Origin of the sequence: Fervidobacterium pennivorans (assembly GCF_001644665.1) — a bacterium.
Taxonomy (GTDB): domain Bacteria; phylum Thermotogota; class Thermotogae; order Thermotogales; family Fervidobacteriaceae; genus Fervidobacterium; species Fervidobacterium ngatamarikiense.
Genome location: NZ_CP011393.1, coordinates 1,163,872 through 1,394,557, shown reverse-complemented (window position 1 = coordinate 1,394,557; position 230,686 = coordinate 1,163,872). Strand labels below are relative to the sequence as shown.

The 230,686-nt window shown below is 38.4% G+C and carries 205 protein-coding genes, 3 tRNA genes, 1 pseudogene, 1 CRISPR repeat array and 1 riboswitch (2 of these 211 running past the window's edge); of the genes and pseudogenes, 98 read left to right on the top strand and 111 right to left on the bottom strand.

Annotation, left to right across the window (positions count from 1 at the left end; genetic code table 11):
* The 6 genes from sdaAA to JM64_RS06470 all read right to left on the bottom strand — a co-directional run.
* Positions 1-490, bottom strand: the 5' portion of a protein-coding gene (sdaAA, locus tag JM64_RS06495; RefSeq protein WP_064011959.1) for an L-serine ammonia-lyase, iron-sulfur-dependent, subunit alpha. It extends 383 nt beyond the left edge of the window; 490 of the gene's 873 nt are visible here — the first part of the coding sequence; the start codon lies at positions 488-490; its stop codon lies off the left edge, out of view.
* Positions 487-1,149, bottom strand: coding sequence for an L-serine ammonia-lyase, iron-sulfur-dependent subunit beta (gene sdaAB / locus JM64_RS06490; RefSeq protein WP_064011958.1), 663 nt, complete (start codon positions 1,147-1,149; stop codon positions 487-489). The genes sdaAA and sdaAB overlap by 4 nt, the downstream gene beginning before the upstream one ends.
* Before the next feature lie 115 nt (positions 1,150-1,264).
* Positions 1,265-2,437, bottom strand: a complete 1,173-nt coding sequence (locus tag JM64_RS06485) for a flagellin (protein WP_064011957.1) — start codon at positions 2,435-2,437, stop codon at positions 1,265-1,267.
* 44 nt (positions 2,438-2,481) lie between these two features.
* Positions 2,482-5,118 (bottom strand): tetratricopeptide repeat-containing glycosyltransferase family 2 protein, encoded by a 2,637-nt coding sequence (locus JM64_RS06480; RefSeq protein ID WP_064011956.1) that lies wholly within the window; start codon positions 5,116-5,118, stop codon positions 2,482-2,484.
* Positions 5,119-5,273: 155 nt separating this feature from the next.
* Positions 5,274-6,443 (bottom strand): flagellin N-terminal helical domain-containing protein, encoded by a 1,170-nt coding sequence (locus tag JM64_RS06475; protein WP_064011955.1) that lies wholly within the window; start codon positions 6,441-6,443, stop codon positions 5,274-5,276.
* Positions 6,444-6,625: 182 nt separating this feature from the next.
* Positions 6,626-7,996: a glycosyltransferase gene (locus tag JM64_RS06470; protein ID WP_064011954.1), complete on the bottom strand. Its 1,371-nt coding sequence runs from the start codon at positions 7,994-7,996 to the stop codon at positions 6,626-6,628.
* Between the two features lie 222 nt (positions 7,997-8,218).
* Here JM64_RS06470 and JM64_RS06465 point away from each other — a divergent pair, with 222 nt between their 5' ends.
* Entirely contained in the window at positions 8,219-9,022 is an 804-nt protein-coding gene (locus JM64_RS06465) for a flagellin (protein WP_064011953.1), read from the top strand.
* Positions 9,023-9,080: 58 nt separating this feature from the next.
* Here JM64_RS06465 and JM64_RS06460 read toward each other — a convergent pair.
* Positions 9,081-9,169: transfer RNA gene (locus JM64_RS06460), tRNA-Leu, on the bottom strand.
* Positions 9,170-9,294: 125 nt separating this feature from the next.
* A complete protein-coding gene (locus tag JM64_RS06455) occupies positions 9,295-12,690 on the bottom strand; it encodes a fibronectin type III domain-containing protein (RefSeq protein ID WP_064011952.1) in 3,396 nt (1,131 codons plus the stop codon).
* 351 nt (positions 12,691-13,041) lie between these two features.
* On the opposite strand from JM64_RS06455, the gene JM64_RS06450 reads away from it, so the two are divergent.
* From JM64_RS06450 to JM64_RS06415, 8 genes are all read left to right on the top strand, one after another.
* On the top strand, positions 13,042-14,721 hold the full coding sequence (locus JM64_RS06450) for an ABC transporter substrate-binding protein (protein WP_064011951.1): 1,680 nt from the start codon (positions 13,042-13,044) through the stop codon (positions 14,719-14,721).
* A gap of 79 nt (positions 14,722-14,800) precedes the next feature.
* Positions 14,801-15,790, top strand: a complete 990-nt coding sequence (locus JM64_RS06445; protein ID WP_064011950.1) for an ABC transporter permease — start codon at positions 14,801-14,803, stop codon at positions 15,788-15,790.
* Positions 15,790-16,632, top strand: coding sequence for an ABC transporter permease (locus JM64_RS06440; RefSeq protein ID WP_064011949.1), 843 nt, complete (start codon positions 15,790-15,792; stop codon positions 16,630-16,632). Before JM64_RS06445 ends, JM64_RS06440 begins: the two co-directional genes overlap by 1 nt.
* 43 nt (positions 16,633-16,675) lie before the next feature.
* Positions 16,676-17,632 (top strand): ABC transporter ATP-binding protein, encoded by a 957-nt coding sequence (locus JM64_RS06435; RefSeq protein ID WP_064011948.1) that lies wholly within the window; start codon positions 16,676-16,678, stop codon positions 17,630-17,632.
* The gene (locus JM64_RS06430) at positions 17,625-18,545 is read left to right on the top strand and encodes an ABC transporter ATP-binding protein (RefSeq protein WP_064011947.1); all 921 of its coding nucleotides are present in this window, start codon (positions 17,625-17,627) and stop codon (positions 18,543-18,545) included. Before JM64_RS06435 ends, JM64_RS06430 begins: the two co-directional genes overlap by 8 nt.
* A gap of 39 nt (positions 18,546-18,584) precedes the next feature.
* Positions 18,585-19,982 carry a beta-galactosidase BgaS gene (gene bgaS / locus JM64_RS06425; protein ID WP_064011946.1) on the top strand — a complete coding sequence of 466 codons (1,398 nt, stop codon included), beginning with the start codon at positions 18,585-18,587 and terminating at the stop codon, positions 19,980-19,982.
* Between the two features lie 32 nt (positions 19,983-20,014).
* Positions 20,015-21,031 (top strand): LacI family DNA-binding transcriptional regulator, encoded by a 1,017-nt coding sequence (locus JM64_RS06420; protein WP_014452321.1) that lies wholly within the window; start codon positions 20,015-20,017, stop codon positions 21,029-21,031.
* Between the two features lie 139 nt (positions 21,032-21,170).
* Positions 21,171-22,142 (top strand): glycoside hydrolase family 5 protein, encoded by a 972-nt coding sequence (locus JM64_RS06415; protein WP_231882311.1) that lies wholly within the window; start codon positions 21,171-21,173, stop codon positions 22,140-22,142.
* A 107-nt stretch (positions 22,143-22,249) separates the two neighbouring features.
* On the opposite strand, the gene JM64_RS10045 is transcribed toward JM64_RS06415, so the two are convergent.
* A complete protein-coding gene (locus JM64_RS10045; RefSeq protein ID WP_231882309.1) occupies positions 22,250-22,450 on the bottom strand; it encodes an IS1/IS1595 family N-terminal zinc-binding domain-containing protein in 201 nt (66 codons plus the stop codon).
* 124 nt (positions 22,451-22,574) lie between these two features.
* Here JM64_RS10045 and JM64_RS06410 point away from each other — a divergent pair, with 124 nt between their 5' ends.
* Entirely contained in the window at positions 22,575-23,549 is a 975-nt protein-coding gene (locus tag JM64_RS06410) for a glycoside hydrolase family 130 protein (RefSeq protein ID WP_064011944.1), read from the top strand.
* A gap of 71 nt (positions 23,550-23,620) precedes the next feature.
* Here JM64_RS06410 and JM64_RS06405 read toward each other — a convergent pair whose 3' ends face one another.
* The 12 genes from JM64_RS06405 to JM64_RS06350 form a co-directional block, all read right to left on the bottom strand.
* Positions 23,621-25,336: an ABC transporter permease gene (locus JM64_RS06405; protein ID WP_064011943.1), complete on the bottom strand. Its 1,716-nt coding sequence runs from the start codon at positions 25,334-25,336 to the stop codon at positions 23,621-23,623.
* 18 nt (positions 25,337-25,354) lie between these two features.
* Positions 25,355-26,320: an ABC transporter permease gene (locus tag JM64_RS06400; protein ID WP_064011942.1), complete on the bottom strand. Its 966-nt coding sequence runs from the start codon at positions 26,318-26,320 to the stop codon at positions 25,355-25,357.
* 144 nt (positions 26,321-26,464) lie between these two features.
* On the bottom strand, positions 26,465-28,198 hold the full coding sequence (locus JM64_RS06395; RefSeq protein ID WP_064011941.1) for an ABC transporter substrate-binding protein: 1,734 nt from the start codon (positions 28,196-28,198) through the stop codon (positions 26,465-26,467).
* A gap of 2 nt (positions 28,199-28,200) precedes the next feature.
* Entirely contained in the window at positions 28,201-29,199 is a 999-nt protein-coding gene (locus JM64_RS06390; RefSeq protein ID WP_064011940.1) for an ABC transporter ATP-binding protein, read from the bottom strand.
* The gene (locus tag JM64_RS06385; protein ID WP_064011939.1) at positions 29,189-30,190 is read right to left on the bottom strand and encodes an ABC transporter ATP-binding protein; all 1,002 of its coding nucleotides are present in this window, start codon (positions 30,188-30,190) and stop codon (positions 29,189-29,191) included. Before JM64_RS06385 ends, JM64_RS06390 begins: the two co-directional genes overlap by 11 nt.
* Before the next feature lie 248 nt (positions 30,191-30,438).
* Positions 30,439-31,170 (bottom strand): hypothetical protein, encoded by a 732-nt coding sequence (locus tag JM64_RS06380; RefSeq protein WP_064011938.1) that lies wholly within the window; start codon positions 31,168-31,170, stop codon positions 30,439-30,441.
* An 86-nt stretch (positions 31,171-31,256) separates the two neighbouring features.
* Entirely contained in the window at positions 31,257-31,529 is a 273-nt protein-coding gene (locus JM64_RS06375; protein ID WP_082868335.1) for an exodeoxyribonuclease VII, read from the bottom strand.
* Positions 31,530-31,583: 54 nt separating this feature from the next.
* The gene (gene xseA / locus JM64_RS06370; RefSeq protein ID WP_064011937.1) at positions 31,584-33,065 is read right to left on the bottom strand and encodes an exodeoxyribonuclease VII large subunit; all 1,482 of its coding nucleotides are present in this window, start codon (positions 33,063-33,065) and stop codon (positions 31,584-31,586) included.
* Complete coding sequence (locus JM64_RS06365; RefSeq protein ID WP_064011936.1) at positions 33,037-35,205, bottom strand: TIM-barrel domain-containing protein; 2,169 nt, start codon at positions 35,203-35,205, stop codon at positions 33,037-33,039. Before JM64_RS06365 ends, xseA begins: the two co-directional genes overlap by 29 nt.
* Positions 35,206-35,238: 33 nt before the next feature.
* Complete coding sequence (panC, locus tag JM64_RS06360) at positions 35,239-36,081, bottom strand: pantoate--beta-alanine ligase (protein WP_064011935.1); 843 nt, start codon at positions 36,079-36,081, stop codon at positions 35,239-35,241.
* 102 nt (positions 36,082-36,183) lie between these two features.
* Positions 36,184-37,194, bottom strand: coding sequence for a DNA-processing protein DprA (gene dprA / locus JM64_RS06355; RefSeq protein WP_014452308.1), 1,011 nt, complete (start codon positions 37,192-37,194; stop codon positions 36,184-36,186).
* A 60-nt stretch (positions 37,195-37,254) separates the two neighbouring features.
* A complete protein-coding gene (locus tag JM64_RS06350) occupies positions 37,255-37,536 on the bottom strand; it encodes an RnfABCDGE type electron transport complex subunit B (RefSeq protein WP_014452307.1) in 282 nt (93 codons plus the stop codon).
* A gap of 434 nt (positions 37,537-37,970) precedes the next feature.
* On the opposite strand from JM64_RS06350, the gene pelG reads away from it, so the two are divergent.
* The 5 genes from pelG to priA are packed head-to-tail and all read left to right on the top strand — an operon-like array spanning position 37,971 to position 44,834.
* Positions 37,971-39,383 (top strand): exopolysaccharide Pel transporter PelG, encoded by a 1,413-nt coding sequence (gene pelG / locus JM64_RS06345; RefSeq protein ID WP_064011934.1) that lies wholly within the window; start codon positions 37,971-37,973, stop codon positions 39,381-39,383.
* Positions 39,384-39,426: 43 nt separating this feature from the next.
* Positions 39,427-40,638 carry a GAF domain-containing protein gene (locus JM64_RS06340; protein WP_064012559.1) on the top strand — a complete coding sequence of 404 codons (1,212 nt, stop codon included), beginning with the start codon at positions 39,427-39,429 and terminating at the stop codon, positions 40,636-40,638.
* The gene (locus JM64_RS06335) at positions 40,619-41,530 is read left to right on the top strand and encodes a hypothetical protein (RefSeq protein ID WP_064011933.1); all 912 of its coding nucleotides are present in this window, start codon (positions 40,619-40,621) and stop codon (positions 41,528-41,530) included. Before JM64_RS06340 ends, JM64_RS06335 begins: the two co-directional genes overlap by 20 nt.
* 40 nt (positions 41,531-41,570) lie before the next feature.
* Positions 41,571-42,458, top strand: coding sequence for a methylenetetrahydrofolate reductase (locus JM64_RS06330; protein ID WP_014452303.1), 888 nt, complete (start codon positions 41,571-41,573; stop codon positions 42,456-42,458).
* Positions 42,459-42,494: 36 nt separating this feature from the next.
* The gene (priA, locus tag JM64_RS06325) at positions 42,495-44,834 is read left to right on the top strand and encodes a replication restart helicase PriA (RefSeq protein ID WP_082868334.1); all 2,340 of its coding nucleotides are present in this window, start codon (positions 42,495-42,497) and stop codon (positions 44,832-44,834) included.
* Between the two features lie 231 nt (positions 44,835-45,065).
* Here the strand turns inward: priA and JM64_RS06320 are convergent, their stop codons facing one another.
* Entirely contained in the window at positions 45,066-46,646 is a 1,581-nt protein-coding gene (locus JM64_RS06320; RefSeq protein WP_064011932.1) for a CotH kinase family protein, read from the bottom strand.
* A gap of 123 nt (positions 46,647-46,769) precedes the next feature.
* Here JM64_RS06320 and JM64_RS10040 point away from each other — a divergent pair, with 123 nt between their 5' ends.
* Positions 46,770-46,970 carry an IS1/IS1595 family N-terminal zinc-binding domain-containing protein gene (locus tag JM64_RS10040; RefSeq protein WP_231882308.1) on the top strand — a complete coding sequence of 67 codons (201 nt, stop codon included), beginning with the start codon at positions 46,770-46,772 and terminating at the stop codon, positions 46,968-46,970.
* 138 nt (positions 46,971-47,108) lie between these two features.
* On the opposite strand, the gene JM64_RS06315 is transcribed toward JM64_RS10040, so the two are convergent.
* The 3 genes from JM64_RS06315 to JM64_RS06305 are packed head-to-tail and all read right to left on the bottom strand — an operon-like array spanning position 47,109 to position 49,741.
* Positions 47,109-47,792, bottom strand: coding sequence for a hypothetical protein (locus JM64_RS06315; protein WP_064011931.1), 684 nt, complete (start codon positions 47,790-47,792; stop codon positions 47,109-47,111).
* 59 nt (positions 47,793-47,851) lie between these two features.
* Positions 47,852-48,967 (bottom strand): ABC transporter permease, encoded by a 1,116-nt coding sequence (locus JM64_RS06310; protein ID WP_064011930.1) that lies wholly within the window; start codon positions 48,965-48,967, stop codon positions 47,852-47,854.
* Between the two features lie 42 nt (positions 48,968-49,009).
* Positions 49,010-49,741, bottom strand: coding sequence for a hypothetical protein (locus JM64_RS06305; protein ID WP_064011929.1), 732 nt, complete (start codon positions 49,739-49,741; stop codon positions 49,010-49,012).
* 149 nt (positions 49,742-49,890) lie between these two features.
* Between JM64_RS06305 and JM64_RS06300 the strand changes: the two genes are divergently transcribed.
* From JM64_RS06300 to JM64_RS06260, 9 genes are all read left to right on the top strand, one after another.
* Positions 49,891-49,980 (top strand) — tRNA-Ser (locus JM64_RS06300).
* 67 nt (positions 49,981-50,047) lie between these two features.
* Positions 50,048-50,124: transfer RNA gene (locus JM64_RS06295), tRNA-Arg, on the top strand.
* Between the two features lie 130 nt (positions 50,125-50,254).
* Positions 50,255-51,502 (top strand): competence/damage-inducible protein A, encoded by a 1,248-nt coding sequence (locus JM64_RS06290; RefSeq protein ID WP_064011928.1) that lies wholly within the window; start codon positions 50,255-50,257, stop codon positions 51,500-51,502.
* Positions 51,469-52,470, top strand: coding sequence for a LacI family DNA-binding transcriptional regulator (locus JM64_RS06285; RefSeq protein WP_064011927.1), 1,002 nt, complete (start codon positions 51,469-51,471; stop codon positions 52,468-52,470). Before JM64_RS06290 ends, JM64_RS06285 begins: the two co-directional genes overlap by 34 nt.
* 58 nt (positions 52,471-52,528) lie before the next feature.
* Positions 52,529-53,479, top strand: coding sequence for a D-alanine--D-alanine ligase (locus JM64_RS06280; protein ID WP_064011926.1), 951 nt, complete (start codon positions 52,529-52,531; stop codon positions 53,477-53,479).
* A 190-nt stretch (positions 53,480-53,669) separates the two neighbouring features.
* The gene (locus JM64_RS06275; protein WP_197473434.1) at positions 53,670-54,443 is read left to right on the top strand and encodes a M48 family metallopeptidase; all 774 of its coding nucleotides are present in this window, start codon (positions 53,670-53,672) and stop codon (positions 54,441-54,443) included.
* 16 nt (positions 54,444-54,459) lie between these two features.
* A complete protein-coding gene (locus JM64_RS06270) occupies positions 54,460-55,020 on the top strand; it encodes a metal-dependent hydrolase (RefSeq protein ID WP_064011924.1) in 561 nt (186 codons plus the stop codon).
* 18 nt (positions 55,021-55,038) lie between these two features.
* Complete coding sequence (locus JM64_RS06265) at positions 55,039-55,548, top strand: hypothetical protein (RefSeq protein ID WP_064011923.1); 510 nt, start codon at positions 55,039-55,041, stop codon at positions 55,546-55,548.
* A 230-nt stretch (positions 55,549-55,778) separates the two neighbouring features.
* Positions 55,779-58,256 (top strand): glycogen/starch/alpha-glucan phosphorylase, encoded by a 2,478-nt coding sequence (locus tag JM64_RS06260; protein WP_156487912.1) that lies wholly within the window; start codon positions 55,779-55,781, stop codon positions 58,254-58,256.
* A gap of 87 nt (positions 58,257-58,343) precedes the next feature.
* Here the strand turns inward: JM64_RS06260 and JM64_RS06255 are convergent, their stop codons facing one another.
* The gene (locus tag JM64_RS06255) at positions 58,344-58,982 is read right to left on the bottom strand and encodes a peroxiredoxin (protein ID WP_064011922.1); all 639 of its coding nucleotides are present in this window, start codon (positions 58,980-58,982) and stop codon (positions 58,344-58,346) included.
* A 203-nt stretch (positions 58,983-59,185) separates the two neighbouring features.
* Entirely contained in the window at positions 59,186-60,817 is a 1,632-nt protein-coding gene (locus JM64_RS06250; RefSeq protein WP_014452286.1) for a phosphoenolpyruvate carboxykinase (ATP), read from the bottom strand.
* A 307-nt stretch (positions 60,818-61,124) separates the two neighbouring features.
* Between JM64_RS06250 and JM64_RS06245 the strand changes: the two genes are divergently transcribed.
* Positions 61,125-61,604, top strand: a complete 480-nt coding sequence (locus JM64_RS06245) for a MarR family winged helix-turn-helix transcriptional regulator (protein ID WP_064011921.1) — start codon at positions 61,125-61,127, stop codon at positions 61,602-61,604.
* Here the strand turns inward: JM64_RS06245 and JM64_RS10250 are convergent.
* A pseudogene (locus tag JM64_RS10250) lies at positions 61,601-62,331 on the bottom strand (DDE-type integrase/transposase/recombinase). The gene JM64_RS06245 and the pseudogene JM64_RS10250 overlap by 4 nt on opposite strands.
* A gap of 124 nt (positions 62,332-62,455) precedes the next feature.
* Here JM64_RS10250 and JM64_RS06235 point away from each other — a divergent pair.
* Together JM64_RS06235 and infB are read left to right on the top strand one after the other, a co-directional pair.
* On the top strand, positions 62,456-63,457 hold the full coding sequence (locus tag JM64_RS06235; protein WP_014452284.1) for an NAD-dependent epimerase/dehydratase family protein: 1,002 nt from the start codon (positions 62,456-62,458) through the stop codon (positions 63,455-63,457).
* A 21-nt stretch (positions 63,458-63,478) separates the two neighbouring features.
* Positions 63,479-65,533, top strand: a complete 2,055-nt coding sequence (gene infB, locus JM64_RS06230; RefSeq protein WP_064011919.1) for a translation initiation factor IF-2 — start codon at positions 63,479-63,481, stop codon at positions 65,531-65,533.
* Between the two features lie 154 nt (positions 65,534-65,687).
* Here infB and JM64_RS06225 read toward each other — a convergent pair whose 3' ends face one another.
* From JM64_RS06225 to JM64_RS06195, 7 genes are read right to left on the bottom strand one after another with little or no spacing between them, the layout of a single operon-like run.
* Positions 65,688-66,692, bottom strand: coding sequence for a sensor histidine kinase (locus JM64_RS06225; RefSeq protein WP_064012556.1), 1,005 nt, complete (start codon positions 66,690-66,692; stop codon positions 65,688-65,690).
* The gene (locus tag JM64_RS06220) at positions 66,673-67,368 is read right to left on the bottom strand and encodes a response regulator transcription factor (protein ID WP_064011918.1); all 696 of its coding nucleotides are present in this window, start codon (positions 67,366-67,368) and stop codon (positions 66,673-66,675) included. The genes JM64_RS06225 and JM64_RS06220 overlap by 20 nt, the downstream gene beginning before the upstream one ends.
* Entirely contained in the window at positions 67,365-68,012 is a 648-nt protein-coding gene (phoU, locus tag JM64_RS06215) for a phosphate signaling complex protein PhoU (RefSeq protein ID WP_064011917.1), read from the bottom strand. The genes JM64_RS06220 and phoU overlap by 4 nt, the downstream gene beginning before the upstream one ends.
* 39 nt (positions 68,013-68,051) lie before the next feature.
* The gene (pstB, locus tag JM64_RS06210; RefSeq protein WP_064011916.1) at positions 68,052-68,810 is read right to left on the bottom strand and encodes a phosphate ABC transporter ATP-binding protein PstB; all 759 of its coding nucleotides are present in this window, start codon (positions 68,808-68,810) and stop codon (positions 68,052-68,054) included.
* The gene (gene pstA / locus JM64_RS06205) at positions 68,807-69,637 is read right to left on the bottom strand and encodes a phosphate ABC transporter permease PstA (protein WP_064011915.1); all 831 of its coding nucleotides are present in this window, start codon (positions 69,635-69,637) and stop codon (positions 68,807-68,809) included. Before pstA ends, pstB begins: the two co-directional genes overlap by 4 nt.
* Complete coding sequence (locus JM64_RS06200) at positions 69,634-70,497, bottom strand: PstC family ABC transporter permease (protein ID WP_082868332.1); 864 nt, start codon at positions 70,495-70,497, stop codon at positions 69,634-69,636. Before JM64_RS06200 ends, pstA begins: the two co-directional genes overlap by 4 nt.
* A 55-nt stretch (positions 70,498-70,552) precedes the next feature.
* Positions 70,553-71,380 (bottom strand): phosphate ABC transporter substrate-binding protein, encoded by an 828-nt coding sequence (locus JM64_RS06195; protein WP_064011914.1) that lies wholly within the window; start codon positions 71,378-71,380, stop codon positions 70,553-70,555.
* Positions 71,381-71,624: 244 nt separating this feature from the next.
* Between JM64_RS06195 and pulA the strand changes: the two genes are divergently transcribed.
* The 6 genes from pulA (at position 71,625) to JM64_RS06165 (ending at position 80,700) form a co-directional block, all read left to right on the top strand.
* Positions 71,625-74,156, top strand: a complete 2,532-nt coding sequence (pulA, locus tag JM64_RS06190) for a type I pullulanase (RefSeq protein ID WP_041263510.1) — start codon at positions 71,625-71,627, stop codon at positions 74,154-74,156.
* A gap of 75 nt (positions 74,157-74,231) precedes the next feature.
* Positions 74,232-74,591 carry a response regulator gene (locus JM64_RS06185; protein WP_014452274.1) on the top strand — a complete coding sequence of 120 codons (360 nt, stop codon included), beginning with the start codon at positions 74,232-74,234 and terminating at the stop codon, positions 74,589-74,591.
* A gap of 99 nt (positions 74,592-74,690) precedes the next feature.
* Complete coding sequence (gene ileS / locus JM64_RS06180) at positions 74,691-77,429, top strand: isoleucine--tRNA ligase (protein WP_064011913.1); 2,739 nt, start codon at positions 74,691-74,693, stop codon at positions 77,427-77,429.
* Between the two features lie 26 nt (positions 77,430-77,455).
* Entirely contained in the window at positions 77,456-78,721 is a 1,266-nt protein-coding gene (locus JM64_RS06175; protein ID WP_064011912.1) for a hypothetical protein, read from the top strand.
* Positions 78,722-78,751: 30 nt separating this feature from the next.
* Positions 78,752-79,087: a histidine triad nucleotide-binding protein gene (locus JM64_RS06170; RefSeq protein ID WP_064011911.1), complete on the top strand. Its 336-nt coding sequence runs from the start codon at positions 78,752-78,754 to the stop codon at positions 79,085-79,087.
* A gap of 20 nt (positions 79,088-79,107) precedes the next feature.
* A complete protein-coding gene (locus tag JM64_RS06165) occupies positions 79,108-80,700 on the top strand; it encodes a tetratricopeptide repeat protein (RefSeq protein ID WP_082868331.1) in 1,593 nt (530 codons plus the stop codon).
* A 114-nt stretch (positions 80,701-80,814) separates the two neighbouring features.
* Here JM64_RS06165 and JM64_RS06160 read toward each other — a convergent pair whose 3' ends face one another.
* The 4 genes from JM64_RS06160 to JM64_RS06145 all read right to left on the bottom strand — a co-directional run bounded on the left by JM64_RS06160 (position 80,815) and on the right by JM64_RS06145 (position 83,188).
* Positions 80,815-81,138, bottom strand: coding sequence for a hypothetical protein (locus JM64_RS06160; protein ID WP_064011910.1), 324 nt, complete (start codon positions 81,136-81,138; stop codon positions 80,815-80,817).
* 171 nt (positions 81,139-81,309) lie between these two features.
* The gene (locus JM64_RS06155; protein WP_064011909.1) at positions 81,310-82,167 is read right to left on the bottom strand and encodes a DUF5685 family protein; all 858 of its coding nucleotides are present in this window, start codon (positions 82,165-82,167) and stop codon (positions 81,310-81,312) included.
* 31 nt (positions 82,168-82,198) lie between these two features.
* The gene (locus JM64_RS10030; RefSeq protein ID WP_064011908.1) at positions 82,199-82,585 is read right to left on the bottom strand and encodes a hypothetical protein; all 387 of its coding nucleotides are present in this window, start codon (positions 82,583-82,585) and stop codon (positions 82,199-82,201) included.
* A gap of 33 nt (positions 82,586-82,618) precedes the next feature.
* Complete coding sequence (locus tag JM64_RS06145) at positions 82,619-83,188, bottom strand: hypothetical protein (RefSeq protein WP_064011907.1); 570 nt, start codon at positions 83,186-83,188, stop codon at positions 82,619-82,621.
* A 563-nt stretch (positions 83,189-83,751) separates the two neighbouring features.
* Here JM64_RS06145 and JM64_RS06140 point away from each other — a divergent pair.
* Positions 83,752-85,053, top strand: coding sequence for an MFS transporter (locus tag JM64_RS06140; protein WP_064011906.1), 1,302 nt, complete (start codon positions 83,752-83,754; stop codon positions 85,051-85,053).
* Positions 85,054-85,127: 74 nt separating this feature from the next.
* Here JM64_RS06140 and JM64_RS06135 read toward each other — a convergent pair whose 3' ends face one another.
* The 3 genes from JM64_RS06135 to JM64_RS06125 form a co-directional block, all read right to left on the bottom strand.
* Positions 85,128-87,122 (bottom strand): glucodextranase DOMON-like domain-containing protein, encoded by a 1,995-nt coding sequence (locus tag JM64_RS06135; protein WP_064011905.1) that lies wholly within the window; start codon positions 87,120-87,122, stop codon positions 85,128-85,130.
* Between the two features lie 288 nt (positions 87,123-87,410).
* Entirely contained in the window at positions 87,411-89,567 is a 2,157-nt protein-coding gene (locus JM64_RS06130; protein WP_064011904.1) for a glycoside hydrolase family protein, read from the bottom strand.
* 88 nt (positions 89,568-89,655) lie between these two features.
* Entirely contained in the window at positions 89,656-90,975 is a 1,320-nt protein-coding gene (locus JM64_RS06125) for a hypothetical protein (RefSeq protein WP_014452262.1), read from the bottom strand.
* 584 nt (positions 90,976-91,559) lie between these two features.
* Between JM64_RS06125 and JM64_RS06120 the strand changes: the two genes are divergently transcribed.
* Genes JM64_RS06120 through JM64_RS06100 form a run of 5 tightly spaced genes read left to right on the top strand, consistent with a single transcriptional unit; the run spans position 91,560 to position 96,522 of the window.
* Positions 91,560-92,534, top strand: coding sequence for a LacI family DNA-binding transcriptional regulator (locus tag JM64_RS06120; RefSeq protein ID WP_064011903.1), 975 nt, complete (start codon positions 91,560-91,562; stop codon positions 92,532-92,534).
* Positions 92,535-92,590: 56 nt separating this feature from the next.
* Entirely contained in the window at positions 92,591-93,841 is a 1,251-nt protein-coding gene (locus JM64_RS06115) for an extracellular solute-binding protein (protein ID WP_064011902.1), read from the top strand.
* Positions 93,842-93,891: 50 nt separating this feature from the next.
* Entirely contained in the window at positions 93,892-94,770 is an 879-nt protein-coding gene (locus JM64_RS06110; protein ID WP_409976124.1) for a carbohydrate ABC transporter permease, read from the top strand.
* Entirely contained in the window at positions 94,767-95,591 is an 825-nt protein-coding gene (locus JM64_RS06105; RefSeq protein ID WP_064011900.1) for a carbohydrate ABC transporter permease, read from the top strand. The genes JM64_RS06110 and JM64_RS06105 overlap by 4 nt, the downstream gene beginning before the upstream one ends.
* A 40-nt stretch (positions 95,592-95,631) precedes the next feature.
* The gene (locus tag JM64_RS06100) at positions 95,632-96,522 is read left to right on the top strand and encodes a glycoside hydrolase family 130 protein (RefSeq protein ID WP_064011899.1); all 891 of its coding nucleotides are present in this window, start codon (positions 95,632-95,634) and stop codon (positions 96,520-96,522) included.
* A 60-nt stretch (positions 96,523-96,582) separates the two neighbouring features.
* On the opposite strand, the gene JM64_RS06095 is transcribed toward JM64_RS06100, so the two are convergent.
* The gene (locus tag JM64_RS06095; RefSeq protein ID WP_014452256.1) at positions 96,583-97,512 is read right to left on the bottom strand and encodes a 1-phosphofructokinase family hexose kinase; all 930 of its coding nucleotides are present in this window, start codon (positions 97,510-97,512) and stop codon (positions 96,583-96,585) included.
* Positions 97,513-97,659: 147 nt separating this feature from the next.
* Between JM64_RS06095 and JM64_RS06090 the strand changes: the two genes are divergently transcribed.
* The 7 genes from JM64_RS06090 (at position 97,660) to JM64_RS06060 (ending at position 104,350) form a co-directional block, all read left to right on the top strand.
* Positions 97,660-98,178, top strand: a complete 519-nt coding sequence (locus JM64_RS06090) for a hypothetical protein (RefSeq protein ID WP_064011898.1) — start codon at positions 97,660-97,662, stop codon at positions 98,176-98,178.
* Positions 98,175-99,317 carry a sensor domain-containing diguanylate cyclase gene (locus JM64_RS06085; RefSeq protein ID WP_064011897.1) on the top strand — a complete coding sequence of 381 codons (1,143 nt, stop codon included), beginning with the start codon at positions 98,175-98,177 and terminating at the stop codon, positions 99,315-99,317. Before JM64_RS06090 ends, JM64_RS06085 begins: the two co-directional genes overlap by 4 nt.
* 172 nt (positions 99,318-99,489) lie before the next feature.
* Positions 99,490-100,191 carry an FTR1 family iron permease gene (locus JM64_RS06080; protein ID WP_014452254.1) on the top strand — a complete coding sequence of 234 codons (702 nt, stop codon included), beginning with the start codon at positions 99,490-99,492 and terminating at the stop codon, positions 100,189-100,191.
* A 9-nt stretch (positions 100,192-100,200) separates the two neighbouring features.
* The gene (locus JM64_RS06075; RefSeq protein ID WP_064011896.1) at positions 100,201-102,384 is read left to right on the top strand and encodes a heavy metal translocating P-type ATPase; all 2,184 of its coding nucleotides are present in this window, start codon (positions 100,201-100,203) and stop codon (positions 102,382-102,384) included.
* A gap of 13 nt (positions 102,385-102,397) precedes the next feature.
* Entirely contained in the window at positions 102,398-102,604 is a 207-nt protein-coding gene (locus tag JM64_RS06070; RefSeq protein ID WP_064011895.1) for a heavy-metal-associated domain-containing protein, read from the top strand.
* Positions 102,605-102,640: 36 nt separating this feature from the next.
* Positions 102,641-103,708, top strand: a complete 1,068-nt coding sequence (locus JM64_RS10160) for a pyridoxamine 5'-phosphate oxidase family protein (RefSeq protein ID WP_082868330.1) — start codon at positions 102,641-102,643, stop codon at positions 103,706-103,708.
* Between the two features lie 15 nt (positions 103,709-103,723).
* Positions 103,724-104,350, top strand: a complete 627-nt coding sequence (locus JM64_RS06060; RefSeq protein ID WP_064011894.1) for a hypothetical protein — start codon at positions 103,724-103,726, stop codon at positions 104,348-104,350.
* A 67-nt stretch (positions 104,351-104,417) separates the two neighbouring features.
* Here JM64_RS06060 and JM64_RS06055 read toward each other — a convergent pair whose 3' ends face one another.
* Positions 104,418-105,626: an iron-containing alcohol dehydrogenase gene (locus tag JM64_RS06055; protein ID WP_064011893.1), complete on the bottom strand. Its 1,209-nt coding sequence runs from the start codon at positions 105,624-105,626 to the stop codon at positions 104,418-104,420.
* A 239-nt stretch (positions 105,627-105,865) separates the two neighbouring features.
* Between JM64_RS06055 and JM64_RS06050 the strand changes: the two genes are divergently transcribed.
* Entirely contained in the window at positions 105,866-107,014 is a 1,149-nt protein-coding gene (locus JM64_RS06050) for an IS110 family RNA-guided transposase (RefSeq protein ID WP_011994508.1), read from the top strand.
* A 328-nt stretch (positions 107,015-107,342) separates the two neighbouring features.
* On the opposite strand, the gene JM64_RS06045 is transcribed toward JM64_RS06050, so the two are convergent.
* The 17 genes from JM64_RS06045 to JM64_RS05965 form a co-directional block, all read right to left on the bottom strand.
* Positions 107,343-108,710 carry an MFS transporter gene (locus JM64_RS06045; RefSeq protein ID WP_064011892.1) on the bottom strand — a complete coding sequence of 456 codons (1,368 nt, stop codon included), beginning with the start codon at positions 108,708-108,710 and terminating at the stop codon, positions 107,343-107,345.
* A 261-nt stretch (positions 108,711-108,971) separates the two neighbouring features.
* Positions 108,972-109,973 carry a 6-phosphofructokinase gene (locus JM64_RS06040; RefSeq protein ID WP_064011891.1) on the bottom strand — a complete coding sequence of 334 codons (1,002 nt, stop codon included), beginning with the start codon at positions 109,971-109,973 and terminating at the stop codon, positions 108,972-108,974.
* A complete protein-coding gene (locus JM64_RS06035) occupies positions 109,974-111,923 on the bottom strand; it encodes a sodium-translocating pyrophosphatase (protein WP_064011890.1) in 1,950 nt (649 codons plus the stop codon).
* 78 nt (positions 111,924-112,001) lie between these two features.
* The gene (gene secF / locus JM64_RS06030) at positions 112,002-112,898 is read right to left on the bottom strand and encodes a protein translocase subunit SecF (RefSeq protein ID WP_064011889.1); all 897 of its coding nucleotides are present in this window, start codon (positions 112,896-112,898) and stop codon (positions 112,002-112,004) included.
* The gene (gene secD, locus JM64_RS06025; protein WP_064011888.1) at positions 112,898-114,322 is read right to left on the bottom strand and encodes a protein translocase subunit SecD; all 1,425 of its coding nucleotides are present in this window, start codon (positions 114,320-114,322) and stop codon (positions 112,898-112,900) included. Before secD ends, secF begins: the two co-directional genes overlap by 1 nt.
* Positions 114,323-114,344: 22 nt before the next feature.
* Positions 114,345-114,713, bottom strand: coding sequence for a preprotein translocase subunit YajC (yajC, locus tag JM64_RS06020; RefSeq protein WP_082868329.1), 369 nt, complete (start codon positions 114,711-114,713; stop codon positions 114,345-114,347).
* A 24-nt stretch (positions 114,714-114,737) separates the two neighbouring features.
* The gene (locus JM64_RS06015; RefSeq protein ID WP_064011886.1) at positions 114,738-115,559 is read right to left on the bottom strand and encodes a bifunctional 5,10-methylenetetrahydrofolate dehydrogenase/5,10-methenyltetrahydrofolate cyclohydrolase; all 822 of its coding nucleotides are present in this window, start codon (positions 115,557-115,559) and stop codon (positions 114,738-114,740) included.
* A gap of 32 nt (positions 115,560-115,591) precedes the next feature.
* On the bottom strand, positions 115,592-115,948 hold the full coding sequence (locus JM64_RS06010; RefSeq protein ID WP_064011885.1) for a hypothetical protein: 357 nt from the start codon (positions 115,946-115,948) through the stop codon (positions 115,592-115,594).
* Positions 115,938-116,576: an FAD-dependent thymidylate synthase gene (thyX, locus tag JM64_RS06005; protein WP_064012551.1), complete on the bottom strand. Its 639-nt coding sequence runs from the start codon at positions 116,574-116,576 to the stop codon at positions 115,938-115,940. Before thyX ends, JM64_RS06010 begins: the two co-directional genes overlap by 11 nt.
* A gap of 55 nt (positions 116,577-116,631) precedes the next feature.
* Positions 116,632-117,387 carry a ribonuclease HII gene (locus tag JM64_RS06000; RefSeq protein WP_082868327.1) on the bottom strand — a complete coding sequence of 252 codons (756 nt, stop codon included), beginning with the start codon at positions 117,385-117,387 and terminating at the stop codon, positions 116,632-116,634.
* 9 nt (positions 117,388-117,396) lie between these two features.
* Positions 117,397-117,900 carry a DUF3242 domain-containing protein gene (locus tag JM64_RS05995; RefSeq protein ID WP_064011884.1) on the bottom strand — a complete coding sequence of 168 codons (504 nt, stop codon included), beginning with the start codon at positions 117,898-117,900 and terminating at the stop codon, positions 117,397-117,399.
* Between the two features lie 18 nt (positions 117,901-117,918).
* The gene (locus JM64_RS05990) at positions 117,919-118,950 is read right to left on the bottom strand and encodes a lipase family alpha/beta hydrolase (RefSeq protein WP_231882307.1); all 1,032 of its coding nucleotides are present in this window, start codon (positions 118,948-118,950) and stop codon (positions 117,919-117,921) included.
* Between the two features lie 29 nt (positions 118,951-118,979).
* A complete protein-coding gene (locus tag JM64_RS05985; protein ID WP_064011882.1) occupies positions 118,980-119,627 on the bottom strand; it encodes a DUF47 domain-containing protein in 648 nt (215 codons plus the stop codon).
* Positions 119,628-119,669: 42 nt separating this feature from the next.
* A complete protein-coding gene (rsmD, locus tag JM64_RS05980) occupies positions 119,670-120,206 on the bottom strand; it encodes a 16S rRNA (guanine(966)-N(2))-methyltransferase RsmD (protein ID WP_064011881.1) in 537 nt (178 codons plus the stop codon).
* A gap of 20 nt (positions 120,207-120,226) precedes the next feature.
* Positions 120,227-120,970: a 16S rRNA (cytidine(1402)-2'-O)-methyltransferase gene (gene rsmI / locus JM64_RS05975; RefSeq protein ID WP_064011880.1), complete on the bottom strand. Its 744-nt coding sequence runs from the start codon at positions 120,968-120,970 to the stop codon at positions 120,227-120,229.
* A gap of 47 nt (positions 120,971-121,017) precedes the next feature.
* Positions 121,018-121,779, bottom strand: coding sequence for a lipoate--protein ligase family protein (locus JM64_RS05970; protein ID WP_064011879.1), 762 nt, complete (start codon positions 121,777-121,779; stop codon positions 121,018-121,020).
* A gap of 50 nt (positions 121,780-121,829) precedes the next feature.
* Complete coding sequence (locus JM64_RS05965) at positions 121,830-122,420, bottom strand: queuosine precursor transporter (protein ID WP_064011878.1); 591 nt, start codon at positions 122,418-122,420, stop codon at positions 121,830-121,832.
* Between the two features lie 301 nt (positions 122,421-122,721).
* Between JM64_RS05965 and speD the strand changes: the two genes are divergently transcribed.
* The 3 genes from speD to JM64_RS05950 all read left to right on the top strand — a co-directional run bounded on the left by speD (position 122,722) and on the right by JM64_RS05950 (position 124,749).
* On the top strand, positions 122,722-123,144 hold the full coding sequence (gene speD / locus JM64_RS05960) for an adenosylmethionine decarboxylase (protein ID WP_064011877.1): 423 nt from the start codon (positions 122,722-122,724) through the stop codon (positions 123,142-123,144).
* A gap of 69 nt (positions 123,145-123,213) precedes the next feature.
* The gene (speE, locus tag JM64_RS05955; protein WP_156487910.1) at positions 123,214-124,092 is read left to right on the top strand and encodes a polyamine aminopropyltransferase; all 879 of its coding nucleotides are present in this window, start codon (positions 123,214-123,216) and stop codon (positions 124,090-124,092) included.
* A gap of 129 nt (positions 124,093-124,221) precedes the next feature.
* Positions 124,222-124,749, top strand: a complete 528-nt coding sequence (locus JM64_RS05950; RefSeq protein ID WP_064011875.1) for a helix-turn-helix domain-containing protein — start codon at positions 124,222-124,224, stop codon at positions 124,747-124,749.
* Positions 124,750-124,790: 41 nt separating this feature from the next.
* Here JM64_RS05950 and JM64_RS05945 read toward each other — a convergent pair whose 3' ends face one another.
* The 3 genes from JM64_RS05945 to JM64_RS05935 are packed head-to-tail and all read right to left on the bottom strand — an operon-like array spanning position 124,791 to position 127,728.
* The gene (locus JM64_RS05945) at positions 124,791-125,621 is read right to left on the bottom strand and encodes an endonuclease/exonuclease/phosphatase family protein (protein ID WP_064011874.1); all 831 of its coding nucleotides are present in this window, start codon (positions 125,619-125,621) and stop codon (positions 124,791-124,793) included.
* Between the two features lies 1 nt (position 125,622).
* Positions 125,623-126,159, bottom strand: coding sequence for a hypothetical protein (locus JM64_RS05940; protein ID WP_064011873.1), 537 nt, complete (start codon positions 126,157-126,159; stop codon positions 125,623-125,625).
* 30 nt (positions 126,160-126,189) lie between these two features.
* Positions 126,190-127,728 carry an outer membrane protein assembly factor BamB family protein gene (locus tag JM64_RS05935; protein ID WP_064011872.1) on the bottom strand — a complete coding sequence of 513 codons (1,539 nt, stop codon included), beginning with the start codon at positions 127,726-127,728 and terminating at the stop codon, positions 126,190-126,192.
* Positions 127,729-127,987: 259 nt separating this feature from the next.
* Here JM64_RS05935 and nadX point away from each other — a divergent pair, with 259 nt between their 5' ends.
* Genes nadX through JM64_RS05915 form a run of 4 tightly spaced genes read left to right on the top strand, consistent with a single transcriptional unit; the run spans position 127,988 to position 131,183 of the window.
* Positions 127,988-128,722 carry an aspartate dehydrogenase gene (nadX, locus tag JM64_RS05930; RefSeq protein WP_064011871.1) on the top strand — a complete coding sequence of 245 codons (735 nt, stop codon included), beginning with the start codon at positions 127,988-127,990 and terminating at the stop codon, positions 128,720-128,722.
* Positions 128,723-128,727: 5 nt separating this feature from the next.
* The gene (gene nadA / locus JM64_RS05925) at positions 128,728-129,669 is read left to right on the top strand and encodes a quinolinate synthase NadA (protein WP_064011870.1); all 942 of its coding nucleotides are present in this window, start codon (positions 128,728-128,730) and stop codon (positions 129,667-129,669) included.
* A gap of 6 nt (positions 129,670-129,675) precedes the next feature.
* Positions 129,676-130,497: a carboxylating nicotinate-nucleotide diphosphorylase gene (gene nadC, locus JM64_RS05920; protein ID WP_064011869.1), complete on the top strand. Its 822-nt coding sequence runs from the start codon at positions 129,676-129,678 to the stop codon at positions 130,495-130,497.
* Positions 130,498-130,532: 35 nt separating this feature from the next.
* Positions 130,533-131,183: a Dph6-related ATP pyrophosphatase gene (locus JM64_RS05915; protein WP_064011868.1), complete on the top strand. Its 651-nt coding sequence runs from the start codon at positions 130,533-130,535 to the stop codon at positions 131,181-131,183.
* A gap of 36 nt (positions 131,184-131,219) precedes the next feature.
* Here JM64_RS05915 and JM64_RS05910 read toward each other — a convergent pair whose 3' ends face one another.
* From JM64_RS05910 to JM64_RS05885, 6 genes are read right to left on the bottom strand one after another with little or no spacing between them, the layout of a single operon-like run.
* Positions 131,220-132,149 (bottom strand): DNA-methyltransferase, encoded by a 930-nt coding sequence (locus tag JM64_RS05910; RefSeq protein ID WP_041262894.1) that lies wholly within the window; start codon positions 132,147-132,149, stop codon positions 131,220-131,222.
* Position 132,150: 1 nt separating this feature from the next.
* Positions 132,151-133,134: a hypothetical protein gene (locus JM64_RS05905; RefSeq protein WP_014452219.1), complete on the bottom strand. Its 984-nt coding sequence runs from the start codon at positions 133,132-133,134 to the stop codon at positions 132,151-132,153.
* 28 nt (positions 133,135-133,162) lie between these two features.
* On the bottom strand, positions 133,163-133,696 hold the full coding sequence (locus JM64_RS05900; protein ID WP_231882305.1) for an NUDIX domain-containing protein: 534 nt from the start codon (positions 133,694-133,696) through the stop codon (positions 133,163-133,165).
* 18 nt (positions 133,697-133,714) lie between these two features.
* Positions 133,715-134,494 carry a hypothetical protein gene (locus tag JM64_RS05895; protein ID WP_064011867.1) on the bottom strand — a complete coding sequence of 260 codons (780 nt, stop codon included), beginning with the start codon at positions 134,492-134,494 and terminating at the stop codon, positions 133,715-133,717.
* Between the two features lie 44 nt (positions 134,495-134,538).
* Positions 134,539-137,922 carry a PD-(D/E)XK nuclease family protein gene (locus tag JM64_RS05890; RefSeq protein WP_064011866.1) on the bottom strand — a complete coding sequence of 1,128 codons (3,384 nt, stop codon included), beginning with the start codon at positions 137,920-137,922 and terminating at the stop codon, positions 134,539-134,541.
* The gene (locus JM64_RS05885) at positions 137,919-141,587 is read right to left on the bottom strand and encodes a UvrD-helicase domain-containing protein (RefSeq protein ID WP_064011865.1); all 3,669 of its coding nucleotides are present in this window, start codon (positions 141,585-141,587) and stop codon (positions 137,919-137,921) included. Before JM64_RS05885 ends, JM64_RS05890 begins: the two co-directional genes overlap by 4 nt.
* Positions 141,588-141,864: 277 nt before the next feature.
* On the opposite strand from JM64_RS05885, the gene JM64_RS05880 reads away from it, so the two are divergent.
* On the top strand, positions 141,865-142,791 hold the full coding sequence (locus JM64_RS05880; protein WP_014452214.1) for an aldo/keto reductase: 927 nt from the start codon (positions 141,865-141,867) through the stop codon (positions 142,789-142,791).
* 480 nt (positions 142,792-143,271) lie between these two features.
* Positions 143,272-144,003: a CRISPR direct-repeat array (repeat unit 29 nt; unit sequence GTTTCCATCCCTCATAGTCACTTCTAAAG).
* A 472-nt stretch (positions 144,004-144,475) separates the two neighbouring features.
* Here the strand turns inward: JM64_RS05880 and JM64_RS05875 are convergent.
* From JM64_RS05875 to JM64_RS05860, 4 genes are all read right to left on the bottom strand, one after another.
* Positions 144,476-149,161: a HEAT repeat domain-containing protein gene (locus tag JM64_RS05875; protein ID WP_064011864.1), complete on the bottom strand. Its 4,686-nt coding sequence runs from the start codon at positions 149,159-149,161 to the stop codon at positions 144,476-144,478.
* A 76-nt stretch (positions 149,162-149,237) separates the two neighbouring features.
* Positions 149,238-150,074: a TRM11 family SAM-dependent methyltransferase gene (locus JM64_RS05870; RefSeq protein ID WP_014452200.1), complete on the bottom strand. Its 837-nt coding sequence runs from the start codon at positions 150,072-150,074 to the stop codon at positions 149,238-149,240.
* Complete coding sequence (locus JM64_RS05865) at positions 150,062-151,000, bottom strand: type II restriction endonuclease (RefSeq protein ID WP_014452199.1); 939 nt, start codon at positions 150,998-151,000, stop codon at positions 150,062-150,064. The genes JM64_RS05870 and JM64_RS05865 overlap by 13 nt, the downstream gene beginning before the upstream one ends.
* Positions 150,993-151,973, bottom strand: coding sequence for a DNA adenine methylase (locus JM64_RS05860; protein ID WP_014452198.1), 981 nt, complete (start codon positions 151,971-151,973; stop codon positions 150,993-150,995). The genes JM64_RS05865 and JM64_RS05860 overlap by 8 nt, the downstream gene beginning before the upstream one ends.
* A 248-nt stretch (positions 151,974-152,221) precedes the next feature.
* On the opposite strand from JM64_RS05860, the gene JM64_RS09770 reads away from it, so the two are divergent.
* Positions 152,222-152,389 (top strand): cobalt ABC transporter permease, encoded by a 168-nt coding sequence (locus tag JM64_RS09770; protein WP_082204754.1) that lies wholly within the window; start codon positions 152,222-152,224, stop codon positions 152,387-152,389.
* A 12-nt stretch (positions 152,390-152,401) separates the two neighbouring features.
* Here JM64_RS09770 and cobO read toward each other — a convergent pair whose 3' ends face one another.
* From cobO to cobT, 8 genes are read right to left on the bottom strand one after another with little or no spacing between them, the layout of a single operon-like run.
* Entirely contained in the window at positions 152,402-152,938 is a 537-nt protein-coding gene (gene cobO / locus JM64_RS05855; protein ID WP_064011863.1) for a cob(I)yrinic acid a,c-diamide adenosyltransferase, read from the bottom strand.
* Entirely contained in the window at positions 152,935-153,984 is a 1,050-nt protein-coding gene (locus tag JM64_RS05850; RefSeq protein WP_064011862.1) for an aminotransferase class I/II-fold pyridoxal phosphate-dependent enzyme, read from the bottom strand. Before JM64_RS05850 ends, cobO begins: the two co-directional genes overlap by 4 nt.
* Position 153,985: 1 nt before the next feature.
* Positions 153,986-154,903, bottom strand: a complete 918-nt coding sequence (gene cbiB / locus JM64_RS05845) for an adenosylcobinamide-phosphate synthase CbiB (RefSeq protein ID WP_064011861.1) — start codon at positions 154,901-154,903, stop codon at positions 153,986-153,988.
* Positions 154,904-154,909: 6 nt separating this feature from the next.
* On the bottom strand, positions 154,910-155,749 hold the full coding sequence (locus tag JM64_RS05840) for a cobyric acid synthase (RefSeq protein ID WP_064011860.1): 840 nt from the start codon (positions 155,747-155,749) through the stop codon (positions 154,910-154,912).
* Between the two features lie 4 nt (positions 155,750-155,753).
* Positions 155,754-156,503, bottom strand: coding sequence for an adenosylcobinamide-GDP ribazoletransferase (locus JM64_RS05835; protein WP_064011859.1), 750 nt, complete (start codon positions 156,501-156,503; stop codon positions 155,754-155,756).
* 1 nt (position 156,504) lies between these two features.
* Positions 156,505-157,182 carry a cobamide remodeling phosphodiesterase CbiR gene (gene cbiR, locus JM64_RS05830; RefSeq protein WP_014452192.1) on the bottom strand — a complete coding sequence of 226 codons (678 nt, stop codon included), beginning with the start codon at positions 157,180-157,182 and terminating at the stop codon, positions 156,505-156,507.
* Positions 157,179-157,676, bottom strand: coding sequence for a bifunctional adenosylcobinamide kinase/adenosylcobinamide-phosphate guanylyltransferase (gene cobU, locus JM64_RS05825; RefSeq protein WP_014452191.1), 498 nt, complete (start codon positions 157,674-157,676; stop codon positions 157,179-157,181). Before cobU ends, cbiR begins: the two co-directional genes overlap by 4 nt.
* Positions 157,673-158,716, bottom strand: a complete 1,044-nt coding sequence (cobT, locus tag JM64_RS05820; protein WP_014452190.1) for a nicotinate-nucleotide--dimethylbenzimidazole phosphoribosyltransferase — start codon at positions 158,714-158,716, stop codon at positions 157,673-157,675. The genes cobU and cobT overlap by 4 nt, the downstream gene beginning before the upstream one ends.
* Before the next feature lie 64 nt (positions 158,717-158,780).
* Positions 158,781-158,956: riboswitch (cobalamin riboswitch) on the bottom strand.
* Positions 158,957-159,089: 133 nt separating this feature from the next.
* Here cobT and JM64_RS05815 point away from each other — a divergent pair.
* From JM64_RS05815 to JM64_RS05805, 3 genes are all read left to right on the top strand, one after another.
* On the top strand, positions 159,090-160,115 hold the full coding sequence (locus JM64_RS05815; RefSeq protein ID WP_064011858.1) for an extracellular solute-binding protein: 1,026 nt from the start codon (positions 159,090-159,092) through the stop codon (positions 160,113-160,115).
* 150 nt (positions 160,116-160,265) lie between these two features.
* Complete coding sequence (locus JM64_RS05810; protein ID WP_064011857.1) at positions 160,266-160,961, top strand: hypothetical protein; 696 nt, start codon at positions 160,266-160,268, stop codon at positions 160,959-160,961.
* A gap of 10 nt (positions 160,962-160,971) precedes the next feature.
* A complete protein-coding gene (locus tag JM64_RS05805) occupies positions 160,972-161,940 on the top strand; it encodes a tocopherol cyclase family protein (RefSeq protein WP_064011856.1) in 969 nt (322 codons plus the stop codon).
* A gap of 41 nt (positions 161,941-161,981) precedes the next feature.
* On the opposite strand, the gene JM64_RS05800 is transcribed toward JM64_RS05805, so the two are convergent.
* Both JM64_RS05800 and JM64_RS05795 read right to left on the bottom strand, forming a co-directional pair.
* A complete protein-coding gene (locus JM64_RS05800) occupies positions 161,982-162,656 on the bottom strand; it encodes a hypothetical protein (RefSeq protein ID WP_064011855.1) in 675 nt (224 codons plus the stop codon).
* 80 nt (positions 162,657-162,736) lie between these two features.
* A complete protein-coding gene (locus JM64_RS05795; protein ID WP_064011854.1) occupies positions 162,737-163,561 on the bottom strand; it encodes an alpha/beta fold hydrolase in 825 nt (274 codons plus the stop codon).
* Positions 163,562-163,621: 60 nt separating this feature from the next.
* Here JM64_RS05795 and JM64_RS05790 point away from each other — a divergent pair, with 60 nt between their 5' ends.
* Positions 163,622-164,092 (top strand): hypothetical protein, encoded by a 471-nt coding sequence (locus JM64_RS05790; protein ID WP_064011853.1) that lies wholly within the window; start codon positions 163,622-163,624, stop codon positions 164,090-164,092.
* Between the two features lie 76 nt (positions 164,093-164,168).
* On the opposite strand, the gene JM64_RS05785 is transcribed toward JM64_RS05790, so the two are convergent.
* The 4 genes from JM64_RS05785 to JM64_RS05770 form a co-directional block, all read right to left on the bottom strand.
* Positions 164,169-165,239, bottom strand: a complete 1,071-nt coding sequence (locus JM64_RS05785; RefSeq protein ID WP_082868325.1) for an ABC transporter permease subunit — start codon at positions 165,237-165,239, stop codon at positions 164,169-164,171.
* Between the two features lies 1 nt (position 165,240).
* On the bottom strand, positions 165,241-166,305 hold the full coding sequence (locus JM64_RS05780; RefSeq protein ID WP_156487908.1) for an ABC transporter permease subunit: 1,065 nt from the start codon (positions 166,303-166,305) through the stop codon (positions 165,241-165,243).
* Positions 166,298-167,902, bottom strand: a complete 1,605-nt coding sequence (locus tag JM64_RS05775; protein WP_064011852.1) for a sugar ABC transporter ATP-binding protein — start codon at positions 167,900-167,902, stop codon at positions 166,298-166,300. Before JM64_RS05775 ends, JM64_RS05780 begins: the two co-directional genes overlap by 8 nt.
* Positions 167,903-168,036: 134 nt before the next feature.
* Positions 168,037-169,152: a DUF3798 domain-containing protein gene (locus JM64_RS05770; protein WP_064011851.1), complete on the bottom strand. Its 1,116-nt coding sequence runs from the start codon at positions 169,150-169,152 to the stop codon at positions 168,037-168,039.
* A gap of 125 nt (positions 169,153-169,277) precedes the next feature.
* On the opposite strand from JM64_RS05770, the gene JM64_RS10020 reads away from it, so the two are divergent.
* Positions 169,278-169,478 carry an IS1/IS1595 family N-terminal zinc-binding domain-containing protein gene (locus JM64_RS10020; RefSeq protein WP_231882304.1) on the top strand — a complete coding sequence of 67 codons (201 nt, stop codon included), beginning with the start codon at positions 169,278-169,280 and terminating at the stop codon, positions 169,476-169,478.
* Positions 169,479-169,769: 291 nt separating this feature from the next.
* Here JM64_RS10020 and JM64_RS05765 read toward each other — a convergent pair whose 3' ends face one another.
* On the bottom strand, positions 169,770-170,324 hold the full coding sequence (locus JM64_RS05765) for a thermonuclease family protein (protein WP_064011850.1): 555 nt from the start codon (positions 170,322-170,324) through the stop codon (positions 169,770-169,772).
* Positions 170,317-171,564, bottom strand: coding sequence for a M48 family metallopeptidase (locus JM64_RS05760; RefSeq protein WP_064011849.1), 1,248 nt, complete (start codon positions 171,562-171,564; stop codon positions 170,317-170,319). Before JM64_RS05760 ends, JM64_RS05765 begins: the two co-directional genes overlap by 8 nt.
* Before the next feature lie 167 nt (positions 171,565-171,731).
* Here JM64_RS05760 and sufC point away from each other — a divergent pair, with 167 nt between their 5' ends.
* The 6 genes from sufC to JM64_RS05730 all read left to right on the top strand — a co-directional run bounded on the left by sufC (position 171,732) and on the right by JM64_RS05730 (position 177,149).
* Entirely contained in the window at positions 171,732-172,493 is a 762-nt protein-coding gene (gene sufC, locus JM64_RS05755; protein ID WP_156487907.1) for a Fe-S cluster assembly ATPase SufC, read from the top strand.
* A 12-nt stretch (positions 172,494-172,505) separates the two neighbouring features.
* On the top strand, positions 172,506-173,915 hold the full coding sequence (sufB, locus tag JM64_RS05750) for a Fe-S cluster assembly protein SufB (RefSeq protein ID WP_064011848.1): 1,410 nt from the start codon (positions 172,506-172,508) through the stop codon (positions 173,913-173,915).
* Positions 173,916-173,933: 18 nt separating this feature from the next.
* Positions 173,934-175,076 carry a SufB/SufD family protein gene (locus tag JM64_RS05745; RefSeq protein WP_064011847.1) on the top strand — a complete coding sequence of 381 codons (1,143 nt, stop codon included), beginning with the start codon at positions 173,934-173,936 and terminating at the stop codon, positions 175,074-175,076.
* Complete coding sequence (locus JM64_RS05740; protein ID WP_064011846.1) at positions 175,051-176,310, top strand: SufS family cysteine desulfurase; 1,260 nt, start codon at positions 175,051-175,053, stop codon at positions 176,308-176,310. Before JM64_RS05745 ends, JM64_RS05740 begins: the two co-directional genes overlap by 26 nt.
* Positions 176,307-176,717: a Fe-S cluster assembly sulfur transfer protein SufU gene (gene sufU / locus JM64_RS05735; protein WP_064011845.1), complete on the top strand. Its 411-nt coding sequence runs from the start codon at positions 176,307-176,309 to the stop codon at positions 176,715-176,717. Before JM64_RS05740 ends, sufU begins: the two co-directional genes overlap by 4 nt.
* A 69-nt stretch (positions 176,718-176,786) precedes the next feature.
* Positions 176,787-177,149: a large conductance mechanosensitive channel protein MscL gene (locus JM64_RS05730; RefSeq protein WP_064011844.1), complete on the top strand. Its 363-nt coding sequence runs from the start codon at positions 176,787-176,789 to the stop codon at positions 177,147-177,149.
* A gap of 49 nt (positions 177,150-177,198) precedes the next feature.
* On the opposite strand, the gene amrB is transcribed toward JM64_RS05730, so the two are convergent.
* From amrB to JM64_RS05670, 13 genes are all read right to left on the bottom strand, one after another.
* Positions 177,199-177,999: an AmmeMemoRadiSam system protein B gene (amrB, locus tag JM64_RS05725; RefSeq protein ID WP_014452169.1), complete on the bottom strand. Its 801-nt coding sequence runs from the start codon at positions 177,997-177,999 to the stop codon at positions 177,199-177,201.
* A gap of 146 nt (positions 178,000-178,145) precedes the next feature.
* Entirely contained in the window at positions 178,146-182,852 is a 4,707-nt protein-coding gene (locus JM64_RS05720; protein WP_064011843.1) for a hypothetical protein, read from the bottom strand.
* 27 nt (positions 182,853-182,879) lie between these two features.
* Complete coding sequence (locus JM64_RS05715) at positions 182,880-183,515, bottom strand: hypothetical protein (RefSeq protein WP_064011842.1); 636 nt, start codon at positions 183,513-183,515, stop codon at positions 182,880-182,882.
* A 32-nt stretch (positions 183,516-183,547) separates the two neighbouring features.
* The gene (locus tag JM64_RS05710; protein WP_064011841.1) at positions 183,548-183,946 is read right to left on the bottom strand and encodes a hypothetical protein; all 399 of its coding nucleotides are present in this window, start codon (positions 183,944-183,946) and stop codon (positions 183,548-183,550) included.
* Positions 183,946-184,509: a hypothetical protein gene (locus JM64_RS05705; protein WP_064011840.1), complete on the bottom strand. Its 564-nt coding sequence runs from the start codon at positions 184,507-184,509 to the stop codon at positions 183,946-183,948. The genes JM64_RS05710 and JM64_RS05705 overlap by 1 nt, the downstream gene beginning before the upstream one ends.
* Entirely contained in the window at positions 184,481-185,401 is a 921-nt protein-coding gene (locus tag JM64_RS05700; protein WP_064011839.1) for a hypothetical protein, read from the bottom strand. Before JM64_RS05700 ends, JM64_RS05705 begins: the two co-directional genes overlap by 29 nt.
* Position 185,402: 1 nt before the next feature.
* Positions 185,403-185,738: a hypothetical protein gene (locus tag JM64_RS05695; RefSeq protein ID WP_064011838.1), complete on the bottom strand. Its 336-nt coding sequence runs from the start codon at positions 185,736-185,738 to the stop codon at positions 185,403-185,405.
* 31 nt (positions 185,739-185,769) lie between these two features.
* Complete coding sequence (locus tag JM64_RS05690) at positions 185,770-187,020, bottom strand: type II secretion system F family protein (RefSeq protein WP_231882303.1); 1,251 nt, start codon at positions 187,018-187,020, stop codon at positions 185,770-185,772.
* An 11-nt stretch (positions 187,021-187,031) separates the two neighbouring features.
* Positions 187,032-187,715: an energy-coupling factor ABC transporter ATP-binding protein gene (locus tag JM64_RS05685; protein ID WP_064011836.1), complete on the bottom strand. Its 684-nt coding sequence runs from the start codon at positions 187,713-187,715 to the stop codon at positions 187,032-187,034.
* A gap of 33 nt (positions 187,716-187,748) precedes the next feature.
* The gene (locus tag JM64_RS05680) at positions 187,749-188,408 is read right to left on the bottom strand and encodes a class I SAM-dependent methyltransferase (protein ID WP_064011835.1); all 660 of its coding nucleotides are present in this window, start codon (positions 188,406-188,408) and stop codon (positions 187,749-187,751) included.
* Between the two features lie 40 nt (positions 188,409-188,448).
* A complete protein-coding gene (locus JM64_RS05675; protein WP_064011834.1) occupies positions 188,449-189,516 on the bottom strand; it encodes a sensor domain-containing diguanylate cyclase in 1,068 nt (355 codons plus the stop codon).
* Positions 189,479-189,646, bottom strand: coding sequence for a hypothetical protein (locus tag JM64_RS09875; RefSeq protein WP_014452158.1), 168 nt, complete (start codon positions 189,644-189,646; stop codon positions 189,479-189,481). The genes JM64_RS05675 and JM64_RS09875 overlap by 38 nt, the downstream gene beginning before the upstream one ends.
* Positions 189,647-189,667: 21 nt before the next feature.
* The gene (locus JM64_RS05670; RefSeq protein ID WP_014452157.1) at positions 189,668-190,795 is read right to left on the bottom strand and encodes a sodium ion-translocating decarboxylase subunit beta; all 1,128 of its coding nucleotides are present in this window, start codon (positions 190,793-190,795) and stop codon (positions 189,668-189,670) included.
* A 175-nt stretch (positions 190,796-190,970) separates the two neighbouring features.
* On the opposite strand from JM64_RS05670, the gene JM64_RS10015 reads away from it, so the two are divergent.
* Positions 190,971-191,153 (top strand): transposase, encoded by a 183-nt coding sequence (locus tag JM64_RS10015; RefSeq protein ID WP_231882302.1) that lies wholly within the window; start codon positions 190,971-190,973, stop codon positions 191,151-191,153.
* A gap of 173 nt (positions 191,154-191,326) precedes the next feature.
* Positions 191,327-194,815, top strand: coding sequence for an ATP-binding protein (locus JM64_RS05665; RefSeq protein ID WP_231882301.1), 3,489 nt, complete (start codon positions 191,327-191,329; stop codon positions 194,813-194,815).
* Between the two features lie 6 nt (positions 194,816-194,821).
* Here JM64_RS05665 and JM64_RS05660 read toward each other — a convergent pair whose 3' ends face one another.
* The 5 genes from JM64_RS05660 to JM64_RS05640 all read right to left on the bottom strand — a co-directional run bounded on the left by JM64_RS05660 (position 194,822) and on the right by JM64_RS05640 (position 200,918).
* Entirely contained in the window at positions 194,822-196,015 is a 1,194-nt protein-coding gene (locus JM64_RS05660; protein WP_041263485.1) for an L-cysteine desulfidase family protein, read from the bottom strand.
* A gap of 215 nt (positions 196,016-196,230) precedes the next feature.
* The gene (locus tag JM64_RS05655; RefSeq protein WP_231882497.1) at positions 196,231-197,181 is read right to left on the bottom strand and encodes a methylenetetrahydrofolate reductase; all 951 of its coding nucleotides are present in this window, start codon (positions 197,179-197,181) and stop codon (positions 196,231-196,233) included.
* 31 nt (positions 197,182-197,212) lie between these two features.
* Entirely contained in the window at positions 197,213-198,055 is an 843-nt protein-coding gene (locus JM64_RS05650; RefSeq protein ID WP_082868323.1) for a UPF0280 family protein, read from the bottom strand.
* A 28-nt stretch (positions 198,056-198,083) separates the two neighbouring features.
* Entirely contained in the window at positions 198,084-199,505 is a 1,422-nt protein-coding gene (locus JM64_RS05645; protein WP_197473433.1) for a homocysteine biosynthesis protein, read from the bottom strand.
* A gap of 21 nt (positions 199,506-199,526) precedes the next feature.
* Entirely contained in the window at positions 199,527-200,918 is a 1,392-nt protein-coding gene (locus JM64_RS05640; protein WP_064012544.1) for an aspartate kinase, read from the bottom strand.
* 233 nt (positions 200,919-201,151) lie between these two features.
* Here JM64_RS05640 and JM64_RS05635 point away from each other — a divergent pair, with 233 nt between their 5' ends.
* The 16 genes from JM64_RS05635 to JM64_RS05565 all read left to right on the top strand — a co-directional run bounded on the left by JM64_RS05635 (position 201,152) and on the right by JM64_RS05565 (position 216,125).
* Positions 201,152-202,369 (top strand): IS110 family RNA-guided transposase, encoded by a 1,218-nt coding sequence (locus JM64_RS05635; RefSeq protein WP_014450884.1) that lies wholly within the window; start codon positions 201,152-201,154, stop codon positions 202,367-202,369.
* A 367-nt stretch (positions 202,370-202,736) separates the two neighbouring features.
* Positions 202,737-203,015, top strand: a complete 279-nt coding sequence (locus tag JM64_RS05630; RefSeq protein WP_064011832.1) for an acylphosphatase — start codon at positions 202,737-202,739, stop codon at positions 203,013-203,015.
* 79 nt (positions 203,016-203,094) lie between these two features.
* The gene (locus JM64_RS05625; RefSeq protein ID WP_064011831.1) at positions 203,095-204,312 is read left to right on the top strand and encodes an adenylosuccinate synthase; all 1,218 of its coding nucleotides are present in this window, start codon (positions 203,095-203,097) and stop codon (positions 204,310-204,312) included.
* A gap of 3 nt (positions 204,313-204,315) precedes the next feature.
* Complete coding sequence (locus JM64_RS05620) at positions 204,316-205,059, top strand: Mut7-C RNAse domain-containing protein (RefSeq protein WP_064011830.1); 744 nt, start codon at positions 204,316-204,318, stop codon at positions 205,057-205,059.
* Positions 205,060-205,195: 136 nt separating this feature from the next.
* Positions 205,196-205,345 carry a hypothetical protein gene (locus tag JM64_RS09870; RefSeq protein WP_156487906.1) on the top strand — a complete coding sequence of 50 codons (150 nt, stop codon included), beginning with the start codon at positions 205,196-205,198 and terminating at the stop codon, positions 205,343-205,345.
* 898 nt (positions 205,346-206,243) lie between these two features.
* Entirely contained in the window at positions 206,244-206,531 is a 288-nt protein-coding gene (locus JM64_RS05615) for a hypothetical protein (protein WP_064011829.1), read from the top strand.
* Positions 206,519-207,088, top strand: a complete 570-nt coding sequence (locus JM64_RS05610) for a DUF4416 family protein (RefSeq protein ID WP_014452145.1) — start codon at positions 206,519-206,521, stop codon at positions 207,086-207,088. Before JM64_RS05615 ends, JM64_RS05610 begins: the two co-directional genes overlap by 13 nt.
* A 14-nt stretch (positions 207,089-207,102) precedes the next feature.
* Positions 207,103-208,398 (top strand): 30S ribosomal protein S12 methylthiotransferase RimO, encoded by a 1,296-nt coding sequence (gene rimO / locus JM64_RS05605; RefSeq protein WP_064011828.1) that lies wholly within the window; start codon positions 207,103-207,105, stop codon positions 208,396-208,398.
* Positions 208,395-208,961: a CDP-diacylglycerol--glycerol-3-phosphate 3-phosphatidyltransferase gene (gene pgsA, locus JM64_RS05600; protein WP_064011827.1), complete on the top strand. Its 567-nt coding sequence runs from the start codon at positions 208,395-208,397 to the stop codon at positions 208,959-208,961. Before rimO ends, pgsA begins: the two co-directional genes overlap by 4 nt.
* 48 nt (positions 208,962-209,009) lie before the next feature.
* On the top strand, positions 209,010-209,582 hold the full coding sequence (gene thpR / locus JM64_RS05595; protein WP_064011826.1) for an RNA 2',3'-cyclic phosphodiesterase: 573 nt from the start codon (positions 209,010-209,012) through the stop codon (positions 209,580-209,582).
* On the top strand, positions 209,572-210,639 hold the full coding sequence (gene recA, locus JM64_RS05590; protein WP_064011825.1) for a recombinase RecA: 1,068 nt from the start codon (positions 209,572-209,574) through the stop codon (positions 210,637-210,639). Before thpR ends, recA begins: the two co-directional genes overlap by 11 nt.
* On the top strand, positions 210,617-211,147 hold the full coding sequence (locus tag JM64_RS05585) for a regulatory protein RecX (RefSeq protein WP_082868321.1): 531 nt from the start codon (positions 210,617-210,619) through the stop codon (positions 211,145-211,147). Before recA ends, JM64_RS05585 begins: the two co-directional genes overlap by 23 nt.
* Positions 211,148-211,152: 5 nt before the next feature.
* Entirely contained in the window at positions 211,153-212,700 is a 1,548-nt protein-coding gene (rny, locus tag JM64_RS05580) for a ribonuclease Y (RefSeq protein ID WP_064012542.1), read from the top strand.
* 38 nt (positions 212,701-212,738) lie between these two features.
* Positions 212,739-214,166, top strand: coding sequence for a murein biosynthesis integral membrane protein MurJ (gene murJ, locus JM64_RS05575; protein ID WP_231882494.1), 1,428 nt, complete (start codon positions 212,739-212,741; stop codon positions 214,164-214,166).
* Positions 214,167-214,216: 50 nt separating this feature from the next.
* Positions 214,217-214,930 (top strand): biotin--[acetyl-CoA-carboxylase] ligase, encoded by a 714-nt coding sequence (locus tag JM64_RS05570; protein WP_064011823.1) that lies wholly within the window; start codon positions 214,217-214,219, stop codon positions 214,928-214,930.
* Positions 214,899-216,125 carry a D-alanyl-D-alanine carboxypeptidase/D-alanyl-D-alanine-endopeptidase gene (locus JM64_RS05565; RefSeq protein ID WP_064011822.1) on the top strand — a complete coding sequence of 409 codons (1,227 nt, stop codon included), beginning with the start codon at positions 214,899-214,901 and terminating at the stop codon, positions 216,123-216,125. Before JM64_RS05570 ends, JM64_RS05565 begins: the two co-directional genes overlap by 32 nt.
* A gap of 4 nt (positions 216,126-216,129) precedes the next feature.
* Here JM64_RS05565 and JM64_RS05560 read toward each other — a convergent pair whose 3' ends face one another.
* Positions 216,130-217,023: an alpha/beta hydrolase fold domain-containing protein gene (locus JM64_RS05560; protein ID WP_064011821.1), complete on the bottom strand. Its 894-nt coding sequence runs from the start codon at positions 217,021-217,023 to the stop codon at positions 216,130-216,132.
* 10 nt (positions 217,024-217,033) lie between these two features.
* The gene (locus JM64_RS05555) at positions 217,034-218,008 is read right to left on the bottom strand and encodes a YbgA family protein (protein ID WP_231882295.1); all 975 of its coding nucleotides are present in this window, start codon (positions 218,006-218,008) and stop codon (positions 217,034-217,036) included.
* A gap of 92 nt (positions 218,009-218,100) precedes the next feature.
* Here JM64_RS05555 and JM64_RS05550 point away from each other — a divergent pair, with 92 nt between their 5' ends.
* The 3 genes from JM64_RS05550 (at position 218,101) to JM64_RS05540 (ending at position 220,503) form a co-directional block, all read left to right on the top strand.
* Positions 218,101-218,283 carry an HTH domain-containing protein gene (locus tag JM64_RS05550; RefSeq protein WP_064011820.1) on the top strand — a complete coding sequence of 61 codons (183 nt, stop codon included), beginning with the start codon at positions 218,101-218,103 and terminating at the stop codon, positions 218,281-218,283.
* 95 nt (positions 218,284-218,378) lie between these two features.
* A complete protein-coding gene (locus JM64_RS05545; RefSeq protein WP_064011819.1) occupies positions 218,379-219,767 on the top strand; it encodes a metallophosphoesterase family protein in 1,389 nt (462 codons plus the stop codon).
* A 31-nt stretch (positions 219,768-219,798) separates the two neighbouring features.
* Complete coding sequence (locus JM64_RS05540; protein ID WP_064011818.1) at positions 219,799-220,503, top strand: outer membrane protein assembly factor BamB family protein; 705 nt, start codon at positions 219,799-219,801, stop codon at positions 220,501-220,503.
* A gap of 37 nt (positions 220,504-220,540) precedes the next feature.
* On the opposite strand, the gene hcp is transcribed toward JM64_RS05540, so the two are convergent.
* Positions 220,541-221,836, bottom strand: coding sequence for a hydroxylamine reductase (gene hcp / locus JM64_RS05535; protein WP_064012540.1), 1,296 nt, complete (start codon positions 221,834-221,836; stop codon positions 220,541-220,543).
* Positions 221,837-222,024: 188 nt separating this feature from the next.
* Here hcp and JM64_RS05530 point away from each other — a divergent pair, with 188 nt between their 5' ends.
* From JM64_RS05530 to secA, 9 genes are all read left to right on the top strand, one after another.
* A complete protein-coding gene (locus JM64_RS05530; RefSeq protein ID WP_064011817.1) occupies positions 222,025-222,720 on the top strand; it encodes a Crp/Fnr family transcriptional regulator in 696 nt (231 codons plus the stop codon).
* 238 nt (positions 222,721-222,958) lie between these two features.
* A complete protein-coding gene (gene tdh / locus JM64_RS05525; protein WP_064012539.1) occupies positions 222,959-223,996 on the top strand; it encodes an L-threonine 3-dehydrogenase in 1,038 nt (345 codons plus the stop codon).
* 33 nt (positions 223,997-224,029) lie between these two features.
* Positions 224,030-225,217, top strand: a complete 1,188-nt coding sequence (locus tag JM64_RS05520) for a glycine C-acetyltransferase (protein ID WP_064011816.1) — start codon at positions 224,030-224,032, stop codon at positions 225,215-225,217.
* A gap of 81 nt (positions 225,218-225,298) precedes the next feature.
* Entirely contained in the window at positions 225,299-226,510 is a 1,212-nt protein-coding gene (locus JM64_RS05515; protein WP_064011815.1) for a cyclic nucleotide-binding domain-containing protein, read from the top strand.
* 19 nt (positions 226,511-226,529) lie between these two features.
* Complete coding sequence (gene iadA / locus JM64_RS05510; RefSeq protein WP_064011814.1) at positions 226,530-227,693, top strand: beta-aspartyl-peptidase; 1,164 nt, start codon at positions 226,530-226,532, stop codon at positions 227,691-227,693.
* A 141-nt stretch (positions 227,694-227,834) separates the two neighbouring features.
* Entirely contained in the window at positions 227,835-228,989 is a 1,155-nt protein-coding gene (locus JM64_RS05505; RefSeq protein WP_064011813.1) for a sodium ion-translocating decarboxylase subunit beta, read from the top strand.
* 31 nt (positions 228,990-229,020) lie between these two features.
* Positions 229,021-229,254: an indolepyruvate ferredoxin oxidoreductase subunit alpha gene (locus tag JM64_RS05500; protein ID WP_064011812.1), complete on the top strand. Its 234-nt coding sequence runs from the start codon at positions 229,021-229,023 to the stop codon at positions 229,252-229,254.
* A complete protein-coding gene (locus JM64_RS05495) occupies positions 229,247-230,416 on the top strand; it encodes a 2-oxoacid:acceptor oxidoreductase subunit alpha (RefSeq protein ID WP_064011811.1) in 1,170 nt (389 codons plus the stop codon). The genes JM64_RS05500 and JM64_RS05495 overlap by 8 nt, the downstream gene beginning before the upstream one ends.
* 116 nt (positions 230,417-230,532) lie before the next feature.
* Positions 230,533-230,686, top strand: the start of a protein-coding gene (gene secA, locus JM64_RS05490; protein WP_082868318.1) for a preprotein translocase subunit SecA. The gene runs 2,456 nt beyond the window's last position; only the first 154 of its 2,610 coding nucleotides appear in the window; it begins with the start codon at positions 230,533-230,535; its stop codon lies off the right edge, out of view.

Here is a 230,686-nt window from a genome sequence, read left to right as displayed (position 1 = left end):
CTTGACACCCACCGGCAGCACCTGAAAGCGTTGCCCTCTTTGCAACAACATTCCCTATGCCCGAGGCAACTATGAATGCTTTAAGCAAATCATCAAAATTTGCTTTTTCAACCTCCCAAAGCGCATAAGCAACACCTGGGACAACACCGCATGAACCCGCAGTTGGACAAGCAACTATCCTTCCCATCGATGCGTTTGACTCACCCATAGAAAGTGCAACAACCATTGCTATATGATTAAAATTGCTCATCATCCTTGGTTTCACATTCGCAAGTTTGTAGGCATTATCACCTGTCAATCCCGTCAGCGTTTCGAACCTTTTACCAAAATTCTTCTCAGCTTCCTCGAGCATAACCCTTAACAAATTACTTAGCACCTGCTTAACTTTCTCCGGATCTCTACCTGTTTCTATCATCTCTTGAGCCAATATAATCTCGCTGAACTCAAGATTTGTGTTTTGCCATATTTCAATTAGCTCTGCGAATTTCATATAATCTCACCTTCTTCAAGCCTTACCGCATACACTTCGATAACATTCTTCAGTGTTCTGATGCATTCTAAAACCTCTTCGGTAGGATTTTCATCGAGCTCAATAATCGTTAAAGCAATCCCCTCAAGTGCATTAACCCTGCGCAAATAAACATTCGCAATATTCACGTTTATGCAATCCAAAATCCCCTTTAGAGCACCTGGTCTATCTTTATTAACAACAACCAATGCAGGATAATCGCCAGCGAGTGAACACTCCACACCGTTGATTTTTGTAATCCTAATCGCTCCGCCGCCGATGGAAGAACCTTCAACTTCGTTGTATAAATCTCCTTTATGCGCTTTAATTAACACAGTATTAGGGTGCACATCACCAAGGTCTGCAAATTCAAATTCATATTTTAAACCCACATCTTTTGCCAACTTGTATGCATCCTTCACTCTCGGGTCATCCGCTTTTAATCCGATAATACCAGCCAACAGTGCTCTATCGGTTCCATGACCTTTGTAGGTTAACGCAAACGAACCATGCAAAGTAAAGACAACACTATCTGGAATTCCCATCAGCTTATACACAAACCTTGCAATTCTCAGAGCTCCAAGTGTATGTGAACTTGATGGACCTGTCATAACAGGACCTGAAACTTCGAGCAAACCCATGAAATTCACCTCGACTCGTTTTAGACAGCGTATCAGAAATATTATACCACCAAAAAAACAAAGCGGGGCACCTTGGACTTGCCCCGCTTTTCCTTTTCAAAAATTGATATTAGAATTATCCTCTCATCAATTGAAGAACATTTTGTGGCAACGTATTTGCCTGTGCAAGCATTGACATACCAGATTGCATGAGAATTTGCATCTTGGTAAACTGCATCATCTCTTTTGCCATATCTGCGTCCCTTATTCGGCTTTCTGCTGCTGTGAGGTTTTCTGCTGCTACTCCAAGGTTGGCTATTGTGTGCTCGAGTCTGTTTTGAATTGCACCGAGCTGAGACCTAATCGAACTTACCTTGTGGATTGCCGCATCGATTATACTAATCGTTCTTTCCGCATCATTCTGACTTGTGACCTTTAGTGTAGAGGTTAACAAGCCAAGGTTTTTCGCGTCCACTGCATCGATACCAGCTACCATGTTAGCACCTTCGTTTGCACCTATTTGGAAAACAAGCTGGTTGCCTGTTATATTTGTCTTCTCAACCCTTGCAACTCCTGTGTCGATTACTTCTTCAAGTGGCAACCCTCCGCCAAATTGAGAAATATCGAATCTGTTTTTGTTCCAAATTATCTTCACACCACCGATTACGATAGAACCTTGGCTGTAGCTTGTAATAACAGTGCTTACACCATCTTGTTTTACGAGAACTACCCTAACATCAAGTGCACTTGTTACGTTACCTGAGAATTGACCTACTTCAACAACAAAAGTTCCTTCGACAACACTTGCGGCAGAGCTGACAGCAGTAACTTCGAGGTCTATATTTCCCTGTGCAACAACCTTCACATCAGGTGTAAATCTGAAACTTTCAAGATTTCCGTTTAAAAGTTTCTTTGTGTTAAACTCCGTTGACCTTGCGATTCTGTCGATTTCTTCTCTTAACTGGTCAAGTTCTGCTTGTATACTTGACCTATCCACATCGGTATTCGTATCACTTGCCGCCTGGACTGCGAGTTCTCTCATCCTTTGCAAAATAGCATGCACCTCGTTAAGTGCACCTTCTGCTGTTTGAATGAGTGAGATAGCATCTTGTGCGTTCTTTACTGCCATTTCAAGACCTTTGATCTGTCCTCGCATCTTTTCGCTAATCGCCAAACCTGCCGCATCGTCACTTGCTCTGTTAATCTTCAAACCAGACGAAAGTCTTTCAAGCACCTTTTTCATGTCAGAATCCGTAAGTGTTATCTGCCTCCATGCGTTCAGTGCAGATAAGTTGTGATTGATACGCATAACCTCACCTCCATAGAAACTAAATGATTTATTATATATATTAATCACCTTTCAAAAATAACAGCCCTTAGAGACTCGTTCAAAACAAAATGTCTAATCCTTTTCGCTCCTGCCTTTCTCAACTCATCTTCAACTTGCTTTCTTGTTCTGATAAACCTAAAGATTGGATAATACCAAACGATATCGTCATGATTGTTGAAATCCGGAACAAAATAGAAAAGCACTCCACTTTCAAAATTCTTCACGACCTCACCAAATTCCTTAGCTATGTTGACAATTTCAAAGCTTACTATATTCTTTGATTTATCGTCATACTCAATACCAGTTTCTAATGCAACATTTTTAACTAGCTCGATATATTTTTCATCTTCCTCGTAAACTTTGATTTCTGATATATTCACTTCTGTGAGCACTTTTAAAATATCTTCTCTTTTGACTTCCAAAACCGGTAGGTTATAACCAACTCTTCTTTGCTTGTATACCCTAATCGCTTCATCGATATGGAATGGTTCAACATAGTAATATCTACTCGCCTTCCGCCAAACTCGCAATGGTGAGATAACACCGAGTCCTGAATGCTTTTCCGAGATATTCCCAACCCATACAATCTCATCATTTTTGTTTTCAAATGCTTCATGCGGATAGAAATTATCAAATTTATAAACCCCTAACGCTAAATCACCTAGCACTGTGTTCTTCTTTAAAGCTTCGGCATGGTATAAGTAGGCTTTTTTCAACTCTTCTTGGTCCTTCGAATCTTCGAACAATTTTGCATACCTGTATTCCAAAAACGGGAATTCTTCTTTCTTAGAGATGCTATCCAGTAACTGTGATGACTTTTCCCTATTATTTTTCCAAATATTCGTCGCGCTAACGTATTTTGCAAAGTCTGTGTCCGAGATGAGGTAAAGCCTTTCAAGTTGCTCCTTTGGAAACTCTTTAAGTGCTCCCATCATAAGCTCTTTGTTTTCAAAGTAAAACCTTTTAAGTTCGTGGAATATACCTTCTATCGTTGGGTCTAATTTTGTTTTTAAATCATCTAAGACAGGCTTCACGAACTTACCAAGTTCTGGCAAGATTTCAGCAGCTGTCCTGTAATACTCAAGAGCCAACTTAAAATTCGCCTTTTCTAAGTAAATATCCGCAATTAGTCCGTAGCTAACACCTTTGATAACTTCGTTTTCTGATTTTCTTAGCCTGTTTAGCACCCGCAATTTCTCCGGACTGGTATTCGGAAGGTTTTCGTAGAAGAATAAAACCGCTTCAAGTCCCATCTTCTCTATTTTTTCTGCCCACTGATTTTCATCAGAACCAAAGATGTATTCCATCAAGCCATCTTTCTTTGTCTTCAAATTTTCCATAACAAGTTTTCCAAAGGTACCCTTCAAGAACGGTTCAAAAAGGTCGTAGTTGAATTGTAGACCTATTTTCTTCACGCGCTCAACGATATCAAGCACGTTAAAATGAACACCAAACTGATGAGCTTCATGTAAAAGTTTTTCAATTTCAGGGACAATTTTTATGAAGTCATCATCATCGACCTCTGTAATATATTTGCCCAAAGCATTTACAAGCTTTTGTGCCTCAGTTATGGTGAGTTTTGATTTATCAAATATCTTTTCAAAATGCATTTTAAATTTCTCAATATCTTTCTTCTTTAGGTACGCAATCGCAAGAAGAGTGTGGACCATAGGAGTATATTTAATAGCAATTATCGTCCAGGTGAACTCTTGAGGATTCTTTTCTACATATTCGATTCGTTTTAGGAACTCTTCTCCATAGGATATCGTTTCTTCGTATTTCTTTTCCGCTTCACTGACAGCCAAAAGCCCGTAGTATGGATCAGGGTTTTTGGGTTCTGTTCTTAGCAAAAATTCCAGCAACTCCCTGGCCTCTTTGTTGAAGCCTTTCGCATTTAAAGCAAGAGCATGCATCAGTAAAACCTCAAAAGCAATGGCAGGCATCTTTTGGTCTTTTTTAATTATTTCGATTACCTTATTAACTATTGGATAGAGCTCTTTCGTATTTCCACCAATCATCTCTGTTTTGTAAAGTTGGCACAAATAATAAGCTCTTTCTTGAGAAGGTATGTATTTTTTTTCTTCTAATAGTTTGACTATGAGGTTTCTTGTCCTCTCGTATTTTTTCTTTTTCAGTTTTCGTGTCCAAATGTATCCGTAATGGTATATTGTAAAAGGAGCTTCCACAACCTTACCTTTGTAAATAGGCTGGTTGTGAACAATATTTTCGTATCTCACGGTTCCATTTCTAAACACTCTTGCAGTCGAAGCTATCTCTGTCTTTTTCAAATCCCAGTCCAAATAACTCAGAGTAGGTAGATATACGGTATTTACATCCTCCGGCAAATTTGCAAGAAATTCCCTTATCCCGGCGAAATCTTCCTTAACCTCTTCATCGGCATCGTAAATTAAAACCCATTCGCACGTAGGAAATTGGAGAGAATAATTCCTTGCTTCTGAAAAATCATCTTTCCATTCGTGGAAATAAATCTTGTCTGTGTATTTCTTTGCGACCTCCACACTATTATCCGTTGAACCTGTATCAACAACAATGATTTCATCAACGTAAGGCCTAATACTTCCAAGAGCTCTGTCAAGGTTGTGCTCTTCGTTTTTCACAATCATGGCAACACTTAGTAAGCAACGCTTTTTGTCTGGCATACTTCGACCTCCAAATTTTTCGCTTAAATCTTTTGATAACTTTCCTAACATATTATTCATTCTTAATAAAGAATATTCCTTAAAAACTAAGAAAAACAGAAAAGCGGGCTTTCGCCCGCTTTTCCATTTTTGGGGTTTTATTAACTTTTCATTGATTATCTCATCAATTGCAACACCTGTTGAGGTTGAGCATTAGCTTGTGCAAGCATCGACATGCTCGATTGCAACAGTATCTGCTGCTTCGTGAATTGCATCATCTCTTTCGCCATGTCTGCGTCTCTTATTCGGCTTTCTGCTGCTGTCAAGTTCTCCGCCGCTACTCCAAGGTTCGCTATCGTGTGTTCAAGCCTGTTCTGAATTGCACCAAGTGCTGCTCTTGCTGTACTCACCCTGTGTATCGCTGCATCTACCACCATTATCGTTCTTTCTGCACTGTCTTGGTCTGTTACCTTAAGCGTACTTGTTGACAACCCAAGCGCTGCTGCGCTCATGTTGTCTATTCCTGCTATCATGTTGTGTCCTTCGTTTGAACCTATCTGGAAAACGAGTTGATTCGCTGCTGTGTACACCGCTTCTACCCTTACTACTGCACTGTCAATTACTTCGTTCATTGGCAGCGCTCCATTAAATTGACTTATGTCAAATGTGCTGGAATTCCATCTAAATGTTATTCCCCCAACTGCCAAACTACCAGCCGAAATCGTTGTAATCGCAACTTCCACTATACTTCCATCAGTACCAATGCGTACAATTCTTACATCGATCTGGCTACTAACAGCACCATCAAATTGCCCAACTTCAATAACATATGTTCCTTCACTTGCTGCAGTGCTTACCGCTGCAAGATCAACGTCAATATTTCCACCTGTAACAACTTTTGCATCCGGTGTGTATCTGAATCCTTCAAGTTTTCCATCTAACAACTTCTTTGTGTTGAATTCTGTTGTTCTTGCTATTCTGTCTATTTCTTCTCTCAGTTGGTCAAGTTCTGCTTGTATCTGGTTCCTATCTACGTTCGTATTTGTATCACTTGATGCTTGTACTGCAAGTTCTCTCATCCTTTGGAGTATCGAGTGTACTTCTGTCAGTGCTCCTTCTGCTGTCTGAATCAAGCTGATAGCATCTTGTGAGTTCTTGATTGCCATGTCAAGACCTTTGATTTGTCCCCTCATCTTTTCACTGATTGCCAAACCTGCTGCGTCATCTCCTGCTCTATTGATCCTTAATCCAGATGAGAGTCTTTCAAGCGTCTTGCTCATGTCCATGTTGGTCATCGTGATGTTTCGCCAGCTGTTCAGAGCGTTAATGTTGTGGTTAATCCTCATAACTCTCCACCTCCATGTGAGTTTTTTCCTTTAAATTCTTAAGAACTCAAAACCAGAATCTGTCTTCCAAAAGGGCGCCCTTTTGTTTTTACCAATATTTTTATCGGAAAAAATTAGCGGTTCTTTAGTGGGAAACTAAAGAACCGCCAGAAGAGAGTTTAAGTTTACGAATATAAAATGCTTCAAACCTTTAAAAGAACATCCTCAATTTGCCTTATCTGTTTCTCAAAGGAATAATTTTCCTCGACAAAAGTTCTATAGACTTCACTCCTGTAATCAAATTCAAGAATTTGTGGGATCTCCTCGATAAAATTGAACAAAGTATCTTCCATCCATAACGTCTTAGCACCATAAAAATTATGAACGACAGGTTTTATACCAACAGCCATTGCTTCTGCTATGTTATATCCAAAACTTTCATGCACACTCGTTGATAGCACGTAATTCTTATCTTCCAAGAATTCTTCAATATTGTTAACATGACCGAGTAACTTTACATTGTCTCGCAAGCCTGCCTCTTCAATAAAGTAATGAAAGTAAAGATGATACCTGTAATCCTGGAAATCACCCGCAATTGATAGATTGTATCTCGGATCAATTTTTTTCAGTAATCCCATAATTTGTAACCACATTGTTGGATCCTTTTTGTAATTTATGTGAGCTACTACTGCAATGTTGTATCCCCTTGTCCTGGGCTTGTACTTAAATCTTTCCAAATTTAACCCATTGTGGATAACTTTGATTTTGGCTTCAATCCTCTTATAAACGTCGGGGTGATACATTCTTATAACGTCTTTCATGTGCTCAGCAACTAAAACAATAGCGTCCACCTTATCCCAAAAAATCTTAGACAGAAAGGCATTGGTTAGTGCCTCATAACTATGCAGCCTACATATTATCTTTTTCCCTTTCTTTTCCAACTTATTCGTCACTTCCACCGCTAATTCATTTGCCCATTCTAACCAGACGATATCTGCCCATTCGTACGCCTGCACTATTTTGTTACCGTTCGCTGATACAACGAGTTTTACGTTATACACCTCTCCCAATATGTCAGCGATGTCACGGATAAAATTATCAAGACCTGGCAAGCAAAGAATCGCTATATTTACATCTTGATGGTATTGCTTTTTGTATTCAAGATATTTTTTCTTCATCTCTTCAAGTGGTAAAATTTCTGCCGCTTTTCTGTAATAGTAAAGTGCCATTGGAATGTTTCCTTGGACAATCTGTGTATCTCCAAGCAAATCGTATACTGCCCAGTCTTTATTGTGAATGCGTAATAGATAACGCCAAGCTTCCTTGTAGTCTTTCTTATCAAACAAGGCTTTCCCGTAATTGAAAAGAACATCGGAATTGATGGGGTCTATTTCAACTGCTTTTTTGAAATGCTCTATTGCATCATCAAGCTTACCTTCGTAGTAATATATCATGCCAAAAGCGTTTTCTTTCTGAACAATATCTGGTAGCTTTTCTACTATTTGCTTGGCTTCGGAGAATCTCCCTTGTGTTATTAGTTCCGTAAGTTGTGATAATTCTGGGAAGTCTGACATCTGAGTATTCCCCCTTGTCTTTCACTGTTTGACAATTTATTCTTCTTTTCCCAAAGTTATAAGTCCTATCATCATGACTGGAGATTTACAAAAATCTTTTGAACGATTTCCGCATATGTGTGGTCTAATATAATGAGTAGGAAAAAAAGGCACTGGCTCGATTAAGATACTGACTTTTGGTTATGCTTATTTTTCCGTCCATGCCTGTAGGGAGGGATGGTAATGCGGATTAACAACAACGTTGGAATGTGGGCTATTAGGTATCTTCAAAATTTGCAAACCCAACAAAACAGGCAAGTGCAAAGCTTGGCACAGGCAACGATACCTATTCAGCAAAGTGTAGCTTTCGGAGCGATAGCTGAGCGTATTCGCTCACAAATCAACGGTTATCGTGAAGCTATGGCAAGTACGTACAACGCAATCGGGGTTATGAATGTTGCAGAAGGTGGTCTTCAAAGCATTTCAAACAATCTTCAAAGAATGAGAGAGCTCGCAGTTCAAGCTTCAAATGGCACGCTTTCGGAAAGTGACCGTGCAGCACTTCAACAGGAATTTTCTCAGCTGGCTCAAGGGATAAACAGGGTGGTTGAACAGACTACTTATAATAACAGAAGGGTTTTAGGCGGTGATATAAGAAATATGCAAGTGCAACTTGGTCCGAATGAAGGGCAACAGATGAAAGTTACCCTCCCGGGCATGGACATTAAGTCTCTTGGACTTGAGAATGTAAATCTCAACAGCACCGAAAATGCTCAAAATGCATTAAAAGCTCTTGATAGAGCGATAGAAACTGTTTCAAATACGAGAAGTTATGTTGGTAGCGTGACGAACCGGCTGGAAGGGGCGGCACGGGAACTTAGCAACACTATGTTAAACCTCACCTCCTCCGTGAGTGTTTTAACAGACACAGATATGGCACGTGGCGTTATGGAATGGATTAGAACAAGACTCCAGCAGCAAGCAACAGCAGGTATACTTGGGCAGTCTAATGTGAACGCACAGAATGTTCTAAGACTTCTTGGATAGCCATAGCTCCAATAAGTAAAAAAGAAGCGGTGGGAAAATTCCCACCGCTTTTGCTTTTTGGTGCCGAGGGCGGGACTTGAACCCGCACGGGGTTTAAACCCCTGTTGATTTTGAGTCAACCGCGTCTGCCAATTCCGCCACCTCGGCACTAACCCTGAGCGTATGTTATTTTATCATTTAAACGCGAATTTTTCAAGATGTTTTTTGAGATTTCTAGAACAAGAAACTCGGCGCCCTTTCGAGCGCCGAGTTTGGATTTTTGAACAGAGTTTTTATTTTACTTTAAATATCCAAACGTCGCTACCGCCTATGTTCTTACCGATGTCTCCGTTTCTTGAGAAAGATGTACCTAAAATTATTATTGTTCCGTCTTCGTCTATAAACGCATCATTCGCATAGTCAGCCAAGCTACCGCCGTATGCCTTAGACCATCTAAGGTTACCATCGTTATCTATGTCAATTAACCAGATATCAGCAGCACCTTTTTGATCATCGACTTTCGAGAGTGTGTATCCAGCTATTGCAAATCCACCATCTGGGAATTCTGCGGCTGCGTATGCAATGTCTTCTTCAGAACCTCCGAATGTCTTGAGCCATATGATTCCACCTTTCGGATCAATTTTTGCTATGAGTATGTCCCAGAAGCCCGCATTTACTTGGATATCACCATCGACGGATGTGGTGTATCCAACTATCAAGAAGTTACCATCGTTTGTCTTAATGATTCTTGAAACTTCATCTTGGTCAGTTCCACCGTAAGCCTTGTTAAGTGTTATATCTTTGAGGTCCTTGCTTACTTTGAACAACCAGATATCAGATGTTCCGTGGTTGTATGGTATGTTACCTTCGAGCGAGTACGTGACATTCGCTACAAGGTATCCATCTTCAAGTTCAATAACATCAACTGCTTTATCCCTATCTAAGCCACCAAATGTTTTGCTTGCTACAATATTACCTTCTGCATCAAGTTTAAGTAACCAGCTATCCCATGTTCCGATATTTCCACCAGTATCACCATTCACTGAGTTCGTTGTACCAGCGATAAGGAATCCGCCTTCGGACGTTACAATAACTCTCGATGGTATATCGTTACCTGTACCACCATAGAGTTTGAGCCATTTGGTATTGCCTTCTTTGTCAAGTTTTGCGAGCAAGTAATCCCATCCGCCTTTGTTAACTTGACTGGCGATTTCTTTCGATAATGTGTATCCAAGAACGATATATCCATCCTCGACTTCCTTGACATCCGCTGCTTCATCCCAGCCAGCTCCACCAAGTAGTTTCATCCATTCAACATCGAGTTCTTTTGTCAATTTCACCACAAGTATGTCGGACTCACCTTTGAACTCTGGAAGTTTGCTGGACTGTGTGCTTGCAACAAGTATATATCCTCCATCAGCTGTCTTAATAATTCTTCTTGAAGTATCTTGACCAGCTCCACCTAAAACTTCTTGCTTTTGAATTGTTGGAAGTTTTGTCCTAAACGTAAATACTTCACTTTCAACTTCTCCGAATATGTTCTTTGCAACAACTTTCCATTTGTATTCAGTTCCGAAATGGAGCCGTGGTAACGTGTACTCATTTGTTTCAAGTTTGTCAACAAGATCCAATTTAACTGTTCCGAAGTAGAGTTCGAATTCTTCTGCTCTTTCACTGACCCACTTGAGTGTCACATCAACAGGAACTTCTTTCGCTCCATTTTCTGGATAAACAGCTCTTGGTTGTTCTGGGACCTGACCTGTTGTAAATTTCCAAACAGGTCCTTCTGTGTTGCCAAATCTATTCTTTGCAACAACTTTCCAGTAATATGTTGTTCCAAACAGTAAGTTCAAAACCTCAACCGCACTCTCTTTGATATTTTCCAAATAAAGTTCAAGTGCATCTTCTGAGAATCCCAAGTAGAGGTCATATGCATCAGCTTTTGCACTTTCCCACCTCAACACTAAGTTGTTGAATTGATCAACAGCACCATCAACTGGTTCTGGATTGAATGGAGTTGCTGGAACATTTCCAACAGTGAATTTAACTATCGGACTTTCTGCTTGTCCGAATCTGTTCTTTCCAACAACTTTCCAGTAATACGTTGTCCCAAGTTCGAGGTCTTTCACAACGAGTGTATTGCTTGTAGCATCCTCTGCGACAAGTTCCAATTCTGTCGATTCTTTTCCAAGGTACACATCATACACATCAGCACATTCAAATTTCCAGCTAAGTTCTGGGTCTTTCCAGACATCTTCCTCTCCATCAAGTGGGCTTACAATCTGAACAAACTCTGGGGCTTTACCAGTTTTGAACATTTCTACGTCGCTTTCGTTTGTTCCAAATTCGTTCTTTGCAACTACTTTCCAGAAGAATGTTGTGTCCATAGGTAATTCGTATGGCAAGGTAAATTCAGCTTCTGTAGTTGTAGCTACGAGTTCGAGTTTATCCATTTCCTTACCAAGATACACCTCGTATTCTTTCGCATCTTCGCTTGTCCATTTGAACGCTGGCAGGAGCCATACTTTCTCACCTTTCGGTTCGGCAAGTTCGGGTTTTGTTGGAACGTCACCTGTGGAGAATCTCCACACTGGCCCTTCCGTCTCTCCGTAGGCATTCTTTGCTACGACTTTCCAGTAATAAACCGTTCCGAGTTCGAGTCGTTGCGTATCGTATTCCGGTTCATCAACAGTTGCAATAAGTTGTAATTCGTCCGGTGATTTTCCAAGGTAAACATCGTAGCTTGCTGCTCTTTCTGCTCGCCACATTAAGCGTGGTTCAATCCAAATCTTCTGTGCACCGTCGTATGGAACAGGATTTTCTGGCACAGTTGGGGCATCGCCTATTCTGAACGTGAAAACAGGGCTCTCGGTTTCGCCAAAGGCATTCTTGGCTACAATTTTCCATTGATAAGTTGTCGATGGTTTAAGGTTTTTGACTTCGTATTTATTGTCAAAGTAGTTCTTTTCAATCAACTGCAGACTTCCTTCTTCTCCAAAGTAAATATCATACATCTTCGCTCGTTGCGAAGACCAAGATAAAGTTACATTAGGCAACACATCCGTAGCGCCGTTGGTGGGTTCCGCATTTTCAATTTCACCTGGAATGAACTCTGTGTTCTGGAAATCTATAAGGGCGTTGATAAGAACTCCACCAGAACCCACAAGGACATTAAGCGGAATATTTGCTAAAGAAATCCTATCTCTTACAACTTCTACTCCATCTCTTCGACCATACGCAACAATTCGTTCATCCTTCTTATCAACCAACCCAAAGACTTTGACGATAACATTGTATTTACCAGCCTTCAGTTTTGTTATCAAACCTGTCGCTTGACCCGTCTCTCTGTCGTAATTCAAAAGGAAGGGACCTTCAACGATTTCCTGGTTGAAGATTTCAACAGTTGCCCTTGTAATCCATATCCCGTTTTCTAACAGCGCTTTGTCAAGCTCAGACAACCTAAGACTGTACTCTTCGTACTCGCCTGGAGGTAAGATTGGTTCAACAACAGGTTCATACTTTTGAAGTAATGATTCAAGTGCTTCTCTAATATCAACGTTTGGATTTTCAAGTAGTGCTTTCACTTCGTAGTAAAACCTTGCTAACGGTGTTGAATACGTTACTTGAGAGAACGCTATAGTGGAAACAATGGTGAGAATAATAAGTACCCATAGGAAAACTTTCCGCATGTAATCTCCCCCCTTTGGTTGTGATTGAAATCCTGCTTCAAAAAAAATTATTCTACTAAGCCGAAACTTACTCACTTGTATATTATACCACTAATCTTTTCAAATTTTGCAATAGTTTTTTGAAAGAATTCCAAAAAGTCTAGAGGATTTTGTTCGTGAGACTAACAAAAGGCATAAATATGTGAATATTTTCAGAAAAATATATTTCGCAATGGCTCTACACAAAATTATCATATGAAACAAAATTTAAAGACTTATCAAGAGTATGAATGTAAATATTTACATAAATAAAATACCAGCGGATAACATCCCCGCCCTTTTGGGCAAATCATTTATGTAGGAGGGGTTGGTATGAAAAGGTTTTTCCTGTTAGCACTTTTCGCGGTTGTATTGACAACAGTCATATTTGCGGATGTTGTTTACAAACGTGATGAAACGTTGTATGCAGGCGGAGGTTTGTGGGCACCACCATCAAACTGGAACCCAATCACTCCGTGGAATGCGGTTACAGGAACTGTTGGGTTAATTTACGAAACGCTGTATGGATACGACCCACTTAAGGATGAACTAATTCCTTGGCTTGCAGAAAGTGGAAAGTGGACATCGAAAAACTCTTTCGAGATTAAACTTAGAAAAGGAGTTACATGGCATGACGGGATGCCATTCACTTCGAAAGATGTAAAGTTTACACTTGAACTTGCAAAGAAGATACCTGAGATTTCCTACAGCTATCTGTGGAATTGGATTGCAAAGGTTGATACACCTGACGATTATACCGTAGTATTCACATTCTCATCTCCAAGATATCACGAATGGAACTACCAGTTGTACCAACTACCAATTATCCCAGAACATATATGGTCAAAGATGTCAAAGGACGAGATTTTAACAGGTGCAAACGAAAAGGCGATAGGCACAGGACCTTACATGCCTGAAACATATTCCGATGACAGAATGGTTTATCTAAGAAACGATAACTGGTGGGGCAACAAGATCTTCGGGCAACCAAAACCAAAAAGGATAGTTTATTTAAGAGTTCTGAGCAACAACGTAGCACTTGGAATGATAATGAAAGGTGAATTGGATATTTCAAACTTCTTCCTACCAGGTGTTCCAACGCTGAAGAAAACATATTCAGACATCCACACTTGGTTTGCAAAAGAACCCTATATGCTCTCTGATAACACCGCTTTCTTGTTTATCAACACCACAAAGAAACCTTTGAACGATCCTAACCTTAGAAGGGCTATGGCATATGCAATAGATCCCAACATTATTTGCCGAACTGTCTTTGAAGGTCAGGTATTGCCAAGTAACCCCGTTGGATTCTTGCCAATCAAAGGTTGGATGAAATACTATCCAGAAAATGCTGTAAAACAATTTGGCTTCAAGTATGATCCAAAAATAGCAAAGGATTTACTCGATAAAGCAGGATACAAAGATATCAATAAAGATGGTTACAGGGAAGCGCCCGATGGTAGCAAGTTTAAAGTCTCTATCATTGTTCCATTCGGTTGGACCGATTGGATGGAGTCAATTAAGCTTATAGCATCGCAACTACGAGCCGTAGGTATCAATGCTGAAGCTCAGTTCCCAGATTTCAGTAAATATTGGGAAGACTTAACAAGTGGTAACTTTGACATGGCAATTAACAACTTCAACTCACAAATGAGTGTCTCACCATGGACAATGTTTAACTGGCTCTTCAACTCTAACTTTGATAAATACATGTACAATGGTAACTTCGGAAGGTACAACAATCCAAAACTCTTTGATTTAATAACACAACTGAATTCTACTCCTATGGAAGATATTGCCGCTAACAAGAAGATAGTTGAACAAATTGCTGAAATCTTCTTGAAAGATATGCCAGCAATACCACTTTGGTATAATGGTATGTGGTTCCAGGCAAGTACTCAGGTTTGGAAGAATTGGCCAAGTGAAAAGAATCCATATGCATACCCAGTAACCTGGGGCGGAAGATGGCAAACTGGCGGAGTACTGATGCTTATAGGAATTACAAGTAAATAGTCCTATTAGCGTAGAAAATACCAATAGTGTGAGTTAAGTGCAAACGAAAAAGACTTTGAATTCTTAAGAGGTGTATTAGATGAAAAAGTATCTGAGGATGAAAATCTTTGTTTATCTCCTTACCTTCGTATTTGCAGTTACTATAGATTGGTTGATTCCCAGGCTCATGCCTGGGAATCCTATACTTGTTTTAGTCTCGCGATTTGCTACGCTACCAGAATCTGCAAAGGTGGTTTATAGTTACTTGACAAAGGCATTTGGATTGGACCTACCTATGTGGAAGCAGTACATCAACTTTTGGATAGCGTTTTTCAAGGGTGATTTAGGCATAAGTATATATTTGTATCCAAAGCCTGTGCTCGATGTTTTGAAAAGTGCTCTTCCGTATTCCCTTGGTATTCTCATACCTTCGATTTTGGCAAGCTGGTTTGTCGGAAATACACTTGGCGCAGTTGCTGCAAGAAGGAAGAGGTTAGATTCTGTGATGTTACCTGTTATGTATTTTATCACCGGAGCACCATACCTTTGGCTTGGGATTTTGCTTGCTTACTTTTTGGGTGTTGTGCTCAGATGGTTTCCAATAGCTGGGGCGTACAGTTTTGCCCTTAGACCTCATCTTTCTTGGGTTTTCATTTCGGATTATCTTAAGCACTGGGTTTTACCTTTCCTTTCGTTGTTCATAGTCCAACTTGGCGGATGGGCAATAGGGATGAGGAATTTGGTTATTTACGAGCTTGAAGCAAATTATGTAAGATATCTTGAAACTCTCGGTGCGAGTCGAAAATTAATTAGAAAGTACGCATTTAGAAATGCTATACTACCTCAGGTAACAGGCTTAGCATTGCAACTTGGAACTGTGATAGCTGGACAAGTAACAACGGAAGTGGTTTTTTCATATCCAGGAATCGGTTACATACTCACCCAAGCAATACTAAATCAAGACTATTTCCTCATTCAAGGATGTTTTCTTTTTATAATAATCGGTGTTTTGATTGCTAACTTTACTGTTGACCTTGTCTATATGGCGCTTGATCCGCGTATCCGGTATTCATACGGTGGTGAGATATGATGCGTGAAATCTTGTTTTTCGCATTTAGGAATAAAAAGTTGAGGATAGGATTTTCACTTGTTCTTTTCTTCTTGATTTTGGCGATAATTGGCCCGTATATTTCCAAGTACAAAGACCCACTAGAATACGTTGGTCCTGGCTATCAACCGCCCAGCAAAGATTATTGGCTTGGAACAACTACGTTTGGGCAAGATGTTTTCACGCAGTTGGTACATGGATTGAGGTCTTCGTTTTTCATTGGTTTTTTCGGAGGCGGATTGGCAACTTTAATTGGTTTGGTTGTCGGATTTTTGGCTGGATACGAAAGTGGGTTGTTCGATGAAGTATTAATGATGATTACAAACATTTTACTTGTTATTCCAACGTTGGCGTTGTTGATTATAGTGGCTTCGTATCTGCCATACAGAGGAATTTTTATAGAGAGTGTCATCATTGGACTAACCGCATGGCCATGGACCGCAAGGGCGGTGCGAGCACAGACCTTGTCTTTAAAAGCTAGGGAATACGTGAATCTAGCCAGAATTACCGGGAGGAGTCATCTAAAAATAATACTCTATGAGATTATGCCTAACATGATGTCATATGTCTTTATGGTATTTATTCTTCAATTTGGAGGAGCCATACTTGCAGCAGTCGGCTTAGATTTTATAGGGCTTGGTCCAACAAAAGGCATATCGATAGGATTAATGCTGCAGAACGCGGTTCTTTGGAACGCAATCCAGCTCGGTATTTGGTGGTGGGCAATACCACCTGGACTTGTAATTACTTTGATAGTTGGTGCACTCTATTTTATGAATACCGGATTAGACGAAGTATTCAACCCAAGACTAAGAGAGATGTAAAAGCAAAAACAAGTTGCATTTGGATGAGGGAGTTGTGATACCGATGCTAAAAGTTGAGAATCTGAAACTCTACTACAAGACCTTGAAAGGGTATGTCAAAGCTGTTGATGATGTTACTTTTGATGTTAGAGATGGAGAAATACTGGGCCTTGCTGGTGAATCTGGTTGCGGAAAATCCACACTTGGCAACGGCTTGGTATTGTTGAAACCACCGTTGAATTATTTCGGAGGTAACGTTGAATTAGACGACGAACGTTTGCCAATTAACGACTTTGAGAAGATGAACGAATTCAGGTTTAAAAAGCTCTCGATCATTCCTCAATACGCAATGGATGCGCTGAATCCAACAAGGAAAATAGGAACGTACATAAAAGAGGTATTAATTAGCAGGGGGATAGAACCTGATAACATCATGGAGAGATTAATCGAGAGATTGAAATATGTGAATCTCAGCGAGCGAGTTCTAAAAATGTACCCAATAGAACTTTCCGGTGGTATGAAACAAAGGCTGGTTATGGTAATATCTACTTTGCTTAATCCTTCGCTTCTGATAGCCGATGAGGTAACTTCTGCTCTGGATGTCTCCTCCCAAAAGGCAGTTTGTCTGATGATTAAAGGTTTTAAAGACGATGGAATTGTGAAGTCTCTGATATTTATTACCCACGACTTGTCGGTGCTCTATCAAATAGCCGATAGGATAATGGTCATGTACGCCGGAAAGGTTGCAGAGATAGGAACTACTCAGCAGCTAATAGAAAATCCTTTACATCCTTACACAAAGATGCTTTTGAATTCTTTACCGGAAGTTGGTGTTCGACACACAGAAAGGTTGCTCTCAGGTATTCCAGGTCAACCACCTCAGCTTCTCAATCCTCCAACTGGGTGCAGATTCAAGGAACGTTGCCCGTTAAGAGGTCCTCAGTGCGATGAAGAACCTCAGAAAGTAGAAGCGGAAAAGGACCACGTTGCATACTGTTGGAAGGTGAAACCAAATGCTTGAGATTGTTAATTTATCAAAGGCTTATTCCGTTGGGGCTTTTGGCAGAGAAAAGTTCTACGCAGTTGACAACGTGACATTTAAAATAGAGGACAACGAAATCGTCTCACTCATAGGTGAAAGCGGTAGTGGAAAAACCACTATTGGGAAGCTGATTTTGAAGCTTATAAAACCAACCAGTGGTAAGATTCTTTACAACGGTATAGATATTTCATCGTTCAAAAATCTAAAGGAATACTATCGGCACGTTCAAGGGGTTTTTCAGGACCCGTACAGTTCGTATAACCCAATCTTCAAAATTGACCGCGTATTTGAAATGGTCAGAGAAGAATTTTATGCTTCAACGAGTCAGAACGAATGGCGAAATCGCGTCGAGGAAGTCATATCTTACATAGGTTTAAATCCAAAAGAAATACTTGGCAAGTTCCCACATCAGTTGAGTGGAGGTCAATTACAAAGACTATTAATAGCAAGGGCACTTTTGATGGAAACAAAATTTTTGGTCGCTGATGAAATTATTAGCATGCTTGATGCTTCGACAAGGATAGATGTTCTGAACACTCTTATCAAACTAAAGGAAACGGGTCTCTCCGTACTTTTCATCACTCACGACCTTTCACTTGGTTACTACACAAGCGACAAGACCGTTATACTCTACAGAGGTTCCATAATGGAGTACGGCTCAACTGAGAAAGTTTTCAACAATCCACTTCATCCATACACGAAAATGCTTTTGGAATCTGTTCCGACAGTACACAAGAAATGGGCCAAATCGCAAATTGCGCTTGAAGGAAAAATTGTGCCAAATGGTTTTTGTAAGTTCTACGACAGATGCCCTCTCGGTGATACAAATTGCAAAAACGTCGTTTTGAAAGAAGTTGAAGATAACCATCAAGTTGCATGTGTTAAGGTGTAGTGTTGCAATACTTACTTTTGATTTATAGGAGGGATTTTTGTGTTTCCAAAGTCGTTTATGTTCGGTGCGTCACTTTCCGGATTCCAGTTCGAAATGGGGAATCCGAATGAAGTTAAAGAGCTCGATACTCAGACCGATTGGTTTGTCTGGGTTAGAGACCTTGAAAATCTTTTAAATGGTATTGTGAGTGGTGATTTACCAGAAAACGGTGCTTGGTATTGGAGAAACTACGAAAAAATCCACCAACTTGCAGTCGATTTTGGAATGGATACTTTAAGAATTGGTATCGAATGGTCGAGAATATTCCCAAGTTCTACAAAAGAGATTCCTTTTGGCGAAGGGATGCTCGAAAAATTGGACGAGATTGCAAATAAAGAAGCTGTTGAACATTATAGAAGAATAATGGAAGATATGAAGGCAAAAGGCCTAAAGGTTTTTGTCAATTTGAATCATTTCACACTACCACTCTGGATCCATGATCCGCTCGCGGTGCGCAAAGGCAAACCAACAGATAAGCTCGGCTGGGTAAGTGATAATACTCCAAAAGAATTCGCAAAATATGCAGAATATATTGCATGGAAATTCAGTAACATTGTTGACTATTGGTCAAGTATGAATGAACCACACGTTGTAGCACAACTTGGATACTTCCAAATAATGGCAGGTTTCCCACCAAGTTATTTCAGTCCAGAATGGTATATCAAGAGCCTCAAAAATCAAGCTATGGCACATAATTTAGCTTACGATGCTATCAAAAAACACTCCGACAAACCAGTTGGAGTTATCTACTCATTTACGTGGTTCGACACGGTGGAACCAAACGATAAAGGGATTTTTGAAAATGCAATGTGGCTTGCAAACTGGAATTACATGGATCAGGTGAAGGATAAAACCGACTATATCGGGGTTAACTATTACACTCGCTCCGTCATTGACAAATTACCTACCCCTATTAAGTTCCAAGACTTCGAGCTTAACTGGTATACAGTTAGAGGTTTCGGATACGCTTGTCCAGAAGGCGGTCTTGCACTTTCAGGAAGGCCAGCAAGTGAATTCGGATGGGAGATATATCCTGAAGGGCTCTACTATTTGCTCAAAGCTATACATGAAAGATATAATAAACCATTGATAGTAACAGAGAATGGTATCGCCGACGAGAAAGACAAATACCGCTCACAAGTAATTATCTCACACCTTTATGCTGTTGAGAAAGCGATGAACGAAGGTGTTGATGTACGAGGATATTTACACTGGTCGATAGTTGACAATTACGAGTGGGCAAAAGGTTACAGTAAAAGGTTCGGACTTGCTTATACGGATTTGGAAAAGAAAACTTATATCCCCAGACCTTCGATGTATGTCTTCAGAGAAATCGCAAGGACAAGAAGTATAGACCAGTTCAAAGGATACGACCCTTACAATTTGATGAAATTCTAAGAAACCAATGAAAATAGTTAAGGGGTGTTTGAATGCCCAACATTTTTGACGTTGCTAGGGAAGCAGGTGTTTCAATTGCTACGGTTTCAAGGGTATTAAATGGTGCGAAAAATGTCAGTGAAGATACTCGAAGGAAGGTACTTCGGGCAATCAAACATCTAGGCTATAAACCGATGCCTTCTTTACGGAAGGCATCGGATTTGTTATACACAATAGGTGTCTTATTGCCTGATTTAAGAGGGTATCATTACAATGAAATCGCTATGGCAATCGAAGATTACGCAAGCAAGCATAATTTTGAAGTGATGGTATCTGTTCCAAAAATGATGCCAGAAGTGGAAAAGCATGTTCTTGACCAGTTTTTCAAAAGAAAAATCGATGGAGTTATCCTTTGCGAACTCCTAGGTGGTTTAAACTACATTGAACCATTCATCAAAAGTGGTGTACCAATTGTAGCTCTTGATTATTATATTGAAGAAATACTATGCGACTCGGTGAATATAGACAACATTTCAGGTGCCCTAACTGCGTTAAAATACCTTTACCAAAATGGTCACAGAAAGATTCTCTTCTTGAGAGGTCCTCATTATTCACCTGCAGCTGTGCAAAGGGAAAAAGGGATAAAAAAGTTCTTGGAAAGGCACAAAGATGTAGAAATCTATTTCAGCGAAAATGAAGGATACGAACCAGAACATGGTTATGAAGGAGTTATGAACCATTTGAAAAAGTATGGAAAGAATTTCACCGCAGTCTTCTGCATAAACGACTGGTCAGCGATAGGTGCGATGCGAGCTTTGAGAGAATTAGGCCTCTCTATTCCAGAAGATGTATCGATAATTGGTTTTGATAACGCCCCATACTCGGAATTTTTGTATCCACCACTAACAACAATACATCAACCAAGGTGGGAAATGGGACAAACGGCTGCACAACTTCTCATCGAAAGAATCCTAGGAACAGGACCGAAGATACATCGAAACGTTGTTCTTCCAACAAAAATTGTTGAACGTGCGTCGGTAAAGAACATTTCAAATGCTGTTGTAAAGTGAAGAGTTTGATTTATAAGAGGTGAGTAGTATGGTAGAAAGACACTTCAGATATGTTCTTATTTGCATCCTGTTTCTTGTTATGCTCCTAATCTCATCCACTCAGTGTGGAAAAAATGAACCAAACAAAGGAGTGAATAGCATGGATCAGTCAGTTGCTGAAAGTGATAGCAACTCAGCACTTGAATACAACAAAATTATAGGTAAAGGAGTAAATATTGGAAATGCTTTAGAAGCTCCTTTCGAAGGAGCTTGGGGAGTAAGAATTGAGGATGAATATTTTGAGATAATAAAGAAAAGGGGATTTGATTCTGTTAGGATTCCCATAAGATGGTCAGCACATATATCCGAAAAGCCACCATATGATATTGACAGGAATTTTCTCGAAAGAGTTAAGCATGTTGTCGATAGGGCTCTTGAGAATAATCTAACAGTAATCATCAATACGCACCATTTTGAAGAACTTTATCAAGAACCGGATAAATACGGCAATGTCTTGGTGGAAATTTGGAGACAGATTGCAAAATTCTTTAAAGATTACCCGGAAAATCTGTTCTTTGAAATCTACAACGAGCCTGCTCAGAATTTGACAGCTGAAAAATGGAACGAACTTTATCCAAAAGTGCTCAAAGTTATCAGGGAGAGCAATCCAACCCGGATTGTCATTATCGATGCTCCAAACTGGGCACACTATAGCGCAGTGAGAAGTCTAAAATTAGTCAACGACAAACGCATCATAGTCTCCTTCCATTACTACGAACCTTTCAAATTCACACATCAGGGTGCCGAATGGGTTAATCCCATCCCACCTGTTTGGGTTAAGTGGAATGGCGAGGAATGGGAAATTAACCAAATCAGAAGTCATTTCAAATACGTGAGTGACTGGGCAAAGCAAAATAACGTGCCAATCTTTCTTGGTGAATTCGGTGCTTATTCAAAAGCAGACATGGACTCAAGGGTTAAGTGGACCGAAAGTGTGAGAAAAATGGCGGAAGAATTTGGATTTTCATACGCGTATTGGGAATTTTGTGCAGGATTTGGCATATACGATAAATGGTCTCAAAACTGGATCGAACCATTGGCAACAGCTGTGGTTGGCACAGGCAAAGAGTAAATGAAGGATTTTATTTGAAAGATAGTGTTAACTTGTAGTGATGAAAGAGTGTAAGTGTGAAAGAATGAGATTGATATTACCATTGTGCGTTTTCCAAAGATTCTTCACTACACAAAAGCCTTAGATTTACCACAAGAAGGGCATTTGGGATAAGGGAAAGGGAAGTTTTTGCGTTTGTGAGAATGGGAAACTTTGAAAAAATGATGGCAGAGTTTGCAAAGGAATTGTTGGTTACCGTATTTGTCATGACCGTTTTTGTATAAGCTGGTGGAACCGCATTTTGGACAAGAGAGCGTTGAGTTGTTCATATCGGGATACCTCTTTTGTCGAGAGTTGGTTGGGGGGTGTCCCCTCTTTATAAGGATAATGCGGTTTTTGGAAAGTTTCAATACTTTTAGTTAACATTATCTTTGAAAAATTGGAGGGATTTATATGAAGATACTTACCCAAAGCTTGCCTAATATCCCGTGGGAGGATAGGCCAGAAGGTTGCAGCAACGTTGTTTGGAGATATTCAAAAAACCCAATCATCCGAAGAGACCAAGCGAAAGATTCTAACAGCATCTTCAACAGTGCGGTTGTGCCCTTCAAAGAAGGATTTGCTGGTGTTTTTAGAGTAGACGATAAACAAAGAAGGATGAACATACGTAGAGGTTTTAGTAAGGATGGGATTAACTGGGAGATAGACGATAAACCCATTGAATTTATACAAGAAACCCGCGAACCGGTAGAAAGTGAATACAAATATGACCCACGTGTAGTTTTTATTGAAGATAGATACTGGATTACTTGGTGTAACGGATACCACGGACCAACAATAGGGGTTGGATATACCTTTGATTTTGAGAAATTTTATCAAATTGAGAACGCTTTTCTACCGTTTAGCAGAAATGGTGTTCTCTTTCCACGCAAGATTAACGGGAAATACGCAATGCTAAGCAGGCCTTCGGATAACGGTCATACCCCTTTCGGCGATATTTTTTACAGTGAAAGTCCAGACATGGTTCATTGGGGCGTACATAGATTTGTCATGGGTGCCGGTTACACACCTTGGCAATCACTGAAAATCGGGGCAGGTCCTGCACCTATAGAAACAAGCGAAGGATGGTTGCTTTTTTACCACGGGGTTTTACTCTCTTGCAACGGATATGTTTACAGTTTTGGTGCAGCCTTACTAGACCTTGATAAGCCATGGAAGGTTATTAAACGCTCGAAATCGTATTTGCTCTCACCACAAACTCTTTACGAATGTGTTGGAGATGTTCCGAATGTTGTATTTCCAGTTGCCTGTCTTGTTGATGGGGATACGGGGCGTCTCGCTATTTATTACGGTGCTGCTGATACGGTCGTTGCACTCGCTTTTGGCTATGTGCAAGAGATTGTCGATTGGTTAAAGTATGAAAATTGAAAGATGCGGTAAGTAAATAAGTAAAAAAGTGGCGGGAAAACCGCCACTTTTTCTTACAATTTTTTATTAAATTACCCGAGTGCTCTTGGGTCAAATGCATCTCTGAGACCATCACCAACAAAGTTAAACGCAAGAACCACGATGAATATGAACGCACCTGGGATGAGTAACCAAGGAGCCTTTTCGAGTATGTAAACATCCTGTGCGGCAGTTAGCATATTACCCCACGATGCAGATGGTTCTCTAATTCCGAGTCCAAGGTATGAAAGACCTGCCTCACCAAGGATGTAACCTGGTATTGAAAGTGTTGAACTTACGATAATGTACGTTGCAAGGTTTGGTATGATGTGTCTCCACATAATACGTGTATCTGGGAACCCAAGCGCGATTGCTGCTTCAACATACTCTCTTTGTCTTTCCGCCAGAATTTGTCCCCTGATAATCCTTGCCCTACCGGGCCAACCAAGGAATGCAAGGATGAATATCAATAGCATGTATGTCTGGGAACTTGGTAAGTCTATTGGAAGAACTGCACGTAACAAGAGTAACAGGTAGAATCCTGGTATTGCCATTAATATTTCACAGAACCTCATGATAACTTCATCAACTATTCCGCCATAGAACCCTGCGAGCGCTCCAAAGAAGAGCGAGAGCGTCAATGTAACAAACAAACCAATGAAACCTATCGTCAATGAAACACGTGATGCGAATATAATTCTGCTCCAAACATCCCTACCGTACCTATCTGCACCGAATATGTTTATCGACACATATTCGTTGTTATCGTAGTTGTCTACTCCAAACAAGTGGTAGTGAAGCGGGATAATCCAGAATAGATAACCTACCCTTTCTGGGTCTGTTCTATCAGGTCCCCAAGATTTGACAAACCATTTTATAGGGTAGAATTTGTAATCATAAGACAATATTTTTGCTTCATCAAGCGATATTTCATGTTCGTTAAAATCTGAGTCATAGTACTTGATACCCACAAGTTCTTGCTCAAGCTTTACAGCAGTCAAACGTTCCATAGCTTCTTGTTCGTTTGTTGCGTAGAATCCAAACTTCCACCCTTCATTTTGTGCTACAAAAGACCTTGCTGTTCTTGAATTTGTTACCCTTTCGTTCCTACCCTGCTCCAATATCTTGTTATCTACTCCAAATACGAGTGCATCCAAATCTTCTGTCTCATCTTTATACTGCACCCATTGACCGTCCACTTGGGCATAACCAATTGTTCTGACAACTAGTTTTATCGATTCTGCAAGAATGAATTTCTCATCGAGTTTCCTTCCCTTCGGAAGGTATTTCGGTACAATTTTGCCATCCTCTTTCATCTCAACAACATGTTTATCAATTATTGCGAGTTCTGTGCCATCGTTTAGTTTGACTTTTATCCTACTCGGAAATAGCATGGTCTTAAAATTCTGAGTGTAGTCCAGTTTATCAATATAACTAACTTCTGGAAGCACATACGGAGCCATCGTTATTTTGAGGTCCGGAACGCTATATTTCATCATGACAGTTGTAGGTTTCTTCAAAGAGTGGTTCAAATTCTGCTTAAATGGGTCATATGGTGCCAGAAAGTCTGCAAAAATCATGGCAATGTACATGATAATGAGAACCCACATACCGAACATTGCAAGCTTGTTTTTCTTGAAAGCTCGCCACATCAGTTGACCACGCGTAAGGTAAACTTCTTCGAAGTCTATACCTTCTGTACTCTCAACGGTATTGTTAGTATTGTCCTGAGGAACTTGATTAATGTTTTTCTTTTTATCTTCAGCCATATCTCAAAGCCTCCCTCATTACTCGTATCTAATGCGCGGGTCAACCGCCGCAAGTAGTATGTCGCCAACAAGGTTTCCTAAAACAAGCAAAACGGTTCCGATAACAGTACTCGCCATGACAACGTAGTAATCTTTTTGCAACAATGCTTGATATGTCAACCTACCGAGTCCTGGCCAGGAGAAGATAGTTTCAGTAATGACAGCACCGCTCAACAAACCAGAAAGGCTATAACCAAACATCGTAATCAACGGATTGATAGCATTTCTTAAAGCATGTTTGTATATAACAACCCTTTCGGGCATTCCTTTCGCTCGAGCAAATTCAACGTAGTCTTCATTAAGAACATCAAGCAATGAACCTCTCATATATCTCATCAAACCTGCGAAACCACCGAAGGTCAATGTAAAAGCTGGTAATTGCATTCTCCAGAAGATATCTTTAAACGCATTCCATACGTCGAGTCGAGATGTTTCCGGACTGTACATACCACCGATTGGGAACCAACCAGTACGTGCAGCCATATATAAAAGCACAAGTGCAAGGAAGAAGCCTGGAAGTGCGAGTCCACTGAACGCAACAACTGTGAGAATCTTGTCGGTAAGTGTGTATTTCTTCAATGCCGACACAATACCTAAAACAACGCCTATAATCCATGATAAGACAAACGAGTAGAGTGACAAAACAAATGTTCCAAGTAAACGTTCGCCTATAAGCGAAGCAACAGGTCTTCTGTAATAGAACGAATAACCAAAGTCACCTCTAACTACCTTACCGAGCCAGTAAAAATACTGAACAATGGCTGGTTTGTCTAACCCAAGTTCTTTTTCCATAGCTTTAAGTGTCTCTTGCGAAACTGATGGATCAAGTTTGTACTGGTCTAAGAAAGTTCCAGGCGATAATTGTATGAGTGCAAATACTATGATTGTTATTATCCACAACTCTGGCAACATTATGATAAGCCTGCGTGCGATGTATTTTATCAACCCAGTTCACCTCTCCCTTGTTCATCTTTTTAGCATACCTTTCACAATTTGATGTATGAGAGAAACACTTACAAAAGTATCAGACCACAAAAAATCTAATAATGGGCGGGCGAAAGCCCGCCCGAGAATAACAACTTGATAAAATTATTCTTCTTTCCAGAGCCAATCAAGGTTCCATGTTGTTCCGCCAAGCAGTGTAATCTTGACGTTCTTAACAGTGTTCCTCCATGCAAAGAGCCTGAGTGAGTTAACTGTGTAGATAAGTGGTAAGTTTTCGGATGCAATTTTCTGGAATTTCGACCAGTAGTCTTTTACGACGTTATCGTCAAGAATTCTGACGTTTTCTGCGAATATCTTATCAATTTCCTTTTCAAAGTCTGGGACACTGTAGGCATTTGGTTCAACCCAGTCAGCAACCTTCGGTGAAAGGTTCCAGAAGTGGAGTGAACCTTCAACTGCCCAAACGTTCCTACCACCTTGTGGTTCATCAGAACCAGTCAAACCAATGATGATTGCATCCCAGTCACCAACGTTCAGCATTCTGTTAACAAGTGTGTTGAAGTCACCAGGAACGAATGTAACGTCCATACCAAGTTGTTTGAGAGCAGCCGTAATGATGTTACCCATACCTTCCCTAACCGTGTTACCAGCATTTGTTTCAATTACGAATTTCACAGGTCTGCCTTTGCTGTCGATGAGTCTTCCGTTCTTGTCCCAGCTAAAGCCACCAAGTTTGAGTTCTGCTCTTGCTTTGTTGAGGTCGTACGGGTATTTAACTGTGACTTTTTCATTGTAGTATGGTGATGCCATGGAAACTGGTGACCATTGTTCAACTGCAAGTCCGTTGAAGAGTGTATCGATCATCTTTTTCTTGTCCATTGCGTATGCAACTGCTTTCCTGAAGTGGACATTTCTGAACCATTCTCTCTTTGCTGCATCTTTGTTGTTCCAGTTGAATGTGATGAATTGTGTACCATATGCTGGACCGTATGCAAGAACTGTGATGTTGAATTTCTTTTCGTTTTCTTTGAAGTAGTTGAATTCTGTTCCTCTTGGTGAATAGATGTCAATTTCACCTTTTTCAAATGCGAGTTTCTGTGCATCTTGGGACGAAATTATCTTGTATACAACTTCTTTCAAGAATGGAAGCTGAACTCCGTCTTTTGTCTTCTTCCAGTAGTTCGGGTTTGCAACAAACCTTACGTATTGGTCTGGCACGTATTCAACAGGAATGAATGGTCCCAATCCAACGATTTCTTTCTTGTTGATTGCATCAACTGTCCAGAACTCTGCAAATTTCTTATTCTTTACCCAGCTTTCTGCCTTGTGTTTTGGGAATATGTACATTCCACCAAGGTATCTGAGAGCTAGCCTGAATGGCTCTGGGTAGTACATTCTGACAGTGTAGTCGTTGATCTTTGTGGCTTTTGGTAGATATCCGTTTGTACTTCTTATAACATCTTTGAATGAGCTTGGGATGTCAGGGTTTGTATAGATTTCGTTGAGCGTGAATACGACATCATCTGCATCGAATGGTTCACCATCGCTCCACTTTACGCCTTTTCTGAGATACCAAATAATTTCCATACCACCGTCTTTTGTTAGCCTTGGACCGTCCCATTTTTCCGCAAGTGCCGGGTAGAACTTTCCGTCGATAGCGGACCTTTCGATAAGTGTTCCACCCCAACTCATGAACATAGCAATAACATCGGATGAGCTTGTTTCCTTGGACACTGTGTCGTTACATGTTCTTGGACCGCTCAATGTTGGAAGAATGAGTGTTCCACCCTTCTTACCTGTTGCGTCGTAACCAAGGTAGTTAGCAAATACAAAGAAAACAACAAGAGTTAACAAAAGCGACACGAGAACCTTCCTCATACCTACACCTCCCTTTTATCTACCAGGTGGCAAGCAGCCTGGTGGTTTGAAGAAACAAATTTCATCTCTGGATATTCTTTCTCACAAATAGGCATTCTGAATGGACATCTCGGATGGAAGAAACAACCACTTGGTCTTGCTATCGGACTCGGAACGTTTCCCGTAAGGATGATTCTTTTCCTTTTCTTCTCAATAGCTGGGTCTGGAATTGGTGAAGCTGACAGCAGTGCCTTTGTGTATGGATGAACAGGATTATCGAACACTTCGTTTACATCTCCCATCTCAACAATCTTACCCAAATACATAACCGCAACTTGGTGGCTAATAAACCTAACAAGTGCAAGGTTGTGAGAGATGAACACATATGTCAACCCAAGTTCTTCTTGGAACTTCAAAAGCAAATTGACAATCTGAGCCTGAACAGAGACATCAAGCGCCGATGTTGGTTCATCTAAGTATATTATCTCTGGATCAACACTAAGTGCCCTTGCAATAGCTATCCTTTGTTTCTGACCACCGCTGAATTGGTGTGGATACCTATCCATGTGAAATGGTTTCAAACCAACCATTCTCAAAAGCTCTATAGCTTTTTGGTCAGCTTCTTCCTTTGAATTAACTATCTTATGGAACAACATTGGTTCTGTCAAAATCTGTCCAACCGTCATCCTCGGGTTCAAAGAACCAATTGGGTTCTGGAATACTATCTGCATCTTTCTTCTGAAAGGCAAGAGTTCTTCTCTCGACAATCTGGAAATATCAGTTCCCATTATTTCTATTTTTCCATCCGTTGGATCAATAAGTCTTAGCATGACTCTTGCCGTTGTTGTCTTTCCACATCCGGATTCACCCACAAGAGCAAACGTTTCGCCCCTCTTGACTTCAAAAGAAACTTCATCAACGGCTTTAACATCTGCAACATGCTTTTTGACAAGAAAACCTTTGTATATAGGGAAGTATTTTTTTAAGTTCTGGACTCTGATAACTACTTCATTACTTGGCATTTATATCCCCTCCGACTTCTACTGGGTTAAAGCATCTGGCAAAGTGCCCTGGTTCAAGTTCTGCAAATGGTGGCAATTCTTTCGCGCACTTATCAAGTCTTCTTGGACATCTTGGCGCAAATGGACAAACTTCGGGAACATCTATCATTCTCGGTGGTTGACCTGGTATCGATTCTAATTTGTCTTGCTTTATGTCAACCCTTGGGATAGATTTCAAGAGCATATTGGTATATGGATGCATCGGCTTGTGGAACAAATCTTCTGCAGGTGCTAATTCCATCTGCCTTCCACCGTACATTACCATAACCCTGTCAGCCATTGCAGAAATAACCCCAAGGTCGTGGGTGATGAAAATTGTTCCCGTCTTCAATTCTTTTTGAAGGTCTTTCATCAATTCAAGAACTTGTGCCTGTATGGTGACATCAAGTGCCGTTGTTGGCTCGTCAGCTATAAGTATCTTCGGATTACAAGAAAGAGCAATAGCAATAACAACCCTCTGTTTCATCCCTCCACTAAACTCAAAAGGATACGAGTTCATTCTCTTTTCCGGTTCAGGAATTTGAACTTTCCTTAACATCTCAACTGCAAGTTTCCACGCTGTTGCTCTGTCAACATGTTGGTGTTGAATAATCGTTTCCATTAACTGGTCGCCAATCGTGTAAAGTGGGTTCAAAGATGTAAGTGGGTCTTGGAAAATCATTGATATCTCTTTACCTCGGATTTCGGTAAGTTCATCCTCGTCCATCTTTACAATATCTTCTTCTCTTCCACGGCCTCTGTATATAATCTGACCGTTCACAATTTTACCAGGATGGTGAATAAGTCTCATGATGCTTCTAACTGTAATACTTTTTCCGGAACCCGTCTCACCAACAATCCCCAAAACTTCGTTTTCAGACAAATCAAATGAAACATCGTTGACTGCTTTAAGAACTCCTTCTTCAAGGTAAAACCATGTGCTCAAGTTCCTAACACTAAGAATGGGGTCCAAATCTACCAGTCCTCCTTCAATGCTTTATCTTTAAGAAATTCATTTAAGTCAGATTAAAGCCGTTGGAGATATGTACTCAAATTTGACTGATACATATTATACCACAATTTGGTTGTAACTTACAAGTTCCCTAGAATTGATTTTTTTAGCTTAATTGATAAGTTTTACGACTGCTTTCTCAAAAAAATGAAGCTAATTCTCCATAAAAGCAAGTATACTCATCGTTAGAAAGTTTTGTATGGTGGTTCTCAATTTGATTTTTGTTGAGTAAGTGTTTGAACAATAATCGTTAGTTTGTTGATAGTTTCGTCACGGATATTGTTAATATCCCCAAATTTGTTAGTTACTTCTTCTTCAAATATTGGGACCTTAACAACTCCACTTAGGGTCCTAATCTCCAAAAAATAGGCAGTTGAAGAATCTTCACCAGAAAGTGTGGAGAAAAGAATTCTATCCTGCATAAAACCTGCCGAGAGAATAGATTTCAAAGGTATTACATTGTAACCAACGGTGTGATAGGCCCTATGAAAGATATCAAAACGAACTTCATTGATGTATAGCACATTGTTGGCAATGGAAATTATAACATAATAGACCGGATAAAAATACTTTGGCACGCCATGTTTGGATTTTACAAAGTATTCATCCGTCATCCATGGACGGAATGAAAGAAATTCACCAAGGATTGTCTGACCTTTCTCTCTAATTTGGTTAGTAACAAGCGCTTTTAATTCTTCAAAATTCCTGTCATACCTTGAGAGAGGAACAAAGCTGAAAAGATAAACAATGATTTCAAAGATGCTGGAAGCTATCAAAATGATGCTTATCCCCATTTTTGTGAAATCGACAATGGTCATATAATCACTGAGGAACGATAGAAATGAGAAATCCAAGAAAAGTAAAATAAGACCGATGGCGAAAACCAAGACATAAAGAATTGGAAACTTTTTGAAGAAATTCTTATCCGTCTTTTCGTGCATATGCTCCCTCCTATTCTCTCTCACCTGCTACTAGATACATCATTATTCAGCATTGCGCTCGAATTATTCCGAATATCTTAAATATCTTATTCTTCAACGCTTTTCAAAAATTCCTCGTATTTCTTATCTATTTCCTCTTTTTGTTTTTTGATTGCGATAAGTTTCTCCCTCGCTCTTGTGAGAAGCAATATAGCCTTTGCATAAAGTTCTATCTGCTTCTCTATATCCAATTCCGAGGAGATAAAGTAGTTTTTAATCATATCAATAAGTTGCATGAGTTCCTTAAATGTTAGTTTGTTGATTTCTTCCTCACTTAACGCAAGTATCTTTTCGATATCAAATGTTTCTGTAGTCTTCATCTTTCTAAGCCCTCCCTTTTGACTGTGGATCATCCTGAGAAGTTGCAAGCTATTTCAAATTACCTTTGAAGTGACCTGACCATCTACGAAATTTATCTTAATAACGTCTTCACTTCTTATTTGTTTTACACTATTCACTATCTCGCCGCTTTTCGTAATTAGTGCCCCACCAACGGCTAACGCTTTCAAAGGTTCCCCAATACTTTCGAGTTCCATTTTCATCTGTTCTGTTTTATTGTAGAATGACAAATAATTCTTATCCATAACGGCAGATATGTTTTCAAAACTTTTCAATTCACTTGTCTTTCGCTCTATATTAACCGAAAGGTCCTTACTCATTGCGTGCAATGAATTAGCGATTAATTGTTCTAACTCGGAGAACTTTGAATCCAATTTCCTCGAAACGTTGTTTACAAAATCAAAAGAGATTCTACTCTCGAGTTCAGATAAACTTACCTTACTTATGAGATATCTGGCATACTCTTTTATATCCCGAATAGATATTGATACGTTGTTTTTAAATGCATCACTCAATACGTTAAAAATTCCTGACTGAATCTTGGCTTCAGTTACTCCAACAACAGCACTTACTTTTTGGCTTAGTTCTCTGTAGCTTTGCTCCATATCGTCGATATAACCTTTCAACTGGTTTGAGATTTCCTTTGCCACCGCCGTAGGAGTGGGAAAGCGTCTCCAAGCAACGTAATCTGCCACGGTCTCGTCTTTCTCGTGACCAATTCCGGTCAAAACGGGGATATATTTATTCATGTAAGCTATTCGAACGGCGAGTTCTAAATCGTCAAAAAACATCAAATCACTTGGTCCTCCGCCACCTCTGATTATGGCTATTACGTCGTATCTCACGTTGTTTGTTCTGCAGAAAAGTTCGATTCTATTCAAGGCAGCGATAACCTCTTGCGCTGTAGAAACACCCTGCATTGAGGATTCATATAGATGTATAACAGGCCGATAGACATCCGGAACTAAGAGGTTAGAAAGAAAATCAAAATAGCCTTGTGCGGTTTTTGATGTAATCACTGCTATCAGTCTGATTGGTTCCAACTCTGAAAGTTCATGTGTCACTTCCATTAACAAGCCTTGCCTTCTTAATTCTTCCCTTATTCTCTGTCGCCTTTTCAATATATCGGATTCACCTTGTGGTGCGATTGAATCGGCCCAAAAACTGAACTGGAATCTGTCTGGATAAAAAGAAAGCCTTCCTTGAAACTCCCATTTTTTGTGCTCTAAATCGTAAATATCTCTAACTCCAAAAGAGTAAAGGTAGCTCATAATCCCTTTCAGAAGATGCTTCCATACGATAACTGTAAGCTCAAACTTTTTCCCATCCGTTCCTTCTTGGGAAACGGTTATATACAATGCCCCATTGTATGGTTTTACCTTAACAACATCAGCAACAAACCTGTATCTTTGTGACAAGATGTTTGTTTCCTTAAGCTTGCTATGTACGTATTCCACAAAATCTCTTAGTGTTTCAAAATTCAAAGGTTCACTCGATTGGAATCCTATATTCTCCATCACTACTCACCACTACACTAACTTCCTTAGCATTACCCTTCTGGTCAACAATCTCAAATTCCCATTCGCGTTCTCTTACTGGAAATTTGTTGTTCGGCGTTTTGATTTCTAAATATCCGTTCTTTATTATGACTTGTTTTAAGTTGTAAACACCTCTTTTGTAGTCAAGTGATGTGCCATCATCTTCGTAGAAATAACCAACAACTTTTGATTTCTGGGATGTTTTAAACACTTTCCAATAGACCTTATCAACTTTTGATAAGTCAACGTAATCCGTAGGTTCAACCATCGGTATTGCCGAGTTGCTAATCTGGAACGCCGGAATGTAATGAATGGGCGTATCTACTATATTCCATCCTTTTTTGTAAACTTTCCCATCAAAAATTCCAATACTTGTTCTTGGCAACCAAACCAAACGTTTTTGGATGTTTGGTCGGTATACAGGAGCAACCAAGATATCTGTTCCAAATAAATACTCATCCTCAATGTTGAAAGCTTCAAGCTGTTCAAAATCGTAAAATAGAGGTCTTATGAGGGGTATGTTTTTGAGAACACCAAACATGTATTGTGTGTAAATGTATGGGATGAGTTTGTATCTCCATTTTATTATTTCTCTTATTATCTCTTCTACTTCTGGTCCGAATGCCCAGGGTTCTTGCCTTCTTGTTCCGATTGCCGAATGATTCCTAAACATTGGAGTAAATAGTCCAAACTCCATGAATCTAATAAGTAGTTGTGCATTCACATCTCCGCCAAACCCACCGACATCACATCCGCTGTAAAATACGCCTGAAAGACTAAGTGAATTCAACCTTATTATCTCTTGGAGAATATGCTCCCACCAACTGTGGTTATCACCGGTCCACACACCACCGTATCTCTGGATGCCGGAATACGCCGCGCGAGTTATCAAAAACAGCCTTTTATTCTCTTTCTGGAGCATCTCAGATGTTGCACGCACCATGTTCAATCCATATGCATTCTTCACTTTCCAGTGCGGTGTTCCATCAAGATGTAGGATATCCTCCCCGTGTCCTCTGCGTCCAATTTCGCCGATGGAACCTAACATACTCGCAAGGTCTATGCCATTTTCCAGTTTTGCATCTCTTAACTTTTCCCTTGCCTCTTCCAAATCTTTTTCCGCGGCGAATATTGCTATCTCGTTCATATCGTTCCAAAAACCATCCACACCGTCGTTTAAATACTTCTTCGCATTCTTAGCCCACCAATTTCTAACGTTTTTGTTCAAAAAATCAGGGAATCTAACCCTTCCAGGCCAAACAGCGCCTTCAAAATCTTTGCCAGTATTGTCTTTTAAAAAGTAATTATTCTTCCCTTCTTCAAATGCGAAATATCCTTTTTCCACCTTTACACCAGGGTCAAGAATTGACACAACTTTAAATCCATCTTTGTGGAGTGATTCTAGCATATTTTTGTAGTTTGGGAAGTTCTCCCTGCTCCAAGTAAATACTTTGTATTTTTCCATATAGTCTATATCAAGATAAATCACATCGCAAGGGATTTTTTTCTCTCTGAACTTTTTAGCAATATCCAAAACTTCATTCTCGTTGAAATAACTCCATCTCGATTGTTGATATCCAAAAGCCCAAATAGGGAACGCTATATTTCTACCCGTCAGTTTTAGATACTGCTTTAAAATCTGTTTTATTGAATCCTCGACGATTATATACTGGGCAAATCCTTTACCTTTCGACTTAAAAGTAAGGGTATTATCGTTATTCAAATTCAAGTCTATTTCCAAATACCCCGGATAGTCCGTGAAACAACCGTATTTAGTATTTAAATCCTTTGAGACGTAAATGTAAAACGGGAACGATTTGTAAAGTGGATCTGCACTTGGATGGTGTGTGAAATTATCCGTATTCCAGAATGTGTATCTTCGCCCATTTCTATCAATTGGACCTACTTTATCACCAAAGCCAAAGAAGTATCCATCAGAATGATATTGTCTTTTCAAAACGAAGAACTCTTGACCATCGTGTACTTCAAGTTGAGCATATAAATCTTTGAAAAGTGATTCAAATTCCTCAGGTTTCGCCGTCGGAATCTTATTTGCGTACTTACCTAACACTGCAAAACTTTCTGCATCAGCTTTTCCGTAGACTATCTTATATATCAACTTCAAAACCTCCCTAGCTAAAGCTTATTTGTATTAACCTTCAAAAATCATGTTGTCTATCAACCTTGCCTTACCAACAAAAACTGCAAGAGCCACAATGACTTTCCTCTCTATTTTTTCAACTGGTCGCAACGTTTCTTCATCAACTACCTCTACGTAATCAACCTTTAAAAGTGGATGGTCAAGTATTTTTAACATTTCGCTTTTTATTTTCTGTACATCACGTTCCCCAGATTCGATAAGCTCTTTAGCTTTCAAAAGTGATTTATACAACCTCGTTGCTTCTTTTCTTTCTTCTGGATTTAAATATACGTTCCTCGAAGACATAGCCAGCCCATCTTCTTCCCGAACGATGGGCATCTCTATCATCTCAACATCCATATTCAAATCCCTTACCATTCTTTTCAAAACTCTGAACTGCTGGGCATCCTTTTGACCGAAATAAGCCTTCGTTGGTTTCACTATGTTAAAAAGCTTTGTCACAACGGTACAAACTCCTCTGAAATGCCCAGGCCTACTTGCACCGCACAGATACTTTGAAAGTTCAACTTCCTCGACGTATGTTGAATACATAGCTGGGTACATTTCCTCAACGGATGGATTGAAAACATAGTCTACACCTATGGGCTCCAGCAATCTCAAATCTCTCTCGAGGTCACGCGGATACCTGCTGTAATCCTCATTTGGTCCAAACTGTGTCGGATTGACAAATATACTGACAACAACAACATCGTTCTCCTTGCGTGCGGCTTCCACCAAACTCAAATGTCCTTTGTGAAGATATCCCATTGTAGGCACAAAACCTATACTTTTGCCGCTTTTCAAGATATCGTTCACTATCTTCTTCATTTCCGCTATTGTGTGAACAAGGCGCATATTTTCGCCTCCTTCCATACGTTCGCAAAAACATCTCGAACAATCGATATTCGATATTACCGCCGCATATTGGCGTGCGTTTTATTACACCGTTTTTAATGTTTACCTAGCCCTTGCATACGTATTGCGTTCTGTCCTGTAAACAAGACCTTTGAGCTCCAAAGTCGTTAAAATGAGCATAACTTGCGAGATTGGGACATTTAGTTTTTCTGACATTTCTTCTATTGTTACCTCACTTTCAATGGCACCGAAGATTTGAGCTTCATCATCCGTCAGTTCAACTATCTTTCTGTGGTCTTTAAAGCCGTAGTATTCAAGTATATCAGAAGGTTCGGTTGCAACAAAGGCTCCGCTTTTAATAAGGTAATTTGTCCCCTGAGAAGTTGTTCTAAAGATATCTCCTGGAACTGCAAAAACATCTCTTCCTTGTTCAATAGCGTACTTTGCCGTTATGAGCGCACCACTTTCAACACCAGCTTCGGTGACCAATACACCTACCGAAAGACCAGATATTATTCTATTTCTCTCTACAAATGTGAATTTCTTAGGCGATTCCCAAGGCAGATATTCGCTAACTACGCACCCGTTATCTATTATTTGTTCGTAAAGCATCTTATTTGATTTAGGATACACCACATCCACGCCACATCCAAGCACAGCAATGGTAGGTCTGTTCAACCTTAAAGCACTCGAATGTGCTATGGTATCAACTCCGTAAGCCATACCGCTCACGATTACAAAATGTTTTGAAATTTCGCTAACAAATCTTTCTGTTACCTGTTTGCCGTAGCTAGTCATCTTACGCGTTCCAACAACTGCGAAAAGATTATACGACAAATACTCCCATTTTCCTTTAACAAATAAACATACCGGAGGGTCCGGTATGTTCTTTAACGATTGAGGATACTCTTCATCCCAGTAAGTTATCAGCTTAGTACCTGTTTCACGCAAATAAATCGACAATCTGGTAATCAGTTCTGAAAATTCCCGCGAGGAGTTCTCAAAATCTTCAAAGATTGTTGGCTCATAATGCAGATATTGCTCTATCTGCGTAATATTCTTCTTAAAAACCTTAGAAAGTGCAACAATACTCAGCGAAGTATCCAACCCCATCCCCTATCCCCCAAGATATATAGGTTCTAATTTTTAGCAAAACGTTCCAGAAATCAGCAGTTAGTTATTTTTCTGACTAAGTATCTGCCTGATTTTTTCTTCAACTCCAGACTTTTTACCTGGCAAACATTTATCAGGCTTATCTCCTTTGGCGATAGCTTTGGCGTAACCTTCGCATCCAGGATAACCACATGCACCACAATTTATTCCAGGTAAAGCCTCTAAAATGAGCTTGACCGTTGGGTCCTCTTCGACTTTGAACTTTTCAGAAACATATGAAAGAAACAACCCAAAAGCAAAACCTAGTCCTCCAAGCAGGACTGCCGAGTAAACGACCACCACACCGTTCACCTCCGAATATATATGAAATAATAATGGAAAATGTTCGAAAAAAAGCAAGCTTAACCTACTGTGTTTTTTAATTATTATACACCAAAACAAATTTCAATGCAAACTTATATGGCGCGTGCCTACATTTATACTTAACAACACATAGGTTGTTCCCAAAAATGGTTAAAAACCCATGCGAAACCTTCAAACCTAGTTTATCTAAACATGAATTTGAACTAACCGTATCATTCCATTAACACTGCGATACTTGAAACTTTACCTTACATATCTGATAATATATGTGCAGCGACCCCCCTATCCCCCCTTGGAAGAGTTGAAAAACTTTTTCAAGACCCCCCGGATAATGGACCGGGGGTATTTTTTATTTATGCACACATTGTGTTATAATTTCTATGTAACCAATAATTTCCTAAAAAGGGGTAAATATGGCGGGGATTGGTTTTGAACTCAACAAATTGTTAAGTAAAAACTCTTTTTTTTCTGATATATTCAGTTTCTTTTATTCAGCAAATGTTAGTGCTGGACCTTGGATAATGTCTTCTGTCACTCTTGTTGTTATTCAATTACTCATTCCGCAAAATGAGATACCGTTCTTTATTTCGGCAATCATATACACGTTTATCTTTTCCACGATAATCTTCGGCAGTGTTTCCACTTCTGTAACGAGGTTTCTAGCGGATTTAATCTACAAAAAGGAATTCGAAAAAATATATGGGCTTTACATTTCATCTCTTGGATATGCAGTCTTTTCTTCCGCAACTTTCCTAACTGTCTTCTTCCTAATAAATAAAATTACAGAGCTTTGGAAAATATTTCTGTTTTCATATTCTCTAACAAGTTTGACAATCATTTGGGTACAAGTCATTTTCATAACGGCAATAAGGGTTTTTACTCCTGTTGTACTCAGTTTTTTATTCGGAAGTCTGCTGAGTCTGTTTGGAAGTGTTTATCTTTTTAAATTTAGAGGCGAATACTTTTCTTATTTGGGTTACAACTTCGGACTGATGTTTATAGCTTCAATGCTCCAGTTGTTTATAAGGCGCTATTTGTTTGTTGTGAAACCTTCCAAAGAGACCAAACTTCTATTCCTGGAAGCCGTAAAAAAATACAAAAAACAAGCCGTTTCGGGTTTCATAACTTATATGGCAGCCTGGATAGACGATTTCATCGCATGGTCTTATTTCAAATACTCAATTTCAAAAGGTTTCATTTTTGCTCCTCAGTATGATATCCCTATGTTCATTTCTTATCTCTTTATTGTCCCAACGCTGACACTCTTTGTGCTGAACTTAGAAACTGATTTCTACTTTAATTACAGGGCTTTCTACCAATCGATAGAAGAAAATCGCACACTTACATATATCAAGCTCGCCAAAGAAACACTCGATAATAACTTATACGCAACCACAAAACTCATTCTTTCAGTCCAATTCGCTTTTATGCTTTCTGGCTTAATACTCTCGGGTCCTTTTGCAAAAGCTTTGTTGTTAAACGATTATGGTCTTAAAGCCTTAAGATTTGGTATTGTGGGAGCTGCAGCGAACGGTATTTTTCTCTACGTTTCACTGATTGCTCATTACTTTGATTTGCCAGATATTCCTATGTATGCTTCCATAATCGCATTCACGGTTAACTTCGTATTCTCGATGTTAACTATCATACGTTTCCCCGGTATTGGATTTGCTATAGGATTCATCATAGCAGTGATTTACAGCTGGACAAAATTCAGAGCCGTATACAAAGATTTGCTCCACTTTGAGTTCATACGAAACAGACTATCTCTTCCTTTAAGGCAGGTGATTATCCACGAAAACAAATATTTTGAAGAAACTGAATGATACAGGAAAACATAAGACTCCCAAACTATGGAATAACAAAGCATTGAAAAAACTCATTCAAAAAAACAACTTTACAAACTTGAAAAGCTTTTTGTTCCAACTGTTGGAACTGATAATATCATTTGCTATAGTGATTACCTTGCACCTCACTTCTGTTATAAGCTCTTCAGTTACAATTGTTTTTCTTGTTGCCTTCATCTTCATATGGTCCGCAAGATATGGGTTACTGCCTTTCTTAGTATCGATTTCGATATTCCAGTTACTGCTACTAACACTTTTCAAACAAGTGCAAAACATTGGTGGACTGAGTTTAAATACCGTTTCAATTTTTACCATTGTTGTTGGACTCATAATTGGAGTTGTTGGTGAGATGCTTAATAAAAAGATTAGAGATTTACAAAACGATAAGAAAAGACTGGAGCTGGAAAACCAGAAGCTACTTTCTGCTATAGGCGATATGAGAGTAGTCATCTCTCAATTGCAAATGAGAATTTACTTTGAAGGTGAAGGATTGATAGTTTTACTTGAAAGGCTTAGAGAATTGGAAATACTAGATGTGGATGAAATGCTTACGAGGGCTGTCGAAATTATCGCTGAGTTCTTCGAACTCGAAAATCTTCATCTCTACCGCTGCGAGGGGAACTTCATGAGGTATGTAGCTGGCATAGGTCAGAAAAGACTACCAAATTCGCTCGATGCAACAAAATCCAGTGTCATTTACGATGCTCTTCAAAACGGATATTCAACGCTTCCCAAAGTTATAATGAAAGCAGATATAACTTCCTTCGAACCTTGGTTTGCCGTGGTAATTGGTGAAAAATCAAATGCCTTTGGTGTTTTCGTCGTTGAAGATGTTTCGCCAGAAAAGTTTTCAGAAACTCTTGTAAAATACATAAGTGCTGTTGCAGGTTGGTTGTATGCAAACGTCAGGACAATACTGCAAGAAGAGAGAGCTCTGGAAGAAGTCTACAAAAAACCAGACGGAACTTGGGACGAAAATTACTACATTAAAAAGAAGAAAGTCTTCGAGAAACGAAAAGAAAGATTTGGCATACCTTATGAGGAATTATGTATAACCTACAAATCCGAATACCACAACTCCATAGTAAACACTTTCAGAAAATCCGATGTGCTAGTAGCATACCCTACAAATGGTAAAATTGTCCTAAGAGCCCTCTTAGCTGTCTGCGACGCTCAAGGAAAGGCAAAAATACTTGAGAGGTTGATCAATAAATATGAAATCGAGGTATGTTAAAAATGCAGATTTCAAAGGGTCCGGAGAGATGAGAAATATCAGAAAGAATTCTATTAACAAACACCAACAATTAAGCTCTAAAATAATTTCGGGTACCAACCTAATTATAGTTTTCATTAACCTTTTCTCCATACTTTTTTATGGATTCCGCTTAGAGAACCTTATCGTCATACTCATTTCTGCAGTTCTTTTTTACATCGAGCGAAAAAATTTACCGGAAGTTGTTCTTTTCGTGTTAGCTTATCCACTATCCTGGCTATTCTTTATCCCTTTGAAAAATGAAGAAATTGAAGACTTCTTCAACATACCACTACCACCGGAGATCCGGCTAAATATCGACGAAACTGTAAAATCAGTTCTCCCGGTGAAAACAATTATTATTATTGGAGACACAACTGAAAAGAAGGCCGTTACTCAGAAACTTGTCACATACGTAACACACGGTATTGATGTCGAGGAGAATATGAAATACCTCCGGATGTTGCAAAAGGACCCCCACATGGATATTGCCCTTTACGCCGGCCAAGCATTCGAAGACATAGAAAATTATTTTGAAGAACAGATTGCAAAGTCCAGGAATATTAACGACATAGAATCCTGCTTGACTATTTACAACTATTTGAGAACAGGTATTCCGAAAGGTGTTGTAAGACAAGACCTTGAAAATCTTTTACGCGCAAAAATGGAAAATGTAAGCAACCGCCTGCCAGAATACTATGAAATTATGTACTATCTTGAAAAAGATGAAAACTATTTCTTGAAAGGGTATGAGGTAACAAAGGAGCCAAGACTTCTGAAAAAGTATCTTTTAGAAAAACTCAGAAAGAGGGAATACAATATTGTAAAAGCATACTTATCAGAAACAACCAGAAAGCTTATTTGTGAAAACTAATTAGATTTTTCCCCACTCTTAGTACTCGAGGTGTTACCATATGGATGAAACAAATAAAACCGAATTTTTTGCTTATCGGTTTATTCTAGAGACACTTCCTCCAAGGGGAACGAACCCAGACAAATACTTAGCTTTCTGCAAAGAAGCTGTAGAACAAGGAGCTCAAATAATTGCGGTCACAGATTTACCTATGGGAAGTGCAAGGGTATCTCCCATAGCACCTGCTCATATGCTGGTAGAAATGGGATTAGAGGTGCTGATGCATTTTTCACGAACTACGAGAAATGCAATTCGAATAGAAGGTGATTTAATCGCTGCACACATGCTTGGTATTAAGAATCTCTTGATTCTCTCCGGAGATGACCCAAGGGTTGGAACCTATCCGTTTTCATCGAGTATTGAAGATTTTAGTATATACGATGTGTTCAAACTAACAAAACTACTGAACGAAAAGGGTGAAGACCTCGCAGGTTTGAAAATCTTTGGTTCTTTCTCGTTCAATGCGGGAGGTGTCTTCAGCCCATTTGAGAAAGATTTGAATCAGACATTGGAAAGAATGGAACTCAAAATGCAGAATGGATGCCAATTTTTCGTCTCGCAACCTATCTTCAATTCCGAGACTATTTTAAAATTATTTGAAAAATCTGAAGCTGAAGAACTTTTCAGAAGAACTAAAATCTACATCGCTCTCATGGTTTTTGAATCCTTTCAACAACTTGAACATTACTCAAAAGTCCCAGGCGTCTTCGTTCCAAAAGAATACTTCCGTCAAAAAAATGATGCACATTTAGAACAATACTCAATTCATCAATGCATCTCCATAATTGAAAAGCTTGCACCATATGTCCATGGCTTTTACCTCACTTCCACAACAAAGAAAATGGAAACGATAAAGACAATTTCGGATGCAGTAGTTTCGCAGTATTAAAAAAACAAGAGAGTCAAACAAAAGGAGCAGGTAACGATGTATTACGTTGTAGCAATATCGAATTACTCGGAGAACAAGATGTTCGTATACTCTTCCGCTGAAAACATAACCCTTGGAGAAAGGGTTGTGGTATCTTTTAGAAATAAAAAGACTTTGGCGTATGTGGTTCAAAAGTTTGAGAGTATTGAAAAAATATGGGAGAGTAACATAAAAGAACTTATTGACTATGAGAAAATAGGATTGAATTCATCTAAGGTACCGAAAATCATTGAACGTTGTGACTATATTTCATTCATAGATAGTGTCCGACTAAATGCATTTATCGACTGTGCACTTTCTCTGGGTTATCCAATAGGTCGGTTGTTCGACTTATCATTCCCTCCCAGTTTTGACAAATACTTCACGCTATTTGTTGAAAGTGCTAACCCGTTGTTTAACCTTCCAAAGATGAAATACGAAGAATTTAGGAAAATGAGCAAGGCAAAAGAGTACATCGAAAATGGGCTGGTTAGAATTTTCCGCGATTTCGAAACTAAAAAGCCAAGACCAAGGGGCAAAGAAGAATTTGTAAAGCTTTTAGCTTCCCCAGAAGAATTGGCAAAGTTACGATTGACTTCAAAACAATCGGTAGTTGTAAACTATTTGCTTTTAAAAGGAGTATCAACCGTCGATGAAATACTGAGCGACTTGGAAGGCGAAGGTATAGATAAAAGTGTTTTAGTGCAACTAAAAAATAAAGGTGTTGTTGAAATAACAGAACAACCAATTCCAAACGAAACAACTGAACAACTTAGCAGCAAAAGAAAGCTAACGGACGAACAGCACAAAGCCGTAGAAAATATCTTAGAAGAATTAAACGACCGAAAAACGCATTTAAAACACCTACTTTTTGGTCCTACAGGAAGCGGAAAAACAGAGGTTTATTTAGATGTTATTAAACACGCACTGAACTTTGGTAATGTGATTTACCTTGTGCCAGAGATATCATTAACAGAACAAACCATTGCAAGACTGCGAAAACACTTTCCAGATATCCCCATCGCGGTGTATCACAGCTATCAGACAGACGCAAAAAGGGTAGAAATATGGTCAAAAGCAGTAAAAGGGGAAATAAACATCCTCGTTGGTCCGCGCAGTGCCCTCTTCGTTCCCTTGAAGAATTTAAAACTTGTCGTTGTTGATGAAGAACAAGACGAAGGATACTACAACAACAGTGAGCCATATTACGATGTGAGAAAGATACTACATCACTTTCCAGTAACCGTTATATTTGGCTCTGCAACTCCACATCTTGAAACCTACAAACTTGCAAAGGATGGGCTCTACAAATTCCACGTTCTCACAAAGAGATTCAACGTAGAATTACCAGAAGTTGAAATCATCGACATGAGGAAAGAAAAGAAAGTGACTCCTTCGATATCTAAGACACTTCACGAAGAAATTACAAACGTTCTAAACAAGGGCATGTCAGCTTTGATATTCACCCGTCGAAAAGGATTTTCAAGGGTCCAATGTGCCGTATGTGGTCACACCGTGAAATGTGACAACTGCGATGTCTCCATGACTTACCACTCCGATTCCGAAAAGCTGAAATGTCATCTGTGCGGTTTGGAAAAAGGTGTTCCGAATATGTGCCCAGTTTGTGGCTCTCAACTATTCACAGACAAAGGCACAGGGACTGAAAAGATAGAAAGAGAACTCAGGGAACTCTTCCCTGGTAAAAATATTGGACGAATAGATGCAGAAATTATTGACACTCCTGAAAAACTGAAAAAAGTCCTCGAAGCTTTAAGAGAAGGAAAATTGGAAATCGTTACAGGGACGAAGATGATAACAAAAGGACTGGATATCTATCGAATAGGTCTCGTTGGAATCGTTGACGTCGATGCGTTGATATCTTATCCTGATATAAACGCTCCATTAAGAACTTTTCAACTCCTTGTCCAAGTCATTGGTAGAGCTGGGAGAAAAGAAAAAGGCAAAGCTATCATACAAACCTACGACCCGAACAATCCCGTAATTGTTTACGCAAGTGCACAGGATGTTATAGGTTATTACGAGCGTGAATTGTCGTTAAGAAGAGAATTGAATTATCCTCCATTCGCAGATATTGTGCATGTTATGTATTCAAACCAATCAGAAGAAATAGCCAGAGAAACCATCGACGCCGTTTACAACGAAATTCTCAACGCAGAAGAGCTGTATATAGAAATACTTGGCCCTTCTGAGCACCCCGTATTTAAAGTTGCGAACAAATATCGTTATCAGTTCTTTGTTAAAACCACAAATGTATCTAAAGTTGTTAATTTAATTAGTGAAATCAAAACCAAATATCCGGGGGATTGGGTTGTGCAGGTCACTCCTCCGGAGATATAACATACGAAAAGGGGTATTAAGATGAAAAATGGTGAACTTACCAAGTTGAGGGAAATGAATCTGTTTGCTGCAATTTTCCATCTTGTGCAAGGAATAGTGGTATTAGTTCTTGCAAACGACTTTTCAATAACCATTTTATAATTTTCCTGGGTAATGTTATACGAAAAATCACTGTAAAACAAGCAACTAAACGGTAAAACAGAGTAATTGCGTATTTGTTTGTTAATTAAATCACTTTCCAATTCTAAAAATCTCGTTTAAGTATTCTCTTATATAGTTCTTCCGTTCTCTTGCAAACTCTTTCATCCACTCTATTTCACTTTCCCAATTATCTATTTCCGGCTTTCCCCAACGTCTGGAATGCAAGGCTATCTCTGCCTTTATTCGATCTGCATGTTCGTCTATGATTTTTACAACCCTATTCTCATCAAATACGACGTTGAGTATATATTCGAACCTTTCCAAAAATCTCTTCCTAAACTCTTCATTTTCTAATAGCTTTCTGAAAAGAAGTGTAGACGTTTCGCCCATTGTTACAGTATCCCAAACATTTGGGTCACCATACATTGCAACTTTTAATGTGTTATGCGTTGGCTCCCAGAAGGAAAGGTCCATGTCGTACATCATCCATCTCCATTTACCATCCCCAAACGGCTTGTCTTCAGGTTTCAAAACTCGCCACATCCGCTCGTTATTACCTGGCCAGTCCATGTTTGCCGCTATGATTTCAGCAATTTTGTAGTCTATATAGCTGTCAATATCTATCATATTCGCAACATACGAATAATTTTCAAGTTTTGATAAGTCGTTGTCCCTAACAAACTTGGCGAGTCTGACAAAACTTTCTTGGTCACCTTCTTTTCCATCTTGTATACTCAAATCACCATTTATAATCACCGTGTTTTTCTCATTGACCCCGTGTTTTACTTGCAGGTATCTTTGATCATAATACTCCATTAAATAGCTTATACCCCAGTATTCTCCATTGATGTAATGAACAACTGGATAATTATCCTGTGTATCAAAATTTAATCCCTTGAAGATTTCTTGGACTGCTGAATCTCGAATATACGTTGCTTCCCAATCGTTGCCAGAGTTTCTCAAAATAAGCTTTTTGTAACCTTTCCTTCCAAAGAACGGATAGGTGAACTCTCCTTCTTTGTTTCTCGCATATAGTCTGAGAGATTTTATCGGGAAATTCCGAGTGTATTCGCCATGGATCCTTAAGCCTACCTCTGTTCGGTAAACAAGTTTTCCATTTTCAAAATATTCCATAATAGCCTTTCTTTCCCAATCGCTTCCCCTTTGGTGGTAGTTACCGCTCCACTCAGGGTTCGTGGGATCAAAGAGTTTACCAGGAACGTAAATACCCTTTTCTTCATCAAAAAGGTTTGACGGGTCTGTGATTATAGAAACAACTGGTAAGTCGTGGTGTATTCCTACAAAGTATGTTCTGACGGCACTATCGGTAACTTTTCCATTCACAACCTCGACAATCTTTAGAACGGTTGCTTTTTTGAATTCTCCTTCAGGTGTTTTCCAATATAAGGGAGACGTTGGAATATAAATGAGCGTGTTATCATATCGTTCAACTATAGGTATCGCTCTTTCATACTCAATAGTCCCTTGATTACCAACGGCTGGGTCTGTACCATCCATGGTATAGTAGATACGCCCACCGACCGTTGATTTGATTTCCACTTGGAATGGGCTCTCGTAAAATCCTGATTCATGGGAAATAATAAGCTGGGAATAACCTATTGCCGCAACCAATACAACTAAAACAGTTGCAAAAATTACTTTGCTTTTCATTTTGCTTCCCCCTTTCCATAGGAGATAATGTTAACTAAAAGTATTGAAACTTTCCAAAAACCGCATTATCCTTTAAAGAGGGGACACCCCCCAACCATCTCTTGACAAAGGAGGTATCCCGATATGAACAACTCAACGCTCTCTTGTCCAAAATGCGGTTCCACCAGCTTATACAAAAACGGTCATGACAAATACGGTAACCAACAATTCCTTTGCAAACTCTGCCATCATTCCTTCAAACTTTCCCATTCTCACAAACACAAAAACTTCTCTTTCCCTTATCCCAAATGCACTTCTTGTGGTAAATCTAAGGCTTTTGTGTAGTGAAGAATCTTTGGAAAACGCACAACGGTAATATCAATCTCATTCTTTCACACTTACACTCTTTCATCACTACAAGTTAACACTATCCCATAGGAATGTGTCCTGACTCCCACTTTTACCATGAATTATCATCTATCATTATCTGTACGCCCTTATCCAAAACTCATACACCACACTTTGCCCATCCAACCGAATATTAGGTTTCCCCGCAAGTTCTTCCAAAACATTAACGGGAATTTCATACTTTGTTTTAATGAATATGGTGTACCCCTCTCCGTAAAGCTTGTAACCAACTTCGTATCTATTTGCCAAATAATCACTCATGTAACCCTTGGAATAAATCGACTGCGAATTGAGAGTTGATATCTTAAAACCTCCACTTATATATTTCCTAGCAGCCTGTTCAACTTCTTTCAATTCATTATATATGTCCAAAGCCGTCATGTTGGTAGTTTCCGTTGCGGTAGTCACAAGTGGTATCAACAGTGTGCCCGTTGTATTATTTACCTCGTAAGTCTCGGCAGCGGTCGTTGAGTTTTCTGTGTCGCCAGTGTATCCGGTCTGTCCAGCTGCGTCTTGCAGGCTAAATTGAGAACTTGTGGATTGAGTGTAAGTTTCTGAGGCTGTTGGAGATTGTGAAACTTTTTCTGAACTTTCGGATTGCACGCTTTGTGCAATGGTTGGAGCTAAAGTATCGGAACTTTCACTAACGTGCTGAGAAATCTGCCAATCCCACGGAATTTGCCTCTTAGAATTTACTGAAATGATAACAACTAAAACTACCAACAATAGCACAAAAATCAGTTTTACCATCTCTCCCAAGGTTATCCCTCCGTCTTTTCATTCTTTTATGCTTAGTATTTTTATCTTTTCTCAAATTGTTAACTCTTTTTTGGTGAAAACTCTTTTTTAATGCACACAATTGATAATGCGCCAAAAATAGAGGCGCCTATGATCGAAAGAAAAAGATTTTTAGTAATCAAAACTTTGAAATCGTCCTTTATTGAAAAAAGCTGTGCCATGCGAAGTAAGTAGACTGATTTATATATTGGGACAAAATTCAAAATCTTCTTTCCTAACTCTGGTAAAGATGATACAGGCATTAACGAACCGCTCGAGAAAAGCAACAAAACTCCCAAAATTGCGGCAATAAGATTTGATGACATAGTGTTTTGAGAAAATGACGATATCGTTATTCCTAAAGCAGTATGAAACAGGGCATTTGATAAAATGACAGTTAAGATAACTATAACGCTTATGGAAAAACCATTTATCAGAAAGACAAAGTAGGAAACCAAACCCGCAACGAAAGATATAAGAAAAGTAGTCGTGAACTTAGCAAGGTAATAATGGTAAGGCTTTATTTTTCCAATAGAATAATACAAAAATAGACCACGTTCTTTGTCACTAGCCACACTTGCTGCACCTATCAACATTCCAGCAAACATGGTTATCAAAAGAATCAAACTTGGTGCGAATACTTGACTAAAACTCACTTCTTTGTCCGTGACAAGTTTTGGAGCAGGCACACTCGATGAAGTGTACATCTGTTGGAGCACTTTGGGATTGAAAAATGGTCCGCCACTTAAATCTTCAAAAAGCTTTTTAAAAACAAGATAAGCTGCTGCTGAAAGTTGCGTATCAACAGGACTTGGGACATACCTAATTTCCGTCTGCCTTGCCGAAAACAAGGATGTAGTGAAATCACTAGGGATTATAACGACTGCATTAAGTTCCCCGTTCTTAAGTTTTTCAATATAATCTGGACCGACGTATTGAATTGTCCCTCCATGGAACAAAGACATAACAACTCCCACGGTGAATTTAGAAAGTGGTGACTTGTCTTCGCTATAAACCCCTATTTTCAAACTATCTGTACCAAATGAATTAAAAAATGCAGTACCGAGTAAGATAAAAATTATCGGTAAGCCTAATAGAACTATGTATGTAATAGGACGTGAGATAACTCTTTTAAACTCCAATGTAAGCAAGCGCATTTACACTCACCCTTGACCATTGTCCGACCAATAAGTAAGAAGCTAGAACTTGTAACGTACAGCCAATCCGAAAGAGATGTTACTAAATGCCCTTTCATATTCTCCTTCGATATATTCGAAGTTCGCTGTAAATGGTCCAAAAAGGCTTGCACCTATGTTGTATCCAACATACACTAACAAATCCGGAAAGTGTTTAAAATCCATTGGTAATTGAACGAAAAGTTCCGCTGAGCCAATTAGGTTTATAATTGATGCAGTATTGTAGTGTTTTAAATCACTCGTTGTAAAATCATCAAAATTTCGGGAGCTTCCTACGAGCAGACTTACCGTTTCATAATTTATACCTAACTTTCCTGAAAAACCTAAAATGATACCTTTTTTCATGTTACCGATTAACGTTTCTATCAGCTTTGCAGAAACATCATAACTTGCTCCAACAACACTGTACCTTATTGGAGATATCGGTAAATGGTTAAAAACTGTACTCTTCAGAGTGAACCCACTAGAAATTATCAATGGGTCCCTGGGATTTGCATTTGATTCGAATGAATAATAGACAACTAAGTTGTCAAAAGGTGTCAATTCATGAGCAGAATTATCTACAAACTTTTGTGCTACTAAGGAAGGTTTAATGTAAGATAAACCATACCAATCGGCAAACGAATTTGTATATGCGTAAACATAGATAAAGAGCGACAAAATTAAAAGAGCAAATAACTTAGTGAAAGAAAAATAAGAAAGTTCTGGCAAAACAGTGTATTTTCGAAACTCCATAGTTTTTCCCCTCCTGCATTTATTTAAGTAATATCAGCCATTGTTTTAATTATACCACAACTTCTTCTTTGACACTTTACCCCTTGAAATTTTTATAGTATGTGGTACAATCTTAACGCAAAGATACTACTAATTAGTTATGATTATGCGGAGAGATGGCCGAGTGGTCGAAGGCGCTTGCCTGCTAAGCAAGTGTGGAGGTTTCTCCACCGAGGGTTCGAATCCCTCTCTCTCCGCCACAAAGAAAGTTTGGGTGATGAGTTTCAAATGTCTCATCACCCATTTTTGAATGGTTAGAGAAAAGACGTGCCCGTAGCTCAACTGGATAGAGCGTCAGACTGCGGATCTGGAGGTTGTGGGTTCAAGTCCCGCCGGGCACGCCAGATATGCCAGATAATTTAATGAGTCAAAAAGCTACACCCAAGGTGTAGCTTTTCTTTTTTTATGGTATAATTCTTAATGGCTCTTTTTGTTTCTTTTTAAATTACTCACCAATTGAAGCGGGGGATGTATTTGAGAAACGCGATAATATTCTCAATAGGTAACGAACTTGTTGAGGGACTTATTATAGATACGAATTCGAAGTACCTAAGTGAAAAACTAAAAGTTTTGGGATATTATGTCGTCCGCATAGAAACTCTACCTGACAAACTTGATATACTCGTTGAAAGATTCAAAGCAGGTCTACTCGAGGCAGACTTGATTATAACCACTGGTGGACTAGGACCTACTGAAGACGATTTAACAAGAGAAGCGATGGCTCAGGCTCTTGGATGCAAACTTGTTATAGATGAAAAAATTGCGCAAGAATTAGTAGAAAGGGCTTTGAAATATTACGGCAAAGCTCCTGAAAGTGTGAAAAAACAAGCAATGGTTATTGAAGGTGCAAGTGTGTTGGATAACCCTGTTGGAACAGCACCTGGTCAAATGTTACAATTAAACGGAAAAATCGTAATCATTTTACCAGGTCCACCCGCTGAAATGATACCTATTTTTGAGAGCATTACTCAAACGATAAAAACTGATGATGCACTTTATACAAGAAGAATAAAGACGTTAGGAATTCCTGAAGCTGTGTTAATGAACGAATATAAAGACATCATCTATTCAAACCCAAATATTACGGTTGCTACGATGGCATCGTATGAAAGAGGTGTCGAGGTTAGACTAACCGGAAGTACAGAATTGAAAGAAGAGATAGACAAGGTTGCTTCTGAACTTTTAAATGCCTTGGGCGAACATGTATATGCAACCGATGACGATAGTATTGAAGACGTAGTTTACAAACTTTTGAGCGAGAATAGCCTGACTATCTCATTCGCCGAGTCTTGCACTGGTGGCATGATTTCTTCGAAATTCGTCGATATCCCCGGGGTTTCAAAAGTTTACAAAGGTTCTGTTATAGCTTATTCAAATGAAGTTAAGACCTCCGTATTAAAGGTTCCGGAATCTATAATAAACACATATGGAGCTGTAAGTGAGGAATGCGTAAAATCAATGGCAGAGAATGTCAGAATCCTTCTTAACAGCGATTTCTCCATTGCCGTTTCCGGAATAGCCGGTCCGAGCGGTGGGACCGAAACAAAGCCCGTTGGAACTGTTTGCTTTGCCTTTTCATCCGATTCATTTACCCGCACTATCACACACCATTTGAGGGGAAACAGGGAAATGATAAGAAAGAGAAGCACGCTTCTTGCATTTGATATCGCGAGGAGAGGGATATTAGAATGGCTAAGACAAAGAGAAGTTTCCAAAGAGTAACCATAAAAGATGTTGCAGAGTATGCAAAAGTTGGGGTTGGTACTGTCTCTAGAGTTCTTAACAACAGCCCTCATGTTGATCAACACACAAGGCAAAGGGTACTGGAAGCAATAAAAGTCCTTGGGTATTTTCCAAACCCACATGCAAGAAGATTATCAACTGGTTCAAGTCAGCTAATAACCGTTATAACCCCTGAGATGAAGGGCGACTTCTACCAAATATTGATGTCAGCCATTGATGAAGTTCTATTCAAATACGGTTATTCTTCACTGTTGTATCCTCTTTACAACGAGAAGAAGTACGAGGCGTTAAAGAGGTCTTCCGACATACTTCTTTCCACAGATGGGCTTATAGTCGATGCCGTAAATGTCGACAAAGTGTTAAGTAATATCATAAAACCACAAACCCCTGTTGTATGTATTGAACAAGACTCAGACGATTATGATTCAATAATGGTTGACAATTACTATGGAGGAGTTATTGCTGGAGACTACTTTGCAGATTTTGATATGGATATATTTGTAGTAACGCATAGAAAGACCCACGAACTTGAAAGCACTGTGTTTGATGAACGTCTCGAAGGATTTCAAGAATCGCTCGAAAAAAAAGGTAGAAGCATCGATAAAGTTTACTACGTTCCCCTGGACTGGGAAAGCACGTTTGAAGTCGCACGACGCATATTCTACAGGTTTAAACGCTGTGCTATATTCACAACAACCGATTACTTGGCAGTTCCAATAATAGAAGTTGCAAGGACTATGGGGCTGAAAGTTGGCGAGGATGTCCGAGTATGTGGTTTCGATGACCTCCCAATTGCCCAAATTCTGGAAATTACAACTGTGAGACAACCTATTGCGGAAATGGGGCGACTGGCAGCAGAAACGTTGGTAAAACGAATTTCCGGAAAACTCAAAGAAAAGCCGAAAAAATACATATTGAAACCAGAACTGGTAATTAGAAGTACATAGTTGGCAATAATCCTCAACGATGCCTAGATATTCTAAGATATCTGGAGGTTGATGAGAATTGAAAATAGCTGTTCTGCTTGGTGGAATATCAAGAGAGAGGGAAATCTCAATAAGAAGTGGAAAAAGAATAGCTCAAGCACTCAAAAACTTTGGATACACAGTAGATGAAATAGACTTTACTTTATCTTTTATGGATAACTTAAATCAACTTAGAAAGTACGATGTCATTTTCAATATATTGCATGGCACTTTCGGAGAGGATGGGCACTTGCAAGCAATTCTCGATTCAATCGGGGTACCTTACACAGGTTCGGGTATGGAGACAAGTGTTATCGCATTTGACAAATACATCTGCAATCTCTATGTCCAGGATATCGCTTCCGTCCCAAGATTTATCCTATTGCCAAAAAATGAGTTCATTCAAAATGGTATTCAAAGGGTGAAAGAAATAGTAGGGGTGCCTTGTGTAATAAAACCAAGAAAAGAAGGTTCAAGTATAGGAACACATATCTGCTTTTCGGAAAAAGAGCTCGTAGAAGCTTTAACTTTGGAATTCAATAATTATGGTGAGATGATTGTTCAAGAATACATAAATGGTACGGAAATAACTGTATCGATAATCGATATCGAAGGGAAACCCACGGTTCTGCCCATTCTAGAACTTCGTCCAAAAAAGCTTTTCTACGATTATGAAGCCAAATACACAGATGGAATGACGGAATTTATAATTCCAGCCCAAATCGGAGAGGAAATGACAAAAAAGGTTGAAGATATCGCTCTGAGCATATACAAAAAACTCGGCTGTAAACACTTCGCACGAGTTGATGGAATTGTAAGTAATGGAACTTTCTACTTCCTTGAGGTGAACACTTTACCCGGAATGACCGAACTGAGCGATTTACCTATGTCTGCCAAAGCCTACGGTCTCACTTTTGAAGAATTAGTGAATACGATAGCTATTGAGGCGTATAAAAATCCACCTTTTGAACAATGGTTGACCAAAAAATAGTGGAAAGGATGAAAAAATGACCAAATTATCCGACATAAAAAAAACAAAACTAGACCGAAAACTATCAAATAAAATTTCTATGTATATCGTTATCGTGATATTCATCACATTGTGCATTTTACTTGGGCTTATTCTAGACACTCTGCTGAAAACCATGGTGGTTTTTACTATCATTTTTGGATTATTTTCCTTGTTTCAGGTTTTGTTTGGTTTATCCGTTGTTGATAAGATAATTATCAGGCTGATGCGTCTCAAAAGCAATGACAAAACGATAGAACCAGAAGTAAAATCAACAAAAGATTTGCTTAATGAGTTAAAAACTTCTTTGAATATACAATCAGACGTAGAATTAATGCTTATAGACTCTCCTTCTGTTAATACACTCTCTGTTGGGCGTGGAGAGCATACACATACAATCTGCATCACAAGCGGCGCATTGAAAAAATTGCAACCCGAGGAGTTGAAAGCTATATTTCTTCATGAACTCTATCATATAATTCACAAAGATACGGATTACCTGACCACAGTAAGTGGAACATTTGGCAGTCCAATGCTAATTTACGAGCTGTCACGTGAAAAGATAGCAAAACTCCGAAAAATTTGGAATGAAGGTAAAATAAACAGGCAAAAGGTTGCAAACGGTATAGCGCTTTACGCTACAATAGCGGCTTTTTCAAGTATATTTATTCCCTTGAGTTTTCTTTCAAACATCTTTGTAAGTGTAAGGAAAGAATTCGATGCTGACTTTTTTGCAGCAGAAATTCTTGGGAAAGAGGTTATGATTAAACTACTTTCCAAGGCAATGGAAAATTGCCATAAGTTCGATACGAAATTTTCATTTATAAGATACCACTTCTTCGTCGATCCAAATTGTGCAGATGCGCAAGGTAAAATGAACTTCATATCGGGAACTTACCCTTCTATTGAAGAACGAATAAAACATTTAGAAAACAAACTAATTTAAAGAGAGGGTTCAAATTATGCCAAACCTTACAGCTCATCTGAGAATAGGTATGATTTCATATCCTGCTTTTCTACTGATATATGGTCTGGTCTCAAAATTTCTCAACAAAAGCTTTTCCCCAACACCTATAGAAATTGCTATCAGCTATGCTGTATTTATTCTTGGAAGTGACTTGCCCGATTTGGATAGTTCTAATGCCCCTCTGAGAAACTTTACAAAAGCTATTTCACTTGCGTTTAGCATATACGTCTTCACAGCGTTTATACACCAAAAGTTGCTTACCATCCAACAGCTGAGTGTAATTACAAAAGAAGGTATATTAGCACTCTCAGTCGCTATATCAATGGTGATAGGTATCAGCCTCATCAATCTATTTCTGTCACTTCCCATATTTTCCCATAGAGGATTTGCACATTCAGTAACATTCGCCGCAATTTACGGTCTTTTGGTTTACTTATTTACATCTCCAAAGAGCAGTTTGGCTGTATTTTTCGGAATCAGTGCATTTTCTGGTGTTATGGTCCACATGATAGCTGATTATATCAAAAATCCTATCAAAATATTCAAATTGTATTAAACCAAAGGAGGAGAAAGAATGAAGTTCTTAGATGGTGTAAACGTTACATACGTACACAAAGACGAGAAAAACAATCTCACTAAAATAGTGAATCAAATCTCAAAATTACAGACAAAAATCGAACTGAAACCTGTCAACAGTAAGTATTACGGTAATTTCCGTATCGAGTTCTACGCTCCCATTGAAGCAACTCCCTCAATAAAGTTAACAGGATTCCTTGCCTCAGATAACCCTATCGAATGGCTTATGGAAAAAGACGACCAATCTGCAATTGTAATTGATAAAGTCTTCCATGTAGTGGATACGGAAATAATCGAAATTGACGAAACGAAACCAATTGTTGCTGTCGTTATGGACCAATATAAAATATACGCTATTGTGAACAGCAAACTCACAAAAGATTACACACTTAACCAACTCGTCGAAGCGGCATTGAAAAGGTTATTCGAAGTTTACTTTGATAGTGAATTCATTTCCGAAGATTATGAACTCGAAATCCATCCTGAATTAACAGATTACTTCATGTAATTGCATTTCAAAAATCTGAGGTTTTATAAGATTAAAGAAGCTTATTGATGTAAAGTGAAATATCATCAAGTATTCGGTTATTTATGGTCTTAATTTGACTTTTTCAAGTTTTTGGTGTAAACTTTATCCTGGTCTTTCGCTTTTTTTAGAACCTGAATTGGAACCGGTTCAAAAAAGCTTTAGAGAAAGCGGGGAAAATAAAGAACGTTACTGAAGAGGGGTGCAAAACTGTGCCAAGAACAGCGAAGTCTAAACATATAAATGGCAAGTTCTTAGAAATTCCCAAACAGTTTGAATACCATCTCAACCATACACTTGCAGAACACAAAGAACATTCCACACTTCTTCAAAAATTCTTAGCCATATCCTATTCTATTAGGGATTTAGTAGCGGAAAAGTGGTTGAATACTGAAGAAGTAATACTAAACAGAAAAGACCTGCGAATTGTAAATTACCTTTCGATGGAGTTCCTCATTGGAAGGCTTTTGTACAACAACATACTCAACTTACAAGTTGAAGATGAGGTAAAAGAATTGCTTGCTTCATATGGTCTTTCGCTTGACGAAATTGCCATGCTCGAAGAAGACGCAGCTCTTGGTAACGGAGGACTTGGTAGACTTGCAGCGTGTTTTCTCGATTCGTTAGCAACACTTGGTTATCTTTCTTTTGGTTACACAATAAGGTATCAGTACGGATTATTCAAACAAGAAATCGAAAACGGATTCCAAAAAGAATTACCAGATGACTGGCAAAAGAACGGTTATCCTTGGGAATTTCCTAAACCAGAAGAAGCGGTGACCGTAAAATTCTTCGGAAGAAGCGAAAGCTACATAGATGAGAAAGGACATCTGAAATTCAGATGGGTCGACACATACGATGTTTTAGTTGTTCCTTACGATATATATATAACAGGCTACAACAGTGATATCGTTTCTGTACTCAGGCTGTGGCAACCAAGAGCTATAAATGAATTTAATTTCGCAGAATTTGAAAAGGGTAACTACGAAAAAGCCTTGTATGAGAAAAATCTTGCTGAAACGTTATCAAAAGTATTGTACCCAAATGATGCATTCTTCCAAGGTAGGGAGCTAAGATTAAAACAAGAATATTTCTTTGTAAGCGCAGCCATACAAGACATCATTAGAAGACATAAACGAAGGTTTGGTAACGATTTGAGCAACCTTTCACAGTCAGAGGTTATCCAACTCAACGACACGCACCCGACATTAGCTATTCCAGAATTGATGCGTATACTCCTTGATGAAGAAGGATACAGCTGGGAAGAAGCTTGGGAAATAGTCAAGAACACAATAGCATACACAAACCACACCGTAATGCCCGAAGCTCTGGAAAAATGGGAAGCTCCGTTACTCCAAAATATGTTGCCAAGGCATTATCAGATTATTGAGGAAATCAACGCAAGGTTTTTGAAAGATGTCAGTGAAAAATTCAATGGAGATTTGCAGAAAATAATTAATATGTCTGTTTTCGAAGAGGGGAACATAAAGAAAGTCAGAATGGCTAACCTTTGCTCAATTGCCTCATTCTCCATAAATGGTGTTTCAGAACTGCATACAGAAATACTTAAAAGAACTGTGCTAAAAGATTTCTACGAGATGTATCCGGAAAAATTCAACAACAAGACAAATGGTGTAACACAGAGAAGATGGTTGCTTGAATGTAATCCACCCCTAGCAAAACTCATAACCGAATCAATAGGCGATAAATGGATTGTGGACTTGTATGAACTTAGAAAGCTTGAAGCTTTTCTTGATGATTCTGAGTTCTTAGAAAAACTTGACCAAGCAAAGATGTGGAATAAAGAAAGACTTGCAAAATACGTGCAAGACAAACTCAGTGTTACATTGGACCCAGCCTCGCTTTTTGATATTCAAGTAAAAAGAATTCACGAATACAAAAGACAACTTTTGAACATACTGCATATAATACATCTTTACAACGAAATCAAAGAAGGGAAACACTTGAAAGTTCCGAGAACGTTTATCTTTGCAGGTAAAGCTGCACCAGGATACAGGATGGCGAAGTTGATAATCAAACTTATCAACAGCGTTGCAGACGTTGTGAACAATGACCCTGTTGTTAGCAAACAGTTAAAAGTGGTATTCATACCAAATTACAATGTTTCTGCCGCACAAATAATAATCCCAGCTGCTAATGTGAGCGAGCAGATATCAACAGCTGGCTTTGAAGCATCAGGAACCGGAAATATGAAATTCATGTTAAACGGCGCACTGACCGTAGGAACTCTTGATGGTGCTAATGTGGAGATGCTTGAAGAAGTTGGGGCGGAAAACATATTTATCTTTGGTCTGAAAGCGGAAGAGATAGAAGAAGCAAGAAGAAAAGGTATCTACAACCCGTTCGGTATATATCTGGAAAACGAAAAAATACGAAGAGTTCTTGATATGATTAGAAACGGTTACTTCAACAAAGACAATCCAGAACTTTTTGTAGATATATATGAAAACCTGCTTTACGGTAAGTTTGCACCTATGCCAGACCAATACTTTGTATTAGCAGACTTCGAAGCATACGAACAAACACACAAAAAGGTCGAAGAACTATTTTTAAACAAGGCAGAATGGAACAAAAAATCGCTACTCAACATAGCAAGAAGTGGGAAATTTTCAAGTGATAGGACTATCGAAGAATATGTAAGAGATATTTGGAAAACCAAAAAAGTGTAAAAGTGTAAAGTGTTAGACAAAAAACGAGAGTAAAGAAGAAGAAGCGGGGAGGTTACATCCCCGCTTCTTTTTTTTGTATTGAGTTGATTACTTAAGTTTCTTGTGGCAGAACCACCAATCGTAACAGTCGTATTCTTGAGGTCTTTTCGCGGCTGTTTGACAATCAGTTGCAGGTGGGATAATAACCTCATCACCTATCAATTCGTTATTTGGCCAATTTGCTGGAAGTGCAACACCATGTTCATCGTTCACCTGCAATCCCTTAACCATTCTCAAAATCTCGTCCATGTTTCTTCCAAGCTCCTGTGGGTAGTAAAGCATAGCCCTCAGAATACCCTTCGGGTCGATTATGAAGACAGCTCTAACCGTGTTCGTGCCCTTCCCAGGATGAATCATACCGAAGAGTTCAGAAATCTGACCTCTGTCATCTGCAATTATCGGGAACTGAATTTCAATACCGAGTTTCTCCTTTATCCACTGCACCCACTTAATGTGTGAGAAAACCTGGTCAATGCTCAATCCTATAAGCTCCGTCTTGAGTTTCTTGAACTCTTCATACCTTTTCTGGAAGGCTACAAATTCCGTTGTACAAACTGGTGTAAAGTCTGCTGGATGGCTGAAAAGCACAACCCACTTACCCTCGTAGTCTTTCGGGAAGTTTATTACACCATGCGTAGTTTTTGCCGTAAATTCTGGAACCTTATCACCTATAAGTGGAAAACCCATAAAAACACCTCCTTCGCAAACTTTTTGATAATACTTTTTCACTTCTTCACTTTCTCAATATCCGGAAAGTTTTCTTCTTCAAAATCATTTATATCAATTCCTATTTTATACTAAGTCTAAAAATTATCAATTTCAATAATGTTACTCTTCGGTAAATAAAAGATTACCATACTTATCCTTCGTTACTTGATACAATTGATACTTTATAGATAAGCAATCAAGCTTTGGATAGAAAGCTTGCACTCCTCTGGGAGCTTGTCGTAACCTTGGTTTTCGACATCTTTGTTCTTCAAAAATTCCAATCTTTTTTCGAACGAAATTTTTAGTAATTCTCTGTATTCGTAATCGGAAGTTCTTACTTCAAAGCCGGGTATCTCTAATATTTTCAAGCCACCGAACCAGTCAACGAAGTTAGCTTTTCGCTCGACTATGAGTTCTAAAATTTCTAGAGTCAGCTCCTTTGGAACCTTTTTATTCAAATAAAATCCCGTGTTGATTATATAGCATTCTACACCTTTTTCAAAAAGTACCTTGAACTTTTCATAGTCTTCAGATAGTGGATAAGTCCTAAACGGGTTGGCATAGGGTTCAAAGACAAGTGCTTCAGGGTCAACACCCGGAAGTAGTTTCTCAGCGGATGTTCGTTTGGTTGCAAGAGTTGCTCCCATCGTTGAAGCAAGAACGGGATCTTCTATCCTTACAATTGGTGGGAGCACAGGGTCTTTCATTATCCAGAAAATGGCGTTAACAGGTTCTTCTATCTTGTCAACCCTGTTGGGTGACCAAAGCTTTGATTTTATCGCTCTTCCGTTGCCATTTCTGATGTCTTCCATAACTGGTACAATTCTTCCTTGCTCGTCAACTGTTGCACCACAATTTTGGATTGTCAGTAAATATTTGTTATCGTCACTTGTTAACGGATAATCAGAAGTTTTATCGAAGTACGAAGGTTCCAATGCTATTGATGAAAGGTCTTCAAGATTTATCACCAATGCATCATCGTGAACAATTGTGATTTTGTATTTTCCATTGTGTTTGGCGTGCGTTAGTGTGGATTTCCCTGAACCTGACAACCCGAAGAATGCTGCAACGTATTTTTTCCCATCGAACTCATATTTTTTCAAGCCCCCATGGCAAGCAACGTAACCTTGTCTATTCCCAACAGACCACCCAAGTGTAAGCGTACCCTTCTTAAACTCACCAAAATACCTTAGTCCTAAAAGCGCGGCGCAGTTGTTTTTTGGGTCAAAGAGAGCAAGTCCACCGGGAAAATCAGGGTGGGACCAATCAGGGTCTGTGAAGATATAAATATCCGGCTCATTTAAAAATTTAGACCTTTCATACATAGCAGCATACTCTGGCGTTAGGTCTTGGAAATTCAAAAGCCAGTTATACACCGTATTCTCAAAACCTTCGGGTATAAGTATGTGGTTTTTAACCATAAAGTCTTCGTGTAATCCTGTGTAACTAATAGCATGATACATCTTTCTGTAACGCGTTCCATAAACTGCTTCTCTGAGTACTTCTGCAAGTGCATCCTCGTTAACCCCTGGCATCCCTATAATCTTCCTCGCACCAGCAAACCTACCTACGGTTGCACCATCGTTGAACAAAAGAATACGAGTTCCTTCATCTAAGTTCAACAATTCTGGTTTGTAGACAGGCAAATCGGTGACTATGGTCCCTGGCGATTTTATAGCTTTCTTGTATGCCTCTCGTCGCGATGTTAAAAGCTCTACGTTGTTACCGTAAAACGCAGCTTCAATGGTTGACCTAATCTTAGAAAAATTTGTCTTGTTTACCTCCGACCACTGCCACCTTCCCTTGGTCGACATCAAAAAGCCCTCCCCTCTGAAATACTTAAGGTCGCAAAGTTAGGTTTCTATGAAGCATATCAATTTTAGTACTCTTTTTGTGAAACTATAAACATTGCATACTCAAAGATTCGAAAGATAAAACGAGCATACCAAAACTTTTGCAATCTAAACAAAGCTATCACATATTTTCGTTCTAAGAATAGACTAACCAACGATAGTAACGCATGCATTTGTCAAAAATAGTTAAAAAATTAAACGATTTAAAAAATAAACGGTCTAAATATATGGGCAATAGATTACAAGGTAACTAAGGAGGTGAGGGATAGTGGAGTTTAAACATTTTGAAGATAACTCTCTTAATCCAGAAAGCATCTTAAGAAATATCGTTGAAATCGTAACTGGAATGGTAAGTCTCATACCCGAGATACCTGAGCTAGAAGGTATGAGCACAACGGAGCTTTATGTCTTTTTATTCTCCGCAACGTCTGATAAAGTCTCCAATGGAACACTATCAAAGCAACTGAATATTTCAAAAGCCGCAGTTAGCATTGCCACAAAATCACTCATCAAAAAAGGGGTGATAAAAACTATTCAATCTGAAGAAGACAGAAGGCATTTTTACATTGTCCTATCTGATGAAGGAAAAAGTCTTTACAAAAAGTTATTGAAAGCGTTTGAAGATATTTTTAACAAGATTCTATCCTTACTTTCGAAAGAAGAACTTTCCAACCTCCAACTCGGCTTTGATGTTATGGTAAGACTCTCAAGAATGCTTAATGAATACAAAATGATTGGATGCTGTTAACTAGTAATGATGATGGAAGCTAAAGCTGTAATCATCTCATTTTCGTTCTCATATAACTTGCATAGGTTCCTTACTACACAAAAACCATTTACATAGTACCGTATGTTGCTAAATTTCTTGAAGCTCCTTTTCGCTCTAACAAACATCTTAAATAACGAAAATTTCGATTCACATTCGTTGTTTTTACCTAGTCTTACTTCTCTGTGCTCAACATTATCAAAATTTAGTTTTACTGCTATCTCGTACGCTTTTAGTCCATCGGTTATTAACTCTATTTAGACTTCATCACCATGAACTTTAAATACATTCTCAAACTCAAAAAGCGAAATAATAGAAGATAACTTGATAATCCATTTGTAAATAGCGACATGAGAGACATTGATATTCAAGCAAGCTTTAATGGCACGAAGAGAAAGGTTGTATTTGAAGTACAAGATGAAAGCTTTGAGAATGATATAGATAGGGAAACGGAAGAATTTGAAAGGATGAAAGTTGAAAGGCACAGGCTGAGGAAGAGAAAGTGGATTTTGTAAATTTCCATGACATGGTTACAATGAACACAACGAGGGTAAGGGAAAGAAAAAAGTTTGTGTTTTTTGGTGAAAGTAAGTTTAAAGTAACGCTTGCAGTCTTTGCAAAAGAAGATTTGGTTTTTGAACTTATCATGACCGTTTTTGATGAAGTTAGAAGAGCCGCAATGAGGGCATTTGGGTTGGATATTAACCATATCGGGATACCTCCTTATTGAGAGTATATTGGGGGGTGTCCCCTATTTAAGAAGATAATATGATTTTTGAAATTTATCAATACCTTTGGTTAACAAAATCAATGATTGATAGAGGTGATAAAATATGGTCTTAATCACAGGTGCAACCGGTCATTTAGGAAACGTGTTGGTAAAGAAATTTCTCCAAAAAGGTGAAAAGGTTAGGGTTTTGATTCAGCCAGGTGACACTCTATTTCCACTCCAACTTGTTCCAGTGGAGGTTTTCTATTCAGACGTGCGCTCAGATTTTTCACACGCACTTGAAAATGTTGATGCAATATTCCATCTCGCTTCAGTTATAGCGATAACCCCAGCCAAAAAGAAACTGGTCTATTCGGTAAACGTTGGAGGAACGAAAAATGTTATAAACCTTGCGAAGAAAAAGAAAATACCGTTGATTTACGTAAGCAGTGTTCACGCGTTTGTTGAAGTTGAAAAAGGTAGTTTAATAACCGAAGAAACACCAGTGGATGAAACCCGTGTTGTTGGGGACTATGCAAAATCAAAGGCTATAGCCACCAAAGAAGTTGAAAAGGCATTTTCTGAAGGTCTTGATGGTTTTATCATCTTTCCAACAGGTATATTTGGACCATACGATTACAAATTATCATATTTCTCAAGAGTACTGTTGAAATATAAAACTGGAAAATTGCGTTATACGGTAAATGGTAAATTTGACTTCGTCGATGTGCGAGACGTCGCCGATGCTATTGTTAAACTATACAGCCTGCTTATATCAAATAGCTACAGCAAAATTTCAAAGCAACGTTTCATAGTCTCTGGTAACGACATTGATTTTGCAAAGCTCCCGCAACTATGTGGTCTTAATTCGTTCAAGATACTAGATGACACTTCTGGAGATATACTCAGCGCAATTTCATTGATTGCTAATTTGCTCTTTTCAATACCAACTGAATTTGTTCCTTATGCACTACACACATTGCGTTTGAATTACACATTTTCAAAGGCGAAAATCTCATCTATAATACCATACACCCCCAGAAAAGTTGAAGATTCAATACACGATTTTTTCAATTGGTTAAACGAATTGAACAATCCAAAGAATGTGTGTTATAATATAGTTTGAGTTAAACGGGAGGTGGATTTTTTGGCAAGACTAAGGGTATACGAACTTGCAAAACAACTCGACATGGATACAAAAGAATTGCTCCACGAACTAGAGGAGCTTGGTATTGAAGTAAAGAGCCACATGAGTTTTATCGATGAAGAGACTGTGAATATCCTCCTTGAAATCTACAAGGAAACCCTCGACGAGGAGGAAGATGTAACATTAACTAAATCAAGGGAACCAACAAAGGAAAAAGTAGAGGCGAAAAAGCCTCCCGTTCATATTACAGAAGAAGACCTAAAATTGGACAAATTTGCGGAAAAGATAAAAGTTCCGCAAAATAGAATTATCCAAGATTTCTTCATGAAAGGTGAGGTTCTCAGACCTGGCCAACCAATCTCTGTATCGCTTGCAAAGAAAATTGCAAAGATGTATGATGTTCGCCTCACATTTGAAGAGGAGCAAGGAAAAGAAGAAGTCAAACTGGAAAACCCACTCGATGAATTGAAGAGGCAATTTGAGATACTTTACCAAGATAAAGAAAAGTTAGTTCCAAGGCCCCCTGTTGTAACTGTGATGGGTCACGTTGACCATGGTAAGACCACACTTTTGGACTATATAAGGAAGACAAGAATAGCAGAAAAAGAAGAGGGTGGAATTACACAAAGTATTGGTGCTTACCAAGTTGTGGTCAATGGTAAGAAGATTACATTCATCGACACTCCCGGACACGAAGTCTTTACAGAAATGCGAGCCAGAGGAGCTCAAGCAACGGATATCGTTGTTCTCGTAGTCGCTGCAGATGACGGTGTTATGCCCCAAACGATAGAAGCTTACAACCATGCAAAATCTGCAAATGTGCCGATTATTGTAGCTATCAATAAGATAGATAAACCAAACGCAAATGTTGAACTCACAAAACAAGATTTGGTAACAAAATTGAACCTCATACCAGAAGAATGGGGTGGAGACACAATCGTTGTCCCCATATCTGCACGAAACGGAACGAATGTTGATACGTTGCTTGAAATGATTCTCCTGGTTGCTGAAATGCAAGATATAAGATGCATACCTGATAAACCTGTAAGGGCTGTAACAATTGAAACACGCCTTGATAAGGGATACGGACCTGTGGCAAATGCGATAGTCAAAGATGGTATACTCAAAGTGGGAGACTACGTTGTAGCTGGAAAGGTTTACGGAAAAGTAAAAGCGCTCATAGATGACAAAGGAAAACGCATAAACCAAGCTGAACCATCGACTCCTGTTATGATAGTTGGTTTCGAAGAACTCCCAGACCCGCACAGTATCATTTACGTTGTTGAATCAAAAGAAAAAGCTGAAGAAATTGTAGAAAAGGTAAGAGAAATCGAAGCACGCGAGTTGAGAAAGAAGAGACAAATAAAACTCGAAGAGATTTTGAAAAAGATGCAAGAAGGCGAAAAGAAGGAACTGAAACTTATTTTGAAAGCAGATACGGTTGGCTCCCTCCAGGCTTTGCAAAATGCTATAGCAAAGCTTAGAACAAACGAAATTGATATAGACATCGTCCACGCTGCAGTAGGTGCAATAAACACAAGTGATGTCATGCTTGCATCAGCTTCGGAAGCCATCATACTTGGTTTTAGAGTAAAAGCCGATTCACAATCTTCGAAATTAGCAGAATCAGAAGGCGTTCAAATAAAAACATACACTATCATCTACAAACTTCTCGAAGACTTAAAAGCAGCTCTTGAAGGTATGCTTGAGCCTGAAGAAGTTGAAGAAAAGACCGGAACAGGTGAGATTAAAAAGGTCTTTAAAATACACAAATATGGAAACGTTGCAGGAGTTCAAGTTTACGATGGATATGTGGACAAGAGCGGATTTGTTAGGATATACAGAAATGGCTCGTTGGTCTTCGAAGGTAAAATAGAAAGCTTAAAACATTACCAACAAGATGTTAACAAAATTAGTGCTCCACAGGAATGTGGTATAAAGTTCCAGAATTTTGATGATATAAAAGAAGGGGACGAGCTGGAATTCTACATAATCAAGAAAGTTCCAAGGAAGTTGACAGCTATTGTCGAAGAACCTAAGGAAGAAAATAACTAAAGCGTTAAACTGATTCAAAAAAGCCACCTTCGCGGTGGCTTTTTATTGTTTATTGAGTTTTAAACTTACTAATATCTTCATCAACCTTTCTAAACGCTTCAAAACAAAAAGCCAGAGGGGTGTTTTCTCTGGCTTATTTTTTAGCATAAAAACACTATTCTGAACGGAGATATACAATAAATTCAGTTCCAATCATGTGTTGAGATTTGACTTCAATTCTGTAATTCGCAATATTTGCTAGGTGTTTAACCACGGCAAGTCCCAGACCCGAGCCCGAAGCCATTTTGACACCCGTTGATGTGCGGTAAAATCTGTTAAATATCTTTGGAATTTCTTCTTCAGGAATCCCAACACCAAAGTCTCGGATAGAAATGTAATCTTCAGTAATTTTGATAATAACCTTTGAATTTTCGAAAGAATACTTAACCGCGTTGGAGACAAGATTTTTCAATATAGTCCTGATTATAAACTCATCAGCCACCAATTTTTCAACATCTATATGCTTTTCAATCTTTATTGATTTTGTTTGGGCGAGCTCTTTTACATCATCTAAAACGGTATCTACTAACCTTCTTACATTAATTGGAACAGGCTTAGGTGTGTAAAGTCCAAGTTGTGCCCTGGTTATATACTCAACCTGTTCGACAATTCTTTTAAGCCTGAGTGCTTGCCTCTCAATTGCGAGTAACTTTTTTAATCTCTCCTCATCATCTTCGTCCTCAATCATCTCAGATACCGTGCTTAGCAAAACTCCGAGCGGGTTTTTGAGCTCGTGGGCTATCAAAACAGACATATTGTCCTTAGCTTCTTGTAGAATTCTTTCTTGAGTAATATCACGAAGAATTAAGGTGGAGAGTTCTTTTACATATGTAATGTGAAAATAGACCCATCCACCTTTTTTACTAGAAAAAACCCTATCCTCAAATTCCAGGGTGTTTCCAAAATTGTCCGAATGTATCGCATCAACAATCAAGGTTCCTTTTTCTAAGATGAGAAGCTCAAACAAATCCAAACCTTCGCATTCTCCAAAAAACTCTTTTGCTCTTTTGTTCGCATACGTAATTTTTGAACCGGTTAAAACAAAAACCGCTTCCTGAACATGGTCCAGAAGCTTTGTCGCTAATTCAGCGTGTGATAATTTATTCTCTGTCGGATTCATCTGATTCAAGGGCTGTGTCCCCTTTCTTTGAGAATTTGTATCCAACTCCACGGACAGTTACTATCCAGTTCTTCCCGAGTTTCTTTCTCAGGCTGTTTATATGAACATCAATTACTCTATCGTAGACTTCAAAATCGTCCTTCCACAACTCCTCCAAAATCTGCTCTCTGGAGAATACCCTATCTGGACGTTGAGCAAGGAGTCTTAAAATTTCAAATTCCTTTGATGTTAGTTCTATTTTCTTACCATCGTAGAAAACTGTGTAATCTTCTGGATATATCTCAAGTTTCCCGTAACGGATGACCTCTTTTAATCCCTTTGTTCTTCTAAAAAACGCCTTCACGCGGGCAACAAGTTCCCTTGTGTTGAATGGTTTACCTACGTAGTCATCCGCACCAAGTTCAATACCTATTATCTTATCCAAATCGGTGTTCTTTGCGGAAATAATGATAATTCCAACTTCTGGGAGTTCAGTCTTGAGCTCTTGGATTTCGTTCAACGCATTGCCATCAGGTAGCATTAAATCGAGCACAATTAGTTCTGGTTCGAACACCTCAATTTTTTTGTACATATCAGAGACACTGTATGCAATTTCAACCTCAAACCCTTCGCTTTTGAGCATCTTGCTTATATTTTCAGCAAGCAACCTTTCATCCTCAACAACAAGTACCCTCATAGTAGGCTTTTTAGCTCCTTTCCTGTTTCTATAAATACTATCTCCTCACATATGTTAGTCAAATGGTCAGCAACACGTTCTAAGTCCCTTGCAAAAAGCACGTTCAAAACCAAAGTGTGAGGTTCGAAACCTTCAACATCGTTTGTAACCTTTCTGTCCAAATCGTCAATAACGTCATCCATACGCCACGTTTCTATGGCAAGTTCAACGTCCCTTCTCGAGAACGCCAAAACCGTCTTCTGAAGCATATTGATAACTTCTCCGAACATTTGCTTTACCAAGGCTGAGGGCTTGAATTCAGGCATGTTGTCCGAAATCCATAATGTTTTCTCTGCGAAGTTGCATGCATGGTCCCCTATTCTTTCAAGATTGTTAGCAAGTTTCATTGCAGCGATTGTATATCTCAAATCTTTTCCGAGAGGTGTAAACCTTGCTATTATATCTATGACAAGGTTTTCAATCTCTCTGTTGAGATCGTCAATTTCATCGTCAAGTTCTAAAATCTTTCTTGCGATTGAGCGGTCCACATTCTCGAATGCCACAGAAGCCATTTCTATCGAATCTGTGACTAACGAAACCATCTTAGAAAGCTCAGCTCTAAGCATAGAAAACTCCTTTTCAAAGTGATGCCTTTCGTCTACCATCTTTATTCCTCCCCTGATAATTATCTATCATTATCCTATTTATCCTATTTTACCACTAAGGAACTGCTGAGTGATTTCATTTTGTGGATTGGTTAACAACTTTGAAGTTTCGTTTTGTTCAATTATCTCTCCACGATACATGAAGACAACGTAATCTGAAATCCTCGACGCCTGACCTATATTATGTGTAACAATGACTATAGTGAATTTCTCGGCAAGCTCTTCAATTAAAGCCTCTATTTTCTGCGTAGCAACCGGGTCAAGTGCACTTGTGGGTTCATCAAACAATATCACTTCTGGTTCTATTGCTATAGTTCTCGCTATACAAAGTCTTTGTTGTTGTCCACCAGACAGTTTTAAAGCGCTTTTCTCAAGGTCATCCTTAACTTCATCCCACAAAGCCGCCATCTCAAGTGCATTACGCACCCTTTCTTTGAGTTCCTTTTTATCGGTTACACCTATCAATTTCAAGCCGTAGGCAATGTTCTCAAAGATAGACATTGGAAAAGGCGTTGGTTTTTGGAAAACCATCCCTATCCTTCTTCTGAGCGTGTACACATCAACATCTGGGTCGTATATGTTTTTATCGTGAAATAGTATCTCACCTTGCACTTTGAACTCTGGTATCAAGTCATTTATCCTGTTGATGCTTCTGAGCAACGTTGATTTACCGCAACCAGATGGTCCCATTATTGCTGTAATTTTGTTCTTTTGTATTTTCAAATTCGCATCCTTAACAGCAATTTTCTCACCATAATAAGCGTTAAAATTCCTAATTTCAATCACTGTATCCGTCATTTCTTTTCCCTCCTGAACATAAATGCTATTGTGTAGACAAGAATTATAAATAGTATAAGAACAGAAGCTGTTCCTTCAGCCATCCATCGAGCACTACTTCCATATGCAGCGGTCAAGAAATATATGTGAGTTGGCATCGTCATAACTGGAGAAAGAAGACTTTTCGGTAATTGTGTTGCATAAAAAACAGCAGCGGTAAGAATAAGCGGTGCTGTTTCACCAATCACGCGGCCCGCGCTGACAAATGAAACGGTAAGGATGGTGTTTCTAACTGAAGGGACTAACATTTCAAATATTACTTCGCTCTTTCGAGCACCCAAAGCATATGCAGCCTCTCTAAGTTCTCTTGGAATTGCTTGCATCACTTCGTAAACTGATGATGATATAACCGGCAAGACCATCAAAGATAGTGTTAAGGCACCAGCTAAAATGGAAGTTCTCATGTTCATTGTGATACAGAACAACCCCAATCCAAAAAGTCCATAGACAACGGAAGGTATACCACTCAAAATAGTAACTGCGAACTTTATATAGGTCAAATTATATTCCGAAAGCACAATTCCCAACAGCACACCAAGTGGAATCGCTATCGCAAGTGATGTTACGGTTAGTAAGATTGAACCAAGAATGGCTGGAAATATACCCCCATCGGTCATACGTTCCTTTGGGAATTGAGTGAAAAACTCCCACGACCAGTATTTTAACCCCGGCACAAACGCAAGTAAGAAAAGAGCAACGATAAGTGAGGAAATAATGTATGTAAGAATTCGTAGGGCAAGCCTTGTCTTTCTGTTTTCAGCGATACGTGATTTATCTATTTCTCTCATCTTCGGCTCCTCCTTAACAACATAACCGATGTGAGTTCAAATACCGTTGAAAAGATTACAAGTACCAAGCCTGCAAAGAATAACGCGCTGTAATGAATTGAAAATTTAGCAGCTTCCGGCATTTCACTTGCAATAGCTGCTGTCAATGTCTTAAACGGGTCCGTTAGTTTTGTAGGCACCATAGCTGCACCCCCACCAAGGAGCAACACAACAATCGTCTCGCCAACTATCCTGTTCGCCGTTAAAACTATTGCGTTCATAACACCTGGCAGTGCTGCTTTAGTCGTGACCTTCATGTAAGTCTTCAACGGGAGTGCTCCGAGCGCCGCGCTCGCTTCCTCTAGTTCCTTTGGAACACTGTCCAAGGATTCTAATATTAATACGGTACTTATCGGTATTGTCAAAAAGAACAGACCTATTAATGCAAGTAACAAATTCTGGGGAGAATATATACCTATCGCCGGAAAAATGGGACTGAGGTACGTAAGAAAGACAAAAGCAATGATTACAGACGGTATACCTGAGAGATACTCGATCAATCTCCTTACAATTGATTTTTCCTTCTTCGTTGCAAATCCATGTAAATAGATGGCTATGAAATATGCAACAGGAACAACCAATAACGTCCCTAATACAGTTACAATCAAAGAATTTATAATTAGCGCTCTCATTCCATATTCTCCTGGTTCCCAAACGGGATACCATTGGTCAGATAAAAAGAGTTCCGCTCCAACGGAGCGGATAGCTGGAAGCGACTCTTTAACAAGGTAATAGTATATTCCAAAGAGAGCAGCAATCGCTGTGACTGAAGATATTGCCATCAAAGCTTTTCGCGTTTTATCTTTTATTTCTCTACGCACATGGCATCCCCTTTCTTGTTTCTTAGAAACTTCTTTTCAGTATCTGCTACCCTTTTTACTGTCCAAGAGCAGCGACAAACCCCGCTTTTTCAACAAGTTCCTGTCCTTTCTTTGACATAACAAATCTCAAGAATTCTGCAACTGGTCCTTCTTCGGGCCAACCTTTTGTAACATCGATGAAAATGAAGAGTGGACGAGAAAGTGCATACTTCGAAGAAAGTATGTTTTGTTTTGTTGGCATAACTCCGTTTACGGAGACAACTTTTACACTCTGATCTACGTAGCCAACACCAAAGTAAGCTATAGAATACGGAGTTTTGGCAACAGTTTCAAGCTCAGCCATAGATGATTCAAGCATTCTTACCCTTGGAGACATCTTTTCATCACCGAGCACTTTTTCTTTGAAGACTTCGAACGTTCCGGAAGCTGTGTTTCTGGAGAAAGCAACAATATCTCTTGCCGGAAGGTTCGGATCAATCTGGTTCCATCTTGTAATTTTTCCTGTGTAGATATCCTTTATTTGCTGTATAGTAAGGTTCTTGACAGGCAAATCCTTGTGAACAACTATTGCGATACCATCCCAAGCAACAAGAACTGGTGCAAACCACTTTTTCATTTCAAACATCTTTTGAACTTCAGAATCCTTAAACCATCTACTGGAGTTTGCGATGTCCGTTGTTCCGTTAAAAAGTGCTGCAATCCCCGTTGAACTACCTGCCCCCTCAAGTGTAACTTTGATGTCTGGATTCTGTTTGTTGAACTCTTCGACCCACAACTGCGCAATGTCAAGCATCGTGTTCGAACCTTTTATAACCAACGCAGTCGCAAAACCAAAAACCGCAAAAAGTGAAACAAATGCTATCGTTAAAATGAACTTCCTCATACCTTCCACCTCCTGTTTTAAAGTTCGCTTTTATTTTCTCAGAGGTCCATTAAGTAAAATTTTTAATATGTTAAGAATTGTTAAGTTCGATTATTTGAGGTGCTGCTCGTCTCTTTTTTCACTGGAAACATTTCCAAAAATTTGTAGAAAAAAATCTGGGATAATGTATAATACTTTGGGTACAATATAGTTGTTCAAAAACACCAATTTAAGGAGGTGTCAGGGTATGTTTAGAGATTCAAGTATGGGTCTGCTCAAAAAGCTTTCAGTTATTACGCTCATCGTATTCGCATTATCGATAAGCTTTGCGGAAACAGAGCTGATTATCCATTATCACAGGTGGGATGGTAACTACGACGGATGGAACCTTTGGATTTGGTGGGTTGAACCTATTTCAAAAGAAGGTGCAGCTTATCAGTTCACAGAAAAAGATGATTTTGGAGTTGTTGCAAAAGTTAAATTCCCGGAGACATTAACGAAAGTTGGAATAATAGTTAGACTTGGAGAATGGAGAGAAAAAGATGTTGCAATGGATAGATTCATAACAATCAAAGATGGTAAGGCGGAGGTGTGGCTCTTGCAAGGAATAGAACAGATTTACACAACAAAACCAGACACAAGCCCTCGTGTGCTCTTTGCACAGGCTAGGGACCAATACACAATCGAAGCATATTTAACAGGTCAAGTCGACACAACAAAAGTCGGTGCAAAAGTTACGGTAGACGGTCAACCACTCAAAATAGCTCGTGTCGAGAAAGCCAATCCGACGGATATTTCCAGAACAAACCATGTCAAAGTTGTTCTCGCTGAACCTATCAAACTTGAGGATGTTAACAAAGATGTCCAAGTAGAGATAGAAGGGTACAAACCGGCAAGGGTCATCATGATGGAAATTTTGGACAAGATTTATTACGATGGTCCACTCGGATTTGAATACACCCCTGAAAAGACAACGATAAGGGTTTGGTCACCTGTTTCAAAAACTGTTGATGTGCTACTTTACAAAAATTGGGATGATAAAGAACCAACGCAAGTTGTTCCAATGAAATATATAGGCAACGGGGCATGGGAAGCCGTCCTTGAAGGAAACTGGGATGGATGGTTCTACAAAATCAGGTACTTCAGCTATGGAGAATATAGAGAATCAGTTGATTACTTCTCAAAAGCGGTAACGAAGAATTCTGCCAAGAGTGCTATCATTGACTTCAGCAAAACAAATCCAGAGAGCTGGGAAAAAGTCGCACGACCACCACTAGTTGCCCCAGAAGATGCGATAATATACGAAATCCACATCGCAGATATGACCGGACTCGATAATTCTGGCGTCAAGAACAAAGCACTTTACTTGGGACTCACAGAAAAAGGCACAAGAGGTCCTAATGGTGTAACAACTGGTCTTGACCACCTCGTTGAACTCGGGGTTACTCACGTTCATATTCTTCCAATGTTCGATTTCTGGACAGGCGATGAAGCTGATAAAGATTTTGAAAGAAGTTACAACTGGGGTTATGACCCATACCTCTTTACAGTTCCAGAAGGACGCTACTCAACAGACCCAATCAACCCATACACAAGAATTATCGAAGTCAAACAAATGGTTAAAGCACTCCATGAAAATGGTATAAGGGTTATCCTTGATATGGTCTTCCCACATACATGGGGCGTTGGTGTAATGTCTCCATTCGACCAGGCAGTTCCATATTACTTCTACAGAATTGACAAAACAGGTGCATATTTGAACGAAAGTGGCTGTGGTAATGTCATTGCAAGCGAAAGACCGATGATGAGAAAATACATAGTCGACACACTCAAATGGTGGGTCACGGAATACAAAATTGATGGTTTCAGATTTGACCAGATGGGATTAATGGATAAGGTGACAATGCTTGCGATAAAATCAGAACTCTCAAAGATAGAGCCTTCTGTGGTTCTTTACGGTGAACCTTGGGGCGGTTGGGGAGCACCCATTAGATTTGGAAAAGCCGATGTTGGTGGTACAGGTATCGCCGCGTTCAACGATGAATTCAGAGATGCACTCCGTGGTTCTGTTTTCAACGCAACTGTCAAGGGCTTCTTGATGGGCGCTCTTGCCAAAGAAACAGGTGTAAAACGCGGAGTTGCAGGTAGCATCGAATACGACGAAGTAATTCGAAGCTTTGCGAAAGACCCACAGGAAACTATCAACTACGTCGAAGTTCATGATAACCACACCTTGTGGGACAAAAACTACCTGGCAGCACAGGCGGATACAACGGTAAAGTGGACTGAAGAAATGCTCAAAGACGCTCAAAAGCTTGCTGGTGCTATATTGTTGACATCACAAGGTATACCATTCTTGCATGCAGGTCAAGATTTCGCTAGAACAAAGAAATTCGATGAGAACTCTTACAAATCACCAATCTCCATAAACGGACTTGACTACGCTAGAAAAGCCGAGTTTATAGATGTTTTCAATTACTACAAAGGTCTAATCGAACTGAGAAAATCACACATTGCGTTTAGGCAAAGGACCGCCGAGGATATAAGAAAGAAACTGACATTCTTACCAAGTCCAAGAAAGATGGTAGCATTTGTACTTAAAGATGAGAAAGACCCATGGAAGGAAATACTCGTAATCTACAACGGTGACACAAAAGACCAACAATTCACACTTCCGGATGGGACTTGGAACGTCGTTGTTGACAAAGATAACGCAGGAACAAAGGTTCTCTACCAAGTTAGCGGTAAGATAAATATTAAAGCTATATCAGCTATGGTAATGTACAAAGGTAATTAACAGAAACTTGTTATCGATGAGTTGAAATATTAACAATTCATATGGTATAATATCCCCGAGAAAGGGGGTAAGAGTATGCCCAAAAGAATTCTCGTAGTTGAAGATGAACCCAACATGAGATTACTAATAGCCGAAGAATTAATGGACGCTGGTTATGAAGTAGATGAAGCCGAAAATGCTGACGAAGCGCTAAAAAAATTTGGTGAAAAACAGTATGATCTTGTTACTATCGATATCGAGATGCCTGGAAGCATGAACGGATTGGAACTTGCGGGTAAATTGAGAGAAATCAGACGGGAAACAAAGTTGGTTCTATTGACTGCTTACTCTCATTACAAAAGCGATATGGCTTCTTGGGCAGCTGATGCCTACATTGTGAAGTCTGCTGATTTAACTGAATTAAAAGAAGTAATCAGTCGTTTGATTAACATGTGAATGGTGCCCACACCTTTCAAGAAAGGGGTGGGCATCACCCCTTTTTTTTCTATTATAAAATAGCTGATTAGGATAAAACTGCATTAGGAGGTGCTCAAATTGGACTATAAAGCAACGCTGAACTTACCACAAACAAACTTTCAAATGAAGGCTAACCTTGTGAACAAGGAACCGGAGATGTTGAAATTCTGGGAAGAAAAGGAGATTTACAAAAAGACTTTGGAAACAAGAGCAAATGCACCAACATACCTTCTACACGATGGACCTCCGTACGCAAATGGAGACATCCATCTTGGTACCGCTATGAATAAGATACTGAAAGATTTCGTCACCAGATACAAAACCATGCGCGGTTACAGAGTGCCTTTCGTTCCTGGATGGGATACACACGGATTGCCAATTGAACACAGAGTTACAACATCCTTGGGAGAAGAAGCAAAGAAAAAATCACCAGCCGAAATAAGAAAGCTTTGTAAAGAGTTTGCTCTGAAATACGTAGACATTCAGAGAGAGGAATTCAAACGACTCGGCGTAAAAGGTGACTGGGAACATCCATACATAACACTTGACCCAGATTACGAATACCACATACTTGATGTATTCAAAACGTTGGTGGAAAACGGGAACGTCTATCGTGGTAACAAGCCCGTTTATTGGTGTCCAACGTGTAGAACAGCCCTTGCGGAAGCAGAAATTGAATACCATGACCATGAATCCCCATCAATTTATGTAAAATTCCAAATGGTCGACAAACCAGACACGTATATTGTCATCTGGACCACAACTCCTTGGACTATCCCAGCGAACGTTGCTATCGCACTCCATCCAGATTACACATATGTCAAAATAAGGGTTGGTGAAGAATACTGGATTGTTGCAGAAGGACTACTTCAAAAATTCGCCGCAGATGTTGGTATCGATTTTGAAGTTGTTGAAAAATTCGTAGGTAAAGAACTCGAAGGTAAACTTACAAAACACCCACTTTACGACAGAACTTCCGTTGTTGTTCTTGCTGATTACGTAACTCTTGAAGACGGTACTGGTTGTGTCCATACGGCTCCTGGTCACGGTGAAGAAGACTATCAAACGGGTTTAAAATACAATCTTCCAGTTCTCTCACCTGTGGATGACGAAGGTAGGTTCACAAAAGAGGCAGGAAAATATGAAGGATTAAAGATATGGGATGCCAACAAAATTATAGTTGAAGACCTAAAAAACAACGGTTCTTTGATTAAAGTAGGAAAGATTAGCCATAGCTACCCACACTGCTGGCGTTGTAAAGGCCCGGTTATGTTCCGTGCCACACCACAATGGTTCATCTCCGTTGATAAAAACAACTTGCGAGGTAAAGTGCTTGAAGAGATTAAGAAAGTTAAATGGTATCCTGCTTGGGGTGAAACACGTATCACCGCAATGGTTCAGGAAAGACCAGACTGGACGATTTCGCGTCAAAGGGTTTGGGGAGTACCAATTCCAGCGGTAAAATGTAAAGATTGTGGCGAAGTTACACTCGACCCACAAGTAATCGAGCACTTTGCAAACATAGTTAAAGAAAAAGGCACAGATGCCTGGTTCGAACTCGACGTTGCCGAACTAATTCCAGCAGATTTCAAATGTCCAGCTTGCGGAAGTAAGAATTTTGAAAAGACACATGATACACTAGATGTCTGGATAGATTCTGGATGTTCGTGGGAAGCGGTGATACGCTCCAAAGGTGAGAAGTTCCCAGTTGACCTTTACTTAGAAGGTGATGACCAACACAGAGGTTGGTTCCAAAGCTCGATATTCTTGTCTACTGCAAAAGCAGGAATAGCACCGTTCAAAACCGTTGTCACACATGGCTTCATCAAAGACGAACAAGGAAGGAAGATGAGTAAATCTCTCGGAAACGTAATTGATCCTACGGAAATCGTCAACAAATATGGCGCCGACATATTGAGATTATGGGTTGCAAGCACGGACTTTTTTGATAACATCAGGGTTGGTAAGAACATAATTGAACAGCAAGTTGAGGTCTACAGAAAGCTAAGAAACACGCTGAGATATTTGCTCAGTAACCTTTATGACTTCACAGAAGCAGATTTGCTGCCATACGAAAAACTGCTCCCATTGGACAAATGGGCACTTGGCAAACTTCAAAAGTTCATCGAACATGTAACACAATACTACGAAGAATTCGAATACTCCAAAGTCTACAACGCAACTGTCAAATACTGTACTACAGAACTAAGTGCTGTGTATTTAGATATACTCAAAGACAGACTCTACGTCGAGGCGAAAAATTCAATCTACAGAAGGTCTGCTCAAACCGTTCTACATTACATACTTGAGGCTCTAATAAAAATTCTTGCACCAATTATTCCATTCACAGCAGAAGAGGCTTACCAAGAAAGCCATTTGAAGAAATACGAAAGTGTTCACCTTGAATATTGGCCAGAAGTTAGAAAAGAATTCATTGACGATGGGCTTCTCGAGGAATTCAATCATTTGCTACTCATAAGAGACGATGTGTTGAAAGCACTGGAAAGCGCCAGGGCGTCTGATATTATCGGCCATTCACTCGATGCCCATGTAATAATCGAAGCAAAGAACGAAGAATTGAAAAGCTTGCTCAGAAAATACGAGTCACTGCTTGAGGAATTCTTCATCGTTTCAAAAGTGACTTTGTCTGAAAATGTCTCTGGGTTAAACGGTCAGTTTGCAAACGTTTTAGTCCAAAGAGCAGAAGGTCAAAAATGTCAGCGTTGTTGGAAATATCACCCAGACACTGGTAAAGATGAAGAACATCCAGAAACATGTCCACGTTGTTCGGCTGTGCTCAGAGGAGAAAGGAAATAAAATAAAACGTAAGAAGAGATGATAAAATGAGAAAGGTTGTAAAACGTCTTTTCAAAGAAACACGTTTTGTACAGCTTGTAGCCTTGCTAACTTTAATCATCCCGGTGGTCATAGCGACTGCCGGGGTTTTAGTTCCCCAAAAATTGGGAATTGCTAAGGTTGAACTTGGAAAAGAACTAAAAGTTGACGGAAAAAACTTTCCTTTTACATTTCTCGATGGAATGCTTTTAGTTGACGGGAAGAGAACCATAACCATGAATGGTCAAAAATACATCGTTGAAGTAAAAACCTCTCCTGACCAAATTCGACTGAATGGAATTACGGAAGTCTATACATATGTCTTTGAAAGTACAGTCACGTTTTACGACCCAACGGTAAGAGCCCTGAAAGCTATCAATAAATCCAACGAAATCAAGCTTTCTGACAAATTCTACCTGGCAGTTGCAAGTGATGATTTTGGTAATATATCAGATGTCGCTTTTGTCCCGCCAACACTTGAGAACCTCGACATACTCGACTCACAAAACCCGATTACAAACATCTCTGGTAGAAAATTTTTACTCTCTTCAAAATCACCTTATAGGATTATCAGCAAAACCCTACTTCCTGAGAAAAGTGCTCTTATGCTGGAGAGTGGAGTTACAGTTATCACGGCTCTCAATGCCGAACTGAATATCAAGGGTGCACTTGTAACAACAGGACTAGTTAGCTTCTTGGGAAGTGGGAAACTGACTGTTTCCGATAGCGGTTCAGCTTACGTCAGCGCTATCGGTCCTGAAATTGATATTAGCTCAGACCGGGGTTCACTGATTTTTGTAGACGGGTCAAATCTTAGAAATATTGATGCCAATTTGACTAACTTCGTAGTGATTAGAAAATCTTCGCTTAACAGAGTATCAATTAACGGCGTTTATGCAGTTTACATCATAGATTCATCCATTGAAGAACTTGAAATTCAAAACTGTGGGAATGTTTTTATAAATAACACAGTTGTTAACGACGCAAAAGTAGGGTTGGTATCAAAAGTTATTTCATACGACTCTAGATTTGACAAACTTTCGATTTCCGACCTTTCATCTGTTGCACTTGTTTCCTCAAAAATTACAAACTTACAGTTATCTAAAGGTAGTGTCTTAAAAGTAAAAAATTCGACGTTAATGAACGCCAAAGTTGAAGATTATTCAATTGCCTACATATTCAAAACCAATGTCAACCAATTAAGCGTTGGAAATGCAAAATACTATCAGTTAGAAAGCAACATAAAGAAGTTGACAAAACTTCAAGAAGAATAAAATCTGTACTACGCTCGAGGGGGGCTGGATATGGCAGATTGTGTATTTTGCAAGATTATAAACGGAGAAATCCCTTCAGAAAAAGTGTATGAAGATGAAGATTTCATAGTTATCAAAGACATAAGACCCGTTGCACCTGTCCACCTACTGGCGATTTATAAAAAGCACGTGCCTACAGTCAGCGAGCTTTCTGTTGAGGATAGTCAAAAGATGTGGAAATTGTTCGAAGTTATAAAGACCGTAACCAAAGCAAATGGTTTGGAAAGCTACAGAATTGTTCAAAACAATGGCAAAGACGCAGGACAAGAAGTACACCATATTCACTTTCACATAATCGGAGGCAGAAAATTAGGACCTCTTGGATAATTTAAAATTCAAAAAGCGAGGTGGAGAAAATAAAAGCGATAGTATACCTTCCCATTAAACCTGAAGTTGCAAAAAGGTTGAACTTGCCTGTCAAATTGCCTATTCTTGCTGAAGACCTTCTGCTTGTAACAGATCAAAATAATATACCAATCGATGTCATACTCAGGGGTCTTGCAGAACAATACAAAGTAGAAAAGAGCGAATACTGGAAATCATATTTGCTTTACTTTCTGTATGAAAAGTTCAAAATACTAATCAATGAAACACAATTTGAAGAAGCAGAGCAAATTCTAAAGAGAGCGAAAGAACTCCAAGAAGATTACCGATACCATTTCTACAATGCTATCTTACAGGCCAAATTAGCAAATTATGACCTTGCAGAAATAGAACTTAAACAATCGCTAGCTCTTAACCCCAATTTCCCACTTGCGTATTACGAACTTGGCAACGTGTTGTTTGCTAAAAAAGACTATGACGAAGCCTTGGAAGCTTACACAAAAGCTTACCAGAGTGACCCAAACTTCTTACTACCGCTTTTAAAAATCGGGGACATATACATAGAACTTGGACAACTAAGTGACGCAGAGGTAATTTACCGTTCAATAATTCAAAAGCTGGAAACACGTGAATTGTCCGCCGAAGGGATAAGATTTGAACCTATGCCAGAGGCATACCTGAGACTTGGTGTTGTATACAACCTACGCCAACAATACGAAAGAGCTGAAGAAATTTTCAAAAAGGGCTTAGCTATCTCCAAAAAACCCGAGATTATGTATAACCTTGCCTACACTCTTACGAAGCTTGGCAAGCATTTCGAGGCTTACAACATTTTACTCGAATTAGCTAAACAATACGAAACACCCGACGTACTCAACGAACTTGGCATACTCCAACGTCGCCTCGGACTCTATGAAGAAGCTTACGAAACCTTTGAAAGAGTGCAAGAAGATTTCCCAGAAAACTTCGAGAGAATACAGTTCTTTGTTGGTAAAAAACATTACAACGATGAATTCGAAAACGAGATGAAAAAATCAGAGGAAATCCTTGAAAAAATTCAATTCCCATTTGAAGAAGCGCTCGAAACTATTATACAGTCGACCGATGATAATGGAGAAATAATCATAGAAGAATTCATAAAACTATTGAACATAGAACCTGTCTTAAAAGATGTCAATAATGCCAGCACTGATTACTTCCCGTATATTCTGGCTGGTATATACATAGCAGGCACAGAACCGATAATTATGGAAAAGAACGCTACCAAAATCACTCTTACAACTATGGGTGCAGGACTTCCACTTGCGTGTTCGACAGCGATATTAAGGCTATACCAACACATACTCTCTGGCGATAAAAATGTAGACCACATCATCGAAGACATCCACAACGAAATTGAAGAAATTCACTTCCTATTCTCAACAAAATTAATCTCCCTACTGGAATCACCTTTGGACGATTTCTTTGATACCGACGGCTCGGATTATGAAACATTTACAGTTAATCTTTTCAAAGCAATTGGTTACCAGCCATCGAAAGATGAAATACTACAAATAAAAGATGAAATCCTTAGAAAGACTGCGAGTTTCATTTTAGAAATAATGGCAAACACCTGAGCCAGATTAAGGAAAACAATAATCTTAAAAAAAGAGCGGGCAGAAACGGGCCCGCTTCATTTTTGTTTTATTGTTGGATTTCGTCGTGAAAAATAGCAATAATCTTAAAATTTACTAACCTTCGTTTTTATTATTGTCAAGTCGAAGTACAAACTTTTCGAATTCTGTTTCTGCTATATCTTCTAAATTTCCTTGATTTACAACCACCGTTTTATCCGTTGGTAGTATCTTAAATCTCTCCCAGGGGAATTCGTATATTTCTCTTAGGTCTCTTATCTCATCTGGAACCTCAATTAGTTCTATCTCCAATTTCGAATCTTGGAAAACCCAATCACCTATCTCATATGTGCCGTAAACTACAACAAACTTCGTTCCGTCTTCCCACTTATACCAATGTGGAATAAACTCACCAAAAGAATACAAGTTCCATCTTATCATCCTAAAACCTCCTGATTAACAAAAAATAGATTTCTCGCTTAAGCTTCTAACTTTAAAGAATGCTCCCTTTAGCACTGGCTTGCTTATTTTATCATAACTCTTCACATTTTAAAAGCGTAATAGCCAACAGCAAATCAATGGACTAAAAGAACTAAAAGAGAATTACGCCATTTAAAACCTTTTGCACGTTTTTCTTCCGCTTAAAACGCGTTCCGTCTCTTCAAATAGCCCGAGGTAGACTATATTATCAAGAATTCCTTTATACGTCTTCAACTCAAGCAAATTGTAAGCAAGGACTACTTCATCCAGAATCTTGAGTAAGTACTCTCTAACCTCAGGCCTAATCCTGTCAGTAAACTCTTGAATATCCATGCCGTGGGTAAATCCAAATTGAATAGCCAATGGATTGTAGTTCCCTTTACTAACATCCTTCTTCAAATCATCGAACGCGTCAAGCACGTATATCCATTTTCCAACATGCCTTGCAAGATGTATTAACACCGTCCTTTGCTCGGAAGACAGCTCACCCAAATTTTCAAAAAACAGAGCAACGATACTACCAAAAATCTCAGCAGGTTTGTCAATGGAAGGTTCACGTTTTCTTTCTGCCTCAGTGAGTTCTTCAATAAGCGATTGAAGGCGAGATTCTAAAGTCGCGGAGCTTCCAGGAATGTTTTCGAAAAATCTCAAAAGCATTGCTTTAACAAAATTTCTTTCATCTCTCACATCGTCTAAAAGTTTGTATTTCAGCAGCAAAAGAAAATTACTTACAGCAAGATTTATCTCATCGCTTTCGTAATACAAAATATTTCTTAACTCAACCCCGCAAAAACGCTTCTTGTATTCGAGTATCTTGCCTCTAATCGAAGTTAAAATCAGAGCGAAAAAAACAGCATCGTAGCTCAAAAACAACTTTCCAAGGTATCGCGATTTATGTAAACTTGTGCAAACTCCACAATAAAACGCACGAAATTCATTCAGTTCTCTGACCTTTAGTTCGCTTTTTTCTGGTCTGACATATCCAAACATAAAGACTCCCTCTTAAAGAAAATCAAAAAATTTACATGCACGAAATGCAATCTCCACCCATACATTCACAACAAGTATCTCCAACCCACATACAACCGATACATTCGCAAATATCATCACAACAGCCATCATGCCGTCTATAATAATAACCTGGTCTATATCCTCTCAACGAAGTATATGAATAAACAAGTCCATTATCCATAGCAGCATTCAAAGCATTATCACCTTCTACTTGCTTTTTATACGCTTCATAAGCTTCTATAAGCTCATTATATTTAGCCATTGCGATAGGTTTTAACTCACTATTTTCATATCTCTTAGAGTTATACTTCTCGAGATATTCCTTATACAGTATCTCGATTTCAGCGTGCGGTGTATCTAAAGGAATATTTAGTAACTCAAATATGCTCCGTTTCACAGAGAACACCTCCAAGAAATTTAACTATTCCAATTATTTTCCGACAATCTTTTCTACCCATGTATTCATCTTTTGAACAACTCTTTCGAAAAGATACTCATATGCTGCAAAAAATATATTCCCAAAAATGATTATACCATATATTATTAAATCTTTGTCTAACTGAACAATTTTTGTAATACCTTCTGCCGTTTGAGATAGTATATCTATACCAAGCACTTTGGACTGCACAAACAGCCAACTAAAAAATGCTACGTTGAAATAAATGTACTTAAAAACCCAAGAAAACAAGCTTGGTAAACCCCTTAAAACGTACCTGATTGGAACATATAAAGAGATGAAAGTAAAAGTAGTAACGTACCCAAGACGTGGGATAAACATATACGCAAGAACGTTCAACCCAATGACAATCCATAAACCAGAAAAAAATGAATCGAAGAGAAGGTACGGAAAATATGCAAGATAAGAAGTTACTATGAGAAATGTCCACTTACTCGGAGAAACGTAGCCAAGATATAGACCAACAAACGATAAACCAAGCATTACCGATGAGAAAGCAACTATTCTTGAACGATTTTCTAATCTAATGTGAGTCTGCCTCATCACTTACCTCCTCTTTTCAAATCTTTTCAAAAGATATTTTTATTTTATCATATACAACAGCCTCCAGGATTAAAAGAAAATCTTAGACAGGGGCTTGCAGACTTGCAGAGATGAAAATTCAAATTCAACTCGTAAAAAAACTCCCTGCGAATTGCGATTCAAAAGGCAGTTTACGCAGGGAGTTATTCTTTATATTCTATTTTTTTAAATCTTTCGTGATTCAGAAGTTTAAAACCTTATAAATTCTTCTCTACTTCCTCAAGCAGACAGTTTCAAAAATTATAATATGCCTAAGTCAACGTACCATTGAGAAGATGAGTCTATTCTTTAATCAGTTGAAAATAAAAAGCAATAAATATTGTAAGTATTGTAAACCGTTTCAGCAATCTTCCAGTTGACAATATATTGTTTGGCAAGTTAAAACCATCCTTAGAACACTAAAAAATAAGCCACTTTCTACTTAATTGACAGAATGATACATTTAGTGTAATATTAAGTTGGTAAAAGTAAATTTCTGCGCTCAAAAAAGAAAAATACTAATCTTAAAGAAAGGAGGCACTGTAATGAGTAAACACTCACCGGCAAATGGTATTCTAACTATCGATTCAGTTATTGAGATGCACGTAGGTGAAAAAACTAAGAAAAGTCTGCTGTATATTACGTCCCTTATGTGGATGTTCGACGCTGCTGGTGTGCTTGCCTTATCTTTCACACTTCCTTCTATCAGTAAAGAGTGGGCGCTTAGTGTTCAGCAATCGGCAAACATTTTAAGTTCCACATTCCTTGGTATGCTCGTTGGTGCTTTGAGCGTTGGTTTTGTTGCTGATTTGTTTGGAAGAAAGCTTTCAAATTTAATATATTTTCTTATGACAATTTTATTTTCAACAATACTTGGCTTTACAAACTCAGCAAGTACCTTTATGGTTTTCCGTTTCTTTGCCGGTATCGGTTACGGTGGTTTGATGCCGTCTGTTAATGCTTACTTTGCCGAATTTTTAGGCAAGGGGCTTAGAGGTGCCTATCTTGTCTTACTTGAAGCCAGCTGGGCTATTGGAAGTATACTAATAGGACTTGTCGCGGTTTTAACAGTTCAAAACAACTGGCGAATAACATACTGGGTTTTTGCAATGGGGCTTCTATTACTTCCAGTTTTGCTCAAATTGCCGGAATCTCCAAAATTTGCGTTTAAAAAACATGGAAAAGCTGGTTTAGAAAAGGTATTAAGAATAGAGCTAAGAGAAGAGATTGAATCAATACCTGAGAGTAAAATTACAGTCATTGATATTCTTAGAAAACCATACTTTACTCGAACCATCATGATTTGGACAAGTTGGTTTGTCGTAAGTTTCGTTTACTACGTGCTCTTTTCCTGGGCACCAAAGATATTCGCTCAACAAGGGCTAAGTGCTACGAAGTCGCTTTGGTTCACATTTTTTATGATGGTTGCTCAATTGCCGGGATATCTATCTGCTGCGTACTCTATCGAAAAACTTGGGCGTAAGAAGTCACTTGCATTATATTTCTTGGGTATGGCAATAACTGCTATCCTTTGGGCATTTGTAGCCAACACAGTCCAGTTAATTGTTGTAGCTTTGCTACTTTCATTCTTCACCCTCGGTGTATGGGGACTTGTGTACGCGTACACACCTGAACTGTACCCAACTTCAATGAGAGGAACTGGAAATGGTATGGCTGGAGTTATTGCAAGGATTGCCGGTATTTTGGCTCCACAATTTGGTGGCTATATGTTTGGTTTGAACAAATCGCTTTTGGAAATTTTCTCTTGGCTTGCTGTTTTGTCGGTTATTGCTTCAGTTGTTGTTTTGATATTTGGAATTGAGACAAAGGATGCAGAAATAAGTTGATAAAGCAAAAAAATGCAAATAAAAACCTGCCAGCTATTGCTGGCAGGTTTTTTCTTTCTTGGCTATCTTCAGGATTATTTGATAACTACAGGTATCAGCGTTGCATATGCCTGACCAGGAATGTAGGATTTGAGCATCTCTTCTTGGGTGTATCCTTCTGGGACTATGATATCAAGGACCCATGGTGCGTAGTCTTTTGAATCAGATGGGTAACCACCGAGTGTCCATTGTGAAGCATTCGGTGTAACCGCTCTTATGTGGTCTGTTCCAAAACCATCTTGGCTCATTGAAAGGATGTAAGCTTTTATACCTCTCTGGACATCAAGGTATTTCTTGAATACAACAATGTATATTACCTTGTCTGCGGGATCAGCTTCGTATGTTATTGCATCAGGTATCTCTTTTCCATCAGCGGTTGCAAAAACTTGACCATAGTCAGGCCAACCCGCAATCTTTATAAAGTAATCCCAAGGCTCTTTGAATTGGACTCTTGCACCTTCTTTGTATGTATTTGTCCTTCCACCATCTTTTGTGTCAAGGTAAATGTTCACAAGCTGGTGTGAAAAACCTTTCGGTGAAGCCCATGGATTGGTCATCTCTGCAAATTTAATTGCAAATACATATGCATCTTCGTTTTCAAGCACCGTAACCTCTGTTATATCCCAAAGTCCTTTGTATGGTGCAAACGCAGGGTCTTTTGGGCATGTGTATGTTCCAAAGCCGTAGTCATCTCCGACTTTGTCAACAAACTTGGCAATAACATTACCTGAAATCATACTTGGTGTCTTAATAGCAACTCCTTCTGGTGGCACTACTTGGTCCTTTCCATCAACCGATACCACAACGAAAATGTTGAACATTTCTCCACTCTTCACGCCGATAATGTCATATGGTATTTCGAATTCCACAACTTCATCGACGGCGGTTTTGAATGGATTAGCTTGGAGAACCCAAGTGTTGTCTCCCATAGCTGCAAAGAACGAACCGCGTTTTCTTGCTGGGTATGTTTTCATATTCACAGAGAATCTGAAGCCAACCTTTTTGGTAAGTTCCGTTCCGTTGTAGGTCTTTGTATTTGAAGAAGTCATTCTCGGAGAATCGGTATATACCTCGACAAGAACATTCTGGTTGAGATAGTCTTTTGCCAGTTTATCAAGTTCTACGGCAACATAAAGTGCTGATGATGTTCTTGCTACATAAGCTCCTTTGAAAATTCCCGTTCCCTTAAAGTGAGCTGTCGATTTTTCTGTATCAGTTAATTTACCATCGACTGAGTACTCAACTGACCTGACAATGTTTTCTTTCGGCATCTCAACTTTCTTTTCTTCTACTTTCAACTGAACTCTTGGTGCCCCTACTTTCAGTACGCCATCTTCTTTCCAAACTTCGAATACTCCGTTCTTTCCACCAAATCCATCATCTACATACGCTGGTGCATTCGGGTCAGCTACCCAATCTTTTCCATCAACTACAAACTTGTATTGATAAACACCTGGTGTTAGTTCGAGGACAGCTTCCCACCAACCATCGCCTGCACTATAGCACTCCGTGTCCGATGAACTCCAGTTGTTGAATGAACCTGCGATGAACACGTATTTTGCATCTGGCTTGTAGAAACGAATGACAACATACGCGTTGTCCTCAATAGAGAAATTCTCTTCCCTTTGTTCGTTGATTTCTATTTTTCCGGCGATATCAGGAGCAGGTGCAACTATGACTAGCTTTCCATCCTTAAGAGCAAGCGTAAAGACACCATTCTTTCCACCGAATCCATCATCTGTGTAACCTGGAGCATCCGGATCTTCTTTCCAAACCTTACCACCATCGATGACAAATTTGTACTGATAAGTCCCTGGTTTTAGCTCGAGTTCCGTTATCCACGTGTCGCCTTCCTTTTTCATCGGGTTGGCTGTGGTAGACCAGTTGTTAAATGTCCCAGCGAGGTGGACAGTATTTGCTTGTGGATAGGTGAACGTGAAGATAACCTTGTTCCCCTCAACTTTTAAAGCCGCAAGTGAAAGAACACCAATCAAGAGCGCAAAAACTACCAATCTTCTCACCCAAGCCATGCGTATCCCTCCTTTTCTGAGGTTTAGAATACCAACCCGTTTATATTTTCCCATATACATGTCAAATTGTTACACAACTTGGAACATTTTCCAGAAAAATCTACAACCGTGTTGAAAAAAATGGAACTGTCAGTTGCATCATCAATGGAAAGAATTTCATAATCGCAAAAAGGAAGGCAAAATAGTCAAATACAGAATCTCAAAGCTCAGAAGATGTACGTATATGTAAAAATCTGCCGCAAAGTGCGGCAGATTTTTGGTATTTTGTTCTAAAGTTGTCGGAGCAAATTATCTAAGCGTTATTCCAAAAATATGCACATTAATTTCACGTGGAAGAATTATTTCCTCCAATGCCTCGTTTAAACTTGAGATATCCAACTCGTAAAGGCTCAGGCCGCATTTTATATATTGCCGTTCTCCACTTTGTATGTAACGATAGTCAAACTCTGTTGCATTAGGTTGATTACACCAATCATTAATTTTTACTGAATAGGCTTTCTGATTTATTAGAAAGTCAACCTTGTAATCACCGTGATTTGCGGCCGCTAGTATGTATATCTTAGTGCAATTAATAGGTTGTTGTAAAACTATCTTCTGGCCATTGCAACGAATGTTATCATTTCCATTCGCTACAACTTCAAAAGGTACACCATTAACTATTATTATTCCCTCTGACACTTCATTTTCAGGAAGGTATGCACCCACAATACCTCCAAGATTATCGAAGTTCCCAGGTTTCTGAGGGATTGCAAAGCCATCATTATTGAAAAGTTCTCGAAGCTCAAGGATAGTAAAGCTGTCTACAAACCTTAATTTCGGAGTTAACGCGTTAAATACACTAGCTTCTTTACCCAAAAAAAGAGCCTGATCAATTATTTTATTTTTTCTGCTGTTGAAATCGTAGTAAAGTGTCAACACTTTGTCGTTTATTTTAAACGTTATCCCTGTATTTTGAGGAATCAGTATCAACTGATCAACTAGACATTGGTTAGAAACCGATACGGTTATAGTTCTGCCAACTTCGATTTCACCTATTTCAAAGAGACCACTTCCCGATATTTCTTTCTTAACTTGCGATTTTGAAGAAACAATCACCGTCGTGTTTTTAAAATCACCAGACAAAAAAGCAAAGTAATGGCCTTCCGGTATCTCCAATATCTCTTTTTTCAATTTTGCTTTGCCTTCGATTTGAAACACTGCACCACCACCGAAATCCCCAGAGATAAAACGGACACTGGAAAGTCCTGGATCGAAAGCTTCAACTTCTAAAACTATCATTCCATTTCTACCCAAGATAACAGGCTTAGTCGCAAGGTTCTGAAAATCTTCAGGAAGTTTGGTTGCATATAGTAATGTTCTTAATGCGCAGATGGTTGATTCCGCACCTGCATTCCTGTTGTAGTGCATGTATTCTAAGCCATCGTAACCTTCTCCATTCTCACCTAGCATCCTTATGTTTAGCCTATTTTTACCAAATAACCAAGAGGTTAACAATGCTGAATAGTAAGCGTATTTCTCATCTTTCGTCATTTCATATAATTTAACTGAAGGAACAGCAACACATTCAAGCGCATAAGCAAGTTCTGGAAATAGTTTTACGTATCTTCCGATGGAATAAATCAAGCCTGTTGAAAGAAGCAACGGGACCTGGCTATCTAAAGATTCACGGGCAATTGAGAGGTAACGGTTATCACCAAGTATTTTGTATGCCTCGATAAGTGCCTCAGGATAATGATTACCCCATCCATTCCAGTTGAATTTGTCTTGGTAAACCGAAAAGAAACCCGGTAAGTATTTGTATTCTTTCCACTGATAATTAATAAGTTCATTAGCGTATTTCATTAGTTCCTTTTTCGCATTTTCATCTTTTGTTGAAATCACATAATATGATAGCCCGAGGATATACATCGCAAGTTGGTCCCCATATACAGGTGGCGATTTCTTAATTGCACTGTAAGCTTTTCTTACTGCGTTAACAACTTTTGTATCTTTATAATATTGCGAAAGCTTTGATAGTGCAGCAAAAGCACGAAGAGTCCACCAAGACGAGGACTTTTCACTAGTGACACCATATTTGTTTATTGTGCCATCTTGCCACGCAAAGTTGTAAAACTCACCATCGGTTGCTTGCATTTGGAGTACAAACTTCGAGGCTTCGATTGCAAGGGAAAGGTATTTCTCCTCTTTCAGAATTTCATATGCCTCTGTATACAAAAGCACGACACGTGCTACGTCATCTACGCAAAAATCTCCTTCGTTTTGGGCTGTTGTTACCTCGAAATAATCACCCTTGTTGTTGGCATAAACCCAGTATCCTTTTACAATCTCACCGTTTAAGGTGAATTGCTGACTAAGTCTTTCAAGATGTGTATTGTTGAAAATTATACCTCCAAAGCAAACGTAAGAAAGAATAACCGTAACAAAAGCAACAAACACCCTCTTCATCCTGAATATCACCCTCTCTATGAACCACATCTTTTCTAAATCAAATAAAAGAGGCCGGACAACCGGCCTCCGGCAAAGTACAGCTATTTTATTCTCCTATTTTCAAGCTCCTAAACGAATTGCTTTTTGCCTCGATGAATTTGATAGCTTCTTCTACACTCTTGGCACTATAAATGCTGTACAATCTCAAGTGTTGCACAATGTCTCCTGCTTTGTATCTGTTTGGCATATCCTCAACTTTCATTGAATAAACTCCTGTTGTTGATGGATATGCTTCGAATTCTCCAGGCATCCATTTGAATACTCCATCACGGAATTCGAGACTTTCGTAAACCCATGTGTCGCCATCTAACCACTTCTTATAGTCAGCAGGAACAACAGGGATTTCTGGAAGAATTTCAGCAACGCCGATTTTACCTTTCGGTGAGAAATTAGTTCTCCATCTTTCCATGGAAGCAAAAATATAAGTAGCACCCCACCAAAGTGGTTTCATACTACTTCCAGCGGGGAATGTGATGTACGGCATGTTGTCAACCCACGTAATTGCGTTTCTTTGCAACCAGTACTCGTATGGAGTTATATTAAGTTGGTCTGCCCATACAAGCCGTCTGAACACCGGAAGGATGTGTAGAGTATCATCGAATGCTGGAATAATCGGTCTTGTAATCATTGTTTGGAGTTTCATCATATCGGCGTACGTTTCAAAAACGAATCTGTTGTCTACAAGAATATCACCGTTTTTGAAAAGGTGAGTGACAAGCTCCTGCTTTAGACCGTTGAATTTCTCAGATTTAAGAACCGCAACAACACACACTGCAACAGGACCTGGGTCAAGCACTTTCAATGAAACTACTCTAAAAGCTCCACTTGTTTCCTCATGGTGGTCTCCTAGTTTTCCATCAACGTAATATGTAGAATTGTACCAACCGCTGACTCTTGCAATTCCAACTTCGTCAACTAACTTTGCTTTCACACTGCCAAATTTGGTAACTTGCAAAAGTCCGTGGTCATTTACCACGGCTTCTATACTCTCGTCAACAGCTTTGATCGTCCACCCTTTTGAATCCTTTACAACTTCAAATGCCTTTGGGTATACAACAGCTTTTCCTGGGGCATCCTGAACAACTATCTGTGTATTCCCTTTTGCGATGAAAACCAAATAGTCAGGTGCAGATATACGTCCGTTACCATCAACATCTTCAATCTGGAAAGGCACTTCCACACCTTCTACTAAGATTCTCAAACTTGTCCAATCTGGTTCAAAGTCTTCGGGGAGCATGTCGACCAGTTTTCCCATCTGCACAACTACCGGTACCTCAACTTGACCAGCAATCACAGGAATTGAAAAGGACCCAGCAAATACTACCAAACTTAACAAGATAGCCAACAATAGAACAAGTTTTTTCATGCTAACACCTCCTTGGAAGAGTGTGATAATGTTAACTAAAAGTATTGAAACTTTCCAAAAACCGCATTATCCTTATAAAGAGGGGACACCCCCCAACCAACTCTTAACAAAAGCAGGTTTCCCAAAATGCATAACCCAATGCTTTCTTGCCTAAGAAGAATACGAAGAATTTAGTGATATATATTCAAAGGTTTTTGTGTAGTGAAGAATCCTTGGAAAATGCATAATGGCAATATCAATCGCATTCTTTTACGATTATACTCTTTCATCACTACAAGTTAACAGTATCAAGAGTGTAGGAAAGGAACTGTGTAAGCGTTTACATACTGCGTCTATTATATATTTTACTACACACTATGCGAAAGTATAATAACTAAAAAAAATGAAGTTTATGGATAATTATAAACATAAATCTTTTATGTTCTTCGTTATTATTAAATTTGTTTGCTTTCTCTTTGTATTATAATTTTTGGAGCTATCTCTTTCACTTGATATAATATCTTCGATGTGTAAACGCTTACATTAGCAAAATGTCTTCGTCATGTCTTTCATTTGGTAAAATTTTTTCCGGAGGTGAACAAATTATGGTTTCCATAGATGATGTTGCAAAAAGAGCAGGGGTTTCAACTGCAACAGTTTCTAGAGTTTTAAACGGAACCGGGTATGTTTCCGAAGAAACTGAGATTAAGGTCTTAAAAGCTGTCAAAGAACTCGGATATGTTCCACACGTCTCAGCCAAAACTTTGGCACGTAAAAAGATATTCAGCGTGGCAGTTGTTATAAGTCAAAGGATAAAAGAACTCATCCAAAGTGATGTCGGCATATTCTACAAAATAATCCTTGACGCGATTGAAAACACTGCAGGTATCTACAAAATTTCATTAGACATTCTTCTATTGGATGAGGTTCTTCAAGGCAAACATCACAAATATGACGGATACATACTCGTTGGGAGCGACGCCTCTGAGGAGGAGATAGAGAAAATTTCGAAAAATGGCAAAGTTGTTTTGGTAGATCATTATATTGACGGACTCAGGATTGACAGTATTGTCAGCGATGGTTACGATGGTATATTCTACATAACCAAGAAATTCATTGGTAGTGGTTTTAACAGGATTATTCATATCCATGGACCTTTGAAGTACTATGGTTTCCGCGATAGATACAATGGTTACGTTACCGCTATGACAAAATTCGGTAAGCTTCCAATTACATTTGAGTATGATGATCTACACGAGGAAATTGATTCCGTCTTGAGAAGAGCTCTCCGCGATGGGGTGCCCGAAGTAATAATATGTTCCAATGATCCAATCGCTATTAGAGTACTTCATAAGTTACAGGACTGGGGTTACGATGTTCCAGGCGATGTGAGTATTGTCGGATTTGATGATATACCAGCTGCCGAAAAGGAAGGTTTGTCTACTATGCGCGTTCAGAAGGTTGAACTAGGTATAAATGCCGTAAAAAGGATTAACGAAATTCTTAGTAAGCAATCTATTCATCCATATAAACAGTGTATTTACACAACTTATGTGAAAAGGAATAGTTCCGTTATATAGGAGCCAGAAGTTTATAAAATACTGCTTAAACTACTCGAGGGAGGGATGGATGAGGTATGAAAAGGATATTTGTGTTGTTTCTGATTGCGGTGCTCTCGTTAGTTAGCTTTGCAGTTAAGTTAACTTTCTGGACAGCCCCAAATGCTTTTCAAGAAGAGTTCTGGAAGACAGTTGTCGCACAGTGGAATAAAATGCGACCCGATATCCAAATCGAAGTTCAAACTATTCCTGCTGCTGGAAGCTCTGAGGAAGCTATTTTGAGCGCAATTGCAGCAGGGAATGCCCCCGATTTTTCAGAAAACATCTTCAGTGGATTTGCCGCGCAACTTGCCGAAATTGGCGCGATTTATCCTCTTGACAACTTCGGAACGGATTTCCAAAGACTCGTTGAGGCCAGGAAGATGAAGAACATTATGGAAACATGGAAAATCAAAGGTAAATATTATGTCTTCCCTATTTACTCCAACCCGATGATTTTTTGGTGGCGTGGTGATATTCTAAAAAGTTTGGGTTACAACGAACCTCCGCGAACATACGGGGAAATTTATGAACTTAGCAAGAAATTCGCTGACGGCAAAAAGAAATTCACAATGCAAGTTATATCTGGTAGGAATTGGTGGGACAGATGGTTTGACTTCATCACCTATTACTACGCCGCTACGGGAGGAAAACCATATATAGATGTGGAGAAACGCAAAGTCAATTTCGGTGATGAGACAGGAAAAGCTGTTGTGCAATTCATCTATACAATGTTCCAGAACAAATGGACTGCGGTTGAATTGGGCACAAACCCGTTCTATAACGGCACGATACTTGCAAAGATAACAGGACCATGGGAAGTTAACTGGGCTAAAGAGACATTCCCAAAAGTGGTTCCGAATATTTGGTTTTCTGCACCTCCAGTTCCAGACAACTATCCGAAAGATAAACCTATCTACACATTTGCAGATACTAAAGGTCTTGTTATCTACTCAACTTGTAAGGACAAGCGAGCAGCTTTTGAATTCATATCCTGGGTCTTCTCTAACGTCCAAAATGATGTGCTATGGATTGAAAAAACACAGATGCCACCTGCCAGAGAAGATTTGACAACTAACCCTGCTTTTGCTAAGTTTATGAACGATAAATTTTTCAAGGCTTACGCATCATTCGTGCCGTACGCTGTCCCACCCGCCCTTACTGACAAAACTATTGACATTCAACAATCGATGACAACTAATCTGATAGAACCTTTGATGTATTTGAAAGGCAAACCAGAAGATATATTGAATAAAGCAGTAAAAGAAATAAATAAACTCCTTTTCTAGTTCTAGGCAAAAAGCTTTGTATTCATAACTATGATTTGGAGATGTTGCAAGTGAGTTCGAAATTTGGTAAAAAAGAACGGTTGTTCGGTTATTCCATAGTGCTCCCATATTTAGCTTATACTGCCATTTTTTGGGGCTATCCATTTGTATGGATGGTAGTCCTTGCATTCACAAAGTGGAACTATTTCTCCAAACCGAAGTTTATAGGACTGCAGAATTTTTTAAGAATACTCACAGACAGTACTGTTTTAAGAATTGCTCTTAACACCCTGAACTTCCTGGCATACTTGATTCCAATGGTATTAACCGCTTCTTTACTCTTCGCTCTTGCGCTGACAAAAGTCAGGTTTGGAAAAACATTTATAATGCTAAGCTTTTTGGTAGCTAATGTATCTTCCGGAGTTGCCTATTCACTTTTATTTTCAAATCTCTTCTCAATAAATGGACCCATCAACAGATTGCTGGATGATTTATTCGGTATCACTATTCCGTGGTTTTCAAATCCACAGCTAGCTGTCTTTTCGATTTGTCTTATAATTACATGGAAGTTTATAGGATATTACGGTCTGATTCTTTACGCTAGTCTTTTGTCAATTCCCCAATCTTTGTACGAAGCAGCGGAGCTTGACGGAGCAACTAAAAGCCAGATATTCTGGAAAATTACATTACCTCTGCTTAATCCATCGCTTATAACTGTGACAGTCCTTGCCGTAATGCTCACTTTTGGAATTTTCACGGAACCGTACTTAATAACTGGTGGCGGCCCTATGCAGAGAACAATAACATTCCTGATTTATATGTATGATACGGCTTTTAAAAGAGTTGATCCATCATATGCAACTACGGTAGCGATTGTGACAGCTTTGGTGAGTTATCTCTTGGTTATGTTAATTCGTAAGTTCTTTGAGAAAGAAGTGAGCTTTGTATGAAGCGCGAGAAGATTACTTCGTACATTATAACTTTTGTTCTTTTGTTTCTTGCAATCGTTTGGATTTACCCATACCTTTGGTTGCTCATTTCGTCCTTTAAACCTGCAGAGGACATATTTACAACATTTCTCCCAAAGAGATTGACTCTGGAGCATTATCGCTTCATTTTCGTTATGGCAAACAGGTTTGAAAGACCTTTTGTCAGAGCTTTTTTTAATAGTCTTTTCATTTCGTCAACTGTGACTTTTTCTGTAATCTTCACTTCTATGCTTATAGGCTACGCTATCTCAAGGATAAGATTCAAAATTGGTAAAGCAGTATTCAATTTCATAATTTATCAAATGCTTTTCCCAGGATTTATGTTTATGATACCGATGTTTATATTGATAAGAGCCTTTGGCTGGCTGAACACATACCAAGCGTTGATTGTACCTTCTTTAACAAGTTCATGGGGTATTTTTATGTTTGCCCAGAATTTCAAAAGCATACCACAAGACTATATCGATGCCGCAAAAATAGACGGAGCGAATAATTTCTGGATTGTTTTACGTATCATGTTACCATTAAGTCGCTCAACAGCATCTATTGTAGGGTTGTTCACTTTCATAGGCGTCTGGGACAATTTCTTATGGCCCTTGATGGTAATGAAAGATTACAAAAAGATGCCTTTGTCTGTTTTACTCGCTTCTTTTAATCACGAATACGCGAGTTATATTGGACCTGTACTTGCCGGTGCCGTGATTCAAACAATACCGATGGTTATTATCTTCCTACTACTTAGAAACTATTTCTTGCAGGGGATATCAATGTCTCTAAGGTGAAAACTTCAGCAAGACAACAAGAGCAAGGAGGCGAATTATTGTGGAGTTAAAACTTGAACGACACCCACTTAACCCAATATTAAGTCCTGTTCCGGAACATCTGTGGGAGAACAAGTTCGTTTTCAATTGTGCAGTGGTTTTTGATGGAGAGTTGTTCCATATGCTTTATCGAGCGCAAGGTGCGGACATGGTCTCACGCATAGGATACGCTGTAAGTTTAGACGGTATCAAATTTAACCGATTAGAGAACCCCGTATTTACACCTGCATCAAAAGAAGAACTCTATGGGGTGGAAGACCCAAGAATTACGAAAATCGTCGATAGGTATTACATGCTTTATACAGCTTATTCACCAAAAGGTCCGAGGGTTGCACTTGCATCAACTAAAAATTTCATAACTTGGGAACGTTATGGAATTGTTATAAAAGACGAGATAAATAACAAAGATGCTGCCTTATTTCCTGAAAGGATAAACGGAAGATACGTCATGATGCATCGGTTTGAACCAGATATCTGGCTTGCATTTTCTGATGATCTGATTAACTGGGGAGATTACGTAAGCATAGCAGGTCCCAGACAAGGATACTGGGATAACCTGAAAATTGGTGCCGGCGCACCACCAATCAAAACACCATATGGATGGTTGTTGCTATACCACGGTGTTGAAGATGCACCAAGACCAATTTACAGATTAGGTTTCATGTTGCTTGACCTAAACGACCCGACAAAAATACTTAAGAGGAGCGAAGAACCAATTCTAGAACCCACGGAAGAATGGGAAGTTTTCGGTGGAGTTCCAAACGTAGTCTTCAGTGATGCTATGGTTGAATATAAGGGCAAGTATTACGTTTACTATGGAGCTGCTGATAATTATATAGCACTTGCAACAATTGATGTAGAGAAAGTTTTGGAATGGTGTAGGAAAATATAAGCAAAACCTTTCAAAAACGAAGAAGGGGGCTCACCCCTTCTTCTTTGATAATTTTAAATTCTACTCTATTCTCTCCACTTCCACTTTCTCAAGTAATTTTTCCACATCGGATTTTCTACACAGCCTCGTTCCAGGGGTCATGACTGCCGCTGTTCCTGATGCGTTCGCCCATCTCAACGCTTCCTCATCAGAAGCACCTTCTGTTTTCTTCAACACAAACCCCGCAAGGAAAGAATCACCAGCGCCAACTGCACTTTTAACAGGAACCTTTATGGTTTTTGTGTACAATACTTTTTCGTTAGAAATAAAATACGCACCTTCACCGCCAAGAGTTAAAAGAATAGCTTTCAGTTCGTGAATTTCTATAACCTTTCTCGCTTCTGAGATAATTTCTTCTCTAGAGGATACATTTTTGCCTATCAATCTTTGAAACTCGTGTAAATTTGGCTTAATATAATCCGGTTGGCCTATCAACCCAGCTTTTAGTTTATCTCCATCAGAGTCAAAGTAAACAGTTGCTCCCCATTGTTTTAAAGTAAAGATGATTCCAGTATAGAACTCGGCTGCAACTCCTTTTGGAAGGCTACCGGACACTACAACAACATCTCCCTGGCGCACCAAGGCATTGAGCACTTCCAAAACAACCTGCAATTTCTTCACACCTATTTTTTCACCGGGCATACTTATTCGATATTGCCCTTTGCTCGTTTCCAAGATAATATTCATTCTCGTCTCTTGAGGAACGCGTATGGATGAGTATATGACTCCTTCCTTATCAAGCATCTCTTCAAGCCTTCTACCGTTAGCTCCACCAACAAGCGCAATAGCTATCGATACTCCTCCAAGTTCTCTGATTACACGCGAAACGTCTATTCCTTTACCTGCTGGGTAATCAACAACTTTCTTGGCACGGATAGTATCATCCACAATTAATTCATCAACATAAATGTACCTATCAAGGCATGGGTTCATAGTTAAAGTAAATATCATTCATATCACCTCTTTAGTTGCTGGGATTCTGGTTTTTTTATTATATTTTATCACAAGAGCTTAAGATTTTTATAGACATTTCATCATTTTTACTTGTTTAGGTGGTATAATATCACATGAAAATCCATTCTATGAGAGGTCGGTATGATGGGTTTCCTAAGACTTGCAAATTGGAAATTTCTAATTTTTCTTTTGACAATTATCATATCTTTCATCATAGGAATGAATTTTTTCATCTATAATGAAGACGAAAACTTAAAAAAGTTAGCACGTATAGTCATTGAAAATGAAGCGGTTAACATCTCATTTGCATATTTCCAATGGACCGAGCTTTATGAAGCACTCAAAAATAATGATTCCAATTTCATCAATAACGTCAAGAAAATTATACGAAAAGACTATCCATATGTGAATTATGTGGAGTTCTCTTCTGGTTATCCCCCAACTGGTTATTTTGAAATCACATCAGAAGGCACCTTGTTATTGATGCGCTTTAAGATTTTGGACTCATTCGGTAATTCATATTTGCCTGATAAGTTTGCTGTTGTCAAATTAGACGCAAGCTATATCCTCGAAAAATATCAGATAAAAGGGATAAAAATTTCTTCTGGTGATAGAACACTATCAAAAGACTTTGTCTATGGTTTAAATACGAAAGATTTTTGACTATTAAAGAAATATTCCTAATACTGCTCTTTTTGGTTCTGATTGTATCGATTACGTTATTTGTAAACGAGTTCAAAACACAAAAACTGTTAAAAATGGAAGAAACATTGAATAAATCCCTTGAAGCGATAACCGAACTGACTCAAGGGCTCCTTAAGGGTATTCTTGCTCCAAGTTATCAATTCATACTTGAAAAAGCGGTTGAAATTATTCCTGGTGCACAAGCCGGCTCTGTTTTGATTAAAAACGGAGACTACTATGAATTTGCTGCGTGTGTAGGTTACGATTTTGCTCAGTTATCGAAGGTAAAATTCAAACCTGAAGAACTTGCACAAAGCTTAGACGGGCAAGTGAAAATTATCACGCATCTTGACGAATTTGATTCTACAAAAATTATGGACGAGCGTCAGGAAATTCTTCTGAAATACGGAAGAATCTCAGAAATTAAAGCCATGCTCTCTGTTCCGATATCTGTGGAAAATGAGATAGTAGCTTTCCTTAACCTTGATAATTTTGAAGACGAAAAAGCTTTTAATGAATTTTCAATAAGAATAGCTACAGTTTTTGCCAATCAAGTTGGTGTTGTTTTCGAAAGGATAAAGCTTGAAAATGAACTACAAAAACAAAAAGAATATCTTGAATACATCTCTTTGAGAGACCCGCTCACCAACCTTCCAAATAGAAGAGCTCTTGAAAATGAAGCAGAAAGAATGCTCGCACTAGCAAATAGGGAAGGAAAACAGGTGTGCGTTGTATATGTTGATCTGAAGAATTTTAAACCCGTTAACGATAGATTTGGACATAAAGCTGGTGATTATGTTATTTCAGTGGTAGCTCAGCGACTCTCATCAGTCATGCGAAAAAGTGATTTTCTTGCAAGAGTTGGCGGAGATGAATTTGTTTATCTCCTTTACGATTGCAAGGAGTATGTTCAATTTGTAGAAAGAGTTATTAACGAACTCGAAAAACCCATACAGTATGAAGAAAATACAATAAACGTATCCGCAAATTTCGGCATAGCAATTTATCCAAAAGATGCAACATCCTTCGGTGATTTGTTATTAAAAGCCGATGTTGCTATGTACTATGCAAAAAATAACAACCTTTACTTCTTCCTCGCTTCTAACCTTAACGTTTAGTATTACTCAGTTCAATTAACCCCTCGTCTAAATGCCTTAAAATCGTATCCTCTGTCCATATTTGTTTTTTCTAAATTATTTCGTATTTCTAATTAGTTTTACCTTATTGACTTATTCAATACATTTGATATAATTTTATTGGGAATTCAAATAAGTCGAGGAGGTGCTTGGTTTGTTACAGACATTCTTCCTATCTTTTCGCGAGGTTTTTGAGGCTGCTCTTTTAGTTGGTATTATACTCACATATTTAAAACAATCTGGAAGGGACACTTTGATTAAGTATGTGCTTTACGGAACTTTTGGTGGGGTTATAGCAAGCTTGATAGTAGGTCTACTAAGTTATTTACAAATGAGTACGTCGGAAGGTGCGGAAAGAGAGTTTTTTGAAGCATTAATGAAACTCATTGCATCAGTCTTAATAACATATGTGGTTGTTTGGATTGGCAGGCAGAATAAAAACATAGCTAAGAATCTCAAGGAAAATGTCGATAGGCGTTCATCTTCAATTGGTTTGTTTTCATTAGCCTTCATATCAGTTTTGAGGGAAGGCATAGAGTTGGTTGTATTTACACTCGCAAGTATTGGGAAGAATTCGTTCGAAACTATAACTGGGATCTTAATTGGCTTGGTTTTGGCAGTTGGCTTGGTTTTTGCAATGTTCAAATATGCTATCAAGATAAACATTAAGAGGATTTTCAAGTTCTTGGGTGTAGTTCTAATAGTCCTGGGTGCAGAAATGTTCGGCGAGGGGATTGTGGATCTATTTGAAATAGCTGGTGAATTTTACGAATTGTTGCTCATTGGAATTTATTTTGTATCTATGATCATCCTATTCTTCGATGAAGATTTGAAACGCATTTTTTCAAAAGCGTAGGTAAGATGTATGGAGCAGAAAAAGAGTTTAAAGATAACCGGAATGACTTGTGCAAATTGTGCAAGGATAGTTGAAAAATCTCTGTCAAAAGTTGATGGGGTTAAGTTTGCAGCTGTAAATTTGGCAACAAACACTGCTTTCGTTGTGTTGGAAAAAGATGTACCTGATGAAGTTCTTCAGAAAGCTGTCGAAAGTGTTGGTTACGGGGTTTCAGACGAACCTCTTGAAGCCATCGAAAAAAAAAGGCTTAAAAGAATCAAAAAGAATACATACATTTCTCTTACAATAACTATACCCCTCATGGTCCTTATGTTTCTGCACATGTCTGGAAAACACGTCCCGTTTTTCAAAGAGATAGAACTAATTTTCTCAGCGATTGTCATTTTCTATGCAGGAAGAGACACTATCCGCGGTGCAACAATTGCACTCTTGCACAAACATTCGAATATGGATACTTTGATATTTTTTGGAGCTGTAACTGCGTGGTTAACAAATGTTACTACTTACTTTGGTCTATCTATACACCCATTTGGTACGATTGGTGCAATGATAGTCTCTCTCCACCTTGTAGGAAGATATATAGAATCTACCCTTAGGGACAAAGCATCAAAACAGGTTAAGGAATTGCTGGCACTACAGTCGAAAGAGGCAAGAATAATTACAGACAAAGGCGAATTATTGGTTCCTATCGAGGCTGTTAAGGAAGGACTACTAGCTCTTGTTAAACCTGGTGAGAGAATACCCGCTGACGGAATAATTGTTGAAGGGCATTCTTCTGTCGATGAATCTATGATAACAGGTGAATCCATCCCTGTTGAAAAGGGGGTAAACGATGAAGTAGTCGGGGGAGCTTTGAATTTGACAGGTGTTTTGAAAATTAAGGTTACAAGAGTTGGTGAAGATACGTTCCTATCTAAAATGATAGCTCTTGTTCAAGAAGCACAGGGGGCAAAGGTCCCAATCCAACAACTTGCTGACAGGATAACGAATTATTTCGTCCCAACAATTATCAGTTTAGCTCTTCTAAGTGCATTTCTCTGGTATTTCAATTTTGATTCTTTAAGCGACTTAACGCATTCGATACGCTTGATGTTGCCATGGTCATTGCATGAAATTGATAGACTGTCGTTTTCAATTTTCGTCTTCTTAACAACAGTTGTCATTGCGTGTCCCTGTGCACTTGGACTTGCAACTCCGATGGCTTTGATAGTTGGAACTTCTCTTGCAGCAAAGAAAGGGCTTTTGATAAAAAACGCAGAGGCGATACAAACGGTTAAGAATGTAGGATATGTTCTTTTTGACAAAACCGGAACGATAACCTATGGAAAACCTCGTGTAGCGGTAGAGAACCTACCGGTTGACGAACGCAAAAAAGTAAAACAAATCATACAATTATCGACTCATCCTCTTTCTAAAGCCATTTCAGAGTATTTAAACACAACTGAAATAATCGACACAACTGATGGATGTGAAACAATCAACGGATTCGAAGAAATACACGGCAAGGGTTTGAAAGCAAAAATTGGAACTGACGAATACTTCATTGGAAAACCTAAGGATGTGTCGAGTTACGAAGAATACACTTCTAGAGGTATGTCCATTGTTGAAGTGTGTAAAAACGACATAATCATAGGTTTCTTCGCGTTGGAAGATACTGTTCGTGAAGATTCGAAAAAAGCTATCGAAGAACTAAAATCACATGGTATAATACCCGTGATGGTAACTGGTGATAACGAAAAAACCGCAATACATGTTGCAAAAATCGTTGGCATAGACGAAATTTATGCTAATGTAAAACCAGAAGAAAAAATGGACATTGTGAGAAAATACCAGGCAACGGGTAAGAAAGTAGTTATGGTTGGTGATGGTATTAATGATGCAGCTGCTTTGAAAGCTGCAGATATTGGGGTTGCCATCGGAAGTGGAAGTGACTTGGCGATAGATAGTGCAGATATCATAATAACAAAAGGTGGTATATCAAAAGTTTCAGATGTAATATCGATATCGAAAGCTACGTTTGGTGCAATCAAAACAAACCTTTTGTTTGCATTTTTGTATAACGTGGTGGCTATCCCCTTAGCAATGATTGGTCTTTTGCACCCAGCCATTGCAGAAGGAGCCATGGCGATGAGCTCAATAACAGTAATCTTGAATTCTATGAACATCCGAAAGAAATTCAAAACTGAAAGTTGAAGGAGGGTTAAAGATGGCACAATATTTATTGAAAGTCCCTGACATTTCTTGCAATCACTGCAAAATGAGAATTTCGAAGGCACTCGAGGAAATTGGTGAAACCAACTTTGAAATTAGGGTTGCTCAGAAGGAAATTGTCATTGAAACGGATAGCATTGAGAGGGTAGTGCAAAAGCTCGAAGAAATTGATTATCCTGTAGAATCGGCAACGATCATGTAATCATGCCAAGAAATGTAGACAGGAGCACAGTTAAAGATGAGTGAAAGCATTGAACGCGAAAAAAAGTACCTTGTTAGTGAAGAAAAAGCCCAGAAACTTAAAGCAATTTCAAAATGGAAACTAGGAGTGGTCCAATGGTATCTACAGGACTGCTCCTTTTTTGATTTTGCTAAGGATAAGAATATCAAAAATTGCCGTGTCAGATACATGGTTGATGAAACAGGAAACGAAAAATGGATTGTTGCTTTTAAATCGGAGTTGATGGAAGGTTTCAAAAGAATTGAAGAAGAATACGAAATAAGACTTAACGAATCTCTATGGAATACTTTGATAAGAATTCCTGTCGCAGCAAAGGTAAGATATTTCATCAGCGAAAAACCTGCTGAAATCGTGCTCGACGAATTCGTTGAACTCGAAAAACCATACAATGTATCCGTCAAATACCTTGTCGAAATCGAAACACATGAAGATTTCGAAATATATGAAAAAGAATACGAACTTGGCAAGGGTCTTAACTACGAAGAATTTGATAGGTACACAAACAAAAATATAGCTATTGTAAGCTCCATCCCTCCAAGATTAATAGTTGAAAAAATCCGTCAAATAATGGGTGTTAGTAGATTTAAAATGATGCGCCGAAAAGACAGAGAACTTCCTATCGGAAAGGCACTAGAAATAATAGAAAAAGGCGAATATGGGGTGCTTTCAACATTCGATGGGGAATACCCATACGGAGTACCCGTTAATTATGCATATAAAGACGGAATAATATATATCCACTGCGCACTAGATGGCAAAAAACTTGAGAATATATCAAAACACCCGAAAGTCAGCTTCAGTGTAACTGCAAAATCAAAAGTATTGCCAGAAAAATTGACAACTGCATATGAAAGTGCAATCGCATTTGGCAGTGCCGAATTAGTAGAAGGTGTAGAAAAAAGAGTAGCGATTTATGAACTTGTCAAAAAGTATTCGCCTCAGCTTGCTGAAAAATACAAAATAAATGTTCCAGTCGATGGAAATGGAGAAGAGGAAGAGTGTAAAAACACAAAAGTTATAAAAATTGTCTTAGAACATGTTACAGGGAAATCACGTGTTGAGTAAAGGTGTTGATATTGTATGGTTATGTTGACTATTATTTTGTTCGTTGTTGCCAGTTCAATAATTGAATTGCTAGTGATATACCACCTGTCTAAAAACAGGCAAAACAAGAGAAAAGAATACGTTGAAAGGTTTGGATATAAATATATTGGATCTGATAACGAATTTGAACGCTCTATCCTAAAAGGCATATTGAAAGCTCATCCAACTTTAAGATGGTTATCCGTTAGAATAAGTGATATATTTACAAACGAAGACACCGAGGAGAAACGCTTTTATTTCGAAATGTATGTGTCTAACAGATATAATTCTCAGAGGTATTTCTGCATGCTGGTTAAAGGTATTACCTTGTCGTTACCCATTTCTGAATTTGCAATTGTACCCCGCGGTCTTTCGAAATTTTTCATTTCCAAGAAAACCCCATTTCTAAAGTATTTTATCGCAAAACCTAAGGAAATAATCGATAATATTCCTTACGATTTAAAAGAACATTTGTTGCAATTTACCTCTGTAGGTATAGTATATAAAGACAATGAAATACTCATCTTAAAAGCATATAAACACAAAGAACTACCCATCGATGCACTTCGAGTATGTGAAGATGTATACGAATGGGTCAAAAAAAGCTTGCCGATGAGTGACTAACCTTACAACTTAACAATAACGCTCCGGTTCAAAACCGGAGCGTTTTTCATTTTAGATTCTAAAAGGCTCACATTCTCCTCAAAGAGTTTCTATATATTCTTGATATTACCTCTTTTTCTGCTTTTACTGGTGCTTGGCTAAGAAGCAATCCCAAAGATGGAGTAGTCATAGCAAGCTCTGTAAGTTTTTCAACATGTTCTTCGCTGAAACCAACATCTTGAAGTTTTTCTGTTAATCCCATATTGAAAAGCCAGTCTTCAATTCCTTTTGCTATTTTTTCTGCTTCTCCTGGCTTTCCTTCAAGACCTGGAACTATCGGTTCGAAAACTTCTGCGAGAATCTCTGCAACAAAGGGATAAATCTCTTTTACAACTGCCGGAAGTAGCATTGCAAGTCCAAGTCCGTGTGCAAGGTCTGGTTTTACTGCGCTAAGTGGGTGTTCGAGTGCGTGAGTGAAGTGGAGTAATCCATTATCGAAAGAAATGCCAGCGATAGCTGATGCGTAAAGTAGCCAATATCTTGCATTAAGGTCGTTTGGATTGCTGAGTGCCTGTGGCAAGTATGTTGCAATAAGTCTGACGGTTTCCTTTGCTAAGAGTATGGAGTATGGGTTTCTTGCAAGCGTTGTCGATGCTTCTGTGATGTGATTAAGTGCATCAATAGTTGTGTAAAGTGTTTGTTTGTATGGGAGTGTAACCATTAGTTGCGGGTCATCAATAGAAAAGACTGGGTAAATGCAGTCGTAAGCAATTGCTGGTTTGTATTCTTTCTCAAGTATCGAGGCAACAGCAAATCTGTCCACTTCAGTTCCTGTGCCATGTGTTGTGTTAATAGCAATAATTGGCTTAGCCTTTTCTGGGGTGAATTTTCCTTCGTAAAGTTCCTCTCCCGTTTTCCCTTCGTATTCCAAAAGCACTGCAACACTTTTTGCTGTGTCTATCGGACTACCTCCACCTATACCAAACACCACTTGTGCACCAAAATCCTTTCCAAGTTTCGTTGCTTCATCAATCTGTTCAACTGTTGGATTTGGTGTAACCTTATCATACAGAACGTATTCTATGCCAAATTCGTTGAAGTATTTTGTCACAACATCCCATGCTCCAGTAACTTTGTATGCAACAGGGTCCGTTACAACAATTACTTTTCTCATCCCATGTTTTGAAAGATACTCAGAAATATCCCCCATTTTATCTATCGCACCTACACCAAAATAGCATGTTGTTTTGCATCTTAACTCAAAGACGTTGTAGATGTTTACCTTCTTCTCAAACATACTTTCTACCTCCTCGTATAATAAGTTCGGTAAAAATTAAAATTGGTCTTTGAAAATTGAATGCATATTTTTTAACACCTCTGGTAAAATAGTTTCAGGTTGCCCCTCCTTGAGACTTTGTTCTCTTAAATAAGATTGCCTAACTAGAGTACAGCTTTTTACTTGCCGGAAAATGTTTTGCCTCGTTTTCTTATGTACCGCGAGGTTGTAAGGCTGTACTCAATCCGGAGGTGATTCCTTTGGCTATTTTAGCTATTGATGTCTCAAAGAACTATCTTTCTTTCTTTTCTGATTTCATCGGTAGTGGGACTGTTGAGAACTCTCCTCAAGGTATTGTTGAACTTTTTAACAAAGCTTTTGCTTCTTCTTCCGATTTTTCTCTTGTCCTTGAATCAACTGGTGTTTTTTCTTTTAATGTCGCTAACTTCTTCTTTCAAAACAACGTACCTGTCTTTTGGGTTAAAACTGATAACATTAAGCTCTATCGCAAAATTCTCAATCGTCCTAAAACTGACAAAATCGATGCTGAACTTATTTTCTCTATCGCTTCTAAATTTCCTGAGTCTTTAGTCCCTTTTGTCAATAACTCATATATCATCTCTGAGCTTCGTAATCTCACCAGACTTTATTTAAAGTTCAACGAAGATATCGCTCGATTGAAACTTAGGCTCTATTCGTATGTTTCTCTTTATTTCCCTAAACTTGACTTTAAACTAAATAAGACTTTCGAATGCCTGCTTAAAGATTATACAATCGAAGAAATCGCAAACATGCCAATTGAAGAGTTATTTGAATATATTGCGAAAATTTCCAGACACAATGTCTCTTCACAAGTCTTAGCAGAAAAACTCCAAACTCTTGCTAAAGATGCCTTGAGGTTGTCTGTTAATCCTTCAAACACTCTGAGAATATCTATTGTTTCCACTATCGATTTGATACAGCACTATGAAAAACAAATCGAACTAGTAAAGAAAGAAATAAGTAAATTACTTAAAGTAATTTCGAACACACTAACAACAGTCAAAGGGATAGGAGAAATAACTGCAGCTGGAATTATAGCCGAAATAGGAGACATCAATCGTTTCGAAAAAGCCTCAGCGTTAGCATCATACGCAGGGCTTGTATGGACAATCAATCAAAGTGGAAATTACAAATCAGAAAACAACCAACTAACGAAAAAAGGGAACAAGTATCTAAGAACATACCTAGTAATGGCAGCGAACGGAGTAAAGACATACGATCCTGTATACAAAGAATATTATCGCAAAAAGTACGCAGAAGCAACAACACACAAACACATGAGAGCGCTAATATTAACTGCAAGGAAATTAGTAAATTTAGTGTATTATTTACTAAAGAACAACGTACCGTATGTACCGATGAAATAGGTAAAAAGAACGAAATCAAGTATGTGAAGAATGAAAGTGAAATATTAAGTTATTGAAAGTCAAAGTGTTGACTAGGTTTTTTATTTTTCTATTTTTTCTCCTCTTGACTTATTACCGGAAATCTTGTCTGCAAAGTAAAAATCCTCTGCATCATTCGTGATATTTTTCACAATTCTACTATCATTTTAACACTTCTTACAAATCTTGTCAAGACAACTTGTGAACATATTCCCGAATCAATAAAATAAAAATGCCCCCATATCGGATATTACTAACGATATAGGGGCTAAGTCTAAAACTGTGTAGCAAAATTTATAGTTTTACTCTTTTATTCCTCTTGCGCTACTGCTTTAACCCCCAGTATTTTTAAGATTTCCTTTTCGTTATAGAACAACATTACGATATAGCCGAGCACCATTAAAGTCAGCGAAATTATAGCGCTAATTCTAAGACCGAATTCGTTGACTTGGTTAGTTCCGAAAATGTATATAGATGGAAATACGAGTCCTGCTATTGTTTGTCCCATTTTTTGCATGAATGTCCTTGCGCCAAAGAAGACTCCTGCTTTGTAGTTACCCGTCTTTCTTCCATGTGCTTCAGCAATATCAGCTACCATTGCATTTGGTAAGATTCCAAATATCGCAAGTGGTATTGCTGCCAAAACTCCTACAATGTAACTCTGGGCATATGGTGACATATTCAATTTACCTAAAAGTGCAGCAAATGCGAAGTCTAAGGCAAATACGATAAACCCTGCCATAAGGACCGCCTTTTTGCCAAGTTTTCTTGCCAAGAAATTAACAGGAACGTAGAATAAGAAAGACAAAAGGAACATTATAAGCTGAACTTGAGAAGCTTGCTCTTTTGAAAGCTTCAGCAAGACCGTTATGTAATAAACGAGCCCAAGACTTATGCCTGTTAAACCTATCCAGTAAAGCAAATCCTGGATAACAAAGATTGTAAAGTGCTTTTCTTTGAATGCGTTGATTATAGCCTCTAAACTTCCTTCATTAACCACGTGTTGTTCACAATAACGCTTTTCATCGATAAATATAATAGGTAGTAACATAAAGATAAAACCTATTAATCCATAAAGCACTGTAACTGTTTGAAACGCTTTAACGGGTTCAAAACCTCGTTTTTCCAAAATGGTCTGGAAAAGGTAAATCTGGGTTCCTAAAACGTATCCAAGAGCCCATGTGATGGAAATCATTGTGCTAAGACCCAGTCGTTCGTCAGGGTCATGTCCAAGTTCGCTCATCCATGCAAAGAACGGGGTAACATACATGGTCATAAACCAATAGAATGCAATAACTGTAGCAAAAAGCCAAATAGTGTTGATTGTATAACTTGTCGAAGGTGGAAAGAAAGGCAAAAAAGAAAGCAACGCAAAAGGAAGCACGCTGATTGCCAAAAATCCTCTTCTTCTGCCTAGTTTTAATCTACTTCTGTCCGACATGGTAGCAACAACTGGGTCTGTAATTGCATCAAAGAGTCTGGATGTTCCTAACACAAGTCCCACGATAGTCAATCCAGCCCAAACAGCTCCTCTGGTTATATACTGGGGAAAATTCACACCCTCAGGGGGCATGTAAAAATATACAAGAGCGTTTCCGATAGCAAAACTGGTCAGAGACCAGCCCAACTGCCCTAGTGCATACATCCACTTCTTCCACAATGGTAATCTTTCTGCCATCCCCTCAACACCCCTTTCTCGATAACTCCAAATTCTGATTATCTTATCGGTAACGTTACCGATAACGCTATTATTATATCATTCAGGGGATTATGGTTACAATTTTCGAAAATTATGAAATTATTAAGGCCAGTCGTTTTTATCTTGTAAATTCTATCTAACACTGCTTTGAGCTTTTGATTTCTCTTGTTTTTTTCGTAAAAAACAGCGGTGGCATTTTTTTAATTAATGCCACCGCTTGTTCTATTTGATATTAAGAGATTAATAGAAAAGCTTTGCAAGTTGCTTGATGTAATAATCAACAGGTCTCACATTAAGGAGCGTCTCACTGTAAGGCACCTCTGTTACGATGAAACCTTTTACACCAACCGCATGGTAGAATTTTCCCATTTTCACAAGTTCCACAGCTCTTGCACTCAGTTGTGTTGCAATGATTCTGTCCATTGCTGCAGGCGTTCCGCCTCTTTGAATGTATCCAAGGTTTGTATATCTCCATTCGAGGTTGAGTTTTTTACCTATGTATATACCAACAACTTCGGCTGGGTCTGTTTCGTGGGAGCACTTACATTCGTCGATTATCTCTTCGGGTAATTTTACACCATCTTCTACTACAACTATTGAGAATCTCTTCCCGCTCTCATATCTGTGCTGAATGGTTGTCAAGAGTTCTTTTGGATTTAAAACATCCGAGCTTGTTATGACGAAATCGGCACCTCCAGCAAGACCGCCAAAAGTTGCGAGCCAACCACCAGGTGCACCCATTGTCTTTACAATCATGACCCTATGGTGAGATTCGGCTGTCGAATGAATTATATCAAGTGCCTGTGTTACATGCTCAAGCGCTGTTATGAATCCTATGGAAAAATCCGTAAATGAGAGGTCATTATCTATTGTTGCAGGAACGATTATTGACGGTATTCCGTATCTTTGTAGGTTTAATGCAGCTCTAACTGCATTTCTTCCACCAAGAATTATGTATCCAGTTATACCATATTGAATCGTCTTGTTTTTAATGGCAGTTAAATCCTCGTCTTTTTCAGGAATAAAAAGCGAAGTTCCTAATATCGTTCCACCCTGGTGAAGAATACCTGATACGTTATTTCTAACAAGTATGTCAACTTTATCGTTGAGCAGTCCTTCAAATCCATCTTTTATACCCATCACTTCAATTTCTTGTTCTATGGCGTTAACAACAATCGACCTGATTGCTGGGTTTAAACCTGGACAATCATTTCCAACAGAAAGAACACCTATCCTTCTCATTTATAGCCACCTCCCCACAATTGAGTAGAATACTATGGACGTTATTGCCATCAACTTTATGAGTATATTCAACGATGGTCCTGCAGTATCCTTGTATGGGTCACCAACTGTGTCACCAACAACTGTCGCTTTATGAGCAAACGAACCTTTTCCTCCAAGATGCCCCTCTTCTACATATTTCTTTGCATTATCCCACGCACCACCAGAGTTCGCCATAAAGATAGCCAGGGCAACGCCAGTAACAGTTGAACCGATAAGTAATCCTACAACTGCTTGAACACCTAAACCTACCATGAGGACTATAGGAGCTAAAATTGCAAGAACTGCGGGTAATACCATCCTTTTCAATGCACCTTTTGTAGCAATTTTTATACAACTTTCGTAATCAGGGTCGACTGCTCCAGACAAAATGCCCGGCACTTCCCGAATCTGTCTTCTTATCTCTTCAACCATGTCATTTGCAGCGTCTCCGACAGCGTTCATGGTAAGTGCTGAAAAGAAAAACGTCAGCATAGCACCAATGAGGGCACCAATAAACATGTTCGGGTCTTGGAGTTGAATTTGTTGAACATGTGCCACAGAACCAAAATTTGCGAAGAGTGCTATCGCCGTTAATGCAGCTGAACCAATTGCAAAGCCCTTTCCCATAGCTGCAGTTGTATTTCCAAGTGCATCAAGTTTGTCGGTAATTTCTCTAACGCTCTTATCAAGTCCGGACATCTGAGCAATCCCACCAGCGTTATCTGCAATTGGACCATATGCATCAACAGAAAGATTCATTGCAAGTGTTGCGAGCATTCCAACACCAGCCATCGCTATGCCGTAAAGACCTGAAAGCTTATAGGATATCAATGTACCTACTGCAATCAATATTGTAATTACTGCTGTCGATTCCATACCAAGTGCAGTTCCGCTTATTATGACGTTAGCAGGTCCCATTGCAGCTGAATGAGCCAATTTTTCAACATTCTTACCAGATGTGTACCATTCAGTTATAAGACCGATAAATACTCCAACAACATTACCTGTCAAAACTGTCCAAAATAAATTCATGTTGTTTTCTATAATAGCATAAGCGAGTGCAAATACGAGGAATATTACACTTGAAGATATAGTTCCCATTCTCAGAGCTACAGCTGGTTCAGTGTTTAATCTTGAAAGAACCTTCACAAATATGATTGCAAGTATCGAAGAGATAAGCCCAAATGAGATTATATACAATGTATGAAGAATCCCTTTGTCACCAAAGAGCGCATATCCAAGAACTATTGTTGAGAATATAGAACCAACGTAAGATTCATAGAGGTCTGCACCCATTCCTGCAACATCACCAACGTTGTCGCCAACGTTATCAGCTATAACTGCTGGGTTTCTTGGGTCATCTTCTGGTAAATTTGCTTCAACCTTTCCAACGATGTCAGCTCCTACGTCTGCTGCCTTCGTGTAAATTCCACCGCCAACACGTGCAAATAACGCAAAAAAGGAAGCACCAAGTGAGTAAAAACTGACAGCTTTAAGACCAAATGTTAGATACACAATACTTAATCCCAAAAGTCCAAGTACAGAAACAACAAGACCCATAACTGCTCCACCAGAAAAGGCTATATCAAGTGCCTCACCAACACCTTTTGTTGCACCCCAGGCAGTTCTTGCATTTGATTTTGTCGCAATTGTCATTCCAAAAAATCCAGCAAGAACCGAGAATATCGAACCTATAATGAACGCTATCGCGTTAGTCCATCCAGAAGAAAAGCCAAAAAGTATAGCGATTACAAAGACTATGGGAAAGAATACAGCGTACTCTTGAAATAGAAAAGACCTCGCACCTTTTTGGATAATTCTCGAGATCTTTTCAGTTCTTTCATTTCCCGTACTCTTATCAAGCACTGTCAAAGTTAGATAAACAATGAGAATCACACCCGCCAAAATAGATGAGAAAAGAAATATCAAAATCCCACCTCCGTTATCTACTTTTTATATTACAAAAAAGGGGCACGTGGGTGCCCCCAACATGTTTATTTGAGATTTTTATATCGATTTTCCCCACTTAATAACTATAGGAGAAGCTATGAATATAGATGAGTACGTTCCCACTACTATACCTATTGTCATTCCGAAAGCAAAAGATTTAATGCTACCTGTTGTAAATAATAAGAGCATGAATACTGTAAAGAATGTTGTGAGCGACGTATTTATAGTTCTGACGATAACAGAGTTTATACTATCGTTAACTATGTTAGCCATATCTTTTCCTTTGTATTTTCTTCCAAATTCTCTAATCCTATCGAAGACAATTATTGTATCGTTGACAGAATAACCAACGAGCGTCAATAGCGCTGCTATTGCTGCTATGTTCATTTCTACTCCAAAGATTGAGTAAAATCCTGCGGTGATAATTACATCATGGATAAGTGCAACTACTGCGCCAACTCCAAATGCAAATTTGAATCTAAGCGCTACGTACACAAGTATTCCAAGAAGTGTAAAAACAACGGCTTTCCATGTAAGGTTCTTTATTTCGTCCGCTGCATCACCACTAACTTCGTTGAAAGATACAACTTTTCCTTTAAGTAATTCTTCTACTTTGGCTGCTATTTGACCCTTTTCTTCTGCTTTGTAAGTTCTTAAAGCACCTTTTTCATCTTTAGGGGCAACGACTATTGAAAATGTCTTTTCCTCTGCTTGTCCAATGGCATGAACCTCTACTACTCTTGCCTTTTTAAATTCAGGTCCGATACTTGCAATTTTTGATCGAATATCAGCAACTGTATAATTTTCAGAAGTTTTTACAACAAGCTCGCTACCACCAATAAACTCAAGTCCAACGTTGAACCCTTTTGTAAATATGCTAATGAGAGATACGACTATAAGTACAATAGAAAGTGCTATGAAATAATATCTCTTTCCTACGAAATCAATCTTCATTATTGCGCACCCCCTGCTTTTCTAACTCTAATAGCACCGGCCATTGCATCAAACAAGAATTTACTGAATACAAGGTTCATGAACATTGCTGCAAAGATACCAACGATAGTCGTTATTGCAAAGCCTTTTATTGTTCCGGTTCCAAAGTAGTAAAGGAACAAAGCAGCAATAATCGTTGTAAGGTTCGCATCAAAAAGTGTCCAGAAGGACCTTGAGAATGCTACTTCAAATGCAGCCTTAGGTGTCTTTCCTGCTCTGATTTCTTCTTTAATTCTTTCGTAAATGATTACATTACCATCAACAAGTGTACCAATTGTGAAGATGATACCTGCAATACCAGGGAGTGTTAGTATAGCACCTGTCCCAGCAAGGAAACCAAAGATTATTATCAGTGCGTAAATTATACCGATAGCTGCTACGATACCCATAATTCCATAGAAGGCAATCATGTAAACCATAACAAGTATCATACCAATGATACCGGCATTTAATGATTGCTGGAGAACGTCTTTTCCAAGTGTTGGTGATACAAGGCTTGCTGTTGTTTTCTCAAGTCTTGCTGGTAATGCTCCGCTTCTAAGAATGGCAGCAAGTTCTTTTGCCTCATCGAATGTGAAATTACCTCTAATCTGTCCTCTTCCATCTTCGATAGGACTAACAACAAAACCAACAAACTGAACTTTGTCATCAAGCACAATTGCAAGTCTCTTTTTCAGCGCAAGTTGGTATTGAGTCGTGCCTGCGTTCAACACTTGTTCGGGAACGTAAAGTTCTTTTGTTATGTTCTTGAACAGCTCAACAAATTGCTTGTCGAGTGTGAAGGAAACGACGTAGTTGGCAACTCCTTTCTGGTCTATAGTCGGCACTGCCTCGACAACCCTAGGACCAACAAGAACTAAGTCCTTTCTGTTGTTTATTTCCTTCTTTATCAAGTACCACTTTTTCCCATTCTTATCTGCATACCATTGTGCGCCTTCTCTTAGAGCAAGGTTAACATCATCTGGATTTACTGTAGGGTCATAATCCCTTTCGTCGATAGCTTGTCCAAACCAGAGCAAACCAGTTGAACCAACGAGTTTTTCTGCTTTTGTAGTATCAGTTGCATCTGGTATTTCTATGATAATAAATGAATTATTCTCTCTGAAACTCTTTTTAACAACTGCTTCTGTGTATCCTGCTGAGTCAAGTCTATTTCGAAGGACTGTCCAGACATCATCCACAACTGCCGCTGGATTTTCTACTCCCTTTTCGATATCTACTTTGTACTCAAGCCTTACACCACCACTGAGGTCCAAACCGAGTTTGATACGGCTGAAAAGTCTAGCAAGACCTTTAGCCTGGCGTCCACCTGGTAAGAGCATTGCAACAATCGCCGCAACAAGTAGGATTAATGAGACTATGAGTCTTACACGATCTGAGCGCATCAATAAACCCTCCCCCAAATGTTTAGTCTTTTGATTCTGTTTCTTCTTTTACCTCTTCTTTTTCCTTGATGACTTTGGCTATATAAGCCTTGTGAATTTCAAGTTCAGTAGAATTTGCGCTCTTTATTTTTACTACATCTTTTTTGATATCAACTATTTTTCCAACAACCCCACCAGTTGTAATAATTGTGTCACCCTTTTTCAAGCTCTCAATCATTTGCCTAAACTCTTTTTCTCTTCTTCTTTGTGGTAAAATAACCAAGAAATACATCATTGCGAAGAATATCAGGAGCATTATCAACATTTGCATCAAGGCTCCTGAGGCACTTGTCTGCGTTCCTGTCGATGTTGTTGCACCTACGTCAGGTGCACCAGCGAATACTAATCTCACTCTAAACACCTCCTAAGGTATATATCAGTATTTTCTTGCCATTTCGGCTGCTTTAACAGTATGTTCCATTAACACGAGCGTCGTAATCCTACCTACTCCTCCAGGAACTGGTGTGAGTTCACAAATCTCAGCAACTGATGGGTCCACGTCACCAAATATTTCATCGTTCTCAACGTTTATACCTACATCTATAACCAGTGTCCCTGAACTGAAGTATTCTTTTCCGAGTGCTTTTGCTTTTCCTATCGCAACAACCACAATTTCTGAGTTTTTCGTTATTTCAGCAAGGTCCTTAGTTCTTGAATGACAAACGGTAACAGTAGCATCTACACCTTTTTGCAAAAGTAACATGCTAAGAGGTTTTCCAACAGTGACGCTCCTACCAACTACCGTTATCCTCTTGCCGGATGGATTCGTAACATATTTTATTATTCTTAAAACCGCTTCTGCAGTGCATGGTGGAAAAATAGGGTTATCATACATAATGTTACCAAGACTGATGGGATGCCTTCCTTCAACGTCTTTTTCTGGAGAAATCAGAGAAACTGCTTCCAATTCTGAAATATCTGATGGTAGTGGATGGGTCAAAAAAATTCCATTGACTGTATCATCCGCAGAAAGTTTGGGTAAAAGCAGTTTTAAATCCGAAGCCTTTGGTGCTTCGTAAACTGCGAACTCTATTCCCAACCTTTTTGCTTGCTTCTCCTGACTTCTCAAATAACTCAGTGTAGAAGGGTCAGGCTGACACGTAACAGCAGCCAACTTCGGTGGCCTTGCTAATTTTGAAACTCGTTCCTTTATGTTCTCAACAATTGATGAATAAAGCGGTTCCAAATTCAAAAACATAACCCTACCACCTCTTAAGTAATCCAAAAGTTTCAACCTTGGTTATAAACAGGTTGAAGACCTGCGGAGTAAAGTATACCACAAACTTCGTACATTCCCTTTTTTGTGACACACAAAACAACACCAGAAAGCTCTGCTGCCTTTATTGTCTCTGGCATTATATCCCTATTCCTTACAATCAAAACTACCGGTATGCCCACAACACCTGCAGTTCTCGCACATTGCGGTGTTGCGAGTCCTGTTACAAGCAAAGAGCCTGGCTCAGAGAGAGCTAAAACATCACTCATCAGGTCAGAAGCTGCAACCTTAGAAATTTCTATCTCTAAATCTGCATTTTCCGGTGCAACAACTCTACCTTCGACAAGCTCTAACACTTCTTTAAGCTTCAAGCAAATCACCTCTGTAAGCGTATTTTGTAAAGGCTTCGTACGTCCACGGACATTTTTCTTTGAACATTTTCGCAATTGCTATCGCGTATTGCTGAATTTCCCATTGAGCATGCGAATCTGCGCGAAGGTTTAGAAAATTCATAAGACTTCGCGCATTGACTGTCCAATAAAACTGCGTGTATGTAGACAATGGGAGAACTATTCTTGCTAGTTCCCTAGCAACACCTAGACTCAATAACTCTTTGTAAACCTTGTAGCTGTCATCAAAAGATTTTACCATTAAACCCTTAACCTTTTCCAGCAGTTCTTCATCTTCCACAGGAACTGCCTTTTGTCTGTCCTCAGGAACATTAACACGAACATTTTCGGGAATATAGAACTCTTCCTCTTTTATCTCCGTGTAACGCTGACTTATCTCGTTGAACGAGCCTATCCTGTGCCTAAACCATTGCCTTGCAACAAAAAGTGGAGCCTTTACGTGGAAAGTGAAAACAATGTGTTCAAATGGAGTTTCATGCCCGTGTTCCATTAAGTAAAATATCAATGCTTTATCTCGTTCCGGAGTCTTTAGACCTTGACCGTATGAAACTCGGGCAGCTTTAACTGCAGCGTAATCATCACCCATCATATCAACAAGACGAACAAAACCTTTATCTAAGACTCTTGCTTCGAACAAATTATGTTCATTTGACTCGGGTTTTTCGTTTACTTCTTCTCGTGTTACCAAAGAGATCCACCTCCAGCAAATTAAGAAGATGCCTGTATCTCTGTTCAGTAATTAATCTCCTGTCGAGCCAATCGTCAAGAAGCTCTTTTGAAACTAGGTTAATCACTGGTTCGAAACTCAACCTGTGAAAAGGTGTTGGACCATATTTTCTTAGAAGTTCTAAATGTTCTTGTGTAGGGTAACCTTTGTGCTTTATCAAGTTATATTCCGGATACTGAGCATGGAACTTCTCCATGATTTTATCACGTGTAACTTTCGCCAAAATAGATGCTGCAGATATCTGGTAAATTTTTGAATCCCCCTTAACAACACAGACCGCTGGAATGTTCAATTTCAAATTCTTTCCATCAACAAAGACATTTTTGATTTCCACAAACTGGCTTAATATCTCAAGTGCACGATTCATAGCAAGTTCAGTAGCATGGAAAATGTTATATAAATCTATCTCCTCTGGTGTTGCAAGCCCTAACCCAAATTTTGCACGAGCAAAAATCTCATTGTAAAGTTCTTCACGCTGTTTCTCACTCAAAGCCTTACTATCGGCAATACCTTCAATATAAACCCCTTCATCAAAATAAACCGCTGCTGCAACAACTGGTCCGAACAAAGGTCCACGTCCTGCTTCGTCTACTCCGATTATAGAATAGTCGATATGCTTCTTTTCTTCTGCCCAATTCACTTTTTTTGACTTCTCCTCATTCATTGACTTCATATCGCACCTTTATCGTGCAGTTCTTATAGTCTTGTAGATATTGTTCACATCCATCACGAATTTTTCAATCTTGTCACCTGTGATAACAAATAGCCAATTCTCTTTATACCAACAGTACAAATCTGTGTTCTCCAAACGGATTGTAAAAACACCGTAAGTCCCCATGTTTATTTTCAAATACTTCAGCTTAAACGGATTCCCGTATCTTTTTGTTATCTTGTCCCACGATGCTTTAGCCTGGTCAGGGTCTTCGTATTTAAAGACCATTAAAAATCCATCTACACCATCAAAAGTTGCATACCTACCTTCTCCAAGTTCCATGTCACCAAATCCGTTTATCCATCCTGTATCTAGCAACATGTACTTATTTGCAATAACATTTATAGCCGCCTCAACCGAGTAACTTGCGGGCGGAACTTCGGGAATAAATGGTATTGAACATGAAGTGAGAAGGAACAAGCTTACTAAAATTATAAAAGTCCAGCTAACACTTTTAATGGTTTTGGATAGCAATGTTCATCACCTTCTTCTTCAATTCTTCCATGAAACTTTTTCTGGTTTCTCGATTGGATAGAAAAATTCTATTGCATTCTTTACAATTATATCACTCAAAATAAAATCCGAATGGTCAAAACCTTCAAATATTTTGCTCTTCCCAAAAGCGGTTGCACTAATCAGCGGAACCATGCCATCATTTTTTGTAAATTCCCCTTCTGGGAATAGTACCCTGCTTACCGAATTCAGAAAAATCATAGCCACACTCGAAAAAGGCTCTGTTTTCAAGATATTCTGAACGATAGGTTCATTGGTGTTTGTTATTAAACTTGCAAAATTCATAAACTCAACAGTTTCCGGAATACTGGGATGTTCTCTTCCATACTGTAAATAAGTGTAGTTTGGCGCTTCTATAAATATCCCTGACAGGTTTGCACTAATCAAAATCATTTTGAGATAATCCCAATCGTTTCTCAGTTTTAGGATTTTTTTGTTCATTACAATTAAATTTGCAAATGGCGAACCAATATGGGGAGTTCCAGCAAAAATTATTTTTGCAACATAATTTGTAAAACCAGTGTCTTGCAAAGCATACCTTAAGAGCAAACCACCCATACTGTGGGCGTAAAAATTAAAACGCTTTTGCTCGGTGCTTAAACTTAACTTTTGAATTTCTTGCACAAGTTTTTTAGCACTTTCTTCTAACGGGATATCTAAAGATGGATAGACAAAAATATATAGCCCATATTCTTCCGGCAAACATCTTTTCCAAGTATCAATAAAGTACTTTTTGTAATTTGTCCATTCTCCATTTATTTCGTTAGGATCTATCCCATGTATAAGAATTACCGAAGGTTCTTGATTCTTTGGTTTTCTAATTTCTACAAGTCTCGTTTCTGGTCTTTTCCAGTTATATTCAGCTACTTTGGTATACTCGAAAAAAGGGTCTATTTTATAAAGCGTTTTGTAAACTGGAACTAGGGAATTATAGTAAACATAATATACTCCATAATCATCATTTTGCTGAGCTAAAGTGAGACCTGAAATCAATAAGACTAATAGTATCAAAGAGGATATCAACCAAAAATTGCGCACGTTCAGTACGCAAGCTTTAATAGCAATACCTCCAATATGTCAGAAGCGTCTTCCGTTCTATCAACTATGTCCCCTATATTTATTACTAATTCCTTCAGTTGCATCTTTTCAGCAAGAGGCGTGTCCTTACCAAATATCGCCCTTAGCAATTCTTCTTCAAGTACATCCTCTTCGTGTTCGAACCTTTCTACCTCGACCACATAATGTTGTACTTCATCAAGATTATCAAAAAGTTTCTCGACAGCCTTTACAAACGATTCGGCAGCGTTTACAGCACATTCCAATTGCCCAATAAGCTTTTCTTTTAGTTCATCCGGAACTTTTGGGTGTTGGTAATCTATAATCTTGCTAACCGATTCACACTTGTTAACAATCTTATCAACTGATTCCGTCAAAGAATGGATAACCTCACGCATGTCGGGTAAGAACAATCCCTTGTATATATCGGAAATTATCCCACGCCTTAGCTCATCGGCTTCATGTTCTATGCGTTTAATGCTCCGGAAATAATCCTGAGCTTCGTCACATCTTTCTTCGAAATAACAAGTAAAAAATTCTTTTAATGTAACACTTGCTTCCACTGTCTTTTTGGATAGCGCAAGTAAGCGCTCTATCACTTCCTTCTCCTTCTTTGCAAACGATAGCGGCATATTTAACACCCCTAAATAATTATATCACAACTTTCCCAAAATTCATGCTTTTTTAAAGAAAATCAACAAAGTATCACCGTAGTCTTTTTCTTTTACGACTCTCAGTTTTTCAATTACACTCTCACTCGGTTTTTCTCTTTTCGAACATTGAAGGATGAAAATCGAATTATCAGCCATAACGTTATGAACACGCGAGGCAATTTCATTAACAATTCCCAGTTCATATGGAGGGTCAGAATAGATAATATCAAAAACGCCGGCATAAGATTCTAAAAACCGGCGTGCATCGATTCTCTTTATATCAACTTTTTCTTCCAGTCCTAACTTTTTGATGTTCCTTTTTATCGTTGATATAGATAGACCAGAAACATCAACAAAAGTTACATGCCGTGCTCCATTACTTAGCATCTCAACACCAACGATACCACTACCTGCACATACATCTAAGCAAGTCTTTCCTTCAAAATCTACCATGTTTGCAAGACTTCTTCTAATTATCGCTGATGTATATCTTGTTCTTGGGTCTGGGACAGTATCGACCGTCCTACCTTTCAGTTCCCCTGTCTCGATTTTGAGCATACAATTTCTCTCCTATAGCTCTATCGTATATATTCACCAGATCCCAAATCCTGGCTTTCCTCACCTTCTGGGATTTCTGTGGCTTCTAGCTTTTCTACGACAACCGTTATCTCACCTTTGACTTTATCAAAATGTTTCAATGCCTGAGAAACTGTTCCGTAGAAGTGCTCTTCGTGTAGTTTTGTAAGTTCTCTTGCGATAAAGATTTTGCAATCTCCAAGGATATTGTATATATCCTCCAGTGTTTTTTTCAACCTCTCTGGACTTTCGAAAAAAGCAAAGCGTTCAATCAATTCGTTATCTTTGATTTTTCTTAGAAGCCTTCTTCTGTTCTTATCTTTTGGCATGAAGCCAACGAAATAAAAATAAGTTCCAGGAAAGCCACTTATGGCTACCGCACTCGTCAAAGCGCTTGGTCCAGGTATTACTTCCACCTTTATTTTTTCTTCATGGCATCTTTTAACGAGATTCCAGCCTGGGTCTGAAATCACAGGCATTCCCGCATCAGAAACTTGGGCAATTTTCATTCCTGATTTCAAACGCTCAATAATGTTGTCTATCTTTTTGAAAGAATTTCGCTCGTTAAACGACTCCATAGGTTTGGAGATACCGTAATAAGAGAGCAGATGAGAAGTTCTTCGGGTGTCTTCCGCAATTATTAAATCTACATTTTTTAGGATTTCGAGAGCCCTAAAAGAGATATCTTTGAGATTACCTATCGGCGTTCCAACAACATACAACACACCAAAGGTCTCATCATCCATCGAGACATTTTGATTTTTTCCTTCCTCGATTATAATCCCACTTCCTTCTATCCTTCTGCAAAAATTTCATCTTTTATAACTACGAAATCTTTCTCAAATCCGGTGCTAATTTCCAAAACCTTCGTTTGCAAGTTTTCGTCGAATTCTGTTCCTTTACCGAAGTAGTTCTCAAACGCTCCTTTCAAACTTTCAACTATCTGCGAAAATTCATTATATGCATGGTCATAGAGTCCTATTAAAGGTACATCAAGAGTCTTCGTGTTTTTAAAACAATGCTTAATTTCCTCGTGGGGAATTAACACTATTGAACCATGCTGGAGTATGTAATCTTGCGTCCTGGTTTGGGCGCTTCCAACTACTTTTTTACCATTCAATGTTATTTCATAGGCAGAAGGAACTTGAAAACAAATGTGACTGGATGGCTTGTTTTTTCCCGTTGTTAATTCTACAGGATACCCCAGTTTATTCAATCCAGCTACGATGATTTTAGAAATCAAGTTATACAATTCAAGCACTCCAAATTTGAAAAGCTCATGACCTCGAGGAATAATTATCGAATAAGTTACTTCATCCCAATGTAGAACTGCTCGTCCACCGGATGGCCTCCGGACAATATCAAACCCATTCTCTTCAAGATAATCAAAATCTACATCCTTTGCCTTCTGATGCTTACCAAGAGAAAGCGTTGGCCGTTCCCATGTATAGAACCTAAGAATCACATCGTTTAGCTCATTCACAACTTGACCAAGCGCAACATCAACTGCCATATTTTTTGAGCCGTTTAACCCATAAGTTTCAAAAACGTACAACTTATCAACTCCTTTAAAAACTTTGAAGCCTCTTTCTTAGCACTTTAAGCTTAACCTTTCATTTTTTTGGTCAACAAAAATATTGGGTTGGTTACCACTACTATTATAATCTTTATAACATACTGAGACAACACCATATTAAACAAGCGGTCGTAAACACCAATAAATGCGACAAGCGTGAATATCAGTGTATCGAAAAATTGTGCAACAAGAACAGAGATAAGATTTGCAGTAGATGCTTTTTTGAAGAACCTTGAATTGAATATATAATAATTTATCAACTGAGAAGTTCCGTATGCGGACAAACTAGCAAGTGTAAATCTCCAGTTGATTCCCAAAATCAAACGGTACGCTTCAGCTCTATTTATGTCCGCAGATGGAAGAAATAAACCAAATAAAATCAATCCGCTCGCAACTGCTTGAGCTAGGAAACCCATGAAAACCAAAAATTTCGAACGCTCTTTACCAACTACATCAGACATCATGTTTGCAATTATAAACGTAAAAGTATAGCTAATAATCGATGCTGGAAACAAAAACACTCCGAGTTTAATAACCTTTGCCGCAATAACGTTTGAGATAACAATTCCGGTGATAAACAAAGTTGTTAAAATCATAGCGCTTCTCTCCTGTCTGTCCACAAGCCACCTCTCCTTTCAAATATCGTCTATTTTAAATCGTTATCATTAACCCCAAGGCAAAATATTATAATCTGTCCCTTCATTCAACTCATATTTAGTGCTTAAAAATTACACAAATTGTTACTTTCTCTTAACTAAAAAATCCCGAAAGGGGGTATATAATATTGTTCGCAATACTGACGCATTGTGTTCATTTAAATAGACATGCCAATGTATATGAAAAAAGTTTGTCTACTTAAGTGAACATTCGAAAGTATTAGTAATAATCAAGAAAAAAATCTTTTGTCGGGGAGGGATTGCGATGAAAAGCTTGGGCAGACACATCATTGCGGAATTCTACGACTGTGACAAAGAAATACTTGACAACATCGATGCTATCGAGTTTCACATGAAGCAGGCTGCATACGAAACCGGAGCAACCATCGTCAACTCATCTTTCCACCGGTTCCTCCCCTATGGAGTGAGCGGTGTAGTTGTTGTCAGTGAGTCTCACTTGACAATTCACACATGGCCAGAATACGGTTATGCAGCCGTTGACCTATTTACTTGTGGTGACCATGTAGACCCGTGGAAGGCTTTCACATATCTCAAGAAAGTTTTCAGATCTCAGAGAGTGCATGTTGTTGAACACTTAAGAGGCAGATACGACGAAATAGGCATTCCTGAGACTGCATCTCACAAAGCCGTTGTTGACGAAAACGAACAGGCAGTTGTCAGTCTTTAATTGATACGTGTGAATTGTATGACGCGGGAAAGCTAAATAAAATATAAGGAAAAGGAGGAGGGAATGCCTATGGAAGAGATGGAACTCAAACCCGGAAGACATATGTTGTACATGGAATGGTATTCTCGTGACCCGGGCGGATTATTCATGAAAGTAAACAGATGGCTTTATTCCGCTCAAAGCCCATATCAGAGAATAGATATTTTTGAATCACCTTTCTACGGTCGCGTATTTGCACTTGATGGTATTACAATGACAACGGAAATTGACGAATTCATGTATCACGAAATGCTTGTTCACGTACCGATGTTCATGCACCCAAATCCAAAGAAAGTACTTGTCATCGGTGGCGGAGATGGAGGAAGTGTTAGAGAAGTGTTGAAACACCCAAGCGTAGAAAAAGTTGTCATGTGCGAAATAGACGAAATGGTTGTTAGAGCAGCTATGGAATACCTTCCATACACAGCATCAAAACTCAATGACCCAAGAGTAGAATTGGTCTTTGAAGACGGGGCAAAATTCGTAAGACAATTTAAGAACGAATTTGATGTTATAATCATCGACTCGACAGACCCGACAGCTGGACAAGGCGGACACCTCTTCACACTTGAGTTCTACAAAGCGTGTAATGAAGCACTTAAAGAGGACGGTATTCTCTGCGCGCAAACGGAAGGTATGACTTACGACTGGGAATGGGGTTCAACAGCTTACAAGAGAATCAAAGCCAACTTTCCATTGGTTAAGATGTACCTTGGCTTTATGCCAACATATCCCGGTGGAATTTGGAGCTATACGTATGCGTCAAAAGCCGGTTTGGACCCAATAAAAGACTACAACCCAGAAAAAGTAAGAAACTTCAAAGAACCATTGAGATACTACAACGAGGAAATTCACAAAGCTGCATTTGCGCTTCCAAATTTTGTTAAGAAATACATCGGAGAAGAGTAAAGGACATGTTCACACCCCTTGCGGCAGGAGTATTCCTGCCGTTTTTTCGTCCTTGTTAAATCTCTTGAGATTTGGTGTATAATGGTTTTGAAGTTCACAAGGAACATTCAAACAACTAGGGGTGAAACGATGAAACTGGGAAGTAAATTGAAAAGACTTCGTTTAGCAAGAGGTTATACACAAGAAGAATTAGCTGACCGATGTGACTTATCAAGAAGTTTCATCTCTCAACTTGAAAGCGACAAAGTCTCTCCATCTGTTGAGACATTGGAAAGGATATTACGCGTTCTGGGAACAGATTTAAAGCACTTCTTTTCTGATGAGCAGAAAAAAATAATATTCAAAAAGGACGAACGCGTGCCTGTGTATGATCTACCGAAAGGTGTAAATATTGAAATCCTCATGGACGCTGTAGAAGATAAGGAGCTCGATGCCAAGATTGTTGAACTAGAACCTGGGGCACAAACTGAACAAGAAGGTTACCATGATGGTGATGAGTTCGGTTACGTTATTGAAGGTTCCGTTGATATCTATATAGATGGAAAAAGATACCGTGCCAACGAGGGAGACTGTTTCTATTACTCAGGCGATTGTGTCCACTATATGAGAAACCCTGGAAAAGAGAAAGCAAAGATTTTGTGGATTCAGACGATATAAAAACACAAAGGGGCGTTAAGCCCCTTTATTTTTTTGTCTTTTTACTTATTTAAAACTTCGCAAAAAACTCCCATATGATCAGACACTCTTTCCTTATCAAACACAATCTCTGAATCTTTCACTTCCCATCCTTCCGGAATAAAGATATAGTCTATCCGCTCACTCTCTTTTGAGAGTATGTCTCCGCGGAAAGTTGGTTGAGCAGGTTTTTCAGGATTGGCAACAACCCAAGCATCGATTAATCTTCTTCCAAAAATTTTAGTGTTTATCACAAGCAGGTATTCTTCAGAACCATACGGTATGTTAAAATCCCCTGCAATAACAAAGCTATCGTTTCCAACCTCCTTAATCCAATTTACCAATTTTAAAAATTCTTCCACAAATCCCGCTTCTTTCCAATTAAAATGGGCGCAATAGAGGTCTGTTATATTGTTGCCAACATAAACACGTGCTCTGATAATTTTTCTTGAGTAAAATGTATTTAAATCATCCTTTCTCGAAACATATCTACTTTCAAATTCTACGATAGGATACTTTGAAAGTATCCCAAGTCCTTCTTCCCACACACCAAAACCAAAATGTGAAACATCCCAGGTAAAGTAATAATTTCTGCCTTGTTCAAAGAGAATATCGGACAAAATCCTCACATAATTGCTCTTTTTTATTAACACACCAAATAACTCCATATCTGCTTCATCGTGAATATACTGACCGGCTTCCTGAAAAAAAGCAAAGTCAACGTTTTTTTCTGTTATAAAATTAGCAATTGTTTCTTGAATGGGTCTGTATTTTTTCAAAAAGGAACATAACGTGTCCTCTTTTTCCCATGATAACTCTTGGTATGTGTGCAAATTCAAAGTGAGTATCTTCATTTCAAACCTCCGTTCCATGTTTAAAAAAACTCACAATTAAGCCTACTAACAAAATTACAATCGTGGCTCCTAACAAAACAAATTTTCCCGGTGTGACGAATATCAAGACTTTGCTAAAGGAATCGAACACGCTCTTTTTAAAATAGATTAACCCAATAATCATTATATTCTCAACCAAATCAAACAAACCACCAAAAAGAGAAAATACAGTTAAAAACTCGTTCGACATCTGAATTCGCTCAAGAAATATTCTAACGGATATTGACCAAAGAAGAAAAGAATAGCTCAACGCAAAGAACGAATCTAACACGTGCAAATATACAAAGCTCTTTGCATCTACCTCGTTGACTTTATCTACATAATCTGATATATAGTTCTCGGACAGTAAAAATTTTGAATCAATCACAGCCTCTCCGATGGCGTTGTTAATCTTAGTACCATATGGTCCAAAGATGAAGTAGCCAAAAATAATCGTAAAAATTAGGCTTGTTATTATCCAGCGCCAGCTACCAATGCGGTAAATGTCTGGCCTTTCCATATAGCCACTCCTTTCTTTTTAAATTCAGGACTATTCAAACAAATAAACATTTCCATCTGTACAAGGTACATAAACTTTCTGAGATTTAGACATAACAGGTTTTGCATATACGCCCGCTCCCATCTTCCAATACCACTTAACGCTCCCATCTCTTCTTAATGAGAAATAATCCCCACCTTTGCAACCGATATATATATCATTGTCTTCCAAAACAGTCGGTGAAACTGAAATTTCAGAACTCATGTCAAATTTCCAAATCAAATTCCCATTTAAATCGAGGCAGAATAATTCTTCTCCAGAACCAACGTACACATGTTCTGTATTATCTAAACTATCTAATGCTGGTGAAACGTTAATCTTTTCATTCGTTTTAAATCCCCAATTTATACTCCCATCTTTTGAATTGATAGAGTACAAAAACTTATCTTCGCAACCTATGTACAAGTTCCCATCACTACCAAGTACTGGCATTGCACTTACAAACCCGGTAACGAGATGCCAAATCTCATTTCCATCGATCGAAAATTTATATAACTTCCCTTCGGATGTTAAAATATATATCCCCTCTTCTGTTACAAGTGGATTCAATTCTATATACTCCGAAATACTGAGTAACTTTCTCTTAGTGCCTTGCGAATTAACCTCGTACAGATTTCCATCAAAAGTCATTACATAAATCTTATCATCAACCAGTACTGCTGAAAAAGTTAGAGTTTTTCCAATCCTAGAGCTCCAGAGCTTTTCTCCATTAATCGTATACTTTCTAACTTCTCCACCGTTATCCACAATGTACAAATTCCCATATTTGTCAGCAAACGGTCCTGAAAAACTCTCAGAACCGAGCTCAATACTCCATAATAACGTTCCATCGAAAGCATACTTGTAAAACGTTGCATCGGCAGATACGACATAAACTGACTCCTCACTATCAACAAACGGGGAAGAGTATATCTCTCCAAACGTCTTAAACATCAGAGTTGGTTTTTTCAACTCAAATGGCGAATTTATCCCCCGACTTTCCAAACCTTTATCATCTGTGTAATCTTTTCGTTTTGGTGTAAAGTAAAATGCATCTATGTACCATGCATTTGAAAAGGCGTACGCAAGGAGGAATTGATAGGCTAAAAGTAGAAGATAACTGGCAAAACTCAAACCTGAAAGATTTAACAGTATCTCAACTATTGAAAAAGCTAAAGATAATGATGTAAGAAAAGAGAACATTCTTTTCTTCGTTTTCTTGAAGTACAACATGTGTGCAAGAGCTATGAGCAAGTAATAGAGCATAAGCGTAGGAAATTCAACTTTGAAACTATAAATTGCCAGCAATAAGAATCCAAGCAAATAAATCAGTGCAAAGATTCTGTAAGATTGCACAAAAAGAAATTTTACAACGGAATTGACAAGAAAAATAAAAGCTAAAAATAGCAAAAAGTTCTTCAGAGAGTTCGAAGTTAAAAATGCGCTTCCGCAGACGAGAACATAGCTAAGTAAGGTATTAAAAATAGCTGAAAGCGCTTTTCTCCTCCTCAATTCAACTTTTCTTAATTCTATGTCCTCCTCTTTTTCCATACGATTCCCTCCTTCCGTGATCGAAACTTAGAAAATTGAGAGAATAGTGCTACTCATAACCATCAAAATATATTTCGAAGTCAGGATATAACACTATTCTACATCTACTTCTCAAAATTGGTTCCGTTTTAATGAAAGAATCTATTTCATTTATTCATTACTTTACAGTATTTGACAGCACATATTACTATAGGTATAATTATGTTAAATGATTGCGAAAATGAAAGCAACACTTAAGACCAAAAGGGGGCATTTAAAAATGAAAATATTATTTATTGGTGGTGGTAATATAGCAAATATTGTATACAACGAGCTCAAGGACCACATTGAAAAATGCTGGTATTACGATGTACTTCAAACAAACCTTCCGTGTGAAAGAATGAATGATTTTACCATTCCAAATGAAGCAGATGTTGTTGTCGAATGTGCCAGTGTGGAAGCTGTTAAGCAATATGGTGTGGACATCCTAAAAAGCGGAAAAGATTTTTATATCATTAGTTCTGGAGCTTTTTCTGACGAAGACTTTTTCGATAAATTCATGATAGAGTTGAAGAATTCAAATTCCACAGTTTACGTTCCCTCAGGAGCAATTGGAGGTTTGGACATCGTATACTCCATAAGAAATTTCATAGAAAAAGTTGAACTAATTACACGCAAACCTCCAAAAGCATTCGGACTTGAAAATGTATTCCAAGAACAAATAATATTCACAGGTAACGCACGTGAAGCTATAACCAAGTTCCCTCAAAATACAAACGTCTCTGTTACACTTTCACTCGCTGTCGGTGATTTTAATAAAGTTAACGTACGAATTGTAGCAGACCCAGACGTCGACCAGAATATACACGAGATTAATATCTATTCATCCGTTGGGGACTACAAAATCATCCATAAGAATAAACCATCACCCAATCCAAAAACAAGCTATCTTGCCCCACTATCACTTGCCGCTGCATTGAAAAAGAGAACAGAAAAATTTAGAATTGGAGGTTGATAAGTATGTTGAAGAGTGCAGTGAGTGTAAGACCTGAGGATATAAGAAAGCTTGCAGATGAAAAAGGATACGTTATTGTAGCACACAATTACCAAATTCCTGAGTTACAGGAAATCGCTGATTATCTCGGTGACTCACTCCAGTTGGCAAGAATGGTTACAAAAATTGATGCAAAGAAAATACTCTTTCTTGGAGTAGATTTCATGGCAGAAGTTATGAAAGTTCTCAACCCTGAGAAAAAAATTATCGTTCCAGTTAGACACTCAACATGCCCAATGGCAAATTCATTGACAGTGGAAGATGTCATCAAGTTCAAAGAAAAATACAATGCTCCGTTTGTTGTATACGTCAACAGCCGAACGGAAGTTAAAGCCTATGCAGATGTTGTTTGCACTTCAGCAAATGCTGTTGATGTTGTTAAAGCTATTGATTCTGATACCATACTCTTTGGTCCTGACAAAAACCTTGCATCGTATGTTGCGGAAAAAACAGGTAAAAACATCATCCCGATCCCAGGAGAAACAGGCTATTGCTATGTCCATAACTATATCAAAGAAGAAGAAATTAAAAAGCTTATAGTCCAACACCCTGATGCTGAAATAATGGCACATCCAGAAGTGCCAAAGAACATAAGAGATTTGGCACATTTTGTAGGTAGCACTTCACAAATGGAAAAATATCCGGCAAAGTCTCAGGCAACAAAATTTATCGTGGTTACCGAAATTGGCATGATAGCTAAACTTAAAAAGCTCTATCCAGAGCGAGAATTTATCCCAGTAACTGGTATGGTTTGCTACAACATGAAAAAGAACAACCTTAAGAATACATATTTGTCGCTTTTGGAAGAAAGTGTTGAGGTTCTTGTAGACGAAGAGATTGCTAAGAAAGCAAAAATAGCCATTGAAAGGATGCTTGAAATAACTGAATCAAAAGAAGTAAAGAGGTGATGAAGAATGTCTGAAAAAATAGTCGAAGCATTAGTCGAATTGATAAGAAAAGATGAGCACTTCATAGATTTTGCATCGTATCCACTTAGAGGTAAAAATGTATCTGGAGAGATATTGCTCAAAGAACCGTCAGCTGTTGTATCAGGTGTGGAGATTGTTCAAGATGTATGTAAACGGTTTAACTTGACTATTCAATTTTCATGTAAAGATGGAGATGTCGTGGGAAAAGGTTCAATTGCTAAGATTTCCGGAGATGCTTATAACCTTCTCATCTGTGAGCGCACAATCTTAAACGTTCTCTCATTCATGAGCGGAGTGGCAACAAAGGTAAGAAATATCGTTGAAAAAACAAAAGGAAAGGTCAAAATTGCGGCAACAAGAAAGACTATACCATTCACCGGTGAGTTACAGAAATTGGCTGTAATTCACGGTGGTGGAGATACCCACAGGCTGAATTTATCCGATTGTGCAATGATAAAAGACAACCACATAAAGCTATATGGTTCCATTTCTGAAGCTGTTAAGCAAGTGAAAAAAATACTTTCGTTCAGTAAAAAGATAGAGGTAGAAGCTGAAAATGAGCAGATGGCGTTCGAGGCATGCGAAGCAGGAGCAGATATTGTGATGCTCGACAATTTCGCTCCGCAAGAAGCATGCCGTGTGGCAAAGGCTCTAAAAGAAAAATATCCTCACGTGCTCATTGAACTATCTGGTGGAGTGAATCCCGATAAGATAGAAGAATATCTTTGCGAATATATAGACGTAATCTCTATTGGAAGACTCACAAGCGAGGTAAAATACATTGATTTCAGTTTGGAGATAGAATAAAATAAGTAAAGAATAAAATTTTGGGGGTATCGAAATTGTCTACACAAGACAAAGTTATTTTCTCTTCATGGAGTGGTGGGAAGGATTCTGCCTTAGCATTAAATAGGGCTTTAAAAGAACTGAAAAAAGTAGACATTCTCTTCACAATGTTTGATGAAACATGCGTTCATACCCGTGCACATGGTTTGCCAAAAGAAATCATCACAGCGCAGGCTGAGAGCATAGGAGCACGCTCCATAACAAGGTGTGCTACTTGGGAAACTTACGAACATGAGTTCCTTGAATTTCTAAAGGAACATGCGCAAAATGGCATAGGCATATTTGGAGATATCGACCTACAAGAACACAGAGATTGGGTTGAACGCGTATGCAAAACGTATAATGTAACAGCGTTAGAACCATTATGGCTCGAACCGAGGGAGAAGTTGCTGGAAGAATTCTTGAAGGAAGGCTTTAAAGCAAAGATTATAGCAACCAAAAAGGAATACAAAGAACTGCTTGGAAAAGAACTACAAGAAGGCGAAACACTAAAGCTTATCGAAAAACTCAACATCGACCTTTCAGGTGAGAATGGCGAATATCATACAGTAGTTTACGACGGACCCATTTTTAAAAAGCCGATTAGGATAAAGATTGTTGGGAATTACTCGACTGAGAAAAACGAGTATTTGATAGTTGGGATATAAATATCAACAAAAAGGCGAGTTTGCACACTCGCCTTATTACTTATTTTCCCTCGCCCATTCAAAAAGTGGAAAATTATTTTCCAGTTTCATACGAATCTCTTCAATTCTCTTATTAGCAAGTTTTACGTACTCTTCATTAATTTCATAACCTATATAGAATCTGTTAGTCATGAGTGCAGCTATTGCTGTTTGACCACTTCCCATAAATGGGTCAAGGACTACTTCACTTTCGAACGTGTATAACTGAATGCAACGATATGGAAGTTCTATTGGAAAAGGCGCTGGATGTCCTATCTTTTTTGCAGATACTGCAGAAAACGTCCATACGCTCTTTGTGAATTCCAAAAATTCCTCTTTTGTTATTGTACTCTTCCTACCACTTGGATTTTTCCTAGAAAACTTCTCCTTAGAAAAAATCAAAATGTATTCATGCACATCTCTTAATGTTGGATTCGCTGCTGACATCCAACTCCCCCATGCTGTAGATGAACTAGCTGTTGCACCTTTATTCCAAATGACTTCTCCGCGCATTAGAAATCCTATTTCAAGCATATCTTCTATAATATATGCATGCAATGGAATGTATGGCTTACGCCCCAAATTCGCTATGTTTATGCATGCCCGCCCTCCAGGAACAAGCACACGATATACTTCTTTCCAAACTCTTTTTAAAAATTCCCTGTATTCGGTAAAAGTTAGGTTCTTATCATATTCTTTGCCAACATTGTAAGGTGGGGAAGTGACCATGAGATGTACACTGTTATCTGGTAGTTCATCCATATTTTCACTACTCTTAGGGAAAATTTTATTTAGAACATCTTTGTTTAATGGATTCTCGACATACTCTACGTTTTTTTCTTTTTGTAGTCCACTATACAAATTGCTGTTATAGAAAGGTGTAGAATCGTGGTTGCTTCTTCCAGAAACACCAAACGGGCTTGTGATAGTACCATTTTTCTTAGGCATTCTACTCACCATCCTGCAGAAGCTCAACAAAGACTTCTGCCATTTTTTCATAGTTCTCCTCTTTGCTTGCCTTTTCTATTATTCTACCAAGAACCACTTTGTCAATCAAGCATGAAAGGAATACAGATTTGTTTTCGACAAAGTCTTTCATAAGAGTTAATACTCTGTTTTTAAAATCCTCGTAACTTTCCACTGTTAAGAACCCCTCATGTTCTGTTTTTATAATATAGCCCTCTTTTCTACCTTTACTGTGTGCGACATCATTAGCTGATTGTAAACCCTTAACCACTGAAGGATTCAAAGAGTAGAATCCTTGAATAATTCCCTTCTCTTTAAATTTATCAACCATTTCTGCATAATGCTCTGTTATCGGTGTATTACCCAAAACAATTATGGGTATTGGCGATTTCTCAGCAGTTTTTAATCTAATGCTTAAAGATTTTCCAATTGCTTTCAACATGCTGTCTGATCTTAACAACGAAGGATTACCTTGGTGTTCAGTGAAATCTCCTTTGCATTCTAACTCATTTGTTTTTGATGAATAGCTCCAATTCCAAACAATCGACATTTTGACTTCAAAAATCAAGAGTATATCTTCGGAGTTCATCTTATTTTTATCTACTTTATCTGATCTAATAATAGCTATATCGGCAGGAGATTCACTACCCAGTCCAAGTTCTTCACATACAAGATGCTTAATAACGCTCAGATTTCGGTCCTTAAATAATTCTTTAAATTGTGGATCTTTAGAACCATCTTCAATAACCTTACTTAGAAGCTTCCAAACCCATTCTTCAGTGTATTCTCCGATAAGTGTATTTCTGCTTTGAAGTGTTGTTTTTTTACCTTTGTAACTCTTAGGATAATATGCATAATAGAGATCCTCTTCTTTAAGATAATAAAACAGTTTTTCTGGTTTGACTCTCTTTAAATAGGTTCTGAAGAATTCCGCTTCTTCTCCTTTAGTCCAAAGTTGTATTTCCACGTTTCGAGTCACCTCTCTATATGTAATGTTATCTTTTGGTATTTAAATTTTGTAATTCTATTACATGCCACCGAAATACTTCTTTCTCGCCATTGTATTCAATCTCTGCTTTCCACACAATGTCCGTTCCATCAAGTATATACGGAACAAGGAGTTTGTCTATTGGAGAAAGGTTTTCGTTTAGTATTCTATCCTTGTCTATCCAAACTAACTCACCTTCATCGCTTTCAACAAATTCAGTTCCTTTTGTCTTTCCAACAAATATAAAAAGTATCCAATTATAATGCTCCGGTCCTACCTCAGAAGTCACCATTTTCAACTTTAAATGTTCAAGCTCAAGTCCTGTTTCTTCCAAAAATTCTCTCTTTGTTGCTGTTTCAACATCTTCGCCTTCTTCAACATGACCGCCTGGAGGTACTAAATATCCAGAAAAAGGTTCTTTTTTCCTAAGTAAAAACAATATCTTTCCATCGTTTTCTGCATAGCAAATTGTAGCAACTTTTTGTTTTTCATTCTTTTTCAACGATTCAACTAATTTCTCGTATCGTATCATCTTATACATAGTCTCCTTCTTCAAAATTTATATTTTCAAGCTTTTCAATGCCCCATTAAGCATCTGAAGTTCGCTTATATATCTATCTAACTCAAAACCTTCACTTAAAACGGCGACTATACTTTCCCTGTGCTTTTCCAAAACGCTATCGTTAAACTTCTCAGCAATACCTCTCAGTAAAATAAACATACCATCTATAATATCCACCATCTTTGTATTGACTTCAGAAAACCTTTGACCAAGTTCTTCAGCTTTTTCTCCGGTAATATTTTCTAAATCTAAGCGATACATCAACGGCTCTGCACTTGAAATTTTTACTGGTTCATTTTTCATGAGTTGCCCAAGCATTGAGGCTATCATGCAATCGAGAAGAAACACAAATCCTTTGTGAGCAAAGAATTCAGAATGACTAAGCAAAAACTTCTGTTCAATACTTAAGACAACCTCTACTCCATACAAAGAATTCTCGACCTTCAAAAATCTGGGCTCGTTTGAGAGTTTTTGATTTTTCATATAAAGCGCAACGACATTTGCCACTTTGAATTTCTCGAAATTTTTTTCGTCGAGTTCAATTAAGTCCCTAAATTCTAATAATTCGACACTCGCAGTTGGGTCATATTCTATGCAGTTTAACTCGATACCCATGAGTTCTTCAACAGATTCACCGATAGTCTCAAGCATCATGAAGTTTAATACATTTGTGGAATGTAAATCGATTTTCAGATTGTTACCTACTTGGATAATACTCGGTGCAGCGTATTGCATAAGTTCTTGTAATTGGAACGCCTTATCGAAGTATATTCTCACAGCGACCACCCCCTCAAACTAAATAAGTGACTGATACTATTTTATCAACTCTTCTTCAATTTTACTCCGTGGATTTCGAACATTGAGCATATAGGCTCATACGGACAATTGTAGGCACGATTTGTAGCACTCCTGCAATTTCTCGTTTCCTTTGAACCGTTTGGAGCGATTAGTTCCATCCCTTTCTCATTAACTAACCGCATGGCAAGTTTAACAAATGATTTCATATCACTCTCCAAGAAAACAGGGATAAAGCTACCTTTCTCTGTTATCATACTAATTAATTCCATAAGCCAGTTTTCGAACACTTGATAATCGAAAGTAGTATACCCAAATATTGTTCCTCTCTTACCAATTGGTAGGAATATTTTTGGTGAATCATTATCGTTTTGGCGTTTTGCGTATTCATACCCGTAGGTGTACTTTCCTTTGTCGTTTGGTTTGAGTGAGAAAAGTATGAAATAAACTCTATCTCCAGTATTAATTGCACTGTCATTTGATTTTTGCAAAATCCAATCGTAAAACATCAGCTGCTCAATAGCAGAATTTCTAATATCTGCATATTTGTAATCAAGAATTGCGTACCCTTCACCTTCATCACTTCCATCATCTAAAAAGTCATTAGCCTTTCCGTTAGTTTCAGAATTTTTATTTACCAACGCGGAAACTTCATCAATTCGGTCCACCCTCGCAACGAAAGAATATTTCCCATACTGTGCTGTAAATTCCTTCTCGAGGCTCAAGATTTTTTCTGAAATCAATTCTATTTTGCTTCCAGAAAACTTTTTCTCCGATTCTTCCTCCAGATACCCTTCAGAAACACTAATACTTCTTTGTTTTAAGTTTATCACCTTTTTGTCTCGCACAAATGCCTTTAGAAGTGGCAAAAGATTTTTTGAGATTTCTTCAACCTTCATTCGTCTTGGAATGGAATGTGCGTAAATACCTTCAGAGTAAAGTTTTCTATACTCTTCATCTATCCAGTTAATTATTTTTTCTTCATCAACCTCAAAAATAGTCTTTTTCAAGAAATCTCCAAAAAATTTGTTCATCACTCGATGGACAATTAACCCGTCATTAATAGACTCTTTGTTCTCAATAGTCCCACCTGGTTTGTAAATATCTACTACCTGCTGGAAGTAAAACTGTAGAGGACATTTCATATACGTGTTTATCTTGTTGTAGCTAAACTCGTTAACCTCCACCCCACCGACGATAAAGTCATCATCAGCTAAGCCAAAACTCGATGGTTTTTCGAATTTCTCGAATTTCAGCTTTTCAATTTCGTAATCAATTTCAGAATATATATCCGAAAGATTAGGGACAAACTTCTCCCGCTCATTTTCCAGCTCCGCAAATTCACTGAGATATTTCGAAGGAACAAGCATATCACCTGTATTCGTAGCAAGAGGGACAACAAGCTGCGATTCATCACTGAACATGATTGAAAGTATAAGTGACCTGCGTTCCCGCTCTTCTATCATTTCGTAAATCTTTGACCGTTCATTGTTCGTTTTGAAAAGAAGCGGGTTTACATTTGCAATTGACGGATAATAATCATCCGTAAACTCAAGGAAGAATTTGTATTTTTTACTCAAGAACCTTGCGTTTGAGAGGTCAACAATATCAACTACGTTTGCAGATTTGAAAGTCTCTCTGTAAACCGAAGAATTAAGCATCACCGTGAGAAGTCTATATATTTTTTTCCAACCTTCTATCTTCGTTCTTTCACCAAGCTCAACAATCTTACCAATGTAATCTTCAAGCTTGTTTAACGTTTCTACAAACTTCGAAAACGCGTTTACTTCGTTCCCAAGGCTTTGCGAAACCTCTGCTCTTTCCACACTATGCTCAGAAAATCCTCCCTCTTCTGATTCCTCGAAGGCTTTTTCAAAATTCTTAGAGTACCTTAATATGAACATTCGGTACCATTCGAAGAAATTAGTTTTCCCATTGTTTTGGTCTATTTCATCGAGTATACTAAAAAGTTTCTCGATAACGCTTCTAAATTCTTTGAGTTGTTCTAAGCGTTTTATAGTTTCAAAATACACATCTTCTTCTATTTCTCCCTTTTCTTTCTGCCGTTCTATTTCTTCTATTTCGTTATCCAGGCTTCTAAAGAATATCTCATATCTTTTCTCGTGGTCTCTCAGGATGTTGAGTGTTAAGTTTACCGAGTAATATCCGAATTGCCTGAAAAGGTCTTCTACTTCATCCATTGTGAGCTTTCGTTCAGGTATCAACGGAGATTCAATTATCGCAAGCAAGTTTTCCGTTTTAAATTCGTTGATATACGTTTCCAAAGGCTGTGTGAGGATTTGGACGACTTTGCTTTGAGTAATAGGTATCTTTCCACTATATCTGTAGGGGATTTTCGCTTCATTGAACTCTTCCATAAGCCTTTTGGCTACAGAACCTGATGGCGTAACAATCGCTATATCATCGGGGCGTTCACCTTGTAAGAGTAACTTCTTCACCTGAGCAGCTACATAATTGTATTGGTAAAGTTCGTTTTCAACAGGAATTTTTATTCGTCGTACATTATCAATCAGCTCTTTTAAAGGTATTATCCTTCGTTTGCAGAAATCTGTTTTTATTTCAAATCCGGCTGACTCAAGGAAGCTGTAGACTTCGTCAAGCTGGTCAAAAGAAAAATCTGCAGGTTTTTGCCAAACAAAGAAGAACACATTTTCCGCTTTTTCAACCATTTTCATTAATGCCTTTCGAACAAGCGGGGAGATATCTAAAAATCCACTTAGAACAAGATATTTCCTGCCAGGTTCTACGTATTCCGCCTGGTCTACATACCATCTGTAAACACTTATGGGGTCATATATCTTCCTACCTTTAAGTTTTTCTGCAGATTGCTCCATTTTACGGATGATTTCGTTGAGTATTTCAGCAAATGGCGTTGTTGGATTTTGCATTATATCCCGAATCAGTGCATACGTACCTGTCAGTTCCGCTTCAGTTTTTCCGCTGTCTCCATAAAGGTTCAACTCCCAGATTTTTTCAAAAAGGTCTACGATGTATTCAATTATCGTTGGAGATTTAGAAAGAGTCCTTAGGATGATTTGTTTTTGGCTGTCACCATCGAACTTCGCATCACTTTGAATTTTATCGATAACATCCGTAACATATACCGTGTAGAAATCTCTATCAAAAACTTCCGCATCGTAATTGTTCAACCTGAGTATTTCAGTCACGTATTGGTTAATAACTCTAAACGCATCCCTGTTGATGGTTTTATTGACTCGCCTTGCGACATTATCTGCAATCTGTCTAACATAAAACCCTGAAGGACCGATGAAAAGAAAGTTTAAAGGGGCATCTTCGTATATTTCAGAAATCTGGTTGGCAACGAATTGAAAATGATTTCTGTCAACCGGAACAACGTAAGCTATCCTACCATTTTTCTTATTGCTCATATGCTCATCAACTCCTCGAACTGCTTGATTTTGTAAATTATCTCATCGAGGAACTCTTCACCGGGAGGGTCTATTCTCAACGCCTGTCCCCTTGGAACACTAACGAGGTAGCCACAATGAACCTTTCCAAGGTCCGAAAGAAGCATCATATAAAATTTCACTTGGAACATGTATCGTTCAATTTCCTCTGCTTCTTTGTAAAGGTCTGTACTCTTGAAATCTACAACGTAAAATTCTCCATCTTTCAAAAAGACCTTGTCTGGAACACCGAAGAGGATGTAATTTTTTCTTTCTTTTAATTTCTCATCGTATATCTCTATACTCTTTGCCAATCTCCATTCCGAGAATATCTTTTCACTTTCATTGAAGAGCGATTCAAGAACGCGCACATTGAGTATATCCTCTGGAAGAGCGTTCTTCTCAACAAGTAACTTCAACTGTTCGTACTTTGTTATACTTGCAAGCATTGAATGAATCTGTTTACCACGCGTGATTTCCGTAGCCTTTTCCAAAAGTGAGTTTAACGCCTTCAACCTTGCTTTGGCTTTCGATGCTTCAAAATTGCTCGTTGATGTTATTGAAATCGTCTCCGCACTGTCAAAATCCTCACTTGATTCATCAACAGATTCAAGATCGCTTTTTTCATCTTTAATGCCATAAAGCAGGGTTGGTGAAATATAACGTTTGTAAGCTTTCGGTGTGAAATCTGAGAAAATAAGCCCTTTATCGACCACGTTTTCTAAATCCAGCAGGGATTGGATACTTGTTTCTTCTGCGAACTCTTGTTTCCCAGATACAGATTCAACATCACTACCGGCAAGCTTATCAATCTCATCAAGACTCGAAATTATCTTAATTCTTTCCTCAAATCCCTTAGGAGTTAGGTATTTTATAGCGGGGATTCCTTTGGTATTCTTCCTTTGCAAATCCACAACAAAAAGCATTTCCTTTGCCCTTGTGATAGCGACGTATACTTTTCTCAGTATTTCAGTTTTATCGTATATAATCTCCGCTTCTAGAAGTTTTTTAAGTTCTTTTTCCAATTCCTTCGTCACTTTTGATGTTTCAAACTTCTTGAGAGCCTTGTCCAAAAATTGACTTATATAGACATACCTTCCATTCCCATCCTCACTTTCCGGAAAGAACGTCTTTTCCTCAGCTTTATCAACGCCATCGTTATTCACAAGAAAGACTATATTAAACTCCAACCCCTTTGATGCATGTATCGTCATCATTCTTACAACATCTTCTTCTTCAGAAATCTCTGAGGCTTCAACTTCCTGAACTTCAGAGATACGTTCAAGGAGCCTTGTTAACTCGAAGAAAGTTGGTGCTTGGTCATCAAATTCTGTAGCCTGCTCGAGCAACTTCCTAACATTCCTCAACCTTTGACTGGAATTCGGATAATGTGGTATTTTTCTTAAATACCCGCTCTCCTTAACGAACAACTTTAAGGTCTCTGCTGGTCTTAGGTAATATTTGAGCTCGTCGTATTTTGCGATAAGCTTTATCATCTTAGTAACATTCTCAGGTAATTCATTTTCCTCAGCAAGTTCTTTCGCACACTGGAAAAGGGATTTTTTAAGTCCTTGCCCTTTTGATTCTCTGTATCTCATCACAATTTTGTGGAAAATCTTAACCTTACCATTTCGAACTCCAACTTCTGGATTTTGTTCCAGATTATCTGTGAAAGGTGTAAAGAAAAACTGGGTGAAGTAGTAGTTACTATTTGGGTTTTGGATGGCATACAGTGCAGATATAACTGCCTTTATTTCTGGTCTTCGATAAAATCCTCTACCCTTGACTATATAAAGAGGGATGCCTTCTCTTGCAAAAACTTCTCTGTAAACATCCTCAATCCCTTCAAGCTTGTAAGAAAGGATGGAGAAGTCTTTGAAAGTTATCCTCCTTGAGATGGGGACAAACTTTCCATCTTTTTTTTCATAGAACGTCATTTCTTTACCAACCAGTGACTTTATAACCTTAGCCACATGGAGTGCCTCAAGTTCCCTTTCGTCCATATCTTTTAACTTTTTCATTTTTCCAGGACTTTGGTTATCTTCATCTAACCCTATTTCTTTGGCAGTTTCATCATTTTCTTGTAAGTTTTCCAGTAAAGATGCTTTAGAAATAGTTATGTAGTTTACTCTTCTCAAATCCCCCGGTAAAAACTCGTTTGAATCTGGGGAAAACGCAGCATTTGACTCATCGTCTTTTTTAATAAACCAAAGTTTTTCGTAAAGTTCCGGATAGCGTAATCTAAAGACCTCATGAATGTAGATATTTTCTTCTCTTTCTGTTGAAAGTATGTCATTAACGTTTTGTAATGCTTCATTTAAAACTATATCCTCCCCATTAGCCTGCGACTTATTCTTGTCTTTCTTTTTCGACTTTGACTTATTGTCCGTAGTTTTCGATGTATCTGGACTTTCCGAAAGTGCCTCATACACATGGTTGTTGAAAATTGTATTTTCGGATATGTAATTGAAATAATCAATAAGCTCAGGATGGGACCTATAGTTTATATTAAGCGAGAGCATTTCATAGTCTGTTCTTCCGCTTTTTATCTTTTCCTCAAACTCGTTCATAGTCTTAATAAAAACAGAAACATCCCCGCCACGGAATCTATATATCGACTGCTTTCTGTCACCAACATAGAAAATATAGTTATCATTCGTGTGAATCAAATCGAAAATCTTTTTCTGCAGTTCGTTTGTATCTTGAAATTCGTCAACAATGATGTATTTGAATCTTTTTTGATAATACTCCCTTATCACACTATTCTCGAGCACCTTTAGCGTTTTTTCGAGCACACCTTTGAAATCATACTCAAAATTATCGAGTGTTTCAGACTCATAAAACTCAGCTGCAATCAATGAAATATTTCTGAACGCGCGCAACGCACCGCCGGCTTCTTCGAAAACCTCTAAGAGCCTTTCACTAACCTTTGATTCATTCAACTCCAAACGCCAATTTGTAACAACAGATTTAATTTTCTCCGCAACGTCAGATATATCTCCAAAAACTTCAAACAGCCTAAAAATATCTTCCTTACTTTTTGCAAGTTCATCTGAAAGTTCTCGTATACGCTTATTCCTTTCCGTTGTCAAACCATACAAATAATTTGTGACTTTCTCAGTGTAATTTTCCCCGCTTTCAATGGCATCATACACGTCAAATGCGAGCTGAATCGCCCTTTGCGTTGCCTTGTCGATTAATTTTTTCTGCTTCAGTTCGTTTATTATCTTAAAATTCGGATCAACACCTGCTTCTATGTTCTGCTCAATGAGTATCCTTCTACAAAAGCTATCAATAGTAGAAATAATTGCCCTGGACATGTTTTTATAGACATCTTTCCAGTATTTATAGGCTCTATCATTCTCGCTCAAACTTTCAAGCTTTTTTTGTATCTCTTTGACAATTCTATCCTTCATCTCATTCGCTGCCTTGTTTGTAAACGTAACTGCTACAATACGGTCAACGATATCACTTTCTCCTGTTTTTTCATGCTGCTCAAGGATACCTATGTAATAATTCGTAAGCGTATATGTCTTTCCTGTGCCAGCAGACGCCGAAATAAAATAATTCTTATTCGGTTCCTTCCTTACCTTCTCAGCAACTGTGACCTTTTGTTCGGCACCTAAATTAAGTCCTGAGTTTTCCATTTAACCTCACCCCTCGCGTTGTTTACAGAAATATTTTAACACACATAAAAATATTAGAGGGCTCATCAATCAGTATACATTATTATACTACCAGTTCTTGGTGTGCAAATAAGAAAATTTAGAATTCAAAAATAAGATATACAAGACAGGCTTTTTAAGAAAAAAACAGCGTTTAAGCGTTATCAAATGTAAAAAGCAAACTTTTTTAGGAAAGAACTTGTAATTGTTTCAGGTAGTATAATTAAAATGCCTACAAAATGTAGAGAGGTGATTGGGTATGAAGCGAATGAAACTCGGTAACGAACTCGATGTTCCAGTTATCGGGCTTGGCTGTATGAGAATTTGGGATAAGCCAATCTCAGAGGTAGAAAGGCTAATTGCTACATCTCTTGAGCTTGGTATCAACTTCTTCGACCACGCAGATATCTACGGTGGAGGGAAATCTGAAGAAGTATTTGCTCAAGCACTGAAAAACCTCCAAATATCAAGGGATAAAGTAATAATCCAAACAAAGTGTGGCATCAGAAGCGGGTTCTATGACCTTTCAAAAGAACACATCATCACATCTGTTGAAAAAGCTCTTAAAAGATTGGATACAGATTACATCGATGTATTGCTTTTACACAGACCAGATACACTAATGGAACCTGAAGAAATTGCCGAAGCTTTCAGTTACGTTCATTCAAAAGGCTACGTGAGATATTTTGGAGTTAGCAATTTCAATTCCATGCAAATTGAATTGCTAAGCAGTGCAGTGAACTACAAATTACTAACCAACCAACTTCAACTAAGCTTGACGAATACAGGAATGATTGACTCTGGTATATTTGCAAACACAAAATTCCATCAAGCAATTAATAGAGACGGGAGTATCCTTGAATACTGCAGGCTGAAAGGAATAACAATTCAAGCATGGTCTCCATTCCAATACGGCAACGAATACGGAAACATACAGGGGGTATTTATAGACAACCCATTATTCCCTGATTTAAACGCTAAATTAGAATATTTGGCAAACAAATATAGCGTTTCAAAAGAAGCAATCGCCATTGCTTGGATTTTGAGGCATCCAGCAAAGATTCAACCAATCGTTGGAACAACAAATCCAGAAAGATTAAAAAAGATTGCACAAGCACAAAATGTTGATCTTACAAGAGAAGAGTGGTACAGCCTTTACATCGCAGCCGGGAATATGATTCCGTAACCAAAATAAACCAAATCGCCCTGGTGAAAAACACCAGGGCATTTATTTTTTGGTATTATCAATTCTCACATGCTACTTTTCTCTTAGTCCCTTCTAAAACAAAATCTCCTAACCATTTCAGATTTCTCATCTCTCACAGTCTTTTCCAAAACAAATGATCACAGACAAACAACCGGCAAAGTGATATTGGATTGTTTTCATCCCTCATAGTCACTTCTAAAACACCATTTTCTATACTCATCATCTTCTTCTCTTGCCTCTTCGTTCCCATCCCTTATAGTCAACTTCTAAAACTTCGCTTTCCGCTTTTATTATAACACAGGAACCCATGCTGTTTCAAACCTTCATACTCACTGCTAAAACATAAGAAAAATTCAAAATGGGCTTGAAACGCTTGATTTCAAAAGTTTCCATCAATTATACACACTTCTAAAACACCAAAATTTACACTACGTTGGAAGCATTACAGCAAAACGATCTGTTTCCCTCCCTCATAGTCACTTCTAAAGCCGTGACATTGATGGTAAAATCAAAGCCAAATGGTTCGTTGCGTTTCCATCCCTCATAGTCACTTCTAAAGCCTGATGACTTTAGACCAATCGAAGTAAGTATTGCTATATATTTGTTTCCATCCCTCATAGTCACTTCTAAAGCGACAGAATAATCAAAGCTTCAAGAATGCCAGCTTATCCAGAAGGTTTCCATCCCTCATAGTCACTTCTAAAGGAATACCGCGGCTTCAAAAAAAGTGCACTGCTAATTTTTGGTTTCCATCCCTCATAGTCACTTCTAAAGTGGTAATTATATTTGTTTCAGCTATGATTTTTGGACAAAGCGTGTTTCCATCCCTCATAGTCACTTCTAAAGTAATTATTGAGGGTAGCAAGTATCAGGGTAGCACGAACATCAGGTTTCCATCCCTCATAGTCACTTCTAAAGTATCCATTTCTGTACAACGGATATGGATCGAAGAATTCTTCCGTTTCCATCCCTCATAGTCACTTCTAAAGTCGAGGGAATTACGGTTTTTGCAAAGGTACGGGATTGAGTGTTTCCATCCCTCATAGTCACTTCTAAAGGGATAATAAAAGCCTCCAGGGAAACGGCCGAACTGGGTTTCCATCCCTCATAGTCACTTCTAAAGTCAAGGTTAGGGGGTTGACAATAAACAATAGTCAACACAGTTTCCATCCCTCATAGTCACTTCTAAAGCCGTAAAACCCTCATAGATATTATACCATTATTTTTGTTAAATTTGACAGTTACATTTGTAAAAATCAAAAGTGATTTATACATGAGCTTTTTGGAAAAAATTTATTTTGGATAAGGGGGCAAAAATTGGGTGAATTTTGCGAGTTTACATAAGCGTTACATAGTGGTTTTGAAAAACCTCGATTTCAAGAGCCTACAGGAATGGATTTAATAGTTTATGACGATAATATGCCAGATTTGTGGTTTTTTGTGTTTATTTTATTATGCATTTATATTGTTGTTATATTTCTTTATAATTAAGCAAGTTCCGAATTTGTCGCATCAAATAGAATTTGCAATCAATATTTTTGATACAAGATATTACACTTGAGATTGACTGTTTTGTGTTACATAAAATAAAACTAAATATTACTATTGGTATAAGTAATCTTAGGTTTCAACAGCTCACAATTTATTTAAAACGACTTTGGTTTCATAGGTTTTCCTCTAACCACTTTTTCCATATTTCATATTCCAGGCCGAATTTCTTTCCTGTGGTTTCTTCAAGCACTTCGGATATTATCTTTTTTGTATTTTGGTCTTCAGTTCTAAGTTTTTCAATAACAACCTCCAAAGCTTTTCTGTTTCTAAAACCTGCAAGAACTTGTGCAGCTGCTCTTTTAACATTCGGGCTTGTGTCGTCAATCATTCTGATGAGAAGTTCTATGGCTTTTTCTGGCTCGTGCGTTGTCAACTTTGATATTCCCCAAACAGCTGCTTCCCTTATTTCTGGATTTTTGTCGCTTAATGATTCACTTAAGACATTGTATGCCTCTTGACCACCAATTCTTCCTATTGCTTCTGCCGCTGACCGGCGTATTGTGTAGTCTCTGTCCGCCAAGAATTTTGACAGAACCGGTATTGCTTTTTGGTTTCCAATTTCTCCAAGTGCTTCAATTGCGAACCACCTGACGCTGAAAACATTGTCGTTTACTGCTTCCATCAATGGTTTGAGCACAGATCCCCCACCAATTTTCTTTAGCGCTTGCACCGCCAACCACCTTACGTTTGGATCATCATCTTTGAGAAGTTTTTCTATTTTTTCAAGCACACTGAAATCACAAACACGGAGCAACCCTTCTTGGGCTTTAAATCTAACTTCTAAGTCTTCATCTTTTAAAGCCTTAATTAGTAAGTCAACCGACTTTGGAGTGCCTATTTTCCAAATTACCTCAACTGCTTTTTTTCTTACCTCAGTATCTTTGTCGTTAATGGCTGCTTCAAATTTATCAAGAACACTAGCATCAGCTAATTTTTCAAGCACCTCCAACACGGCTATTTTAACTTCCGAACTTTCATCGTTAAGCATATCCACAAGGACATCGACTACCGTCTCGTCACCTATCATCCCGAGTGCTTCCACAACTGTTTTACGAACTTTCCAATCTTTATCTTTTAGAACTTCTAACAAAGCATTTACTGTGCTTGAATCACCTATCTTTCCTAGCACTTCAGCAGCAGCTCTTCTTACGTAGGAAGCTGGATCTCTCAACGTTTTTATTAATTGGTCAACAATTGACCATCCACCAAATTTTCCAAGTGCTTGAACACTCGCCAACCTCACCCACGAATCTTCATCATTCAAGGTCTCGAGTAATGCTTCCAAAAGTCCAGGAGTTTGAGAATCACCTATTGTGTAAAGTGCTTCAGCTGCGGCTTTTCTTACTGCCGAACTCTGATCTTTGAGTAGTTTAATGACTTCTGTTATTATTCTCGAGTCTTCTATTTTCTCTTTTTCGCCTACATTTTTTACAGCCTCAACAGCGGCTTTTCGAACTCTCCAATCTTCGTCATTTATGGCTGTAAGCAAAAAGCGCAAAGCTTCTTTCTTTCCTATCGTGTCAAGTGCTTGCACAGCTGCTAACCGTATTTCTACATTTTTGTCTTTCAATAAATTCCCAATAGCATTTATTGATTGTTCATTTTGATATTTTCCAAGTGCCTGGAGTGCCAACAATTTGATTTCGTCACTTTGGTCGTCTAGCATTTGTATTAGAGGGGCAATTGTACTTTCGTCATATATATTTCCTAATGCTTTAACTAATGCCAAACGCACACTTAAGTCTTTGTCTTTTACCAGCTTTGACAATTCCCCAACCGCTTTTGGATGCGCAATCTTGCCAAGTGATTCAACCGTCATTTTACGAATCGCAGTATCTTCACTTTTTAGAGCTTCGATAAGTGCGTCAACTGCCCTTGAATCTTGTGAAAAAGCAAGAATTTCTGCCGCTGCAAGCCTTACGGAAAGGTTTTTGTCTTTTAGGAGTTGGATCAACACATCAGTTAAAGGAAAACCTGACTTTGCAGCAAGCTGAAGTTCTATCTTTGCACTATTTCTTACGCGGTAATCTTCATCTTTCAGGGCTTCGGCAAGTAGTTCGTAAGCTTCATGAATGTTCGCTTTTCCAACAACCCCAAGTGCTTTAACGGCAGCTTCACGTACAACAAAATCGCTATCTTTCAAAGCACGCCTTAAGTGTTCTATTGCGTTCATACCTCCGATTTCTCCTATTGCCCAAATTGCTGCTTTTTTTACTTCAGGTGCTTTATCATTTAACATAGCCCCCAGGTGCTTTAAAGCAGTTTGCGCTTTTATCTTTCCTAAGGCTTGGGCTGCTAACTCTCTTAGAGATTGATTTTTTTCTTTCAGTAGCTCCGTTAATGTTTCTATTGCTTTAGGTGTTTTCATCTCACCAAGCACAAAAATAGCTCGCTGACGTAAGTCTTCATCTAATCTATTATCACTAGCCATTCGTATTAAGATTTCTGCGTCTTCTTCCTTAAACGCTCCTTCATTCTTGGAAGGCTCTGCCTGCATTTTTGTTGCTTCCGGTCCAAAGACTGACGAGAAAGCACTCATGAGTCCTTCAACGCTTGTCACTCCTTCCTGCCGGGCTTCACCTTTTTTGTATCCTGCGCCGTCATCTTTGCCTTCAATTGTTAAGACTAGTAATTCTTGAAGGACTCTTGAGTCTCCAATTTTGCTTAGAGCATCGACAACGGCCATCCTCACACCTTTATCTTTGTCTTTCAGCGCTTCCAAGAGTGAACCTACAGCTTTTTTACTTCTCATTAATCCTAGAGCCTCGGCTGCAGTTTTCCTAACGTCAACGAATGGGTCATTCAATGCCTCGATAATGAACGTGATTGCAACCTCATCACCTATCTGCCCAAGTGCTTGGATTGCAGCTTTTCTCACTTCTGGCTGATTACTTTTCAGTGTAGCGACAAGATTATCTATACATTTTTTGTCTTTTATTTTTCCCGTTGCTTCGATAGCTGCTAATTTCACAGCAATGTTTTCGTCTTCGAATTTTTTAACAAGGGAATCAACAGCCTGGGAACTTCCAATCTCTCCGAGTGCAAAAGCCGCCGATTTCCTTAGTTCTGGATCGCTGTCATCTAAAAGTTTGATAAGAGTTTCAACTGAACGTTCATCACCCAATTGACCCAATGCAAGTACTGCAGCTTTTCTTACCGAATGTTCTTCTTCATAATCAATAGCTGTATTAATCAACAAATTCAAAGTCCTAATATCACCAATTTTTCCAAGAGCTTCAACAGCTGCTTTGCGGATATTTGGGTTTTCATCGTTCATCATACTTACAATCGCATCAACTGACTCAAAATCCCTTATATTCCCAAGAGCTCTTATCGCTGCTTCTTTAACTGAGTACTCTTCTGTTGGATTTTCCAAAATTTCAATGAGCGGTTCCAAAGCTCGGCTATCGCGCAGTTTTCCGAGAGCCTCTGCGGCAGCCTCTCGAACGCTTGCAATATCATCTTTGAGCCTTTGTAAAATAGGTTCTAAGGCTCTGTTGTCACCTATTTTCCCGAGAGCTTCTAGTGCTGTCTTTCTAACGTTTGCAGATGGGTCCTGAAGTAATTCAATAAGGTTTTCAACAGATTCCAAACTTCCCAACCGTCCAAGCGTCTCTGCGGCTGTCATTCTTACCCAGGAATCTCCATCACTGAGCGCTTCAATAAGTGCAGGAACAGAAGTTTCGTCACCAACAATCTGCAGTGCTTCGACCGCGGCTTTCCTCACATCAGGTGATTCATCCCTGAGCAACTCGACAAGGTATGGCGTAGCCGAGGGATCATTTGTGTTTCCAAGAGCCTTGGCAAGAGCTTTTCTAACTCTCCACTCGCTATCTTTCAAAGCCATCGAAAGGTATTCAACAGCTTTTTCATGTCCAATACTTCCTATCGCCTGAACCACAGCAAGTCTAATTCCAACATCTTTGTCCATCAATAGTTTCGAAAGAGGTCCAATAGCTCGTTGGTCCTTTATTTTCTCCAACGCTTGTACAGACCGCAGTCGAATATTAGGATTTTCATCGTTTAACGCCTTGAGCAAAGCTTCAACAATCTTTTCATTGCTTACATTTGCAAGAATATCAACAATCGCGGACCGAATTCCCGCATCTTTATCTTCTAACAAGAAGAGCACAGTTTCATCAATAGGAAGCCCTGAACGAAGTGCGTTAAAAAGCGCAACTTTGGCAGATGCACGCACAACAGGGTCAACATCTCTCAAAGATAGAGCTATCGGAGAAACCACCTTTGGGTCCTTCATTTTTCCAAGCGTTTCTATGATTAGCTTTTTCAAATCAGAGGGAGAGTTTTGGAGGATTTCAACCAAGGCAGTGATAAATTTTGGGTCACTCAAATTTCCAATGGCTTTTACTGCTGCTTTCTTTCTGTTGAGGTCCTTTTCTTTTAAAACTGCAAAAAGTATATCGCTTCCTTTTATGAAGGATAGTATTTCCAGAACAATTGCCTCAAACTCGAACGTATGCAGTTGCTCTTTTGACTTCGTGGATAGGTCTATTGTGAATTTTGAACTCCAGCTGTTCTCTTCTTTTTCGAATGTCACTGTCCCATCGATTCTGTTATTTTTTTCTTCAGCTTGTATGATTATTTTGGCATCAAACTGAGCTGACTCTTTGCCAACAACTTTTAGCTCGCCGTAAGTTTTTAGTAAATCCTTTGCGATTCTAAAATAATCTAACGTTGGTTTGCTAAAAATACCAAATGGTTTTTCTCCACCTTTTTCGGATGCTATTATTTGGACAACACGGATGGCTTTTTTTAACTCCTCATCAGAGTTATTCATACATGTCAGCTCCTTTGAGCTAGGAGAAACGGTTAAACTTTTGAAGTATTATCCCTCGAAAGCCACCTACTGTAGGTTATCCGTTATTATTCTTTGTGTACCGGTATTTCAAAAGAAGATCAACAAAACCCCCTGCACTATATTTGATCTTCGAAACGTTTTCACCGAGCTCAGGTTTTTTGAAAACAAACAAATGTTCGTGCATTATCAAATAAAAGTTATTTTCGGAAACTTTCTTTCGCCAATAAGGAGTAGAGGTACAGTTATGTTGTATCTTTATTATTTCTTCCTTCAAGACAAAACCGTTTTTTAAAAATAAAGTTAAAACGTAGTAAGAAAGTGGTACATAATGCCCATTTTTTCTTGTATCACCGATGAGAACAGAACAAAACTTCCCAGGCTTTAACACTCTGAAAAGCTCAATAATAACTTTTTCTAACTCTGTACAGAATCTTTTAACATCGGATATATTGGATAGATCACCATTGATATTTCCTTCTGAGTACTTGATAATATTCAAATATGGCGGATGTAACAAAACAAAATCAACGGTTTCATCTTCGATAAAACTTAAATCCCGAGCATCACCGATAAAAACTTCAGGTTCATAAGAATTGGGACAGTTGAATGAAAGATTACGTTTTGTAAGTTCTACACTGGTGGGATTTATGTCTATACCTATTGCTCTCCTCTTCAGCAATTTTGCTTCAATTAATGTTGTGCCGCTACCCATCATAGGGTCCAAAATAACATCTCCTTCTTTTGTATATCTTAGTAGAAGATTTCTAGCAACTTGAGGTGCAAAGTTACCTCTGTATGTACCTTTATGTGTGCTCCATTTTCCACGTTCAGGAAAAGACCATACGGTTGTTATTTCCGGTTTGAAATCGAACTCTACGTTTAAATCATGCATATAACTTCCTCCAAAATCCCAAGACGAACTAAATAAGTATTCAAAACAAAGTCTAAGTTCTCCAAAGCTTTGGTCAGCTGGCTTTTTTGCTCTTTCCAAGCAGGACCATCTGTTATGAGTAAGAACTCATAGCCGTATTCTTTCAGTTCCTTTTGTCTTTCAATGTATGAGTCTATAATCTCCTGCGGTTTCGAACCTGAAACGTTGTAAAAATTAACCTCGATGTTTACGACTCCATATGAGCCATCTCCTCTGGGCTTTAACAGTATGAAATCCGCCTTTCTGTCTTTGAGTTTGTTAATATTTATGCTGTATTTTTCAAGAGTGGAGAATTTCTCTTGCGTAAGGAAAGTACACTTTAGATCATTGGCAATTTTTTCAATAATTGGTTTAAGGAAGTTTTCTAAAACTTTGCCACTTCTATTTTTTCTTGCATTTGTATCCATACCGACTTCAACACCCAGGATATAGTCAAGCAAACTTTTATCAGCAACATTAAGGAAAAAATCTTTCAGCCCCGTCTTCTTAAAGAAGTCTACAAAAATCTCAATCTCCTCTTCTCTTAAATTGCGTTCTGTGAAATCAAGTTTAATAACGTTCGTTTTTTCCAGATCAAATTCTGAAATTATTGAAACGGAATTGTCACGAATTGCCAGTAATAAAGGAACAACCTTGAGAACCTCAGGATATTTTCTAAGAATTCGTCTCAGTTCGTTATCAAAGTCCTCTGAGTGGAGCAACGAGTTGAGTATATTTATCTCCACTTTGTTTTTTTCGACAAAAGTTCTGACTTTCTTCCAATCTACGAAAAAGTCGTATGTTTTGTTCGTTTCAAGAAGTGTGTCTAAAAAGATTTTCATTAGGTCTTCCGTATTTGAAACCTTTAGCCCTTTCTTTTGTAGAATGTGCAGATATGTACTATCCATTTTCCATTCCACCTTCATAATTTCGTATTATTAATTCCATTATAGAACCTCTGCCTCTGGCATCACTGTTTATAAATCTTTTGGCAGGAACTCTTTCTATAATAAAGCCTTCATAAAGTTTTTCAAAGAAATCATCCTTTGGGTCAAAATTTTTCGGGTCGGAATTACTCAATAAGATATAAGCCCCTCGCTCGTGTATTTCTCTAAAATACTTAGCAAGTCTTATCTGGTCTTCGTCGCTAAATCCATCTTCTGTATAACTCGTAAAGTTTGAAGTTTTCGAAAGTGGTCTGTATGGAGGGTCAAGATATACAAGTGTTCCTTTAGAAATATATCTTTTACTTTCTTCAAAATCGGCACAAATAATTTCCGTGTTTTGCAAAGCCTTACTTACTTCGAAAAGATTTTCTTCATCACATATCTTCGGATTTTTGTATTTTCCGTACGGTACGTTAAATTCTCCGTTTTTATTCAGTCTGTAAAGACCGTTGTAACACGTCTTATTTAAAAAAATCATATAGGCTGCACGAACTATCCAGTCTTCGTTAAAATTCGAAAAATCGAATTCTTTCTTCTGCATATTGTACAAATCCCTAATCTCATAGTAAAACTTTTTCTGTTCATTCTCCGACAATGAAAAATATTTCTTTTCAATTGAATAGAGTTGCTCTACCAGTGCTTGAGGAGAAATTTGCACCACTTTGTATGCTATTACAAGGTCTTTGTTTATATCAAAAAGATACGCCTTTTTGATTATGTAGTTACTTTTCAAGTAGAAGAAAAAGGCTCCTCCACCAACAAAAGGTTCAACATATACATCTATCGTTTTGCTTCTCAATATCGGCTGTGGAAGCCGTTTTTCTAGTTCCTCGATAAGCTGCGACTTCCCGCCAGCCCATTTCAGAAAAGGCTTTGCTTTTGGGAAATTTAATATTTCATCTTGGAAAAAATTAATCATAGTTAACTTACTCATACGTTCCCTTCCTTTGAACAGTACCTGTACAACTGTCTTATTCAAATTATAGCACATAAATCATTTGTTTGTTTCTTTCCTTCCACATGAAGATTTGAAAACAAGAGGTAATGTTTGCTGTATGTAATCTCAAAGGAACAAAAAGAAGGTCGAGGGAAAAGAAAATGTTCTGAGAATACCCAATAATTCTGGAGTAGACCCGTTAACTTTTCTCCAGCCTTGAGCGTGTTGAAAAGATAAGTAACGCAATGGATCTGAGAGGATTTGGCAAATACAAAAAGCGTACATGGTATACTACAAAGAAATTCACGTTTGAAGACTATATTGCACTTGGAATATCTGGATTGATATTGTTCATATCTATAGCTATTGGAGTATTTGTGAACAATGGAAGGTTTTATAATCCTTTCTTGTGAAATCCTAATAGCTCAATATTCAATCCCTTCCCTTGCGAGAACACCTTTTTGGTAATAATGCTTGATTTCTCTCATTTCGGTCACTAAATCTGCAATGTCTATAAACTCCTGTGGCGCATATCTTCCTGTTAAAATGACCTCTACGTGTTCAGGTTTGTTTTTCAAAATTTCTACCACATCTGCTGGCTGGAAGAGTTTGTAGTAAACTGCAACGTTCACTTCGTCCATAACGACTACGTCGTATTCGCCAGAAAAGATAATTTGTGCTATCTTTTCAAGTCCCTGCTTTGCCAATCTGATATCTTCTTCGGTAGGTGAGTTAAAAATAAAGCAATCTCGTCCGTATTGTTCAATTACCAAATTTGGCAGGTATTTCGGTGCATCGAGTTCACTGTATTTCATGCCTTTTATAAACTGCCCGATGTACACTTTCTTACCCGCGCACACCGCTCTCAACGCTAAACCGAAAGCTGCTGTTGTTTTTCCCTTACCATTACCTGTGTAAACGTGGATATAGCCTTTTTGGTCTGGTTCTACAGATTTATTCATCCTTTCATCTCCTTTGTCCAAAGTATAAGAAAATCCAACATCTTTTCGTTATCTTCTGGCTTTTTAAGTCCAATTCTGACACTATCATTTATTCCAAAATCGAACATCTCCCTTGCGTGCATGCGTTCTTTGTTCAGCTTGGCGATGAATTTTTTCACATCACCTACTTTGGCAACGATGTAATTTGTGAGTGATGGGTAATAAATAAATTCAGAAAATCTTTCTCTTTGCTCAGCAAAATATTGTTGAGTTTGTCTCACAAAGTATTCGTAGTTTTGTTTATTTTCCACTATCGCTTCCAAAAGAGTATATCCATCTCCGCCTATCGCCCACGGCATTCGGTATTTCTCAAATAATCCTTTAAACTGTGATGATTTCACATATCCAACCCTCACACCTGGCAATCCCAGAATTTTCGTGAAACTTCGGACTAAAATTAAGTTCGGATATATCTTTTCATCCAATTCTATTCTCATTTTTTCGGGCACAAAGTCTATGAACGCTTCGTCGATAATAAATATTACATCGGTTCCATATCTGTTTAGTGACCAATCGAGCAAAGTAGAGTAATCTTTGTATATACCTGTCGGGTTGTTCGGGTTTCCTGTAATCACAACTATTTTCTTGTGCTTTTTTAATTTAGTTGCTGTAGTTTCTAAAACATTTTTTAAAATATCAAGCTCAATTTCTTTTGCTTCAACGTAATTAACTTTTATAATCTCCTTTGCTTTGAATGTTGCAACTCTTTCGTATTCCGTGTAATTCGGAGTAGGGATTATCACATGTGCGTCTTCCATCAATGTCCAACCAAGTATATGGAACGCCTCGGTTGCACCACCAACGATTACATAGTTGCTTCCAAAGTATTTTCTGAACAGCTCTTCAACCCATTCAATGTATGTGTATCTTTTTAGGTTTTGTAGTTTCTTCCTCAGCACTTGAAGTATAAATCCAGGAACAAACGGGTTCACAGAAATTGAGAAATCTAAGACATCTTCATCTTTTATACCGCCATGAAACTTGCGAAAGTTATTTGCGCCTTTCAATTCATTTCACCACCACCGTTAGTGTTATTATTATGAGTAAGATAATCGCAGTGACCTTTTTATACAATTTAAGTGCTTTTTTAACATCTTCCTTTTCTGGTATTTTTCCCTCAAGTTTGTAGTATCCTATTTTTTCAATCCCCACCTTTAAGACTCCCGCAAAAGCACTCATCGGATACATCGCGTTAATCTTTATTGCTCCGTATTTTAAGATGTATTTCCAGGAACTGATAGGATTGAAGAGTGAAATCACAAAAGCCGTAACCCTTGAAGGTACGATGTTTAATAAATCATCGAACCTTGCTGAAAATTTTCCAAACCACTCGTATTTCTCATTCCTATAGCCAAAGAGCGCATCGTAAGTGTTGACTACCCTGTAGATAACTGCACCGGGAAGTCCAAAGAGCGAATAATAAAGCAACGGACCGGTTATGCTATCTGAGATGTTCTCTGCCAAGCTCTCTATTGCAGCAGAGTAAAGGTGAGCTTTATCAAGCTTTGATACATCCCGAGAAACAATAAGCGAAACGTTCTTCCTCAAGAGTTCTACGTCATCTGTGTAACATCTTGCAACATGCTCATACAAGCTTCGGATAGAAAATGTAGATTTTAACAAGTAAATTGAACCCAAAAAACCTAAGATTCGCGAAATTTTGTTGTCACTTTTTGATATAACCATGAGTGATAAGCTTATCTCCAGAAAAAGCACAATTTCAATAGTCTGCGCTATCATGCCAAAAATAAACCTAAGGAAGTTACTTTTTTCAGGTTTGTTGAGTTTTTTGTCAAGCCATTTACCAACGAATCCCATGTAAACAACAGGGTGAATTTGAGAAGGGTATTCACCGAAAAGTAAATCGTATACTATGGCAAAAAGTAAAGCAAAAAGCTCTCCGGAAAGAAAAATTGTATCCAACATTTATTTTTACATCCCTTCAGAAATGATGCGTTCAATTTTCGAGATGTCGATATGTTCAATAATGAAGTCTGTTATTCTATCGATTTCTTTGATAATTTGCGCTTTATCATTCAAAGCGATTTCCCCTTCTTTTTTGGTCAATAAATCTTCGTCTGGAATTTTGTTTTCAAAGTAAGGTACTGTTCCAAGATATTCGATGGAATATCTTTTAGCAAGTATTTGTGGGGCGTCTTTCAGAAGTGATTTGTCACCATGGAATTTGGTGAATACAAAGCCCTTTAAAAGTTTTTGTTCTTTGTTATCCATCAGTTCGATGGTACCTGCAACTTGTGCGAATGCTCCACCCCTTGAGATGTCCGAAACAAGAATAACTTGCGCACCAACACTCTTTGCAACTCGAAGGTTTACTATCTCTGAGTCTTTGAGGTTCGGTTCAACGAACGCACCTGCTCCTTCGATGATTACTAAATCATGGTTTTTCGACAATTTCTCAAGCATGTCTCTGATTTGCGCAAACAATTTTTCTTTTGAATCAAACATGTAACGCTCAGATGTTAAGTAGTCGATGAATTCACCCATGAAATAAACCTGTGTTTTTCCTTCTTTTGGGACTATCAATATCGGATTGAATTCCATGGTAGGTTCTTTTTCGCATGCAATTGCTTGAACATACTGGGCTATCGCTATTTTCCCTTTCCCGTTTTGGATGTTGATAAACTTTCTTGACATATTTTGGGATTTGAAAGGTGCTACGTTTAGACCTTTTCTTGTAAAGTATCTGCACAAAGCCATTACTAACGTTGATTTTCCAACGTTCGACATTGTACCTGCAACCATTAAATACATCTTCTCACCTTCCAAAGGCATGGAATATATAAAATGCTAATAAGACTACCATTTGGGATATTAAACAACTCCCACCAAGCACATCACCTGTGATTCCACCGATTTTAATTTCCGAAACTCTGGAGATTAAGTATGCCGTGGTTATGGTTAAAGCGAGAGAAATAAAAAACATTAGCGGGCTAATGAAAAGTAACGGTATCAGGAAAATCATCGAACATGCTGTGTATCGCTTGTTGTATGGAAAGAGCATAGCACCCAATCCTTTTGGTTTGGCAGGTTTCGAAAAGGTGAGCAAAAGTGCCATTTCATATCTTCCAAAAACAGAGGCAAAAAGGAATGCTTGCCAGTTTAGTGTTGACATGAGTTGGTAAAAGAGCAAGATGTAGAGCATGCCATAAAAGACAGCGAATGGTCCAACATTACCTTTGGACATTATCTCAAGTCTACGTTCTTTGTTTGACTGGTTTAAAAAGCCGTCGAACATATCAAGAAGACCATCGAAATGGAAGAGGTCAAAGAAATAGTATCCAATAGCCATCGCTCCGAAAATGAAAAGCAATTTGTAATTACTCAAGGAATGAGCCAATAAAACTCCAATGGAATAAATAGTACCAGGGATGTATCCAATCACGGGAAAATATACGGGAATTCGTTTTATTCTTTTTTCCCATTCGTCAATATTTTTAATCTTGACAGGTAGCCTTGAGATAAATGATAAAGTAAGTAAAAAGTCAGTAAGGACTTCTTTCCACATGTTATTCAATGCTCCCAGTGTTATAAATTTTGTCTTTGAATTCCTCCCACAATTCTAAGGACTGCTCCAATTCGTCTTCATCAAATATTTCAAAACAAAGATACTCCACCGTGAAAAGCCTACCTGAAAGTATTTGGTAAACTTTGTCAAGTGTTTCCAAATCAAGTTTTTGGTGGTCTTTTCCCTCAATAACGCCCATCATATGGATTTCGACAATGTTATCAATGAAGCTGTTTTCCACTTTGGCTCCTAGAATATGGTGCCCTACGTCAAAGACTGTTCGTAAATGATTAAATACTCGTTCTTTTAGATTTTCAATAGAAATCTTTGGATGTGACAAAAGAGCGCGGAATAATTTCTTATCCTTTTCCGTGCAATCTTCAAAAGGATGTAGCACATAATTTACTATATCCAAGTTCATCTCAAGGTATTTAAATGCATTTAAAACGTTCGTAATGTTATCTGTTGGAAGATGGACAGTATATTTAATTTGTCTTTCGAGTGCAATTTTGCGTAAATGCTCCTTTTCTTGCTCAAATAACCTGTAAGTATCATCATCCCAAGTGTAAACAAGTAGCTCAATGAATTCAAAGTTACGAAACTTTCGAGTTATATACTCAACGTTTTCGTAATAAGTGCCAGGTATGACCCAAGATGTTGTACCTAATAGTTGGCTCATTTAATACGCACTCCTATTCCGGAGACAACAAGATAAACTTCTTTTGCGAGCTTAGCTAGTCGCGTATTAGTTTTTCCAAGTATTTCGGCATACTGCCTGGCTATTGGATTCTCAGGTATAATTCCCCAACCAACTTCATTGGTGACTACGATAACATCACTACTCATATTGCTTAGAACATCAACGAGCCCATCAATACGCTCCTGAACATCAAGTCGATAATAATAAAGGTTGCCAAGGTAGGTTGTAAGGCATTCAAAAAGGATAACATCGTAGTTGTTATCTATATTTTTGAGAACTTCCGTCACATTGACAGGTTCTTCGAAAGTATCGAAAAGCTCCTTTCTTTCCGCTTTATGCTTTTCTATTCTCAACCTCATTTCTTCATCAAACGGAACACCAGTTGCTAGAAAAGCTCGTTTGGTGTATTTTAAAGCCATGTTTAGTGCAAACGTACTCTTACCTGATTTCATTCCACCAGTTATAAGTATCAAACTGAATCACTTCCTTTCGATACACCCGCATCGTCGAATGTCGCCATTTCTCGTATCATCTTTATTGCCGCTTCTATAATAGAAATTGCCAAAGCTCCACCAGTTCCTTCTCCAAGCCTCATATCTAAGTCAAGAATTGGTCTAAGGTTCATAGCATCAAGTAAAACCTTGTGCCCTTTCACCTTAGATTTGTGACCAGCGAAAACAAAATCAAGCACACTAGGTTCAAGCTTCCAAGCTAGCAAAAGTGCTGCAGTTGTCGGAAAACCATCTACGACGACCGGAATATGTCTGCTTGTTGCCTCAATTATAAATCCTGCCATCTGACCAATACAAAAACCTCCGACTTTCTCGAGTACATCAATAGGATCATCGGCATTGGGTTTATTTATTTCTATAGCTTTTTCTACAGCTTGACGCTTTCTTTCTAATGTATCGTTATCGATAGGAGTACCTATGTCCAGAATCTCGTCTATATCAAATCCAAATGCTACAGAAATAGCCGTTGCAGTTGTAGTATTACCAATCCCCATATCACCTAAAACAAGAAGGTCTGTACCTTCTTCTATCGCTTTCTTCGCTATCTCTTTTCCTTTTTCAATACACTCAATTGCTTGCGTTCTTGTCATTGCAGGACCTTTTGTAAAATCGGCTGTACCATAACCAATTTTTGCATTGATTAAATTTGGATGTGTGAATTCAAAGTCTCCATCGACTCCGGCATCAACCACGTAAACATCCGCTCCAACATGTCTACCAAATACGTTTATGGCCGCACCGCCGTTAAGAAAATTCAGAACCATTTGGTATGTAACTTGTTTTGGATAAGCAGAAACCCCCTGTTCTACCACACCATGGTCGGCAGCAAAAACATAAATTCTTTTAACCTTCGGAAGGTCTGGTATTACTTTGTTCTGGATTAGTCCCATCTTCAAAGCGATTTTTTCCAAGTATCCAAGGCTACCAATAGGTTTTGTCAAATTGTTCAGACGTCTCATGATACTGTCTTTCAAAACGTTTTCAAACATTCCTTTTTCCATACGTAAACCCCCCTTTTGCTTTTATTAATCAAAGAAAAAATTTCCCAAACAGCCCGAGCTGTCGGGAATTGATTCCCACATAGTCGGTCTCCCGGCTCGTGGATCATCCTACTCTCCGCGCCTTCCCAGCTCAAAAACCTGAGCCAGTGGCTTTTATGCGGATTTCGTCCCCACTCACGGTTGCTGGGCAGCCCCGGATTTGCACCGGCGTTCCCATACACTATGTGGGATGTGGTTATTTGTTTTTTATTATTTTACCCCAAAACGTTTGGGTTTTACAACTTTGCTTTTACATAAATTTCTGACTTTATGTTATAATTATTAGAGTAAATGAACTTTTTTGGTCGCAAATTTAACGGGGAGGAGGATGGGCATGAAAAAATTCTTGTTGTTTGCCTTTGTGATTGTGGTTTTTTCGGTATTCTTCTTACTTTCTTCATGCAACAAATCAAATGTTTTGCGCATCTACAACTGGGCAGATTATATTCCTGAGGAAGTTATCCAACAATTTGAGAAAGAGTACAACTGTAAGGTCATTTACGACACGTTTGCATCAAATGAAGAGATGTTTGCAAAGATTAAATCGGGCGGAACAGGATACGACATAGTTTTTCCCTCAGGTGACCACGTTAAAATGATGATTAATGAAGGACTTTTGGAAAAACTTGACTTAAGCAAAATACCAAATTTCAAAAATATCGACCCTATCGTCTTATCTAAAACAACATACGACCCGAATCACGAATATTCAGTCCCGTATATGATGGGTACCACAGGTTTGATAGTGAACAAAAAATACCTCAAAGATTACGAAAAATCTTGGAGTATATATGAACGTGCTGATTTGAAAGGCAAAATGACACTCCTTGATGATATGCGCGAAGTTTTTGGAGCAGCGTTAAAATACCTTGGATATTCGGTGAACACAACAAATCCAGACGAAATCGAACAAGCAAAGCAAGTCATATTGAAATGGAAAGAAAATATCGTCAAATTTGATGCAACAACTTATGCACAAGGTGTTGTGAATGGGGAATTCTGGGTTGTGCACGGATATCCTGAGAACGTGTTCCAACTGATTCCTGAAGAAGATTTAGAGAATTTTGAGTTCTTTGTTCCAAAGGAAGGTGGAACACTCTGGATTGACAACATGGTAATTCTAAAGGATGCCAAAAACAAGGACCTGGCATACAAATTTATAAACTTCATTCTGAGACCAGAAATTGCAGCTCAGATATCTGACTATTTGATGATACCATCTCCTATCACCGATGCACAAAAATATAAAAAAGTTGAGCCACTCTACACGCTCGACGAACTTAGTAACTGCGAGATAATAGATTACATTGGAGAACACATTGATCTGTACAACAAAGCCTGGGAAGAGATAATCAAATAATCAAAGCAAGCTAAAATGTAGGTAACAAAGCGGGGCTGGTAAAGAGCTCCGCTTTTTTTGTAACAACCTTTCGCAAATATTGTGGAACAAAACAAGGCTAGTTGTTGTAGAATAGTGGTAGAATTTCAATAACACCACAGAGGTGGTCAGATGATAAAGATATTCAAAGAGCAAGTTGAATCAGCTACTAAGTTATACGATTTATCTAGCGAACTTCTAAATATTGAGAAAGCACTCAAAAAAATTAGAAACAACTTCCCAGACTTCACACTGCAATCAACACTTGTCAAAGTTGCGGTTGTGAATTCACTTTATAACACAAATATCTTCAGGGTATATGATGTTGCTTATCACATATCGGAAGTTATCTCGCAAGAAGGAATTGTTTTAGAACCTGAATTCGTAGACAAATTGTCGACAGTTGTGCTTAGAAGTAATGGAGACAATGGAAAGGAAAAACACTACACAAGCTTTTCTTCAGCTTTGGCTCATATTTTCTTAAGTGAAAAATTCCCCATCTACAATTCTGTTACAGCACGTATGGTAGCTTACCACTTAAACGAGGAAACTAAAGCTAGCAAGAAATACACAACATACAATGATTTTTATCATGATTTTTATATGCTTTTGAATTCTCTTGACTTTAAAACATCTGTTTCAGAATTACACAAATACCTTTGGATTTCAGGAGAGTACAGGAAGTTGAACGGTATAAAGCCTTGGGAGAATCCAAGTAATGAAATCAACCCTGGTTTGAAAAAGTTGTTCGAGAAAAGGGATGATACTACACAAAAAATTCTGAAAGATTTGATAAAAGACCTATATGGACCGCTGTTTTTAGAATAGCGGAGTGAGAATGATGAACATATGGCATCCAGAAAATTTTCATGGGAATAAGAAGAACAAGTTTTTTGAAGGTTGGTACTTTAAACAAACGTCTTCTCAAAAAGACTACGTTTTTGCAGTAATACCCGGAGTTTCAATTGGTGAAGATTCACACGCTTTTATTCAAATAATAGATAACAGAAATTTCTCAAAGTACTATAGATTTAAATTTGAAGATTTTAGATTTTCAAATAATCCCTTCTCGGTTTCTATCGATAAGAATTATTTCTCCTTAGAGAGTTTATCTTTGGAAACAGAATACATTAAAGCTAATCTGTATTTTCGAGAGTTAAAGCCGTGGCCCGTTAAACTTTTAAGCCCTGGAGCTATGGGTTTTTTTGGTTTTTTCGACTTCCTTGAGTGTTATCACGGAATTTTGAGCTTCAATCATATGGTAACAGGAAATGTTGTTGTCGAAGGGAAAAATATTGATTTCGAAAATGGCAACGGTTACATTGAAAAAGATTGGGGAAAGTCATTCCCAAAATCCTGGATATGGGCTTCTTCAAATAACTTTGATAATTCAGATGCTTCCTTTACACTTTCTATAGCTAACGTACCTTTTGGAAGGAGTTATTTCGTTGGTTTCATAATAGGCTTTTATCTAAATGGAATGATCTATCAATTTACTACTTACAACGGTGCAAGGATTTTCAATCTTCGCATAGAGGATAATGCAATTTATCTGCGTGTCGAAAGAGGCAAATTATCCATTGACATTAAAATGTTCAAAGGTGGTGGAAGTTTTCTTTTAGCACCAAGAAATGGAGATATGGTTGGCAGAATTGAGGAAAGTCTTAATTCGAATATAGAAGTAACTTTTAAATCTAATGGATCAGTTCTTTATGCTGGAAAGGGAATAAATGCCGGTTTGGAAGTTGTCGGCGATATTATAGAAGATATTAGAAATAGCAAAAGTAAAAGAATATCTCTCGTTTAGTCACAAGCAACTATGAGTGAGATTTGATTTTCCCCTTCAAATTATCGAAAAAAGTACACAAACAAAGCTAATAAGCCTATTAGGGATAATCCTATAACAACATTCATCCATCCAGGCAGACCGGAAAGTCCGTAGAACGCTCTTATTTCGGGCAAAATTTTAAAAACATTGACAATGTCCTGCCAAGTGAACCTTTCTATCTTTCCAACAGCGATAAACAGATTTCCAGCTTGTCCGTTAGGTGGGAAGTATCCTACAATATAGTATTTTCCAGTTTCTGGCAAAGTTATCGTCTTTGTAATGTGGATCCAAGAATTTGTATCGGTAACAGGCTCATAGAATGCTTGTGGCGTGTCTGATGATTCAAATAGAATAGCACCCATACCATCAGGAATTTCAAATGGAAAACTGCTTGTTTCTGGCAATTCCGGACCTACGATTGCAACTGCTGGCTTTAATTCTTTGTATTTATCAATTTTAGGTGTTCCTACCTGGAAATACAAATTCTCGCCTTTTTTGGCTTGGAATGTCAGCCATACAAAACTACTATCCTTTTCAAGAACTTTGTACAACACTTGGGAAATTTGTATATCGTTTATTGGAATAGCGTTAGATATATCAGCACCAGACATATTTGAAATTATCGGTGCATGTGCAAAGTTAAACAACGAGCCTGAAAGGACGAAAATCAAACACAGGAAAACTTTCATTTTCATTCTGCTCACCTCCACATGTGTTAGACAAAGGCATTTCCTGTGTCTTTTAACTTTCTATAAATCGAAAATAAAGCTCCCGACTATATCGTTCCAGACGCGAATGATTTAATCAGGTAGCCAATCTCTTTCGGCTTTTCAACTACAACTGCATGTCCTGAATTTGGAATTGTCAGATGGAGAGCGCTTTTAAGTTGTTTATAAATCTCTTCGCTAAATCTCTTCGGTTTTATATTATCTTCTTCTGCTGAGATAATTAAAACTGGAAATTCAAACTTCTTGATTCTTTCGAGCAAGTTTAGATCGTTCAATCTGAGAAATGCCTCAAGCAGTCTTTCAGCACCTTCGTAATTAAATCCTGTGAGTCTTGAGGCAATAATCTGAGATAGATTGTTGATAGAATTTATATACCCTTCGCTATAAACATCCGAAAGCCAGCTGTTGACAAAAATTTCTGGGCTTCGGCTCTTGGCACCATCTTTCCATCTCAAAGCTTTGCTTTCCATGACTTTGTCAGTGCGTGCTGTAGAAGTGATAATCATCATCGAATCTATGTATTCTGGATATGTCGCTCCAAACAGCATACCAACTTCTCCACCGTACGATGTGCCAATAAATTTCGCCTTTTTAATGCCAAGGTAATCTAAAAGCTCTTTCAAATCTTCCACATGCCTTTCAAATGAACATTCTTTATCTACCGCACAACCAGAACCCCATTGACAGCGGAAATCGTGAAACAACATTGGGATGTATTGAGAAAGGTTTTTTGAAAAAACCTTCCAGCTTTCATAATGCATGAATATACCATTCAAAAAGACTACTGAAGTCGTTTTATCTCTGACATCACAATTGTTCAAGTATTCGTATTCAATCTCTGTCCCATCAGAAGTCAAGAATTCATCCTTCATATATTCTCACCTCCAAAGAGTGGTATAATAATTATACACAAAAAGGAGGAGGTATGATTTATGAAACGTTTTTCCATTATGTTGGTGCTTTTACTATCATTTGTCTTTATATTTGCTACCCCGAAGGACCAAAAGGCGAAAGAGCCCGATATCACTTTGCAACTTTCGCTTTATTTATCCCAGAATTTTGGCTTAAATTTCTCCGTTGGTATCTCAGCTAACTATGATTTAGTTGAAGGAAAATCAGTGAAGTTACCAAGACCTAAGAAACATCCACATGATATTGAGATTAAGTATCCTAAGGGCAGAAAAGGTGTTGAGGTTGAACTAGTCCTCGATTCGGGAGTCACTTTCAAAACAGAGAATGTCACGGTTAAAGCCCTTGGGAAAAACAAGTATCGATTTGAACTTGCAAAAAGCTCAGGACCTTCCTATTTAATCATTCTTTCAGGGAAAGATGTTTTGTTTGCTATAAGTGCCATTCCAACCTCTACAGGTAAGGTAATGATTTCGTACTGGTACAGAAAATGATTTGAACGGTGAATAGTAATCAACTTATGAAAAAACGGGGGACTTGTCCCCCGTTATTGTTTCTCGAGATATTCAATTAATGTTTTGCCTTTCTTGCCCTCCAACCATGCATTGCAAGTGCAAATGCGATAACAGCATAAGCCATAAATTCTCTGAAAAACTCTCCTATCTGCGGTTGTCCGAACAATCTGTTGCCTGCGCTTGGTGCAACAACAAAGAGTGTGTGGAAAAGTATTACACCAATTATCGCATTCCAAATGGAGGCTTTTTGAACAGATGCACCACCAACTAAAAGCGCAGCGATTGAGAAAAGACCTATCTGCTCATGACTATTGTATGTGTTTATAGTTCCTATGTCTTGGAGATATATGACCTGCCCAATAGCTGCAAGTACAGTTGAGTAAATGATTGCTATAATTCTCGTTTTGTCAACATCAATACCAGCAGTCCTTGCAATGTGCATATCCTGACCAACCGCTCTGAAGTCCTGCCCAAGTTTTGTCTTCAAAAGGAAAGTTATGAATAAACACAACCCCACTACAAATAGAAGCGGGACAATAAATATGTTTATAAACTTTATGTTCACAACGAGTATGTTATTCAACGCTCCAGCGACTGTCCCATAAAGATCTACGGTGTTCCTCAAACCAACACCTTGTGGTAAGAGTATATCTGTCTTTGAAAATGGTATGAGTGAACCAATAAAGAACAAAAATATAAGTTGATAAACACCATTTGCAAAGAACCCAAGAATCATGGATGTTATCATCTCTCGTCCTTTTGCTCTGTTTAATGTTATCCCAACAAGCCAGCCAAGAAAGATTGACATTAAACTTGCAATAACCATTGACAATAAAACGCCTTTTACCCCAGTAATGTTCCAATCGACAACGAAAAAGAGTGCAGCCTGAGCGGCCATAGCACCCAAAACTATCGCGAAATTCAAGCCAAGCCCCGCGATAACTGGTATTATAAGTGCAAGGACTAAGAATGTATTTCTACTAAGTCTTCGAACAACTTCGGATATCAGGAACAAAGGAGGAATCTTTGCTGCAATAACAGCTCCCAAGGTAAGTACAAAAAAAACTATGGGAACTATATTGCTCAGAAGGATTAATTTTATTCTGCTTTTCACGTTCTTTTCCATATCAGTTTGCCTCCTTTGGTGCACGTGTCAGTGCGTAGAGTATCATACCGTTACTGACTATGAGTCTCATAACCTCGGTGATATCTCCACGTGTTACTTGGCTCAGCACTGGCAACGCGACTGTCAGAAGGGTTTGAAAGATTACTGTTCCCATTACAACGTTTGTTATAGTAGCTCGCCTTATTGAAGCACCACCTATTAGAATCGAAGCAACTGCGGGAAATGTCATAAACAAAGGTGCCTGGTAAAGCTGCACAAAACCATAACTTTGAGCATAAACGATGATACCTATACCTGCCAAAACAGTTGAGAGGATAACTGCATTTCTTCGTGCAGTTCTTGGATTTACACCGGAACTAATCGCGTACATTTCGTTTTGACCTACCAAATCGATAGACAATCCTGCCCGTGTTCTGAAGAACAAGTATATAATGAAACACATCAAGGCAAAGAACAGTATCAAACCTGTAGGAAAGTATAGGTCTCCAAGGATTCTAAACCTTAGAAAGTTGTTCAAGACTTTATCAAAGTATCCCTGAAGTGTTAGTGTATATCTCAATCCCACACCACCAATAGCCCATATCATCTCTGGGTTTTTAAAAGGAAGTACAAGCCACATAATGGACATAAACGCAACTATTGAGTATCCAACGTATGTTTCAACCATCATTTCTTGACCGCGCACTTTATCAAGCAACCAAGCGTATATCCAACCAAAAATAAGGTTAAAGCCTATCGAAATAGCGATTGACACAAAAAATCCCATAGGTCCTATTATTTGGTTTTCCATAACAATAAGCATTCCCAACAACCCACCAATAATACCTACCGGCAATCCAAAATTCGGACCTATACCTGCTCTAATTGTTGGAAGCATGGCAAGAACCAATACACCATTCATACCAATTCTCACCAATGAATCGCTTATCAATCCTGGTATTGAAACTGTAGTAAATGCAGCCAAAACAAACAAAGATAACAAGAAAAGGACGATGACTAATATTGGTAAGTCTACTCTCTTAAAAATCTGATTAACTAAGCTCTTTATATCCATAGTCTCACCCATTTACTTTTACCTCCTTTAACTCGCCAGCCATAGCTAAACCAAATTCGACATCTGGAGCTGTGGGTGGTAGTACTGCAGCGAGCTTACCTTCGGCAACAATTGCTATTCTGTCACATATAGACTTGAGCTCTGCCAGTTCGCTTGAGGTAAGTACGATGGTAATTCCATGCTCCCTGTTGAGCTTCACTAGATAATCGAGCACAAGTTTTTTTGCACCGACATCTATTCCTCGTGTTGGTTCTGAGACAAACAAGAGTTTTGGACTCAATGTAAACGCACGTGCAAGGCAAACCTTTTGTTGATTACCACCGCTCAGTCTTCTAACAGGTTGTGTAGGTCCTTTGCAACGAATGTCCAACTCTTTTATCAACTTCTCTGCATGTTGTCTAATAGCTTTTCTATCGTATACAGTAAAGCCCAAGAATTTCTTTGTAAACATTCCAAATGCTGTGATAGCGGTTGCAACTATGTTCATTTCCACAGACTCGTCAAGTAATAAACCGACACCCCTTCGGTCTTCTGAAACATAAACAATACCACTCTTCAATGCATACATCGTAGAATTTAGCTGATAAGGTCTTCCCATATAAGTTACATCGCCTTCGGAAAGGTAGAGTCCAAAGACACCGTTCGCAATTCCAAGCTTGCCCTGGCCGGCCAATCCTCCAATTCCCAAGATTTCCCCTTCTCTAATATCAATAGAGAAATCTTTAACTTCTTCACCAGGCATATGAACTTTCAAATGCTTTATCGACATTATTACATTATTTTCACTTATCTCTTTCTTTCTTGGCGGGAGTTGAACATTTTCTATCTTTCGACCAACCATTTTTTCTGCGATTTGGTAGACCGTAAATTCTTCTTTCCTACCCTCGGCAACAACTTGCCCATCCCTGAGTATAACTATCCTATGTGCCACTTCGAGTATTTCATGCAGACGGTGTGAGATAAAAATTATAGAAATACCTTTTTCGGAAAGCAACCTGATAATGTTCAGCAAATTCTCCGCCTCAGATTCAGTTAAGACAGCGGTAGGTTCATCTAATACAAGGAGCTTCAATGTTTTTTTGTCAATTTCGCGTGCTATTTCGACAAATTGTTTGTGAGCAACAGGTAATGAAGCAACGTATTCCATCTCATCAATTGAATGCATCTTAATGGTATCAAGTGCTTGGCGCGCATCTTTTCGCATTGCCTGGATATCTAAAGTTTCGAGTCTTTTTCCCTTTGTCCCTAATATCTTACTGACCAGGTTAGGTTTGGTAATTTCTCTGTTGAGTTTTATATTCTCTGTCACAGTAAATCCAGGAAGTAGCATAAATTCCTGGTGGACCATTCCTATTCCAAGTTCCATAGCTTTCGATGGAGAATCTATATCAACTTTTTGCCCTTCGAAGATAATTTCTCCTTCGAATCCTCCTGTGGAATGTATAACCGGCATTCCAAAAAGAATGTTCATGAGCGTTGATTTACCCGCTCCGTTTTCACCTACCAATCCAAGTATCTCACCTTCTCCAACTGAGATAGAAACGTTCTTCAAGACCTGGTTCCCGTAGTAAAACTTTGAAATATTCCTCATCTCTAAGACAGTTTTCATAGCTCATCCCCCTACTTAAAGGCTCTAAAAGAGGTCCTACACTTGAAAGAAGGAAACAAAAAGTCCTAAGGTTTAATTGAAAGGTGTCGGCAAGTAGCCGACACCTTGACTTCAGGAATTAAATTTTAAACCTATTAGAATTTGTCAACTCCAAAGATAACTGATTTGTGTATGAACATGTAGTAGTTCTTGTAAGGATCAAGAGTTCTAACCTGTAATTCAGCTTTTGGATACTTCTTCTTTGCTTCTTCTGTTACGATAAGTTTTATACCGTTGAGATTAGTTGGGCTAACTTTTTTCTGGACCAAGGCTTTAGCAATCTCTACTCCAGCCTCAACAAAGAGCATGTTCATTGGAACTGGCCAAGTTGCGAATCTGCCCGCACCGCCCATTTCTATGATTTTTTGGTTTACAACCCTAAGTATATATGTCATATCGCCTTTCTTATCTTCTGGTATCTTAATTCCAAGTGTTCCTGGGAACCCGTGCGTTGGGGATGGACAGCATGGTTCGAGATAATAACCACCGTGTTTGAGAATTGCTTTTTGGAGTGGTTCTTGCATACCACAGTTTGTTGAGAAAAATCCAGTCTTTGGACCATATTTTGCAAGTTGTCTTGGAACGTCTTCAAGTATAAACTGCTGTGCACCAGTAAGACCTTGCTCACCAAGTGGGTCTGGAGCAGAAACAAACACGAAGTTGATGCCCATTTCCTTAGCTGTCTTTTCCATGATATCTTTTCTTTCAGCAAGTAGTTTATAGCTCATGTGTCTCGGGAAGGAATAGTGAATAATCGTTTCAACACCCATCTTCTTTGCAAGTTCTACAATTGTCTTTCCACGGCCAGGTGTGTCAACTTCGAGTATAACGTCTGCTGCAGAAGAAATAACCGCTGGGTCTTCATGTGGAACACCAACAACAAAGACAATATCTTTTCTCATTTCCTTAACCCTTCTAATGGCTGCAGTTGTGCCAGGAACACCTTGACAAATAACTATCGCTTTGACTTGTGGATCGTAAGCAAGTTCTACGATTCTTGCAATCGTTGTTTCTTGTTCTTGCATGAACTTGTCTGGATAGGTTACGTGAATAATTTCTTTACCGTATTTTTTAACAACGTTTTCCGCACCTCTGTACTCGTCCTCACCTTGTGAAACAGTTCCCGTAACAACACCTATCTTGAAACCAAGTGCAGCGTAAAGAGAAGTTATGAATAGAACAACCACAAGCAATACCGCCAGTTTCTTCATACCCAATCCCCTCCCTTGGAATAGGATAATGTTAACTAAAAGTATTGAAACTTTCCAAAAACCGCATTATCCTTTAAAGAGAGGGCACCCACCCAACCAACTCTCGACAAAGGAGGTATCCCGATATGAACAACTCAACGCTCTCTTGTCCAAAATGCGGTTCCACCAGCTTGTACAAAAACGGTCATGACAAATACGGTAACCAACAATTCCTTTGCAAACTCTGCCATCATTCTTTCAAACTTTCCCATTCTCACAAACGCAAAAACTTCCCTTTCCCTTATCCCAAATGCACTTCTTGTGATAGGTCTAAGGTCTTTGTGTAGTGAAGAATCTTTGAAAAACTCACAATGGTAATATCAATCTCATTCTTCCACGCTTACACTCTTTCATCACTACAAGTTAACACTATCTGGAATAGTGTGGGTCAAATCAATTATATCACAAACGGTTGGTGTTTCAAAAAGCTGCGCTTGTTTTACTTAAGTTGTAAATTCTGTTAATTTATTACCTTTTTTGTTTCTTTTCATCTCTTTACAACGTGTGACTTTTGAATATTAATGTTTGAAAAGAAAGAGGGTTTTTAAAAGACATTGTAGTTAACCAATGCCCACGAATTATTTTTTCTTCTTGCTTTTTTGATAAACTACAAGCCCCCACAAACATTTGCCAGACTCCATTGCTTCGCGTTGATATTGCAGAAAGTAATCTACATACTTTACATTTGGCTGAACTGTCATAACTTGTGCGTAGCCTTCAAGAAGAAGTATCGCATTGAACATCTTCGTTCTTATTTCTTCATCCGTTATCTGAGTCGGTTTTTCAAGCCAAACGTAGGCAAGTAGCCTTCCGTATCTATCTTTTTCCTGGACATCGAATTCTAAGTAAACTGTTCTTCCTGTTAGTATTTTCTTTGTAAAGGCTTTTGCTTCCGGTCCGTATGGTTCAACATGTTTAACAGGGTGGTTAGTCTCTGGTGTGTTAACCCCTATGAGTCTAACTTTGTACTCTTCCCCCACCAAATTTACCTTTAAAGTATCCCCATCAACAACTCCAACAACGTAGCACTTTTTGTATTCACCTTGTGATTGGAAAAACAGAACAAGTGCTACAACAATTGCAATTAGGATACTGCCTACTGAGGCAGTTTGTTTTTGACGTTTTCTAGCCATTTCTACCCACTACCTCCATCTCCATCAACCTTTTAATCCTCTCCTCTGGTGCTGGATGGTTGTAATGCCAGACCTTGTAAAGTGGCATTGGGTTGGGATTTGATAGATTTTCCTTTACTAATCTCTTCAAAGAAGATATCAAAGGTTCTGGAGTGCCTAACAGTTTGGCAGAGTATTCATCAGCCTCGTATTCCATCTTCCGGGAAAGATAGTTCAAAATTGGTTCTAAGAAGAACATCAACGATGAAACGAATAAAAAAGAATAAGCAAATACCGTGTATGGCTGAGAGACACCAAAGACTTTTGTTTCAAGAATCATTCTGTAGACTGCATTTGTAATGTAAAGCACAAATGATATGAATACAATGTTTATTAACAAAAGTTTCGGTATATGCTTTCTCACATGGTGACCAAGCTCGTGTCCAACAACGGAAAGGACCTCATCATGATTGTAGCTCAAAATCGTATCGAACAATACAAGTCGTCTTGACTTTCCAATACCGGTGAGATATGCATTTTGTTTTTTTGTTCGTTTTGATGCATCCATTTTGTAAATATTTGGGACCTTAACGCCAGACTTATCCAACAATGCCCGTAATTTCGATTTTAGCTCTTCATCGTCCAATTCGGAGAATTTGTAAAAGAGAGGAGCTATAACTAACGGTTGGATAATCATGAAAAACAACAAAAATACGAACGATAGTATCGAAAGTTGCCACCACCAGACTCTAAACCTGTTCAAAAGCCACATCATAATGGAAATTATGGGCGCACCTATGATAACACCAAGTATGATTCCAATTATTTGGTCTTTTACAAACAATTTTGGAGTTGTTGTATTGAAGCCGTATTTTTGTTCAACGACAAATATGGAATATACCCTGAATGGCAGTTCGACTAAATAATCAATCAAAGCATAAATTCCAAAGAATAACAGCGACTGGACTATGAAGGTTCCCTTACTCGCAATGAGTTTTTCAAGAAAAGGGAAGAGGAAAAATACGTAAACCAGTGTTAGAATAAGCGAAGTAATTTTCATAACCACTCCGAGGGTAACTCTGTCTTTGAGATATCTCTTTGCCTTTTCAAAATCTTCTTCGGAAATCTTGTCTTTTAGCACATCTGGTATTTTCGCATTTGAATTTGTGGAGTATCGCAGGTTTAAAAGCTCGAGTGTGATATCCCACAATACCTTGAGAATAATTACAACCAAAAATAGCAAAACGAATGAATTCAACATCGCAATCTCCTCCTATACTAAGATAATCTCAATTAGTTATTATTATACCTCATCTCCCACCATCTTTCAAAATTTGTACAAAGTCTACTTTACAATCTAACATCATATGGTATAATAAATTAGGAACAACTAAGTAGATAAAAATGACTAATTTTGGAGGTGCGATTATGCTGCTGCAAGTAAAAGATTTGGTTGCAAAACTGAGAGATGAAGAGAAAGTTATACTAAAAGGTGTAAATTTGGAAATAGGTGCAGGAGAAGTTCATGCGATAATGGGACCAAATGGGTCGGGTAAGTCAACGCTCGCGAATGTGATTATGGGCAATCCGAAATACGAAGTTATCTCTGGTGATATATTATTTGAAGGTGAATCAATACTTGATTTAAGAACAGACGAAAGAGCTCAAAAAGGTATAATGATGACATTCCAAAATCCTTATGAAATTGAAGGAGTTAAACTCGACCAGCTACTTTTAATTGCCTACCGTAAGCTGCACGGAGAGGATAAAACATTCTTCCAACTCGACAAAGAGATGAAAGCACTTTTGAACGAAGTTGGACTCCCCTCAGAATTCCTGGAAAGGTTTGTTAACCTTGGATTTTCGGGTGGAGAGAGGAAAAAAGGGGAAATATTACAGGCTAGATTTCTGAAACCGAAGCTTTTGATTTTGGACGAAATTGATTCGGGTCTCGATGTTGATGCGTTAAGAATTGTTGCAGAGCAGATTAATAAGCTAAAAGAGGAAGGCACTTCATTGTTGATAATCACACACTACGCAAGGATTTTGAATTATTTGGATGTGGATAAGGTTCATGTGTATGTCGATGGTAAGATAGCATTGACAGGTGATAAATCACTTGCATACGAGGTAGAAGAAACGGGATACGCGATAGTAAATGGCTCAGCTGATGCCAATTCATCCAAATAAGGGGGGATAATGATGAGCGACCTCCATGAACTTTTGTATGAACTAAAAAAGCGCGAAGATTTTGAAATAAAAGTAAATGTCAAACCAGCGATAAAACTGCCAGCAGGATTGAATAAAAAGCTCATATATGAAATATCAGAAGCAAAAAACGAACCTGCTTGGATGACTGAACATAGGATTAAATCTTTTGAGATTTTCGAAAAATGGCACGAACCTGACTGGGGTGTTAGCCGTGAAGAATTGGACTTATCAAAGATAGTTCCATATGTAAAACCCAATGCTAAAAAAACAACTACATGGGAAGAAGTACCTGAAGAAATCAAACAAGCGTTCGACAAACTTGGTATACCGGAAGCAGAGAGGAAATACTTAGCAGGAGTCGGTGCTCAATTTGATTCTGAGATGATATATAAAAACATCAAAGAAGAATTGAAAAAACTTGGAGTTATATTCACAGACATTGAAACCGCTGTTAGGGAATATCCTGACCTTGTCAAAGAATACTTCATGAAACTCGTTCCTCCAACGGATAACAAATACGCTGCACTCCACGGAGCACTCTGGAGCGGTGGAACTTTTCTCTACGTTCCGAAAGGTGTAAAGGTTCCTCTGCCTTTGCAGTCTTACTTCCTTTTTGGTAACCCCGGTGGTGGGCAATTTGAACACACGGTTATAATTGCTGATGAAGGTAGCGAGGTAACTTATATAGAAGGCTGTACGGCCCCAAAATATGATGTTGTAAATTTGCACGTCGGAACGGTCGAAGTGTACGTCAAAAAAGGAGCAAAGATGAAATACTTAACAATGCAAAACTGGAGCAAGAACATGTTCAACCTTGAAATCAAACGTGCAATAGCGGAAGACGATGCAGTTATGACTTGGGTATCAGGTTCGTTTGGTAGTTACAAAACGATGGTTTACCCTGCAACAATACTCAAAGGTGACAATTCCGTTTCTGAAAATGTCTCAATTTCGTTTGCAGGACCTGGACAACATATTGATACTGGTTCAAAGGTAATTCACATAGGAAAGAATACACGTTCTACGGTAGATGCAAGAAGTATAAGCATTGGTGGGGGCTGGTCTTTCTACAGAGGTCTGCTCAAAATTATGGAAAGCGCAAAAGGTTCAAAAGCAAGTGTTAGCTGTACAGGTCTTATGATAGACAACAAATCAAAAAGTGACACAGTTCCAATAATCGAAGTTTACAACACAGACTCCGATGTGGGACATGAAGCGAAGATAGGAAGAATCAAGGATGAGCAGATTTTCTATCTTATGAGCAGAGGACTAAGTGAATTGGAAGCAAAAGGACTTATCGTTAAGGGGTTCATACAACCAGTTGTCCAAGAACTTCCATTTGAATACGCAATAGAATTGAACAGGCTTGTTGATATGGAAATTGAATCCTCGATAGGTTAAATTAGGGTGGTGAATGGTATGAACACTATGAAAATAGAAAAGACCTTAAGATTGGAGCATCAAAATCTACGAGCCATTGTTCCTCAAAGAAAGACAATAGATACTGAAGATTACAAGGTTGATGATTTCAAACCTAGTGGGAATAATCTACTTGATGAATGGAGAATAAGAAGACTTTCTGAATACCTAACCTATAAGTTCCCCATGTGGAAAAGGACAGGTTTAAAGAACCTTTCATTGCCAAATGTTTTACCATACAAAGGCTTGGAAGCACTGGATATCGAGGGGTTGAACTTACTAGAGACGCTTGACTTCGAGGGAGCTGACAGGAAATTTGTCCTGTTTGCAGATGTCTTTTCTTCGAGTGGAGAATATATCGTTGTAGAAGACGATACAACGATTGTTGTCAACGACGTTGGCCAAATTGACAACACACTAATTGATGTAAGAAGTGGAGAGTTAAATTTTGTCCGAATCGTTGAGCGTCCATTTTTCATCGGTAATCTTAGAATAAAAGTGAGAAGAAACGCAAAACTTAATCTATACAACCTCTATTTGGGAACTTCTAAAGACGACTTGCTAATTTCAAATGTTTTCATAGACGTCGAAAATGATTCAAAAACAATGGTTAAAGATTTCTACTTTGGTGGTAAAATAAATGTAGGGTACGTTGGTGTGCGAGTTAACGCAGAAAATGCATACGCCGACGTACGCCCGTACTATCTTGGTAATGAAAAAACAGTTATCGATATACTGTACCTCATGAGATTTTATAAACCAAACAGCTATGGAAATGTTGATGCAAAGGGCGTACTTACAGACGAAGCAAAGGTAGTTTTCAGAGGTATAATGGATATTCTAAGCGGTGCAAAAGAAGTGGAAGCCCATCAAAGTAACCATGCCACTTTGATGTCGCTTAAAGCAAAAGTTGAGGCAATACCAAGTCTCATGGTTGATGAAAACGATGTCGTCGCATCACATGCGGCAAGTAGTTCTCCAATAGATGAGAACATGGTTTTTTACCTGATGAGCAGAGGTATACCCAAAGAAGACGCTCAAAAGATGATTGTTCGCGGGGTCTTTGAGACACTGAAAGATGAACTAAAACGATACAATCTGGAAGGGGTCGTTGAGCATGCACTCGACAGTGTTCTCGGCTGAAGAGTTTCTCAAAATACTTGAAGACTTTCCTGTGTTGAAAAGAGAGGTAAATGGAAAACGGTTAGTCTATCTGGATAATGCTGCAAGTACTCTTAAAAGCAAATCCGTCATCGAAAAGATGACGGATTTTTACCTTTACCACTACTCTAACATCCACAGAGCTGTGCATACGCTTGCGACTGAGGCAACAGTTGCATATGAACAAGCAAGAGAAAAAATAGCAAAATTCCTTAATTCAAGCACTGAAGAAGTTATTTTCACAAGTGGAACAACCATGGGAATAAACTTCTTAGTTAATTCACTTGTAAGAAGTGGTATGCTGAATTCCGAAGATACGGTTCTTTTGTCTCAAGTTGAACACCATGCAAATCTTGTTCCATGGGTAAGGCTTTCAAAGTTTTATGGCTTCAAGGTGGAATATATAGAAGCAGATGATAAAGGTGTCATTACAACGGATGCTATTCTAAAAGCGAAATTGAAAAATCCAAAAGTGGTTTCGATAACCGGTCAATCAAACGTTACAGGTCAAGAAATGCCATTGGAATTGATTAGGGAAACATTCAAAGACTCACTTCTCATAGTTGACGGTGCGCAACTTGTGCCCCACAAAAGAATTGATGTTGAAAAGCTAGATATAGATTTCTTAGTCTTTTCTGGTCACAAGATGATAGCTCCAACAGGCATTGGTGTCCTTTATGGGAAGAGAGAACTACTGGAAAGTTTAGAACCATTCCTGTACGGTGGAGAGATGATAGACAAGGTTACATTCGAGGATGTTACTTTCAATATCCTTCCGTACAAATTTGAGGCGGGAACACAACATATCGCAGGTGCCGTTGGATTTGGATACACGATAGATTATCTTGAAAGTATTGGATTTGACAAAATAGAAAAGCACGTTGAAGAACTGTCGAAATACTTGATGGAAAAATTATTAGAACTTGATTTTGTGGAAATCTACGGACCCATAGATGAATCCCACAAATCTTTGGTATCATTTAATGTGAAAGGAATCCATCCGCATGATGTATCTCACATACTTGATGAAAATTTTGGAGTTGCAACAAGGAGCGGACACCATTGCGCACAGCCACTGATGAGTGTATTAGCACGTGGTTCAAAGATAGATTTCCCAAATTCCACAGTTAGAGCGAGTGTGTATTTTTACAACACGAAGGAAGATATAGATATCCTAATCGAAGGATTAAAATATATAAAGAGGTGGTTTGAATGATATATTCAGAATTCATAATGGACTATTCCAAGCTTAAAAAATTCCACGGAAAAATTGAGAACGCACACAAGGTCGAAGAAGGTAAGAATCTCTCATGCGGGGACGAAGTCACATTATATTTCCTTTTCGATGGTGATAAAATCGCTGATGTGAAATTTGAAGGACACGGGTGTGCAATAAGTCAGGCATCGACAAATGTAATGATCGAACAAATTATAGGAAAAACAAAAGAAGAGGCTCTGCAAATCATGAAAAATGCAGAAAATATGATGCTCGGCAAAGAATTTGACGGAAATGTTTTGGGACCTATTGTGAATTTTTACGACGTGAAGAATTACCCAATGAGGGTGAAGTGCTTCTTATTACCTTGGAAAACTTTGGAATTGGCACTTAAATCCGAAGGATAAGAAAAGTACTCTGAAGTTTCCAAACAAAAGTGAGCAAGTTTCAATTTGTCATCAGGAGGTAAGGGGCATATGAAAAAGGTTTTCCAAGAGTTTTCTGACTTTTTAAAGCAGTACAACGTCATCGGACTTGCTGTAGCAATCATTATCGGTGGCAAACTCAACCAACTCGTTACCTCTCTTGTAAATGATCTGATCACTCCTGCCATTTTGCAACCTGTGCTCACTAAGATGCACCTTGGAAAAATTGAGGAAATTCAGTGGCACGGTATCTACTGGGGAAGGGTTATTTCTGCTGCTTTAGATTTTCTTATCGTTGCTTTGATAGTCTTCTTCCTTGTTAGAGCGATGAACAAAGCTGCTGAAAAAGCAAAATTAGCAGCAGAACTTGCAGCTAAAAAGCTTGAAGAAAAAGTAAAGAGGGAAAAAGATTAAAAATCAAAAAGCCCAGAGCTGAGCTCTGGGCTTTTTTATTCTTGAACTCTTACCACAAAATGAAAGAAGCATATCCAACAGTGTAAGAAAAGTCCTGCGAAAACTCCGCACTCGTAGTGTGATATACGAGTTCGGCGTTTTCAAACAAACTTCTAACAACCGCAACAGGTCCAGGACCGCACATGGTTATGTCGTATTTTTTCAAATCTTCGTAAAGACCCTCCAAATCGTTACTAATTATTCTCGTAATAGCAATCTCATCTTTTTTCATGGTTAATTCATGTGGATCATAATGGTTGAAATCAGAAGAAGCAACAACTAATGTATCTGGATATTTCTCAAGAATTTTTCTTATCCTTTCAGCAATAAAGCGGGCCTTAGTGAGTCGTTGATCCATCATACAGATGGGAACTATTTGAAATTCACCAAATGCGTGTATTAATAACGGTAGTTGAACTTCTATAGAGTGCTCGTACAAATGGGCACTTTCGTCTTCTTCAATTATTTTTCCGTCTATTATTTCCTCAGCTATTATAGAGTTTACCCTAACACTTCCATTTGGAACGAACCACTCACCTTCCTTCCAAACAGAGACCGAAGCACCGTAACCTGTGTGATTAGGACCTAGAATGATTATGTTACTTGGCTTACCAAATTCAACAGCTTTTTTAATACCCAATCCTGCGGTTTTTCCGCTGTATATGTACCCAGCATGCGGTAAGATAAGACCTAATGGTTTTTCAAGACGATTTTTCGGTTTTTCACTTCCCAGAAAAGCTTCACACATGCTTGTCAATTGATTTGGAGTTCCAGGATAAAATTTTCCAGCAACCACAGGTCTTCTGTTCATTTTACTCACCTTTCCTTTGAGTAAACTACTTTGAAAAACTAACTATTCTTAGTATACCACAATTTCTTGTCGAAAATACCCCAAAAGACTAAAAAAGCGCCGGTCAATTCAAATGTCCGGCGCTTTCCGACAAATGCTTATACTGGCTACTGTTCTATTATCTTGGCTGTTAAGAATATCACTATGTTTCTCTGTTCGGTTTTCTCTTGTACACCTTTGAAAAGCCAACCGATTATGGGTAAGTCTCCGAGAATTGGGATTTTCCATTCCGATTTGCTAACCTCTTCTCTGGCAAGTCCACCGATTATGAGTGTTTGACCATTCTTGAGTGTAATCTTTGTTTGGACCTCTCTTTTGTTCTGCTTCGGGAAGCCTCCTACAACTACTGAATAATCAAAGTTTCCAACTGTTGTATATAAATCCAAGTCTATCGTATCATCAAGGTTTATACTCGGGGTGATTCTTAATTCTATACCGGCTTCCAAATAGTTCATCGTCTGCCTTCCTTCAGAAGTAATTACAACCGGTATAGAATCACCTATAAATATTCTTGCTTGTTCCCCACTCTTTGCCATTATATTTGGGTTTGCCAATAGTTTTCCTCCTCCAGATGTTCCGTATGGAGCTTGTACATTACTACCTGACGTTTTGATTTGGATTTGAGCTTCGTCAATTATCTTGTTCCACAGCGCTTGCAGGTCCATAAAGTCAACAATTTTGAATTTCAGGCTAAGACCTCCAGTACCAATCGATAGATAGTCAGCTGAGCTCAAAATTGTTGAGATATCAAACCCCAGACTGCTCAAAAGAGATTCGTCAACTACTTTTGTTTCGATCGAAACAACTCTAACTTTGGAAACTTTATCGATAACGTTTCTAATATCATCAACATTTTTGGGATCTAAATCATAAGCAATTACTATTCCGGCATCTGTATTCACCATTGCTTTACCACCGTAGAATTCTATAAGTGCTTTGACTTTATCAGCACCACGCGTTACATTAAACGTATACGTTGTTTTTGTTTTTGTGGCTTCAGGTGTAGTGTCAACAACATACACGTTTCCGGATTTTTTAATCGCTATCCCGTAATTCAAAAGTATAGAAGTGAAAGTATCGAAATCTATCTCTGATAGCGACATCGTTGCCGTCGTGTTTATTTGTTTGGAGAATATAATGGGATACCCGAAACTTTCAAAGACGGATTTTATAACGTTTCCAAGCGGTTCATTGTCTATTTTTACACTAATTTTGCCATTCTTAACAGAAACTTTCGACTCGCTAACAGATATAGGTTTTGAAACGTAGACCACATTACCGATTTCCTTAATTTCAACCCATTCGGAAAACACCGATTTGAATGTTTCAAAGTCTATATTATTCAAACTGACGGAGAACACTTTTGTTTGGACATCATCAATTTTGTAAGACTTTCCAAGTTTTGAAAGTACTTGGGACACTATATCAGTTACGTTTTTGTTTGAAGCATTTATTGTTATAAGCCCATCTTTCACAATAACTTCTTCTGGTTGCACTGGTTGCGTTTGTTGCTGTCCCTGGAAAGCTGTTTGTTGAGGAGCAGCGGAATAAATTAAGTAAACATCGTCTGTCTGTTTATAAGTAACGCCGAAGGTTTGTAAATATTCCACGAAGCTCCTAAAGTCCGCTACTAACAATCTCAAGGTAACGTTGGTCTTTAATTCATCTACCAAAATGACTTGTTCTTTAAACACATTACTTACTTTCATTACAAGTTCTGCTAAGTTCTTATTTGTAACTTCGATAAGCAACTTACCATTTATGATGTTATATTCACTCTGCGCATCGAACTGCGATATTTCTTTTTCTATCTTATCTAAGCTTTCTTTCTTGCCAACCAGATAAACTTTATCACCGATTTTGTAATGTTTTACATTTGGATCATAAACAGAAATGATTGTTTCAATATCTCTTGCTTCGAGTTTTGTTGTTAAAGTCCTAACCTCAAGTTGCGTAGAAAAACCACTTACGAAAGATTTTACACTTGCAAGTTGCTCTTGTGTTCCGTAGACTATGTATCCGGATTTTACTTTGTAAGTCTTTACCCCATAAAGTTCCTTTACAACACTATCCAGAACTTCGTCATAGTTAATTAATTCATATTCAAGCTCGGGTGATTGGGTAAGTTTTTCTATCTCTGATTTTAACTTAGCAATCTCATCTTGTTTACCTTTTAAGTACAGCACATCCCCAATCTGTATAGCTTCTACCTTCAAACTCAATAAGTCACGAAGTTTTGTTACATCTTCAAGTTTCACGTTGTTACCTAACCTGAAAGTTTCTATTGCTAAAGAACCTTTTTCTTTTTCAAAGACACTTACTTCTTCCGCTATCTTGTCGAGGCTTTCTTTTTTACCAATTAAGTATACCTTATCCCCTATTTTGTAATATCTAACTGAGCTATCGTAGATGTCTCTTATTATTCCTAAGTAAGCTTCTTCAATCTGCGTGTTGAGAATTCTGATTTCCTCTAACTTGACCTGTCCTAAAAACGCCTTTACATTTTGGATTTGTTCTTTTGTTCCGTAAACTATGTATCCAGATTTTATTTTGTAAGTTTGCACGTTGTATATTTTTCTTAAGATTTCATCCAAGCTTTCATCATAACTAATAACATCGTAAGTCATTTCCGGTGACAGAATCAACTTGTTGATTTCTTTAACTAGTTTCTCAATATCGTTCTTAATTCCTTTTAGATAAGCGGTATCTCCGATAACTTCTACCTTTACATTTAGTTCAAGGAGCGAGCTCAGTTTTTCTAAATCTTCTTTTTTCAAAGAACTGGAAAGTTTTAGCGATTCCAAATCTGACTGCATGTTAAGCGATTTCAAATACGCGGCTGCTCTTAAAGCAGGTTCGATAGGTCCGAAGACTACGGCTTTATTCATTTCTGGGAAGTAGATAACTTCAACATTGTAAACTTTCCTGACATAGTCGATATGTACATTTGAAAGCGAAATTTGGACGGGAACTATGAAATTTTCAACTGTTAGCTTTTCCAAAAATTGCTTTGCATTTTGGGATTGGGTTCCGTAGATAATTAATTTATCTGACAACGTGTATATTTCAACACCGTAAATTTTTTTAGCAATCTCCACTGCGTTTTCATCGTATCTACCGTTCAGCGTTATTATACTTTTGCCAAAGTTTTCTCTGATATTCTTAAATTTCTCCTGAATCGTTGAAGATTCTTGCTTCGGTACAGTTATTATCCAATAACCATCTGTTGTAATGTCAACTGGATAACCAAGAACCTTAGATATCACATCTTTTGAAGGATCAGATGGTTCGGCTTTTATAACAACATTCGTGATGCTTTCTTCGATTGCTTTCTTCAGCCTCTCTATTTCTTTTATTTTCCCTTTTACTAACCTAGAACCATCAGAAAAGGTCTGAACAACAGCTACATTAAATGATTTCAAAAAAGCTTCATCGACTTTAACAGTCGCTGTTGTAAAACTCATAGTGTTTACTAGGTCAAGAAATTCTTTGTATTTCTTCTCATTAACAAAGAGTGTCACGTAAACTGTGTTATCGTATGACTTCACAATATAATTTGGCTCAGCTATATCCAAATAGCTTAAAGCCGTTTTGACAGTGTCTTCCGATGTATCGGAAAACATGACTCTCCAAGGACGTGCAATAACAGGGTCTTCAAGAAGTTTCTTTACTACATTTTCATAATCTGTGGAAACATAAAGTTTATCACCTATAACTTCGACATTAATATCCTTGTAAAGCTGTTTGAGAAATTCCGCAACACGTTGAGGATATTCTGTAGTAAATGTCCTATATTGTGTCTCAATCGCAGGTTTCTGTGCAGGTTTCAAAGTTTTCACTAATTCCCACACTTTCTCGTAGTCAGCTCCGTTAAGAGCTAACTGTTTGATCTCTGGTAGAAGAACAAAATCGAAGTCATAAATCTTCTTAAGCTTCTCTAAGAATCCCTCAAGTTCTTTCTCGTCAGCTGTGTAACTGAAATAATACCATGTTGGTTTTGGTTCCATCTTCTTAGCAGCTTCTCTTGCGGCTAGGCCTATAGCAGATGCTAAAATCTTGTATTCATTAGAACCTCCATAAGTAAATAATTTTGACTTATCGGAAAGTGGTAGCGCGTAGATACTATCCATGAATAATTTGCTCAGCTCTTCAACAGACACCTTTCCACCAGGTATCTGGAAGTTCAGTGCGAATGTCTTTTCGATGTCCTCTTGGGAACCTATGTACAAGGTCTGGTCTTCTGAATAAGCATAAGATAAGCCGGTTAATGTTAAGAGATTTCTCAATATCTGTTCGATAGTAGAATTGTTCACTCTTGTATTTACGAGTTTCCCTTTCGCGCTATCGTATAAAACAAGATTTATTCCAAAGAAGTCAGCTAAGTCTTTAAAAACAACTTCGCTTTTTAGACTTGTAAAATTTGCAGTCATACGCTTTGCAGAGGTGCTCAAAGGCAACCTAATATATAATCTAGAACCTGTGACATTATATGTGGCGCTCACAGGTGTGAGCGTGTAGACAAATAGATTCGCGGCGTCACGGAATGGTATAACCTGAACGGCATCCACACTTTCAGCATTTATAGGGAGGTAAATAGGACTAACACATGTGTCATTTACAACGAAGAAATGAACAGTCTTGCTACCATTTCTCGAATAGTATTGAACCGTAGGAGTCTTTGTAAAAGATACTATAATTACTATCTCACTCGACGTCTTAACGTAAGTCAGGTCGATCAATTCTGCAAATGAACTTGTAAAAGCTAAAAGAAACATGATAAAGCCAAAAAATTTGAGCAAATTTGTGCTTTTCAAAAGCATTCCCCCCTGTTTAATTAACCGTTATTTCTGCATTACTGATATTTTCTTTATCCTTCCATCCGAAGTATCCAAAACAACCAAGAATTTACTACTTACGTAGATGACTTTGTATTTCCCATCGATTAGCTCCTCACTCAACCAAGCTTTTGTTTCTCCATTTAATGTGAGATACACCTTCGTTGTTCTTACACCTCCATCTCTGATTTCTAAGTATCCGTGATATTGTGTATTATCAGAAGTAATATCTTCTATAAATGTTGATGAATCTTGTGATTCCAAGGTTCCTGAAACACCTTCAAGCAAACTTACTAAATCAACAAAATACGGTTCAAAAACGTTCTTGATAATTACCTTAGATTCCGCTATTGAAGCTAGTTCTGTAATACTAAAACTGGATAAATTAGCAACTGTAGTTGCTCCAATTGATGTTGATCCAGATACGTTAGTAGAACCTTGACCAGTAGAAGTTGTAGTATTGTGTACATTAATACTCCCAGGTTGCGATGCTTGTTCATTTGTAGTCTGAGCTGGAGTTGTACCTGCCGTTGATGTTGGTGTTTTTTTGGGACCATAATTTATATACAGAACAACTATAGCAGCAGCCCATATAACTATCGCTATTATTAAAAGAATAACAGTTCTTCTGTTCAGTGCCATTGATTCTCACCACTTTCATTTTATATCAAATTTTATTCAGAACCGCGAATTATCATCGTATATTTCACTGAAAGTTTTTTAAATACTATAGGTTCGCTTAAAGAGGCTTTTATAACGATGTAATCAGTTATAAGGAGCCCACTCGAAAGAACTTCGTATAATTTTTCCTTCACTTGTTCTGGAGTCATTTCATTTTTGGCAAAGGTACTTTGAACGCTGTAAACAGAAGCTCTAACATTCTCTAATTGTTTGAGTTGTGTTTCAAGCTGAGCTATATTCCTGGATACACTTCTCACTTCGATAAATTTTTGCTCAAGTTTTGAGACATAAGTGTATGTTTTACCGGAAAAATAAAGAAGACTACCAAGAGTTGATACTATCAACGTAACAAACAAAATTATCATCGCGCCTTTTCTTGGCATCAGAATCATTATCTTATCCTACCCTCCCAAATGTAGTGGAAATATTTCATGTCTCCCAAAAAATTTCTTTGCTCTAGTAAAGATACAAGCACATCCTTATAAAACCGTGCCAGGTCGTTATAAATAACAGAAGTACTAATTTGTGTTTCAGTTCCGTATTCATAAAAATCTACGTAGAACCTTTGACCATCATAAATAACGTTTGTTAGAAAATAGCTGTTAGTGTTTGTGGATGTGTATTTGAGAAAGCTATGCAAAAAATATGTATTCTTATAAGCTTCTATTATATAATTCTTAATTTCCTCGCTTGCACTTTTCAACTGCGATTCCTTAGCCTTCAAAGAAGAAAGTAGGTTATCTATTTGAGCATCGATATTTCTCAAGTCAGTGGTCGTAAGATTGTTGAAAACCTCCGGATATCTTATCAACAACTTTGAAATTTTTTGTTCCATTATGAAATATGATAACGATAGTAAGGAAATGGAAGGCAATATCGATATAAACAAGAGCATTAAAAATGTAGTAAGTTTCAAAACCCTTTTCTTACCAGGTGATAGATTTAACTTTTCCAAGCTCTAATCCCCCCCTGTATAGTAGCCCGAGGTCTGCCAAGCTTAGTTGTGGATGTGGGAGGACTGTAAGTATTGCCTCGGAAAGTTTTGATTTGATATCAGACTCGGTAGATAAAATGGCTTCCTTGATAATACTCGAACGACATACCAAGGAGATACCATCGATCATTTCTATGCTAAGTTTTTCTTGTTCCGTCGTGTTAATCGAGATTATTACTTCCCTACCTACTATTCCCAGTATGTCATAGGTTATGCTATCAACTATCTTTTTCGCTTGTCCTATCAGTTCTTCATTACCACTGTTCTCTATCTCGAAGATTTCAAAACCTGTCTCCTCTTTGACAATATGATTAATCTCGTTCAAAGATAAATCAATCATTCTTACGTTCAGAATATTCTCACCGTTCATAATTACAATACCTGAAGTGTGCTCGCTAAGCACAATGTAAACCCATCTTCCAGGGAGTTTTTTTACTATCAAGAGTTCGGCAAGAATGTTTGGATAAGCCACGTCGGGTATAAAATCGATATTGTATGAACTAAGGAATCTGAAGAAATCAGATTTTTTCAAAAAGAATACAAGACACTTACCGAAAGCCGAAGGTACGCAAGATACGACTAGATCTTCACTGAGATTGTAAATTCGCCTGATTTCTAACTCAGCAGCCCTTATGCGATCCCTTTCTTTTTTGGTAGGTGGTAACTCTAAGAATGTCATTTGTACAATATCCCACGGTATGTTTATTACCGTTATGTCTTCAGGATCAGCAAGAACAAACTGAGGATAATAGTTTTTTATTTTCAGCTTTCCCACACGGTATTTTGCAATCGTTGTGTTGATTTGTCCATCGTTTAGGCTGTATGTTACCACTCTGTACAAAAATATGCCCAAATTATTTTTCACCTCCTGAAACTTTGAAAAGGATAGGTTCAACCGCTACTCCTGAGTATGTCCCACCTTTTACCCATCTGAAAGAGTTAACCACAAGACCTGAAAGACAACTTTCAGAAGCTTTGTAAAACTCTACCATATCTACCGTGACAATTCGACAGTAATTGTTGCTTTTGTAATCTTTGTACAGTTGAGATTTCCATAAACCTGCATAAACAGCCGTTTCTACATACTCTTTTGTTAAATCAATATTGGCTATTTTCATAAGGCTTGTTGAAAAAGCAACAAAAACAAACCCTAGAATAAGCAGTACGACCATCAGTTCAATGATGTTCAAACTTAGTCACCCTCGCATGATTTTGAAGTATTTATCGCCCAAACTGGCTTTGCATTTGGAATATCGTTGAGTACATTGTAAAAGCGATGAAAGCAATAAACAAACCAACAAACGCAATCATCATTGGCTCGATAAGACTAACGAGCTTCTTTGTATCAGCCAGTATTTCTTCCTCATAGAAATCGGCGACCTTTTCCATGACAACATCGAGTTTACCTGTTTGTTCACCGGTCCCAACCATTTCGTACACAATTTGTGGAAAGATGCCTGTTCGCTTCAGACTATCTTTTAAGTTACTTCCTGCTTTGACTTCTTCAATAACCTTGGATATTATTGCCATAAACCTCGGATTATTAGAAGCCTTAGCAGCCATATCTAACGCATTAACCATTGGAACTCCACTTCCGATGAGAACTCCGAGTGTTCTTGTAAATCTTTCGTTAGCCATCTTGAGCCTCAGCTTTCTTATCGGAGGAATTAATCCTCCTATGAATTCTTTCAAATACGCACCGTATACTGTATCTAAGAAGAATTTCAATCCAACACCAATTACTACAACAATAGGCAACAATATGTACCATTTTTTGGTGAAGATGTAGTTCAATTTCATAAGCATCCCTAAAACCCCTCCTTGGGGCGTTGTACCAAAGACAGAGATAAGCTTAGGCAAAATGAAAACAGAAATCACAATAACGACGGCTACAGCAAAACCTAAGATAAACATTGGATACGCCATGGATGATTTTACTTGTTCTCTTAATCTGTTCATTCCTTCGTAATAGTTTGCGATTTTTTTCATAGTAACATCTAATACACCGCCTTCTTCACCTGCACGCACCATGTTTATAAAGATAGAGTCAAACACTCCTTGTCTTTCAAGCGCGTCGGAAAAGGACATACCTCCTTTCATGTCCGCTGCGACTTCTCTAAGTATATTTCTGAATTTTTTTGAGAGCACCTCTTGTTCTGAAAGTGTCATTATCGCATCAACAAGTCTCAAACCTGCACTTATCATTGTTTCCAACTGTCTTGCGAAAAGAACAATATCTTTCAGCTTCACTTGGAAAACTGTTCTTTTTTTAGCTACATTGCGTCCAGGTGAGACAGGCCCCGCGGACGTCCTTACAGATACCCTTTTTTCACTTTTTTCCACAATATCGGTGACCAAAATACCTTGTTCCTTAAGTTTGTCCAATGCTTCTTTTATACTATCCGCTTGAACAATTCCTTTCAGCTTTTTTCCACTTCGATCTATACCTTTATACTCAAATACCAAACACACCACCCGCCCTTTTAAGTGTGGGCTACTGATGACCTCACATCTTCCAAAATAGTACCGCTTTTCAAGACTATTTTTCTATCGCACAAATCTTCAAATAACTCTGGTTCATGAGTTGCAACAAGAAAACCCTTGCCACTGTTTTTGAATTTCTTAAGAATTTCTCTAACCGAAAGGACACCTTTCAAGTCTAATCCGGCAGTTGGTTCATCAAAGATGAGGAATTCCGGTTTATGTAACAAAATGGATGCAATCGCTACCTTCCTCTGCTCACCACCAGATAACTTGAAAGGAGATTGCTTAAGTATATTTTTTCTTAACCCTACAAGTTCAAGCACTTTCTCAATATCTTCCTGGGTGAATGGAACACCAAAGTTCTTTGCAGCGTAAGTAATTTCTTCTTCAACAGTTTCGCTAAAAAACTGTCTTTCCGGTATCTGGAAAGCCACTCCAAATCTTTTACGGAACTCGTATGGGTAAAAGAAAGGGTCCTTACCGTCGTAAAGTAAAAAGCCCTTAGAAGGCTTTATAAGCAAGTCCAGCAAATATATAAGCGTTGTCTTTCCGGAGCCTGTATTACCAATAAGCAAGATGCTCTCATCTGTTGAAAAAGATAGATTTATGTCTTTAAGTGCCACTTTTTCAACATCTGTTTTCTCTTCAAAAATAACAGAAACCTTCTTTAACTCTATAAGCACACTTATTCACTCGCTTACCTTTAATATCTAAATTTATTCTTTTCGGGATAGATAAATTCGAATACCGCCCTCTTTCCAGATATCCTTGGCGTTGCCAAAAACTTCTTTCATGAAGTTCCTTATCCTCTCTCCACCTTTATTGTGATACGCGACTAACTGGAGTGTTCCTCCAAGCTTTAGGTGTTCGTAAGCTCCGGTAATTAAATCCATCCACACTTTCTTACCAGCAACAATTGGCGGATTAGCGATAATATGGTCAAAAATCATTCCTTCCCAAGGTTCATATAGGTTCCCTTGTCTTATGTCAGCATCGATATTGTTGTCTTTTGCGTTTATTTTTGCGAATTCAACAGCTCTTTTGTTGATGTCAGACATGAAAATTTCGATGCTGGGATTTTCTTTTTTCAGAACGATGCCTATTACACCATATCCACAACCTATGTCTAAAACCTTCCCACTGACTGGAGCATGATGATTGACAAGTATCTGTGTAGCTTTGTCAACATCTCCAAAAGAGTAAACTCCTGAAGGACTTTTAAACGAATAGATGTGCCCGTTTTTCAGCTTAAGCTGGACTTCTCTAACTTTTAAAGGAGTTTGTGGTTCTTCAACGTAGTAATGTTCAAAATGCTCAGAATTTCTTGCGGTTTGTTGGTTTTGCTGTTCTTTGTTTATGTCATCCCTTTTACCCATTATTTCACCTCCGGTTTAAGATTAAAATCGCCCTTTTATGCTAGTATGCAGCAAAAACACGGTTTTGGTAAAGCTTTTCTTGAGCTTTTGAGATAAGTGTGTTCAAGTCTTTTCCATCTGTTCCATATTCAGCTATGCTTATTTGAACTTCTAAGCTAATTCCTAATTTTGAAGAGAAGTTTGAAATCTTTTCTTCGAGTCTTTTCATTAACGCTAAAGGATTTTCTTTTGAAAGGGTGAGTATCACAAATTCATCACTGTTGGTTCTACCAATTACATCACTTTTTCTGCACGATTTTGTAATAACTTTCGATAGTTTAACTAACAAATCATCACCGAATTCATATCCATAGACTTTGTTTATCTTCTCAAATTCCTTTATATCCAGGAGCATTATATACAACTTAACCGGAATTCGTTTCGTTATTTCAGAATACTTATCGAAGTAAATAGCTATATTCTTCAAATTAGGTAGGTAAGTTAACTTATCAAAAAGGTTAACCCTGTCAATCTCTGCATTCTTTGCTTTTATAGCCTCTATTAGCTCAAACTTTTCAACAACGGTGGAAAGCAAGTTTCCCATTGCCTCGGCTACGCTTTGAAACTCAACTTCTTCGAATATATTTTCATGTTCACAAGTATCCAAATTGAAGAAACCTACCACCTTCCTTTGTGATCTTATTGGGATAGAGATAAAAGCCTTTATGTTATCAATACTTTGTGCTTTTTGTTGAATAAGCTCCTCATCTTCGTTCAGTTTTCTTGCAAGTTCTTTGATTAAATCAACACTTCTTCGTTTAATTACATACGCGTGCTTGAATCTTCTCATAACCATCTCTTTCGGAGTAAATTTAATGTTCTTCAAAATGCCGTAATCGTGGTTGTAAACCGCCAAATAGAAATATGTCCCATCTTTATCTAGCCATAAAACACTTCCGCTATGAACAAAGCTGAGATTATCAACAACTATCTTAAGCAATTGCTCGAAGTCCTTTTTTTTGAGACTAGTCTCTCTGTTCGTGGTTATACGCAGTAGATTTTCACTAAAAAGAAAGAACATATTTTTGATCTCATTCTGAAGATTTTCCTTCACCTTTTTTCGAGCCATTACTATCACTCCTAGTAAAAAACTTCACAAAACCTGTTAGCAAAATGTAGAACAAAAAAAGTATACCTATCAGCACTAAATATCCAGTGATACCTATTTTTAACGCTAGCAAGAAGTTTACATTCGACATACTCTCATCTCCGTCAACATTTTACAAATTCCCTACGAGTGCTATGAGTATTCCACCAGCAAGCACTGAACCTATTTGACCAGCAACATTTGCTCCAACAGCGTACATTAATAAGTAATTTGTCGGATCCTCTTTTCTACCCAACTGATGAATAACTCGTGCAGACATCGGGAACGCAGAAATTCCAGCCGCTCCGAGCATCGGGTTGATTTTATTCCTAAGAAAGAGATTTAGGAACTTTGCAAATAATACACCACCAGCGGTATCAAAAACAAAAGCGACAACACCCAAAAGCAGTATGTAAAGTGTTCTAGGTTGTAGGAACTTATCAGCTGTCATTGTTGAACCTATAGACAACCCTAAAAGAATAGTAACGATATTGGCAAGTTCTGTTTGAGCAGTTTTTGAAATTGAGTTTAACACTCCGCACTCTCTTAAAAGATTTCCAAACATTAAAAAACCTATCAGTGCAGCTGCACTTGGAGCAATTAAGCTTGCAATAATGGTAACTAAAATAGGAAAAATAATCCTGGCGGTTTTATTCACTTTTAAACTCTTCGGGGCCATTTTTATTCTTCTTTCTTCCCTGGTAGTGAGTGCTTTTATAACCGGTGGCTGTATTATTGGAACAAGCGACATGTAAGAATAGGCTGCCACCGAAATCGGACCAAGCAAGTCTTTTGCGAATCTTCCCGCGACGTAAATTGAAGTTGGGCCGTCCGCGGAACCAATTATACCTATGGAAGCTGCCTGCTTTATATCAAAACCCAAAAGCGTTGCAACAACCATCGTTGCAAATATACCAAACTGAGCAGCCGCTCCAAAAAGGAACATTATAGGATGTTCAAGCAAAGGTCCAAAATCAATCATTGCACCTACTGCAATAAATATCAAAAGTGGAAAAATTTCTGTTATAATACCTATGTCAAAGAATATGCTCAGAACACCACGATGTAAAACTCCGCCCATCCATTGGTCAATAGCGGAAGAGAAAGGAATATTTACCAATATTGTAGAAAAACCTATGGGAATCAGTAGTGCTGGTTCATACTCTTTGGAGATAGCAATATATATTAGAAAAGCCCCTACTCCTATCATGACAACATTACCTATACTCAGTGCAAATATCCCATTTAAAAGCTCTTGCAATTAAAACACCCCCCGCATATTCGCTGATAATGTTAACTAAAAGTATTGAAACTTTCCAAAAACCGCATTATCCTTTAAAGAGGGGACACCCCTCAACCAACTCTTGACAAAAGCAGGTCCCCCAAGATGAATAACTCAATGCTTTCTTGGCCAAGCAGTATCATTTGGTAAAAACATGTGTGAATCCAAGTTTTCATTGCTGAAAGACTTTTTCCGACTCAAGCGAGGACTGAAGAATAAGAAGAATTTAGCGAGACATATTCGAGGTTTTTGTGTAGTGAAGAATCTTTGGAAAACGCACAATGGTAATATCAATCTCATTCTTTCACACTTACACTCTTTCATCACTATAAGTTAACACTATCTATTCGCTACGCAGCGGTTCGGTTATTAAATACTCTCCTTATTTCATATTTTAGCATAGACAAGAAGAAATTGGGTGTGTTGATTTTTTTGTAATTCTAATTTTAACTCAAATTCACTATATTAAAATATCAGAAAAATACATCTGGAAAAAGGGGCGTGATTCAAGTGCCTAAAATTTCTATAGTCTTTGTTTTTCTGCTGTTGTACAATTCGATAATCTCATTGCAAGCAATAGCGGTGTTCCTACGGTATCGAAACAAACCAATCTCTATAATAGGAGCCATCACATCATTTGCCGTGGGATTTTACTCATTCGGCTATGCTATGGAATTACTTAATTTACTATCAGGAAATATTAGCCATGCGTTTTCTTGGTATAAAGCACAGTATTTCGCTATTCCGTACATTCCAGTGCTCTGGTATTTCTTCGTTTCGACTTTCTCAGGAAGAAAAATTACAAAAAAGGAAATTACAATACTCTTTATTCTTCCTGTTCTCACTACCATTTTCGTTTGGACAAACGAATTGCATAATTTTTTTTTAAAAGGTTATGTCGTCGAAGGAAATTATATATTGAGAGGACCTTTCTATTACCTACAAATATTTTACAGTTACACTATTTCATTCTTGGGTTATTACATGCTCTTAAAAATGGTTAATAGATACAAAACAGTTTTTCGGAAAGCTACAATAATCCACTTATTTGCTGCAGTTATGATACCTGTTACTGCAAGTGCTGTTTATATCTTGTTCAACCTACCTGTCGATTTGCTACCTTTCGGGTTGATGATAAGTATAATCATTATACTATTCGAAGCACAAAAGTTACACGGATTTGATTTAGAGTCCGAGATAAAAAATATTGTTTACGAATCATCCAAAGATTTGATAGTTGTTCTCGACAAGGATGGTTATATAATCAGCGCTAACAAAACGTTCGAAAACTTTATCAAGAACCTAGTTGGAAAAAGTGATATTTTATACCAACCAGCCAGGAACATCCTTAGCGAAGAATGCTTGGAAGTCATAAAACACGGCGAAGGCGTGGTCAAAAGGTTTGGACGTTATTTTGAGGTATGGGCTAATCCATTGAGAGATAAAAAAGGTAATGAAAAAGGAAAGGTTGTATTCTTCCACGACATAACCGATGTAAAACTCTCAGAACAAGAAAGAATGTTAGAAAATGAACGTTACAAAACTCTGTTCGAATTTGCTCCCGTTGGGATACTTATCGAAGATGAAGAAGGTAACATCATCGACGTGAACCCCGAATTTTGCAAAATAAACGGAAGAACCAAAGAAGAACTGATAGGTAAAAATGTCAGAATTCTCGCACCAAAAGAAGATGTCGAAATGGTTAAAAAGAACATCCAAGAGATACTTTCTGGAAAGACTTTGGTGCATACAGTAAGAAACGTAGGAAAGCACGGAGAAATTAGGTATCTTGAGCTCTACGAAACGAGCATCACTTTACCCAATGGGAAAAGAGGTATACTTTCTATTCAAAAAGATATCACCAAACAAAAAATTGCACAGGAAGTCATTAGAAAGCTTGCAAAGTATCAGCAAATTATCATAAACTTAGCTATAAACTTCATAAACCTTCCTATCGAAAAGCTTGATGAAGAGATTTCAAAAGCCGTTGAACTTGTTGCCAAAGAGCTAAATATTTCAAGGCTAAGGGTTTACAGGTTTATCAAAGACGTGGGAACTTTTGCATCTATTAGTTCTTGGGTTTATTCTGAAAATCCAAATGAAACCTCTACAATCACTTTCGATGTAGAAAAAGTAAAAGGTCCAGAGTTAGAAAATCTAATGCAAGGAAAACAGTTTGTAATTACAAAAGAAAAAACAAAAAACGAAGAGATAATAAGAATACTCGGAGAACACTATGCTGCACTTATCACTCCAATAATATTAGAAAACAAAGTATCGGGTTTTATAAGTGCAGCATCTAAAGAACATAAGGATTGGCATCCTATTGAGAAAAATATATTCAAGCTCTTAGCTTCATTAATCGCAAACGTTGAGGCAAAGAAACGATACGAACAGGAGCTGATATTAGCAAGGAAATTAGCAGAAGAGGCAAGCATAGCGAAAAGTAACTTCTTGGCGAACATGAGTCATGAAATTAGAACACCTTTGAACGGTATTGTAGGTTTTGCCAACTTGCTTGCTGAAACAAACTTAGACGAGAAACAAAGGAAATGTCTATCAACTATACTAAAATCTACGGAGGTCTTGCTTGGAGTTATAAATGATATACTAGACTTAGCAAAAATCGAGAGTGGTAGACTACAACTTGAGCTTGTTGAATCTAACCTAAAAGCCGAACTTCAAAGCTCACTCATGTTGTATGAAGCAAAAGCAAGAGAGAAAAACCTGGACTATAATATTTTTATCGACGACAATATTGCAGATTGCTTAGTTTTTGATCCTGTCAGGCTCCAGCAGGTGTTGTTCAATTTAATCAACAACGCAATCAAGTTTACGCCTGCAGGTGGGCTAGTGTCTGTTCGTATCGAAAAGGTAGGGGAAGACGAGGAATATCAATATATAAGCTTCTCAGTAAAGGATACTGGGATAGGGATTCCCAAGGAAAAGATTGAAAAAATATTTGAACCATTTGAGCAGTCTGATGTTTCAATAACCAGAAAATACGGAGGAACCGGACTTGGATTGTCAATTAGTAAACAACTAGTGGAACTTATGGGCTCAAAAATCAATGTTGAAAGCAAAGAAGGTAAAGGAAGCAAGTTCTACTTCACTCTTAAACTGAAAAAGTGTGTAGCCAAAACAACAAAAGATACGAAGAAAACTTCTGAAATAAAAAAGTATAAAGCGAAGGTTTTGGTTGCTGAAGACTACGAAGTAAACAGACTGCTCATTTCAGAGATACTCAAAAAATTCGGAATAGAACCTGAATTTGCATCTAATGGGAAGGAGGCTGTAGAAAAAGCTCTAAAGAACAACTATGATTTAATCTTCATGGACATAATCATGCCAGAAATGGATGGAATAGAAGCCACCAAAAAGATAAGGCAGTTCAATCTGGATGTTCCGATAGTAGCCTTAACTGCACACGCTATGAAAAACATCAAAGATGAGGTTTTGGCATCCGGGATGAACGATTACGTTGTCAAACCTATAAAAGTTGAAGAAATAGCTCGCATTCTTGAGACGTACTGTAGTCACTTAACTGAAAAACCAGAAACTGTAAAAAGTGTTGAATCATCAATTTTTGAAACGACAAAAAGAAAAGCTAAACCTGATGAAAAAGAACAAGCTGAAGATATTGCAGACGATATATCCAAACTAAGGGAAGAACTTGAAAAAGCCGAAAAAGAATACGACCTGACACCGGAATTCGAGAAAGAACTGCTTGAGACATTTCTTACCTCCTCGAAAGGCTCACTAAACAATATAATTATGGCACTATCAACGGGAGATTTTGAAACAATACGGCAAGAAGCCCATAGCATCAAAGGTTCCGCACGTTCACTAGGTTTTGAAGAAATAGGTGAACTGGCAAAAGATATCGAATATGCTGCGCGTGATAGAAACTCTGAATTTAATTATCTGGAACATGTTGAAAAGATTTCTGAGTATATAAAACTTGTGGAAAAGCTATTTGAAGAGAGGTTTAAAAGCTAAAAGCTACTAGCAATGTCCTATAAAATTTATAACATCCTCATCAAAGTTTCTAAGAGAATTGGTCAGAAGTTCCAATCTCCTTATAGTTTCTTCCACATCTTTTGCGGCAAATCCGTTTCCGCAAGGTATGTTTGTATCGTTCAAAGACAACTTGACTGAGTTCAATGCCATCTGAGTACCTATACTTGCTTTTAGCGCGCAACTTCTCTTTGCACCATCGCACGTCATACCAAACAATGTAGCAAGTACGTTGTTGATGGAGTTCTTGATTTGCTCGACTGTTCCATCCTTCAGATACACAATACCAGCTGCCGCACCTGCCGAAGCTATGCTACCAGCTCCACATATTGGGGTTAACATCCCTGTGTAAGCTTTTATGTAAATGGTAACAAGTATACTAAGCAAAATTGCTTTTTCTTTCTTATCTTGCGATACACCAAGTTCATCCGCAACAACTGCTACAGGGACTATACAAGAAATCCCCTGGTTTCCACTGCCAGCAACAGTCATCACAGGTAATAATGCTCCACTCATTCTTTGGTCAACACCAGCAGCAACGTACCGTGGTATACCTTCAAGTATTCTTCCAAAATTTCCCTGTGTATCCAAACCTATTCTTGAAATCTCGACATTGTATTGGATAGCTTGTCTAACAATCTCTAAGACATCTTCTTCAGGATTTTGCACATAATCAAATATCTCGTTCAGTGTGATACTTCGTGCTGTTTCTTTTTTGAAATTCACACTCGATTGTACATTCAGTATCTCATCTCCATCCACAACGATTCTAGTAACATTATCATGAGAATCTGTTATCTCAACAATTACCTCGTTCTCTCCCACAAGCTTTGTTTTTATGTGCAAGCGCATATCGTTTTCGTATTTCACAGTAACCTTATCCTTCATCTCATACGCTTTAGAAATCACTTCGGTTGTCACGTTTTTAAAGACCTCGAGCCCAAGTTTGGAATCACCTACTAAATAAGCCAGCATCGCTGCAATTTCAAAGCCGTGTAGATGAGTTCCTGGAATACCAACTTCCAAACCGTTTTTGTAAGTGTTTCTATCCATTACTATTTCTAACCTTTCCAGTTCACCCTTCAGATAATCTTTCCCCACGGCGACAGATAACCCAACAGCAACAGGTTCTGTGCACCCGTAAGAGAGCTTCACGTTGTCAAAAAAAACATTACGAATTATTTGCCTAATCTTTGAAAGTCTACCAAGCTTTTCGAACTCAGCCAATTCACATCCCACCCTTGCATTAATCAACAGCTGTTCAACCACGTGTTGAAAATATTCTATCACAAATTGTTTTACCAATCGAATTCATCCTGTGATTTTCTGTCTCATATTAAGCACAGCAAGAGTGAACTTTTACTCATTCAATCGATAGTTCTCAAAATTTCTCATTCTCATTTGAGTATGCTTTGAGTATGCTTAATTACTTCACAGCTCTCCTCTCCACGCCCCATTGTAAAAATGTGTATACCTGGAGCACTGTATTCGATAAGCTTTTCAACAAGCTCGACTGTAAAACGTATTCCTACTTTAAACTCTTCTTCCTTTGTCTTCGCATTATCGATTGCCTCAACAAACCTTTGAGGTATGGTCACAAAAAATTTCTTTGGAATGTTAAACACTGAACTTTTGCTTACTACAGGTTTCACTCCTGGAATTATTGGGACATTTATGCCTATACTTCGACAACGTTCAACGAAGTCTTTATAAACTTGTGCATCGAAGACCATTTGTGTGATGATATAACCCGCTCCTGCATCTACTTTTTGCTTGAGAAATTTCAAATCAGTTTCCAGGTTTGGGGATTCGTAGTGCTTTTCTGGGTATCCCGCCACCCCTACGCAAAAATTTGTCGGCTTAGCTGATGTGTAGAGGTATTTTCCCATGTTCAGGTCTTTTATTTGTCTTACCAGCTCAACAGCGTACTTGTAATCTCCCTTGTTATAATTCTCAACACTTGAGGCAGTTTCACCACGTATAACGAAAACATTATCAACCCCCATTATATCCAGGTCTATCAACATATCCTCCATTTCAAATTTACTCATCCCAACACAAATAAGATGAGGGACAACATCAATTCTGTATCTATTCATCAACGCAGCAGTTAAGCCAAGTGTTCCAGGCCTTTTGACCTTATGAACCTTAACAATTTTGTCTTCGTATTCAATGTAATCTACTTCGACAGGATGCCTTGTAATACTTATAAATGAAATGTCATAGTTCATAAGCTTATCCAGGGTTCTGTAGATATTTTCAACATCCTCGCCACGTTTTGGTGGGATTATCTCTATGGATATAATCCTTCTTTCTTTGACCATTTCCGTAACCTTCAACTTCCCCACCTCCAAAGTTTTACAATCTACAAAACTAAAACTAAACTGAAAGTCTCACATTTCCGTAAACAAGTAGTTTATTCTTAACAACAAACAATACACCCAATATATATCTTTTTTCATCGATATCATCCTTGACAAGCCCCAAGACCTTTTCAAAGTCTTTCTCGCTTTTTATTAAATTCCCGTATTTCGTTGCGAAAGCATCAGCAATCACTGCACTCCTTGCTATTACACAAGCTGCATCGGCATTCCCAAAACTTACCGAATGGCCTATTTTTCCAGAAGAAGTACATACCCCATATTCACCAGGTCCTAAAATAATAGAGAGTTTGTTGAATTCACTATCAAAATTTGCAAAAATTCCTATTCTTACCTCACTTCGAACGTTTAAATAAATATCACCACCATTTTCTACAATAACCTCTTTGCTTCCGTGTATCTTCAACAGATACTTTCCAACCGATTCAGCAAAAGCTCCAGCAACGGCAGCCATCGGTCCTACTCCTGCTAATTTAGACGCTTCAGCCATTGCGAGGATTATATCTGTTATTGGTTGAAAAAGAGAAACATCAACAGGTTTGAAAGATTCAAAGAACTCCTTGTTGAATTCTCTTAATCTTTCAAGCTCTTTGTAGTGGTTCCTAACTAAATCATAAACTCCTTCAAGCATCTGAAGGTTGAATTTATCGACCCCTATTGCTAAGTCGGTGTATTTGTATTTAACGTAAAATCTTGTGAATCTTTCAGAGTAGTAATCTCTGTAAAATCTCTTAACAACTTTGAATTTTCTTTGACTCATTTGGATTTCTTCAAATTTATCAAATTGCCCAACATATCCATGGTGTTTCTTTTGCATTTTTCCCTCACCTTCAAATTCCATGTACATCCCTCGCCAAGATTTCAATTTATCAATAAGGCATTTCAAATTTCGTCTCTGACTTTTCATCCGGTAATTTGAGTCCAATGGGACACGTATCAGTACACAACATACAATATACGCACTTTGACTCATCAAATTTCACCTTATCCTTTTCCCAATAAAGAGCTTCATAGTTACATACCGAAACACAAGCACCACAATTGACACATTCTTTGTGTTTGTTTAGTTTATCTTTTGGATTTAGCACTCCCATAACATATTCGACTTTCTCATTTTCCAAATGAGAAACAATCTGCTCAACTTTTGAAAGGTTTTTCAACGTTCGTTCTTCGTCAAGCATTGCTGATGGATTCGTCAAAAAGAAGTTGCCGGCTAGTATCCATTTTTTGAGAGTATGGGCTATCTCTCTGGCTTTTTCTAAGCTCGAGAGTGATGTTGTTCTTACATCTTTACCGTTTATTTCAACCTTACCTGACTTCAGTTGTGCGTAACTTACTACACCAACAGTAGGTCTTTCCAGTTTGGAATAATCCTTTATCTCCGTGTGGAGCTCTTCGTTGGAAAGACTGACATAGTAGGCTATTTCTTCATTTAAAATTGGTATCGGAACACCAACTCCGACAAATAGTGTCACACCGTAGTTTTTAAAGTATGCTCCTTTTACAAATTTTGAATCCATCTTCTTAGCATCGCCAATCAGCGCGAGTGTACGTGCAGGAACAAGTGGAACACCATATTCGCTTTCCTTCACTTGCGTTCTGAATTGCGTTCCATACCAAGCAACGTATCCAACCGCACCTCCAAGGAATATCCTTGTTCCAATACCTATTGTCAACATTTTCGGGTCTTTAAGTAACGGACTAAGCTCACCGGATGTTGAATAGTTGACATTGCCATAATTTGGTAACAGCTTGCCCATGTAGGTATAAAGTGTTCTATCAGAACTATTTGTAGCTGCAGCATAGTTTTGATAGGCGTTTCTCGGATTGAATAGGAAGAAATCGTTTATCATATCCTTGTTGATATACCCTCTGAAGTATTTTCCCGGATAGCAATCTGTACCTTTTCCATAAGCTTCAAGTAAGAGGTTCTCACCTCTTATGAGCATCTCTATAACATGCCCACCACCAAACGTTTTATCAAATTCCGACTCTTGCGTTGCACCAATGTATCCATCGACAGCAGCAAGTCCGCCGTAAACCTCCACACCAGCAAGTTTTATCTTTTCCATTCTCATAGGGGGCATTGTGTGACCAAAGTTTATAAACGCCCCACTGGAGCACATTGGAGCAAACGTTCCTGTAGTCACAACATCCACTTTTTTTGAAACTTCTCTAATACCTTCTTCTTTGGCAAGTTTTACAACCTCTTCAGCAGTAAGAACAACAACTTCACCTCTGGCAATTTTCTTGTTGATTTCCTCTATGCTTCTCAACTTGTCCAACTGCATCGCCCCCTTTCTTCGGTTTTCTTAACCCTTCCCAAAAAGTTCACTGTGAACCATCCTAACTGCATCCTTTACTTTCTGGGCATCAACTAAGAAGTACATCGAAACTTCAGAAGCGCCTGCGGAAATCATATCAACGTTTATCTCACATTTTGATAGAGCACCAAAAACTTTAGCTGCTATACCATGTGTATCGAGTAAACCGTAACCCACAACTGCCACGAGTGCTTTGTCCGTTCTGTATGAAATTCTCTCTACTTCCCTAAGCCTAAGCGTTTCAGCAACTCTCATAACTTCCGGAAGGTCTTTTTTAGAAACTATTAGATTTATCGCTGTCTGGGAGGTGATAACGAACTTAATATTTAAACCAGACTGTGCCATGCTTTTTGAAATCTCACCCAATACACCTGGAACCCGTCCCAAATTTGCCCCGAAGAACTGAACAACTGCCACATCATCCGTGAACGAAACACTCTTTACACATTTCTCAGAAAGATGTTTTTCATTTGAAACTACCGTGCAGTTGCTGAGGCTGAAATTTCCTGAAAAACTGCACACATACAACGGTATTGAACGGTTCTTAAGTGGTTCCACTGCATTTGAATGGACAATCTTTGCACCAAAATATGAGAGCTCCTCAAGTTCATCGTAACTGAGTTTTTCAAGCAATATTGGATTCTCAACGATTTTCGGATCACCGCTAAGAAAACCGTTAACATCTTTGAAAAGTATAACATAACTAGCATCTAAAGCGTATGCCAAAACAGTGGCCGTGTAATCACTCCCACCACGTCCTAAGAGAGTTACATCACCATCTTTCGATACACCATAAAACCCAGGAACTATGGAATGCTTGTTTTTCCAATCATCCAAACGTTTTTCAATCATACATTTTGTGGGTTCAAGGAGCACAGATGCAGTCCCAAATTTTCCATCGGTTATTATCCACTCCTCCGGCATCTTAAGTTCAAAATCAAGACCTTCCTTTTGCAGTAATTTTTGCAACACATATGCGTTAAGACGTTCGCCATAGCTTATGATTAAGTCTTTTGCAAAATCAGGCACCTTGTGAAGTAATTTAACCGCATCGAATATTTTCTCTAGTTCAAAGACTTTGTTTTCCAATTCTTTAAGCTCTTCTGTTATTTGATGCGAATTTCCATCATTACTCATTGATAATAGTGAAGAGTGCAGATCGTAAAGCTCACGCAAAAATGTTCGAACATCAATGTTTTGAAAGTTGTTAACCGCGTTAATCAATCTATCGGTAATACCATAAGCAGCACTCACAACCAAAACTAACGTTTTCCCCTTCTCAAACTCGAGTATTTCTTTAATTTTTGCTATTACTTCGCAGTAGCCTTGAAAGTTTTTGAAGTTCGAACCACCGAACTTAACTACAATAAAACCATCCATTTTGCTCACGGTATCACCTCCTACGTAAAAGTATGGTATAAATATTTTAGTCAAAAAATAGGCAGGGCAGGACGACTTAGTGTCCCTTGGCTTTCAAGCCATTACAGGAGTCTGTCGCCTGCCTTTAACCATGATAAGTTGGTTGGGTTTTTAACCCTCGTCACACTGGAGGTTTGGTTCAGCAGGCCCCTGCCCTCGCCTTTTAACCTATTCAATCGAAAGGAGGTTTTAGTATGTCTCAAAACTTCTCCATCTTTGTCGGTATTGACATCTCCAAGCATAAGTTCAACGCCTGTGCTATCCAAAATCCTAATTCTATCATCTTCGAATCTGCTTTCGATATGTCCAAACAAGGGTTTTCCTCCTTTGTTCAAAAGCTCTCCGTTTTCCCTAAGTCTTCTGTCCTTATCGCTATGGAGTCTACTGGCTGTTACCATCTTAACCTTCTTTCTTTCCTCTCTCTCAATGATTTCTCTTGTGTCGTTCTTAATCCTTTGCTTGTTAACAAATCTCTTCCCGTTGGGCTTAGGAAAACTAAAACTGACAAAATCGATGCTCGCTCTATTGCTCTTACCATCTTCTATACCCATCACATTCTTCCTACTTCTTCTTTCCTCAACTCAGATTTTCGGGATATTGCAAGGAAAAAGGAAAGCATCACTCATCAAATCTCAAGAGTCAAAAACGACATCGAAAAGCTTCTTTCTCTCCTCTTCCCTGAACTTGAAAAAGTGACCAACATCTACAATGATGCTATCTTGGATTTGCTTTCTTCTTTCCCTTCTGCTAAAGCTATCCAAAAAGCCTCCATTGATTCTCTACGTGTTTTCTTTTCAAAAACAATCGGTAGAAAGTTAAAACTTACCCCAGAAACTCTTAAAGAGCTTGCTAACAACTCCATCGCTCAGTATTGGCCAGTGAAAGAGAAGATTCTTATTCAAACTATCAAGGAACTTCGATTTTTACAACAGCAACTTAATGAGTTTGATGAGATGCTCAAAGAATATTGCAAATGTGCTTCGCTTAATCAAGATGTTGAAATACTCACGTCAATTGACGGAATTGGTGAAAATAGCGCACTGTATTTTCTTGCCGAAGTTGGCGATATTTCAAGATTTAGCACATACAAAAAACTAATTGCCTATTGTGGGCTTGACCCAAGCGTAGATGAATCAGGCAAACACAAAGGAGAAAGCCGTATATCCAAAAGGGGCAATGCACACCTGAGACGAATAATTTGGCTGATGAGTGTGAATGTAGTGAGACACAACGAATATTTTAAAGCATATTTTCAAAGAAAACGAGCGCAAGGGTTAGTATACAAAAAAGCGATGATGAGTGTAGCGCACAAATTGCTAAGGACGATATTTGCTATGATGAAAAAGCGCGAGAAATTCAACATCGATCATACATTTTCGTCTTCTACTCAAAATTTAATTTTACATAGTTGACTCCTGTAAAATTTTTCTTTGGATATAAAAAAAGGTCGGGTGATTTTCTCACCCGACCGTCCTTTTGCTTTCCAACAAACTAAAGGCATACCGGACGGTCGGTACGCCACATCATCATAGCCATCATGCTTATTTGGTTGCTCTGGTATTCATCAATTATTAAAGCTTTCATCCTTCTGATTTCTTTCATAAGGTTAAATTGCTCCTTCTTATTACTTTTTGATTGATGTTCCCTTTGGCAAGAATTATACACAAAAACTTCGATATTTCAAGATTGAATTTTCAAAAAATTGTGCTATAAAAAAAGCGTGTTTTGGAAAAAATATGAAACTTTGAAGGAAAAGGGACCAAAGGTGGTGTGAAAGTTATGGAAGGCACCATTTGGAAAAAGTGGAATGTTCGTGGTATTGTCCAGGGTGTGGGATTCAGACATTTCGTTAAGAACGTGGCACGTGCAATAGGTGTTAAAGGTTACGTGAAGAATGAAATGGATGGGAGTGTAACAATCGTTGCTGGAGGAAATTCGGAGCAACTAACTGAACTTTTCAAAAGGGTTATGGAAGGGAACGGCTGGAGTTATATCACCGATTACGACGAAGAAATCTTGCCTCCACAAGATTACAAAGATTTCCATGTCGAGTTCTAAACAACTCGAAGAATGGAATAAGAAACTTAATTTTGTATACAAATCTCACAAAACTTACGGGAAGAGGAGATGAAGAGAAATGAAAGTGGCATGCTACGGTCTTCAGTGGGGGGACGAAGGAAAAGGAAAGGTAACGACGTACCTTTCCAAGGATTTTGATTACGTTGTTCGGTACAGTGGAGGTAGTAACGCTGGGCACACAGTTGAGTACGGTGAATTCAAGGTGGTCCATCACTTGGTGCCTTCGTTTGACGTAAGAACAAAGACAAAAGGATATATTGCAAACGGTGTCGTTGTGGATTTGAAGGTCTTAAACGACGAAGTGGAAGAACTAAAAAAGATAGGATTTGATATCTCAAGTAGGCTGAAAATCTCCAGTCTAGCTCATATTGTTTTGCCTGTTCACAAAATGCTTGACGAAAAGCTTGAACTTTCAAAAGGGAGTAAGGCTGTTGGAACAACAAAAAGAGGAATTGGACCTGCATATGCCGACAAGGTGCACAGGATAGGATTGAGGCTGGTAGACCTAAAAGAAAAAGAACTGGCTCTTGAAAAATTGCGTTTTGTGAGCGAGCTATATAAAAATCTCTACTCGATAGAATGGGACGATTACGATTGCATCTTTGAAGAATACGAGAAACTCAAAGACAAGATTGTTTCTCCACTCGAAATCAGGTTTGAACTAAATAATTCAAACGTTCTATTTGAAGGAACTCAAGGAGTTTTGCTTGATGTTGATATGGGTAGCTATCCTTACGTTACCGGAACATACTGCAATGTTACAGGTGTTGAAACAGGTTTGGGTTATCCTATAAAAATCGATAAGCGCATAGGTGTTTTTAAAGCATACCTGACAAGGGTTGGTGAAGGTCCGTTTCCAACTGAATTATTCGGTAAGGAAGCAGACGAGCTCAGAAAAGCTGGGAAAGAATATGGAGCAACAACTGGTAGACCAAGACGATGTGGATGGCTCGATTTACCACTTCTCAGATACGCAATTGAAATATCCAATTGTGACGAAATGATAATGACAAAAGCAGATGTTTTAACTGGAATGGAAAAGATAAAGGTCGCTGTTAACTACAGAACAAGTGAGCATGGCAAGGTTATAGATATGCCTTATGATTTAGACTTGATTTCCAATGTTCATGCTGAGTATGTGGAATTCGATGGTTGGAAAAGCTTAGACGACAAGAATTTTGAAAAATTTGTCAAGTTTATCGAATCAGAGACAGGCAAAAAGATAACTTACATATCCACAGGAGCCCTTATTAGCGATATTGTGATGGTATCTTGACATATGGAAACCAAAATAACAATCAGATTTTTTGGTGGTTTGGTCGACTTAGTTGGAAAACAATACGTACAGTTAGACGCTGGAATTAATCAAACAATAAAAGATTGTGTAGAGCGCCTCGGTGTTCCACACACCGAGGTATATTTTATAACGCTACAAAAAAGCTTTGTGCGTTTTGATAAAATCGTGGAAAATGGAGATATGTATTTTGTTTATCCAGAGTGTAATTTGGATATACCAAAGGAATACATTTTAACCCCAAAATATGAAGGTGTTCCAAAATTTATTTTGGATATCCACCTTGGAAAGCTTGCAAGACTTCTAAGAATGCTTGGAATCAGTGCCGAGTATGGAACTGTGGACGACAATGAAATCGTTTCAAAAGCACTCTCTGAAAATCTTATCATCCTTACAAGGGATAGGGGGATTTTGAAAAGAAACGAAGTTACTTATGGCTACATATTGCGCTCGGATGACCCCAAAACACAACTTAGGGAAGTAACTCTCAGATATAGCCTTCAAAATTGGTTTGCTCCATTCACAAGATGTATGGAATGCAACGGTAAACTAATAAGTGTTCCAAAAAGAGATGTCCAGGAACATGTTCCTGAAAAAGTCAGGGAAACATTTGACGAATTTGCCAAATGCGAAAGGTGTGGAAAAATCTACTGGGGTGGAACGCACTACGAGAACATGAGTGTGTTCATCGAAAAATTTTTGAAAGACATTCCCAGGAAAGAATTTTGAAATATTCTAATTTCTTACACCTCCACTCAATCCATGTCTTTTTTTGGTTAATTTCCCATCGATTTGATACAATTTGTATCGATTTTGCTTAGTTTTATCACAAAAAAATCTTATATCGTCCCTCTTTTTAGGTATTTTGACTGGTTGCTTATTACTTAACAACTTCAACCCATTTTCAGCTGTTGTTTACTCACTTGAGAAGATTGCAGGCTCTGTTGCCGATGAATGGAATGCAAAGCTTTTGCTTTTCAGTTTGATAATTGGGGCTGGAATTGCGTTTATTTGATACTACATTTGAATTCATTAAAAAAGCTTTCTCAAGATTTTAGAGTTCAGATTTTTTGGTTTGGAATTTGGTTGTTTAGGATGATTCAACGCTTTGCTGGATTCATCCTAAACAATTTTTCGTATCTTTTAGTTGTTGTAGTGTAACCCATCATGGTAGTATGGTTGACCTAGCTAACTTTTGAATTTACCACCTTATACCTTAACGTTAGATATATATACTACGTTAAGTTAATAGTAGTAGTATATATATATGGGTGGTAAATTTGGTAAGTTTACCTAAATGTAACACTGGAAGTTTTTATCCAAGCGCACTATAGACTCATATTACAACTTACCACCTTTTTGTTACAACTTACCACCCTGGTAAGTTTTTACGAAAAACCTTGATTTTAAGCCACATTAAAGGTGGTAAATTTTTCTAATAATGATGAATACACATTTTAAGTGCAATTAGGCATGCCTAAAAAATGTGAAATTTTTCACTAATGGTAAATTTGGTAAGTTTTTTGTTGAGAGTCATTCTCAAGAAACTATGGATAGTAAACTAATTTTGTTTTTCACAAAATATAGTGGTAAAAAACTTACCACCAGGTGGTAAAAACTTACCAGAAATTTACCACCAATCAATAAGTTGTGTTTGAAAATTTACCACCAACAATATATAGTGGTAAATTTGGTTATAATTTTGCTGTTTCTCGAAGTTATTCTTGGCTAAAAAAGTTTTGATTCATAAATGGTAATAATTGCGGATATTTTTAATTATTTCGTTACGGTGTTCATTTTTTGGAATTTTATTGTATAATTAATCATAGGTTCCAGGATTCCTGAATTTGAAGCAGGCAAAATTAAGGTCAGGGGTTTTTACTGAATCGCTAGTAGAGTTAAAAGGTGAAGAAATGTCGAAAAAGTGGATAAGAATTTTGTTTTATGTGATGACACTACTAAGTGTTTTTATGTTGTTATTCACATATGAATACGTGTCAAGAGTGAAGAATGCCCCTCTTGTGACGATAGAAGGTTTAAGGGGCAGTTATGTGCTTAATGGGGTTTTACACAGCCAAGAAGCACAATTGGATGTCGGAAAATATGTAGTTTTTGGTGAGAGCATTTTGCGACTTTACGGGAACCGTGTGAATGTGGTTAAAATACCACGTTTCGAGGTGGAAGTTATATGGGAAAAGTGAGAATTGTTGAGCCGGTGAATTTAGTGATATTTATTTTTTCGGCACAGTTAGATTATTGGCTCGAAACTGTGAAACCTGATTTGATATCTCTTTTTGGACCAATAGATTATATCAGTCCAGAGCTAGATTTTGAAAAGTACACACTTTATTACAACGAAGAAATGGGGTCTGGAATAACAGGAAGGTTAATTAGTTTTGAAAGGTTGATTCATCCGTCGCTGTTAGCTTCGATAAAGATTAAGACAAACGAATTGGAGTTAAAGCATGCGGTAGACGGCAAAAGACGGTTCAACCTTGACCCTGGATATATACACCACATGCAGTTCGTATTGGCTACAACAAAAATGTGGCCCCACAGGATATATATAGGGCAAGGCATATATGCAGAACCAACGTTGATGTATATAAATGGAGCCTGGAAAGATTACGATTTTACTTATCCAAATTACAAAGAAGAAGTCTATAAATTTGAACTTTCGAAAATCAGAGACCTGTACCTTGAAAAAAGGAAGAAGTATCTGCAAAATTTTGTGAAAAGTGAAAAGCGTGTTAGGTGAGGAGGTTGGAATTCTTGAAATTATACATCGTGGTTTTGGGATGCCCAAAGAACGAGGCAGATTTTGCTCTATTTAAGCACCATATTAAACAACTTGGGCATGAAATTGTTGACGATTTAGATGAGGCAGACGGAGTAGTTATCGATACTTGTGGGTTCATATTAGATGCCAAGCAAGAGTCGATAGACACAGTTTTGGAATTCGTTGAACACAAAAGAAAACAACAAAAAGAAGGAAGAGATTTCAAAATATTTGTCACAGGATGTTTGGTCCAGCGATATCCCAAGGAGTTACCTGTAGAAATTCCAGAAGTAGACGGATGGTTCGGCGTCCTTCCACCAAAAGTGTTAGCGGACAACCTTGAGAAAACCAAAAAGTACGTAACGGATCCCATAGCTGTATACGATTTTGAAGGAAGGGTCGATGATGACCTTCCGTACGCGTATGTAAAGATAGCTGATGGTTGTGACCGTGCTTGTACTTTTTGTACAATACCAAAATTCAAGGGGGGTTTTGTAAGCAGAAAGCTCGAGGATATAGTAAAAGAAGTGAAACACTTGGTCGCACATGGAAAAAAAGAGATTATCTTGGTTGCTCAAGATACGACGGGATATGGTGTTGACTTGTACGGAAAATCGATGCTTCCAGAACTACTCAAGCAATTGAACGATATACCTGGAGACTTCTGGATAAGGGTTATGTACATGCATCCAGACCATGTAACGGACGAAATTCTTGAGGGGTTTTCATACCAAAAAGTAGTAAAGTACTTTGATATACCAGTTCAACATGGTAGCGATAAGATTTTAAAACTTATGAACAGGACCAAAACACCAGAAGGACTCGAAGATTTGTTTGAGAAAATTAGGACGATGTACCCAGAAGCGGTGCTGAGAACATCGGTTATTATAGGATTTCCAGGAGAAACATCTCAGGATTTCGAAGAATTATTGGAGTTCATAAGACGTGTTGAGTTTGATAAGCTTGGAGCATTTATGTATTCAGATGAAGAAGACGCACCATCTTACAAATTACCACACAAAGTTCGTCCATCAACCGCTCAAAAAAGATTGGATCAGTTAATGGAAGCACAAGCAGAGATTTCGTTTATTAGAAACCAAAGATATGTTGGAAAAGTTATTGATGTTTTGATTGAGGAAGAAGCCAGTGGAGTCCTCATAGGTCGCGGTTACATGGATGCTCCAGAGATAGATGGTAACGTCTTTTTTAAAGGTAGTAATTTAAAAGGGTTTGTAAGGGTTAAAATCACAGAGGCGGACACATATGATTTGGAGGGAGAGTTAGTTTGAAATTATCGGATGATACGAACGTTGTTTTCAATCTACCAAACACGATAAGTTGGTTGAGGATTATTTCAACAGTTTTCGTTGTGCTGCTGATGTATCTTGATCTATATGCCTGGGCTTTCTTTTTGTTCCTGTTAGCAGCCATTAGCGACTATGTAGACGGCTATTTCGCCAGAAAGCTCGGGCAGGTTACAAAACTTGGTAAGGTTCTTGACCAGATGAGTGATAAGATTTTAATTACGTCGATTTTTGTTGTTTTTGTAGAGTTTGGTATGCTCCCTGGTTGGCTCGTGGTTATATTGGTTTTTCGTGATACATTGGTTAGTACCGTTCGAATGGTTGCATCCGAAGCTGGGAACATCATCGCTGCTAATATTTTCGGCAAGATGAAGACAGTGTCTCAGATGGTTCTGGCAATTGGGCTGTTCGTTGAAAAACTTGACTTTCTCTCTCTTGGCTTATTATTTGGAAAAGTGAATTTGGTTCTGGTATACTTTGTAGCTATTGTTACAATACTCTCGGGAATGCTTTATCTTTACCAAAATCGAATATACTTGAACCGCTGAAAAACTGCTTAAAAGAGTACTTAAGCAAAGGACCTGGAGGGGTTTACTGTGAGAACGTTTATAGCTATTGACGTAAATCCAGAAATAAGAGAGGTTGCGCAAGAGGTTATAGACAAACTTATTTCCATGGAGTTCAAGGCTACATGGACAAAACCGGAGAACCTTCACCTTACGCTCTTTTTCTTGGGTGAGATGGATGAGAAAGTCGTTGATTCAATGGCTCATGCTCTTCAGAAACGATTGCAAGGTTTTCCCTCGTTCAGCACGGATTTAGCAGGTTTTGGTTATTTCAAATTCAAGCATTCGCCAAGGGTGCTGTTTTTAAAACTTGAACCTACGAAATCTTTGCAAAGGTTATTCCTTGAAATGAAGTCAGAGCTTAACAAAATCAAAATCAAATACGATGAGCAAGGCAACTTCGTTCCACATGTTACTTTAGGCAGGGTAAAAGAATACCCAAACGATTGGGAAAAGTTGGTTGAAGGTATCCAAACGCCCAAGATAACGCTTGTAGTTGATGGAGTAACGATTTACAGTTCCACATTAACACCACAAGGTCCCATTTACAAATGGGTCTACAAACTGAAATTTGAGGGAGGTCTGATTAAGAATGTCAGATGAAATGAAAAAGGATGTACTGAAAAAAGCTATCAGCAAAATTGAAAAACAGTATGGTAAAGGTTCTATAATGATTCTTGGTGAAGATAACCTCGTTCAAAGTATAGAGGTTATTCCAAGTGGTTCGCTCGCTATCGATATTGCATCAGGCGTTGGTGGTTATCCTCGTGGAAGAATCATAGAAATCTATGGTCCAGAATCAAGTGGTAAGACAACGATAGCGCTCCATGCTATCGCTTCTGTCCAAAAACTTGGCGGAATAGCCGCATTTGTTGATGCAGAACACGCACTAGATTTGAATTATGCAAGAAACCTTGGAATAAACCTTTCTGAGCTTTTAATTTCACAGCCAGACTACGGTGAACAGGCACTCGACATCGTTGATGAACTTGTCAGAAGCAACGCTGTGGACCTTATCGTTATTGACTCCGTTGCAGCACTTGTTCCACGTGCTGAAATCGAAGGGGCAATGGGGGATGCTCAGATAGGTCTTCAGGCAAGGTTGATGTCGCAGGCACTTCGAAAACTCGCAGGAAATGTAAACAAATCCAAAACCGTAGTCATTTTTATCAACCAAACGCGTATGAAAATAGGGGTTATGTATGGTAATCCAGAAACAACCACTGGTGGAGTTGCGTTAAAGTTTTACGCGACGATGAGGATGGAAGTTAGGTCTTCAGGTAAGATAGTTGAAGGAAACGAACACATAGGAAACGAGGTAACGATTAAATTTGTGAAGAATAAGGTCGCACCTCCGTTTAAAACAACAACGGTCGATATTATCTACGGAAAAGGAATTGTTCGCGAAAATGAACTTTTCAACATCGCGGTGAACGAAGGACTTATAGATAGACGAGGTAGTTGGTTCACGTACGAGGCACTCGATGGAAAAGAACATTCTCTTGGACAAGGAAAAACAAACGCTGTGAGTTATCTTGTGGAACATCCTGAAATCGCGGATGAAATTGAAAAAAGAATCCGAGAGAAATACTTCTCTAAGCCAACTGAAGAAACGCAAGTTGTAGAAGGAACGAAGAATGCGGAAAAGGCGACAAAGTAAATACGAAGTTGAAAACACCAGAAACAACATAGATAATTTTGAGTTCCATAACGATTGGGAAGACGAAAAAGACTATCAAGATAATAAACAATTGGGCAGAAGCTCAAAAAAAAGGACCAAACGTGATCCTTTAAGTATCGCTTTGAGATTCATCAAATTTAGAGCCCGCTCCCAGTGGGAAGTAGAAAATAGGCTAAAAAGAGAAGGTTTTTCAGATGAGGTTATAAACCAAACAATACAAAAGCTCAAAGAGAGTGCTTTTATAGATGACGAAAAGTTTGCGTATCTCTATGCATACGATAGTTTGGTAATACATTACAAAGGTCCTTATAGGATACGCTATGAACTCAGGCAACTACATGTAGATGAATACATTATAGAGGACGCAATAAAAAAAGTCCTTGAAGAAGTTGATGTTCAAGAGATTATCGAAAAACTAACAAAAGGATTAGATGAACACAAAAAGCGAGAAAAACTATACAGACATGGTTTTGGAGGTGATTGGTAATGGGTATTTTGATATACATAATTTTAGCAGTCGTAGGTCTGGCATTAGGTTTCTACCTTGGAAGCACGGTTGGCAGAAAAAAGGCACAAGAAGATATTGAGAAGAAATTAAAGGCTGCTAAGGAAGATGCGGAAAGCATAATAAAGAATGCAGAAAAAGAAGCAACTGAGATAAAGAAAAGGATGATAATAGAAGCACGCGAAGAGGCACATCAGATTCGCGAGGAGATAGAAAAAGAAAGAAAGAGAAGAGAAGAAGAAATAAAGCTACTCGAGGAAAGAATTTTGAAGCGTGAAGAACTTCTCAGTAAACGCGAAGAGATGCTCGATAAACGCGAGAGTTTCATTGAAAACTTAAAAATGGAGTTAGAAGCAAAGGCAAAGGAACTTGAAGCAAAGGAAAAGGAAATTCAGGAGAAGTTTACCAAACTAGCAGGTCTTACTCACGAACAAGCAAGAGAAATAGTTTTGCAAGAAGCTAGGGAAAGATACGAACACGAAATAGCAAAGGTCTTTGTTCAAATAAAGGCGAGATACGAAGAAGATGCTGAAAAATACGCGAAAAAAGTTATCGCTGATGCTATTCAGAGGTACGCTCCTGAGTATACTGGCGAGGTTACTATCAGCACGGTTGCCTTGCCAAATGATGATATGAAAGGTCGTTTGATAGGAAGAGAAGGAAGAAATATACGGACTTTTGAAAAGATAACAGGTGTTGACCTCATTATCGACGATACACCTGAAATGGTTACTTTGAGTTCGTTCAACCCACTGAGAAGAGAAATCGCAAGAAGAACGATAGAAAAATTGGTCCAGGATGGTAGAATTCATCCTGCGAGGATAGAAGAGATGTACGAAAAAGCCAAAGCGGAAGTTGAAAAAGAAATCAAAGAGGCAGGTCAAGAAGCAGTAATCACGGTTGGTGTTGGAGGACTCCACCCAGAAATTATTAAATTGCTCGGTAGATTGAAATTTAGGACAAGCTACGGTCAGAATGTTCTGAGTCATTCAATCGAAGTAGCTCAAATTGCGGGCTTACTTGCAGCTGAGCTTGGTTTGAACGTTGATAAGGCAAAGCGTGGAGGTTTGTTGCACGATATAGGTAAAGCGCTTGACCACGAAGTTGAAGGTTCACACACAATTATAGGTGCAGAGATTCTTAAAAGATACGGTGAATCTGACGAGATTATCAACATGATAATGGCACACCACGGAGAAGAAGAACCGATGACACCAGAAGCAGCCATCGTAACCGCTGCAGATGCCATCTCGGCCGCAAGACCTGGGGCAAGAAGGGAAGACGTGGAAAGCTACATCAAAAGATTGATGAAGCTTGAAGAGATAGCAAAAAGTTACAAATACGTTGAAAATGCGTATGCGATACAAGCTGGTAGGGAGATTAGGGTTATTGTCCAGCCAGAAAAAACCGATGATGCAACAATCGAGAAATTGGCACATGATATCGCAACAAGAATCGAGAATGAACTGCAATATCCAGGTGTACTAAAAGTTGTCGTGATAAGAGAAAAACGTTCAATAGCTTACGCAAAGTAAAACACTTTGTCTTCGGAGGTTGTCGAAAATTGAGTGTAATGTTAAGTAGTCTTGCATTCGCCGTAGCAACATTCTTGTCAAGAGTCTTGGGACTTGTTCGAGACATGCTCATAGCCTCAAAATTTGGAACATCATGGCAAGCAGATGCATATTTCGTTGCCATCTTGTTCCCGTTTTTCTTACGAAGGGTTTTCGGCGAAGGTGCGATGACTTCTGCATTTGTACCACTTTACAGTGAATCGAAAGATAAAGATGAGTTTCTATCTTCCGTGCTAACTAGTTTTACAATAGTCTTGCTAGTTATAGTGTCGACTGTTATGATTTTCCCAGATATAGTCATATACCTTTTCAGTTCAGGTGCAGCACCGCAAACAAAAGAACTCATACGTGTTTTGGCAAGAATAACTGCTCCTTCGATATTTTTCATCTTTTGGTGGGCAATAACGTATTCTATTGAAAACACACGTGGTAAATTCTTTTACCCGGCGTTAACACCTATTATTCCAAATATTGTGATCATAGTCTTTACGTTACTCCCGGGTTTGGGTATTTACGGACCCACTTGGGGATTTCTAATAGGAGAAGCAGCTGCGTTCTTGGCGCTAGCTTATCCATTAAGAAGACACAAACTCCGTTTCACATTTAAATACACAAACGAGTTTTTAAAACTATTTTGGCCCAGTTTTCTAGCGATGTCTATTTCTCAAATCAACAGCATAGTGGACACAAATGTGGTCTCTTATTACAGTCGAGGACTTGGTGGAGGTGTTTCCTACCTCCAATATGCATCAAGATTTTACATGCTTCCATATGGTTTGTTTGGAGTGGCTGTGGCAACTGTGATACTCTCAACAATCAGCAACGATAGAGAAAATTATACCCAGCACTTAAAACACGGAATAACTTCAACATTGTTCTTCACAGTTCCAGCAACAATAGGTCTTATCGTTCTTGACGAGCCAATACTTCGGTTGTTTTACGAATACGGGCAATTTACAGCAAAGGATACCAGAATTACCGCCCAGGTACTAAACGCATACGTCTTAGGATTACCTTTTTATGGTATGTATTCAACAATGGCACGTGCACGCCACGCGATGAAAGATATGAAGACCCCTTTAAAGGCTACAATAATAGTTGCTTTGTCGAATGTAGTGATGGACCTTCTTGTTGGTTTGAAGTATGGACCAATTGGCGTTGCATTAGCCACAAGTGTTGCAGGAATAATAGGTTTTCTGTACCTTTTGATAAAAGAGAAAAACAAAAAGCTTTTCGAAAAAGAAGATTTGTACATTATCTTATCTTCGCTTATCATGGGAGTGGCAACTTATTTCTTTTCTAATATTTCATCAAAACGTATTTGGGTAATTCCATCCACAGTTTTTGGCGCATTGGTTTATTTACTTTCTTCCGCAATTTTCTTGAGACACAGGCTGAAAGAGTTTTTAAGAAGGAAAACATTATAGTTTTACAGGTAAATTTTCTGGAAAACGTATAAGGGGAGCTGGGTGTAGAGATGATAGGAGAAGAGATAGAAGTACTTTACGAGGTAGATAGCACCAACGAGTTTTTGAAAAGGAATTACAAGTCTTTCCACGATGGAGCTATAGTTGTTGCTATTAAGCAAACGGCCGGCAAAGGTAGGATGGGAAGAACGTGGTACTCTCCAGAAGGGGGACTCTGGTACTCAGTTCTCTTTAAGCCGAAGGTGCACATAAGCCTTCATGCATACACAAAAGTATTTTCTGTAGCCATTGTGGAAGTACTAAAAAAGTTGAAGGTGAAAGCTTACATAAAATGGCCCAATGACATATATTACGACGGCAAAAAGCTTGCTGGTATACTCTCAGAAGCTGTTTCTGTTAACGATAGAGTAGTTGCAATAATTGTAGGTATAGGAATTAACGTGAACAACGACATTCCAGATGACTTAAAAGATATCGCAATCTCATTAAAAGACATCCTAAAGAAAAAGGTGAAAATCACTTACATACTCGATGCGATTAACAAACATGCTTGGAATTTATTGATAACTTACAGAAATGAAACTGAGAGCATCACAAAACTCTGGAAGAAATACTTAGTCCCAAGAGAAGGAGATAAGATTAAGGTAAACGTTGATGAACAGATTGCTGAAGGGACTGTTTTAAAAATCACAGAAGATACTTTGTACGTTGATGTAGGAGGCAAAGTAATCGGTGTTCAGAGCATTCATCAAGTTGTTGAGTAAGGAGATTAAGAATTCCAGATTTTTTCTCTTACTTTTATCGGTATCACTGCTACTTTACCCTTCTTTTGGTTCATCAAAAGATGTTTATTCACTGATAACATCGAGAATACCACAAGGTGGCTTTGTTGGTGTATATTTTGTTGATGCAGACAACGGTAATGCTCTCGTTCACTATAATGAGCATACCCTTTTTATCCCAGCTTCCTTGACAAAAGTGTTTTCCACACTTGTGGCTTGGGAAGTGCTTGGACCTGAATTTCGCTATACGACTACTGTTTATGTTCCACGTGGTAACATTTCACCAAGGATTAGGGGAGATATTGTCATAAAAGGTAATGGAGATCCCTCAATGAGTGTTGAGACACTCAGAGAAAATTTTAAGAAATTCATTTTCGAAGGTGTTAAAGAAATCGAAGGTGATATCGTTATTGATAATTCCTTTTTCTCAAACGAAAGATGGGGTATTGGTTGGGAGTGGGATTACAAAAATCCAAGTATCGATGCTCTTGTGCTTAAAGAAAACCCTAATGCATTTAATCCATACGATGTCAACGCTGTGGCGTTGAATTTTGGGCTTAACGTTATAAAAATTCTCAATGATTACGGAATCAAAGTTTACGGTACAGTTAAAGTTGGCAAATTAAGAAACGACTACAGAGAATTCATAGTAATTAAATCCGCCACTTTGAAAAACCTTATAGCGATTGCAAACAAGTATAGCAGCAATTCTTACGCTGAACAAATATTAAGAACCGTGGGTCTAAGAGTCTACGGATTGGGTAGTATTTACAATTCACTCAAAGTGATGAATGACTTTTACAAGAAACTTTTCGGAGAATATTATCCTTTCAAATTGAACGACGGTTCAGGTTTATCAACTTACAATCTTGCTACACCGTATATGGTTGCACAAACGTTAGTTTACGCATACAGAAACCACGGAGGTTTTAACGGGTTCATATCAACGTTAGCAAGGTCAGGAACAGAGGGAACTATGGAAAGAAGACTTGGGGATATAACATTGTATGCAAAAACTGGAACTTTGCAGAAAGTTTCGAACATAGCAGGGGTGATGGTTACAAAGACTGGTAGAAAAGTGGCATTCGCCATAATGGTCAACAACTTTGTTGTGCCAACATACGTCGCCATGGAGTACCAAGATGAGATAATTAGGTTTGTTTGGAATAATTATTAAAACTTCAATCTGTCACTAATATGCTTTTGACCTTTTCAAGCGCGTCTTTTGATTCTGGTAGAAATGTGAAGATCACCCAATCGTGGAACATTCGAGGATATTCAAAGTAATTAAGCGAGAGGTTTTGAGACAAACATAGCTCCCGCAATTTTTTAGAGTCTGGGTGCAATAAATCATTTGTCCCTGTGAAGACGGTGATTGGGCAAAGTTTCGAGAAATCGCCATAGATAGGACTTAGATAAGGGTTTTTAAAATTAGTACCTCCGCTATATTTTTGTGCAGCTGCCATCAAACCTTTAGTAGTTAAAATCACATCCCTATCTTCGTATTCTCTAATTTCGGGATTGTCCATGTTTAAATCAAGCCATGGAGAAAAAAGAACAATGTGGTTTGGTAAGTTCTTACCTTCATCTCTCAACTTTTGTGCAAACCCCAAGGCTAGTCCTCCACCGGCCGAGTCACCTATAAAAACGATTTTCTTATCTGTATATTTTTCCTGCACCCTCCAATATAACTCATCCATGAATGTATAGGTATCTCTCCAATTTGATTCTGGAGCTAAGGGATAATCCGGCACATAAATTATTGGACGAATCATTTCAAATATTTTCTGGACAACATTCCAATGCATCTTAGATATATTTGCAATGTACGCTCCACCGTGAAGAAAGATAACCACAATTTCTGGTCTAGAATTCTTCGGTTTAATTTCCCAAACCTGTCTCTCTAAGATATACGAGAGTGAAACATCAGCCACTCTATAGATAGATTTCTTCGGAGGCGCTGGAGATTTATTAAATTTGTTTTCTATCATTTTCTTTTCAACAACTTTCGAAAACCGGGTAATCTTTAAGAGTGTGTACATAACATGTGAAACAATGCTAGGAGCTGCTTTCATTTACTTTATTTCACCTCGCGGCATCTTTTTCGAGTTTCAGCTGGTCCAATTCCTTGGGATATGGTTCAAAAAATGTTTGATCCAAGATATAATCGACTGAATATCTTATAGCCCAGGATTTTAGGATTGCTAGTAGAGTTTGCAAGTTTACAATATGATTTTTGTAGTCTTCTAACAAATCCATAAAATACGCTTTTTCCTGCGATGATAGCTTGTCTTTGAAATAGCCATACAAATGTAGAAGTGTATTAATAACCTTTGGCACTTTCAAAGGTGTTTTCAGCACCTTTACAAGCAGTTGTTCGTATGCGATTTTAGTAGTGTCATCAAACCCCTTTTGTGCTACCAACTTTCCCATATCACGCATCACTTTCTCATTTTTCGCTAATAGTAAATACTTATTCCTTGAATGGAATTCAATAAGTTCTTTCTTGTTGGTGACATTTCTAAAACGTGCATGTGTGAAAATGAATGTGAGAAATTCAAATCTCAGCTTATCATTTGTAAGTCTCATTTCGCTTTCAATGGCAAGATGAGGAAACCTTTCTAACATAACCTTTGCAAATAACCCAGGCGTTTTTGAAATGACTCTCCCATTTTCTCCGTACAGTTTTGCATCATTCAAAGCACAGGATGGAGACTTGGATTTTAATATCATTCCGTCGATGTCGTTTGGGAGACTATCGGCAAATTTATGACTGAAAGAAATCATCTTATCCGTAAGATCCTCTGACATCGTTTTGTTCATAAGTCTCAATTTGTTTCTTATAAGAAAGACATCTATGGGTTCTCTGGGAATTGGTAGACCTATTTCAACTTCGGCACAAACTTTTATAAAGTCACAATATTTTTCAAGCTTTTTTACAATTTCACTCGAGATGATTCCACCATCGTATCTTGTGTGTTCAAAAAAACACCTGCTGACAACTAATTTTGGTTTAATATCTTTCGTATTCAGAATTTCTCTCTCCGTCACTTTTTTCACATCAGTCACTCCCTTGGTCTTTTTGTGCTATAATAATTATACCACGTATCAATTTAAAGCAGGTTTACTTTATATTTAGGGGGGATGTATGAATGGACAAGAAGGAATTGGTTTTCAAAGTTCTCATGGAATCAGACAAGCCTTTAAGACCAGGTGACATTGCGGAAAAAGCCGGACTTTCAAAAGAAGATGTTGATAAAGCGATAAAGGCACTAAAAGAGGAAGGCAGGATAGAATCTCCTAAAAGATGCTATTACCAGGCTAAGAAACAGTGAAAAGAATAAAATTCTGGAAACTCTCCCGCCACAACGGCGGGAGTTTTTAAAAATGAAATTGTGAAAATCTCAAAAAAATAGGAGGAGAACCGAAGTTGAAAAGCAAACATATACGAACTTTAGTGTTTTTGCTCTTGTTTTTTGCTATATTTACTTCGCAGATACTTCATGGCCAAAATAGGAATACACAATCTTATCCGTTTTTCTCGCATCAAGGCTACGTTGTTTTGCTGACGGATTTGCACTTTCCGTACAAACAGAAAACCATAGAAAGATTGCTAAACAAAATAACAGAGATTAAGCCACAGCATGTGTTTTTACTTGGAGATTTAACCGAGATGGGAAGTAACGAGGAATTTGAAGGATTAAAAAATGCGCTATCTATAATTGAAAAAGCGCAAATTCCATACAATTCTCTTCTGGGGAACCATGACGTGCGATGGAGTTATGTGGTAAGGAAGAGTAAGGTATTAGAAAATTCGGACAGTTTTTCCAAAGGTCTTTACGAAGTTTTTTCTAAGGAAGTTGGTAACTTTATCTTTTTAGGTATCGACACTACAATGTATTTCCAACATGGTGGTCATATTGGGAAAGCCCAAATAATGTGGTTGGAAAAAGAACTGGAGAAAGCATCAGCAAAAGGCAAGCGAGTAATACTGCTTTCGCACCACCCATTGGGCGGACCTGTAACATACACGGACGATGGTTGGAAAATAATCGACTTAATATCCAAATATGACGTTATTTTTGCCTTTTCTGGACATGTTCACAAATACGACTATTCAGGTTGTTACAACGGTGCATGGTTTCAAACCCTTGGTGCTGCAAAGGATGGAAATATGAGTGTTTTAAGCTGGGATAAAGAAAATGCTTACCTGTGGAAATACAACGTGGATAGCGATAGCTTTCAATTGATTAAAAGCATACCCCTTGAAAAGAAAAAACGACGAATGATTGATGCGACAATAAAGCTTATGGAAACTTCTGATAATAAAGTGAAACTAAAAGTTGATTACATTGGAGCTGAGAGAATAAGAATCTTGGCTAATGGCAGATTGATATATGAACGAGCATTGCAGTATAACACACAGAAGTTTTTAACCTATGAAGTTACACTTACTAACGTTCCAAAAAGTGATTTTTCTGTTCTTTTAAGAATCTCCGTTGTTGGTAAGGATGGAATTTACCAAAGATTTTTTAAATTGGAAAGGGCAGAAAATAGAGAAAATAATGTATTAAAGAAGGCTTGGACTTTTAGTCTGGAAGACACTATCTACTCAAAACCAGCAGTTTTCGAAGATGGAGTTATCGTTGCTGATTACTCTGGCAATGTAGTCTTTTTAAAAGATGGTAAAGTAATTTGGAGAAAAAGCGTAGGTCCTGTTGTGGCAAATGTAGAAGTGATTTCCCAAGAAACTCATTCAAAAATATGTACAAGAGAAATAGTTGTTGGAGATTTAGAAGGGACAATTCGTTTTTTTTGATAGCACAGGAAATTTCACGAGACAAATAAAATTGTCGGAGCCAGTTTATTCACTAAAAAAAGGTAATTCCACAATTGCTATCTGTGCTGGTAGGTATTTCTATATCTTGAGACTTTCCGACTCTAGAGTGATAGCAAAACACGACTTTAAAAGTCTACTACAAGTGCAACCATTTTTCAAAGATAATATTTATTTTCAACCTTCCTGGGACGGAAACATTTACCTAATAGATGAATATGGAAATCCAATTGAGCGATTTAACATTGGAAAAACCTACTACACATCTGGTAGTTCAACCCCTGCACTTGTTGGAACTTTACTGATTTACTCAAGTATCGAAGGAACTGTTAATGCGATGGATATACGAAAAAAAGAAAAAATTTGGAATCTAAGAATCCCAGGTATAGGTTATTCAGCCGTTGAAAACATAGGGGATTTTATATTTATTTCCACAATTAACGGTAAAGTGTATAAAATAGATGGGAAGAATGGGAACATTGTTTGGTCCAGCAATATAGGTTCTTCAACGATGGGCTGCTCCCCGAAAATCCTCGACACTGGGCAACTTGTGCTGGGAACTAACAACGGAGAACTGACTGTTATCGATGCAAATACTGGAAGATATGATAAGTTTGTTGTTTCGACAGGATTTGTGATGGATGTTTTACCTTACAAAAATGGAATCCTTGTAACTTTGGCTGATGGAACTATCCAATTTTTTACCATGAAAAGATAAAAGCGGTTCCCATTGAATAGGAACCGCTTTATTTTATTTATGCTTTCAAAATCGCCTTAATATCTTCCTCAGGTTCTCCGATGAGCTTTATACCATAGTTGTTCACAAGAACATCGAGTATGTCTTTATTAACCCATGCTGGCAGTACAGGACCTATGTAGATACCTTTCAATCCAAGAGCAAGTAACGTCCATAATATTGCAACAGCTTTCTGTTCCATCCATGTGAGAACAAGCGTTAGAGGTAATTCAGTGACTGGAACTCCAAACGTTTCCGCAAGCGCCATTGCAATTTCAAGTGCCACAATTGTATCGTTACACTGTCCAACGTCAATAAGTCTTGGGATGCCTTCAATGTCTCCGAGTTGCAGGTCATTAATTCTAAACTTTCCGCAGGCGAGTGTAATAACAACGGTCTCTTTTGGAAGCTTCTCAACAAATTCCCTGTAATATGCACCGCGTTTTGTCGGTGTATCACAGCCGCCAACGACGAAGAAGTGTTTGATTTTACCTGATTCAACAAGCTCTTTGATTTTTCCCGCAAGAGATTTCACAACAGTTGTTGAATATCCGGTTGTTAGTTTGTATTTTCCTGGTTGTTCTGGGAGTTTTGGCAGGGACTTTGCTTTGGCAATAACCTCTGAATAATCGTAGCCTTCAATGTGTTTCACACCAGGTAGTCTTGCAATTGATGTTGTAAACATCCTGTCTTTGTAGGATTCTTTTGGAATCAATACACAGTTGCTTGTTCCCAATATCGCGGCTGGAATTTTGTCGAAGAGTTCTCTTTGGTCATACCATGCTGCACCCAGATTACCGGCAAGATTCTTGTATTTTCTCAGTCCAGGATAGCCGTGAGCTGGTAACATTTCTGAATGAGTGTAGACGTAAACATCTGTTCCTTCAACCAGCTTAAGTAATTCTTCGAGAGCCTTCAAGTTATGACCGGTAACGATAATAGCATGACCTTCCTTTGTACCAGTTTCAACCTCAACGGGTGTTGGTTCTCCGTAAGTTTCAATATGTGCCTTTTTCAAAAGTTGCATAACCTTGAAGTTCATCATCCCTGCCTTAAGTGCAAGGTTCACAAACTCCTGAGCATCGAAGTTCACATTTGTGAGAGTTGTGTATAGCCCTTCGCTGAGGAATGCTGCTATTTCTTCGTCTTTGTAACCGAGTTCTCTTGCATGGTAATAATACGCTGAGATACCTTTCAATACGAATTCTAAGTTGTCTTGTAACCTTGCAACTGTTGGTTCCTTTCCACAAACACCCGTTACTGTACAACCTTCTCCGTTCATCGCTTGTGAACATTGGTAACAAAACATGTTCAGCGCCATACTAACACCTCCTACAAGTGAATTTTTCATGGTTTTTCAATTTACAAACTTTGTGAAAGATTTATTTTGACCGTTCACTGTTATTGTAGCAGGGATGCTCAAATTTTTCCGTAACCTATGTTACAATTTTTGTTGAGACCAAGAAAACTATCGAAAGTTTACTGATTAGGGAGGAGGTTTTAATGCACATAAGCAGTTCAAACATGAGGTTTGTAGAAACTCTTGAAAATTGCGAAATATTTAAAGGTGTGGAAAAAAGCTTTATAGATGAAGTTGTTCGGAACGCAAAGATTGAGAGATACGGAGCGAAGGAATTAGTAAGGATACGTGGTGATGAATGCAGTGAACTGCTATTCTTGGTGGAAGGAGAAGCATTTGGGCTGTTTACGAATCCTGAGGGAAGAGTCTTGCAGATAGACCACATGTTTGCACCAAAGCTTTTGGCTGCAGCTGTCATTTTTGCAGCTGACTCGCAGTATCCTGTTGATGTAGAAACCGTTAGACCTTCTGTTTTTCTTACGTTAGATAAAAACTTTTTCGTCTCGTTGATGATGAAAAACGAAAGACTTTTGAGAAACTATCTTCAATATGTGAGTGATGCATTTGTTTTTATAACTGACCGGTTCTACGAGATAACGATGAAAAATCTCGTTCAAAAAGTTTGTTCATATCTTGTCCGTTTAATGGAAGAGCAGGGTTCTTCTATTGTTACGATGGATATGTCAAAAGAAGAACTTGCCAGGGAGTTTGGAGCAACAAGACCTGCACTTTCCAGAGTGTTTATAGAACTTGAGAAGCTTGGCGTTATAGAGATGGATGGAAAAAAGGTGAAAATAAAGAGTGAACGGTACGTTAGAGACTACGCAGAATTCGAATGAGGTAATGATTTCTGTGAAAGTTTGTATAAATTTCACATAGCGAACATTATTAAGAAAATTAGTGAATTTTACCACATTAGGTATCCTTCTGATGTTTTTTCTCTTGTATACTCGTTAATTTAACGTTTGATAGAATTTCGATGTTTTTTTGTTGGTTGTATAATTGAAATGCAGATTGTACTAAACATATACATCCTTATAGGAGGAGGCGGTTGTCTTGGGAACAACAAATGAAACAATGAAAGCAATAATGAAAAAGGTGTCAGGTCCCGGATTAGTAATGGAGCAAGTTAAGAAACCTACACAAGAAGACCTTGGACCGAGGGACGTGCTTGTTAAGATAAGACGTGCGTCAATCTGTGGAACAGATGTTCACATATACAAATGGGATGAATGGTCACAGTCACGTATAATTCCTCCATTAATAACAGGACACGAGATGGCAGGCGAAGTTGTTGCAGTTGGTAGTGCTGTTACGCAAGTTAAAGTTGGAGACTTGGTAGCGGCAGAGACACATATTCCTTGTGAACATTGTTATCAATGTAAAACCGGTAGGATGCACATATGTAAGAACCTTAAGATTTTGGGTGTTGATACAAATGGTATATTTGCAGAATATGCGATTATTCCCGAAACAGTTCTTTGGAGATTCTCTCCTGAAATTCCTCTTGACTACGCTTCTGTTATGGAACCATTTGGAAATGCGATCTATACTGCCTCTGTTACAAACTTACTTGGTAAAACAGTACTTATCACCGGTGCGGGACCTATCGGCTTGATGGCTATCCAGGTCGCAAAAGTTGCCGGAGCAAGTACTGTAATAGTTTCTGAAGTCGATCCGTTGAGAATCAAAATGGCTTACGAAAATGGTGCAGATGTTGTTATCAATCCTGCAGAAAAAGATTTAGTCAGAGAAGTTTACAAACTTCTTGATGATGGCGTGGATGTGTTACTTGAGATGAGTGGTAACAGACGGGCGTTTGAGGATGGATTGAAATGCGTTACCATGGGCGGAGAAGTATCTGTGCTTGGAATATTTGGTGGGAAAATAGAAATAAACTTTGATGCTTTGATTACAATGCGAGGACTGGCTGTCTACGGTATAACAGGTAGACGCATGTTTGAAACTTGGAGAATTGCAGATGAACTGCTCCGAACGAAGAAAGTGGACCTTTCGAAAGTGGTTACACACATACTCCCATTTGACCAGTGGGAAAAAGGTTTTGAACTCATGTTGAATAAGCAGTGTGGTAAAGTTGTTCTGAATTTGGACTGATGATTAAAAACTTGTTTTGAAGGGGGGAACAGTATGTTTAATTACAAGATATTAGAAGACGAAATGGAAATGTTGAAAAATGAAGGACTCTATATCAATATTCGCACACTTGAGTCACCACAGGGTGCGTGGATTGTAGTCAACGGGAAAAGGGTGTTGAACCTTTGTTCGAACAATTACCTTGGTTTCGCAAATGATGAAAGACTAAAACAAGCTGCAATAAAAGCTATCCAAGAATGGGGCGTTGGACCCGGTGCTGTTAGGACAATTGCTGGAACTATGAAAATACATGAAGAACTTGAAAAAGCGCTTGCTGAGTTCAAGGGTGCAGAAGCGACAATTTTCTTGCAGTCAGGTTTTGTAGCAAACCAAGCAGCTATACCAACGATTTTCGGAGATGAGAACGATGCAATTATCTCTGATGAACTCAACCACGCAAGTATTATAGATGGTGTTAGACTTTCTAAGGCAAAGAGGTATGTGTACAAACACAACGATATGAATGAACTTGAAGCAAGACTTAAAGAAGCAAGGGATGTTCAAAAAGCCAGAAGAATTCTGATTGTCACAGACGGTGTGTTCAGCATGGATGGAGATATTGCACCACTACCTGATATTGTGAAACTTGCAGAAGAATATGGAGCAGCTGTTATGGTTGATGACGCACATGGCGAAGGTGTGTTGGGACGAGGTGGAAGAGGCATTGTTGACCACTTCGGGCTACATGGTAAAGTGGACATGGAGATAGGAACGCTTTCAAAAGCGTTCGGAGTGCTTGGTGGCTATATAGCGGGGAGTGAAACACTTGTCAGATATCTGAAACAAAAAGCAAGGCCGTTCCTTTTCAGCACAGGGCTTACACCAGCAGATGTTGCAGCTTGTCTAGAAGCAGTAAAAATACTCCAAGAAAGTGATGAACGGGTTAAAAGACTTTGGGACAACGCAAATTACTTCAAAACAGAGATGAAGAAACTGGGGTTCGACCTCGGAGTAAGCCAAACACCGATAACACCTGTTATGCTCTACGATGCCAAAGTTGCGACGCAATTCAGTAAAGAACTATTCGAGGAGGGCATATTTGCGCAAGCAATAGGTTATCCAACCGTTCCAAAAGGCAAGGCAAGGATAAGGGTGATGATAAGTGCGGTGCATTCCAAGGAAGACCTCGACTTTGCACTTGAAAAGTTTGAAAAGGTGGGAAAGAAATTAGCTGTTATATGATAAAATTTAACCGGGCACGTTATGTGCCCGGTTTTTCTTTAGGCAAATCACCTTAAAACCAAAGTCCAAGGGGATGGATTTATGGAGATTATTGTATTCCCATCGGGTACGAAGATATACGATTATTCAGAAATCCCGAAATATTTGTATTATTTGGTGGATGGAACAGTCGAAACCAAACTTTTTAGAAAGGTTCAAGAGTTTAATTCGGGCACATTTGGAGAATGGTCGCTCTTCAATCTTCCTTCGCAAGAGCAAGTGATTTCAACAAGCGAAGTAACACTTTATGCTATCAAACCTGAAGAAATTTTCAATTTAGAACACACGCAAAAAGTTGTGAAAAACATAATCCCCTCAATTGCTAAAAGATTGCTCTTAATTGATTCTGAGCTTACGGAAGCCCAGGAGCTCCCAACCTACGTTGGTGCTGACAAAATGAGATTCTTTAACAAAGCGCATCCAGGAGCTTACAAGATTACTGATGCTATTTTTCAAGATATCCTTCAAGCCAAGTCACTCTACGCGTCAGGTTGCTACAAGGAAGCGTTCGAGATAATAGTAAAACTGATGCCGCAAGTGGTCACTGAGGATTTGCGAAAAGAAGTGATGATTTGGCACACATTACTTAGTATGGTTTTGGAACCGGAGAAGGCAGAGATACATTTTAGGCGCCTAAATCCAAAAGAGTATGCAGAATATTTGTCCTACCAGTTTTTGGTAAGCTTCTTCAAAGGGGGAGAAAAGCAGGAGATTTTGGATATCTACATGAAAGCGGGACTTCATATTCCAAGTGAAACGATTGTAACCATGGAAGGTGAAGTTGCTTCCGAAGCTTTCCTTATCTTAAGGGGTTACTTAAAAGCAGTAAAGCTTTTTGAAGATAAAGAAGTTCTAATGAGTATTGTAGGACCTGGCGAGTTTGTAGGAGAAGGAGCGATAATGAATTCAAAGATTAGAATGGCGACGCTATATTCAATTTCACCAGTTGATTTGATACCATTGAGTGCTGAGAGTATAGAGAAAGCAACCTTAACAAATCCAGGATTTATACTCAAGATATGCGAATCACAACTCAAACGTATAATTCAGGTAAAGCAGCTTCTGGAGATTAAAAACCAAGGTAATCAAATCCAACGTACCATCATGGCGATAAATTATTTCCAACCGATTTTTGGAAAAGCAAAAGTTAATGTGAAAGACATAGCCTATTTGGTGGATGTGAATGTTGAACGTGTTATTGAAGAAGTCAGACGGAAGGGACACAAGATAGGAATTGATGGTTCTATTAGTTAAGGTTTGAGGAGGAATTCAAATGGTAAGAGTTATAAAAAACGCAAAAATCTTTGCCCCTAAGTATGTAGGGAAGTTAGATGTTATCTTTCACAATAGAATCATTCACATAAGCAAAGACGTTAATCCCTTTTTTGTCCCCTTCGAAATAGAAATTTACGATGCTTCTGGCTTGTTGCTATTACCTGGACTTATCGACCCACATGTACATATAACTGGTGGAGGTGGGGAAGGCGGGTTTGAAACTAGGACCCCGGAACTGAAGATTTCAGAATGTATTAAGAATGGAATAACAACGGTTATTGGTTGTTTGGGAACAGACGGAGTTACTAGAAGTCTTGAGAATTTGTATGCGAAAGCAAAAGCTCTTGAAAATGAGGGCTTAAACATCTTCATATACACAGGTTCTTACCGCCTTCCACCTGTAACCTTTACCGGTAGTGTGATAAAAGATATTGTTTTAATCGACAAAGTTATTGGGGTTGGGGAAATAGCGATATCCGACCATCGTTCGTCTCAACCTACTTTTGAGGAGATTTTGCGGGTTGTAGCAGATGCAAGGGTAGGTGGAATGATTTCTGGAAAGCCGGGTACTGTGAATTTTCATGTAGGCGCTGGTAAAAGAGGAATTGACTATTTGTTTGAAATCATCCAAAACACAGAGATTCCTATTCAGCATCTGTATCCTACGCACATGAGTAGAAACAAATGGCTTTTCGAACATGGGCTTGAGTTTGCCATGAGAGGTGGGATGATAGATTTAACAGCTCTTCAACCAAAAAACGATGAATCTTCCAAGAGCGAATTTAACACAATTGATGCAATATTAAAAGCGTATGAAAATAATTTGTTGGAGAATATAACCATTTCCTCGGATGGGCAGGGTAGTCTTCCAAAGTTTGATGAAATGGGAAATTTTGTAGGGCTCAGCGTTGGGAGCGTTAGCTCGGTTTGGCATACAATACGCAAAGTGGTAGAAAATGGCTTGCCTTTGGAAGAAGCCATAAAGGTTTCAACTACAAACCCAGCCAAAGTCTTTAAATTAAATAAGGGAAGAATTGAAAAGGGATACGATGCTGATTTTGTCTTGGTAAATGAGGAAACCCTGGAAATCGTAAGCGTAGTATCTAAAGGCGAATTTCTGATGAAAGATGGGGTACTGAAGAATTTAAACTTTGAATTTTAAGAGAATTCGGAAGAATGTTCACATATACTTTGTTTTCTTCTCACAGTTAATAGTTGAAAAGTCTTTGCAATAATAGTATACTGGATATTGAAAAATACAGCGCGACTGAAAAAGAATAAAGCATCAGGGAGGCCAGGATAAATGCTGGAAGAGTTTTTTGTGTTCCTAAAAACAATGGCGTTCTCACAAATGACACTCGGAAACATTTTCATGATAGCTATAGCTGGTGTCTTAATATACGTTGCCGTTAAAAAGGATGCCGAACCTTTGCTTTTGATACCTATTGCATTTGGTATCATTCTCTCCAATATCCCACCGGTTGCAACGGGTATTTTGAATCCGCCACAGACTTTCCCGGATGGCAGGTTTATTCCTGGAGGATTCATGTACTATATAAAAAAGGGTCTTGACCTTGGTATTTATCCACCTCTCATTTTTCTGGGAATAGGGGCACTTACGGACTTCTCATTTATGATCTCATACCCACTCACGATATTTCTTGGTGGAGCAGTCCAGATTGGAATATTTGTAACATTCTTACTTGCACGTGCTTTCGGATTCACACTCAAACAAGCCGCGTCTATAGGTATCATCGGAGGTGCTGATGGACCAACATCTATTTATGTTTCTACAAAATTTGCACCAGAACTTCTGTCTATAATAGCAATCGCTGCTTATTCATACATTGCACTTATCCCTATACTTCAGCCACCAGTTTCTAAATTACTTACAACCAGAAAAGAAAGATTAATAAGAATGAAGGCTCCAAGAAAAGTTTCAAAAGCAGAGAAGATAGTGTTTTCAATCATTACAACGCTTGTTACTGCGTTACTTGTTCCTCAGTCGCTGACTTTGGTAGGTCCTCTCATGTTTGGTAACTTGCTCAGGGAAGTTGGAAATGTCAAAAGACTTGTTGAAGCAGCAAGTAAATATATTCTCGATACAACGACAATTTTACTTTGTCTATCTGTTGGTGCATCCGCGAGGGCAGATGTTTTCTTAACACCACAATCTTTGCTTGTTTTTGGTATGGGAGCATTCGCATTTGTTTCATCGCTTGCAAGCGGTATTTTGTTTGCGAAATTCTTAAACCTTTTCTTGAAAGATAAAATAAACCCGCTCATTGGTGCTGCAGGAGTTTCGGCTGTACCGGACTCTGCGAGGGTTGCTCAAAAACTCGCCCAAGAAGAAGACCCAACAAACTTTATTCTTATGCATGCCATGTCTCCAAACGTTGCAGGAGTTATTGGTTCGGCTGTTGCAGCGGGTGTTTTCTTGGCTATTTTTGGTAGGTAGTTTATTGTGCTAGCTTGAAGGAGGTAAGAAAATGGCAAAAAAACAGTACAGAGTTGAGATAAAATATCAATGGTGCAAAGCGTGCGGTATTTGTTATCATGTCTGTCCTACAAAGACCATTATCCAAGGAGAATTGAACAGACCAGCAGTTCCTGACCATAGTAAATGTATTGGTTGTCTGATGTGCGAAAATTTGTGTCCGGATTTTGTTATAAACATAGTAGAAGTATCTGAAGAGAGCAAGGCAGGTGTCGAAAATGCCTAAAAACCCAAGGATGGTCTTCTGGCAGGGAAATGAGGCTTGCGCATATGGTGCGATAAAAGCAGGATGCCGTTTCTATGCAGGTTACCCAATCACGCCGTCTTCAGAGATAGCGGAGACTATGGCAAGGGAATTACCTAAAGTTGGAGGCGTATTTATACAGATGGAAGACGAAATAGCAAGTGCTGCTGCGATAATAGGAGCCTCGCTTGCTGGAGTAAAATCTATGACCGCGACTAGTGGTCCAGGTTTCAGTCTTATGCAGGAGGCTATAGGTTATGCAATAATGACGGAAACACCAACAGTATTTGTCAACGTAATGCGTGGTGGACCTTCAACAGGTATGCCAACCAAACCTTCGCAAAGTGATATCATGCAAGCAAGGTGGGGAACACACGGTGACCATGCAATCATCGCGCTTTATCCTTCGACAGTTGAAGAAGTTTACAAATACACCATAAAAGCTTTTAACTTAGCTGAAGAGTACAGAACTCCGGTCATACTTTTGATGGACGAAGTACTTGGACATATGTACGAAAATTTTATCTTACCACCTGATAGTGAGATAGAAATTGTCGAAAGAGTTTCTGCTCGAGAGCTTGAGGAAGAAGAACTATTTGTTCCGTTCTCTGAAAGCGAGTATGCAGAAAACCTTCCACCATCGTTGGTAGAAATGGGAAAGGCGCATTTCCATGTGTCTGGTTTGGTTCACGACGAATCAGGATTCCCGATGGCGACGGCAGAAACTGCTGAAAAACTTATCAGAAGACTTGTGAATAAAATAAAGTTACACATAGACAAAATAGCTGAGTGCGAAGAGTTTATGACCGAGGATGCTGAGACGATAATAATTGCTTATGGTTCCGTTGCAAGGTCTGCAAAAGAAGCTGTGTTGATAGCAAGGAAAGAGGGAATTAAGGTAGGATTACTTAGACCAATAACTATATGGCCCATTCCGATAGAAAAAATGCGAAAAAGACTTGCGAACGTCCAGAATGTGCTAGTTGCTGAAATGAACTTGGGTCAATACGCAAGCGAGGTAGTGAAACTAGTACGACCTGGAACCAAATTGAGGTTACTCGGTAAAGTTAGTGGTGAACTCATAGCACCTCACGAGATATTGAACGAACTTAATAACATGCTCCTCGAAGGCATAGACTTCTAATGTATATCTTCTTTTTGGTCATCCTTGCCCAACGGCAGGATGACCTTTTTCTTTTTTTGTGGTAGAATACTATTGATGCTTTAAGAAAATCAGCAGCCGCAAGGAGGAATACGAAAGTGTTTGGAAAATTGAAAAAGTTATTTGACAAAAATGAGATGGAGATTAGAAAAGCGAGAAAATTAGTTGAGCAGATAAATGAGCTCGAACCAGAAGTTCGAAAGATGTCATTTTCCCAGATGCGAGATTACATACTCTCCAAGAAGGGAACTT

Excerpts from the sequence above, each read along its gene's own strand:
- sdaAB (WP_064011958.1), bottom strand. The coding sequence starts at position 1,149 with ATGGGTTTGCTCGAAGTTTCAGGTCCTGTTATGACAGGTCCATCAAGT.
- JM64_RS06485 (WP_064011957.1), bottom strand. The coding sequence starts at position 2,437 with ATGCGTATCAATCACAACTTATCTGCACTGAACGCATGGAGGCAGATA.
- JM64_RS06480 (WP_064011956.1), bottom strand. The coding sequence starts at position 5,118 with ATGCCAGACAAAAAGCGTTGCTTACTAAGTGTTGCCATGATTGTGAAA.
- JM64_RS06475 (WP_064011955.1), bottom strand. The coding sequence starts at position 6,443 with ATGAGGATTAACCACAACATTAACGCTCTGAACAGCTGGCGAAACATC.
- JM64_RS06470 (WP_064011954.1), bottom strand. The coding sequence starts at position 7,996 with ATGTCAGACTTCCCAGAATTATCACAACTTACGGAACTAATAACACAA.
- JM64_RS06465 (WP_064011953.1), top strand. The coding sequence starts at position 8,219 with ATGCGGATTAACAACAACGTTGGAATGTGGGCTATTAGGTATCTTCAA.
- JM64_RS06455 (WP_064011952.1), bottom strand. The coding sequence starts at position 12,690 with ATGCGGAAAGTTTTCCTATGGGTACTTATTATTCTCACCATTGTTTCC.
- JM64_RS06450 (WP_064011951.1), top strand. The coding sequence starts at position 13,042 with ATGAAAAGGTTTTTCCTGTTAGCACTTTTCGCGGTTGTATTGACAACA.
- JM64_RS06445 (WP_064011950.1), top strand. The coding sequence starts at position 14,801 with ATGAAAAAGTATCTGAGGATGAAAATCTTTGTTTATCTCCTTACCTTC.
- JM64_RS06440 (WP_064011949.1), top strand. The coding sequence starts at position 15,790 with ATGCGTGAAATCTTGTTTTTCGCATTTAGGAATAAAAAGTTGAGGATA.
- JM64_RS06435 (WP_064011948.1), top strand. The coding sequence starts at position 16,676 with ATGCTAAAAGTTGAGAATCTGAAACTCTACTACAAGACCTTGAAAGGG.
- JM64_RS06430 (WP_064011947.1), top strand. The coding sequence starts at position 17,625 with ATGCTTGAGATTGTTAATTTATCAAAGGCTTATTCCGTTGGGGCTTTT.
- JM64_RS06420 (WP_014452321.1), top strand. The coding sequence starts at position 20,015 with ATGCCCAACATTTTTGACGTTGCTAGGGAAGCAGGTGTTTCAATTGCT.
- JM64_RS06415 (WP_231882311.1), top strand. The coding sequence starts at position 21,171 with ATGGATCAGTCAGTTGCTGAAAGTGATAGCAACTCAGCACTTGAATAC.
- JM64_RS10045 (WP_231882309.1), bottom strand. The coding sequence starts at position 22,450 with ATGAACAACTCAACGCTCTCTTGTCCAAAATGCGGTTCCACCAGCTTA.
- JM64_RS06410 (WP_064011944.1), top strand. The coding sequence starts at position 22,575 with ATGAAGATACTTACCCAAAGCTTGCCTAATATCCCGTGGGAGGATAGG.
- JM64_RS06405 (WP_064011943.1), bottom strand. The coding sequence starts at position 25,336 with ATGGCTGAAGATAAAAAGAAAAACATTAATCAAGTTCCTCAGGACAAT.
- JM64_RS06395 (WP_064011941.1), bottom strand. The coding sequence starts at position 28,198 with ATGAGGAAGGTTCTCGTGTCGCTTTTGTTAACTCTTGTTGTTTTCTTT.
- JM64_RS06390 (WP_064011940.1), bottom strand. The coding sequence starts at position 29,199 with ATGCCAAGTAATGAAGTAGTTATCAGAGTCCAGAACTTAAAAAAATAC.
- JM64_RS06380 (WP_064011938.1), bottom strand. The coding sequence starts at position 31,170 with ATGCACGAAAAGACGGATAAGAATTTCTTCAAAAAGTTTCCAATTCTT.
- JM64_RS06375 (WP_082868335.1), bottom strand. The coding sequence starts at position 31,529 with ATGAAGACTACAGAAACATTTGATATCGAAAAGATACTTGCGTTAAGT.
- xseA (WP_064011937.1), bottom strand. The coding sequence starts at position 33,065 with ATGGAGAATATAGGATTCCAATCGAGTGAACCTTTGAATTTTGAAACA.
- panC (WP_064011935.1), bottom strand. The coding sequence starts at position 36,081 with ATGCGCCTTGTTCACACAATAGCGGAAATGAAGAAGATAGTGAACGAT.
- dprA (WP_014452308.1), bottom strand. The coding sequence starts at position 37,194 with ATGGGGTTGGATACTTCGCTGAGTATTGTTGCACTTTCTAAGGTTTTT.
- pelG (WP_064011934.1), top strand. The coding sequence starts at position 37,971 with ATGGCGGGGATTGGTTTTGAACTCAACAAATTGTTAAGTAAAAACTCT.
- JM64_RS06335 (WP_064011933.1), top strand. The coding sequence starts at position 40,619 with ATGAAATCGAGGTATGTTAAAAATGCAGATTTCAAAGGGTCCGGAGAG.
- JM64_RS06330 (WP_014452303.1), top strand. The coding sequence starts at position 41,571 with ATGGATGAAACAAATAAAACCGAATTTTTTGCTTATCGGTTTATTCTA.
- priA (WP_082868334.1), top strand. The coding sequence starts at position 42,495 with ATGTATTACGTTGTAGCAATATCGAATTACTCGGAGAACAAGATGTTC.
- JM64_RS06320 (WP_064011932.1), bottom strand. The coding sequence starts at position 46,646 with ATGAAAAGCAAAGTAATTTTTGCAACTGTTTTAGTTGTATTGGTTGCG.
- JM64_RS10040 (WP_231882308.1), top strand. The coding sequence starts at position 46,770 with ATGAACAACTCAACGCTCTCTTGTCCAAAATGCGGTTCCACCAGCTTA.
- JM64_RS06310 (WP_064011930.1), bottom strand. The coding sequence starts at position 48,967 with ATGCGCTTGCTTACATTGGAGTTTAAAAGAGTTATCTCACGTCCTATT.
- JM64_RS06305 (WP_064011929.1), bottom strand. The coding sequence starts at position 49,741 with ATGGAGTTTCGAAAATACACTGTTTTGCCAGAACTTTCTTATTTTTCT.
- JM64_RS06285 (WP_064011927.1), top strand. The coding sequence starts at position 51,469 with ATGGCTAAGACAAAGAGAAGTTTCCAAAGAGTAACCATAAAAGATGTT.
- JM64_RS06270 (WP_064011924.1), top strand. The coding sequence starts at position 54,460 with ATGCCAAACCTTACAGCTCATCTGAGAATAGGTATGATTTCATATCCT.
- JM64_RS06265 (WP_064011923.1), top strand. The coding sequence starts at position 55,039 with ATGAAGTTCTTAGATGGTGTAAACGTTACATACGTACACAAAGACGAG.
- JM64_RS06255 (WP_064011922.1), bottom strand. The coding sequence starts at position 58,982 with ATGGGTTTTCCACTTATAGGTGATAAGGTTCCAGAATTTACGGCAAAA.
- JM64_RS06250 (WP_014452286.1), bottom strand. The coding sequence starts at position 60,817 with ATGTCGACCAAGGGAAGGTGGCAGTGGTCGGAGGTAAACAAGACAAAT.
- JM64_RS06235 (WP_014452284.1), top strand. The coding sequence starts at position 62,456 with ATGGTCTTAATCACAGGTGCAACCGGTCATTTAGGAAACGTGTTGGTA.
- JM64_RS06225 (WP_064012556.1), bottom strand. The coding sequence starts at position 66,692 with ATGAATCCGACAGAGAATAAATTATCACACGCTGAATTAGCGACAAAG.
- JM64_RS06220 (WP_064011918.1), bottom strand. The coding sequence starts at position 67,368 with ATGAGGGTACTTGTTGTTGAGGATGAAAGGTTGCTTGCTGAAAATATA.
- phoU (WP_064011917.1), bottom strand. The coding sequence starts at position 68,012 with ATGGTAGACGAAAGGCATCACTTTGAAAAGGAGTTTTCTATGCTTAGA.
- pstB (WP_064011916.1), bottom strand. The coding sequence starts at position 68,810 with ATGACGGATACAGTGATTGAAATTAGGAATTTTAACGCTTATTATGGT.
- pstA (WP_064011915.1), bottom strand. The coding sequence starts at position 69,637 with ATGAGAGAAATAGATAAATCACGTATCGCTGAAAACAGAAAGACAAGG.
- JM64_RS06195 (WP_064011914.1), bottom strand. The coding sequence starts at position 71,380 with ATGAGGAAGTTCATTTTAACGATAGCATTTGTTTCACTTTTTGCGGTT.
- pulA (WP_041263510.1), top strand. The coding sequence starts at position 71,625 with ATGGGTCTGCTCAAAAAGCTTTCAGTTATTACGCTCATCGTATTCGCA.
- JM64_RS06185 (WP_014452274.1), top strand. The coding sequence starts at position 74,232 with ATGCCCAAAAGAATTCTCGTAGTTGAAGATGAACCCAACATGAGATTA.
- JM64_RS06175 (WP_064011912.1), top strand. The coding sequence starts at position 77,456 with ATGAGAAAGGTTGTAAAACGTCTTTTCAAAGAAACACGTTTTGTACAG.
- JM64_RS06170 (WP_064011911.1), top strand. The coding sequence starts at position 78,752 with ATGGCAGATTGTGTATTTTGCAAGATTATAAACGGAGAAATCCCTTCA.
- JM64_RS06160 (WP_064011910.1), bottom strand. The coding sequence starts at position 81,138 with ATGATAAGATGGAACTTGTATTCTTTTGGTGAGTTTATTCCACATTGG.
- JM64_RS06155 (WP_064011909.1), bottom strand. The coding sequence starts at position 82,167 with ATGTTTGGATATGTCAGACCAGAAAAAAGCGAACTAAAGGTCAGAGAA.
- JM64_RS06145 (WP_064011907.1), bottom strand. The coding sequence starts at position 83,188 with ATGAGGCAGACTCACATTAGATTAGAAAATCGTTCAAGAATAGTTGCT.
- JM64_RS06140 (WP_064011906.1), top strand. The coding sequence starts at position 83,752 with ATGAGTAAACACTCACCGGCAAATGGTATTCTAACTATCGATTCAGTT.
- JM64_RS06135 (WP_064011905.1), bottom strand. The coding sequence starts at position 87,122 with ATGGCTTGGGTGAGAAGATTGGTAGTTTTTGCGCTCTTGATTGGTGTT.
- JM64_RS06130 (WP_064011904.1), bottom strand. The coding sequence starts at position 89,567 with ATGAAGAGGGTGTTTGTTGCTTTTGTTACGGTTATTCTTTCTTACGTT.
- JM64_RS06125 (WP_014452262.1), bottom strand. The coding sequence starts at position 90,975 with ATGAAAAAACTTGTTCTATTGTTGGCTATCTTGTTAAGTTTGGTAGTA.
- JM64_RS06120 (WP_064011903.1), top strand. The coding sequence starts at position 91,560 with ATGGTTTCCATAGATGATGTTGCAAAAAGAGCAGGGGTTTCAACTGCA.
- JM64_RS06115 (WP_064011902.1), top strand. The coding sequence starts at position 92,591 with ATGAAAAGGATATTTGTGTTGTTTCTGATTGCGGTGCTCTCGTTAGTT.
- JM64_RS06105 (WP_064011900.1), top strand. The coding sequence starts at position 94,767 with ATGAAGCGCGAGAAGATTACTTCGTACATTATAACTTTTGTTCTTTTG.
- JM64_RS06095 (WP_014452256.1), bottom strand. The coding sequence starts at position 97,512 with ATGATATTTACTTTAACTATGAACCCATGCCTTGATAGGTACATTTAT.
- JM64_RS06090 (WP_064011898.1), top strand. The coding sequence starts at position 97,660 with ATGGGTTTCCTAAGACTTGCAAATTGGAAATTTCTAATTTTTCTTTTG.
- JM64_RS06075 (WP_064011896.1), top strand. The coding sequence starts at position 100,201 with ATGGAGCAGAAAAAGAGTTTAAAGATAACCGGAATGACTTGTGCAAAT.
- JM64_RS06070 (WP_064011895.1), top strand. The coding sequence starts at position 102,398 with ATGGCACAATATTTATTGAAAGTCCCTGACATTTCTTGCAATCACTGC.
- JM64_RS10160 (WP_082868330.1), top strand. The coding sequence starts at position 102,641 with ATGAGTGAAAGCATTGAACGCGAAAAAAAGTACCTTGTTAGTGAAGAA.
- JM64_RS06060 (WP_064011894.1), top strand. The coding sequence starts at position 103,724 with ATGGTTATGTTGACTATTATTTTGTTCGTTGTTGCCAGTTCAATAATT.
- JM64_RS06055 (WP_064011893.1), bottom strand. The coding sequence starts at position 105,626 with ATGTTTGAGAAGAAGGTAAACATCTACAACGTCTTTGAGTTAAGATGC.
- JM64_RS06045 (WP_064011892.1), bottom strand. The coding sequence starts at position 108,710 with ATGGCAGAAAGATTACCATTGTGGAAGAAGTGGATGTATGCACTAGGG.
- JM64_RS06040 (WP_064011891.1), bottom strand. The coding sequence starts at position 109,973 with ATGAGAAGGATAGGTGTTCTTTCTGTTGGAAATGATTGTCCAGGTTTA.
- secF (WP_064011889.1), bottom strand. The coding sequence starts at position 112,898 with ATGAAGATTGATTTCGTAGGAAAGAGATATTATTTCATAGCACTTTCT.
- secD (WP_064011888.1), bottom strand. The coding sequence starts at position 114,322 with ATGCGCTCAGATCGTGTAAGACTCATAGTCTCATTAATCCTACTTGTT.
- JM64_RS06015 (WP_064011886.1), bottom strand. The coding sequence starts at position 115,559 with ATGTTTTTGAATTTGGAACCGCTTTATTCATCAATTGTTGAGAACATA.
- thyX (WP_064012551.1), bottom strand. The coding sequence starts at position 116,576 with ATGATGGGTGATGATTACGCTGCAGTTAAAGCTGCCCGAGTTTCATAC.
- JM64_RS06000 (WP_082868327.1), bottom strand. The coding sequence starts at position 117,387 with ATGAAGTCAATGAATGAGGAGAAGTCAAAAAAAGTGAATTGGGCAGAA.
- JM64_RS05985 (WP_064011882.1), bottom strand. The coding sequence starts at position 119,627 with ATGCCGCTATCGTTTGCAAAGAAGGAGAAGGAAGTGATAGAGCGCTTA.
- rsmD (WP_064011881.1), bottom strand. The coding sequence starts at position 120,206 with ATGCTCAAAATCGAGACAGGGGAACTGAAAGGTAGGACGGTCGATACT.
- rsmI (WP_064011880.1), bottom strand. The coding sequence starts at position 120,970 with ATGGATGATGAGACCTTTGGTGTGTTGTATGTTGTTGGAACGCCGATA.
- speD (WP_064011877.1), top strand. The coding sequence starts at position 122,722 with ATGAAAAGCTTGGGCAGACACATCATTGCGGAATTCTACGACTGTGAC.
- speE (WP_156487910.1), top strand. The coding sequence starts at position 123,214 with ATGGAAGAGATGGAACTCAAACCCGGAAGACATATGTTGTACATGGAA.
- JM64_RS05950 (WP_064011875.1), top strand. The coding sequence starts at position 124,222 with ATGAAACTGGGAAGTAAATTGAAAAGACTTCGTTTAGCAAGAGGTTAT.
- JM64_RS05945 (WP_064011874.1), bottom strand. The coding sequence starts at position 125,621 with ATGAAGATACTCACTTTGAATTTGCACACATACCAAGAGTTATCATGG.
- JM64_RS05940 (WP_064011873.1), bottom strand. The coding sequence starts at position 126,159 with ATGGAAAGGCCAGACATTTACCGCATTGGTAGCTGGCGCTGGATAATA.
- JM64_RS05935 (WP_064011872.1), bottom strand. The coding sequence starts at position 127,728 with ATGGAAAAAGAGGAGGACATAGAATTAAGAAAAGTTGAATTGAGGAGG.
- nadX (WP_064011871.1), top strand. The coding sequence starts at position 127,988 with ATGAAAATATTATTTATTGGTGGTGGTAATATAGCAAATATTGTATAC.
- nadA (WP_064011870.1), top strand. The coding sequence starts at position 128,728 with ATGTTGAAGAGTGCAGTGAGTGTAAGACCTGAGGATATAAGAAAGCTT.
- nadC (WP_064011869.1), top strand. The coding sequence starts at position 129,676 with ATGTCTGAAAAAATAGTCGAAGCATTAGTCGAATTGATAAGAAAAGAT.
- JM64_RS05910 (WP_041262894.1), bottom strand. The coding sequence starts at position 132,149 with ATGCCTAAGAAAAATGGTACTATCACAAGCCCGTTTGGTGTTTCTGGA.
- JM64_RS05900 (WP_231882305.1), bottom strand. The coding sequence starts at position 133,696 with ATGTATAAGATGATACGATACGAGAAATTAGTTGAATCGTTGAAAAAG.
- JM64_RS05890 (WP_064011866.1), bottom strand. The coding sequence starts at position 137,922 with ATGAGCAATAAGAAAAATGGTAGGATAGCTTACGTTGTTCCGGTTGAC.
- JM64_RS05885 (WP_064011865.1), bottom strand. The coding sequence starts at position 141,587 with ATGGAAAACTCAGGACTTAATTTAGGTGCCGAACAAAAGGTCACAGTT.
- JM64_RS05880 (WP_014452214.1), top strand. The coding sequence starts at position 141,865 with ATGAAGCGAATGAAACTCGGTAACGAACTCGATGTTCCAGTTATCGGG.
- JM64_RS05875 (WP_064011864.1), bottom strand. The coding sequence starts at position 149,161 with ATGAATAACTCTGATGAGGAGTTAAAAAAAGCCATCCGTGTTGTCCAA.
- JM64_RS05870 (WP_014452200.1), bottom strand. The coding sequence starts at position 150,074 with ATGCATGATTTAAACGTAGAGTTCGATTTCAAACCGGAAATAACAACC.
- JM64_RS05865 (WP_014452199.1), bottom strand. The coding sequence starts at position 151,000 with ATGGATAGTACATATCTGCACATTCTACAAAAGAAAGGGCTAAAGGTT.
- JM64_RS05860 (WP_014452198.1), bottom strand. The coding sequence starts at position 151,973 with ATGAGTAAGTTAACTATGATTAATTTTTTCCAAGATGAAATATTAAAT.
- JM64_RS09770 (WP_082204754.1), top strand. The coding sequence starts at position 152,222 with ATGGATCTGAGAGGATTTGGCAAATACAAAAAGCGTACATGGTATACT.
- cobO (WP_064011863.1), bottom strand. The coding sequence starts at position 152,938 with ATGAATAAATCTGTAGAACCAGACCAAAAAGGCTATATCCACGTTTAC.
- cbiB (WP_064011861.1), bottom strand. The coding sequence starts at position 154,903 with ATGTTGGATACAATTTTTCTTTCCGGAGAGCTTTTTGCTTTACTTTTT.
- JM64_RS05840 (WP_064011860.1), bottom strand. The coding sequence starts at position 155,749 with ATGTATTTAATGGTTGCAGGTACAATGTCGAACGTTGGAAAATCAACG.
- JM64_RS05835 (WP_064011859.1), bottom strand. The coding sequence starts at position 156,503 with ATGTGGAAAGAAGTCCTTACTGACTTTTTACTTACTTTATCATTTATC.
- cbiR (WP_014452192.1), bottom strand. The coding sequence starts at position 157,182 with ATGAGCCAACTATTAGGTACAACATCTTGGGTCATACCTGGCACTTAT.
- cobT (WP_014452190.1), bottom strand. The coding sequence starts at position 158,716 with ATGGAAAAAGGAATGTTTGAAAACGTTTTGAAAGACAGTATCATGAGA.
- JM64_RS05815 (WP_064011858.1), top strand. The coding sequence starts at position 159,090 with ATGAAAAAATTCTTGTTGTTTGCCTTTGTGATTGTGGTTTTTTCGGTA.
- JM64_RS05810 (WP_064011857.1), top strand. The coding sequence starts at position 160,266 with ATGATAAAGATATTCAAAGAGCAAGTTGAATCAGCTACTAAGTTATAC.
- JM64_RS05805 (WP_064011856.1), top strand. The coding sequence starts at position 160,972 with ATGATGAACATATGGCATCCAGAAAATTTTCATGGGAATAAGAAGAAC.
- JM64_RS05800 (WP_064011855.1), bottom strand. The coding sequence starts at position 162,656 with ATGAAAATGAAAGTTTTCCTGTGTTTGATTTTCGTCCTTTCAGGCTCG.
- JM64_RS05795 (WP_064011854.1), bottom strand. The coding sequence starts at position 163,561 with ATGAAGGATGAATTCTTGACTTCTGATGGGACAGAGATTGAATACGAA.
- JM64_RS05790 (WP_064011853.1), top strand. The coding sequence starts at position 163,622 with ATGAAACGTTTTTCCATTATGTTGGTGCTTTTACTATCATTTGTCTTT.
- JM64_RS05785 (WP_082868325.1), bottom strand. The coding sequence starts at position 165,239 with ATGGAAAAGAACGTGAAAAGCAGAATAAAATTAATCCTTCTGAGCAAT.
- JM64_RS05780 (WP_156487908.1), bottom strand. The coding sequence starts at position 166,305 with ATGGGTGAGACTATGGATATAAAGAGCTTAGTTAATCAGATTTTTAAG.
- JM64_RS05775 (WP_064011852.1), bottom strand. The coding sequence starts at position 167,902 with ATGAAAACTGTCTTAGAGATGAGGAATATTTCAAAGTTTTACTACGGG.
- JM64_RS05770 (WP_064011851.1), bottom strand. The coding sequence starts at position 169,152 with ATGAAGAAACTGGCGGTATTGCTTGTGGTTGTTCTATTCATAACTTCT.
- JM64_RS10020 (WP_231882304.1), top strand. The coding sequence starts at position 169,278 with ATGAACAACTCAACGCTCTCTTGTCCAAAATGCGGTTCCACCAGCTTG.
- JM64_RS05765 (WP_064011850.1), bottom strand. The coding sequence starts at position 170,324 with ATGGCTAGAAAACGTCAAAAACAAACTGCCTCAGTAGGCAGTATCCTA.
- JM64_RS05760 (WP_064011849.1), bottom strand. The coding sequence starts at position 171,564 with ATGTTGAATTCATTCGTTTTGCTATTTTTGGTTGTAATTATTCTCAAG.
- sufC (WP_156487907.1), top strand. The coding sequence starts at position 171,732 with ATGCTGCTGCAAGTAAAAGATTTGGTTGCAAAACTGAGAGATGAAGAG.
- sufB (WP_064011848.1), top strand. The coding sequence starts at position 172,506 with ATGAGCGACCTCCATGAACTTTTGTATGAACTAAAAAAGCGCGAAGAT.
- JM64_RS05745 (WP_064011847.1), top strand. The coding sequence starts at position 173,934 with ATGAACACTATGAAAATAGAAAAGACCTTAAGATTGGAGCATCAAAAT.
- JM64_RS05740 (WP_064011846.1), top strand. The coding sequence starts at position 175,051 with ATGCACTCGACAGTGTTCTCGGCTGAAGAGTTTCTCAAAATACTTGAA.
- sufU (WP_064011845.1), top strand. The coding sequence starts at position 176,307 with ATGATATATTCAGAATTCATAATGGACTATTCCAAGCTTAAAAAATTC.
- JM64_RS05730 (WP_064011844.1), top strand. The coding sequence starts at position 176,787 with ATGAAAAAGGTTTTCCAAGAGTTTTCTGACTTTTTAAAGCAGTACAAC.
- amrB (WP_014452169.1), bottom strand. The coding sequence starts at position 177,999 with ATGAACAGAAGACCTGTGGTTGCTGGAAAATTTTATCCTGGAACTCCA.
- JM64_RS05715 (WP_064011842.1), bottom strand. The coding sequence starts at position 183,515 with ATGGCACTGAACAGAAGAACTGTTATTCTTTTAATAATAGCGATAGTT.
- JM64_RS05710 (WP_064011841.1), bottom strand. The coding sequence starts at position 183,946 with ATGATTCTGATGCCAAGAAAAGGCGCGATGATAATTTTGTTTGTTACG.
- JM64_RS05680 (WP_064011835.1), bottom strand. The coding sequence starts at position 188,408 with ATGGGTAAAAGGGATGACATAAACAAAGAACAGCAAAACCAACAAACC.
- JM64_RS05675 (WP_064011834.1), bottom strand. The coding sequence starts at position 189,516 with ATGGCTCGAAAAAAGGTGAAGGAAAATCTTCAGAATGAGATCAAAAAT.
- JM64_RS09875 (WP_014452158.1), bottom strand. The coding sequence starts at position 189,646 with ATGTCGAATGTAAACTTCTTGCTAGCGTTAAAAATAGGTATCACTGGA.
- JM64_RS10015 (WP_231882302.1), top strand. The coding sequence starts at position 190,971 with ATGTGTGAATCCAAGTTTTCATTGCTGAAAGACTTTTTCCGACTCAAG.
- JM64_RS05650 (WP_082868323.1), bottom strand. The coding sequence starts at position 198,055 with ATGGAATTTGAAGGTGAGGGAAAAATGCAAAAGAAACACCATGGATAT.
- JM64_RS05645 (WP_197473433.1), bottom strand. The coding sequence starts at position 199,505 with ATGCAGTTGGACAAGTTGAGAAGCATAGAGGAAATCAACAAGAAAATT.
- JM64_RS05640 (WP_064012544.1), bottom strand. The coding sequence starts at position 200,918 with ATGGATGGTTTTATTGTAGTTAAGTTCGGTGGTTCGAACTTCAAAAAC.
- JM64_RS05635 (WP_014450884.1), top strand. The coding sequence starts at position 201,152 with ATGTCTCAAAACTTCTCCATCTTTGTCGGTATTGACATCTCCAAGCAT.
- JM64_RS05630 (WP_064011832.1), top strand. The coding sequence starts at position 202,737 with ATGGAAGGCACCATTTGGAAAAAGTGGAATGTTCGTGGTATTGTCCAG.
- JM64_RS05625 (WP_064011831.1), top strand. The coding sequence starts at position 203,095 with ATGAAAGTGGCATGCTACGGTCTTCAGTGGGGGGACGAAGGAAAAGGA.
- JM64_RS05620 (WP_064011830.1), top strand. The coding sequence starts at position 204,316 with ATGGAAACCAAAATAACAATCAGATTTTTTGGTGGTTTGGTCGACTTA.
- JM64_RS05615 (WP_064011829.1), top strand. The coding sequence starts at position 206,244 with ATGTCGAAAAAGTGGATAAGAATTTTGTTTTATGTGATGACACTACTA.
- JM64_RS05610 (WP_014452145.1), top strand. The coding sequence starts at position 206,519 with ATGGGAAAAGTGAGAATTGTTGAGCCGGTGAATTTAGTGATATTTATT.
- recA (WP_064011825.1), top strand. The coding sequence starts at position 209,572 with ATGTCAGATGAAATGAAAAAGGATGTACTGAAAAAAGCTATCAGCAAA.
- JM64_RS05585 (WP_082868321.1), top strand. The coding sequence starts at position 210,617 with ATGCGGAAAAGGCGACAAAGTAAATACGAAGTTGAAAACACCAGAAAC.
- murJ (WP_231882494.1), top strand. The coding sequence starts at position 212,739 with ATGTTAAGTAGTCTTGCATTCGCCGTAGCAACATTCTTGTCAAGAGTC.
- JM64_RS05570 (WP_064011823.1), top strand. The coding sequence starts at position 214,217 with ATGATAGGAGAAGAGATAGAAGTACTTTACGAGGTAGATAGCACCAAC.
- JM64_RS05560 (WP_064011821.1), bottom strand. The coding sequence starts at position 217,023 with ATGAAAGCAGCTCCTAGCATTGTTTCACATGTTATGTACACACTCTTA.
- JM64_RS05550 (WP_064011820.1), top strand. The coding sequence starts at position 218,101 with ATGGACAAGAAGGAATTGGTTTTCAAAGTTCTCATGGAATCAGACAAG.
- JM64_RS05530 (WP_064011817.1), top strand. The coding sequence starts at position 222,025 with ATGCACATAAGCAGTTCAAACATGAGGTTTGTAGAAACTCTTGAAAAT.
- tdh (WP_064012539.1), top strand. The coding sequence starts at position 222,959 with ATGAAAGCAATAATGAAAAAGGTGTCAGGTCCCGGATTAGTAATGGAG.
- JM64_RS05520 (WP_064011816.1), top strand. The coding sequence starts at position 224,030 with ATGTTTAATTACAAGATATTAGAAGACGAAATGGAAATGTTGAAAAAT.
- JM64_RS05515 (WP_064011815.1), top strand. The coding sequence starts at position 225,299 with ATGGAGATTATTGTATTCCCATCGGGTACGAAGATATACGATTATTCA.
- iadA (WP_064011814.1), top strand. The coding sequence starts at position 226,530 with ATGGTAAGAGTTATAAAAAACGCAAAAATCTTTGCCCCTAAGTATGTA.
- JM64_RS05505 (WP_064011813.1), top strand. The coding sequence starts at position 227,835 with ATGCTGGAAGAGTTTTTTGTGTTCCTAAAAACAATGGCGTTCTCACAA.
- JM64_RS05500 (WP_064011812.1), top strand. The coding sequence starts at position 229,021 with ATGGCAAAAAAACAGTACAGAGTTGAGATAAAATATCAATGGTGCAAA.
- JM64_RS05495 (WP_064011811.1), top strand. The coding sequence starts at position 229,247 with ATGCCTAAAAACCCAAGGATGGTCTTCTGGCAGGGAAATGAGGCTTGC.